Annotated in this window: 236 protein-coding genes, 1 tRNA gene and 1 riboswitch (2 of these 238 only partly in view); of the genes, 123 read left to right on the plus strand and 114 right to left on the minus strand. The window is 73.9% G+C overall.

Annotation, left to right across the window (positions count from 1 at the left end; genetic code table 11):
• A protein-coding gene (locus DCS98_RS02800) for a YveK family protein (protein ID WP_164704339.1) crosses the window boundary here: on the minus strand, positions 1-1,717 show its 5' portion. 719 nt of this gene lie to the left of the window's left edge; the window shows 1,717 of its 2,436 coding nt (coding positions 1-1,717); its start codon is at positions 1,715-1,717; its stop codon lies off the left edge, out of view.
• 264 nt (positions 1,718-1,981) lie between these two features.
• Between DCS98_RS02800 and DCS98_RS02805 the strand changes: the two genes are divergently transcribed.
• The 3 genes from DCS98_RS02805 to DCS98_RS02815 all read left to right on the plus strand — a co-directional run bounded on the left by DCS98_RS02805 (position 1,982) and on the right by DCS98_RS02815 (position 4,813).
• Positions 1,982-3,526 carry a tyrosine-protein kinase domain-containing protein gene (locus tag DCS98_RS02805; RefSeq protein ID WP_116449781.1) on the plus strand — a complete coding sequence of 515 codons (1,545 nt, stop codon included), beginning with the start codon at positions 1,982-1,984 and terminating at the stop codon, positions 3,524-3,526.
• A gap of 2 nt (positions 3,527-3,528) precedes the next feature.
• Positions 3,529-4,158, plus strand: coding sequence for an arsenate reductase/protein-tyrosine-phosphatase family protein (locus DCS98_RS02810; protein WP_206340063.1), 630 nt, complete (start codon positions 3,529-3,531; stop codon positions 4,156-4,158).
• Between the two features lie 193 nt (positions 4,159-4,351).
• Entirely contained in the window at positions 4,352-4,813 is a 462-nt protein-coding gene (locus tag DCS98_RS02815; RefSeq protein WP_116449783.1) for an FAD synthase family protein, read from the plus strand.
• A 12-nt stretch (positions 4,814-4,825) separates the two neighbouring features.
• Here DCS98_RS02815 and DCS98_RS02820 read toward each other — a convergent pair whose 3' ends face one another.
• A complete protein-coding gene (locus DCS98_RS02820) occupies positions 4,826-5,941 on the minus strand; it encodes a glycosyltransferase (protein ID WP_116449784.1) in 1,116 nt (371 codons plus the stop codon).
• A gap of 168 nt (positions 5,942-6,109) precedes the next feature.
• Here DCS98_RS02820 and DCS98_RS02825 point away from each other — a divergent pair, with 168 nt between their 5' ends.
• From DCS98_RS02825 to DCS98_RS02875, 11 genes are all read left to right on the plus strand, one after another.
• Entirely contained in the window at positions 6,110-7,147 is a 1,038-nt protein-coding gene (locus DCS98_RS02825; RefSeq protein ID WP_116449785.1) for a glycosyltransferase family 4 protein, read from the plus strand.
• A gap of 116 nt (positions 7,148-7,263) precedes the next feature.
• On the plus strand, positions 7,264-10,815 hold the full coding sequence (mfd, locus tag DCS98_RS02830; RefSeq protein ID WP_116449786.1) for a transcription-repair coupling factor: 3,552 nt from the start codon (positions 7,264-7,266) through the stop codon (positions 10,813-10,815).
• A gap of 84 nt (positions 10,816-10,899) precedes the next feature.
• Complete coding sequence (locus DCS98_RS02835) at positions 10,900-11,898, plus strand: SurA N-terminal domain-containing protein (protein ID WP_164704340.1); 999 nt, start codon at positions 10,900-10,902, stop codon at positions 11,896-11,898.
• 49 nt (positions 11,899-11,947) lie between these two features.
• Complete coding sequence (locus DCS98_RS02840) at positions 11,948-12,784, plus strand: nucleoside triphosphate pyrophosphohydrolase (protein WP_241037083.1); 837 nt, start codon at positions 11,948-11,950, stop codon at positions 12,782-12,784.
• 52 nt (positions 12,785-12,836) lie between these two features.
• Positions 12,837-13,760 (plus strand): glycosyltransferase family 2 protein, encoded by a 924-nt coding sequence (locus DCS98_RS02845; RefSeq protein ID WP_116449788.1) that lies wholly within the window; start codon positions 12,837-12,839, stop codon positions 13,758-13,760.
• Between the two features lie 58 nt (positions 13,761-13,818).
• Positions 13,819-15,099: a phosphopyruvate hydratase gene (eno, locus tag DCS98_RS02850; RefSeq protein WP_116449789.1), complete on the plus strand. Its 1,281-nt coding sequence runs from the start codon at positions 13,819-13,821 to the stop codon at positions 15,097-15,099.
• Positions 15,100-15,109: 10 nt separating this feature from the next.
• Complete coding sequence (locus DCS98_RS02855) at positions 15,110-15,691, plus strand: FtsB family cell division protein (protein ID WP_116449790.1); 582 nt, start codon at positions 15,110-15,112, stop codon at positions 15,689-15,691.
• 43 nt (positions 15,692-15,734) lie between these two features.
• Positions 15,735-16,238, plus strand: a complete 504-nt coding sequence (locus DCS98_RS02860) for a DUF501 domain-containing protein (protein ID WP_116449791.1) — start codon at positions 15,735-15,737, stop codon at positions 16,236-16,238.
• Entirely contained in the window at positions 16,235-17,185 is a 951-nt protein-coding gene (locus DCS98_RS02865) for a Ppx/GppA phosphatase family protein (protein ID WP_116449792.1), read from the plus strand. The genes DCS98_RS02860 and DCS98_RS02865 overlap by 4 nt, the downstream gene beginning before the upstream one ends.
• A complete protein-coding gene (locus DCS98_RS02870) occupies positions 17,185-17,955 on the plus strand; it encodes a uracil-DNA glycosylase (protein ID WP_116449793.1) in 771 nt (256 codons plus the stop codon). The genes DCS98_RS02865 and DCS98_RS02870 overlap by 1 nt, the downstream gene beginning before the upstream one ends.
• A gap of 9 nt (positions 17,956-17,964) precedes the next feature.
• On the plus strand, positions 17,965-19,368 hold the full coding sequence (locus DCS98_RS02875) for an NAD(P)/FAD-dependent oxidoreductase (protein ID WP_116449794.1): 1,404 nt from the start codon (positions 17,965-17,967) through the stop codon (positions 19,366-19,368).
• Positions 19,369-19,416: 48 nt separating this feature from the next.
• Here DCS98_RS02875 and DCS98_RS02880 read toward each other — a convergent pair whose 3' ends face one another.
• Together DCS98_RS02880 and DCS98_RS02885 are read right to left on the minus strand one after the other, a co-directional pair.
• Positions 19,417-20,247, minus strand: coding sequence for a 2OG-Fe(II) oxygenase (locus tag DCS98_RS02880; protein ID WP_116449795.1), 831 nt, complete (start codon positions 20,245-20,247; stop codon positions 19,417-19,419).
• Between the two features lie 265 nt (positions 20,248-20,512).
• Positions 20,513-21,433: an alpha/beta hydrolase gene (locus DCS98_RS02885; protein ID WP_206340064.1), complete on the minus strand. Its 921-nt coding sequence runs from the start codon at positions 21,431-21,433 to the stop codon at positions 20,513-20,515.
• Between the two features lie 52 nt (positions 21,434-21,485).
• Between DCS98_RS02885 and DCS98_RS02890 the strand changes: the two genes are divergently transcribed.
• Positions 21,486-21,559 (plus strand) — tRNA-Leu (locus tag DCS98_RS02890).
• Between the two features lie 140 nt (positions 21,560-21,699).
• Positions 21,700-22,515 carry a Bax inhibitor-1/YccA family protein gene (locus tag DCS98_RS02895; RefSeq protein ID WP_116450149.1) on the plus strand — a complete coding sequence of 272 codons (816 nt, stop codon included), beginning with the start codon at positions 21,700-21,702 and terminating at the stop codon, positions 22,513-22,515.
• A gap of 141 nt (positions 22,516-22,656) precedes the next feature.
• Here DCS98_RS02895 and DCS98_RS02900 read toward each other — a convergent pair whose 3' ends face one another.
• The gene (locus DCS98_RS02900) at positions 22,657-23,877 is read right to left on the minus strand and encodes an acetyl-CoA C-acetyltransferase (protein WP_116449797.1); all 1,221 of its coding nucleotides are present in this window, start codon (positions 23,875-23,877) and stop codon (positions 22,657-22,659) included.
• A gap of 90 nt (positions 23,878-23,967) precedes the next feature.
• The gene (locus DCS98_RS02905; protein WP_116449798.1) at positions 23,968-24,990 is read right to left on the minus strand and encodes an SGNH/GDSL hydrolase family protein; all 1,023 of its coding nucleotides are present in this window, start codon (positions 24,988-24,990) and stop codon (positions 23,968-23,970) included.
• A gap of 92 nt (positions 24,991-25,082) precedes the next feature.
• Here DCS98_RS02905 and DCS98_RS02910 point away from each other — a divergent pair, with 92 nt between their 5' ends.
• Complete coding sequence (locus tag DCS98_RS02910; RefSeq protein ID WP_241037085.1) at positions 25,083-26,411, plus strand: DUF2252 domain-containing protein; 1,329 nt, start codon at positions 25,083-25,085, stop codon at positions 26,409-26,411.
• On the opposite strand, the gene DCS98_RS02915 is transcribed toward DCS98_RS02910, so the two are convergent.
• Genes DCS98_RS02915 through DCS98_RS02925 form a run of 3 tightly spaced genes read right to left on the minus strand, consistent with a single transcriptional unit; the run spans position 26,392 to position 30,293 of the window.
• Positions 26,392-26,847, minus strand: a complete 456-nt coding sequence (locus DCS98_RS02915; RefSeq protein ID WP_116449799.1) for a GNAT family N-acetyltransferase — start codon at positions 26,845-26,847, stop codon at positions 26,392-26,394. The two genes, DCS98_RS02910 and DCS98_RS02915, sit on opposite strands and share 20 nt — an antisense overlap.
• 4 nt (positions 26,848-26,851) lie before the next feature.
• Positions 26,852-28,837 (minus strand): VWA domain-containing protein, encoded by a 1,986-nt coding sequence (locus DCS98_RS02920; protein ID WP_116449800.1) that lies wholly within the window; start codon positions 28,835-28,837, stop codon positions 26,852-26,854.
• Between the two features lies 1 nt (position 28,838).
• A complete protein-coding gene (locus tag DCS98_RS02925) occupies positions 28,839-30,293 on the minus strand; it encodes a sigma 54-interacting transcriptional regulator (RefSeq protein WP_241037087.1) in 1,455 nt (484 codons plus the stop codon).
• 71 nt (positions 30,294-30,364) lie between these two features.
• On the opposite strand from DCS98_RS02925, the gene ilvA reads away from it, so the two are divergent.
• The 4 genes from ilvA to DCS98_RS02945 all read left to right on the plus strand — a co-directional run bounded on the left by ilvA (position 30,365) and on the right by DCS98_RS02945 (position 35,719).
• Positions 30,365-31,603 (plus strand): threonine ammonia-lyase, encoded by a 1,239-nt coding sequence (gene ilvA / locus DCS98_RS02930; protein WP_241037089.1) that lies wholly within the window; start codon positions 30,365-30,367, stop codon positions 31,601-31,603.
• A gap of 125 nt (positions 31,604-31,728) precedes the next feature.
• Positions 31,729-32,727, plus strand: a complete 999-nt coding sequence (locus DCS98_RS02935; RefSeq protein WP_116450151.1) for an ATP-binding cassette domain-containing protein — start codon at positions 31,729-31,731, stop codon at positions 32,725-32,727.
• A complete protein-coding gene (locus DCS98_RS02940; RefSeq protein ID WP_116449803.1) occupies positions 32,724-33,530 on the plus strand; it encodes an ABC transporter permease in 807 nt (268 codons plus the stop codon). The genes DCS98_RS02935 and DCS98_RS02940 overlap by 4 nt, the downstream gene beginning before the upstream one ends.
• Positions 33,531-33,646: 116 nt before the next feature.
• Positions 33,647-35,719, plus strand: coding sequence for a M3 family metallopeptidase (locus DCS98_RS02945; protein ID WP_116450152.1), 2,073 nt, complete (start codon positions 33,647-33,649; stop codon positions 35,717-35,719).
• A gap of 114 nt (positions 35,720-35,833) precedes the next feature.
• Here DCS98_RS02945 and DCS98_RS02950 read toward each other — a convergent pair whose 3' ends face one another.
• Both DCS98_RS02950 and greA read right to left on the minus strand, forming a co-directional pair.
• Positions 35,834-36,157 (minus strand): RNHCP domain-containing protein, encoded by a 324-nt coding sequence (locus DCS98_RS02950; RefSeq protein WP_241037091.1) that lies wholly within the window; start codon positions 36,155-36,157, stop codon positions 35,834-35,836.
• A gap of 8 nt (positions 36,158-36,165) precedes the next feature.
• Entirely contained in the window at positions 36,166-36,669 is a 504-nt protein-coding gene (gene greA / locus DCS98_RS02955) for a transcription elongation factor GreA (RefSeq protein WP_116449805.1), read from the minus strand.
• A gap of 259 nt (positions 36,670-36,928) precedes the next feature.
• Between greA and mca the strand changes: the two genes are divergently transcribed.
• From mca to DCS98_RS02985, 6 genes are all read left to right on the plus strand, one after another.
• On the plus strand, positions 36,929-37,816 hold the full coding sequence (mca, locus tag DCS98_RS02960; protein ID WP_116449806.1) for a mycothiol conjugate amidase Mca: 888 nt from the start codon (positions 36,929-36,931) through the stop codon (positions 37,814-37,816).
• Complete coding sequence (locus tag DCS98_RS02965) at positions 37,813-38,121, plus strand: hypothetical protein (protein WP_116449807.1); 309 nt, start codon at positions 37,813-37,815, stop codon at positions 38,119-38,121. The genes mca and DCS98_RS02965 overlap by 4 nt, the downstream gene beginning before the upstream one ends.
• 123 nt (positions 38,122-38,244) lie before the next feature.
• The gene (locus DCS98_RS02970) at positions 38,245-38,772 is read left to right on the plus strand and encodes a phosphate-starvation-inducible PsiE family protein (RefSeq protein ID WP_116449808.1); all 528 of its coding nucleotides are present in this window, start codon (positions 38,245-38,247) and stop codon (positions 38,770-38,772) included.
• Between the two features lie 98 nt (positions 38,773-38,870).
• Complete coding sequence (locus DCS98_RS02975; RefSeq protein ID WP_116449809.1) at positions 38,871-39,470, plus strand: hypothetical protein; 600 nt, start codon at positions 38,871-38,873, stop codon at positions 39,468-39,470.
• Between the two features lie 20 nt (positions 39,471-39,490).
• On the plus strand, positions 39,491-40,153 hold the full coding sequence (locus DCS98_RS02980; RefSeq protein ID WP_206340065.1) for a maleylpyruvate isomerase N-terminal domain-containing protein: 663 nt from the start codon (positions 39,491-39,493) through the stop codon (positions 40,151-40,153).
• A gap of 29 nt (positions 40,154-40,182) precedes the next feature.
• Entirely contained in the window at positions 40,183-41,433 is a 1,251-nt protein-coding gene (locus DCS98_RS02985; RefSeq protein WP_116449810.1) for a geranylgeranyl reductase family protein, read from the plus strand.
• 6 nt (positions 41,434-41,439) lie between these two features.
• On the opposite strand, the gene trhA is transcribed toward DCS98_RS02985, so the two are convergent.
• On the minus strand, positions 41,440-42,252 hold the full coding sequence (trhA, locus tag DCS98_RS02990; RefSeq protein WP_116449811.1) for a PAQR family membrane homeostasis protein TrhA: 813 nt from the start codon (positions 42,250-42,252) through the stop codon (positions 41,440-41,442).
• 135 nt (positions 42,253-42,387) lie between these two features.
• On the opposite strand from trhA, the gene DCS98_RS02995 reads away from it, so the two are divergent.
• The 7 genes from DCS98_RS02995 to DCS98_RS03025 all read left to right on the plus strand — a co-directional run bounded on the left by DCS98_RS02995 (position 42,388) and on the right by DCS98_RS03025 (position 48,699).
• Positions 42,388-43,167 carry an isoprenyl transferase gene (locus DCS98_RS02995; protein ID WP_116450154.1) on the plus strand — a complete coding sequence of 260 codons (780 nt, stop codon included), beginning with the start codon at positions 42,388-42,390 and terminating at the stop codon, positions 43,165-43,167.
• A gap of 23 nt (positions 43,168-43,190) precedes the next feature.
• Positions 43,191-44,408, plus strand: coding sequence for a DUF885 domain-containing protein (locus DCS98_RS03000; RefSeq protein ID WP_116449812.1), 1,218 nt, complete (start codon positions 43,191-43,193; stop codon positions 44,406-44,408).
• Between the two features lie 3 nt (positions 44,409-44,411).
• Positions 44,412-44,681: a hypothetical protein gene (locus DCS98_RS03005; RefSeq protein ID WP_116449813.1), complete on the plus strand. Its 270-nt coding sequence runs from the start codon at positions 44,412-44,414 to the stop codon at positions 44,679-44,681.
• A gap of 60 nt (positions 44,682-44,741) precedes the next feature.
• Positions 44,742-45,353, plus strand: a complete 612-nt coding sequence (locus tag DCS98_RS03010; protein WP_116449814.1) for a PadR family transcriptional regulator — start codon at positions 44,742-44,744, stop codon at positions 45,351-45,353.
• 33 nt (positions 45,354-45,386) lie between these two features.
• Positions 45,387-46,370, plus strand: a complete 984-nt coding sequence (locus DCS98_RS03015; RefSeq protein ID WP_116449815.1) for an ATP-binding cassette domain-containing protein — start codon at positions 45,387-45,389, stop codon at positions 46,368-46,370.
• Positions 46,370-47,128, plus strand: coding sequence for an ABC transporter permease (locus DCS98_RS03020; protein WP_116449816.1), 759 nt, complete (start codon positions 46,370-46,372; stop codon positions 47,126-47,128). The genes DCS98_RS03015 and DCS98_RS03020 overlap by 1 nt, the downstream gene beginning before the upstream one ends.
• Before the next feature lie 275 nt (positions 47,129-47,403).
• Entirely contained in the window at positions 47,404-48,699 is a 1,296-nt protein-coding gene (locus tag DCS98_RS03025; RefSeq protein ID WP_116449817.1) for a PhoH family protein, read from the plus strand.
• A gap of 262 nt (positions 48,700-48,961) precedes the next feature.
• Here DCS98_RS03025 and DCS98_RS03030 read toward each other — a convergent pair whose 3' ends face one another.
• From DCS98_RS03030 to DCS98_RS03185, 32 genes are all read right to left on the minus strand, one after another.
• Positions 48,962-49,228: a hypothetical protein gene (locus DCS98_RS03030; protein WP_116449818.1), complete on the minus strand. Its 267-nt coding sequence runs from the start codon at positions 49,226-49,228 to the stop codon at positions 48,962-48,964.
• Positions 49,225-52,089 (minus strand): hypothetical protein, encoded by a 2,865-nt coding sequence (locus DCS98_RS03035; RefSeq protein ID WP_116449819.1) that lies wholly within the window; start codon positions 52,087-52,089, stop codon positions 49,225-49,227. Before DCS98_RS03035 ends, DCS98_RS03030 begins: the two co-directional genes overlap by 4 nt.
• A complete protein-coding gene (gene flhA / locus DCS98_RS03040; protein ID WP_116450155.1) occupies positions 52,070-54,109 on the minus strand; it encodes a flagellar biosynthesis protein FlhA in 2,040 nt (679 codons plus the stop codon). The genes DCS98_RS03035 and flhA overlap by 20 nt, the downstream gene beginning before the upstream one ends.
• A gap of 87 nt (positions 54,110-54,196) precedes the next feature.
• A complete protein-coding gene (locus tag DCS98_RS03045) occupies positions 54,197-55,339 on the minus strand; it encodes an EscU/YscU/HrcU family type III secretion system export apparatus switch protein (RefSeq protein ID WP_116449820.1) in 1,143 nt (380 codons plus the stop codon).
• A 3-nt stretch (positions 55,340-55,342) separates the two neighbouring features.
• Positions 55,343-56,107, minus strand: coding sequence for a flagellar biosynthetic protein FliR (gene fliR / locus DCS98_RS03050; protein ID WP_116449821.1), 765 nt, complete (start codon positions 56,105-56,107; stop codon positions 55,343-55,345).
• Between the two features lie 7 nt (positions 56,108-56,114).
• Complete coding sequence (gene fliQ, locus DCS98_RS03055; RefSeq protein ID WP_116449822.1) at positions 56,115-56,390, minus strand: flagellar biosynthesis protein FliQ; 276 nt, start codon at positions 56,388-56,390, stop codon at positions 56,115-56,117.
• Positions 56,390-57,241 (minus strand): flagellar type III secretion system pore protein FliP, encoded by an 852-nt coding sequence (gene fliP, locus DCS98_RS03060; protein WP_116449823.1) that lies wholly within the window; start codon positions 57,239-57,241, stop codon positions 56,390-56,392. Before fliP ends, fliQ begins: the two co-directional genes overlap by 1 nt.
• Positions 57,238-57,669 carry a FliO/MopB family protein gene (locus DCS98_RS03065; protein WP_116449824.1) on the minus strand — a complete coding sequence of 144 codons (432 nt, stop codon included), beginning with the start codon at positions 57,667-57,669 and terminating at the stop codon, positions 57,238-57,240. Before DCS98_RS03065 ends, fliP begins: the two co-directional genes overlap by 4 nt.
• A complete protein-coding gene (gene fliN / locus DCS98_RS03070; RefSeq protein WP_116449825.1) occupies positions 57,666-58,403 on the minus strand; it encodes a flagellar motor switch protein FliN in 738 nt (245 codons plus the stop codon). Before fliN ends, DCS98_RS03065 begins: the two co-directional genes overlap by 4 nt.
• Positions 58,400-59,449, minus strand: a complete 1,050-nt coding sequence (locus DCS98_RS03075; RefSeq protein WP_241037094.1) for a flagellar motor switch protein FliM — start codon at positions 59,447-59,449, stop codon at positions 58,400-58,402. The genes fliN and DCS98_RS03075 overlap by 4 nt, the downstream gene beginning before the upstream one ends.
• Before the next feature lie 131 nt (positions 59,450-59,580).
• Positions 59,581-60,051, minus strand: coding sequence for a flagellar basal body-associated FliL family protein (locus DCS98_RS03080; RefSeq protein ID WP_116449827.1), 471 nt, complete (start codon positions 60,049-60,051; stop codon positions 59,581-59,583).
• Entirely contained in the window at positions 60,048-60,947 is a 900-nt protein-coding gene (locus DCS98_RS03085; RefSeq protein WP_116449828.1) for an OmpA/MotB family protein, read from the minus strand. Before DCS98_RS03085 ends, DCS98_RS03080 begins: the two co-directional genes overlap by 4 nt.
• 4 nt (positions 60,948-60,951) lie before the next feature.
• Entirely contained in the window at positions 60,952-61,722 is a 771-nt protein-coding gene (locus DCS98_RS03090; RefSeq protein ID WP_116449829.1) for a motility protein A, read from the minus strand.
• A gap of 3 nt (positions 61,723-61,725) precedes the next feature.
• The gene (locus DCS98_RS03095) at positions 61,726-62,010 is read right to left on the minus strand and encodes a flagellar FlbD family protein (protein WP_116449830.1); all 285 of its coding nucleotides are present in this window, start codon (positions 62,008-62,010) and stop codon (positions 61,726-61,728) included.
• A gap of 182 nt (positions 62,011-62,192) precedes the next feature.
• Positions 62,193-63,437: a flagellar hook protein FlgE gene (locus DCS98_RS03100; RefSeq protein WP_116449831.1), complete on the minus strand. Its 1,245-nt coding sequence runs from the start codon at positions 63,435-63,437 to the stop codon at positions 62,193-62,195.
• Between the two features lie 67 nt (positions 63,438-63,504).
• Positions 63,505-63,927: a flagellar hook assembly protein FlgD gene (locus DCS98_RS03105; RefSeq protein WP_116449832.1), complete on the minus strand. Its 423-nt coding sequence runs from the start codon at positions 63,925-63,927 to the stop codon at positions 63,505-63,507.
• Between the two features lie 19 nt (positions 63,928-63,946).
• On the minus strand, positions 63,947-65,617 hold the full coding sequence (locus DCS98_RS03110; protein ID WP_116449833.1) for a flagellar hook-length control protein FliK: 1,671 nt from the start codon (positions 65,615-65,617) through the stop codon (positions 63,947-63,949).
• Positions 65,614-66,555: a transglycosylase SLT domain-containing protein gene (locus tag DCS98_RS03115; RefSeq protein WP_116449834.1), complete on the minus strand. Its 942-nt coding sequence runs from the start codon at positions 66,553-66,555 to the stop codon at positions 65,614-65,616. The genes DCS98_RS03110 and DCS98_RS03115 overlap by 4 nt, the downstream gene beginning before the upstream one ends.
• Positions 66,543-67,007 (minus strand): flagellar FliJ family protein, encoded by a 465-nt coding sequence (locus DCS98_RS03120; RefSeq protein ID WP_116449835.1) that lies wholly within the window; start codon positions 67,005-67,007, stop codon positions 66,543-66,545. The genes DCS98_RS03115 and DCS98_RS03120 overlap by 13 nt, the downstream gene beginning before the upstream one ends.
• The gene (locus tag DCS98_RS03125; RefSeq protein ID WP_116449836.1) at positions 67,004-68,314 is read right to left on the minus strand and encodes a FliI/YscN family ATPase; all 1,311 of its coding nucleotides are present in this window, start codon (positions 68,312-68,314) and stop codon (positions 67,004-67,006) included. The genes DCS98_RS03120 and DCS98_RS03125 overlap by 4 nt, the downstream gene beginning before the upstream one ends.
• The gene (locus DCS98_RS03130; RefSeq protein WP_164704341.1) at positions 68,311-69,063 is read right to left on the minus strand and encodes a FliH/SctL family protein; all 753 of its coding nucleotides are present in this window, start codon (positions 69,061-69,063) and stop codon (positions 68,311-68,313) included. Before DCS98_RS03130 ends, DCS98_RS03125 begins: the two co-directional genes overlap by 4 nt.
• A complete protein-coding gene (gene fliG, locus DCS98_RS03135; protein ID WP_116449837.1) occupies positions 69,047-70,123 on the minus strand; it encodes a flagellar motor switch protein FliG in 1,077 nt (358 codons plus the stop codon). The genes DCS98_RS03130 and fliG overlap by 17 nt, the downstream gene beginning before the upstream one ends.
• Positions 70,120-71,712: a flagellar basal-body MS-ring/collar protein FliF gene (gene fliF / locus DCS98_RS03140; protein WP_116449838.1), complete on the minus strand. Its 1,593-nt coding sequence runs from the start codon at positions 71,710-71,712 to the stop codon at positions 70,120-70,122. The genes fliG and fliF overlap by 4 nt, the downstream gene beginning before the upstream one ends.
• Positions 71,712-72,032: a flagellar hook-basal body complex protein FliE gene (fliE, locus tag DCS98_RS03145; RefSeq protein WP_116449839.1), complete on the minus strand. Its 321-nt coding sequence runs from the start codon at positions 72,030-72,032 to the stop codon at positions 71,712-71,714. Before fliE ends, fliF begins: the two co-directional genes overlap by 1 nt.
• Positions 72,033-72,034: 2 nt before the next feature.
• Positions 72,035-72,439, minus strand: a complete 405-nt coding sequence (gene flgC / locus DCS98_RS03150) for a flagellar basal body rod protein FlgC (protein WP_116449840.1) — start codon at positions 72,437-72,439, stop codon at positions 72,035-72,037.
• A 1-nt stretch (position 72,440) separates the two neighbouring features.
• Positions 72,441-72,797, minus strand: coding sequence for a flagellar basal body rod protein FlgB (gene flgB, locus DCS98_RS03155; protein ID WP_116450157.1), 357 nt, complete (start codon positions 72,795-72,797; stop codon positions 72,441-72,443).
• 347 nt (positions 72,798-73,144) lie between these two features.
• Positions 73,145-74,227 (minus strand): glycosyltransferase family protein, encoded by a 1,083-nt coding sequence (locus tag DCS98_RS03160; protein ID WP_116449841.1) that lies wholly within the window; start codon positions 74,225-74,227, stop codon positions 73,145-73,147.
• Between the two features lie 114 nt (positions 74,228-74,341).
• Positions 74,342-74,776: a hypothetical protein gene (locus tag DCS98_RS03165; protein WP_164704342.1), complete on the minus strand. Its 435-nt coding sequence runs from the start codon at positions 74,774-74,776 to the stop codon at positions 74,342-74,344.
• Positions 74,773-75,159 carry a flagellar export chaperone FliS gene (gene fliS, locus DCS98_RS03170; protein WP_116449842.1) on the minus strand — a complete coding sequence of 129 codons (387 nt, stop codon included), beginning with the start codon at positions 75,157-75,159 and terminating at the stop codon, positions 74,773-74,775. The genes DCS98_RS03165 and fliS overlap by 4 nt, the downstream gene beginning before the upstream one ends.
• A 46-nt stretch (positions 75,160-75,205) precedes the next feature.
• The gene (fliD, locus tag DCS98_RS03175) at positions 75,206-76,585 is read right to left on the minus strand and encodes a flagellar filament capping protein FliD (protein WP_116449843.1); all 1,380 of its coding nucleotides are present in this window, start codon (positions 76,583-76,585) and stop codon (positions 75,206-75,208) included.
• Between the two features lie 134 nt (positions 76,586-76,719).
• Positions 76,720-78,018, minus strand: a complete 1,299-nt coding sequence (locus DCS98_RS23835; RefSeq protein WP_116449844.1) for a flagellin N-terminal helical domain-containing protein — start codon at positions 78,016-78,018, stop codon at positions 76,720-76,722.
• A gap of 139 nt (positions 78,019-78,157) precedes the next feature.
• Positions 78,158-79,093, minus strand: a complete 936-nt coding sequence (locus DCS98_RS03185) for a sigma-70 family RNA polymerase sigma factor (RefSeq protein WP_241037097.1) — start codon at positions 79,091-79,093, stop codon at positions 78,158-78,160.
• A gap of 282 nt (positions 79,094-79,375) precedes the next feature.
• On the opposite strand from DCS98_RS03185, the gene DCS98_RS03190 reads away from it, so the two are divergent.
• From DCS98_RS03190 to DCS98_RS03230, 8 genes are all read left to right on the plus strand, one after another.
• Positions 79,376-79,864 carry a flagellar protein FlgN gene (locus DCS98_RS03190; protein WP_116449846.1) on the plus strand — a complete coding sequence of 163 codons (489 nt, stop codon included), beginning with the start codon at positions 79,376-79,378 and terminating at the stop codon, positions 79,862-79,864.
• On the plus strand, positions 79,861-81,258 hold the full coding sequence (flgK, locus tag DCS98_RS03195; RefSeq protein ID WP_116449847.1) for a flagellar hook-associated protein FlgK: 1,398 nt from the start codon (positions 79,861-79,863) through the stop codon (positions 81,256-81,258). Before DCS98_RS03190 ends, flgK begins: the two co-directional genes overlap by 4 nt.
• A gap of 5 nt (positions 81,259-81,263) precedes the next feature.
• Positions 81,264-82,145, plus strand: coding sequence for a flagellar hook-associated protein FlgL (gene flgL, locus DCS98_RS03200; RefSeq protein WP_116449848.1), 882 nt, complete (start codon positions 81,264-81,266; stop codon positions 82,143-82,145).
• Entirely contained in the window at positions 82,145-82,624 is a 480-nt protein-coding gene (gene fliW / locus DCS98_RS03205) for a flagellar assembly protein FliW (protein WP_116449849.1), read from the plus strand. Before flgL ends, fliW begins: the two co-directional genes overlap by 1 nt.
• 101 nt (positions 82,625-82,725) lie before the next feature.
• On the plus strand, positions 82,726-83,019 hold the full coding sequence (gene csrA, locus DCS98_RS23840; RefSeq protein WP_277394594.1) for a carbon storage regulator CsrA: 294 nt from the start codon (positions 82,726-82,728) through the stop codon (positions 83,017-83,019).
• Between the two features lie 212 nt (positions 83,020-83,231).
• Entirely contained in the window at positions 83,232-83,711 is a 480-nt protein-coding gene (locus DCS98_RS03220; protein WP_116449850.1) for a hypothetical protein, read from the plus strand.
• A 67-nt stretch (positions 83,712-83,778) separates the two neighbouring features.
• A complete protein-coding gene (locus DCS98_RS03225; protein ID WP_116449851.1) occupies positions 83,779-84,870 on the plus strand; it encodes a sigma-70 family RNA polymerase sigma factor in 1,092 nt (363 codons plus the stop codon).
• 160 nt (positions 84,871-85,030) lie between these two features.
• A complete protein-coding gene (locus DCS98_RS03230) occupies positions 85,031-86,029 on the plus strand; it encodes a hypothetical protein (RefSeq protein WP_116449852.1) in 999 nt (332 codons plus the stop codon).
• A 94-nt stretch (positions 86,030-86,123) separates the two neighbouring features.
• Here DCS98_RS03230 and DCS98_RS03235 read toward each other — a convergent pair whose 3' ends face one another.
• Positions 86,124-87,410, minus strand: coding sequence for a YncE family protein (locus DCS98_RS03235; RefSeq protein WP_116449853.1), 1,287 nt, complete (start codon positions 87,408-87,410; stop codon positions 86,124-86,126).
• 199 nt (positions 87,411-87,609) lie between these two features.
• On the opposite strand from DCS98_RS03235, the gene DCS98_RS03240 reads away from it, so the two are divergent.
• Positions 87,610-87,951 (plus strand): hypothetical protein, encoded by a 342-nt coding sequence (locus tag DCS98_RS03240; protein WP_116449854.1) that lies wholly within the window; start codon positions 87,610-87,612, stop codon positions 87,949-87,951.
• Positions 87,948-88,709, plus strand: coding sequence for a hypothetical protein (locus DCS98_RS03245; RefSeq protein ID WP_116449855.1), 762 nt, complete (start codon positions 87,948-87,950; stop codon positions 88,707-88,709). Before DCS98_RS03240 ends, DCS98_RS03245 begins: the two co-directional genes overlap by 4 nt.
• On the opposite strand, the gene DCS98_RS03250 is transcribed toward DCS98_RS03245, so the two are convergent.
• The 4 genes from DCS98_RS03250 to DCS98_RS03265 form a co-directional block, all read right to left on the minus strand.
• Positions 88,706-90,676, minus strand: coding sequence for an NlpC/P60 family protein (locus DCS98_RS03250; protein ID WP_241037099.1), 1,971 nt, complete (start codon positions 90,674-90,676; stop codon positions 88,706-88,708). The two genes, DCS98_RS03245 and DCS98_RS03250, sit on opposite strands and share 4 nt — an antisense overlap.
• Before the next feature lie 182 nt (positions 90,677-90,858).
• A complete protein-coding gene (locus tag DCS98_RS03255) occupies positions 90,859-91,050 on the minus strand; it encodes a hypothetical protein (protein WP_116449856.1) in 192 nt (63 codons plus the stop codon).
• 122 nt (positions 91,051-91,172) lie between these two features.
• On the minus strand, positions 91,173-92,462 hold the full coding sequence (locus DCS98_RS03260) for a citrate synthase (RefSeq protein ID WP_116449857.1): 1,290 nt from the start codon (positions 92,460-92,462) through the stop codon (positions 91,173-91,175).
• Positions 92,463-92,520: 58 nt separating this feature from the next.
• Positions 92,521-94,377 carry a glycosyltransferase gene (locus DCS98_RS03265; RefSeq protein WP_116449858.1) on the minus strand — a complete coding sequence of 619 codons (1,857 nt, stop codon included), beginning with the start codon at positions 94,375-94,377 and terminating at the stop codon, positions 92,521-92,523.
• A 211-nt stretch (positions 94,378-94,588) separates the two neighbouring features.
• On the opposite strand from DCS98_RS03265, the gene DCS98_RS03270 reads away from it, so the two are divergent.
• The 5 genes from DCS98_RS03270 (at position 94,589) to DCS98_RS03290 (ending at position 98,517) form a co-directional block, all read left to right on the plus strand.
• Positions 94,589-95,290, plus strand: a complete 702-nt coding sequence (locus DCS98_RS03270) for an acyl-ACP--UDP-N-acetylglucosamine O-acyltransferase family protein (RefSeq protein ID WP_116449859.1) — start codon at positions 94,589-94,591, stop codon at positions 95,288-95,290.
• Complete coding sequence (locus DCS98_RS03275) at positions 95,287-97,017, plus strand: HAD-IIIC family phosphatase (protein WP_116449860.1); 1,731 nt, start codon at positions 95,287-95,289, stop codon at positions 97,015-97,017. The genes DCS98_RS03270 and DCS98_RS03275 overlap by 4 nt, the downstream gene beginning before the upstream one ends.
• A complete protein-coding gene (locus DCS98_RS03280) occupies positions 97,007-97,258 on the plus strand; it encodes an acyl carrier protein (protein WP_116449861.1) in 252 nt (83 codons plus the stop codon). Before DCS98_RS03275 ends, DCS98_RS03280 begins: the two co-directional genes overlap by 11 nt.
• A 1-nt stretch (position 97,259) precedes the next feature.
• On the plus strand, positions 97,260-97,706 hold the full coding sequence (locus DCS98_RS03285; protein WP_116449862.1) for a VOC family protein: 447 nt from the start codon (positions 97,260-97,262) through the stop codon (positions 97,704-97,706).
• A gap of 61 nt (positions 97,707-97,767) precedes the next feature.
• Positions 97,768-98,517: a TylF/MycF/NovP-related O-methyltransferase gene (locus DCS98_RS03290; protein WP_164704343.1), complete on the plus strand. Its 750-nt coding sequence runs from the start codon at positions 97,768-97,770 to the stop codon at positions 98,515-98,517.
• A 12-nt stretch (positions 98,518-98,529) separates the two neighbouring features.
• On the opposite strand, the gene DCS98_RS03295 is transcribed toward DCS98_RS03290, so the two are convergent.
• On the minus strand, positions 98,530-99,939 hold the full coding sequence (locus tag DCS98_RS03295; protein WP_116449864.1) for a class II fumarate hydratase: 1,410 nt from the start codon (positions 99,937-99,939) through the stop codon (positions 98,530-98,532).
• Positions 99,940-100,112: 173 nt separating this feature from the next.
• Between DCS98_RS03295 and DCS98_RS23265 the strand changes: the two genes are divergently transcribed.
• Both DCS98_RS23265 and DCS98_RS03305 read left to right on the plus strand, forming a co-directional pair.
• Positions 100,113-100,961 carry a hypothetical protein gene (locus DCS98_RS23265; RefSeq protein ID WP_206340067.1) on the plus strand — a complete coding sequence of 283 codons (849 nt, stop codon included), beginning with the start codon at positions 100,113-100,115 and terminating at the stop codon, positions 100,959-100,961.
• A 100-nt stretch (positions 100,962-101,061) separates the two neighbouring features.
• Positions 101,062-101,745 (plus strand): DUF1707 SHOCT-like domain-containing protein, encoded by a 684-nt coding sequence (locus tag DCS98_RS03305; protein ID WP_116449865.1) that lies wholly within the window; start codon positions 101,062-101,064, stop codon positions 101,743-101,745.
• A 6-nt stretch (positions 101,746-101,751) separates the two neighbouring features.
• Here DCS98_RS03305 and glpX read toward each other — a convergent pair whose 3' ends face one another.
• Positions 101,752-102,798, minus strand: a complete 1,047-nt coding sequence (gene glpX / locus DCS98_RS03310) for a class II fructose-bisphosphatase (protein ID WP_338070203.1) — start codon at positions 102,796-102,798, stop codon at positions 101,752-101,754.
• Positions 102,799-102,863: 65 nt separating this feature from the next.
• Between glpX and DCS98_RS03315 the strand changes: the two genes are divergently transcribed.
• Together DCS98_RS03315 and DCS98_RS03320 are read left to right on the plus strand one after the other, a co-directional pair.
• Entirely contained in the window at positions 102,864-103,478 is a 615-nt protein-coding gene (locus DCS98_RS03315; RefSeq protein WP_116449866.1) for a DUF4245 domain-containing protein, read from the plus strand.
• Positions 103,479-103,712: 234 nt separating this feature from the next.
• Positions 103,713-103,955, plus strand: coding sequence for a hypothetical protein (locus DCS98_RS03320; RefSeq protein ID WP_164704344.1), 243 nt, complete (start codon positions 103,713-103,715; stop codon positions 103,953-103,955).
• A gap of 21 nt (positions 103,956-103,976) precedes the next feature.
• Here DCS98_RS03320 and DCS98_RS03325 read toward each other — a convergent pair whose 3' ends face one another.
• The 3 genes from DCS98_RS03325 to DCS98_RS03335 are packed head-to-tail and all read right to left on the minus strand — an operon-like array spanning position 103,977 to position 106,661.
• Positions 103,977-104,198, minus strand: coding sequence for an exodeoxyribonuclease VII small subunit (locus DCS98_RS03325; RefSeq protein WP_116449868.1), 222 nt, complete (start codon positions 104,196-104,198; stop codon positions 103,977-103,979).
• Positions 104,195-105,424, minus strand: coding sequence for an exodeoxyribonuclease VII large subunit (xseA, locus tag DCS98_RS03330; protein ID WP_116449869.1), 1,230 nt, complete (start codon positions 105,422-105,424; stop codon positions 104,195-104,197). Before xseA ends, DCS98_RS03325 begins: the two co-directional genes overlap by 4 nt.
• Before the next feature lie 43 nt (positions 105,425-105,467).
• Complete coding sequence (locus DCS98_RS03335) at positions 105,468-106,661, minus strand: hypothetical protein (protein WP_164704345.1); 1,194 nt, start codon at positions 106,659-106,661, stop codon at positions 105,468-105,470.
• 132 nt (positions 106,662-106,793) lie between these two features.
• On the opposite strand from DCS98_RS03335, the gene DCS98_RS03340 reads away from it, so the two are divergent.
• Positions 106,794-107,765: a 4-hydroxy-3-methylbut-2-enyl diphosphate reductase gene (locus DCS98_RS03340; protein ID WP_116450161.1), complete on the plus strand. Its 972-nt coding sequence runs from the start codon at positions 106,794-106,796 to the stop codon at positions 107,763-107,765.
• Positions 107,766-107,834: 69 nt separating this feature from the next.
• Here the strand turns inward: DCS98_RS03340 and DCS98_RS03345 are convergent, their stop codons facing one another.
• From DCS98_RS03345 to DCS98_RS03360, 4 genes are all read right to left on the minus strand, one after another.
• On the minus strand, positions 107,835-108,401 hold the full coding sequence (locus DCS98_RS03345) for a DUF6542 domain-containing protein (protein ID WP_116449871.1): 567 nt from the start codon (positions 108,399-108,401) through the stop codon (positions 107,835-107,837).
• Positions 108,402-108,649: 248 nt separating this feature from the next.
• Positions 108,650-109,744 carry a DNA recombination protein RmuC gene (locus DCS98_RS03350; protein WP_241037101.1) on the minus strand — a complete coding sequence of 365 codons (1,095 nt, stop codon included), beginning with the start codon at positions 109,742-109,744 and terminating at the stop codon, positions 108,650-108,652.
• A 53-nt stretch (positions 109,745-109,797) separates the two neighbouring features.
• On the minus strand, positions 109,798-110,334 hold the full coding sequence (locus tag DCS98_RS03355; protein ID WP_116449872.1) for a methylated-DNA--[protein]-cysteine S-methyltransferase: 537 nt from the start codon (positions 110,332-110,334) through the stop codon (positions 109,798-109,800).
• Positions 110,334-111,821, minus strand: a complete 1,488-nt coding sequence (locus DCS98_RS03360; RefSeq protein ID WP_277394595.1) for an AlkA N-terminal domain-containing protein — start codon at positions 111,819-111,821, stop codon at positions 110,334-110,336. The genes DCS98_RS03355 and DCS98_RS03360 overlap by 1 nt, the downstream gene beginning before the upstream one ends.
• 97 nt (positions 111,822-111,918) lie before the next feature.
• Here DCS98_RS03360 and DCS98_RS03365 point away from each other — a divergent pair, with 97 nt between their 5' ends.
• Together DCS98_RS03365 and DCS98_RS03370 are read left to right on the plus strand one after the other, a co-directional pair.
• Positions 111,919-112,359, plus strand: a complete 441-nt coding sequence (locus DCS98_RS03365; RefSeq protein WP_206340068.1) for an MmcQ/YjbR family DNA-binding protein — start codon at positions 111,919-111,921, stop codon at positions 112,357-112,359.
• A 75-nt stretch (positions 112,360-112,434) separates the two neighbouring features.
• Positions 112,435-113,637, plus strand: coding sequence for an HNH endonuclease signature motif containing protein (locus tag DCS98_RS03370; protein WP_116449875.1), 1,203 nt, complete (start codon positions 112,435-112,437; stop codon positions 113,635-113,637).
• A 10-nt stretch (positions 113,638-113,647) separates the two neighbouring features.
• On the opposite strand, the gene DCS98_RS03375 is transcribed toward DCS98_RS03370, so the two are convergent.
• Entirely contained in the window at positions 113,648-114,622 is a 975-nt protein-coding gene (locus DCS98_RS03375) for an ArsR/SmtB family transcription factor (RefSeq protein WP_116449876.1), read from the minus strand.
• Between the two features lie 59 nt (positions 114,623-114,681).
• Between DCS98_RS03375 and DCS98_RS03380 the strand changes: the two genes are divergently transcribed.
• On the plus strand, positions 114,682-115,896 hold the full coding sequence (locus tag DCS98_RS03380) for an MFS transporter (RefSeq protein ID WP_164704346.1): 1,215 nt from the start codon (positions 114,682-114,684) through the stop codon (positions 115,894-115,896).
• Positions 115,893-116,966 carry a redox-regulated ATPase YchF gene (gene ychF, locus DCS98_RS03385; protein ID WP_116449878.1) on the plus strand — a complete coding sequence of 358 codons (1,074 nt, stop codon included), beginning with the start codon at positions 115,893-115,895 and terminating at the stop codon, positions 116,964-116,966. The genes DCS98_RS03380 and ychF overlap by 4 nt, the downstream gene beginning before the upstream one ends.
• Before the next feature lie 13 nt (positions 116,967-116,979).
• On the opposite strand, the gene DCS98_RS03390 is transcribed toward ychF, so the two are convergent.
• The 5 genes from DCS98_RS03390 to DCS98_RS03410 form a co-directional block, all read right to left on the minus strand.
• Positions 116,980-118,164 (minus strand): NAD(P)/FAD-dependent oxidoreductase, encoded by a 1,185-nt coding sequence (locus tag DCS98_RS03390; RefSeq protein WP_116449879.1) that lies wholly within the window; start codon positions 118,162-118,164, stop codon positions 116,980-116,982.
• A 32-nt stretch (positions 118,165-118,196) separates the two neighbouring features.
• Positions 118,197-119,066 (minus strand): RNA polymerase sigma-70 factor, encoded by an 870-nt coding sequence (locus DCS98_RS03395; RefSeq protein ID WP_116449880.1) that lies wholly within the window; start codon positions 119,064-119,066, stop codon positions 118,197-118,199.
• Entirely contained in the window at positions 119,063-119,656 is a 594-nt protein-coding gene (locus DCS98_RS03400) for a carboxymuconolactone decarboxylase family protein (RefSeq protein WP_116449881.1), read from the minus strand. Before DCS98_RS03400 ends, DCS98_RS03395 begins: the two co-directional genes overlap by 4 nt.
• Positions 119,657-119,727: 71 nt before the next feature.
• Positions 119,728-120,282, minus strand: coding sequence for a hypothetical protein (locus DCS98_RS03405; RefSeq protein WP_116449882.1), 555 nt, complete (start codon positions 120,280-120,282; stop codon positions 119,728-119,730).
• A gap of 3 nt (positions 120,283-120,285) precedes the next feature.
• Positions 120,286-120,516: a toxin-antitoxin system YwqK family antitoxin gene (locus DCS98_RS03410; RefSeq protein WP_116449883.1), complete on the minus strand. Its 231-nt coding sequence runs from the start codon at positions 120,514-120,516 to the stop codon at positions 120,286-120,288.
• A gap of 116 nt (positions 120,517-120,632) precedes the next feature.
• Here DCS98_RS03410 and DCS98_RS03415 point away from each other — a divergent pair, with 116 nt between their 5' ends.
• From DCS98_RS03415 to DCS98_RS03430, 5 genes are all read left to right on the plus strand, one after another.
• Entirely contained in the window at positions 120,633-120,974 is a 342-nt protein-coding gene (locus DCS98_RS03415) for a PspC domain-containing protein (protein WP_116450162.1), read from the plus strand.
• A gap of 90 nt (positions 120,975-121,064) precedes the next feature.
• Positions 121,065-121,694 (plus strand): maleylpyruvate isomerase family mycothiol-dependent enzyme, encoded by a 630-nt coding sequence (locus DCS98_RS03420; RefSeq protein ID WP_116449884.1) that lies wholly within the window; start codon positions 121,065-121,067, stop codon positions 121,692-121,694.
• A gap of 76 nt (positions 121,695-121,770) precedes the next feature.
• Positions 121,771-122,094, plus strand: coding sequence for a gamma carbonic anhydrase family protein (locus DCS98_RS23515; protein ID WP_241037103.1), 324 nt, complete (start codon positions 121,771-121,773; stop codon positions 122,092-122,094).
• Complete coding sequence (locus DCS98_RS23520) at positions 122,022-122,354, plus strand: gamma carbonic anhydrase family protein (RefSeq protein ID WP_241037105.1); 333 nt, start codon at positions 122,022-122,024, stop codon at positions 122,352-122,354. Before DCS98_RS23515 ends, DCS98_RS23520 begins: the two co-directional genes overlap by 73 nt.
• On the plus strand, positions 122,351-122,566 hold the full coding sequence (locus tag DCS98_RS03430) for a hypothetical protein (RefSeq protein ID WP_116449885.1): 216 nt from the start codon (positions 122,351-122,353) through the stop codon (positions 122,564-122,566). The genes DCS98_RS23520 and DCS98_RS03430 overlap by 4 nt, the downstream gene beginning before the upstream one ends.
• Here the strand turns inward: DCS98_RS03430 and DCS98_RS03435 are convergent.
• The 5 genes from DCS98_RS03435 to DCS98_RS03455 all read right to left on the minus strand — a co-directional run bounded on the left by DCS98_RS03435 (position 122,554) and on the right by DCS98_RS03455 (position 127,593).
• Positions 122,554-123,771 (minus strand): MFS transporter, encoded by a 1,218-nt coding sequence (locus tag DCS98_RS03435; protein WP_116449886.1) that lies wholly within the window; start codon positions 123,769-123,771, stop codon positions 122,554-122,556. The two genes, DCS98_RS03430 and DCS98_RS03435, sit on opposite strands and share 13 nt — an antisense overlap.
• A 30-nt stretch (positions 123,772-123,801) precedes the next feature.
• The gene (locus DCS98_RS03440; protein WP_116449887.1) at positions 123,802-124,557 is read right to left on the minus strand and encodes a succinate dehydrogenase/fumarate reductase iron-sulfur subunit; all 756 of its coding nucleotides are present in this window, start codon (positions 124,555-124,557) and stop codon (positions 123,802-123,804) included.
• Positions 124,554-126,353 carry a fumarate reductase/succinate dehydrogenase flavoprotein subunit gene (locus DCS98_RS03445; protein ID WP_206340069.1) on the minus strand — a complete coding sequence of 600 codons (1,800 nt, stop codon included), beginning with the start codon at positions 126,351-126,353 and terminating at the stop codon, positions 124,554-124,556. The genes DCS98_RS03440 and DCS98_RS03445 overlap by 4 nt, the downstream gene beginning before the upstream one ends.
• On the minus strand, positions 126,353-127,183 hold the full coding sequence (locus DCS98_RS03450) for a hypothetical protein (RefSeq protein WP_116449888.1): 831 nt from the start codon (positions 127,181-127,183) through the stop codon (positions 126,353-126,355). The genes DCS98_RS03445 and DCS98_RS03450 overlap by 1 nt, the downstream gene beginning before the upstream one ends.
• 185 nt (positions 127,184-127,368) lie before the next feature.
• Positions 127,369-127,593, minus strand: coding sequence for a hypothetical protein (locus DCS98_RS03455; RefSeq protein WP_116449889.1), 225 nt, complete (start codon positions 127,591-127,593; stop codon positions 127,369-127,371).
• A 120-nt stretch (positions 127,594-127,713) separates the two neighbouring features.
• On the opposite strand from DCS98_RS03455, the gene DCS98_RS03460 reads away from it, so the two are divergent.
• The 4 genes from DCS98_RS03460 to DCS98_RS03470 all read left to right on the plus strand — a co-directional run bounded on the left by DCS98_RS03460 (position 127,714) and on the right by DCS98_RS03470 (position 130,529).
• The gene (locus tag DCS98_RS03460; protein WP_241037107.1) at positions 127,714-128,334 is read left to right on the plus strand and encodes an LURP-one-related family protein; all 621 of its coding nucleotides are present in this window, start codon (positions 127,714-127,716) and stop codon (positions 128,332-128,334) included.
• 66 nt (positions 128,335-128,400) lie between these two features.
• Positions 128,401-129,381 (plus strand): LLM class flavin-dependent oxidoreductase, encoded by a 981-nt coding sequence (locus DCS98_RS03465; protein ID WP_116449890.1) that lies wholly within the window; start codon positions 128,401-128,403, stop codon positions 129,379-129,381.
• A 42-nt stretch (positions 129,382-129,423) separates the two neighbouring features.
• The gene (locus tag DCS98_RS22810; RefSeq protein ID WP_164704347.1) at positions 129,424-129,588 is read left to right on the plus strand and encodes a hypothetical protein; all 165 of its coding nucleotides are present in this window, start codon (positions 129,424-129,426) and stop codon (positions 129,586-129,588) included.
• 41 nt (positions 129,589-129,629) lie between these two features.
• Positions 129,630-130,529: a DUF1028 domain-containing protein gene (locus DCS98_RS03470; protein ID WP_116449891.1), complete on the plus strand. Its 900-nt coding sequence runs from the start codon at positions 129,630-129,632 to the stop codon at positions 130,527-130,529.
• Positions 130,530-130,541: 12 nt separating this feature from the next.
• On the opposite strand, the gene DCS98_RS03475 is transcribed toward DCS98_RS03470, so the two are convergent.
• Positions 130,542-130,931: an MmcQ/YjbR family DNA-binding protein gene (locus DCS98_RS03475; RefSeq protein ID WP_116449892.1), complete on the minus strand. Its 390-nt coding sequence runs from the start codon at positions 130,929-130,931 to the stop codon at positions 130,542-130,544.
• Between the two features lies 1 nt (position 130,932).
• A complete protein-coding gene (locus tag DCS98_RS03480) occupies positions 130,933-131,319 on the minus strand; it encodes an MmcQ/YjbR family DNA-binding protein (protein ID WP_116449893.1) in 387 nt (128 codons plus the stop codon).
• A gap of 117 nt (positions 131,320-131,436) precedes the next feature.
• Between DCS98_RS03480 and DCS98_RS03485 the strand changes: the two genes are divergently transcribed.
• Entirely contained in the window at positions 131,437-133,740 is a 2,304-nt protein-coding gene (locus DCS98_RS03485) for a putative bifunctional diguanylate cyclase/phosphodiesterase (RefSeq protein ID WP_116449894.1), read from the plus strand.
• Positions 133,741-133,743: 3 nt separating this feature from the next.
• Here the strand turns inward: DCS98_RS03485 and DCS98_RS03490 are convergent, their stop codons facing one another.
• The 5 genes from DCS98_RS03490 to DCS98_RS03510 form a co-directional block, all read right to left on the minus strand.
• Complete coding sequence (locus DCS98_RS03490) at positions 133,744-134,283, minus strand: PaaI family thioesterase (protein ID WP_116449895.1); 540 nt, start codon at positions 134,281-134,283, stop codon at positions 133,744-133,746.
• A gap of 43 nt (positions 134,284-134,326) precedes the next feature.
• On the minus strand, positions 134,327-135,274 hold the full coding sequence (locus tag DCS98_RS03495; protein WP_116449896.1) for a hypothetical protein: 948 nt from the start codon (positions 135,272-135,274) through the stop codon (positions 134,327-134,329).
• A 115-nt stretch (positions 135,275-135,389) separates the two neighbouring features.
• Positions 135,390-136,205 carry a succinate dehydrogenase/fumarate reductase iron-sulfur subunit gene (locus DCS98_RS03500; protein WP_277394596.1) on the minus strand — a complete coding sequence of 272 codons (816 nt, stop codon included), beginning with the start codon at positions 136,203-136,205 and terminating at the stop codon, positions 135,390-135,392.
• On the minus strand, positions 136,202-138,148 hold the full coding sequence (locus DCS98_RS03505; RefSeq protein ID WP_116449897.1) for a fumarate reductase/succinate dehydrogenase flavoprotein subunit: 1,947 nt from the start codon (positions 138,146-138,148) through the stop codon (positions 136,202-136,204). The genes DCS98_RS03500 and DCS98_RS03505 overlap by 4 nt, the downstream gene beginning before the upstream one ends.
• A 19-nt stretch (positions 138,149-138,167) precedes the next feature.
• On the minus strand, positions 138,168-138,863 hold the full coding sequence (locus DCS98_RS03510) for a succinate dehydrogenase cytochrome b subunit (protein ID WP_241037109.1): 696 nt from the start codon (positions 138,861-138,863) through the stop codon (positions 138,168-138,170).
• Between the two features lie 165 nt (positions 138,864-139,028).
• On the opposite strand from DCS98_RS03510, the gene DCS98_RS03515 reads away from it, so the two are divergent.
• From DCS98_RS03515 to DCS98_RS22815, 5 genes are all read left to right on the plus strand, one after another.
• The gene (locus DCS98_RS03515) at positions 139,029-139,634 is read left to right on the plus strand and encodes a sulfite oxidase-like oxidoreductase (RefSeq protein WP_116449899.1); all 606 of its coding nucleotides are present in this window, start codon (positions 139,029-139,031) and stop codon (positions 139,632-139,634) included.
• The gene (locus DCS98_RS03520) at positions 139,627-140,358 is read left to right on the plus strand and encodes an FAD-binding oxidoreductase (protein WP_241037111.1); all 732 of its coding nucleotides are present in this window, start codon (positions 139,627-139,629) and stop codon (positions 140,356-140,358) included. Before DCS98_RS03515 ends, DCS98_RS03520 begins: the two co-directional genes overlap by 8 nt.
• A gap of 108 nt (positions 140,359-140,466) precedes the next feature.
• A complete protein-coding gene (locus tag DCS98_RS03525; protein WP_116449900.1) occupies positions 140,467-141,288 on the plus strand; it encodes a formate/nitrite transporter family protein in 822 nt (273 codons plus the stop codon).
• A gap of 46 nt (positions 141,289-141,334) precedes the next feature.
• Complete coding sequence (locus DCS98_RS03530) at positions 141,335-142,237, plus strand: ABC transporter ATP-binding protein (protein ID WP_116449901.1); 903 nt, start codon at positions 141,335-141,337, stop codon at positions 142,235-142,237.
• Positions 142,234-142,983: an ABC transporter permease gene (locus DCS98_RS22815; RefSeq protein ID WP_164704296.1), complete on the plus strand. Its 750-nt coding sequence runs from the start codon at positions 142,234-142,236 to the stop codon at positions 142,981-142,983. Before DCS98_RS03530 ends, DCS98_RS22815 begins: the two co-directional genes overlap by 4 nt.
• Positions 142,984-142,989: 6 nt before the next feature.
• Here the strand turns inward: DCS98_RS22815 and DCS98_RS22820 are convergent, their stop codons facing one another.
• Together DCS98_RS22820 and DCS98_RS03540 are read right to left on the minus strand one after the other, a co-directional pair.
• Positions 142,990-143,667: a hypothetical protein gene (locus DCS98_RS22820; protein ID WP_164704297.1), complete on the minus strand. Its 678-nt coding sequence runs from the start codon at positions 143,665-143,667 to the stop codon at positions 142,990-142,992.
• A 168-nt stretch (positions 143,668-143,835) separates the two neighbouring features.
• Complete coding sequence (locus tag DCS98_RS03540; RefSeq protein WP_116449902.1) at positions 143,836-144,381, minus strand: DUF1990 family protein; 546 nt, start codon at positions 144,379-144,381, stop codon at positions 143,836-143,838.
• A gap of 58 nt (positions 144,382-144,439) precedes the next feature.
• Between DCS98_RS03540 and DCS98_RS03545 the strand changes: the two genes are divergently transcribed.
• The 4 genes from DCS98_RS03545 to DCS98_RS03560 are packed head-to-tail and all read left to right on the plus strand — an operon-like array spanning position 144,440 to position 146,783.
• A complete protein-coding gene (locus DCS98_RS03545; protein WP_116449903.1) occupies positions 144,440-145,111 on the plus strand; it encodes an SDR family oxidoreductase in 672 nt (223 codons plus the stop codon).
• 12 nt (positions 145,112-145,123) lie between these two features.
• Complete coding sequence (locus DCS98_RS03550) at positions 145,124-145,966, plus strand: HipA family kinase (protein ID WP_116449904.1); 843 nt, start codon at positions 145,124-145,126, stop codon at positions 145,964-145,966.
• The gene (locus tag DCS98_RS03555; protein ID WP_116449905.1) at positions 145,963-146,361 is read left to right on the plus strand and encodes a DUF3037 domain-containing protein; all 399 of its coding nucleotides are present in this window, start codon (positions 145,963-145,965) and stop codon (positions 146,359-146,361) included. Before DCS98_RS03550 ends, DCS98_RS03555 begins: the two co-directional genes overlap by 4 nt.
• Positions 146,362-146,399: 38 nt before the next feature.
• Positions 146,400-146,783, plus strand: coding sequence for a VOC family protein (locus tag DCS98_RS03560; RefSeq protein ID WP_116449906.1), 384 nt, complete (start codon positions 146,400-146,402; stop codon positions 146,781-146,783).
• Between the two features lie 27 nt (positions 146,784-146,810).
• On the opposite strand, the gene DCS98_RS03565 is transcribed toward DCS98_RS03560, so the two are convergent.
• From DCS98_RS03565 to DCS98_RS03590, 6 genes are all read right to left on the minus strand, one after another.
• Positions 146,811-147,104, minus strand: coding sequence for a 4a-hydroxytetrahydrobiopterin dehydratase (locus DCS98_RS03565; RefSeq protein ID WP_116449907.1), 294 nt, complete (start codon positions 147,102-147,104; stop codon positions 146,811-146,813).
• Positions 147,105-147,128: 24 nt separating this feature from the next.
• Entirely contained in the window at positions 147,129-147,839 is a 711-nt protein-coding gene (locus DCS98_RS03570; RefSeq protein ID WP_116449908.1) for a phosphoadenylyl-sulfate reductase, read from the minus strand.
• Positions 147,836-148,009: an Insertion element protein gene (locus tag DCS98_RS03575; RefSeq protein WP_116449909.1), complete on the minus strand. Its 174-nt coding sequence runs from the start codon at positions 148,007-148,009 to the stop codon at positions 147,836-147,838. The genes DCS98_RS03570 and DCS98_RS03575 overlap by 4 nt, the downstream gene beginning before the upstream one ends.
• Complete coding sequence (locus DCS98_RS03580) at positions 148,006-149,679, minus strand: nitrite/sulfite reductase (RefSeq protein WP_116449910.1); 1,674 nt, start codon at positions 149,677-149,679, stop codon at positions 148,006-148,008. Before DCS98_RS03580 ends, DCS98_RS03575 begins: the two co-directional genes overlap by 4 nt.
• A 223-nt stretch (positions 149,680-149,902) precedes the next feature.
• Positions 149,903-150,439, minus strand: coding sequence for an adenylyl-sulfate kinase (gene cysC / locus DCS98_RS03585; RefSeq protein WP_116449911.1), 537 nt, complete (start codon positions 150,437-150,439; stop codon positions 149,903-149,905).
• Between the two features lie 27 nt (positions 150,440-150,466).
• Entirely contained in the window at positions 150,467-150,940 is a 474-nt protein-coding gene (locus DCS98_RS03590; RefSeq protein WP_116449912.1) for an RrF2 family transcriptional regulator, read from the minus strand.
• 82 nt (positions 150,941-151,022) lie between these two features.
• On the opposite strand from DCS98_RS03590, the gene DCS98_RS03595 reads away from it, so the two are divergent.
• On the plus strand, positions 151,023-151,769 hold the full coding sequence (locus tag DCS98_RS03595; RefSeq protein ID WP_206340070.1) for a (deoxy)nucleoside triphosphate pyrophosphohydrolase: 747 nt from the start codon (positions 151,023-151,025) through the stop codon (positions 151,767-151,769).
• A gap of 232 nt (positions 151,770-152,001) precedes the next feature.
• Here DCS98_RS03595 and DCS98_RS03600 read toward each other — a convergent pair whose 3' ends face one another.
• On the minus strand, positions 152,002-152,175 hold the full coding sequence (locus DCS98_RS03600; protein ID WP_116449913.1) for a CsbD family protein: 174 nt from the start codon (positions 152,173-152,175) through the stop codon (positions 152,002-152,004).
• Positions 152,176-152,550: 375 nt separating this feature from the next.
• Here DCS98_RS03600 and DCS98_RS03605 point away from each other — a divergent pair, with 375 nt between their 5' ends.
• From DCS98_RS03605 to DCS98_RS03635, 7 genes are all read left to right on the plus strand, one after another.
• Positions 152,551-154,206 (plus strand): peptide ABC transporter substrate-binding protein, encoded by a 1,656-nt coding sequence (locus DCS98_RS03605; RefSeq protein WP_116449914.1) that lies wholly within the window; start codon positions 152,551-152,553, stop codon positions 154,204-154,206.
• Between the two features lie 175 nt (positions 154,207-154,381).
• A complete protein-coding gene (locus DCS98_RS03610; protein ID WP_116449915.1) occupies positions 154,382-155,305 on the plus strand; it encodes an ABC transporter permease in 924 nt (307 codons plus the stop codon).
• The gene (locus DCS98_RS03615; RefSeq protein ID WP_116449916.1) at positions 155,298-156,272 is read left to right on the plus strand and encodes an ABC transporter permease; all 975 of its coding nucleotides are present in this window, start codon (positions 155,298-155,300) and stop codon (positions 156,270-156,272) included. The genes DCS98_RS03610 and DCS98_RS03615 overlap by 8 nt, the downstream gene beginning before the upstream one ends.
• Positions 156,269-157,321 (plus strand): ABC transporter ATP-binding protein, encoded by a 1,053-nt coding sequence (locus tag DCS98_RS03620; protein WP_116449917.1) that lies wholly within the window; start codon positions 156,269-156,271, stop codon positions 157,319-157,321. Before DCS98_RS03615 ends, DCS98_RS03620 begins: the two co-directional genes overlap by 4 nt.
• Positions 157,314-158,390 (plus strand): ABC transporter ATP-binding protein, encoded by a 1,077-nt coding sequence (locus DCS98_RS03625; protein WP_241037113.1) that lies wholly within the window; start codon positions 157,314-157,316, stop codon positions 158,388-158,390. Before DCS98_RS03620 ends, DCS98_RS03625 begins: the two co-directional genes overlap by 8 nt.
• Before the next feature lie 33 nt (positions 158,391-158,423).
• Positions 158,424-159,323 (plus strand): N-acetyl-1-D-myo-inositol-2-amino-2-deoxy-alpha-D-glucopyranoside deacetylase, encoded by a 900-nt coding sequence (mshB, locus tag DCS98_RS03630; protein WP_241037115.1) that lies wholly within the window; start codon positions 158,424-158,426, stop codon positions 159,321-159,323.
• Entirely contained in the window at positions 159,320-159,766 is a 447-nt protein-coding gene (locus tag DCS98_RS03635; RefSeq protein ID WP_241037118.1) for a hypothetical protein, read from the plus strand. Before mshB ends, DCS98_RS03635 begins: the two co-directional genes overlap by 4 nt.
• Here the strand turns inward: DCS98_RS03635 and DCS98_RS03640 are convergent.
• Together DCS98_RS03640 and DCS98_RS03645 are read right to left on the minus strand one after the other, a co-directional pair.
• Positions 159,705-160,466 (minus strand): GNAT family N-acetyltransferase, encoded by a 762-nt coding sequence (locus tag DCS98_RS03640; protein WP_241037120.1) that lies wholly within the window; start codon positions 160,464-160,466, stop codon positions 159,705-159,707. The two genes, DCS98_RS03635 and DCS98_RS03640, sit on opposite strands and share 62 nt — an antisense overlap.
• Before the next feature lie 30 nt (positions 160,467-160,496).
• Positions 160,497-163,337, minus strand: coding sequence for a bifunctional diguanylate cyclase/phosphodiesterase (locus DCS98_RS03645; protein ID WP_164704348.1), 2,841 nt, complete (start codon positions 163,335-163,337; stop codon positions 160,497-160,499).
• 204 nt (positions 163,338-163,541) lie between these two features.
• Here DCS98_RS03645 and fdxA point away from each other — a divergent pair, with 204 nt between their 5' ends.
• Together fdxA and dapC are read left to right on the plus strand one after the other, a co-directional pair.
• Positions 163,542-163,868, plus strand: coding sequence for a ferredoxin (gene fdxA, locus DCS98_RS03650; protein WP_012947287.1), 327 nt, complete (start codon positions 163,542-163,544; stop codon positions 163,866-163,868).
• An 8-nt stretch (positions 163,869-163,876) separates the two neighbouring features.
• The gene (gene dapC / locus DCS98_RS03655) at positions 163,877-164,998 is read left to right on the plus strand and encodes a succinyldiaminopimelate transaminase (RefSeq protein ID WP_206340071.1); all 1,122 of its coding nucleotides are present in this window, start codon (positions 163,877-163,879) and stop codon (positions 164,996-164,998) included.
• A 12-nt stretch (positions 164,999-165,010) separates the two neighbouring features.
• Here the strand turns inward: dapC and DCS98_RS03660 are convergent, their stop codons facing one another.
• From DCS98_RS03660 to dapD, 3 genes are all read right to left on the minus strand, one after another.
• Entirely contained in the window at positions 165,011-165,505 is a 495-nt protein-coding gene (locus DCS98_RS03660; protein ID WP_116449922.1) for a nucleotidyl cyclase domain-containing protein, read from the minus strand.
• Between the two features lie 74 nt (positions 165,506-165,579).
• A complete protein-coding gene (locus tag DCS98_RS23845; protein WP_116449923.1) occupies positions 165,580-166,203 on the minus strand; it encodes a hypothetical protein in 624 nt (207 codons plus the stop codon).
• A 54-nt stretch (positions 166,204-166,257) separates the two neighbouring features.
• A complete protein-coding gene (dapD, locus tag DCS98_RS03670; protein ID WP_116449924.1) occupies positions 166,258-167,232 on the minus strand; it encodes a 2,3,4,5-tetrahydropyridine-2,6-dicarboxylate N-succinyltransferase in 975 nt (324 codons plus the stop codon).
• A 73-nt stretch (positions 167,233-167,305) separates the two neighbouring features.
• Between dapD and dapE the strand changes: the two genes are divergently transcribed.
• The 4 genes from dapE to DCS98_RS03690 are packed head-to-tail and all read left to right on the plus strand — an operon-like array spanning position 167,306 to position 170,102.
• Positions 167,306-168,424, plus strand: a complete 1,119-nt coding sequence (gene dapE / locus DCS98_RS03675; RefSeq protein WP_116449925.1) for a succinyl-diaminopimelate desuccinylase — start codon at positions 167,306-167,308, stop codon at positions 168,422-168,424.
• A 13-nt stretch (positions 168,425-168,437) separates the two neighbouring features.
• Positions 168,438-169,283, plus strand: coding sequence for an LOG family protein (locus DCS98_RS03680; RefSeq protein ID WP_116449926.1), 846 nt, complete (start codon positions 168,438-168,440; stop codon positions 169,281-169,283).
• Positions 169,283-169,657, plus strand: a complete 375-nt coding sequence (locus DCS98_RS03685; protein ID WP_116449927.1) for a DivIVA domain-containing protein — start codon at positions 169,283-169,285, stop codon at positions 169,655-169,657. The genes DCS98_RS03680 and DCS98_RS03685 overlap by 1 nt, the downstream gene beginning before the upstream one ends.
• Positions 169,650-170,102, plus strand: a complete 453-nt coding sequence (locus DCS98_RS03690; protein WP_116449928.1) for an SRPBCC family protein — start codon at positions 169,650-169,652, stop codon at positions 170,100-170,102. Before DCS98_RS03685 ends, DCS98_RS03690 begins: the two co-directional genes overlap by 8 nt.
• Before the next feature lies 1 nt (position 170,103).
• On the opposite strand, the gene DCS98_RS03695 is transcribed toward DCS98_RS03690, so the two are convergent.
• Positions 170,104-170,427 (minus strand): hypothetical protein, encoded by a 324-nt coding sequence (locus tag DCS98_RS03695; RefSeq protein WP_116450169.1) that lies wholly within the window; start codon positions 170,425-170,427, stop codon positions 170,104-170,106.
• Between the two features lie 90 nt (positions 170,428-170,517).
• Between DCS98_RS03695 and DCS98_RS03700 the strand changes: the two genes are divergently transcribed.
• On the plus strand, positions 170,518-171,423 hold the full coding sequence (locus tag DCS98_RS03700; protein WP_116449929.1) for a DMT family transporter: 906 nt from the start codon (positions 170,518-170,520) through the stop codon (positions 171,421-171,423).
• A gap of 42 nt (positions 171,424-171,465) precedes the next feature.
• A complete protein-coding gene (locus DCS98_RS03705; protein ID WP_116449930.1) occupies positions 171,466-173,451 on the plus strand; it encodes an HNH endonuclease signature motif containing protein in 1,986 nt (661 codons plus the stop codon).
• 24 nt (positions 173,452-173,475) lie between these two features.
• Here DCS98_RS03705 and DCS98_RS03710 read toward each other — a convergent pair whose 3' ends face one another.
• The gene (locus DCS98_RS03710) at positions 173,476-174,966 is read right to left on the minus strand and encodes a glycosyltransferase family 39 protein (RefSeq protein WP_116449931.1); all 1,491 of its coding nucleotides are present in this window, start codon (positions 174,964-174,966) and stop codon (positions 173,476-173,478) included.
• 60 nt (positions 174,967-175,026) lie between these two features.
• Here DCS98_RS03710 and DCS98_RS03715 point away from each other — a divergent pair, with 60 nt between their 5' ends.
• The 3 genes from DCS98_RS03715 to DCS98_RS03725 all read left to right on the plus strand — a co-directional run bounded on the left by DCS98_RS03715 (position 175,027) and on the right by DCS98_RS03725 (position 177,482).
• The gene (locus DCS98_RS03715; RefSeq protein ID WP_206340072.1) at positions 175,027-175,587 is read left to right on the plus strand and encodes a DNA-3-methyladenine glycosylase I; all 561 of its coding nucleotides are present in this window, start codon (positions 175,027-175,029) and stop codon (positions 175,585-175,587) included.
• Positions 175,588-175,710: 123 nt separating this feature from the next.
• Positions 175,711-175,878, plus strand: a complete 168-nt coding sequence (locus DCS98_RS03720; RefSeq protein ID WP_012947303.1) for a DUF3117 domain-containing protein — start codon at positions 175,711-175,713, stop codon at positions 175,876-175,878.
• Between the two features lie 113 nt (positions 175,879-175,991).
• Complete coding sequence (locus DCS98_RS03725; protein WP_241037122.1) at positions 175,992-177,482, plus strand: leucyl aminopeptidase family protein; 1,491 nt, start codon at positions 175,992-175,994, stop codon at positions 177,480-177,482.
• An 18-nt stretch (positions 177,483-177,500) separates the two neighbouring features.
• Here the strand turns inward: DCS98_RS03725 and DCS98_RS03730 are convergent, their stop codons facing one another.
• Complete coding sequence (locus DCS98_RS03730) at positions 177,501-178,013, minus strand: DinB family protein (protein ID WP_116449934.1); 513 nt, start codon at positions 178,011-178,013, stop codon at positions 177,501-177,503.
• A gap of 109 nt (positions 178,014-178,122) precedes the next feature.
• On the opposite strand from DCS98_RS03730, the gene DCS98_RS03735 reads away from it, so the two are divergent.
• On the plus strand, positions 178,123-179,079 hold the full coding sequence (locus DCS98_RS03735; protein ID WP_116449935.1) for an ATP-binding cassette domain-containing protein: 957 nt from the start codon (positions 178,123-178,125) through the stop codon (positions 179,077-179,079).
• Positions 179,076-179,894: an ABC transporter permease gene (locus DCS98_RS03740; protein WP_116449936.1), complete on the plus strand. Its 819-nt coding sequence runs from the start codon at positions 179,076-179,078 to the stop codon at positions 179,892-179,894. Before DCS98_RS03735 ends, DCS98_RS03740 begins: the two co-directional genes overlap by 4 nt.
• On the opposite strand, the gene DCS98_RS03745 is transcribed toward DCS98_RS03740, so the two are convergent.
• On the minus strand, positions 179,891-183,112 hold the full coding sequence (locus tag DCS98_RS03745) for an AfsR/SARP family transcriptional regulator (RefSeq protein ID WP_116449937.1): 3,222 nt from the start codon (positions 183,110-183,112) through the stop codon (positions 179,891-179,893). The genes DCS98_RS03740 and DCS98_RS03745 overlap by 4 nt on opposite strands.
• A 39-nt stretch (positions 183,113-183,151) precedes the next feature.
• Entirely contained in the window at positions 183,152-184,654 is a 1,503-nt protein-coding gene (locus DCS98_RS03750) for a phytoene desaturase family protein (protein WP_116449938.1), read from the minus strand.
• 127 nt (positions 184,655-184,781) lie between these two features.
• On the opposite strand from DCS98_RS03750, the gene DCS98_RS03755 reads away from it, so the two are divergent.
• Together DCS98_RS03755 and DCS98_RS03760 are read left to right on the plus strand one after the other, a co-directional pair.
• Positions 184,782-185,171 carry a hypothetical protein gene (locus DCS98_RS03755; protein WP_164704349.1) on the plus strand — a complete coding sequence of 130 codons (390 nt, stop codon included), beginning with the start codon at positions 184,782-184,784 and terminating at the stop codon, positions 185,169-185,171.
• A gap of 85 nt (positions 185,172-185,256) precedes the next feature.
• Positions 185,257-185,949 carry a DUF6766 family protein gene (locus DCS98_RS03760; protein ID WP_116449940.1) on the plus strand — a complete coding sequence of 231 codons (693 nt, stop codon included), beginning with the start codon at positions 185,257-185,259 and terminating at the stop codon, positions 185,947-185,949.
• On the opposite strand, the gene DCS98_RS03765 is transcribed toward DCS98_RS03760, so the two are convergent.
• Positions 185,946-187,067: a spore photoproduct lyase family protein gene (locus tag DCS98_RS03765; RefSeq protein WP_116449941.1), complete on the minus strand. Its 1,122-nt coding sequence runs from the start codon at positions 187,065-187,067 to the stop codon at positions 185,946-185,948. The two genes, DCS98_RS03760 and DCS98_RS03765, sit on opposite strands and share 4 nt — an antisense overlap.
• A 121-nt stretch (positions 187,068-187,188) precedes the next feature.
• Between DCS98_RS03765 and DCS98_RS03770 the strand changes: the two genes are divergently transcribed.
• Entirely contained in the window at positions 187,189-188,376 is a 1,188-nt protein-coding gene (locus DCS98_RS03770) for a zinc-dependent alcohol dehydrogenase (RefSeq protein WP_116449942.1), read from the plus strand.
• A 36-nt stretch (positions 188,377-188,412) separates the two neighbouring features.
• Positions 188,413-189,180: a LamB/YcsF family protein gene (locus DCS98_RS03775; protein ID WP_116449943.1), complete on the plus strand. Its 768-nt coding sequence runs from the start codon at positions 188,413-188,415 to the stop codon at positions 189,178-189,180.
• On the opposite strand, the gene DCS98_RS22825 is transcribed toward DCS98_RS03775, so the two are convergent.
• On the minus strand, positions 189,177-189,908 hold the full coding sequence (locus tag DCS98_RS22825; protein ID WP_164704350.1) for a GAF domain-containing protein: 732 nt from the start codon (positions 189,906-189,908) through the stop codon (positions 189,177-189,179). The genes DCS98_RS03775 and DCS98_RS22825 overlap by 4 nt on opposite strands.
• A 94-nt stretch (positions 189,909-190,002) precedes the next feature.
• Between DCS98_RS22825 and DCS98_RS03780 the strand changes: the two genes are divergently transcribed.
• On the plus strand, positions 190,003-190,617 hold the full coding sequence (locus DCS98_RS03780) for a 5-oxoprolinase subunit B family protein (RefSeq protein WP_241037124.1): 615 nt from the start codon (positions 190,003-190,005) through the stop codon (positions 190,615-190,617).
• Positions 190,618-191,463, plus strand: a complete 846-nt coding sequence (locus DCS98_RS03785; RefSeq protein WP_116449944.1) for a 5-oxoprolinase subunit C family protein — start codon at positions 190,618-190,620, stop codon at positions 191,461-191,463.
• Here DCS98_RS03785 and DCS98_RS03790 read toward each other — a convergent pair.
• The 4 genes from DCS98_RS03790 to glgA form a co-directional block, all read right to left on the minus strand.
• On the minus strand, positions 191,460-192,266 hold the full coding sequence (locus DCS98_RS03790; RefSeq protein WP_116449945.1) for an ABC transporter ATP-binding protein: 807 nt from the start codon (positions 192,264-192,266) through the stop codon (positions 191,460-191,462). The genes DCS98_RS03785 and DCS98_RS03790 overlap by 4 nt on opposite strands.
• A complete protein-coding gene (locus DCS98_RS03795; protein WP_206340073.1) occupies positions 192,263-193,348 on the minus strand; it encodes a FecCD family ABC transporter permease in 1,086 nt (361 codons plus the stop codon). Before DCS98_RS03795 ends, DCS98_RS03790 begins: the two co-directional genes overlap by 4 nt.
• A gap of 13 nt (positions 193,349-193,361) precedes the next feature.
• A complete protein-coding gene (locus DCS98_RS03800; protein WP_116449946.1) occupies positions 193,362-194,297 on the minus strand; it encodes an ABC transporter substrate-binding protein in 936 nt (311 codons plus the stop codon).
• 78 nt (positions 194,298-194,375) lie between these two features.
• Positions 194,376-194,488: riboswitch (cobalamin riboswitch) on the minus strand.
• Between the two features lie 13 nt (positions 194,489-194,501).
• On the minus strand, positions 194,502-195,668 hold the full coding sequence (glgA, locus tag DCS98_RS03805; protein WP_164704351.1) for a glycogen synthase: 1,167 nt from the start codon (positions 195,666-195,668) through the stop codon (positions 194,502-194,504).
• A 73-nt stretch (positions 195,669-195,741) separates the two neighbouring features.
• Here glgA and glgC point away from each other — a divergent pair, with 73 nt between their 5' ends.
• Both glgC and DCS98_RS03815 read left to right on the plus strand, forming a co-directional pair.
• On the plus strand, positions 195,742-196,962 hold the full coding sequence (gene glgC, locus DCS98_RS03810) for a glucose-1-phosphate adenylyltransferase (protein ID WP_116449947.1): 1,221 nt from the start codon (positions 195,742-195,744) through the stop codon (positions 196,960-196,962).
• Positions 196,943-197,455 (plus strand): 2'-5' RNA ligase family protein, encoded by a 513-nt coding sequence (locus DCS98_RS03815; RefSeq protein ID WP_116449948.1) that lies wholly within the window; start codon positions 196,943-196,945, stop codon positions 197,453-197,455. The genes glgC and DCS98_RS03815 overlap by 20 nt, the downstream gene beginning before the upstream one ends.
• Here the strand turns inward: DCS98_RS03815 and DCS98_RS03820 are convergent.
• Positions 197,452-198,108 (minus strand): O-methyltransferase, encoded by a 657-nt coding sequence (locus DCS98_RS03820; RefSeq protein ID WP_116449949.1) that lies wholly within the window; start codon positions 198,106-198,108, stop codon positions 197,452-197,454. The genes DCS98_RS03815 and DCS98_RS03820 overlap by 4 nt on opposite strands.
• Before the next feature lie 189 nt (positions 198,109-198,297).
• Between DCS98_RS03820 and sigE the strand changes: the two genes are divergently transcribed.
• The 4 genes from sigE to DCS98_RS03840 are packed head-to-tail and all read left to right on the plus strand — an operon-like array spanning position 198,298 to position 201,408.
• On the plus strand, positions 198,298-198,882 hold the full coding sequence (gene sigE / locus DCS98_RS03825; RefSeq protein ID WP_116449950.1) for an RNA polymerase sigma factor SigE: 585 nt from the start codon (positions 198,298-198,300) through the stop codon (positions 198,880-198,882).
• Positions 198,879-199,448: an anti-sigma factor family protein gene (locus DCS98_RS03830; RefSeq protein WP_116449951.1), complete on the plus strand. Its 570-nt coding sequence runs from the start codon at positions 198,879-198,881 to the stop codon at positions 199,446-199,448. Before sigE ends, DCS98_RS03830 begins: the two co-directional genes overlap by 4 nt.
• Positions 199,449-199,483: 35 nt before the next feature.
• Positions 199,484-200,989, plus strand: coding sequence for a S1C family serine protease (locus DCS98_RS03835; RefSeq protein WP_241037126.1), 1,506 nt, complete (start codon positions 199,484-199,486; stop codon positions 200,987-200,989).
• 53 nt (positions 200,990-201,042) lie between these two features.
• Positions 201,043-201,408, plus strand: a complete 366-nt coding sequence (locus DCS98_RS03840; RefSeq protein ID WP_116449952.1) for a twin-arginine translocase TatA/TatE family subunit — start codon at positions 201,043-201,045, stop codon at positions 201,406-201,408.
• Here the strand turns inward: DCS98_RS03840 and DCS98_RS03845 are convergent.
• Both DCS98_RS03845 and DCS98_RS03850 read right to left on the minus strand, forming a co-directional pair.
• Positions 201,405-201,869 (minus strand): SRPBCC family protein, encoded by a 465-nt coding sequence (locus tag DCS98_RS03845; protein WP_116449953.1) that lies wholly within the window; start codon positions 201,867-201,869, stop codon positions 201,405-201,407. The genes DCS98_RS03840 and DCS98_RS03845 overlap by 4 nt on opposite strands.
• A 28-nt stretch (positions 201,870-201,897) precedes the next feature.
• A complete protein-coding gene (locus tag DCS98_RS03850) occupies positions 201,898-203,049 on the minus strand; it encodes an Mrp/NBP35 family ATP-binding protein (protein ID WP_116449954.1) in 1,152 nt (383 codons plus the stop codon).
• 251 nt (positions 203,050-203,300) lie between these two features.
• On the opposite strand from DCS98_RS03850, the gene DCS98_RS03855 reads away from it, so the two are divergent.
• The 4 genes from DCS98_RS03855 to DCS98_RS03870 all read left to right on the plus strand — a co-directional run bounded on the left by DCS98_RS03855 (position 203,301) and on the right by DCS98_RS03870 (position 205,565).
• On the plus strand, positions 203,301-203,612 hold the full coding sequence (locus DCS98_RS03855) for a hypothetical protein (protein WP_116449955.1): 312 nt from the start codon (positions 203,301-203,303) through the stop codon (positions 203,610-203,612).
• A 36-nt stretch (positions 203,613-203,648) separates the two neighbouring features.
• The gene (locus DCS98_RS03860; RefSeq protein WP_116449956.1) at positions 203,649-204,344 is read left to right on the plus strand and encodes an AzlC family ABC transporter permease; all 696 of its coding nucleotides are present in this window, start codon (positions 203,649-203,651) and stop codon (positions 204,342-204,344) included.
• Positions 204,341-204,658: an AzlD domain-containing protein gene (locus DCS98_RS03865; RefSeq protein ID WP_116449957.1), complete on the plus strand. Its 318-nt coding sequence runs from the start codon at positions 204,341-204,343 to the stop codon at positions 204,656-204,658. The genes DCS98_RS03860 and DCS98_RS03865 overlap by 4 nt, the downstream gene beginning before the upstream one ends.
• Before the next feature lie 154 nt (positions 204,659-204,812).
• Positions 204,813-205,565: a GNAT family N-acetyltransferase gene (locus tag DCS98_RS03870; protein WP_116449958.1), complete on the plus strand. Its 753-nt coding sequence runs from the start codon at positions 204,813-204,815 to the stop codon at positions 205,563-205,565.
• Here the strand turns inward: DCS98_RS03870 and DCS98_RS03875 are convergent.
• On the minus strand, positions 205,562-206,047 hold the full coding sequence (locus DCS98_RS03875) for a methylated-DNA--[protein]-cysteine S-methyltransferase (RefSeq protein WP_116449959.1): 486 nt from the start codon (positions 206,045-206,047) through the stop codon (positions 205,562-205,564). The genes DCS98_RS03870 and DCS98_RS03875 overlap by 4 nt on opposite strands.
• A gap of 83 nt (positions 206,048-206,130) precedes the next feature.
• On the opposite strand from DCS98_RS03875, the gene DCS98_RS03880 reads away from it, so the two are divergent.
• The gene (locus DCS98_RS03880; protein WP_116449960.1) at positions 206,131-206,772 is read left to right on the plus strand and encodes a DUF6518 family protein; all 642 of its coding nucleotides are present in this window, start codon (positions 206,131-206,133) and stop codon (positions 206,770-206,772) included.
• Here DCS98_RS03880 and DCS98_RS03885 read toward each other — a convergent pair.
• From DCS98_RS03885 to DCS98_RS03895, 3 genes are read right to left on the minus strand one after another with little or no spacing between them, the layout of a single operon-like run.
• Complete coding sequence (locus DCS98_RS03885) at positions 206,765-207,547, minus strand: DUF4184 family protein (RefSeq protein WP_116449961.1); 783 nt, start codon at positions 207,545-207,547, stop codon at positions 206,765-206,767. The two genes, DCS98_RS03880 and DCS98_RS03885, sit on opposite strands and share 8 nt — an antisense overlap.
• On the minus strand, positions 207,547-208,086 hold the full coding sequence (locus DCS98_RS03890; protein ID WP_116449962.1) for a DUF1003 domain-containing protein: 540 nt from the start codon (positions 208,084-208,086) through the stop codon (positions 207,547-207,549). Before DCS98_RS03890 ends, DCS98_RS03885 begins: the two co-directional genes overlap by 1 nt.
• The gene (locus DCS98_RS03895) at positions 208,079-209,317 is read right to left on the minus strand and encodes a magnesium transporter MgtE N-terminal domain-containing protein (RefSeq protein WP_116449963.1); all 1,239 of its coding nucleotides are present in this window, start codon (positions 209,315-209,317) and stop codon (positions 208,079-208,081) included. Before DCS98_RS03895 ends, DCS98_RS03890 begins: the two co-directional genes overlap by 8 nt.
• Before the next feature lie 25 nt (positions 209,318-209,342).
• Between DCS98_RS03895 and DCS98_RS03900 the strand changes: the two genes are divergently transcribed.
• From DCS98_RS03900 to DCS98_RS03910, 3 genes are all read left to right on the plus strand, one after another.
• Positions 209,343-210,212, plus strand: coding sequence for a PhzF family phenazine biosynthesis protein (locus DCS98_RS03900; RefSeq protein WP_206340075.1), 870 nt, complete (start codon positions 209,343-209,345; stop codon positions 210,210-210,212).
• Positions 210,209-211,135, plus strand: a complete 927-nt coding sequence (locus tag DCS98_RS03905) for a DMT family transporter (protein ID WP_241037128.1) — start codon at positions 210,209-210,211, stop codon at positions 211,133-211,135. The genes DCS98_RS03900 and DCS98_RS03905 overlap by 4 nt, the downstream gene beginning before the upstream one ends.
• An 85-nt stretch (positions 211,136-211,220) precedes the next feature.
• Positions 211,221-212,174 carry an HpcH/HpaI aldolase/citrate lyase family protein gene (locus DCS98_RS03910; protein ID WP_116449964.1) on the plus strand — a complete coding sequence of 318 codons (954 nt, stop codon included), beginning with the start codon at positions 211,221-211,223 and terminating at the stop codon, positions 212,172-212,174.
• 45 nt (positions 212,175-212,219) lie between these two features.
• Here DCS98_RS03910 and DCS98_RS03915 read toward each other — a convergent pair whose 3' ends face one another.
• Positions 212,220-212,627, minus strand: a complete 408-nt coding sequence (locus DCS98_RS03915) for a DUF4190 domain-containing protein (RefSeq protein WP_116449965.1) — start codon at positions 212,625-212,627, stop codon at positions 212,220-212,222.
• 140 nt (positions 212,628-212,767) lie between these two features.
• Here DCS98_RS03915 and DCS98_RS03920 point away from each other — a divergent pair, with 140 nt between their 5' ends.
• On the plus strand, positions 212,768-213,964 hold the full coding sequence (locus tag DCS98_RS03920) for an acyl-CoA dehydrogenase family protein (protein ID WP_116449966.1): 1,197 nt from the start codon (positions 212,768-212,770) through the stop codon (positions 213,962-213,964).
• Between the two features lie 75 nt (positions 213,965-214,039).
• Here the strand turns inward: DCS98_RS03920 and DCS98_RS03925 are convergent, their stop codons facing one another.
• The 4 genes from DCS98_RS03925 to DCS98_RS03940 all read right to left on the minus strand — a co-directional run bounded on the left by DCS98_RS03925 (position 214,040) and on the right by DCS98_RS03940 (position 217,172).
• A complete protein-coding gene (locus DCS98_RS03925; protein ID WP_241037130.1) occupies positions 214,040-214,831 on the minus strand; it encodes an ABC transporter permease in 792 nt (263 codons plus the stop codon).
• Complete coding sequence (locus DCS98_RS03930; protein WP_116449967.1) at positions 214,828-215,769, minus strand: ATP-binding cassette domain-containing protein; 942 nt, start codon at positions 215,767-215,769, stop codon at positions 214,828-214,830. The genes DCS98_RS03925 and DCS98_RS03930 overlap by 4 nt, the downstream gene beginning before the upstream one ends.
• Before the next feature lie 11 nt (positions 215,770-215,780).
• The gene (locus DCS98_RS03935; protein ID WP_116449968.1) at positions 215,781-216,572 is read right to left on the minus strand and encodes a DUF4097 family beta strand repeat-containing protein; all 792 of its coding nucleotides are present in this window, start codon (positions 216,570-216,572) and stop codon (positions 215,781-215,783) included.
• A gap of 90 nt (positions 216,573-216,662) precedes the next feature.
• On the minus strand, positions 216,663-217,172 hold the full coding sequence (locus DCS98_RS03940; protein WP_116449969.1) for a toxin-antitoxin system HicB family antitoxin: 510 nt from the start codon (positions 217,170-217,172) through the stop codon (positions 216,663-216,665).
• Between the two features lie 78 nt (positions 217,173-217,250).
• Between DCS98_RS03940 and DCS98_RS03945 the strand changes: the two genes are divergently transcribed.
• A complete protein-coding gene (locus DCS98_RS03945) occupies positions 217,251-218,186 on the plus strand; it encodes a quinone oxidoreductase family protein (protein ID WP_116449970.1) in 936 nt (311 codons plus the stop codon).
• Here DCS98_RS03945 and DCS98_RS03950 read toward each other — a convergent pair.
• Entirely contained in the window at positions 218,176-218,862 is a 687-nt protein-coding gene (locus DCS98_RS03950; protein ID WP_116449971.1) for a DNA alkylation repair protein, read from the minus strand. The two genes, DCS98_RS03945 and DCS98_RS03950, sit on opposite strands and share 11 nt — an antisense overlap.
• Before the next feature lie 89 nt (positions 218,863-218,951).
• Between DCS98_RS03950 and DCS98_RS03955 the strand changes: the two genes are divergently transcribed.
• From DCS98_RS03955 to DCS98_RS03965, 3 genes are all read left to right on the plus strand, one after another.
• Positions 218,952-219,272 (plus strand): EthD family reductase, encoded by a 321-nt coding sequence (locus tag DCS98_RS03955; protein WP_116449972.1) that lies wholly within the window; start codon positions 218,952-218,954, stop codon positions 219,270-219,272.
• Entirely contained in the window at positions 219,269-220,810 is a 1,542-nt protein-coding gene (locus DCS98_RS03960) for an acetolactate synthase large subunit (RefSeq protein ID WP_116449973.1), read from the plus strand. The genes DCS98_RS03955 and DCS98_RS03960 overlap by 4 nt, the downstream gene beginning before the upstream one ends.
• 120 nt (positions 220,811-220,930) lie before the next feature.
• Positions 220,931-222,457, plus strand: the 5' portion of a protein-coding gene (locus DCS98_RS03965; RefSeq protein WP_116449974.1) for an alpha/beta hydrolase. It continues 147 nt past the right edge of the window; only the first 1,527 of its 1,674 coding nucleotides appear in the window; it begins with the start codon at positions 220,931-220,933; its stop codon lies beyond the right edge, outside the window.

A 222,457-nucleotide genomic window follows, 5' to 3' on the forward strand; every position in this document is an offset into this window, starting at 1 on the left:
CGTCGTTGGCGATGTTGAGCGCGCCGAGGACGGCCAGGGCGGCCAGCTGCTCCACCAGCCGCCTGCGGCCGCACAGGAGGGCGAGGACGACGAGGGTGGTGGGGAGGAGCAGCTCGTACTTGAGCGGGTTCTCCGAGGCAGGTGCCCGCAGGATGCCCGTGGCCAGCTGCCCCAGCCCGTACGCCAGGGCGACGACCGGCAGCGGCAGGACCGTGCGCGCCCACAGCAGCAGGCCGATGCTGCCGGCCGCGGTGAGCAGCAGCAGCGTGGTGATCGTGGCGTTCCGCAGCACGATCTCGTGGTGCATCGACGACCAGGCCGCCAGCAGCCACCCGGCGACCAGGGCGGCGGCGAAGAGCCCGAGGAGGAAGCGCGCCCCGCGGAACCGGCGCAGCGTCCCGGCCCACACGGGCAGGAGGGCGGTGGCCGCGAGCAGGCTCGTGCTCGTCGTCAGGGGCAGGGGCTGGGCGAAGCCGACGGCCGCGAGAGCGGCGACGGCGACCACGCGGGTCGACGTGACGGCGCGCCCCGGGTCCCGGCGGCCCCAGGTCCGGGCCAGCCCGTCCAGCGGCCCGAGTGGCGAGTCGCCGCGCAGCGCCGCCACCGCGCGGGCCAGCAGCCCGGCGCGGCGGGGGAGGACACCCTCCACGACGACGCCCACGACCGGCACGCCGGACCGCTCGACGGCCGCCACGACCGCCGCGAGGCGCGTGCGCGACGTGCGGCTCCCGTGCGCGGTCACCAGGACGCCGTCGAACTCGGCGGTGTGCAGGAGCAGGCCCTGGACGTCGGCCAGCGGACGTACCTGCACGTCGTCGGCCCATGCCGGGATCACCGTGGCCGTGGACCGGGGGCCCTGCTCGAGGGGGGTGACCCGCGCGCGCTGCGGGGGCTTGCCGGACACCGCGAGGTCCCGGGCGAGCTGCTCGGCGCGCGGGCCGACGACGGCGAACCTGCCCCCACGTCCCGACGGTGACGCCTCGTGCAGCATCCACCAGAGGCGCTCGAGGGCCCGGCCGCGCTCGGTCTCGTGCGGTCGCGTGGCGCCGACCTCCGGCCCGGCCACCTCGACGACCGGTGCCCTGGTGACCCGTTCGGCGTCGCGGTAGTCGCGGACCCGGGGATGCCACAGCTCGCGCAGCCCGACGAGCAGCGCGGCGAGGGCGGCTCCGGTGGCGAAGCCGATCACCGCGTTGTTCCGCTTGCTCGGGGAGATCTGGAAACGGGGCTCGCTGGCGGGCTCGAGGGTGGACACGCGCAGCAGCGGCTTCCCGCTGGGGCCCGCGTAGATGGCCTCCGTGGCCTGGCGCAGCTGCTCGGCGACCTCCCGCGCGACGACGGTGACCTCGTCCCGGTCCGGGCCGTACACCGAGATCTGGAGCACGGTGGTGTCCTCGACCAGCCCGGCCTCCACCGAGCCGGCCAGCTGCGCGGGCGAGGTGTCGAGGCCGAGCTCGTCGACGACGGGTCCGAGCACCTCCGCCGAGCGGGTGAGCTCCACCATCGACGGCAGCACGCGCTCGTCCACGAGGGCGCCGGCCGCCGCGTCCTGCGCGCCGCGAGCCTCGTCGATGCCCACGTAGAGCGAGGTCGAGGAGCGGTAGGTGACGACGCTGAGCATCGCGACGAGGACGCCGAGCGCGGCCCCTGCCGTCGCGGCGGTGCCGATCCACACCCACCGCCGGCAGAGCGCCAGCACGTAGTCCTTCGGCTCCACCGCCGCCCCCCGTCCGATCCGGACTCCCATCATCGCCCGAGGAGGGCCCTGGCCGGGGCATGATGGCCCAGCTCCGGGGGGTTCCGTGACCCGTTGGGGTGGGATGGAGCCGCTCGAACCCGCGAGCCGTCGTCACAGGGGCACACACTGTGACCTGGTACGACCGTTCCGAGGCAGCGGCGGTGTCACCCGGTCGGGCTGCGAGGCCCGCCGTCGCAGGGTCGGTCGGAGTCGCCGTGGGCGGCTGACGTGGATGGGGGAGCGATGAGGTCCCGAGCACCGCTCGAGGTCGTGCGCCGGCGCTGGCGCTGGGTGGCGGTCATGGCCCTGCTGGGCGTCGTGGCCGGCCTCTGCTACTCCCTGTACGTCCCCAAGACCTACCGGGCGTCGGCGAGCGTCTTCTTCTCCCTGCAGTACGGCGACTCCGCCTCCGACCTCGTGCAGGGGTCGACCTACACGCAGAACCAGGTCGCCTCGTTCGCGCGCCTGGCAACCACCCCCGCCGTCCTCGAGCCGGTGATCGACGAGCTGGGCCTCGACACCGGGGTGAACGCGCTCGCCTCCCGGATCGAGGCGTCCGCGCCGCTGGACACGGTGCTCGTCGAGGTGACCGTGACCGACCGGTCGGCCGAGGGCAGCGCGCGGATCGCCAACGCGGTCGTCGACACCCTCTCGACGACCGTCGAGAACCTGGCGCCGCGCAACGACAACGGGCGCCCGACCGTGGAGGCGACCACCGTCGCCCCCGCGGAGGTGCCGGGTGGGCCGGCCGCGCCGAAGCCGCCGCTCAACGTCGCGGTCGGGCTCGGCATCGGCCTGCTCGTGGGCCTGGCGCTGGCCTGGACGCGCGAGGCGCTGGACAACCGCGTCCGCGACGCCTCGGTGGTCTCGGAGGTCACCGACCTGCCGGTCATCGGCAGCATCGGCACCCGCAGCCGCGCCTCCCAGCCGGTGGTCATCGAGTCCGAGCCGCACAGCCCGCAGGCCGACTTCTTCCGGCAGCTGGCCACCAACCTCCAGTTCCTCGGCGTCCCCGGCGCGAACTCGGCCAACGGCCGCGACCTGCGCACGGTGATGGTCACCTCGTCGGTGCCGGCGGAGGGCAAGTCCACGGTCGCGGCGAACCTGGCCGCCGCCCTGGCGGAGAGCAACGCGCGCGTCGTGCTCGTCGACGCCGACCTGCGCCGCCCCGCCACCGCCCAGCTGCTGGGCATCGAGGGTGCGGCCGGGCTGAGCACCGTCCTGATCGGACGGGCGACGATCGACGACGTCCTGCAGGAGTGGGGGACGTCGGGCCTGCACGTGCTCGCCTCGGGCCGGGTGCCGCCGAACTCCGGCGAGCTGCTGAACTCGCCGGCGATGCGCCAGGTGCTGGCGGAGCTGCGGCAGCGCTTCGACTTCGTCGTCCTCGACGCGCCCCCGCTGCTGCCCGTGGCGGACGCCGTCATCCTCTCGCGGGCCGTCGACGGCGCGATCGTGGTCGCCAACGTCACCAAGGTCCGCCGGCACCAGCTGGCCGAGAGCCTGCGCAGCCTCGAGCAGGTCAAGGCGCGCGTCCTCGGCGTGGTGCTCAACCAGGTCAGGCGGCGTGACCCCTCGTACAGCTACGAGCCCTACGGCGGCGACGTCGAGTGGGCGCCCGCGGCCGAGGAGTTCGTCGCCGGCCGCGCCCACCTCACCGGCGCGGCGCCGGCGGCGCCCGGGAACGGGCAGCCGGCGGCGGTGGAACCCGGACGGGTGCCCACCGCGACCGGCGCGGGGGAGGGGCCCTCGGGCCCGTCCTCGGCGCCCCACGGAAAGGACGGATGACAGTGAACGCTCGCGAATCCCTGACCGGGGTGCCGGCCACCGGCCGGTTCTCCGTGCTCGTCGTGTGCACGGCCAACATCTGCCGCTCGCCGGCCGCCGAGGTGGAGCTCCGGAGCGCGCTCGTGCCGTCCCCCGACGTCGTCGTCAGCAGCGCCGGGCTGCGCGCCCGGGTCGGCGAGCCGGTCGACCCCGGCATGGTCGCCGTCCTGGGCCGGGAGCCGGAGGGCTTCGCCGCCCGCCAGGTCGGGCCGGCGATCGTCCGCGACGCCGACCTCGTGCTGACCATGACCCGCGACCAGCGCTCGGCGATCGTCGGCGCGGTGCCGGCCGCCGTCCGCTCCACGTTCACGCTGCGGGAGTTCGCCGCTCTGGTGGGTCTGGCGAGCGAGCACGGCACCGACATCGGGCAGGGGACGAAGGGCGAGCGGCTGGCCGCCCTCGCGGCCGTGGCCCCGCGCTTCCGCAGCGTGCGCGCGGCCGGCGACCACGACGACATCGAGGACCCCTTCGGCGGCAGCCGGCAGGACTACTCCCGGGCGCTGGAGGAGATCCGCGCCTCGGTCGCCGACGTGGTCACCGCGCTCGAGGGCGACCGCGTGGTGCCCTCCTTCGCCGACGCCTGGTCGGCCTGAGCAACCCGCCCGGAACGGCGGCGTGACCGGTCCGACATCCGATCACGCTGCGTCACCGCACTTTGGCGCGAGGTAGCGGTTCGCGTGGGCTTTCCCTCCCCATCGAGTGAGATGGAGCCCAAACCCCTGACCGTGCGTGACCGTTGCGGATAGCGTCTCGTTGTCAGTCGTGGCAGCAACCGGGGGGACCGAGATGAGCCAGATCGTGGGGTACGCGCCTGGGGCGTACGACCTCTTCCACATCGGTCACCTCAACCTCCTCCGCCGGGCCGCCGAGCAGTGCGACGTCCTGGTGGCCGGCGTCGTCGCCGACGAGGTCCTCGTCCAGACGAAGGGCCGGGCGCCGGTCATCCCGCTCGCCGAGCGCATGGAGATCGTCCGCAGCATCCGCTGCGTCGACCGGGTCCACGCCGAGACGGTGCCGGACAAGCTCGCCACCTGGCGCGAGGTCGGCTTCGACGTGATCTTCAAGGGCGACGACTGGCGCGGGACCCCCAAGGGCGAGAAGCTCGAGCGCGACTTCGCCTCGGTCGGCGTCCAGGTGAGCTACTTCCCGTACACGATGCACACGTCCAGCACGATCCTCCGCAAGGCGCTGCTGGCCATCGAGGCACCCGAGCCCGTCGGCCGCGTGGCCCGCGCGCTCACCTCCTGACCCGGGAGCCGATCAGGAGGCGGCGTCCGCCGTCCCGAGCAGCCAGCGGTCGGCGTCGGCCCGGGTGTCGGTGCGCGGCAGGTCGGCCGTGACCTCCTCGGCGGTGCGGCCCGCTGCGGCCGCGGACCGGAGGGCGGCGGCGATCTCGGGGGCGTCCGCGGACACCGGCACCACGCGGTGGCCGTGCCGGTGCAGCCAGTCGGCGATGCCGGTCTCGTCCGTCGTGACCACCTCGCACCCGTGCGACAGGCCCTCCAGGATCGGCAGGCCCACCTGCTCCCGCCACCAGCCGCTGCGCTGGGAGAGCAGCACCAGCACGTGCGCCGCGCGCAGGGACGCGTGGACCTCGGCCCGCGGGGGGTCGACGACGAGCGACACCTCCGGGTGGGCCGCGGCCCACGTGCGCACGTCGGGCAGCAGCTCTCCCGTGCCGATCAGCCGGAGTCGCAGACCGGCGTCGGCGGGGAGGGCGTCCCACGCCTCCATCAGCTGGCGGATGCCCTTCCGCTCCTTGAAGGCGCCGACGAACAGCACCGTGGCTGCGTCCCGGACGCCCCCGGCCGGGCAGTCGCACGGCTGGGGCACGGCCGGGAACACCCGCGCGCGGGTGGCCACGACCGCCGGGTCGACGTAGCGCTCGAGCAGCTGCCGGGAGCCCTCCGTGCCGAACGCCAGCCGGTCCATGCGCCCGACGAGGAACCGCAGGACGCGCCGGGACCACCACCGGCCCAGTGGCCGCGGCACGTGCCGGGAGAGCGCCAGCCGGTCGACCGGGTCGGTGAGGTCGATGCAGTACGCCCCGACGGCGGCCGGTCGGCGGGTCAGCGCACCCCGCAGGCGGACGGCGGCGACCTGGGCGGCCACCGAGCCCCAGCGCGACACCATCAGCGGCTCGTTGAGCTCGACGGCGTCGTACGGCGTGCGCAGCAGGTGCAGGACCGTGGCGGCGCGGCCCAGCTGGCGCAGCGGGGACGGCCCGCCCGCGGCCAGGGCCGGGTCGAAGTCGTACCGGCGGTCGCGGTGGATCACCAGCGCCGGCGTCATCGTGCGGAACCGCTCGAGGTGCGCGGAGCGCACCGAGCCGTAGACGCGTGCCCGGCTCGGGGCGCCGTCGCTGGTGGCGGTCACCGGTCGAATCTAGGGCCTGCCGGCCGTCCGGCAGCGGCACCGGCCGGTGTCTCACCCCGAGTGTGGAGGGGATGCCCACGAACCGTCGTCCCGGCGCCCCGGCCCGGGTGACAATGCACCGCCCGTGCCGGTCCGGCGCGGGGTCCCGGCGAGGAGCGGTGGTGCGGCGTGGTGGATCCCCGGAGGGACGGGCCGACGGTCGCCGTCGCGTTCCCGGCCGGGCGCGGCGTGGCCCGCTGGCGGGAACGGAACGCGGAGAGCCCCGTCCCCAACGCCTGGCCCTACGGCCTGGACCGCCTCGCCGCCGACGGGCGCCAGGTCACCGACGTCGAGCTGCCCCCACCGACCCGCGTGCAGCGGCTCCTCGCGAGGGCGGGCGTCCGCGGCGCGCGGCGGTCACCGGCCAGGGCGGACGTCGCCCTCTGCTGGGACGAGGGCACCGTGGAGCGGCTCGTGCTCGGGGCCCCGGGCCGGCGCCTGTTCAGCGGCGTCATCTGGGCCACCGACCGGCTGGCCACCGAGGGCCCGGCGGCGCTGCGGGCCCAGCGCGACCTCCTGCGCGGGCTGGACGGGGTGTGGTGCCTCAGCCGCCCGCAGGTCGACGCCGTGCGCGCGTGGCTGGGGCCCGGCGGCCCGCCGGTCAGCTTCCTCCAGTTCGGCGTCGACGAGCGCTTCTACCGCTTCGCGCCCGAGTACCCGGAGCGGCCGAAGGTGGTCAGCCTCGGCGGGGACCGCGACCGCGACCCGGCGACGCTGTTCGCCGCCCTGGACCTGGTCCTGCGCGAGCGCCCCGACGTCGAGTGCGTCGTCGGGACGACGTCGACCCTGCCCGCGCCCCGGGGGGTGCGCACCGTCGAGTTCGTCCCGCACGCGCAAGCCGTCGACCTGTACGCGTCCGCGAGCGTCGTGGCGCTGGCCACCCGGCCGAACCTGCACGCGTCGGGGATGACCGTGGGGCTGGAGGCCATGTCGGTCGGCCGCCCCGTGGTGGCCTGCTCGACGCCCGGGATGGACGACTACTTCCCCGACGGCGGGACCGGTTTCCTGGTGCCGCCGCAGGACCCCGCGGCGATGGCGGCGCGGATCCTCGAGCTGCTCGCCGACCGCGACCGCGCGGCGGCCATGGGACGGCGGGGCCGCGAGCACGTCGAGCGGGGCCACACCACCGCGTCGATGTGCCGTCGGCTGGCCGAGATCGTCGCCTGAGCCGGGGGCCCCTCGCGGGCCGGGTCGCTGTCGGTGCGGCGGACTAACCTGGGAGTCCGGCCACCACCGCGTCCGGCGGTGCACCCTGGCCGTGGATCCCCGGGAGTGGACTGCTCGTGACCTTGCGCGGCGTGCTCGACGTCGTCCTCACCGACCCCGGCATGGCGCGCGTCGTCGCGTCGGCCGGCCGGGCGTCGCTGGCGGTGACCGCACCCCCGCCCGTGCAGCCGCTCGTGGCCGCGGCGCTCGCCTCGGGTGGGCGGGGGACGCAGGAGCCGGGGGCCGGCGTCCCGGTCCTGGTCGTCACCGCGGGCGAGCGGGACGCCGACCAGACCGCCGACCTGCTGCGCTGCTTCGTGCCCGGCCGGCGGATCGAGACGTTCCCCGCCTGGGAGACGCTGCCCCACGAGCGGCTCAGCCCCCGGGCCGACACGGTGGGGCGCCGCCTCGCGGTGCTCCGCGACCTGACCCACCCCGGCGAGAACGGCGCGATCGACGTGCTGGTCGCGCCGGTGCGCAGCGTGCTCCAGCCGCTCGCGCCGGGCCTGGGCGACCTGGTGCCGGTCGAGCTGAAGCCGGGCGACTCCGCCGATCTCGACGACGTCGCCCGCGCGCTGTCCGACGCCGCGTACACCCGCGTCGAGCTGGTCGAGAAGCGCGGCGAGTTCGCCGTCCGCGGTGGCCTGCTCGACGTCTTCCCGCCGACCGAGCCGCACCCGGTGCGCGTGGAGTTCTGGGGTGACGAGGTCGACGAGCTGCGGTACTTCTCCGCCGCCGACCAGCGCTCGCTCGACGAACGGCCCGAGCGGCTGTGGGCGCCGCCCTGCCGGGAGCTCCTGCTGTCGCCCGAGGTCCGGGAGCGTGCCGCCGCGCTGGCCCTCGAGCACCCCGAGCTGGCCGAGATCCTCGACAAGCTCGCCGAGGGCATCGCGGTCGAGGGGATGGAGTCGCTCATCCCCGCGCTGGTCGCCGGCGAGATGCAGCTGCTGGGCGACCTGGTGCCGAAGGGCACGCACGTGCTGGTGTGCGACCCCGAGCGGGTGCGCACACGGGCGGCGGACCTGGTCCGCACCGCCGAGGAGTTCCTCGCCGCGTCCTGGTCGACCGCGGCGGAGGCCGGGCAGGCGCCCATCGACCTGGGTGCGTCGTCCTTCCGCGACCTCGCCGAGGTGGAGACCGCGGCGCGGATCCGCGGTCTCCCGTGGTGGACCACCGGCGCCTTCACCCTCCAGGCGGAGGACGACGACGAGCAGGTCACGCTCGACGCCACGATCGTCGACCGCTTCTCCGGCGACGTGCCGAAGGCCGTCGAGCAGGTGCGCAGCTGGACGCGGGACGACTGGCGGGTCGTCGTCACGTTCGCCGGGCCGGGACCGGCGCAGCGCGCCGCCGACCAGTTCACCGAGGCCGACCTCGGCGTGCGGCTCGTGCCCGACGTCGCGGCCGCGCCCGACGGCGGGCTGGCCCACGTCACGCAGGGCAACCTGGAGTCGGGCTTCGCCTTCCCGGCGGTCGGGCTGGCCCTGCTGACCGAGCACGACCTGACCGGCCAGCGCGGCACCTCGATGCGCGACGCGGCGAAGATGCCCGCCCGGCGGCGCAACGCGGTCGACCTCGCGCAGCTCCAGCCCGGCGACCTCGTCGTCCACGAGCAGCACGGCATCGGCCGCTACATCGAGATGATCAGCCGCACCGTCAACGGCGGGCAGCGCGACTACCTGATCGTCGAGTACGCGCCGTCGCGCCGGAACCAGCCGCCGGACCGGTTGTTCGTGCCGACGGACTCCCTCGACCAGCTGACCCGCTACGTCGGGGGCGAGGCCCCCGCGCTGTCCAAGCTCGGCGGCGCCGACTGGCAGAAGACGAAGAACCAGGCCCGCAAGGCGGTCAAGCAGATCGCCGCCGAGCTGATCCGCCTGTACTCCGCGCGCATGGCCACGAAGGGGCACGCGTTCGGGCCGGACACCGTCTGGCAGCGCGAGCTCGAGGACGCCTTCCCGTTCCAGGAGACGCCCGACCAGCTCGGCGCCATCGACGAGGTCAAGGCCGACATGATGCAGCCGATCCCGATGGACCGGATCATCTGCGGCGACGTCGGCTACGGGAAGACCGAGATCGCGGTGCGCGCGGCCTTCAAGGCGGTGCAGGACGGCAAGCAGGTCGCCGTCCTGGTGCCGACGACGCTGCTGGCCAACCAGCACTACAAGACCTTCGCCGAGCGCTTCGCCCAGTTCCCGGTGACCGTCGCCGTCCTCTCCCGGTTCCAGTCCAAGGCCGAGAGCGACGAGATCATCCGCAAGCTGGCCGCCGGCGAGATCGACGTGCTCGTCGGCACCCACCGCCTCCTGCAGCCGACCACCCGGTTCAAGGACCTCGGCCTGGTGATCGTCGACGAGGAGCAGCGCTTCGGCGTCGAGCACAAGGAGTACCTGAAGACGATGCGGACGGCGGTCGACGTCCTCTCGATGTCGGCCACGCCGATCCCGCGCACGCTGGAGATGAGCCTGACCGGCATCCGCGAGATGTCGACGATCCTCACGCCCCCGGAGGAGCGGCACCCGGTGCTGACCTACGTCGGTGCGTGGGACGACAAGCAGATGGCGGCGGCGATCCGGCGCGAGCTGCTTCGCGACGGCCAGGTCTTCGTGATCCACAACCGCGTGCAGTCCATCGACAAGGCGGCGGCGAAGATCCGCAACCTGGTGCCCGAGGCGCGGGTGGCGGTCGGCCACGGCCAGATGAAGGAGCACGAGCTCGAGCGGATCATGGTCGGCTTCTGGGAGAAGGAGTACGACGTCCTGGTCGCGACGACCATCGTCGAGTCCGGCCTGGACATCCCGAACGCCAACACCCTGATCGTCGACCGGGCCGACACCTTCGGCCTCTCCCAGCTCCACCAGATCCGCGGCCGCGTGGGCCGCGGGCGCGAGCGCGCGTACGCCTACTTCACCTACGACCCGACCCGCCCGCTGACCGAGACGTCGGTCGACCGGCTGACCACGATCGCGCACAACACCGACCTCGGCGCCGGCATGGCCGTCGCGATGAAGGACCTCGAGATCCGCGGCTCGGGCAACCTGCTCGGCGGCGAGCAGTCCGGCCACATCGCGGGTGTGGGGTTCGACCTCTACGTCCGGCTGGTCGGCGAGGCGGTGGCCGACTACCGGTCCCAGGTCACCGGAGAGTCCGCACCGGTCGAGCCGGTCGAGGTCCGGGTCGACCTGCCGGTCGACGCCCACCTGCCGCACGACTACGTGCCGGGGGAGCGGCTGCGCATGGAGGCCTACCGCAAGGTCGCCTCCATCCAGGACGACGACCAGGCGCAGGCGGTCCTCGACGAGCTCACCGACCGCTACGGCGCCCCGCCGGCGCCGGTGCTCAACCTGCTCGCCGTCGCCCGCTTCCGGACGGCGATGCGCGCCCTGGGCATCACCGAGGTGTCGCTGCAGGGTCGGGCGATCCGGATCAGCCCGGTCGACCTGCCCGAGTCCAAGCAGATGCGGCTGGCGCGGCTGGCCGACGGTGCGTCGTACAAGGCGGCCGTGCGGACGATCTCGCTCAAGGTGCCGGTCGGCCCCGACCGCCGGACGCCGCTGCGCGACGTGGCCCTGCTGGAGAACCTGCACGCGACGCTGACCGCGGTCCTCGCCCAGCCCGTCGCCGCCTGACGCCGCAGGGGCCGTCGTGGCCACTGTGGCCGAGGTCGGGGCGGGGTGCGGCGGGCATCACACCCGGTGTGGCAACCTGCGGTCGTGCTGAAGCGTCGAGTTCCCCGGGTCGTCGTGTCCGGGTTCCTCCTGGCCGTCGCGGTGACCGGGCTGTCGGGCTGCCGTACCTCGCCCACCGTCGCCGCCTACGTGGGTGACACCCACATCTCCGTGGCCGAGCTGGAGGACGCCGTGCAGGAGCGGCTGGCCGAGCCGGCCGTCGCCGCGTACGCCGAGGCCCAGGGCGACGCGTTCACCCAGCGGGTGCTCGAGCTGCTGGTGCAGGAGGAGGTCTACGCCGTCGCCGCCGAGCGCTACGGCGTCGAGGTCACCGACGCCGACGTGCGGGCGCGGATCGACCAGCTGCTCGGCGACGACGACCCCGACACCGTCTTCGGCCAGCTCGCGGAGCAGGGCATCGGGCGCGAGGACATCGTCGAGAACGTCCGCCAGCAGCTCGTGCGCGTCGGCATCGCCGAGGCCGAGGGGGAGGCCGACGCGCTCAGCGACGAGGCGCTGCGCGCCCGCTACGCCGAGGTCCGGGAGGACCTCGCCGAGGTCTCCTTCGGCTACGTCACGGTGCCCGACCAGGCGACCGCCGACCTCGCCGTCGCCCAGCTGAACGCCGACCCGGCGGCCTACGGACCGCTCGCCGCCCAGTTCGCCGGAGCCGCGACGCTCCCCGCGCTGGAGTCGCGGTCGGCCGACGAGCTGCCGGCGGTGCTCGCCGACGGCATCCGGACGGCCGCGCCGAACACCGCCTTCGCGACGCCGGTGCCCGAGGCGGGCGGCGTCGTCGTCACCTTCGTGGGGGACGTGGTCTACCCGGCGTTCGAGGAGGTCCGCCCCCAGCTGGAGAGCGACGCCTCCCAGGGGGTCGAGGCGGCGGCGAACGAGCGGATCCAGGAGGTGCGCGAGGATCTCGGCGTGACCGTGAACCCCCGCTACCAGCTCCGTGACGAGGACGGCCGGCTGGTCCCGGTCGAGGACGGCGTCGTCGACGTCCTCGGCGACGACGACCAGGCCACCGCACCCGCCGAGTAGGGACGACGCGGTGCCCTGGAGCCATCCGCCGAGGCCGGAGACGGTCAGCGTGTCGGCCGCCGTCCGCGACCGCGTGCTCGAGGTCGCCCGGGAGGACCGGGTGCGCGGCGTCGCGCTCCTGCGCCAGGAGACCGGGCTGGGCCTGCGGTTCGCGGTGGCCCTGGTCGACTCCTGGCTCGCCGGCGGCACCGGCCCGGGGGCCGGGGACGGTCCGGCGCGGCCCGGTGAGCGCCTGCTCGACGTCGTCCGCGTGATGGACCGGCTGCGTTCCCCGGGCGGCTGCCCCTGGGACGCCGAGCAGACGCACTCCTCCCTGCGGGGCTACCTGCTGGAGGAGGCGCACGAGGCCTACGACGCGATCGTCGACGACGACCCGGTCGCGATGCGCGAGGAGCTCGGCGACGTCCTCCTGCAGGTGGTCTTCCACGCCCGCGTCGCCGCGGAGGCCTCGGCCGGCCGGCGGTTCGACATCGACGACGTCGCGGGCGACCTGGTCGACAAGCTGGTCCGCCGGCATCCGCACGTCTTCGGCGACGCGGGGCCGCGGGACGTGGCCCAGGTCGAGGCCGGGTGGGACGAGATCAAGAAGGCCGAGAAGCAGCGGCGCTCGCCCACCGAGGGCGTCTCGCGCTCCCAGCCGGCGGCCGCGTGGGGCGCGGCGCTCGTCCGCCGCGCAGCGCGTGCCGGCCTGGGCACACCCGAACCCGCGGAGTTGACGGTCGACAGCCCCGAGGAGCTGGGGGAGCGGCTGCTCGCCGTCGTCACGGCCGCCGAGCAGCGGGGCTGGGACGCGGAGGACGCGCTGCGCGAGGCGGTGCGCCGGTACGCAGGCGAGCTCGACGCGGAGGCGCTGGCCCGATCGGAGGGACCCCACCGCAACGGGTGAGCCGGTCCGCACCCCGGTCGGCCCCCGGCCCGGCGTCCGCCAGACTGGACGGGTGGGGACGAGGGCTGCCGTCGTGGTGGTGAACTACGGCAGCTCCCGGCTGCTCGCCGAGAACCTCCCTCGGCTCTCGGGCGTGCCCGGCACCGCCCTCGTCGTCGTGGACAGCCTGTCCTCGGCCGGGGAGCGGACCGCCGTCGCCGCCCTGGCCGACGCCCACGGCTGGGCCTTCGTGGGGCTGCCCGGCAACCCCGGCTTCGGCGCCGCCGTCAACGCCGGCGTCGCCCGCGCCCGCGAGGACGGCGCCGAGCAGGTCGTGCTCCTCAACCCCGACGCCACGATCGACGGCGCCGTGCTCGAGGCGCTCGTGCGCGCGGCGCGCGAGGACGGCGACGCCCTGGTCTGCCCCCTGGTCGAGGACGCCGCCGGCGGGGTCTGGTTCGCGGGCGGCGAGCTCGACGTCGCCGACGGCGTCACGCGCACCCGGGACGTCGACGTGGCGACGGCCGCGCACCCCTGGGTCACCGGCGCGTGCCTGGCCTTCTCCCTCGCGCTGTGGGACCGGGTCGGCGGGTTCGACGACAGGTACTTCATGTACTGGGAGGACATCGACCTGAGCGCCCGCGTGCGCGCGGCGGGCGGGCGGGTCGTCGTCCGCCGCGACCTGCGCGCCGTCCACCAGGTCGGCGGGACCCAGGAGGGCGAGGGCAAGTCGGGCCTCTACTGCCGGTACAACTGCCGCAACCGGCTGCTGTACGCGGCCCTGCACGTGCCCGACCACCAGCTGCGCCGCTGGGTCCGGCGCTCGCCCCGGTACGCCTCCCGCGTCGTGCAGCGCGGTGGGCGGCGGGCGCTGGCCCGTCGTCCGGTCCTCCCGCTGTGGTCGGCGCTGCGCGGCACCGTCGAGGGGATCGGGCTCGTCGTGTCCCTGCGCGGGGTGCGCGCGCTGCTGCCCGGCGGGTCGTCGCAGGCCGGCTGAACGGTTCCCCGGGGCGAGGCTCGCCGAACCGCCGCACCGGGCTGGTTAGGCTGCCCCCGTGCCGAGCATCGATGCCGTAGGCGCGCGGGAGATCCTGGACTCGCGCGGAAACCCCACCGTCGAGGTCGAGGTCGCCCTCGACGACGGGACGATCGCCCGGGCCGCCGTGCCCAGCGGCGCCTCCACGGGAGCCTTCGAGGCCGTGGAGCTGCGCGACGGCGGTGACCGCTACGGCGGCAAGGGCGTCACCAAGGCCGTCGACGGCGTCCTCGACGTCATCGGCCCCGAGCTGGTCGGCTACGAGGCCAGCGAGCAGCGTCTGATCGACCAGCGGCTGCTCGACCTGGACGGCACGCCGGACAAGTCGCGCCTGGGTGCCAACGCCCTCCTCGGCGTCAGCCTCGCCGTGGCCCGCGCGGCCGCGGACTCCGCCGGCCTGCCGCTGTTCCGCTACGTCGGCGGCCCCTCGGCACACCTGCTGCCGGTGCCGATGATGAACATCCTCAACGGCGGCGCCCACGCCGACAGCAACGTCGACGTGCAGGAGTTCATGATCGCCCCGATCGGCGCGGCGACGTTCGCCGAGGCGCTGGCCATGGGCACCGAGACCTACCACGCGCTCAAGTCGGTCCTGAAGAAGGACGGCCTGGCCACCGGCCTGGGCGACGAGGGCGGCTTCGCACCGAACCTCTCCAGCAACCGGGCGGCCCTCGACCTGATCGCCCGCGCCGTCGAGCAGGCCGGCTACTCCGTCGGCAGCGACATCGTCTTCGCGCTCGACGTCGCCGCCACCGAGTTCCACTCCGACGGTGCCTATGCCTTCGAGGGCAAGAAGCTGTCCTCGGCCGAGATGGCCGAGTACTACACCGGGCTCGTCGACTCCTACCCGATCGTCTCCATCGAGGACCCGCTGGACGAGGAGGACTGGGAGGGCTGGGTGTCGCTCACCGACGCGCTCGGCGACCGGGTCCAGCTCGTCGGCGACGACCTCTTCGTCACCAACCCCTCGCGCCTGGCCGACGGCATCGCGAAGGGCGCGGCCAACGCGCTGCTGGTGAAGGTCAACCAGATCGGCACGCTGACCGAGACCCTGGACGCGGTCAACCTGGCCCACCGCAGCGGCTACCGCTGCATGATGAGCCACCGCTCGGGCGAGACCGAGGACACCACGATCGCCGACCTCGCCGTCGCGACCGACTGCGGTCAGATCAAGACCGGTGCCCCCGCCCGCAGCGAGCGCGTCGCCAAGTACAACCAGCTGCTGCGCATCGAGGAGGAGCTCGACGACGCCGCCCGCTACGCCGGCGCCGCCGCCTTCCCGCGCCTGTCGGCAGGCTGAGCGACTCCCGATGAGCAGCGTCCGGGGCAGGCGGAACGGGCCGGCCGGTGACGGCGCCCGGGCCGCCGGCCGCGGTGCCCGAGCCACCGGCCGGGCGCCGCGGGTGCACTCCACCCGGCCGGTCCCGTCCGGCCTGCGCAGCAGCGCGACCAGCCGGCCGGGGCAGCGGCGGTCCGCCCGCCGGGCGGTCCGCCCCACGGCGGGGACGGCGCCCCGGCGCCGGCCGCTGGTCACCGGCCGGGCGGTGCTCCTCGGCGCCCTGGTGCTGCTGCTCGCCCTGACGCTGGCCGGCCCGATCCGGCAGTACCTGGCCGGGCAGGCCGAGCTCGAGCAGCTGGCCGCCGAGGGCGAGGAGCTCGACGCCCGGGCGGCCGACCTGCGCGAGCAGCTGGAGCGGCAGGCCGATCCCGCCTACGCCGAACGGCAGGCGCGCGAGCGGCTCACCTACGTGCTGCCCGGCGACCGGCTGGTCGTCGTGGTGGACGGCGAGGCGGTCGAGGGCGACGCCGGCACGCTCAGGTCGACCGCGCCCGACGAGGAGCTGCCCTGGTACGAGGGCCTGATGCGGTCGCTGGCCGACGCCGACGGCTGACCCCTCCGCCGGGCCCGGCGAGGCGCTGTCGCAGACTTCTGGGGTGGACACCCCCGTCAGCGACGCCGATCGCGAGATCGTGGCCCGCCAGCTCGGCCGGCCGCCGCGCGCCCTCGTCGCGGTGGCGCACCGCTGCCCGTGCGGCCAGCCCGACGTCGTCGAGACGTCCCCGCGGCTGGAGGACGGGACGCCGTTCCCGACCCTGTACTACCTCACCTGCCCCCGGGCGACCGCCGCGGCCAGCCGGCTGGAGTCCGCCGGCCGCATGCGGGAGTGGCAGGAGGAGCTCGCCACCGACCCGGAGCTGGCGGCCGGCTACCAGCGGGCGCACGAGGCCTACCTCGCCACCCGCGACGCCCGGGACGTGCTGCCCACCCGGATGACCGCCGGGGGCATGCCCGACCGCGTGAAGTGCCTGCACGCGCTCGCCGGCCACGCGCTGGCGGCCGGGCCGGGGGTGAACCCGATCGGCGACCGAGCGGTCGAGGAGATGGGCGAGTGGTGGGCCGCCGGGCCGTGCGCCCAGCGCACCGAGGACGCCCCGTGACCCGGGTCGCCTCGATCGACTGCGGTACCAACTCGATCCGTCTCCTGGTCGCCGACGTGCCGGCCGAGGGCGGGCACACCGACCTGCTGCGGCGCATGGAGGTGGTGCGCCTCGGCCAGGGCGTCGACGCCACCGGCCGCCTGGCGCCGGAAGCGATCGAGCGGACCCGGACGGTGCTCGCCGAGTACGCCGACCAGGCCCGCGAGCTCGGGGCCACCGCAATCCGGATGGCCGCCACGAGCGCCACCCGCGACGCGGCCAACCGCCAGGACTTCGAGGACATGGTCGTGGCCACCCTCGGGCAGCGGCCGGACGTGATCACCGGGCGCGAGGAGGCCGAGCTGTCGTTCCTCGGCGCCACCGCCTCGCTCGCAGCCGCCGCGCGCGCCCACGGCAACCCGCCGCCGTCGGCCCCCTTCCTGGTCGTGGACATCGGCGGCGGTTCGACGGAGTTCGTCCTCGGCGACGCCGACGGCGTGCGGGCGGCGCGGTCGGTCGACATCGGCTGCGTCCGGCTGACCGAGCGGCGGCTGCACGGCGACCCCCCGTCCGCCGACGAGGTCGCGGCCACCGAGGCGGACATCCGGACGGCGCTCGCGGACGTGCGGGCCGAGGTCCCGGTCGGCGACGCCGCGAGCCTGGTCGGCCTGGCCGGCTCCGTGACGACGGTGGCCGCGCTGGCTCTGGAGCTCCCTGCCTACGACGACACGGCGATCCACGGCTCGCGCATACCGGTCGCCGACGTGCGGGCGGTGACGGCGCACCTGCTGGCCGCGACCCGCGAGCGGCGGGCGGCCATGCCGGTCATGCACCCGGGCCGGGTCGACGTCATCGGCGCGGGCGGCCTGATCCTGCGCGTGCTCATGGACGAGTTCGGGCTCGGGGAGGTCGTGGTCAGCGAGCACGACATCCTCGACGGCATCGCCCTGCGCCTCGCCCGTCCCTGATGGCTCTGGACGCCGGTGGTTTCCCCGCCACGCGCAGCCCGGGGGGCGTGGTGCGGTCGGCGGCCGGCGCCCGCACCCTCGAGGTCCTCGACCAGCGGGTGTCCGGCTGCTACGCCTGCCCGCGCCTGGTGGTCTGGCGGGAGGAGGTGGCGCGGGTCAAGCGCGCCTCCTTCCGCGACTGGGACTACTGGGGCCGGCCGGTTCCGGGCCTCGGGCCGGCCGACGCGCGGATCGCCGTCGTCGGGCTGGCGCCGGCCGCGCACGGCGGGAACCGCACCGGGCGGGTGTTCACCGGCGACCGCAGCGGTGACTGGATCTTCGCCGCGCTCTGGCGGGCGGGGCTGGCCAACCAGCCGACCTCCACGCACGTCGGGGACGGGCTGGAGCTGACCGGCGTCCGCGTGGCCGCGGCCGTGCGCTGCGCCCCGCCGGACAACGCGCCCACCCCGCAGGAGCGCGACACCTGCAACCCGTGGCTGGCCCGCGAGCTGTCGCTGCTGCCGGAGCTGCGCGTCGTCGTCGTCCTCGGCGGCTTCGGCTGGACGGCGCTGTGGCCGGTGCTCGCCGCGGCGGGCTACCGGATCCCGCGGCCCCGGCCGGCGTTCGGGCACGGCGTGGAGGTCGACCTGGACGGACCGAGGGGACCGCTCACCCTGCTGGGCAGCTACCACGTCAGCCAGCAGAACACGTTCACCGGCCGGCTGACCGAACCCATGCTGGACGCCGTCCTGGACCGCGCGACCGAGGTGGCCGGGCTCCGGGGGGCCTAGGCTCCCTCCATGGCTGAGGCGATCGCGCGCGAGCTGACCCACCGGCCGGTGATCCTCGTCGTCGGCGGCGGCTACGTCGGCCTCTACACGGCTCTGCGGCTGCAGAAGAAGCTGTCCCGGGGCCGCGCCGAGATCGTGGTCGTCGACCCGCAGCCGCACATGACCTACCAGCCGTTCCTGCCGGAGGCCGCCGCCGGATCGGTCGAGCCGCGGCACGTCGTCGTCCCGCTCCGGCGCACCCTGCGGCACTGCCGGGTCATCACCGGGGCCGTCGTCGGCCTCACCCACGCCGACCGGAAGGCCCGGGTGGCGCCGGTCGAGGGGACGCCGTTCGAGGTCTCCTACGACGTGCTCGTGATGGCCGCCGGCTCCGTGGCGCGCACGCTGCCGATCCCGGGGCTGGCAGAGCACGGCGTCGGCTTCAAGAACGTCGGCGAGGCCATCTACCTGCGCAACCACGTGCTCGCGCGGCTGGACGCGGCCAGCTCCACCGACGACCCCGCTGTCCGGCAGCGGGCGCTGACCTTCACCTTCGTCGGCGGCGGCTACGCCGGCGTCGAGGCGTTCGCGGAGCTCGAGGACATGGCGCGGTACGCCATCGAGCACTACTACCCGCGGCTGTCGCCGTCCGACATGCGCTGGGTGCTGGTCGAGGCGATGGGCCGCATCCTGCCCGAGGTCGACCTGGACATGGCCGCGTGGACGGTGCGCCAGCTGACGGCCCGGGGCATGGACGTGCGCCTGAACACCCGGCTGGAGTCGGTGTCCCACGACTGCGTCGTCCGGCTCAGCGACGGCGAGGAGTTCCCGAGCGACACCCTGGTGTGGACGGCGGGGACGAAGCCGAACCCGGTGCTCGTCGACACCGATCTGCCGGTGGACGGCCGCGGCCGGGTGGAGTGCGAGCCCACCCTGCAGGTGCGGGGGATGCCCGGGGCCTGGGCGGCCGGTGACCTCGCCGCGGTCCCGGACCTGACCAAGGACCCGGGTGCCACCACCGCGCCCAACGCCCAGCACGCCGTCCGGCAGGCCAAGCAGCTGGCCGACAACATCGTCGCCGTGCTCGCCGGCCGGGAGCCGGTGCCCTACCGGCACGAGTACGTCGGCTCGGTCGCCAGCCTCGGGCTGCACAAGGGCGTGGCGCAGGTCTACGGAGTGAAGCTGACGGGCTGGCCGGCCTGGTTCATGCACCGGGCCTACCACGTGAGCCGGGTGCCGACCTTCAACCGCAAGGCACGGGTGGTCGCCGACTGGACGCTGGCCTCGCTGTTCCGTCGGGAGGTCGTCTCCCTCGGGCAGCTGCAGGACCCGCGCCGGGAGTTCGTCTCCGCGGCGAACACCGGCCGGGACGGGCAGCTGCCGCCGCCCCGGCCCGACAGCGCCGAGCCGTCGTCCCGGACGCGCTCCGCCTGATCGGACGGAGGCGCCGCTACGCCGGCGGACGCTGTCCGCGCGTTCGCGTCAGCCGCCCGCCTTGCTGCGGAGCCCGCGGACCGCGTTCTTGATCGGCGCGACCATCGAGCGGGCCTTGGCGCTGAATCGGTCCTTCTTGGCGCGGCGCAGTTCCTCGTCCGTGTAGAGGGATTCGCCGGGGCGTGACTGGAACAGCGTCGTGTGCCGCGCGATGCGCCCCTCCGGGAGGCTGTAGTAGTACCACGCCATGGAACGCCGAGTGCGATCCGGAGGGCACGTCAACGGATCAGGGTGCCCGTGGAAGCTCTCACTGGTCGTCGAGAACACGACGAGCCGGTTGGCGATCGGCAGGATCTTCTTCACGGGCCGCGACATCGTGACGTCCCACAGTTCCAGCTGGCCGCCGTACGACTCGTCCCAGTCCTCGTTCAGGTACAGCAGCGCATTGAGCCGTCGCTGCAGCTTCGTCCTGGGATGCAGGTTGAAGTCCGCGTGGACCTTGAGGAGTCCACCCGGCCGGATCTGGTGCAGCCCGCCACCGTAGAGGGCCTGGTCGGGCACCAGGCCCTCGATCCCGGTCAGCTTCTCGAGGAAGTCGAGGAAGATCTGCCCGTTCAGCTCGCGGAGGACGCGCAGCTGGATGTCGGGCATGAGGCCTTCGTCCCTGAGCGACAGCTTCACCTCACGCGTGTTGTCGAACTCGCCCCAGGCCACGTCCTCCGGCTTCGGGAACTCGGCCTGCAACTCCTTGATGATCTCCGGGGGCAGGAAGTCGTCGATGGCGATGTGCGGGAATGGCTCGGCCTCGGCGTATGCCTTCGCGTTCTCCTCGGCGAGTGCGAGCGTTCGCTGGCGATCGAGAATGAGTGCCACGGCCATGCCCCGTTTCCTGGATGGATCAACTGATTCCGATGACGCGGTGCTTTCCGCGAAGCCGCCATCCGCCGTGAATGCGTACTCAGGCCCCCGTAGGGCGGCAGTTTGGACGAGTGGTGGCGGGAATCGCAATACCCTCGATCGTGGCTGCGGCCGTCGCCGAGAACGTGGGGAGACGTGATCGTCCGCGAGCGGAAGGCGCGGTTCCGGGGGACCGCGGCGCCGGGAGGGCCCGGGGCTGCCCGTGCACCGGAGCCGGCCCGGTGGTTCAGCCGGTGAGCGAGGAGTCGCCGGCCAGCCGGGCGCCGAGGGCGGCACCCAGGGCGTTGACCGCGGCGGTCGAGGCGGTGACCAGGCCGGCCGACGCGTGCGCCACGTGCCAGAGGCCGTCGAGCCGGCGGAGGTCGACCGGCACCCCGGCTGCCCGCGCCAGGTGCGCGAGCCGGACGGCGTCCTCGAGGAGGATCTCCTCGCTGCCGACGTGCATCGTGATCGGCGGCAGCCCGGACAGGTCGGCGTCCAGCGGCGAGAGCTCGGCAGCACCCGGGTCCGTGCCGTCCCCGAACTCGCGGGCGCACCGGCGCAGCCAGGCCGGCCGGAGCATCGCGTCGCCGCGGTCGTCGGGCCAGGTGCTGCCGGTCAGGTCGAGCCACGGGGAGATCAGGCCGAGGGCGGCCGGGAGGGGGCCCGCGCCGTCGCGCAGGCGGAGGGCCGCGGCCAGTGCCAGCCAGCCGCCGGCGGAGTCGCCGGCGACGGCCGTGCGGCCAGGGGTGGCGCCCCGGTCCATCAGCTCGCGGTAGGCGGCCAGGACGTCGTCGAGCGCGGCCGGGAAGGGGTGCTCGGGCGCGAGCCGGTAGTCGAGCACGTGCACGGTCGCGCCGCTGGCCGCGGCCAGGTGCGTGGCGAGGGCGCGGTGCGTGGCGGGGGAGCCGGTGGTGAACCCGCCGCCGTGCAGGTAGAGCACCGCCGAGCCCGGATCCCCGGACGCGGGCGTGAGGACCTCGGCCGGTCGCCGGCCCAGCCGTCCGGTGCCGACGGCGACGCCGTCGGCCAGCGGGGTCGGCCGGGTGACGGCTGCCAGCCAGCGCCGCTGGAGGCCGACCGGGAGACGCGGGCCGAGCACCGGGCGCACGAGGGCGCGCACGCCGGCGCGCATGACGCGGACGGGGACCTGGGGGCTGGGGCTCACGGGGGTCACCGTACGGGCAGCGGCGGGGCGCCCCGGCTAGCGTGCGCAGAGCGCCCCCGTAGCCCAATCGGCAGAGGCAGGCCCCTTAAAAGGGTCCGAGTGTCGGTTCGATCCCGACCGGGGGCACCGCCCTCCACGGGCCCGTGGCCCGGACGGGGGAATCGCGACACGCCGGAACTACGCAGGGGCTGCGGGCGTTGACCTGACCGAGTGGAGTGCACCACCGTGGGCTCCACGGTCCGAACAGTCACCTCAGGGAGATGACGATGCCCAGCAGCAACCCGGCGTTCCGGGGATTCGGCGCGGCCCCCGGTGGCCAGCAGCAGTACGCCGGGTGGGGCCAGCCCCAGCCGCAGTACGGCGCGCCGACCCAGCACGATCCCTACGCCGCCCCGGCGCCGTACTCGGCGACCACCACGCGCTACCTGACGATGGACGACGTCGTCACCAAGACCGGCATCACCTTCCTCGTCACCGTGCTCTCCGCGGCCGCCATCTGGGCCCTCCCGGGCCAGGCGGCCTGGGGGCTCGCACTGCCGGCGGTCTTCGTGGGCCTGGTGCTCGGCCTGGTGATCGCGTTCAAGCAGATCGCGAACCCGGCCGCGACGCTCGCCTACGCCGTGGTGGAGGGCATCTTCCTCGGCGCGATCAGCGAGGCGTTCAACAGCATCCCGCAGTTCGAGGGCATCGTGACCCAGGCGGTGATCGGCACCTTCGGTGTCTTCGCCGGCATGCTGGTCGTCTACAAGACCGGCGCCATCCGGGTCACCCCGAAGCTCACCCGCTGGGTGATCGGCGCCCTCGTCGGCGTCGTCGTGCTGATGCTGGCGAACATCGTCGCCTCGTTCTTCACCCCGGGCGGGCTGGGTCTGCGTGACGGTGGCACGCTCGCCATCGTCTTCAGCCTGGTCGTGATCGGTGTCGCGGCGTTCTCGCTGCTGCTCGACTTCGACATGGCCGACGAGGCGATCCGCCGCGGCGCCCCCGCGAAGTTCGCCTGGTACATCGCCTTCGGCCTGCTCGTCACGGTCGTCTGGCTGTACCTGGAGATCCTGCGGCTGCTCAGCTACTTCCGCGAGTAAGCACGTCACACCCCGAAGGCCCGGTCCCCGCGAGGGGGCCGGGCCTTGGTCGTTCTCGCGTGGGCGGAGTCCCTCAGCCGGGCACTGTCCCCTCCGGGATGTCCGGCCGAGGGACGACGCCTCGTCGCCGTGCGGGCGGGATCAGCTCAGGCGCTCGATGACCATCGCCATGCCCATGCCGCCACCGACGCACATGGTCTCCAGGCCGAAGGTCTCGTCCCGAGTCTGCAGGCCGTTGATCAGCGTGCCGGTGATGCGGGCGCCGGTCATGCCGAACGGGTGGCCGACGGCGATGGCGCCGCCGTGCACGTTCAGCTTGTCGATGTCGATGCCCAGGTCGCGGTAGCTGGGGATGACCTGCGCGGCGAAGGCCTCGTTGATCTCGACGAGGTCGATGTCGTCGATGGTCATGCCCGCGCGCTGCAGCGCCAGCTTCGAGGCGTCGACCGGGCCGTAGCCCATGATCTCCGGCGACAGGCCGGTGACCGCCGTGGACACGATGCGCGCCAGCGGGGTCAGCCCCAGCTCGGCGGCCTTGGTGTCGCTCATGACGACGACAGCGGCGGCGCCGTCGTTGAGCGGGCAGGCGTTGCCCGCCGTCGCCCGGCCGTCGGGGCGGAACACCGGCTTGAGCTGCGAGAGCGCCTCGAGCGTGGTCCCGGCGCGCGGGCCGTCGTCCTTGCTGACCACGGTGCCGTCGGGCGTGGTGACCGGGGTGATCTCCCGCTCCCAGAAGCCGTCGTCGATGGCCTTCTCCGCGAGGTTCTGGCTGCGGACGGCGAACTCGTCCATCTCCTGCCGCGAGACGTCCTTGAGCAGGGCGAGGTTCTCGGCCGTCTGGCCCATCGCGATGTAGATGTCGGGGATCTCGCCGTTCTCGCGGGGGTCGGTCCACGAGTCGGCGCCGCTCTCGGCGACCTTGGCCCCGCGCGCCTCGGCGTCGGCGAACACCGGGTTCTTGGTGTCCGGGAGGCCGTCGCTGTTGCCCTTCACGAAGCGGGACACCATCTCGACGCCGGCGGAGATGAAGACGTCGCCCTCGCCGGCCTTGATGGCGTGCATCGCCATGCGGGTGGTCTGGAGCGACGAGGAGCAGTAGCGGGTGACCGTCGTCCCGGGCAGGTGGTCCATGCCGAGCAGCACGCTGACCACGCGGCCCATGTTGTAGCCCTGCTCGCCGCCGGGGAGGCCGCAGCCGAGCATCAGGTCGTCGATGTCGCGGGGGTCGAGCGCGGGCACCTTGTCCAGCGCGGCCCGGACGATGGTCGCGGCCAGGTCGTCGGGCCGCAGGTCCTTGAGGGACCCCTTGAAGGCGCGACCGATGGGGGAGCGGGCGGTCGCGACGATGACGGCTTCGGGCATGGGTCCTCCACGATGAGGCGGGCGCCGCGCGGGGGTGCGCCGGCGACGGGTCGCCCCCGAAACTACTCCGCGGTAACGGAGGTCCTCACCTCACGCGCTGGCCGGGGCCTCCGCGGGCTCCTGCGCCTGTTCCGGCGTCGGCATGTCGGGCGGACGACGACGTCGCAGGAGGGCCCAGGCGCCCCACGGTCCGGTGTCGGAACCGCCCACCTCGGCCGGCTGGACCTCCGTGCCGGTGCGGCTGGCGGCGCGCACCGCGGCCTTCTCGATCGGCCGCACGGTGCCGCGGCGGATGGGCCGCACGCCCCGGTCGGCCGACGCCGGCCAGACACCCACGGCGTCCGCGACCGAGGGCAGCAGCACGGCGGCGGCCTGGGCGTAGCCGTGCGCGCTGGGGTGGAACTCGTCGACGCTGAACATGGCGCGGTCCGACGCGAACGCCGGCCCCAGCACCGAGCCCAGCGACACGGTGCGCCCGCCCGCCTCGACCACGGCCACCGTCTGGGCGGCGGCCATCTGCCGGCTCCACCGCCGCGCGAAGGTGCGCAGCGGCTGGGCGATCGGCCGGATGGTGCCGAGGTCGGGGCAGGTGCCGACGACGACCTCGCACCCGGCCCCGGTGAGCCGGCGGACGGCCTCACCGAGGTGCTTCACCGAGACCGTCGGCCGGGTGCGGCTGGTGACGTCGTTGGCGCCGATCATGATCAGCGCGACGGTCGGGTGCTCGGCGAGGGCCCGGTCGACCTGCTCGTCGAGATCGGGTGAGCGGGCGCCGGACTTGGCGAGGCGGACCAGCCGCACCGGGCGCTCGGCGAGCTCGGCCAGCGCCGAGGCGATGAGGACGCCGGGCGTCTCCTCCGCCCGGTGGACACCGAGGCCCACGGCGCTGGAGTCGCCCAGCACGGTGAACACGAGCGCCCTCCCGCGGCCCCTGCCGTAGACGCCGTCCCCCGAGGGCGGGTCGCCCTTGCTCGTGCGGGCCTCGATGTTGCGGCGGGCGGCACGGGCCTCCTCGCGGAGCAGTGCGGCCAGGGCGACACCGCCGAGGGCGACGCTGCCGCCGCCGTACGCGGTGGCAGCGGCGAGGCGTCGTGTCGTCCCCGTCAGCGCCACGGCCCCTCCGCTCCTGTGCTCGCGTCGTCCGTTCCTCTCACCCAGGTTATCGGCCCTCTACGGTGCCTCCTGTGGCCCTATCACCCGCAGGTGTGACCCAGCCCACAGGCAGCGACGACCGGGCCCAGCTCATCGTCGACGTCCTCGTGGCGGCGTTCGCCGACCTCATGGCCGCGGACGCCGACGCGTTCCGGACGAAGTTCCGCAAGATGGCCGCCGATCCCTTCGCGTTCTACCGGGGCAGTGCCTGTCTGTTCTACGCCGACATGGCGACGGCGGAGGACCCCTGGAGCGACGAGCGGACGTCGCGCGTGTGGATCCACGGCGACCTGCACGCCGAGAACTTCGGCACCTACATGGACGCCAGCGGGCGGATCGTCTTCGACGTCAACGACTTCGACGAGGCCTACCTCGGGCACGTGAGCTGGGACCTGCGCCGCTTCGCCGCCAGCTTCGCCCTGATGTCGTGGCGCAAGGCGTTCTCCGACGACGTGATCGGTGAGCTGGTCCGCGTCTACCTCGACGCCTGGCTGGACCAGGTCGAGGCGTTCAGCCGGTCGGACTCCGACCGCGACTTCGCGCTCACCCTGCACAACACCGAGGGCGCGGTGCGCGAGCTCGTGCAGGAGACGGCGACCCGGACCCGGCTGGCGCTGCTCGACCGGATGACCGTCGTCGAGCGCTACGAGCGGCGCTTCGCCGACCGGGCGCGCAACCGCCGGCTGGACGACGCCGAGCGCGACGAGGTGCTCGAGGCGCTGGAGCGGTACAAGGACACGCTGCCGCCGAAGCCGTGGCGGCGCGAGGTCGCCTACGAGGTCAAGGACCTGATCGGCACCGGCGGCTTCGGCATCGGCAGCGCGGGGCTGCCGGCCTACAACGTGCTGCTCGAGGGCTACGACGAGGCGCTGGAGAACGACGTCGTCCTGTCGCTGAAGCAGGGCAACGTGGCCGCGCCCAGCCGGATCGTCACCGACGACCGGATCCGCGACTACTTCTCCCACGAGGGGCACCGCACGGTCACCAGCCAGCGGGCCCTGCAGTCGCACACCTCCCAGTTCCTCGGCTACACCGACATCCGCGGCACCGGGTTCGTCGTCGCCGAGCTGTCGCCCTACGAGCTGGACCTCGACTGGGACGACCTCACCGAGCCCGGGGAGATCCGCCCGGTGCTGGTGCAACTGGGCCGGGCCACGGCCAAGCTGCACTGCGTCGGCGACGCCGACAGCGACCACGAGCTCGTGCCGTTCCAGACGGAGGAGGCCGTGCTGGCGATGATCGGCGGGCGCCGCGAGGAGTTCGTCGCCGACCTCGTGCAGTTCGCGCACGCCTACGCCCGCCAGGCGCAGGAGGACCACCGCCTGTTCGTCGATGCCTTCCGCGCCGGGAGGATCCCCGGGATCAGCTCGAGCGACTCGTGATCCCGACGAGCATGCCCCGGTGCGGGCCGATGCCCGGCTTGTCGAACTCCCCGGTCACCACCGTGAAGCCCATCCGCTCGTAGAAGCCGACGGCGGCCACGCGGGCGTCGCACCAGAGCAGGTCGCCGCCGCGGGCGGCCACCGCCTCCAGCCCCGCGACGACCAGCGCCCGCCCCGCTCCGGAGCCGCGGACCTCGGGGTCGGTGGCCATCCCGCGCAGCTGCCACGGGTGCTCGGCGGAGCGCCAGGGGCAGGCGGCGGGGGAGAAGCGGACGACGCCCACGATGCGGTCGCCGGTCCGGGCGGCCAGGTGGACGGTCGCCGGGTGCTCGTCGCCGGCCCAGACGACGTCCCCGCCGTCCGGGCGGAGCACCGCCTGCCGCAGCGGGTAGGTGAGCTCCGCGGCCACCTCGTCCACGGTCAGCGGTGCGCGCACGGCGTCAGCGTGCCCGACGGCCCCGGCGCACCCGCAGGTAGTCGGCGACCACGTACTCGCCCAGGCGGTCCGCGTCCGGCTCGAACACCCGGCCGCCGGCCCGCTGCGTGAGGTCGTGCACGAAGTGGATCAGCCCGGGGTCCGGGTCGAGGGCGAAGACGTTCACCGTGGCCCCGGTCCGCGCCACCCGCTCGATCTCGGCGACCGTGCGGGCGATCGTCTCCGGCATCGGCGGCCAGCAGAAGAACGGCGTGCCGTCGTCCTCCAGGTGCGCGGTCGGCTCGCCGTCGGTCACCACCAGGACCACCGGCTCGGCGTCGCGGTGGTGGGCCAGGAACCGGCGGGCGAGCATCAGGCCGTGCTGCAGGTTGGTGCCCTGCAGCGTGTCCACGGAGAGCTCGGCGAGCGTCTCCGGTCGCAGCACCTGGGCGGTCGAGGAGAAGCCGATGATCTGGATGGCGTCCTGCGGGAACTTCGTCGTCACCAGCGAGTGCAGCGCCATCGCCGTCGACTTCGCCGCACCCCAGGTGCCGCGCAGCGCCATCGAGTAGGACAGGTCGACCAGCAGGGCGACGGCGGCACCGGTCCGCCGCTCGGTCTCCACGACCTCGAAGTCGTCGACGGCGATCCGCACGCCGCGCTGCCCGTCCCCGCGCGGTTCGTGCGCCGTCCGCAGCACGGCGTTCTTCACCGTCCGGACGACGTCCAGCGGCTGCTCGTCGCCGAACCGCCACTCGCGCGAGCTGCCGGTGAGCTCGCCGGCGGCGCCCGCGTCGGCCACGTCGTGCTCGCCCCGCCCGGTGGCGTCGAGCTTGGCGAACACCCGGCGCAGCGCCGTGGCACCGAGCCGGCGGACTGCCTTGGGGGAGAGCTCCAGCTTGCCGTCCGACCGGTTGAGGAAGCCCTGCCGTTCCAGCTCGCGCTCGAGCTGGCGGAGGGCCGCGAGGTCGTCGACGGCCGGCCGCCCGAGCGCGCGCTCCAGCAGCTCCTCGTCGATGTCGGCGAGCGAGGCGCCGGCGTACCCCTGCGACAGCTGGCTGGAGAGCGCCTCGAGGTCGGCCAGCTCCGCGACGGCGCTGGTGGCGTCGCCCATGCCGAGCCCCTGCTCGCCGTCGGGCACCTGGCCGCGCTGACCCCACGGGAGATCCGGGCGGGCCTGGCGCAGGGCGTCGGAGAGGTGCGCCATCTCGCTGGCCAGCCCCATGTCGGACATGGCCTGCGACATCAGGTCGGAGAGCTCGGCCCGCTGCTCCGGCGACAGGCCGGCCATCATCCGCTCCTGCGCCGCCGCCCGGCGGGCGAGGGAGTCGATCAGCTCCTCGACCGACTGCGGGTCGTCGGGGAAGAACTGGCCGTGCTTCGCCATGAAGTCGCGGAAGCGCTCCTCGGTGTCCTCACCGCGGTTGTGCGCGTCGATCAGCTGCGACAGGTCGGCGACCATGTCCTTGACCGCCTGCATGTCCTGCTCGCCGGCGTTCTCCAGGGCCTGCTTCATCGAGGCGAAGGAGCTGTCGAGCACCTCCCGGCGCAGCAGGTCCTGGATCTGCTCGTAGGCCTGCCGCCCTTCCTGCGACCGCCACGGGTACTCCTTGAGCGCCCGGACGGCGCCGGCGGTGTCCTCGGGGAGCGCGTCGAGCTCGGCCTCGGCCAGGCGGGCGGAGTCGTCGGGGTCGGGGAACAGCTCGCGCTTCTCCGCGGTGAGCGCCCTGTCGAGCAGCTCGCGGACCTCCTGGAGGGTGCCGTCCATGCGCCCCGCGGTCCGCGCCCTGCGCAACCGCTCGCGCACCGACCGGCGCAGCTCGTCGAGGCCCCGCCGTCCCTCCGTGCCTCGCCGCAGCAGCTCGCGCAGCGCCTCCCGCACCCCGCTGCCGCCCAGAACCGAGTCGCCGATCTCGTCGACGGCGTTGCCGAGGTCGTACGGCGGGGCCAGGGGATCCGGGCCGCCGTGCCACTTGCCGTAGCGGTATCCGCGTCCGCGTCGTCCGGGCATGTCAGGCCCCGTACACCGTGCGGGTGCCGTCGGTGTCCTTGGCCAGCCGCCGCGTCAGGTAGAGCCCCTCGAGCGCGAACTCGACCGCGGCCGCCGCCTGCTCCGCCGACTGCTCGCCCTCCGGCACGCCCAGGCGGCCGAGGAGTTCGGCGAGCTTCGGGATGGTGCCCAGCTGGCCGAGCAGGGCCGGCGCCGGCACCAGCTCGCCCGACTCGACCGTCTCCCCGCCGGTGAAGTGCTCCTGCAGGCCGGTGAGGTCGAGGCCGGCGCACCGGGCGCGGAACGTCTGCGCGGTCGCCTGGCGGAGCAGGTGCTCGAGCACCTCCAGCTCGCGCTCGTCGTCCGGGTCCGAGCCGGCGTCGGCGAACTCGACCTTCCCGCGGCTGGCCGGGACGACGCTCGGCAGGTCGACCACGCGGGCGACCGGCCGCGTCTCGCCGGCGATCGCCGCGCGACGGACGGCGCTCGCGGTCACCGTCTCCAGCCCGGCGATCGCGAAGCGGGCGCTGACGCCGGAGCGCTGGTCGACGTGGCTGGACTCGCGGACCAGCCGGGTGAAGCGGGCGATGATCTCGACCAGGTGCTCGGGCACGATCGGCGTCCCGAAGGTGTCCCCCCCGGTCCAGCTGGTCTGCGCCTCCTGGTGCAGCAGCGCGATCTCGTCGGCCAGCTCGATCGGGTAGTGGGTGCGCACCTCGGCGCCGAAGCGGTCCTTGAGCGGGGTGATGATCCGGCCGCGGTTGGTGTAGTCCTCGGGGTTGGCGCTGGCGACCAGCAGCAGGTCCAGCGGCAGCCGGACGCGGTAGCCGCGGATCTGGATGTCGCGCTCCTCGAGCACGTTCAGCAGCGCGACCTGGATGCGCTCGGCGAGGTCGGGCAGCTCGTTGACGCTGAAGATCCCGCGGTTGGTGCGCGGGACCAGCCCGTAGTGCACGGTCTCGGGGTCACCGAGCGTGCGCCCCTCGGCCACCTTGATCGGGTCGACGTCGCCGATCAGGTCGCCGACGCTCGTGTCGGGGGTGGCGAGCTTCTCCCCGAAGCGGTCGCTGCGGTGCAGCCAGCCCACGGGGGTCGCGTCGCCGTGCTCGGCGATCTGCCGGTGCGCCCACACCGAGATCGGGTGCAGCGGGTGCTCGTTGAGCTCGCTCCCCACGAGGACCGGCGTCCACTCGTCGAGCAGGCCGACCAGGGTGCGGATGAGCCGGGTCTTGCCCTGGCCGCGCTCGCCGAGCAGGACGAGGTCGTGGCCGGCGATGAGCGCGCGCTCGACCTCGGGCAGCACGGTGTCCTCGAAGCCGACCATGCCGGGGAGGCTGGGCTCGCCGCGGCCGAGCCGGGCCAGCAGGTTGGCGCGCAGCTCGGCCTTCACGGGGCGGAAGGTGGCGCCCGAGTCGCGGAGCTCGCCGAGCGTGGTGGGAGCGGGGGAAGGGGTGGCTGATGGGGCCGGATCCGTCACCTCGACCACGGTACGACGATCGTGCGGGCCGGGTCACCGGTTCCCTGCGTGCGGCCTGCGAGGATCAGCGCGTGTCCGTGCCCGAGGTCCCCACCGCCCGGCCGCCCCTGGTCACCGGCGCCGACGTCGAGTCCGCGGCGGCACTGCTCCAGGACGTCGTCCGCCACACGCCCCTGTGGCACAGCCGGGGCCTGGCCGACCGCGTGGGCGGCCCGGTCTGGCTCAAGTGCGAGAACCTGCAGCGGACCGGCTCCTTCAAGATCCGCGGCGCCTACACGCGCATCTCGCGGCTCACCGACGCCGAGCGGGCCCGCGGTGTCGTCGCCGCCAGCGCCGGCAACCACGCCCAGGGGGTCGCCCTGGCCGCCCGGCTGCTCGGTTGCGCGGCCACGGTGTTCATGCCGGACTCGGCGCCGCTGCCCAAGGTCGCGGCGACCCGGTCCTACGGCGCGGAGGTGCGGCTGGGCGGCCCGACGCTGACCGAGGCGCTGCAGTTCGCGTCCGAGCACGCGGAGCGGACCGGCTCGGTGTTCATCCACCCCTTCGAGCACGCGGACGTCATCGCCGGGCAGGGGACCGTCGGCCTGGAGGTCCTCGAGCAGTGCCCCGACGTCGCCACCGTGGTGGTGTGCGCCGGTGGCGGGGGACTGGTGTCCGGGGTCGCGGCCGCGGTGAAGGCCCGGCGGCCCGACGTCCGGGTGGTGGCCGTGCAGGCCGAGATGGCCGCCGCCTTCCCCGGCTCGCTGGCCGCCGGCCGGCCCGTCCCGCTGCCGGCCATGGCCACGATGGCCGACGGGATCGCGGTCGCCTCGCCCGGCGACCTGACGCTCGCCCACGTCCAGGGCCTGGTCGACGAGGTGCGGACGGTGAGCGAGGAGGACCTCTCCCGCGCCCTGCTGTTCTGCCTCGAGCGGGCGAAGCTGGTGGTCGAGCCCGCCGGGGTGGCCGCGGTCGCCGCGATCCTCGCCGACCCGGAGGCCTTCGCACCGCCGGTCGTCGCCGTCGTCTCCGGCGGCAACATCGACCCCGTGCTGCTGCTCAAGGTGGTCCAGCACGGCATGGCGGCCGCCGGGCGCTACCTCTCGCTGCGGCTGACGGTGCCCGACCGGCCGGGTTCGCTCGCCGGGGTGCTGGCCGAGCTGGCCGCTGTGGGCGCCAACGTCCTGGAGGTCGAGCACGAACGGACCGGCACCGGGCTGCACGTCGGGGAGGTCGAGATCTTCGTCGTCCTCGAGACGCGCGGCCCCGACCACGCGGACGAGGTCACGGCCGCGCTCACCCGCGCGGGCTACGCCGTCGCCCCGGGCTGACCCGGCCGATGAGTTCCGGGCAGCGGCGGCGTCCTCCCTGCCGTGCAACCGACGATGGAACTTCCTGCCCGCCGGCCGCGAAAAGCGGTCGGGAACTGTCACCGTCCACCCCTAGCGTGGCCCTCATGACAGACGCGATCGTGGTCGAGGGGCTGGTGAAGCGCTACGGCGACACCACCGCTCTCGACGGAGTGGACCTGACCGTGGCCGAGGGCTCGGTGCTCGGGCTCCTCGGCCCGAACGGCGCGGGGAAGACGACGGTGGTGCGGATCCTCACCACGTTGCTCCTCGCCGACGCGGGGCGGGCGGAGGTGGTCGGCCTCGACGTGGTGGGCGACGCCGACGCGGTGCGCGCCTCGATCGGGCTGACCGGCCAGTACGCCGCCGTCGACGAGTACCTGACCGGCTTCGAGAACCTCGAGATGGTGGGCCGGCTGTACCACCTGCCCAAGGCGGAGGCGCGGACCCGCGCGGGTGAGCTGCTGGAGCGGTTCGACCTCTCCGACGCCGCCGGCCGTCCGGCCAAGACGTACTCGGGGGGCATGCGGCGCCGGCTGGACATCGCCGCCTCCCTGATCAACCGCCCCCGCGTGCTCTTCCTCGACGAGCCGACGACCGGGCTGGACCCGCGCAGCCGGCTGGCCATGTGGGAGTTCATCGCCGAGCTCGCGGACGGCGGCACGACGATCCTGCTCACCACCCAGTACCTGGAGGAGGCCGACCGGCTGGCCGACCGCATGGTCGTCATCGACCGCGGCCGGGTGATCGCCCGCGGCACGGCCGACGAGCTCAAGGCCCAGGTCGGCGGCGAGCGGCTGGAGTTCACGCTGGCCAACGCCGTGGACCTCCCCGAGGTGGCCCGGCGGCTGCGCCCGCTGGCGGTCGAGGACCCGCGCAGCGACGAGCAGACCCGGCGGCTGAGCCTGCCGGTCCGGGGCGGGACGGCGGTCCTCGCCGAGGCGCTGCGGCTGCTCGAGGGCACCGGCATCGAGGTCCTGGACGTCGGCCTGCGCCGGCCCGACCTCGACGACGTGTTCCTCACCCTGACAGGCCACGCGGCCGAGGACGCCGAGACCGGCGACGACCAGCCGGCCGAGCCGGTCCCCAGCGGAGGTGCCCGATGACCAGCCTGGCCCAGACGCTGTCCGACAGCGCCGTCATCACCAAGCGGAACCTGATCAAGGTCAAGCGCGTGCCCGACCTGATCGTGTTCGCGACCCTCTCGCCCATCATGTTCGTGCTGCTGTTCCGCTACGTGTTCGGCAGCGCCATCCCGGTGCCCGGTGGGCTCAGCTACGCCGAGTTCCTGCTGCCGGGCATCTTCGCGCAGACGGTGATCTTCGGGAGCACGATCACCGGGGCGAGCCTGGCCGAGGACCTGCAGAAGGGGCTCATCGACCGCTTCCGCTCGCTACCGATGGCGCGGTCGGCGGTCCTGGTGGGGCGCACCGTGGCCGATCTGGGGCTCAACGTCCTGACCATCGCCGTCATGATGATCACCGGCTTGCTGGTGGGGTGGCGGATCCACACCTCGATCGGCGAGGCGATCCTGGGGGTGCTCCTGCTGCTCGTCTTCGCCTACGCGATGTCGTGGGTGATGGCGCTGGTCGGCCTGGTGGTCCGCACCCCGGAGGTCGTGAACAACGCGAGCTTCATCGTGATCTTCCCGATCACGTTCATCGCGAACACCTTCGTGCCGATCGACAACTTCCCTTCCGTGCTCAAGACCTTCGCGGAGTGGAACCCGGTGTCCGCGGTCGTCCAGGGCGCCCGGGAGCTGTTCGGCAACGTCGTCCCCGGCGCGCCGGTCTCCGACGCGTGGCCGCTGCAGAACCCGGTGCTCTACGTGTTCATCTGGGTCGCGGTCTTCCTCGCGATCTTCGTGCCCCTCTCGGTGCGCACCTACCGGCGCGCGGCCGGCCGCTGAGCCGGGCACCGGATCGGTTGCGGTCCGCGGGCAGGGGTCGGAAGGCCTCCGCCCGCGGACCGCGCCCCGGCTCACCGGTGCCGCGGCCGCCACGTGGCCGCGGTGTAATGACCGCGATGACTCCGCCCGCGAACCCCGTCGTGTCCCCCGAGAACCCCCTGGCGAGCGTGTCGGCGCTGCCCTTCCGGCTCCCGCCGTTCGCCGACATCACCCCCGAGCACTGCCGCGAGGCGCTGCTGGCTGGGATGGCGGAGCAGCGGGCGGAGGTCGCCGCCATCGTCGGTTCCGCCGAGGAGCCGACGTTCGAGAACACGGTCGTGGCCATGGAGCGGTCGGGGGAGCTGCTGGTCCGTGCCTGGAGCGTGTTCGGCAACCTCACGTCCTCGGTCTCGACGCCCCGGCTCCGGGAGATCGAGCGGGAGATCGCGCCGCTGGAGGCCGCGCACGACGACGCGATCCGGCTGGACCCAGCGCTGTTCGCCCGCATCCACGCCGTCCACGCGGCTCGGCACGACAGCGGTCTGGACGACGAGGGCGTCCGGCTGGTCGAGCGCTACCACCTCGACTTCGTGCTGGCCGGCGCCCAGCTCGACGAGTCCGGCCGGGCGCGGCTGACGGAGCTGAACCAGGAGCTGTCCACGCTCTCGACGACCTTCGGCCAGAACCTGCAGCTGGCCACCGAGGCGGCCGCCGTGCGGGTGGCCGACCGGGCCGAGCTGGACGGGCTGTCCGAGCAGGAGATCGCGGCGGCCGCGACGGCCGCCGCCGACCGGGACCTCGACGGCTGGCTCCTCCCGCTGCTCCTGCCGTCGGGGCAGCCGGTGCTCGCCAAGCTGCGCGACCGGGAGCTGCGGCGCCGGGTCCTCGAGGCGTCCCTCGGGCGCGCGTCGGCGGGCGAGCACGACAACGGCCCGGTGGCCGTGCGGATCGCGGTGCTGCGCGCCGAGCGGGCCCGCCTGCTCGGCTTCGACACCCACGCCGACCTCGTGCTCGCCGACTCCACCGCCCGCACCACGACCGCGGTCGACGCCATGCTGGCCTCCATGGTGCCGGCGTCGATGGCCAACGCCGAGGCCGAGGCGGCCGTGCTCCGGGAGATCGCGGCCCGCGACGGGGTCGAGCTGGCGCCGTGGGACTGGGCGTTCTACAGCGAGCAGGTGCGGGCCGAGCGGTACGCCGTCGACACCGCGGCGCTGCGCCCGTACTTCGAGCTCGACCGGGTCCTGGTCGACGGCGTCTTCCACGCCGCCGAGCTGCTCTACGGCTACCGGTTCACCCCGCGCCCCGACCTGCGCGGCTACCACCCCGACGTGCGCGTCTGGGAGGTGACCGACGCGGCCGGTGCCTCCGTCGGGCTCTACCTGGGCGACTTCTTCGCCCGCGAGGGCAAGCGGGGCGGGGCCTGGATGAGCTCGTTCGTCCGGCAGTCCCGGCTGCTCGGCACGTCACCCGTGGTCGTCAACAACCTCAACGTGTCCCGTGCCCCCGACGGCCGGCCGACGCTGCTCACCCTGGACGAGGTCAACACGCTCTTCCACGAGTTCGGCCACGCGCTGCACGGGCTGAGCTCCGCGGTCACCTACCCCCGGTTCTCGGGCACCGCCGTCCCGCGCGACTTCGTCGAGTTCCCCAGCCAGGTGAACGAGATGTGGGCGCTCTGGCCGGAGGTGCTGGGCAACTACGCCCGGCACGTCGGGACGGGGGAGCCCCTGCCGCAGGCCGCCGTCGAGGCCATCGACGCGGCCCGGCTGTGGGGCGAGGGGTTCGCGACCCTCGAGTACCTGGCCGCGACGCTGCTCGACCAGGCGTGGCACCGCATCCGGCCGGGCGCGGAGATCGGCGACCCGATCGCCTTCGAGCAGCAGGCGCTGGCCGACGCCGGGGTCGGCTCCGACCTGGTGCCGCCGCGGTACCGGACGACCTACTTCCAGCACGTCTTCGCGGGGGGCTACGCGGCCGGCTACTACTCCTACATCTGGTCGGAGGTCCTCGACGCCGACACCGTGGAGTGGTTCAAGGAGAACGGCGGCCTGCGCCGCGAGAACGGCGACGTCTTCCGCACCGAGCTGCTCGCGGTGGGCGGCTCGGTGGACCCGCTCGCGGCGTTCCGCGCCGTCCGCGGCCGCGACGCCGACCCGCAGCCGCTGCTGCGCAGGCGCGGGTTGGAGAGCCGACCCGTCATGTCGTGAGGAAGTGGGGGCCCGGAGGGCCTCCGCGAGGAACGACGCAGCGGCTCAGCGGCCCAGGGGGACGGCACCTGGCCGCGGTGCGGTCCGGAGGACCGCAGTGTCACAGCCGCGATGTCACAACCAGGGGAGCGAGAGGACCAGGTCCAGGTCGTCGGGGCTCGCGCCGTCGCGCACCAGGCGGTTGGGCTGGCGGTGGCCGCACGCCGTGCAGCGGTGCACCACCTGCCAGCCCTTGCCCGACTTCTCGACCAGCCCGATCGGCTCCATGGGCCGGCGGCACTCGCTGGCCCGGTCGCCCGGGAGCTCGTCGACGTGCAGCGACCACAGGCAGAAGGGGCAGTGGTTCCGGTAGTGCCCGTCGGTGTTGGCCGGCACCTGCGCGGCGCAGTGCACGCAGGCGAAACCGGTGTTCTCCGCCTGACGGGAGCGCGCCCCCATCGCGGGGCTCAGGGGACGAACGGCTCGACGCCGACGACCTCGACGCTGATGTCGCGACCGTTGGGCGCCTGGTAGGTCACCGTCGCCCCGGGAGCGGCACCCATGATGGCCGCGCCGAGGGCCGACTCCGGCGAGTAGACGGTGAGGTTCGTCGTCCCGGCGATCTCGCGGGACCCGAGCAGGAACTTCTCCGTGTCGTCGTCGCCGGCGAACTTCACCGTGATGACCGTGCCCAGAGCGGCGTTCGTGGCCGTCTTCGGGGCGTCGCCCACCCGCGCCTTCCGGAGCAGGTCGGTGAGCTGGCGGATCCGGCCCTCCTGCTTGCCCTGCTCCTCCTTGGCGGCGTGGTACCCGCCGTTCTCCTTGAGGTCGCCCTCCTCGCGGCGGGCGTTGATCTCGGCGGACATGGCCGGGCGGTTCGCCACCAGCTGGTCGAGCTCGGCCTTCAGCCGGTCGTGGGCCTCCTGGGTCAGCCAGATGCCCTGTTCCTGCTCGTCAGTGGGGGTGGACACGAGAGGTACTCCTGAGACTCGGGAGGCCGCCCCCGATCGGGAGCGGCCGCTGGTCAATCCCGCCAAGCTAACACCGGCGTCGACGGGAGTGCACGGACGTGCGGCCCTCGCCGGAGGCCGTCCTGAGATGCGGAACCGTACCGGGCCGTCCGGTGATGAGCGGCACACTTCCCCCGACCGGGTGCACGAGCAGGGCTTTCTCCCGCCGCCGGCTCCGGGGCTCCGCCGGGCGGTGCCGGGGACGGGTGACAATGGTGGGGTGACCGCACCCGATCAGTTGCGCCTGCTCGCCGTCCACGCGCACCCGGACGACGAGTCGAGCAAGGGCGCCGCGACCATGGCCAAGTACGTCGCGGAGGGAGCCCGCGTCCTGGTCGCGACCTGCACCGGTGGTGAGCGCGGCTCCGTCCTGAACCCCGCCATGGACCGCCCGGAGGTCTGGGAGCGGCTGCCCCAGATCCGCGTCGAGGAGATGGCCCGGGCGCGCGAGATCCTCGGCGTCGAGCAGGAGTTCCTCGGCTTCGTCGACTCCGGCCTGCCCGAGGGCGACCCGCTGCCCCCGCTGCCGGAGGGCTGCTTCGCGCTCGTGCCGATCGAGGAGGCCGCCGCCCCGCTGGTCGCCCTCATCCGCCGGTTCCGGCCGCAGGTCATCACCACCTACGACGAGCGCGGCGGGTACCCGCATCCCGACCACATCAAGACCCACGAGATCTCCGTGCACGCCTTCGAGGCCGCCGGTGATCCCGACCGCTACCCCGAGCTGGGCGAGCCGTGGCAGCCGAGCAAGCTCTACTACCACATGAGCTTCACGCTGCCCCGGACGAAGGCGCTGCACGAGGCGATCGTGGAGAGCGGCGCGGAGTCCCCCTACGCCGAGTGGCTGGAGAACTGGGACCCCGCCCACGACATCTCCCACCGGGTCACCACGCGCGTGCCCTGCGCGGAGTACTTCCCGGTCCGGGACGCGGCGCTGATCGCGCACGCCACCCAGATCGACCCGGAGGGCCGCTGGTTCGCCTGCCCGATCGACACCCAGCAGCGGATCTGGCCGACCGAGGACTACGAGCTGGCGCGGAGCGTGGTCGAGTCCGACGTCCCCGAGGACGACCTGTTCGCGGGGATCCGCAGCGAGGTGGGGGTGCGATGACCGGGATCACCGGCCTCGTGGCCGAGCAGGCGCCCGAGGACGTCGGGAAGTCCGGGCCGCTCGGGCTGCTGCTCACCGTCGTCCTGCTCATCGCGGTCTTCCTGCTGGTGCGGTCGATGACCAAGCACCTCAAGCGGATCCCGCCGAGCTTCGATCCCGCCGACCCCGCGCGTCAGGTGCCCGACAGCCCGGCCGGGCTCTTCGAGCAGCCGGCGGGCGAGGAGCTGCTCGACACGCTGCGCAAGCAGCCGCGTGCCATCGAGGCGCCCCGCCGCACCGACGACGAGGGCCCCGCGGCCCGCTGACCGGTGGGGGGCGTCCCCCTCCGTCGTACGACGGAGCCCTCAGTCGGGACGAGGCTCGCCACCCCGGGTGATGTGGTCGCCTCCCGGCCTCCGCGCACGGCCGTTAGCCGACATGATCATCCGATGGCGACCAGGCGGCGGGGAGACGATCCCGAGGACCACGTCCCACCCCCCGGCTTCAGCCGGGCAGGGACGCGCGTGCTCGAGATCGCCGAGAACCTGATCTACGGGGGCATCGCGGTCTTCCTCGCCGGATCGGCGTTCGTCCTCCTGGCCGTGGCGGCCAGGACGTCGTACGGGCTGCTCGGCGACTTCTCCCAGAAGCCCGTGCTCGAGGTGCTCGACATCCTGCTGCTGGTCTTCATCGTGGTCGAGCTGCTGTTCGCCGTCCGCGCGACCGTGGAGAAGCGCGAGCTGGTCGCCGAGCCGTTCCTCCTCGTCGGGATCATCGCGTCGATCAAGGAGATCGTCGTGCTGTCCGTCGAGGCGGCGAGCGCGCTCGGGAAGGGCGCCGAGTTCGACGACCGCGTCGTCGAGATCGGGCTGCTCGGAGTGCTCGTCGTGCTCCTGGGGGCGACGTCGTGGCTGCTCCGCCGCAAGGAGCGCGAGCCCGACGAGGGCGAGCCCGCACCGGAGCACGCGGCCGGCTGACGGCGCTGTCCGCTGTGGGCGCAACGGGAGGCCTGCCGCACACCACCAACGCGGCTTACGGTGCAACTGTGTAATCACGTTGACCGTAGGAGGTCGCCATGCACGCCCACCGATTCGCCGATGCCGCCTTCGGGCCCGGTTTCCGCCGCGGTCGCGGCCGAGGTCCGGGCGGCCGCGGCGCCGACGCACCCCCGCCCGTGGAGCGGGCCGAGGTCGCCGGCTGGTTCGCCGGGCGCCTGCCCGGCGACTGGTTCACCGGCCCGGTGGACCTGCAGATCGACCGTGACGAGATCACCGTCGTGGGCACCCTCGCCGAGCCCGATCCCGGCGAGGGCGACGCCGCGGCGGCCAGGGCCGGCCGCATCGCGCGCTTCCGGGAGGAGACGCGCCAGCAGCGCATGGCCATCGCCGACGCCGCCCAGGAGCGCTACGGCCGCTCCGTCGCGTGGGGCGCCGCCTGCGGCGACGAGCGCGAGGTCTTCACCAACCTCTCGATGCCGGTCATGACCAGGCTGCGCCAGCGGGAGCGGCTCGTGCTGGACACCCTCGTCGACGCGGGCGTGGCCCGGTCCCGGTCGGAGGCGCTCGTGTGGGCGGTCCGCCTGGTCGGCCAGCACACCGAGGAGTGGCTCACCGAGCTGCGCCAGGCGATGGCGTCGGTGGAGGAGGTCCGCGGCCGCGGCCCGGTGGTCGGCTGACATCTGCGAGGCTCGCGCCCGTGCCCGAGCCGATCGACCTGCTGACCACCGCCTACGGCGACCTGTCGACGACGCTGGCGAGCCTCACCGTCGAGGAGGGCTGGCAGCCGACCGGCTGCGCGGGGTGGACGCCGGTCGACCTGGGGTTCCACCTGCTCGGCGACGCGCGGCGGGCACTCGTCGCCCTCAACACCCCGGCGCCGGGTCCTGTCGACCGGACAGCCGTCGACTACTGGTCGGCGTGGCGTCCGCCCGCGCCCGGGGACGACGAGGAGCTGTGGAGCACCCGCATCGCGGCGTCCGTGCACGGCGGGCTGATCGGGATCGCCCGCCGTTACGCCGAGACCTCGGCGGCGGTGCTGGTCGCGGCCGGCCGCGTCGACGCCGGTGACCTGGTCGCCACCCAGGGGCACGTCCTTACCGTGGCCGACCTGTGCTCCACGCTGGTCGTCGAGGCGGCCGTGCACCACCTCGACCTGGTGGCGCACCTGACGCGGCCGGGACCGGCACCGGGACCGCTGGCGGAGGTCCGTCGCGTCCTCGAGGGCCTGCTCGGCCGGCCCCTCCCGCAGGGCTGGGACGACGGGACGGCAGCCCGCCGCGGTACCGGACGCGAGCCGTTGACGACCGCCGACCGCGCCGAGCTGGGTGGTGCGGCCGCGGACTTCCCGCTGTTCGGCTGACCGACCGCGCCACCTGGGAGACTGGACCCGTGCCCCGCGATGCCGTCCTCTCAGCGACCGACGTCCTCGTGGTCGGCGCCGGGCCCGCCGGGTCGGCCGCGGCAGCGTGGGCCGCCCGCGCCGGGCACGACGTCGTCCTCGCCGACGCGGCGGTCTTCCCGCGGGACAAGACCTGCGGCGACGGGCTCACCCCGCGGGCGATCGCCGAGCTGGACCTCCTCGGGCTGGGCGACTGGGTGCGCGGCCATGCCCGCAACCGCGGCCTGCGCGCCGCCGGGTTCGGCCGGCAGTGGGAGCTGCCCTGGCCGGGCGGCGAGTTCCCCGACCACGGCAGTGCCGTCCCGCGCACCGAGCTGGACGCACGCATCCGCCAGGTCGCGCTGGACTCCGGCGCCGTCGCCCTCGACGGCGCCCGTGCGGTCGACGTCGAACGGGACGGCGACCGCGTCGCGGCGGTGGTCTTCGAGCTCGACGACGACAGCCGGGTGAGCGTGGCCTGCCGCCGCCTCGTCGTCGCCGACGGGGTGCGGTCGCCCCTGGGGCGGCTGCTCGGCCGGGAGTGGCACCGCGACACCGCCTACGGCGTCGCCGCCCGCAGCTACGTCCGGTCCGGGCGCAGCGACGACGAGTGGATCTCCTCCCACCTCGAGCTCCGCGGGACCGAGGGGGAGCTGCTCTCCGGGTACGGGTGGGTCTTCCCGCTCGGCGAGGCCGCGGGCCAGGTCAATCTCGGCGTCGGCACGCTGGCGACCTCCCGGCGTCCGGCCGGGGTCCAGCTCAAGTCGCTGCTGGAGTACTACGCCGAGGCGCGCCGCGAGGAGTGGCAGCTCGACGGCGCCGTCCGTGACGTCGCGTCGGCGCTGCTGCCGATGGGCGGGGCGGTGTCGGGGGTGGCCGGCCGGAACTGGGCCCTGATCGGTGACGCCGCCGGCTGCGTGAACCCGCTCAACGGGGAGGGCATCGACTACGGCCTCGAGACCGGCCGGGCCGTCGTCGACCTGCTGGTCGAGGACGACTGGTCGCTCGCCTGGCCGGCCACCCTCCGCCGGCACTACGGGGAGGCGTTCTCGATCGCCCGGCGGCTCGCCGGCCTGCTCACCGTGCCGCGCTTCCTGCCGACGGCGGGTCCGGCCGGCATGCGCTCCCGGTCCCTGATGACCGTCGCGCTGCGGGTCATGGGCAACCTGGTCACCGAGGGCGACCGGGACGTCGTGGCGCGGGCCTGGCGGGCGGCGGGCCGGGCATCGACCCGGTGGGACGAGCGGCCGCCGTTCAGCTGAGCGGGCTCACACGAAGGGCGAGTTGTACATCGCGAAGTAGACGGCGATGTAGTGGCAGATCGCGGCCACGATCGTCATCGCGTGGAACACCTCGTGGTAGCCGAAGGTGCCCGGCCACGGGTTCGGCTTCTTGATCGCGTAGGCGACCCCGCCGACCGTGTAGAGCACCCCACCGACGGCCAGCAGCACCATCGAGGCGACGCCGGCGAAGTGCAGGATGTCGGTCAGCACGAAGACCGCCACCCAGCCCAGCCCGATGTAGAGCGGGACGCCGACCCACCGGGGCGCCGTCGGCCAGCTGAGCTTGAGGGTGACCCCGGCCAGCGCGCCCGCCCAGACGCCGGCGAGCACCCAGAACCCGGTGGGCTGGTCGACCGCCATGAGCGCGAACGGCGTGTAGGTGCCGGCGATGAACAGGAAGATCATCGAGTGGTCGAGCCGCTTCATGATCTTCCAGCCGCGGGGTGACCAGCGACGACGGTGGTAGAGCGCGCTGACCCCGAAGAGCCCGAGGATGGTCAGGCAGTAGAGGGCCACGGAGAAGCCGGCGCGGGCGCCGAGTACCGAGGCCAGGGGGACGAGCACGGCACCGGCGACGATCGCGCCGAAGAACGCGAACAGGTGCAGCCAGCCCCGCATGCGGGGCCGGGTGTCGGGGTGCTCCCAGTCGCCGTCGGCGAAGTCCTCGGCGGTCCAGGCCTGCTCGACCCGCTCGCCCTCCTGCAGGACGGTGGCGACGGCCTCTCCCCGGGGCGCCTCCAGCTCGGCGGAGTCGGCCTGGATGCGGACCTGCTCGCGATCGCCGTGGGCAAGGCTCATGCCCCGAGGTTACGGTCGCGTAGGTAGGCCGTCATCCTGAACGACCTGTGACTTTCCTGGACGGGCCCCGGCACGCGGTCGCGCCACGGCGGACGTGTCCGGCCGCCCCGGTCACCGGGGCCTAGGGTGACCCGCGTGGGGGTGCGTGCGAAGGTTCGCGAGGCGCTCACCCAGCTCTACGAACGGCGCCTGGCCCGCGCGCTGGTGGGCGCGGACGTCCCCCGCCACGTCGGCGTGATCATGGACGGCAACCGGCGCTGGGCCCGCGCGATCGGGCTGGAGGACGTCGCCCACGGCCACCGCCGGGGCGCCGACAAGATCGTCGACCTGCTCGGCTGGTGCGACGACGCCGGCGTCTCCGTCGTCACCCTCTTCATGCTCTCCACCGACAACCTCAGCCGGCCCGAGCCGGAGCTGCGGGCGCTGCTGCAGATCATCGAGGACGTCGCCGTCGACCTGTCCCGTCCCGGCCGCCGCTGGAGGGTCCGCCAGATGGGCGCCCCCGAGGTGCTGCCGGCGGAGACGGTCGCCGTCCTCAAGCAGGCGGAGGAGGACACCTGCGACCGGCCGGGTGCGACGGTGAACCTCGCCGTCGGCTACGGCGGCCGCCAGGAGATCGCCGACGCCGTCCGGTCGCTGCTGGCCGAGCACGCGGAACGCGGCACGTCGCTGGAGGAGCTGGTCGAGGCGCTCGAGGTCGAGCACATCGCCGAGCACCTGTACACGCGCGGCCAGCCGGACCCCGACCTGGTCATCCGCACCAGCGGCGAGCAGCGGCTGTCGGGCTTCCTGCTGTGGCAGACGGCGAACACCGAGTTCCACTTCACCGACGTGTACTGGCCCGACTTCCGCCGGGTCGACTTCCTGCGTGCCCTGCGCGACTACTCCGCCCGGCACCGCCGGTTCGGCAGCTGACCTCGGCTGCGAAACTGCGGGTCATGTCGGCATCCCCTCTCGACCTCCCGCTCGAGTACGTGCGGCTGGGCCTGCGCTTCGACCGGCTCGAGCCCGGCTTCGTGGACGCCTTCACCGGCGACCCGGCCCTGCGCGCCCAGGTCGCCGACGAGCCCGCGCCGACGCCGGCCGGCCTGCGCGACCAGGCGCGCACGCTGCTGCGCGAGCTCGACTCCGCGGGGCTGTCCGCCGACCGCGCCGACTACCTCCGCGGTCAGCTCACCGGGCTGGAGTGCTCGGCCCGCAAGATGAGCGGGGAACCGGTCGGCTTCGTCGACGAGGTGGCCGCGTACTTCCAGGTCGACGTCGCCCTCGGGGACGAGGCGGAGTACGCCGCGGCGCACGCCGAGCTCGACGCCCTGCTGCCGGGCAGCGGCTCGCTCGCCGAGCGCTACGCCGAGCACCGCCGGCGCGAGGAGTGCCCGCCCGACCGGTTGGAGGCCGCTGTGCACGCGCTCTCCAGCGCGCTCCGCGACGAGGTGCGCGGGCAGTACGGGCTGCCCGAGGTCGAGACCGTGCGGTACGAGGTGGTCACCGACAAGCCCTGGTCCGGGTTCAACTACTACGAGGGCGGCTACCGGTCGCGGGTCGCGATCAACGCCGACCTCCCGCACCGGCTCTCGCAGCTCGCGCACCTGGTCGCGCACGAGTCCTACCCGGGTCACCACACCGAGCACTGCCGCAAGGAGCTGGGCCTGGTCGAGCGCGCCGACCGCACCGAGCACACGGTGTTCCTCGTCAACACCCCCGAGTGCCTGATGGCCGAGGGGCTGGCCGACCTGGGCGTGCAGGCGTCGGTCGGGGCGGGCTGGGGGCCCTGGGCGGCGGAGATCCTCGGTGACCTCGGCCTGCGGTTCGACGGCCACCTGGCCGAGCGCATCGCGGTCGCCGCGGCACCGCTGAACCGGGTCCGCCAGGACGCCGCCGTCCTGCTGCACGACCGCGGCGCGGGTGCGGACGAGGTCCGTGCCCACCTCCAGCGCTGGTCGCTGGTCAGCTCCGAACGCGCGGCCCAGCAGATCCGGTTCCTCACCGACCCGCTGTGGCGCGCCTACATCTCGACCTACGTCGAGGGCTTCGACCTGCTCTCCCGGTGGCTCGGCGCCCGCCCGGCCGGGCAGTCGGTGGCCGACCGGTTCGTCCGGCTGCTCGACGAGCCGCTGACCCCCGCGGCCGTGACCGGCGAGCTCCAGGCTGTCTGACCCGTGTCCCGGCACGACGCCCGCGAGGCCCGGATGCTCGGGTTGTGGACGGCCTCGTGGCTGTTCGTCCTCCTCCTGGCCGGGCTGCTGAGGGTCGGGGACCTGTCGGTGCAGTGGCCGGTGCTGCTGGTTCCGGTGCTGTGGGCGCTGGTCGCGCTGCGGCCGCGGCGGAGCTCCCGGCCACCGGACTCGTGGGACCCCATCCCGCCCCCCACCAGGACCGACACCGTCGAGCGGCCGGCGCTGCGTCGTCCCCGGGACGAGTGGGGGTGACCCGCCCGCCGGGGTGACCTGCCCTGGTCCACCGCGGAGCGGCCGGGGCACAGTGTGGGCATGTCGACCACCAGGCTGCTGCTGCTCGGGGCGGTCCGGATCTTCCAGCCGGTCCACGGCTACCTGCTGCGCCGGGAGCTGCTGAGCTGGCAGGTCGACGACTGGGCGCACGTGAAGCCCGGGTCGATCTACTCGGGCTTGCGCACCCTGACCGGGCGCGGGTTGCTCGAGGAGCTGTCCGGCGACCCGGTGGCCTACCGGCTGACGCCCGACGGCGAGGTCGAGTACCGCCGGCTGCTGGTCGACGCGCTGCGCCGGCCGGAGCCCGGCGATCCCAGTCGGCTGCTCGCGGGGCTCTGCTTCGTCACCACGCTGCCCCGCGCGGAGGTCCGGGAGGCGCTCCGGGCGCGGGATCTCGTCCTGGAGGCGACCGTCTCGGGAGTGGACTCCTCCATCCGCGACGTCGAGAGCTCCCGCCTCGCGCCGGCCAGCACGGCTGAGCTCTTCCGCGTCACCAGGGCCTGGGTCGACGGCGAGCGGGTCTGGGTCCGCGACGTCTGCGCCCGTCTCGACGCCGGTCACTACCGCTTCGCGGGCGAGCAACCCGGCCCCGACCTCCCCGTCGCGGGCGTCTGGCCCCCCGCCGTCCTGGACACCCCTGAAAGCGCTTGACCCGGCTCTAGTCAAAGTTGAATACTCGCGGCCGTGATCCACGCCCGCGGGCTCGCCCGCACCTTCCGGAAGAAGAAGCAGGAAGTCCACGCCGTCGTCGGGGTCGACCTCGACGTCGAGGCCGGCGAGATCGTCGGCTTCCTCGGTCCCAACGGCGCCGGAAAGACGACGACGCTGCGGATGCTCACCACGCTGCTCGAGCCCACGGCCGGCACCGCCACCGTCGCCAGCTGCGACCTGATCACCGACCCGGTCGGCGTGCGCCGCCGGATCGGCTACGTCTCCCAGAGCGGCTCCACCGCGCCCGAGGCCCGGGCGGGCGAGGAGGTCGTCGACCACGCCCGGCTGTACGGGATGAGCACGGCGGAGGCGACCGAGCGCGGCACGCAGCTGTTCCGCGAGCTCGACCTCGACGGGCTGTGGGAGCGGCAGCCCAAGGCCATGTCGGGCGGCCAGCGTCGCCGGCTCGACATCGCCGTCGGCCTCATCCACGTCCCGGAGCTGGTGTTCCTCGACGAGCCCACCACCGGCCTGGACCCGCAGGCGCGGGCCAACCTGTGGCAGCACATCCGGGGGCTGCGCGAGGAGCGCGGGACGACGGTCTTCCTGACCACGCACTACCTCGACGAGGCCGACGCCCTCTGCGACCGCATCCTGGTCATCGACCACGGCGCGATCGTCGCCGAGGGGACACCGGACCAGCTGAAGTCCCAGGTCGGGGGCGACGTCCTGACCGTGACCGCGGCCGAGGCGGCGCACGTCGCCGACGTCGCCCGGCTGGTCGGGCAGCTGCCCGGCGCCGAGCCGCCGCAGGTGCTCGACGACCGGGTGGTCGGGCGGGTGCCGCACGGCGGCGCAGCCCTGGTCGACCTCGTGCGCAACCTCGACCGCGAGGGCATCGCGGTCAGCGGGATCGAGAGCCGCCGGCCCAGCCTGGACGACGTCTTCCTCAGCCTGACCGGCCGTTCGCTGCGCGACACCGGCGCACCCGAGCCCGCCGTGGAGGTGACGGTCTGATGCAGACCCTGATGCGCGACACCTACACCGTGTTCGCCCGCGCCATGCGCATGTCGCTGCGCAACCCGGCGTGGCTGGTCATCAGCCTGATGCAGCCGATCCTCTACATCGTGCTGTTCGGGCCGCTGCTCGAGCCGCTGGCCGGGCAGCTGGGGACGGGCAACGCCTACCAGATCTTCGTGCCCGGGATCCTCGTGCAGCTCGGCATCTTCGGGGCGCTGTTCGTCGGCTTCGGCCTCATCGCCGAGTACCGCGCCGGCGTGATCGAGAGCCAGCGGGTCACCCCCGCCAGCCGGACGGCGCTGTTGCTGGGCCGGGTGCTCCGCGACGTCGTCGTCCTGCTCGTGCAGGGCACCCTGCTGGTCCTGGTCTCCATCCCGCTGGGTCTGCGCGCACCCGTTCTCGGTGTCGTCCTCACCCTCGTCGTCATCGCGCTGCTGGGTGCGGCGTTCGCCTCGGTCTCCTACGCGTTGGCGCTCACGCTGAAGAGCGAGGACGCCTTCGCGCCGCTGCTCAACGCCTTCGTGCTCCCGGTGCTGCTGCTCTCGGGGATCCTGCTGCCGATGACGCTGGCGCCGGGGTGGCTGCAGACCGTCAGCGACGTCAACCCGCTCAAGCACGTGGTCGAGGGCACCCGCGAGTTCTTCGTCGGCGGGTACGACACCTCCACGGCGTGGTGGGGGGCCGCCCTGACGGTGCTCCTCGTGGTGCTCGGCTGGGTGTTCGGGGTCCGGCGGTTCCGCCGCGAGTCCAGCTGAGGCGGGCCGTGCCGTCCCGGTCGTCGCAGGTGTGGCGACTGGGACGGCTGGTACCCCGTCGGGTGAACTTCGGGTTGCACGGCGTGGTGTGACAGCGCCTTTGTCGGTGGGCGGGCCTAGCGTCCGCAGTGGACGACGAGCTGCCCTCGCCGTCCACGGGAGGCCCGGTTGGTGCTGACGAGTTCGTCGACCAGGGGGGCCGGTACCCGGCCTCTGCGCCGGGGCCCGGCCACCAACGAGTCGGGGTGCGCCCTGCGCCCCACGGGAGTCGAACCGTGACCACTCGCCGTACGTACGTCCTCGACACCTCCGTCCTGCTGTCCGACCCGGGCGCCCTGATGCGCTTCGGTGACTCGGACGTCGTGCTCCCGCTCGTCGTGATCGGGGAGCTCGAGGACAAGCGCAACCACCCGGAGCTGGGCTGGTTCGCGCGGCAGGCGCTGCGGATGCTCGACGACCTGCGGGTGACCCACGGCCGGCTCGACGCCCCGGTCCCGATCGGCGAGGACGGCGGCACGCTGCACGTCGAGCTCAACCACAGCGACCCGTCGGCGCTGCCGGCCGGCTTCCGCAACGACAGCAACGACAGCCGGATCATGGTGGTCGCGCTGAACCTGCGGTCCGAGGGCCGCGACGTCTGCCTGATCACCAAGGACGTGCCGCTCCGGGTCAAGGCGGCGGCCGTCGGCCTGGAGACCGACGAGTACCGGGTCATGGACGCCGTCGACGCGGGCTGGACCGGCATGGCCGAGGTGTCCCTGGACGACGCCGAGCTGGACGAGCTCTACGACTCGGGCGAGACGTTCGTGCCGGCCGCGGCCGAGATGCCGCCGCACACCGGGCTGGTGCTGCTGTCCTCGCGGGGCTCGGCGCTGGGCCGCGTGACGCCCGACAAGCAGGTGAGGCTCGTCCGAGGTGACCGCGAGGCGTTCGGGCTGCACGGGCGCTCGGCGGAGCAGCGGATCGCGCTCGACCTGCTGCTCGACCCCGACATCGGCATCGTCTCGCTCGGCGGGCGGGCCGGTACGGGCAAGTCGGCGCTCGCGCTGTGCGCCGGGCTCGAGTCGGTGATGGAGCGGCGGGCGCACAAGAAGGTCGTCATCTTCCGGCCGCTGTACGCCGTCGGCGGGCAGGAGCTCGGGTACCTGCCGGGCGGCGAGAACGAGAAGATGTCGCCGTGGGCCCAGGCGGTCTACGACACCCTCGGTGCGCTGGTCTCGCCGGCGGTCATCGACGAGATCGACTCCCGCGGGCTGATCGAGGTGCTGCCGCTGACCCACATCCGCGGCCGCTCGCTGCACGACTCCTTCGTGATCGTCGACGAGGCGCAGTCCCTCGAGCGCGGCGTGCTGCTGACGGTGCTCTCGCGGCTGGGCACCGGCTCGCGCGTCGTCCTCACCCACGACGTCGCGCAGCGCGACAACCTCCGCGTCGGCCGGCACGACGGCGTGACGGCGGTCATCGAGGCGCTGAAGGGGCACCCGCTGTTCGCGCACGTGACCCTGACCCGCTCGGAGCGCTCGCCGATCGCCGCGCTGGTCACCGAGATGCTGGAGGACCTCCCGCTCTGACTCCCGCCGGCTTCTCGGGTGTAGCTCGCGCTCCGGAGGTCCTGCAGGACCTCACCAGCACGCGCAGCACCCGAGAAGCGGCGTCGGTCAGCGCGTCCGGCGGCGCACCCGCGCAGTGACGCGGTCGGGGCGTCGCGGATCTCGTCCTCGCGCAGCGTCTCCTCGAAGGCGGCGTCGAACTGCGGGGCCGAGGGCGCGAGCCGCCACCGCGCCAGGACGACGCGGCCGCGGGACCCGCCGATGCACACCCGAGGAGCCGGGGTCAGACGGCGGGGGAGGTCTCCTCGGGCTCGGCGGCCTCGGCGACGGGCTCGGTCGCGGGACTGGTCCTGCTCTTCGCCCCGGCCGCGGCCGTCGGCGTCGCGGTCGCCAGCCGCAGCAGGGAGACCACCACCCAGCCGGCCCCCAGGCACCAGAGGACGCGCGTCATCATGTCCTCGGTCGAGAGGTCGCCGCGCAGCCCGAGCGCGAGCACGGGCACGGCCAGCACGAACCCGACGAGGAGGACGTCCCAGCGGAAGGGGCTCATGCCGACGTGCTCTCCAGCCGCTCGCAGAGCAGCGAGGCCCAGCGGTGCGGGGTGGCGCGGACGCCGTCGATGACGGCCACCGGGGCGTCGACCCGGCGCAGCACCGCCGCCGGGTCAGCGCTCAGGTCGGCGTCCTGGACGATCAGCGCGTCCACCCGCGGGAGCCCGTCGAGCCACGGCTCCAGGTCCTCGGGCTTGCGGGTCGCCTCGACGACGGCCCACACCGCGACCGGCGCCCAGACGCTGACCATCTGCGCCATCCAGTAGGCGTCGGTCCGCAGCGGCGCGTCGACGGCGACGATCGTGACGGTGCCCGTGGCGATCGACTCGTTGCGGCGGTCGATGGCCGACTCCACCGACGTGATCCGGCTGCTGCGCGGCGCGAGGCCGGCCAGGTCACCGCGGGTCGCCCACTGCACGCAGTCGGGGTCGAGGTGCTGCGACGCGGCCAGCGACCGGGCGGCGCGGAGTGCGTCGGCACCCGGGCCGACCACGAAGACGACCTGACCGGCACCGCGCGGCAGCTCCGGTGCCTTCGGCAGCTGCAGCGCGAGGCTGCGGGTCAGGGCGGCGTACGTGCCGAGCTGGACGGCGTCCGCGCGGAAGGTGCTGCCGAGCAGCTCCGCCGGGAGGCCGAGCTGCACGAGCCTGCCGGCGACGTCGCCCGCGACGACCGACACGGGGGTCGGCTCGACGGGGGTGGCGGCCGGCTCCGGAGCGTCGAGGAGCTCCTGGGCGCACAGCTGGTCGAAGTCCTCGGGCAGCTCGGACACGTCCGGGCCGGCCATCAGCGGGGCCACCGGCAGGCGGGTCACCGTCGCGAGCGACGCGGTCGCGATGGGCGTCTCGTCGGCGGCGACGTCCGTCGCGACCGGCTCCGGCAGCTCCTCCGCCGGCGCCTCGGGGGCGGGCGCTGCAGCGGCGGGGACGGACGTGCGGGAGGCCGAGCGGGGTGCCGTCGGCGGGACCGGCGGGCGGCCACGGCCGCGGGACGACGGCAGCGGCGGGAGCAGCGACAGCGGCGGCATGACCGTCGTCGCGTCCAGGGACATCATCGGCGCGGGGTCGCTGGCCGTGCGGGCCAGTACGGGCGCCAGCTCGGCGGCACCCGCCTCCTCCCCGGCCTCCTCGACGGCAGGGGCCTCGGCCGCCTCGCCGGCGATCTCGGCCTCGACCACGGCCACGGCCTCGACCTCGTCGGCGACCTCCTCGGCCTCGGCCTCGGCCTCGACCTCGTCGGCGACCTCGTCAGCCGCCTCCGCCTGCGGCTCCGCGGCCGGCTCGTCGAACAGGAGTGCCTCGTCGGGCTGCTGGCCGACCTCGGCCCAGATCGGGGTGTCGTCGCGGCGCGCGACCGCGGCGGGCTCGCCCCACAGGGACGCGGACGAGGTTTCGCCCCACATCGACCCGGACGAGGTGGAGAACGCGACGGGCGCCGGAGCGACCTCGACGGTCGGCGGGACGACGGGGGCGGGAGCCGCGGGCTCGATCGCCACCGGCTCGATCGCCACCGGCTCGGCGACGGGCTCGACCACCGTGGCGACCTCGACCGGGACCTCCACCGGAGCCACCTCGGCCGGCGCCTCCGCCACGGGCACGTCCGGCACGGGCACCTCGGCGACGGGGGCTGCCACGACGGCCGGCGCGGGCACCGGCAGGTCCAGCACGGGCTCGGCCACGGGGGAGAGGTCCATGGAGGGGACGGGGACGGTCGGCACCGCGAACACCGGCTCGGGCGCCGCGACCGGCTCGGCCAGCGCGGTCTGCGGGGACGCGCCGGCGAGGACCTTGCGGAGGATGCCGGCCAGCGCCTCGTCCGAGTGGCCCTGGGCCAGGGCGCCGCGCAGCAGGTCGGCGATCGCCTCCTCGCGCTGGGACGCCGACGGGGTGGTGACCTCGGGCGCGGCGGCCCAGGTCGGCACGTCGACCGGGTGCTCCGTCGGAGCCGGCCGGGCCATGACCTGATTTCCCACCGTGTCCTCCTCCTGGCGCGCCGTGGACGACGGCACCGATGTGTCTGCTGTGCGGGTGGGCTCGGACCGGACCGGCCAGGGCTCGGGATCACGTTCCTGCGCCGGCGTCGTCTCCGGCTTCTGCACCAGGGCCTCCTGCACCGCCTGCCGCACGTCCTGGTCGCCGGCGACCATCCGCGCGAGGGCGGCGGTGAAGGGCGAGGGCGCGGACGGGGCGGACGCCCGCGGGCCCGCCGAGCGGGACGAGGTCGGGAGCTCCTCGGCGTCGTCCCCGCGGCTGATCGTGCCCGCGCGCGGGAAAGCGGCGCGCGGGAGCGACGTCCGCGAGTAGGCCGGGGCCGGGGGCTCGGACTGCTGGGCGGCCAGCAGCCCGACGAGCTCGCTGACCTTCTCCTCGTCCGCCGACCGGGCCGGCGCCGGGGTGGCCCGGTCGGCGGCGCGGTCGGGGGTGGAGGGACGCGGGGCCGTGGCCGGCCGCGAGGCACCGCCCGAGCGGGCCGCGCGCGCGGCCGCAGCCGCCGCCCGGACCTCCTCGGGGATGTCGTCGTCGACCGGGCGCGCCGCTGCCTCCGCCGCCCAGGCGGCCGCGCCGTTGCGGGCGGGAGCGGTGGAGCGGGCGCGCGCCGGGGCTGCCGAGGCCAGGGGCGAGGAGAAGTCGGCGGGCAGCTCGTCGTCCCGGTCGCTGCGGGACGGCACGGCAGGACGGATGGCGGTCTCGGGCGCGAGCTCGGCCACCTCGGCGACGTAGCGCTCGGTCGCGAAGAACCCGAGCACGCCACCGGAGCGGACGCGCCGCACCCCGACGACACGGGCCTGGGGACCGAACTGCTCGCGCGCCGCGGCGATCGCGTCGTCGCGCGAGGCGGCCTCAACGGATCGCAACGGCACCGCTCACAACTCCCAGCGACTCGATCTGCGCTGTCCGGGAGACCTCGGAGTAGGAGATCACCGGAAGCCGGGGGATGACCTGGCGCATCAGGCGTGCGAGTGCGGCGCGCACCTGGGGCGAGCACACCAGGACGGGGGACAGGCCCTGCCGCTCGGCCTCCTCGAGGAGGCCGCTGCAGCCGTGGACCAGGGCGTCGATGCCGGCCGCGTCGAGGGCCAGCACCAGTCCGGCGTCGCTCTGCCGGATGGACTCCAGGAGCCGCTGCTCGAAGCCGGGCTCGAGGGTGAAGACGTGGAGGCGCTCGTCGGGTGTCACGTACGGGTGGCTGATCGCCGAGCCCAGCGCCGCCCGTGCCGCCTCGACGAGACCGTCGAGCTCGGTGGACGTCTTCGCACGCACAGAGAGTGCCTCGAAGATGCGCACCAGGTCCCGGATCGACACACCCTCTTCGAGCAACGCGTGCAACACACGTTGCACCTCTCCCAGGGTGAGCAGCGCGGGGGTCAGTTCCTCGACGACCACGGGGTGCGTCCGGCGGACCATCTCCACCAGGAGACGGACGTCCTCCCGGCCGAGCAGGTCCGCGGCGTTCTGCCGGACGACCTCGGCCAGGTGCGTCGTGATGACCGACGACCGGTCGACGACGGTGGCGCCGGCCATCTCCGCCTGCCGCTGCAGCTCCATCGGCACCCACTTCGCGGCGAGCCCGAACACCGGCTCGCGGGTGGCCTTGCCGGGGATGCCGTCGAGGTTGTCGCCGATCGCGAGGATGGTGCCGGCGGGGGAGATGCCCTTCGCGGCCGGGACGCCGTTGAGCCAGATGACGTACTGGGACCCGGGCAGGTCGAGGTTGTCGCGGGTGCGGACCAGCGGGATCACCAGGCCGGTGTCCATCGCGACCTTCCGGCGCAGCGCCTTGACCCGGTCGAGCAGGTCGCCGCCGCGCGACGGGTCGACCAGGTCGACCAGGTCGAAGGCCACCTCGAGCTCCAGCGGGTCGACCCGCATCTTCTCGGCGATCGCCTCGGGCGAGTCCGGCTTCGGCTCGAGCTCGGCGGCGGCCGCGGCTGCTGCCTCGGCCTCCTCGTCGACGTCCGGCGCCTCCACCATGCGGCTGGCGAGGAACAGGCAGAGCGCCCCGATGACGACGAAGGGCAGCTTGGGCAGGCCGGGGATGAGGCACAGCGCGAAGAACGCGCCGCCGGTGATCTGGACCGGCTGCTTGAAGCGGCCGAGCTGGGCGAGCAGATCGCTGCCCATGTCGCCCTCGGTGGCCGACCGCGTGACGATGATGCCGGTCGCGGTGGACATCAGCAGCGCCGGGATCATGGAGACCAGGCCGTCGCCCACGGTGAGCAGCGAGTACGTGGAGACGGACTCGGCGGGGGCCATGCCCTTCTGCAGCACGCCGATGGCGAAGCCACCGATCAGGTTCACCAGCGTGACGATGATGCCGGCGATGGCGTCGCCCTTGACGAACTTCGAGGCGCCGTCCATCGAGCCGTAGAAGTCGGCCTCGGCGGTGACCTCCTGGCGGCGCTTGCGCGCCTGCTGCTCGTTGATCAGGCCGGCGTTGAGGTCGGCGTCGATGGCCATCTGCTTGCCGGGCATGGCGTCGAGGGTGAAGCGGGCGCCGACCTCGGCGACGCGCCCGGCACCGTTCGTGATGACCACGAACTGCACGATCACCAGGATCAGGAAGATGACCAGACCGACGATCAGCGAGCCGCTGATGACGATGTGCCCGAAGGCCTCGATGACCTTGCCCGCGTAGCCGTCGGTCAGGACCAGGCGGGTCGAGGAGACGTTGAGCGCCAGCCGGAACAGCGTCGCGATGAGCAGCAGCGAGGGGAAGACCGCGAAGTCCAGCGGCTTCCTGATCTGCATGGACACGAGCAGGATCAGCAGCGAGACCGCCAGGTTGAGCCCGATGAGCATGTCCATCAGGGCCGCCGGCAGCGGCACGACCAGCATGAGGACGATGGCGACGACCCCGACGGGGACGGCCATCTTGCTCATGCCCTTCACGCGCCCGCTCCGGGGACCACGCAGGACGGCAGCGGGCTCACGGACTCCTCATCGGCAGCCCGATGGTCACCCGGTACCTCAGGCGGCGACCCGCCGGCGCACCTTCTCCGGGAGCCCCTCGAGCTCCGGCGGCTCGAAGCCCGGCCGGTGGAAGCCGCCCTTCACGCCGCGGGCGCCCAGGTGCATGACGAACGCGAGCACGCGGGCGACGGCGGTGAACAGCTGGGCCGGCACCTCCTGGCCGAGGTCGCAGGACGCGTGCAGGGCGCGGGCCAGGGGGACGTCCTGGACCATCGGCACCCGGTTCTCCTCGGCGACCGCGCGCAGCTTGGCCGCCACCTCGCCGGCGCCCTTGGCCACCACCCGCGGCGCGCCCTTCGACGGGTCGTACTTCAGCGCCACGGCGACGTGGGTCGGGTTCACCAGCAGGACGTCGGCCTCCCGGGCCTCGCTCATCATCCGGTTGCGCGACATCGACATCTGGACCCCCCGGCGGTGGGCCTTCATGTGCGGGTCGCCCTCGGACTGCTTGTGCTCCTGCTGGATCTCGTACTTGCTCATCTTGAGCTTCTTCATCGTCTTCATCCGGACGACGACGTAGTCGGCGACGGCGATGACCAGGCCGGTGACCGCGACGACGCGGAACATCAGGATGGCGGCGTCGGTGAAGGTCGCCGCGACGGCCGACAGCGGCAGGGCGCCGGAGGAGGACACCAGGGTCTGCGCCCGGTCGCTGGTCACGATGACGACGGTGGCCAGCGCCGCCGTCTTGATCAGCGACTTGGCCGACTCCCACAGGCCCTGCGTGCCGAACATGCGCTTGATGCCCGGGAAGGGGTTGAGCTTCTTCAGCGTCGGCTTCATCGACTTGGTCGCGAACGTGACGCCGCCCTGGGCGGCCGAGGACACCGTGCCGACGACCATCATCCCGAGCGCCATCGGCAGCAGCGTCGTCATGAACGCCGTCAGCGCCTCGCCCAGGAGGATCGACAGCGCGGCGGGCTCCGGGTTGTCGGCCACCGAGCCGATCTGCACGAAGAGCGCGCGCACCGAGTCGAACGCGTTGCCGACCATCATCGGCAGCAGCACGCTCGCCGCCGCCACCCCCAGCCACGTCCCCAGCTCCTGGGTGCGTGGGATCTGCCCTTCCTTGCGCGCCTTCTTCAGGCGCTGGGGAGTCGGCTTCTCTGTCTTCTCACCACCGGGACCGTCCTTGGCCATGGGTCACCCGCTCCGGAGGGAGACCATGGCGCGGGCCGCGTGGTCGAGCAGCGCGTCGAGCGCCGGCGGCAGCAGCGGGAACGTGAGGCCGAGCATGGTGAGCGTCAGCAGGATCTTCACCGGGAAGCCGAAGGCGAAGATGTTGAGCGACGGGGCGGCGCGGCTGAGCAGCGCCAGGGCGACGTCGGCGAGCAGCAGCACGGCGACCATCGGCCCGGCGATCTGCAGCGCGGCCAGGAACATCAACGAGAAGGCCTTGGCCACCACGGCCGCGATCTGGTCGGTCGGCACCTCGCCGCCCACCGGCATGCCCTGGTACGACGTCGCGAAGCCCTTGACCATGAGCAGGTGGCCGCCGCTGGTGAACAGCAGCGTGCTGGCGAGCAGGTAGTGCAACCGGCCGACCGACGAGTTCTGCGTCATCGCGAGCGGGTCGTAGGCCGGCTGCAGCGAGAAGCCGCCGGTGACGTCGATCAGGTCGCCGGCCATCTGCACGGCGGTGAACAGCACCTGGACCACGAAGCCGAGCGCGGCCCCGATCACGACCTCGGTGACCGCGGCGACGACGAGGAACCCGGCCGTCGGCTCGGGGAGAGAGGGCGCGATCTGCGTCGACAGGAGCACCGACAGGGCCAGCGCGAGGGCGGCCTTGACCGGACCCGGGATGGTCCGGGAGTTGAACGGCGGGGCCAGCAGCACGAAGCCGGTGGCCCGGGCCGTCCCGAGCAGGAGCGCCGCCAGCGTGACTGCCGGGACCGAGAGGTCCATCGCGGCCTCAGGTCCGGTCGAGCAGCGCCGGCAACTGGTCGAACAGGCTCTGGGTGAAGCTGACCAGCTCGGCGAGCACCCAGTTGCCCGTGACCAGCAGCGCGATGGCGACGGCGATGATCTTCGGGACGAAGGAGAGGGTCTGCTCCTGGATCTGGGTGGCCGCCTGGAACAGCGAGATCAGGAAGCCCACGAGCAGCGCGGTCAGCAGGATCGGGGCGGCCACCTTGGCCGCGACCATCATCGTCTGCGCGGCGATCTGGGTGACGTCGGCGTCGCTCATCAGCCGCTGCCCCCGTAGGACCCCACCAGCGCCGTGGTGATCAGCGCCCATCCGTCGACGACGACGAAGAGCAGCAGCTTGAAGGGCAGCGACACGATGGTCGGCGGCACCATCATCATGCCCATCGCCATGAGCGCGGCGCTGACCAGCATGTCCAGCACCAGGAACGGGATGAAGACGACCAGCCCGATGATGAACGCGCTCTTGAGCTCGGAGAGGACGAAGGCCGGGATGAGGGTGGTCATGCTGACCTCCTCCGCCGCAGCCGGGGCCTCCTCGCCGGAGAGCCCGATCATGAGCTGCAGCTCGTCCTCGCGGGTGTTGCTCAGCAGGAACTCCCGCAGCGGCACCACGCCGGCGTCGTAGGCCTGCGACACCGTGACCGTGCCGTCCATGTAGGGCTGGACGGCCACCTCGTTGATGTCGGAGAAGACGGGCCCCATCACGAACAGCGTCAGGAACAACGCGATCCCGGTCAGGACCTGGTTGGGCGGGGAGGACGGCAGGCCCAGCGCGTTCCGGGTCAGGCCGAGGACGACGATGATCTTGGTGAACGAGGTCGCCAGCAGGAGCACCGACGGCGCGATCGAGAGCACCGTGATCGCGAGGATCAGCGTGATGGAGCTGCTCGGCGACCCGTCGCCGATCGAGATGTCGATGTTGCCGTCGCCCGGGACCGTCGGGGCGGTGGGTGCCGTCGGCGCCACCGGGTCGGTCGGGGCCGCCGACGCCGGGCCGGCCAGGAGCACCGCCGCGACCGTGCACAGCAGGGCGAGCAGCAGGACGACGGTCGCCCGGTGCCGCGTCGGGACTGCGCCGGGCGCCGGCAGCGGGCGCACGGACGACGTCATGGCTTGCGGACCGTGCGCTCGCGCAGCTGGTTGACGAAGGTGCCCCAGCCGTTGCGGTCGAAGACCGAGCCGGCCAGGGCGGGGCTGGTCGTGCGGGCGGCGAACGTGTGGACCTCGGCGTCCTCGTCGTCGGCTCGGGCACCGACCGCGATGGGCACGCGGCGCTCGCGGAGGGCGGCGTCCACGGCGTCGGCGTCGACCTCGGCGAGCAGGGTGACCTGCTCCTCGGTGGCGCCCACGACGAGGACGACGTCGGCGATGCGGACCACGTTGACGGTGCTCGCCCGGCCCATGCGCTGGCGGGCGACGACCTCGATCAGGCCGTTGCCCTGGCCCAGCCCCTTCTTCTTCGCCAGTCGCGCCGCGAAGAAGAGGACCGCGGCGACGAACGCCAGCGACAGGATCAGGCGGATGATCATCCAGGTCATGCGACACCCAGTTCCTGCGCGGCGGCGTCGGTCACGATCTCGCTGATGCGCAGCCCGAAGTCCTCGTCGACGACGACGACCTCGCCGCGGGCGATGAGCGTGCCGTTGACCAGCAGGTCCGCCGGGGCGCTGGCGGCGCGGTCGAGCTCCACGACCTCGCCGGGGTGCAGCGACAGCAGCTCCTGCACCGTCATGCGGGTGCGGCCGATCTCGACCGTCACCTCCATGGCGACGTGCCGGAGGAGGTCGAGGCTGCCCCGCTGCTGCGGCTGAGCCGTCGGCAGGGTGACCTGGAGGGCGAAGGTCGCCTGGTGCTCGGCGCCGGCCATCAGCGGCACCGCCACGAACATGCCCTTGTCGCGCATGCCGTCCAGCGCTGCCACCGGCTCCTCGACGCGCTCGGAGGCGATCCGGACGCGGCCCAGCGTGGCGGCCGCGGCCTCGAGGGCCGGGCGCAGCGCGGTGGCGACGTCCATCCGGCCGACGGGGGAGTTGCTCAGCGCCTCGACGATGTCCGGGGAGACGACCAGCACGATGTCGCCGCTGACCTCGCCGGACAGGCCGGCGGAGACCGCCGAGGCGGCGCCGGGCGGCAGCGGGACGCTGTCGGGGTCGTTGACCGGCGTGCCGGGGACCAGCTCCACCGTGGCCGGGACCAGCGCGGCGGCGGCGCGGGCCGCGGCGGTGACGACCGCGGAGACGGTCTGGAAGTCCTGGGACGTGTCGGTGCTCATGCGGTGTCCTTCACGGCGGCTTGCGGGGTGGGGACGATCGCGGCGGCCAGTCGGCGCCGGTGGTTGCTGGCGATCGCGTAGGCGAACGTCACGTCGTTGGTGGTGACCTCGAGCGGCGCGTCCGGCGGGTGGCGCAGCAGGAGGACGTCGTCGACGGCGAGGGACAGCAGGTCCGCCGAGGAGACGGTCAGCGGCGCGAACCGGACGCTCACGTCGACCGGCACGAGGTTGAGGCGGGCGATCAGCGCCTCGGTGGCCCGCTTGCGCTTGGCCAGCGCCGACTCCGACAGCTGCGGGGATGCCGCGTTGTTCAGCGCCTGCGCGAACGAGGAGAACGGCAGCACGAGGGTGGCCTCGCCCTCGCGGGAGCCCACGGCCATCGAGTAGGAGGCCACCATGACGGTGTCCGACCCCGCGGCCGCCTGCGCGAGCTGCGGGTTGTACTCGTGGCCCAGCAGGTCCGGCTGGATCTCGGTGATCGTCGAGAACGAGGAGGCGAGCTCGTCCAGGAGCCGGCCGAGCAGGTGGTTGCTGATGGTCGTCTCCATCGCCGTCATCGGCCGGTTCGGCTGCTCGGCGGTCCCCGAGCCGCCCAGCATGTGGTCGACGATGGCCATGGCGATGTCGAGCGGGTAGGCGAACATGCCCTTGCCGGCGATGGGCTCGAGCGAGAACGTCGAGATGAACACCGGGTCGGGCAGCGTCGCGATGTAGTCGTCGTAGGAGAACTGCTCGATCCCGTTGAGCTCGAGGCGGGCCCCGGCGCGCAGGAACGTCGTGAGGGTCGTGGTCGCCTGGCGGGCGAAGGCCTCCTGCGCGATCTGCAGGACCCGGACGTGTTCACGGGAGAGCTTCGTCGGCCGGCGGAAGTCGTAGGTCCGCGGCTGGCGGCGCCGGTTGCGCGCGCCGGCCGGAGTGGTCGGCCCGGTGCCGGCGGGCGCGGTGGGCGCGGCGGCCTGTGCGGCGGCGGCGGGGGCCTCCGGTGACTCCTCCGGGGACTGGGGGCCCGCCTCGCTCGGGGCCGGTCCGGTCTCGGGTGTGGTCACGTTCCACCTCATCGGCGGAGCCGGACCCGACCCTGACCGACGGGCGGGGAGGAGTGTGACGGGTGGTGCGGGGCGTGCCCGGCGCGTGACGTCGCCCGGCCCTCGGGAGGGCCGGGCGACGTCGGCGGCGGCTACTGCGTGACGTACTCGGTGTAGTAGATGTGCATGACCATGGGCACGTCGTCCTCGGTGTAGGCCGCGACGATCTTCTGCTCGAGGGCCTCCTTGAGCGCGTCCCGGGCGTTGGTCACGTCGGCCGGGGACGCCTGGGAGAACGTCGAGATGATCTGGTCGTAGGCCTTGGCGCCGTCGACGGCGGCACCGCCGTGCCCACCGCCCGCGGCGTCGACCGTGATCTCCAGGGTGAGGCCGATCTTCAGGTATCCGCCCCCGGCCAGGTTGACCGCGATCGGCTCCAGCGCGACGTACCCGCCGTGCTCGGGCTCGGCGGCCGCCTCGGCCTCACCGGAACCGGAGAACAGGAAGAACCAGGCGGCCCCGGCCCCGGCCACGAGGAGGACCGCGAGGAGCATGACGAGCTTCTTCTTGCCGCCGCCCTTCTCCGCGCCGTCCTCGGTCTCGGCCTTGTCCTTGCTGCTCATGGTGTTGCCTCCTGCTTCGTTGCGTCGATGCCGGGCAGGAGGGCGTTGGCCTCTGCCGAGGCGGTGGACAGGACGACGATGTCGACCCGCCGGTTGACGGTGATCGCGCTGGGATCGGTCTCGGGGACGAGCGGACGGGTGGAGCTGTAGGCGTCCGCGGACATCCGGTTCTGCGGGACGCCGTCCCCGGCGAGGTACCGCACGACGGTGGTGGCGCGGAACGCCGACAGCTCCCAGTTCGACGGCCAGGGTCCGCCGGCGGTGACCGGCAGGTGGTTGGCGTGACCCTCGACCGCCAGCTGGTTCGGCAGTGCGAGGAGGGTGGGCGCGACCGCGTCGAGGATGGCCCCGCCCTCGGGTCGCAGGACCGCCTGCTCGGCGTCGAAGAGGACCTCGTCGGCGACGATGTGCACCACCAGGCCGCGCTCGTCGATCTCGAACTGCGCTGCGCCGTCGTAGCCGGCCGCCGCCAGCGCGGCGTCGATCGCGTCCCGTGCGGCGGCGAGCTCGTCGTAGGCCGCCGCTGCCTCTGCGGCGATGTTCTTGGCACGCTCCGCGGCCGCTGCCGCGGCCGCCTTGTCCACCTCGGCGTCGGTCACCGTGGGGTCCGGGGGGATGGCCGAGGCGATGTCGATGGCACCGGGCAGGCCGTCGAGGGGCGAGCCCTCGGGCGTGACGCTGGTCATGACGCTGACCGGGGTGCCGAAGGCCTCGGACATGCCCTGGGCGAGGGCGGCGAACTTGGCCTCGTCCACCTTGCTCATGGCGAAGAGCACCACGAAGAGCACGAACAGCAGCGTCATCATGTCGAAGCCCGACACGAGCCACCGCTCGTGGTTCTCGTGCTCCTCGTGCTCCTCGTGCTTCTTGCGGCGGCGGCCGTGACCGGTGCTCACGGGGTCACGCCGCTTCCTTGGCCAGCGCGCTCGGCGGCACGAGCGAGGTCAGCTTGAGCCGGACGGCCCGGGGGCTGGTGCCGGCCTGGATCTCGGTGATGCCCTCGACGAGCAGCTCCATCTGGGCGGCCTGCAGCTCGCTGACGCGGAGGATCTTGGCGCCCATCGGCAGGAACCAGAAGTTGGCCGCCATGACGCCCCAGAGGGTGGCGATGAACGCCGCGGAGACCATCGGGCCGAGCGTCGCCGGGTTGTCGAGGTTCCCCATCACGTTCATCAGGCCGACGATGCAGCCCAGGATGCCGATGGTCGGCGCGTAGCCGCCCATGGCGTTCATGAACTTGGCGGCGACCTTGTCCTCGGCCTTCTTGGCCGCGATCTCGCTCTCGAGGACGGTGCGCAGCTCCTCGGGGTCGGTGCCGTCGATGCCCATCTGCAGCCCGCGCTTGAGGAAGGGGTCCTGGATCTCCTTGACCTGGGCCTCGAGCGCCAGCAGGCCCTCCTTGCGGGCCTTCTCGGCGAGGCTGACCAGGGTCTGGATCTGCTCGGTCGGCGGCGGCACCTTGGCCGGCAGCACGGCCATCTTGAACCAGCTGCCGACCTTCTTGAGGTCGTCCAGCGTCTGGCTGGCCGCCGCGGCGCCGAACGTCGCGATGACGACCAGGACGATCGCGGGCAGGAAGATCAGTGCCGTGGGGGCGACGCCCTCCATCGTCATGAAGACGAAGAGGGCGACGATCGAGACGGCGAACCCGATCAGGGTGGCGGGATCCACGGGTCAGCGCTCCTCGCGGCTCGGGAACGGGACGACCGACGACTCGGCGGCCTCGCCGTCCCGGCGGATGGGCGCCCGGTACTCGCCGCGGTCCATCTCGTAGGAGGTGGCGAGGATGCCGGCGCGGTACTCGCGGATCTCGTCGAGCACCTCCTCGACGGACTCCTTCACCACGTACTTCGTGCCGTCCACCAGGAAGGCGACCGTGTCGGGGTGCGCCTCCACCCGCTCGATCAGATCGGGGTTGAGCGCGAACTGCTCACCGTTCAGGCGCGTCACACGGATCACGGTTCGGTCCTTGTCTGTGGGGTGCCCGCAGGGCGGGCGGGTGCACTGTTCTCATCGGCTCACCAGGGCGTTCCCTTGAGCCGAACGTCCGCCGGCGGCGGGGTCGGAGCCCCGGTATCCCGGGGGAATCGCGGCGGCCCGGTCACCCCCGAGGAGTGACCGGGCCGTCAGGGCGTGCGCTGCTAGCGCTTGAGGTTGACCAGGTCCTGCAGGATCTCGTCGGAGCTGGTGATCACGCGGCTGTTGGCCTGGAAACCGCGCTGGGCCACGATCAGGCCGGTGAACTCCTCGGCGAGGTCGACGTTCGACATCTCCAGGGCGCCGGACATCAGGGCGCCCCGCCCGCCCTCGGCAGCGGTGCCGATCTGGGCCACACCGGAGTTCACGCCGACGCGGAAGGAGCTGTTGCCGGCCTTCTCCAGACCGCCGGGGTTGTTGAAGGAGGCCAGGGCCAGCCGCCCGATGGGCTGGCGCAGCTCGTTGGAGTAGACGCCCATGATCGTGCCGTCGGCGCCCAGCTGGAACGACTGCAGCGAGCCCAGCGCGTAACCGTCCTGCTCCGGCGCACCGAGGGTGTTGGTGGAGCCGTACTGGGTCAGCCCGGACAGGTCGATCTGGACGTCGTTGTTCCAGCTCGGGTAGCTGCCGGCGTGCACGGTGTTCGGGTTGAACGCCGCGAGCAGGCCCGGGGCGGCGGGGGTGGTCAGCTTGCCCGCGGTGTCGAAGGTGACGCCGGTGACGGTCTGCATGACGTCGCCGTTCTCGTGCCGCACCTCCACGGTCCAGGTGTTCGCCGCCGTCCGCGTCAGGTTGTAGAACATCTTCTGCGCGACGCCCTGGCTGTCGTACATCGTGATGCCGGTCTGCAGCGGCGTCCCGGTCGGGCCGTCCGAGGGGATGTTGCCCGTGACGACCCCCCGCGTGCTGGCGGACGGCGCGACGAGCTGGCCGTAGGGGACCGAGAGCGGTCCGACCTGCCCGTTGGTGTTGACGACGCCGTTCTCGTCGGCCATCCAGCCCTGCAGGACCGCGCCGTCGGGCGTGACCAGCTTGCCGGCGCCGTCGAAGTCGAACGAGCCCGCGCGGGTGAACAGCTGCTCGCCACCGGCGCCGCGGGTCACGAAGAAGCCGTCGCCCTCGATCATGAAGTCGGTGGAGCGGCCGGTGGACTGCGTCGCGCCCTGGGTCCAGTTGGTGGTGATCGCGGCGACCTTCGCGCCGAGACCGACCTGCGCGGGGTTTGTGCCACCACGGTCCGCGGCGGGGGCGCCACCGGCGCGGATGACCTGGGACAGCGTGTCCTGGAAGACCGTCTGGCTCCCCTTGAAGCCGACGGTGTTGACGTTGGCGATGTTGTTGCCGGTGACGTCCATCTTGGTCTGGTGGGCGCGCAGGCCGGAGATGGCCGAGAACATGGAACGAAGCACGGGGAGGTTCTCCTCAGGTGTGGGCGGGCCGGGCGGCGGTGCGGGCGTTGGGGTGCAGGCGGGACGCCTACGTGGTCACGGAGATCTCGGTGAGCCGGCCCACCTGGACCTTGACGCCGTCGATGATCGCGACGGCCTCGCTCTGCTTGCTGGCGAGCTGCACGGCGGTGACGACCCCGGTCTTCGAGGCGCCGGTCGTGTCGGTGTAGGTAGCCGTCCGGCCGACGAGGGCGCCGGCCGTGGCCGACTCCTGGAGGACGAGCATCGAGGCGTTCTGGTTGACCAGCTGCTCGAGCTTCTCGACCTGGCTGAAGGTCGCCGTCTGGGCCATCATCTGCGAGGAGTCGACCGGGTTGCCCGGGTCCTGGTAGCGCATCTGCGCGACCAGCAGCTTCATGAAGACGTCCTTGCCCATCTGGTCCGGTCGGTCGACCGTCGAGGAGGCGGGCGTGTACGCGGTCCCGCCTGCTCCGGTCACGGGTGCCGTCATCGGTCGGTCACTCCTTCTCTCAGGCGAGCACGTCCACGCCGGAGGCCGACGTGGCTCGGTTGCGGGGCGGGATCGGACCGCTCACTGGGGTATCGGCAGGGGCGCCCCAGGGTCGTGACCTGTCGCCGCCCTGGTCCTGCTGGCCGCGCTGGGGGGAGCCCTGGTGGTCGGCCTGCTGCTGGGCCGCGTGGCGGGCCAGCCAGGAACCGCCGGTGTCCCGGTCCACCTCGAGCCGCGACGGCGTGAGCCCCGCCGACTCGAGGTCGCGGCGCAGGTCGGGCAGGCCGTCGAGCAGCGCGGCCCGGCCCTGCTCGTGCGCACCGCGCAGGTGCAGGTCGACCGACCCCTTGCTGACGGTCACCGAGACCTCGACCGGACCCAGGTTCTCCGGGTTCAGGACGAGGGTCATGGTGTGCGCGCCGTCGGGTCCGCGGCCGAGCACCGCGACCTGGCGGGCCACCTGCGATCCGACCGGCAGGGCAGCGGCGTCACCGGTCGCGGAGGGGGCCGCGGGAGCGGCGACGGGCGCGGTCGCCGACGGTGCGGGGGCGGCACCGATCGGCAGCGCATCGGGAGCGCTGTCGGTGGCGGGGGCCGCCGGCGTCCCGGAGCTCTGGCCCGGGTTGCCGGCCCCACCGGACGGGGCGCCGCCGGTGCCGGTCGACGGGACGGCGGCAACCGTGGCGGCCGGGGCTGCGGCGGTGGTGCCGGTGCCGCCGGTCGTGGGCGACGGGGCAGGGGCCGCTGCCGCTGCCGGTGCGGCCGGCGTCGCGTCGGTCGCGACCGGTGAGGCGGCGACCGCGGTGGGCACGGTCGGTGCGGGCGCGTCCACGACCGGCGCGGGCGCCGGCACCGCGGCAGCGGGGGCAGGCGCGGCCGCTGCGGGGGCGCCCGGGGCCGGCACGACGGTGAGGTCGGCGAGTGCGGCGGCGGCAGCGGCGGAGGCGGAGGCGGGGGAGGGGGTCGTGGCCGGGACGGCGGTGCTCGGGGCAGGCGCCGGAGCCGCCGGGTCGGCGGCGGGAGCGGCCGGTGCGGTGACCGGCAGCGCCACGGCGGCGGCCGGGGCGGACGCCGGCGCCGGCGCGGCCGCCTGCACCTCCGCGGTGACGGCACCGGCGACGACGGGGGCCGCCGTCTCCGCCGGCGTGGGCGTGGCGACCGTCCCGCCGAAGGCCATCGCCCACAGCGCGGCCGGCAGCGCCGGTGCGGCGGTCGCCGCGGTGTCGTCGCCCGGTGCCTCCGCAGCCGCGACCGGGGTCGGTGCGATCTCGGGCGTCGCCGTCGTGGCGTCGTCCGCGGGGTCGTCCGTGGCACCGGTACCGCCCTGCTCGGGACGGCGCGCGGCCTCGGCCGCCCGGGCGGCGGCCGCGGCGGCCCGGGCGCCGGCGCGGCCCGCCCGCTCGGCGGCGTGGTCGGCCGCCCTCTCGGCCCGGTCGCTCGCGCGCTCGGTGGCGCGGTCGGCCCGGGCCTGCGCGTCGGCGGCCCGGTCGAGGGCGCGGGCCGCCCTGTCGTCGGGGGTGCTCCGCCGTTCGGCGGCGCGGTCGGTCCCCTGACCGGGGCGGTCCGCCGCCAGGGCGTCGTCGAGGGCCGAGGCGAACGGCGAGGCGCCCGATGGGCTGCGCGCGTCGGTGCTGCCCGCCGGTCGCGTGCGCAGCGACGTCAGCGCGTTGATCGAACCAGGGCTTGTCATCGGTAGGCCTCCGCCTTGGTCATCACTGCGCGCACGTAGTTCTGGGTCTCGGAGTAGGGCGGGATGCCGCCGTAGCGGGACACCGTGCCGGGCCCGGCGTTGTAGGCGGCCAGCGCCAGGTCGGTCGAGCCGAACTGCTGGGTCAGGCTGCTCAGGTAGCGGGCCGCACCGTCGATGGCCGAGGTCGGGTCGAGGGCGTTGACGCCGAGACCGCGGGCGGTGGCCGGCATGAACTGCATGAGCCCCTGCGCGCCGGCGGGGGAGACCGCCGAGGCGTTGAAGCTCGACTCCTGCGAGGCGACCGCGGCCAGCAGCGAGGCGTCCACCCCGTAGCGGGCGCCGGCGCGGGTGAACAGGTCGGCGTAGGGGACTCCCGCGAGCGCGCTGCCCGACGCGGTCGCAGCGGTCGCCGCCTGCTGGGGGAGGACGCGCCGGATGACCGTCGGGTTGCCGACGTCCTGCACCTTGACGACCTCGCCGGCCTGCGGGGCGGCGATCATCTTGCCGTTGCCGATGTAGACGCCCACGTGGTCGATGCCGGCGCGTCCCGACGAGTAGTCGAAGAAGACCAGGTCGCCGGGGCGGGCGTCGGCCAGCGAGGCGACGGCCTGGCCGCTGGTCGCCTGCTGCGACGACGTGCGCGGCAGGTCGATGCCGAGGTTCTTGTAGACCAGCTGCGTGAACCCCGAGCAGTCCAGACCCTTGGCCGGGTCGGTCCCGCCCCACAGGTAGGGGACGCCGAGGTACTTCTGCGCCTCGGCGACGACGGCGCTCTCCGACGCGGTGGCGGGACCGGTGGCGGTCGTCGCCGAGCCGGTCCCGGTCAGGCCGGCGGCGGCCGCGGCGCTCGCCCAGGTGGTCGAGGCGGTCTGCGGGCGGTGCAGGAAGCGGCTCTGGATCTCGCTGATCCGGGCCTGGACCGCGATCACGGCATCCACGGGACCTCCCCGTCCTCGGTCCGGTCGGCGGCGGCGCGGCCGGCGCGGCCGGTCACCAGGTCGTCGACGGCCCGCTCCTCGGCGACGTCTTCGGCGTGCTGCAACGCGGCCATGTGCCGGTCGCGCAGCCGCTCGAGGCCCTTGGTCCGCTGGGCCGCGGCGGTCCACCGGGCGCGTACCAGCTCGGACTGCTCGGCGGACGCGGTGGCCAGCGCCCGGGCGTCGGCGGCGTCGGTGGCGGCGGTGCGCAGCAGGGTCATCGCAGCCAGGAACTGGCCGGCGGGCAGGGAGCGGGGGAGCGTGGCCTCGGCCAGCGCCGTCTCGTACTCGGTGGCCCGCCGGTCGGCGTCCGCCGCCGCACCGGCGGCCTGCGCCGCGAGGGCGGCCGCGGCGCGCTCCTCGGTGCGCCGGAGCTCCAGCACCGGCTGCAGCCGGAACCGCGCGCGCTTCACGCGCTCCTCACGATCCGCTGCAGCCAGCTCCACGCCTCCTGCGGCGCGGTGGACTCACCCATCGGCTGCTGCAGGAACGACTCGATCGCCGGCGCGAGCATGCGGGCGCGGTCGACCAGCGGGTCGCTGCCGGTCTGGTAGGCGCCGATCTCGACGAGCTCCTTGACGTCGCGCAGGGCGCCCATCAGGCGGCGGATCTCCCGCGCGTCGGCCATCAGCTCCGGCGGCACGACGGCGCTCGCCACCCGGGAGATGGACTCCAGGACGTCGATGGCGGGGAAGTGCCCCGTCGTCGCCAGCTTGCGGGTGAGCACGATGTGCCCGTCCAGGATCGACCGGGCGGTGTCGGCGATCGGCTCGTTGTGGTCGTCGCCCTCGACCAGGACGGTGTAGAGGCCGGTGATCGAGCCGGTGACGCCGGTTCCGGCCTTCTCCAGCAGCTGCGGCATCATCGCGAAGACGCTCGGCGGGTAGCCCCGGGTCGCCGGCGGTTCGCCCGCGGACAGCCCCACCTCGCGCTGGGCCATCGCCGTCCGGGTGATCGAGTCCATGAGCAGCAGGACGTCGCGGCCCTCGTCGCGGAACGCCTCCGCGATGCGGGTGGCCACGAACGCGGCCTTGAGCCGGACCAGCGGCGGCTCGTCGGAGGTGGCGACGACGACCACGGTGCGCGCCATGCCCTCGGCACCGAGGTTCTCCTCGAGGAACTCGCGCACCTCGCGGCCGCGCTCACCGATGAGGCCGATGACGCGGACGTCGGCGTCGGTGCCCCGCGTGATCTGGGCGAGCAGGCTGGACTTGCCGACGCCGGAGCCGGCGAAGATGCCCAGGCGCTGGCCCTTGCCGCAGGGCACGAGCGTGTCCAGCGCGCGGACGCCGAAGGTCAGCGGCTCCTCGACCCGGGTGCGGGACAACGCATGCGGCGTCTCGCTGGAGAGGTCGACGTAGGAGACGCGGGAGCCCAGCGGGGGGCCGCCGTCCACGGGCCGGCCGAGGCCGTCCAGGACGCGGCCGAGCAGGGCTTGGCCGACCGGCACCTGCAGCGGCATCCCGGTGGCGCGCACCGGGGCGCCGGCGTGCACGCCGGAGAGGTTGCCCAGCGGCATGCAGGTCAGCCGCTCGCGACCGACGGCGACCACCTCGGCCAGCAGCGGGCGGCTGCCGGGGTTGACCTCCACCAGGTCGCCGACGGCAGCGCTGAGGCCGTCGACGCTGAGCGTCAGGCCCATGGCGCCGGTGACGGACCCGGTGAGCTGCGGACGGGCGGCGGCCCGGGCGCGGGTGAGCACCGTGGCGGGGAACGTCACTGGGTCAGCACCGCCTGCACGCGCTCGAGGGCGGCACCGAGCTGGGCGTCGATGCGCCGGGGGCCGGTCTCGACCACCGCGCCGGCCCGCTCGATGCCGGCGTCGGCGACCACGCGCACGCTGGCGGGCAGCTCGGCGAGGGACTCCGCGGGCACCTCCGCGAGGTCGTCCGGGTGGATCCGGACGACGGCCGGGGCGTCGGCCGGGACCAGCGCCAGCGCGCGGCGGACGGCGTCCATCACGGGGTCCTCGGCGAGCGCGAGCTCGCGGCCGAGCAGGTCCTCGACCAGCGTGAGGACGGTGCCGACGACGGTCTCCCGGATCTCGTCCGCCACCGGCACCGACGCCTCGTCGAAGCGCGTGGCGGCGGCCGCGAGCGCTGCTGCCGCGGACGCCATCCGGCGTTCCCACCGGGCCTGGACGTCGGCGAGCCGCTCGGCGGCGGCGCGCTCGGTCTCGGCGACGACGGCGGCCGCGGCGGTCATGCCCTCGGCGTGGCCGGCCGCGAACCCCTCCTCGTGCGCCCGCGCGCGCAGCCGCTCGAGCTCCTCGGCGTACACGTCGCCGAGGCGGAACGAGGGGCCACCGCCGACGACCGGCATGTCCGCGGCGCGGCGGATGCTGGTGCGCCGCTCGACGACCGGCTCGACCTCGGCGGGGACCCGCTGCTCGGGCAGGCCGGCGCGGTACGGGGTGACCTGCCGCGCGGCACCGCCGCGCAGCAGGACCCCCTCACGAGACGAACTCATCGTCCTGTCCGCGGGTCAGCGTGAGGACGCCCTGCTCCTCGAGCGTGCGGATGATGCCGACGACCTTGGCCTGGGCCTCCTCGACGGTGCGCGTGCGCACCGGACCGAGCAGCTCGATCTCCTCGTTGAGGTTCTCGGACGCGCGCTCGGAGAGGTTGCGCAGGACCTTGTCGCGGACGTCGGGACGCACGCCCTTGAGGGCGGTGGCCAGGTCGTTCGCCTCGACCTCGCGCAGCACCTGCTGCAGCGAGCGGTCGTCGATGGTGACGATGTCCTCGAAGACGAACATCTGCGAGCGGACCTGCTCGGCCAGCTCCGGGTCGGTGTTGTCCAGCCACTCCAGGATCGAGCGCTCGGTGGGCCGGGGGGAGCGGTTGATGATCTCGACGAGGGTCTCGACGCCGCCCACGGTGGTCATGTCCTGGTGCGCGAGCAGCGAGCCCATGCGCCGGCCGAGCTCCTCCTCGACGAGGCGGACCATCTCCGGCGACGTCCGGTCCATCGTGGCGATCCGGTGCGCGACCTCGGCCTGCTGCTCGGGCGCGAACCCGGAGAGGACCTCCGCCGACTGCGCGGCGGTGAGGTGGGCGAGGACCAGCGCGATGATCTGGGCGTGCTCGTCCTTGAGGAACGTGACGAGCTGACGCACGTCGGCATTGCGCAGCGAGGCGAAGGGCACCTCGGTGTAGACGACGTTGAGCCGCGACAGGATGCCCTCGGCCTTGTCCTCGCCCAGGCCGGCGGCCAGGATCTCGCGGGCGAAGTCGACGCCGCCGCGGCCGATGAAGTGCTGGGCGGTCATGAGGCCGTGGAACTCGTTCATGACGGAGTCGACGTCCTCGACCTCGACCGAGCCCAGGCGCATGAGCTCCCGGGTCAGCGACTCCACCTCGCGGGGGCGCAGCTTCGACAGGATCGCGCCGGCCTCCTCCTTGCTCATCTGGGCGAGGAAGACGGCAGCCTTGCGCAGGCCCGGCAGCTCGGGACGCGGGGGAGCGGCCGGGACGGGCAGGTTGCCGCCGCCGGCGCCGAGCAGCTGCTCCATTCCGGCGAGCGTCACGACTTGTTCTCCGTCAGCCAGCCGCGCAGCATGGCCGCGACCTCGTCGGGGCGCTCGCTGACCATGGTGGAGATCTCCCCCCGCACCTTCTGCCGCTCCGCGGCCTCGAGCTCCATCTGCCGGTTGTCGACCTCGACCGCCTCGCGGCTGCTCGCGACGCGCAGGCGGTCGAGCTCGGCGAGCATGTCGTCGGACAGCTCGAGCGGCTCGTACTCCTCCTCGACCTCGCCGCGGCGGCGCGAGCGCAGCCAGACGATGAGGACGACGAGCGCGATGCCGGCCGCGATGCCGCCGGTGCGGATCATCGACCACATCTGCTCGCTGGCCTCGGCCTCGCGGGCGGCCTCCATCTCGGCGGCGGCCTCGTCGGCGGCGGTCGTGTCGAAGGGCATGGAGGCGACGGTGATGTCGTCGCCGCGGGCCTCGTCCAGCCCGACGGCCGTGGTCATCAGGTCGCGGATCTGCTGCTGGTTGAGGTTGCCGGCGACCGCCTCGTCCATCACCACGGAGACGGTGAGGCGGTTGAGCCCGCCCGGTGCGCCCTCGGTCACCGTGGTCGTCTTGCCGACCGCGTTGTTCGAGGTGGTCGACTCCTTGTTGTAGGAGGACTCGCCACCGCCGGCGTTGTCCGCCGCGTCGGGCATGTTCTCGGGGCCGAGGACGCCGCCGACCGGAGTGCCGCCGCCGGTGTAGTCCTCGGTGGTCGTGCTCTCCGAGATCGGCGGCGTGCCCTCGTCGTAGGTGTAGGTCTCCGACGTCGTGTCGCTCTGCGAGAGGTCGACGTCGGCACGCACCGAGACGACGGCGCGACCCGGGCCGACGACCCGGTCGAGGATCGCCTGGGCGTTGGTCTTCAGCCGCGCCTCGTACTCCTGCTCCACCTGCGAGCGGGCGTCACCGGCGGCCGCGGTGATCCCGGTGCCCGGGGCCGACAGCACCTGCCCGGAGGAGTCGGTGACGGTGACCTGGTCGGGCTCCATGTCCTGGACGCTGGAGGAGACCAGGTTGGTCACGGCCTGGATCTGCTCCCCGGACAGGGAGGTGCCGGCCGCCAGGTCGAGCAGCACCGACGCCGTCGGCGCGGACTGCTCGGTCACGAAGACCTCGTCCTCGGGCAGGGCGACGTGCACGACCGCGGAGTTGACGCCGTCGAGGGCCTCGAGGGTCTTGGAGAGCTCGCCCTCGAGCGCCCGCTGGTAGGTCACCTGCTGCTGGAACTCGCTGGTGGTGATGCCCTGCTCGTCGAGGAGCGCGTACCCGGTGTCCTGACCGGCCGGCAGCCCCTGGCCGCTCATCTGCAGCCGGAGGTCGTAGACCTTCTCCTTGTCGACCAGGATCGTGCTGCCGCCGTCGGTCAGGGTGTAGGCGACGCCGGCGGCGTTGAGCTCCTCGACGATCGCGGAGGCGTCCGTGGCGGCCAGGTTCGAGAAGAGCGGGGCCTGGGTGGGCGCGGTGATCCAGCGGAAGAAGATGAACCCGCCGAGAAGCAGCCCGATGAGCAGGAGGCCGATGACGACCTTCTGCCCCAGGCTGATCGTGGAGAACGTGGAGCGGGCGCGCTCCATCGTCCCGGCGAGAGCCGACTTCATCAGACAGGCATCCTCATGATCTCGTTGAAGGCCTCAACGGCCTTGTTCTTGAAGGTCACGACCATCTCGGTCGCCAGGGACGCCTCGGTCCTGGCGATGATGTAGTCGTGCACGTCCTTCAGGTCGCCGGTGGCGGCCTGGGCGCCGAGGGTGTCCGCGGCGTTCTGCGTGCTCTGCAGCTTGTCGAAGGTGGACGCGAGCACCGACGCGAAACCGTCGCCGTTGGACGTCGAGGTGACGGCGTCGGCGTTGGTGGAGCCGGCGACGCCGGTCACCGCGCTGACGCCGACGGGCAGGACCCCGCTCAGGGGGGCGGTCACGGTCAGCCCTTCCCGAGCTGGAGCGCGGCCTGGTACATGTTCGTGGCCCGCTCCACGACGGCGAGGTTGGCCTGGTAGCCGCGCTGCGCCATGAGCAGCTGGGTCATCTGGTCACCGAGGTCGACGTCGGGGTACTTGACGTACCCCTCCTCGTCGGCCAGCGGGTGGTCGGGCTGGTAGACCATCCGCCCCTCGCCGCTGCCGAACTCGGCGCGGGCGACGCGCACACCGCCCTCGCCCGAGCCGTAGTCGACCGCCTGCGCGACCACGAAGCGCTCGCGGAACGCGTCCTCGTTGGTGCGGGTGACGGTGTTGACGTTCGAGATGTTGTCCGAGACGGCGTCGAGCCACTTGCGGTGGACCATCAGCCCGGACCCGGAGATCCCCAGGGTGTCGAAGATGGCCATGTCAGCTCGTCCTGAGCGAGGTGCGGATCGAGTTGTACTTGCCGTCCAGCGCGTTGAGGGCCAGCTGGTAGCGCAGACCGGTCTCCGTGGCGATCAGCGTCTCCTGGTCGAGGTTGACGTTGTTGCCGTTGGTGTTGGTCGGCTCCAGGGAGCGCGCGGTCGTGCCGCCGCTGATCGTCGGCGTCTCACCGTTGCGCAGGGCGCCCTTGAGCGAGGACTCGAAGTCCACGCGGCCGGCGAGGAAGCCGGGCGTGTTGACGTTCGCGATGTTGTCGGCCGTGACGCGCTGGCGCTGGGCGAGGCCGGAGAGGCTGGCGTGCAGCGCAGCGGGCGTGATGTCGCCGATGAGGGAGCTCATGGGACGGGTCGCCGACGGGTGCAGCAGGACACGATCGACCTCCGGGTACGCGGAAGGCACTCGCGAGCGAGTGCGGGGTCCGCCGATCCGTGGCGAAGTGGTGCTGTCCGTGCAGCTCTGTCATCGGCATCCCCTCCCGGCCGGCTGACCGTCGGGGCGCCACGAGAGGGGCCGGCGGGCCGGGCGGGGAAGCGGTGACGGATGTGACCTGCGGTGACCTGGCCGTGTCCCGGTCCGCCCGGGACGCCTGAGTTGGCACCTTCCGTGCCGCTTGCGCATGAGGGGTGCCGGAACGCACGAACGCCCCGTCACCTCGAAGGTGACGGGGCGTGGTGCGGGTGGTGCGGTCAGCGGCGCGCGGCGCCGGCCATCGGGCGGGCGGCGACCCGGACGCGGGCGCGGTGGTCGAGGGCGGCGCGCCAGGCCCCCAGCCACTGCTCGGCCGTGTGCTCGGTGAGGTGTCGGGCGAGGACGATCTCCCGTGCCGCGGCCGCCACCTCCCGGCGCCGGTCGGCGTCCTGCACCCCGACCGAGATCCACTTGGCCCAGTCCTTCGCGGCCCGGGCGGGCAGCCCGAGGCCGAGGCGGTCGTACTCGCCGATCCGGGAACGGACGCAGAAGATGCCGCGGGCCGCGTACTCGAGAGGCTTGAGCCAGCTCTTCGCCTCGTTGAACCGGTCGACGCGCACCGGGGCGACGCCGACGTCGAACAGCTCACCGAGCCGCACGAGATAGGTCTCCACGTCGGCCACCCACGGCACCTGGTCCGGCTCGGCCGCGAGGCCCATGCGCTGCCGGATGTCCGCCTTCTCGCCCAGGACGACGAAGCGGCTCCGCGGGCGGGTGCGGTCGAGGGCCTGCTGGAGCCCGGACCCCATCTCCTGCACGTCGTAGGGACGGGCGGCGACGGTGCCCGCCCACCCGATCGACACGGTCTCCGGGCTGCGCTCGAAGGCCGGCGGGAGCTCGGCGATCCGGCGGGGGATCGCGTTGGGGACGAGGTGCCCGCGGCCGTGCGCCGCGTACTCCCGGAGCAGCCGGGCCGAGGACACCGTCACCGCATCCGCCTCGCGGGCACACGTCAGCGCGTGCTGCGCCCAGCCCTCCAGCACCATGAGCTGGTAGGAGGGGGAGCCGAACGGCACCGCGGAGAGCAGATCGTCCACCTCGACGACCACGGCGACGCCCTGGGCCTGCAGCAGGCGCAGGCACCGGACCATCCCGACGGTCTTGGGGAGCTGCAGGACCACCACGTCGGCCCCCTGGGCGTCCACGTCGGTGATCTCGCCGTCCCGGACGGTGGTCCGCAGCCCGTTCACGACGACGACGTCGACGTCGGTCCCGGACTCCTGGACGGCGCGCGCCGGCTCGTCCACGCGGTGGTAGATCGACCCGTGGGCCACGGTGGACCGGACGACGAGGACGCGCATCGGTGGACCCTTCGGTTCGGAACGGGGTGCTCCTCCCTCATCGGCAGCGGAACGGCTCGACGGGAGAGGCAGGGGCCGCTCGGCGAGGCGAGCGGCTCGCAGGACCGGGCGGGCTCAGAGGACCTGGTCGATGAAGGTTGGCACCGGGCGGACCGGCCCGTAGGACATCCGGGCGGCGACGTCGCGCTGCCGCTGGGACTGCGTGATCCGCTCGACGAGCGCCTCGGCGACGGCGAGCTGGTGCTGGAGCAGGTGCATCGCCCGTTCGCGGAGGTCGTCCGGTACGGGGCCGAGCCCGGTGGGCGGGACCCAGTCGGTGCTGCGCCGGCCCCAGGCGGCGATCTCCTCGGCGCGACCCCGGGCCAGGGTCTCCTCAGCGGCGAGCACCTCGCCCTCGAGCTCGGTCAGCGCCTCGTGCCAGTTCCCGGGCCGGCGGCGCTTCCCGTCGTCCTCACGGGGCGATCGACCGGTGACCGGGGCCTGCGGCGTGTGCGGACCGGCGTAGGCCCCGGCGGTCGCGCCGCCGGTCACCGGTCCCACCGCGCTCATGACTGGCTGCCGGCCAGCATGGCGGCGGCCTGCCGCCACGCGTCGCGCAGGGGCTCGACCACCTGGCGGCAGGACGAGATGCGGTTGGTGTCCAGCTTGATGTTGGCCTGGATGAGCTCGCTGATCAGCCAGTTGTAGAGCGCGGCCAGCCGCGGACCGCCCTCCCAGGCGTCGACCTGCAGGCTCGACAGCAGCTCGATGACGATGTCCTGCGCGTGCTGGAGCTGCTCGCTGGCGACCTGCCGCTCCCCGGCCGCCGCGGCCTTCTGCGCCCGCTCGAGGTCGAGGGCCAAGCGGTCGTAGAGCATCACGAGGACCTGCTGCGGCGAGGCGGTGGCGACCGCGTCGCCGAGGTAGCGGGCGCGGAGGGAAGCGGCACTCATCGGGAGTTCTCCTGGAGCGGTGTGAGGTGGTGCGGAGCAGCCGAGGTCAGCTGGCGGACGGGAGGGAGTTGATCTGGCCGGCCAGCCAGGTCGACTGGTTGCGCAGGGAGCTCAGGGCGGTCTCCATGGCGGTGAACTGGCGGGTGAGCGTCTCCTTGCGCTTGGCCAGCCGCAGGTCCCAGGCGTCAATCTGGTCCTGGTACCCCTTCTTGAGGCCGTCCTGGCCGTTGGCCAGCGCGACCAGCGAGCCTGTCGCGCTGTCCGAGGCGCCCTTGGCGACGGCGAGCAGGCGGTCGGCGAGACCGCTGACGGCCGGCACCGGGTCACCGTCGGCGTCGGTCGTCGCCGGCGTGCCGAGGACCATCGCCCGGACCTTCTCGGGGTCGTCCTTGAGGGCGGCCATGAAGACCGTCTTGTCGAGGGAGACGCTCTTGCCGTCCTTGGCCAGCTGGATCCCGATCTTCGCGGGGGAGCCGTTGACACCGAGGGCCGCGGTCACGTTGTCGAGGAGCCGGGACCCGAGCGAGCTGACCGCGTAGTCGCCCTTGAGCGTCGCGGTGCTGCCCGGCGCGTTGGAGGTGTAGTCGCGCGCGGTCTTGGCCGCGGCGTTGACCGCGTTGATCAGCGACTGGACCGTCGCGTACACCGCGTCCGAGTCCGGGGCGATGCCGAGGGTCGCAATCTCGTCCTTCTTGCTCACCGTGAAGGTGCCGCCGGGCATGACCGAGTCGAACGTGTTGGTGGCCGACGACAGCTCGACGGCGCCGGGGGTGCCGGGGGTGCCCAGGACGATCACCGCGTCGGCCGCGTCGACGTTGGTGGTGGAGGTGCCCGCCCCGGACAAGGAAAACTTGCTGGTCAGGCCGGTCTCCTTGGAGACGACGCGGAGGGCGGCCTCACCGGAGCTGATCTGCACGACGGAGGCGCTCAGCCCGTGCGAGCTGGCGTTGATGGCGGCGGCGGCGTCGGCGAGCGTGCCGGTCCCACCGACGGTGATCTTCGTCGGGGAGGCCACCCCGTTCTCGTCGGACACCGTGATCTCGGCGGCGCCGTACGGCGAGGTGGGCGACGTCCAGGTGCCCGGCGTGGTGTTCCGGTTCATCACCGCGTGCGACGTCGCGAGCTGCTTGACGGTGAAGGTGAGGGAGTTCGAGGCGGCGCCGGCGGTGGCCGTGAACGCGACGCTGGAGGTGGAGCTCGTGGCCTTCGTGGGGTTCCACGCCGCCGGCTTCATCGCGGCCTCGGCGGCGGCGGTCACGGCGAGGAAGGTCGTGTTGACGGTGCGGTACGCCGAGGCCGCGGTCTCGGACGCCTTCAGGCGTGCCTTGAGCGCGGTCTGCGGTCCGGCCTCGGCCTGGATGAGCTGGGAGATGAGGGTGCCGGTGTCCATCCCGGAGATGAGGCCGGTGCTCAGGCTCATCGTCATGCGGTGGTCTCCTCGGGTCGGGACGGTCCGGGTGCGAGTGAGGGGGGAGACCCGAGGGTCTCCCCCCTCACCCGGGGCACTGCTGAGGCGGTCCTCAGCCGTTCCGTGACATCAGGCCGCTAGGCGGCCGGCGGTCAGCGGAGCAGCGACAGGACACCCTGCGAGGCCTGGTTGGCCTGCGCGAGCATCGAGGTGCCGGCCTGCGACAGGATCTGGTTCCGGGTGAACTGGACCATCTCCTGCGCCATGTCGGCGTCGCGGATGCGGCTCTCCGACGCGGTGAGGTTCTCCACCGCGACGTTGAGGTTGTTGATGGTGTGGTCGAACCGGTTCTGGATGGCACCCAGGTCGGCGCGGGTCGTCGACACCGTCTTGATGGCGGCGTCGAGCTTGCCGATCGCCGAGGTGGCACCGCTGGCGGCGGTGAACACCGGGGTCGCCCGGGCCAGGTCGGCGTTGGTGGCCGTGCCGTCCGGACCCGTGTTGATCGCACCGGCGCCGTCGGTGTAGCCGGCGGTGTTGATCGGCGCGGTGAAGGTCAGCACCCCAGCAGCGGCGGTGAACGGACCCGTCGCCGTGTCGGCCAGACCGAACGCTGCCTTGGCGGCCTTGTTCAGCGCCGCGAGGTGCTGGACGTCGGTGCCCACCGTGGCGGCGTTGTTGTCGTTGTCGACGTTCGCGTAGCTGACGCTGGCCAGATCGAAGCTCTTGCCACCGAAGGAGATGGTGCCCTCGAGGCTTCCGAAGGCCGTCGCCGACTGCGCGGGGGTGCCACCGGCGAAGACGCCGGACGCCGAGGCGTTGATGGCCAGGCTGCCGTTGGTACCCGACGCGGCGGCCGTGGCGACCACCGTCCCGGACACCGAACCACCCGAAGCCGTCGCGTACGCGCCGGTGCCGGTGACGTCCACACCGGCGATGCCGAGACCGGCAGCGCCCATGGCCGTGGCGATGCTGACGCCGATGGTCTCGCCCGCGTTGGCCCCGACCTGGAAGGCGGCGGTGAAGCTGCCGTCGAGCAGCTTCTTGCCGTTGAAGGTCGTGGTGTTGGCGATGCGGTCCAGCTCGGACTTGAGCTGGGTGACCTCGGACTGGATGTTGCCCTTGGCGTCGTCGTTCAGGCCACCGGAGTTCGAGGCCTGGACCGACAGGTCGCGCATGCGCTGGAGGATGCTGTGCGTCTCGGTGAGCGCACCTTCAGCGGTCTGCACGACCGAGATGCCGTCCTGGGTGTTGCGGACGGCGACCTTGAGGCCACCGATCTGAGAGCGCAGGCCCTCGGAGATGGCCAGACCGGCGGCGTCGTCGGCCGCGCGGTTGATGCGGAAGCCGGAGGAGAGCTTCTCCAGCGACTTGCTCATCTGGCCGTCGGTGACGGACAGGTTGCGGTAAGCGTTGAGCGCCGCGATGTTGGTGTTGACGCGCAGACCCATGGTTTTCCTCCTTGGAAGGGGTCTTACTGGGATTCCCGCTGCATCCGTGCTGCGGGCCGTGCTGGTGTCGCACTGATGGTTACGGCGTGGGGCGGCTGTGACTTGAGGCGAACCGGGCGTCTTTTTCGCCCGGATTCACTCAGGCGGGTTGCGCCGCCGTCCCGCGGCCGGAGAGCGGCCAGCTGGTGCGGGGGCGGGGGACCTGGGCCGACGCGGTGGCCGCCGGCATCGGCGACCTGGCGGCGACCCGCTCGACGTAGGAACGCTGCTGGTTGCGGGCGCGGACGCCGCCATCGGCGGGCACCGCCTTGCCGTCCCAGATCTCGCTCATCGCGGCGTGCAACAGCGTCAGGGCCCGTGCGCGCATCTGCGAGACGCGGCTCAGGGTCACCCCGAGGTCGGTGGCGATGTCGGTGAGTGATTCGTCACCGAAGAAATTGCGCTCGATGACCTCGTCGAGGCGGTCGGGGAGCGCCCGGATCGCCTCGTGCAGGTAGCGGGCGCGCTCGGTCCGCATGACGGCGCGCTCGGGGGACTCCCCGGTGTCGGGCAGGTCCAGCGAGGTCCCGTCGGCGCCGGTCTCGGCGTCGATGCTCACCATCACCGCGCGGTGGACGTCGACCTGCAGGTTGTCGAGCTCGCTGCGTGCGACGCCCAGGCTCTCGGCCAGCTCCTCGCGCGTCGGCGGGCGGCCGAGCGAGATGGTGAGCGCGTCGGCCGCGGCGTCGCTGCGGCGGGCCGCGGCGCGCACCGAGCGGCTGGCCCAGTCGCCGGAGCGCAGCTCGTCGAGCACCGCACCCTGCAGCCGGGCGAGGGCGTACGTGGCGAACGAGGCGCCGGCCGACGGGTCGAACCGGCGGGCGACCTCCACCAGCGCGACGTGCGCGCAGGAGACCAGGTCCTCGCGGCTGACGTGGCCGGGCAGGGAGATGCGGGCGGCCACCGCGTTGACCGCGAAGGACGCCAGCGGGAGGTGCTCGGTCACCAGCGCGTCGACCTCCGCCTGCGACCGCAGCCGCTGGGGATGCGGCGCGGCGGCCGGGCGCGACCGGTCGTGCGGAGACCGGTCGTGCACGGGGCGCGGGCTCTCATGCGCGGTCCGCTGCTGCGGGGGGCGTCTGGTCGCCATGGCACGGGCTGCACTCACGTCCTCCTTCTCGGCTGGCCGCGGCGCACACGGCACCGCCCCTCGGCAAAAAGCTCGGGGAACTTGAGCGGCGACTTGCGGCTTCGGCTTGAGGCCCAGATCCGGGGTGCCGATGGCAGGTCCGACGAGCGATCCAGCCCGCGCCGGTCACCGGCGCCGCGGCAGGACCGCCGGACGGACCGAGCGAGACGACGGAAGGGCGGTGGACACGTGGACTACCAGCACCTGTCGACGTTGCTGTGGCGGGAGCAGGAGCTCCTGGACCTGCTGCTGTTCAAGGCCGAGGAGAAGCAGTACCTGATCCTCACGGGCAAGACCCGCTGGCTGGCCCGCATCGCCCACGAGATCGAGGTGGTCCTCGACCAGCTCCGCACCCTCGAGGTCGAGCGCGCCGCCGCGACCGAGGCCATCGCGGCCGCGCTGGGCATCGGCGCCGACCCCTCGCTGCGCCAGGTCGCCGACGCCGCACCGGCGCCGTGGAACGACCTGTTCGCCAAGCACCACGAGGCGCTGCTGGTCCTGGTGAGCGACCTGCGCAGCCTCTCCGACACCAACCGGGAGCTGATCGAGGGCGGCCTGTCCGCCATCAGCGACGCCCTGCTCCAGGTCAAGAGCCCGAGCGCCGGTACCTACGGCGCCACCGGCCGCAGCACCGACGCCGGCCCGCACCGCGCCGTCACCCTGGACGGGATCCTGTGAGCACCTTCTCCAGCCTCAACGCGGCGACCACCGCGCTCTGGGCGCAGCGCCGGGCGCTGGACGTCACCGGCCAGAACATCGCCAACGTCAACACCGAGGGCTACTCCCGCCAGCGGGTGGACCTGCAGGCGATCGGCGGCAGCGTCGTCCCCGCCTTCTTCTCCACCAGCCCGGGCATCGGCGCCGGTGTCAACGCCGACGACGTCATCCGCATCCGCGACGCCTTCCTCGAGGGCCGCGGGCACACCGAGCACGCCAACAGCGCCCGACTGGTGGTGGAGGCCGACACCCTCGAGCAGGTGGAGACGGCGTTCCGGGAGCCCGGCGACACCGGCATCCAGAGCCTGCTCGCCGACATGTGGGACGGCTGGGCCGACGTCGCCAAGGACACCAAGACCGACGCGCCGCGGACCCAGGTCCTCGAGCGGCTGCAGACGCTGGTCGGGGGCCTCCAGTTCAGCTCCGCCTCCCTCGACGCGCAATGGGGGCAGACCCGCGAGAACCTCGACGTCCTGGTGAAGGACGTCAACGCCGCCGCGGCCACGATCGCCGAGCTCAACAAGGCCATCAAGGTGGCCCGGCAGGCCGACCTGCCGGCGAACGACCTGAGCGACCGGCGCGACGTCCTGGTCATGAAGCTCGCCGACCAGGTCGGCGCCACCATCCGGCCCGGCGAGTACGGCTCGGTGGACGTCGTCGTCGGCGGCATGGCGCTGGTCAGCGGGAGCTCGGCGAACGAGCTGGTCGTGGCCGGCCCGACCGACCCGGCGCTCGTCACCGCGACGGACCTGCCGCGCATCGTCACCAAGGCGGGGAACTACCCGGTCCAGGCGAGCGGCACGGCCGGCGGCCAGCTCAGCGCGCTCACGACGCTGATCCCCGAGTACCGCAAGCAGCTCGACGACATCGCCGCCGGCCTGGTGACGAGCCTGAACGCCGTGCACGCCACCGGGTTCGACCGGAACGGCGACCCGGGCGGCGCGATCCTGAGCGGGACGACGGCGGCGACGCTCGCCGTCGTCATCACCGACCCGAAGAAGATCGCCGCCTCGTCGGTCGCCCCGACCGGCGGCGTCCCCGCGCTGGACAACGGCATCGCCGACAAGATCGCCCAGATGCGCCACGACGCGGCTGGGACCGACGCGACCTACCGCAAGATGATCGTCGGCCTCGGTGTCCAGGCGGCCGTCGCGATCCGCAACCAGGACATCCAGGCGGTCATCACGACCCAGGTCGACGCGGCGCGCGAGTCCGTGGCCGGCGTCAACATCGACGAGGAGATGACCAACATGCTGTCCTTCCAGCACGCGTACTCCGCGGCCAGCCGGATGGTGACCGCGATCGACGAGACGCTGGACGTGCTGATCAACCGCACCGGGCTCGTGGGGCGGTGATCTGAGTGCGGATCACCCAGCGCGCCGTCGCGCTCACCAGCCTGCAGGGCCTCAACCGGAACCTCGACGCCGTCGGCAAGCTGCAGCAGCAGCTCACCTCCGGCCGGATCATCAACGCTCCGTCGGACTCGCCGACCGGCACCAACAAGGCGATGCAGCTGCGCGGCGAGCAGGCCGCCGTCGCCCAGCACACCCGCAACATCAGCGACGCCAAGAGCTGGCTGGACCAGGGCGACTCGACCATCCGCGAGATGCTCGACACCACGCGCAAGGTCCGGGACCTCACGGTCCAGGGCCTCAACACCGGCGCCGTCTCCGAATCCAGCCAGCAGGCGCTCGCCACCGAGGTGACCTCCCTCCGGGAGGGGCTGCTCTCCCTGGCCAACACGCTGGTGCAGGGCCGCCCGCTCTTCGGTGGGCTGACCCCGGACGCGAAGGCGTACAACGACGACGGCACGTGGGCCGGCCTGGCCGGCCCGCAGACCAAGCTGCGGGTCTCCGAGAGCGAGCAGGTCCGGGTCGACCTCACAGGTCCCGAGGCCTTCGGTCCGGACGGGGCGAACCTCTTCGACATCGTCGAGCGGATCGCCACGAACCTGACGACCGACCCCGCCGCCCTCGAGACCGATCTCGCCGACCTCGACGTCGCGATCCAGCGCATGGCGACGTCCGTCGCCGACATCGGCACCCGGTCCGCCCGCGTCGACCGCGCCGAGCTCATGAACTTCGACAGGTCGCTGAGCCTCAAGGCCCAGCTCGGCGAGACGGAGAACGTCGACCTGCCGAACACGATCATGCAGCTCGAGATGCAGAAGGTCGGCTACGAGGCGGCGCTGGCCGCCACGGCGAAGGCCATCTCGCCGACGCTCCTGGACTACCTGCGCTGATGAACGCCCTCACGCTCGCACCCGAGACCCTCCTGCCCGGGACGCTGCCGGCGCCCGCACCCGCCCCCGTGCGGTCGCCGGCAGCGAGCCCGATCCAGGTCCAGGCGCTGTGCCTGTCCGAGCCGCTGCCCGGCTTCCCCGGGTACCGGGACTACGTCCTGGTCCCCGCCGAGGACGGCGGACGGCTGTTCTGGCTGCAGTCCGTGGCCACCGACGGCCCGCGGTTCCTCGCAGTGCCGGCGTCGGCCTACTTCCCCGACTACGTCCCGCGCCTGCCCGACGCCGTGTGCGACGAGCTCGGGCTGGGCGACGTGGCTGAAGCCCGGCTCTTCTGCATCGTGACGGTGCCCGACGGCGACGTCGCGGCGGCCACGGCCAACCTCCGCGCCCCCGTGGTGGTCAACCCGGCCAGCCACCAGGCGCGCCAGGTGGTCCTCGTGGACCCCGCACATCCCATCAGGCGGCCGCTGCGCCGATAACCTTTCCCGACGGCTGCGCGCGCGCAGCCGGACGCGCCCGCCGGTCGGGCGCCAGCACCACCTGCCAAGGACGGCCACCACACACCCATGGAGGGGTACCCGTGCTCACACTCACCCGCAGCGTCGGCGAGACGATCCGCATCGGTGACGACATCGAGGTCCACGTCGTCGAGGTCCGGGGCGGCACCGTCCGGCTCGGCTTCAAGGCTCCCCGCGAGGTCGCTATCCACCGCGAGGAGGTCTACCGGCAGATCGCCGAGGCGAACCTGCTCGCCGCTCAGGTGACCGCCGACAGCCTGGGCGCGCTGGCCGCCTTCGCCCCGTCGGCCGCGGTGGCCTCCTCCGCCGGTGCCGGCGAGCCCGCCGCCGACGAGGCGGACGAGAGCCGCTCCTGACCCGCGTCCGACAGATCTGGACGGCGCCCGACGGGTCCGTTTCGGCAAAGCCTGCCGACGTGTCGGACCGCCGGGCCCAAGCCGGAGCGACACGGGCAACATCTGCCGAATCAACGGCAGAGAACTGCGTAGGACACGGCGAGTGTTGTGCCCTCCCTGGTCGAGTGCATGAGGCAGATTTCTCCCCAAGCAAGTGACAGGGGGCGATCGAAATGCAACGCAGTGCAGTCAACGCACAAGGCACGGAGCAGGGCGAGCCGGAGTCGGTGGTCGTCCACGTCCAGTTGCGGCCGCGCCGTGGCGCGACGCGCAAGTGCCTGGCAGCGCTCGCCGCCCTGGCCGCCGAGCATGACGAGGTCGCCTTCGCCGTCACCGGGCTGAGCAAGGACGACCGCGTCGTCCGCGTCACCGTCGGCGTCGACCTCGGCCCCCGGACCGCGGTGGCGAAGTTCTCGCCCCAGGCCCAGGCCGCCTACGCCTTCGTGAGCGCGATCTTCGCCTCGCTCTACGACCACATGCCCGTCTACGCCGCCGAGCCCAGCGGCGCCGAGCGCGCCGCCGCGGCCACCCTGCTGGAGAAGGCGGCGGCCGGCTTCTCGCCCGCCGACGTCCTCGAGGGCCTGCCGACGACCCCGGCGTCCCCGGTTCCCTCGCCCCGCATGCCGGCGGCTGGGGAACGCATCCCGGCCTGACGGCCTCTCCTCACTTCCGGGTCCCCTTCCCCGGGTCCCGTCCTTCCCCGTAGTGCCAGGAGTTCCCGTGTCCGCTTTCCCGACGTCTTCGGCGTCCACCGCTGCCCGCACCCGTCAGCCGCTCGTCTTCGGCGGCATCCCCGAGGCGGAGGGGTGGGCGCTGGCGCCCATCACGCCCCGCGACCGCGTCCACTTCCGCGTGGACCGGGAGCTGCCGCTCGAGGCGTTCCGCGCCGACCTTCCCGACGGCGTCACGGTCACCTACGACCAGGGCGACGGGCTGTACCGGGTCGACGGCGCGTGCGGGTCGGCCGCCGTCCTCGCGGACTGGATCCGCGCCTGGGCCTCCCGGCACGGCTCGTCGACGATCGGCCTGCGCGCGGAGACCGACGTGCGGCGGCGGGCACCGCGCGACCTCCCTGCCGACTTCCTCGCCGACCTGTGCCGGCACTACGGCCCGGTCAGCCTCAAGCGCCTGCAGCGGAACATGAGCACCATCCGCCTGCACCTGCCGGACCCGGACGACCTGGGCCAGCAGGTGTACGAGTGGGTGCTCAAGGCCGTCGCGCAGTACGACGAGACCAAGGGCGTGCCCTTCGGCGCCTTCCTCGCCACCCAGCTGTCGAAGTGGGTGCACGACCTCGGCCGCAACGCGCACGGCCGAACCGCGGCGGACACCGAGCACAAGCAGCAGAAGGCGATCGCGGCGTTCATCGCGGAGCACCAGCGGCGTCCCAGCGAGAAGGAGCTCGCCGCCTACATGGGGCAGAGCGTGGCCACGCTGCGCCGCAATTCGCAGACGGTGGCGACGCTGAACGGGCTGCGCAACCTGCAGTCGCTCGACGGTGGCCCGGACGCGACGGAGATCCTGCTGCCGGACTCCTCGGAGGCGCCGGACGAGATCATGGGCGAGGCGGAGCAGACGCTCCTCTCCCACGCGCTGACCGCCGCGTGCGCTCCCGACCCGAGCGCCCGCCGCGACCAGCGGGCCGGTCAGCCCAACGTGCTCGGCTGGGCCACCTGGTACCTCACCACGTGGGGCGGGCAGACCAAGACGCAGCTCTCGCAGGAGCTCAACACCTCGGTGCGGAACATGAACGTGTACGCCGACCGTGTCGAGCAGGCCATGAAGTCCCGCCTGGCTGAACTCGCCGACTGACCCCCTCGGGGGCCGTGTTGATCAGGTTGGCTGATCAACACGGGTCCTGGCTCACTGCCGGTCGTGAGCCAGGACCCCGAACGGCGAGCCAGGACGTCGGCTTGTCCACAGTTCTCAGCCGTTGCCCCCGCGCCGGCGTGGGGGTGATGAGACTCCGGTCGTGCATCCGGAGCTCCGCGCCGCAGCGGACACCCGCCTCGGGGTCTTCACCAGCAAGGAAGCAGTCGACGTCGGCTACCGCGTGGAAGACATCCGCGCCGAGCTGAGATCACGCCGGTGGCTACGACTGCGCAAGGGCGTCTACGCCACCGCCAAGGACGTCGCCGGGGCCGACGAGCGCCAGCGCCACCTCCTCGACTGCATCGCCGTCCTCACGAGCCTGGACGCCGGACCGGTCCTGAGCCACGCGTCGGCGGCCCGGCTGCACGAACTGGTCGTCCCGAGGGCCGAGGCGCCGGAGGTGCGCGTCACCACGACCGACCAGTGGCGGCGTGGGCGCGGCTACCGCGTCGCACGGGCCGCCTTGCCGGCGGACGACGTCGTCCCGTGGCTCGGCTACCGGACGACGACGGTCGCGCGGACGCTCGTGGACTGTGCCCGCGAGTGGTCGCTGGTCGACAGCGTCATCGCGTTCGACGCCGCCATCCAGGAGCGGAAGGTGGACCGGGCGGAGCTGCAGCGCGCAGTGCTGGCGGGCAGGCATCGAGTCGGCATCGCCGGTGCGGCCAGAGCGTTGAATCTCAGCGACGGGCGTGCGGAGTCTGGTCTCGAGTCCCGAGGCCGGCTGGCCATGATCTTCGCCGGTCTCCCGCGCCCGCAGCTACAGGTGGAGATCTACGACGACGAGGGATTCATCGGTCGGGCGGACGGCTGGTATCAGGACGCGGCGGTCGCGATCGAGTTCGACGGCCAGGTCAAGTACACCGATCCTCGGTACGGGGCCTTGCCGGGAGAGGTGCTCTGGAACGAGAAGCGGCGGGAGGACCGCATGCGTGACACCGGGATCCGCGTCGTCCGCGTGGTGAACGAGGACTTCGGTGCGACCTGGCCCCGGAAGGTCGCCCGGATCCGGTCGCTTCTGGCTACTCCGTGGGTGGGTTCCCGACGCTTCCGCGCCGTCCCGACGGACGAACGCACGAGGACCTCCGACGCCGCCTGACCCTTGCGGTCACGTCCTGGATCACCATGCTGGGTCCTGGCTCACCACCGACCCTGAGTCAGGACCCAGAACGATCAGCTCACCTGATCACCAACTACCTCCAGGTGCGGAGGACGTCGTGGGCGACGACGCCGGCGCGCACGCGCTGCGGGTGGTCGCCGACCCGGATCGTGCGGATCGTCCGGCCGGTGTCGTAGTCGATGACGACGACCCGGTCGGTCCCGCTCACCGACACCCAGCACTCGTCGCCGAAGACGCCGTTGGTCGACCAGTACGGCTTCTCGCCGACCTCGACCAGCCGGTACTCCTCGGTCTCCCGGTCGATGATCGCCGCGTAGCCGTCCATGGTCCCGGCGGCGCACAGCGTCGTCCCCTCCGGGTTCATCGCCAGCCCGTGGTGCGCCGAGTCCAGCACGTAGTTCTCGCGCGGCTCGGTCGTGCGCTTGGGCAGGTCCACCACGCGGGTGACGGCGCCGACCGCCGGCTCGCCGTCGTAACCCGTCGCGCCGTCGATGTCGGCGGCCTGGGTGTCGAACTCGATCCAGCCGTGGAAGAAGGACACCTGCAGGTAGACGAAGCGCTCGTCCGGCGCCACCGCCATCGGCCGCACCGCCGAGGCCATGTCGGGGTAGCCGGCCTCCGCGAGCTCCTCACCCATGTCCCAGCGCTGCTCGACGGTCAGCCCGTCGGTCCGGACGATCTGGAACCACCGCTCGCCCTTGAGGGTGTCGTAGGCCTCCCGCAGCACCGGCCGGTCGGTGGGGGTGTAGACCCGGCCGATGCTGGCGTGGAACACCCGCGAGCCGTCGGCGGTGTAGTTGTTCTCGTGCGGGCTGTCGCCGCTGGGGAACTCGCCCGTCTTCGCGCCGGTGCGGATGTCGAGCTCGTGCACCGTGTTCGCGGTCGAGTCGCTCACCAGCAGCCGCTCGCCGTCCGGCGAGACGCCCATGTGGTCGGAGCGGTAGCCCTCCATCGGGAAGCGCCACACGATCCCGCCCGACGCCAGGTCGATGCCGACGACGTCGGCGAAGCTGGGCCGCGAGACGGCCAGCAGGCGACCGTCGTGGGTCGTGTACATGTCGTCGGTGTACTGCGCGTGCCCCTCGCCGATCGCCGCCTGGATCGCCAGGTAGAAGGCCAGCTTGTCGGGGCTGGTGACGATGTCGGCCATCCGCTCGGCGCGGTCGGGGATCGTGTCGATGGTCCGGATCGGCCGGTGCGTGCGGGCGTCGACGACGGTGGCGGTCCCGTCCCAGTTGTTGCCGACGAACATGACGTCGCGGGCCGGTCCGCCCTCGGCGAGCGCCTCGGTGGAGACGACGGCCGTGGTCAGCGCCGTGGCGAGGGCGAGGACAGGGGCGAGGACGGCGGTGCGGCGCATGGACGGGCTCCCGGCTTCTCGGCTACGGGATGGGAACGCGCCAGCGGCCCCCGGGTTACGCAACGGGAGTTGCGCGACGTCCAGGAAATGCGACGAGAACGGGTCCATCCGGGCGCGCCGCTGCCGATATCCACCACGTGACCCCCTCCGCCCGCCTCCGCCCCGCAGCGGCGCGCAGCGGTGCAGCGGAGCGGTCGCGGTGAGCGCGCTCCCGGCCGGCGAGCCCGGCTCCGAGGTCCTCGTCCCGCACTGGCTCGACGGCCCGCGCCGGACGCAGCTGGCGACCGCCGTCCGGAACGCGCTGAGCAGCCGGCCGGTGCACCCGGTCGCGGTCATCCACCTCGAGGACGTCCTGACCGAGCTGCACGTCGCCGCGGCCCGCGACGCGGTGTGGCCGGCGTCGGCGGCACGGGTGCGCCTGGCCACCGGGTGGGACGACGACGTGCTGCCGGTGCGGCTGAGCGCCGCGGAGCTGTCCAGCGTCCTGGCGCTGCCCGACCTGCCGGCGCCGGTCCGCGACCTGCTCGGCGGGACCGCATGACCGACACCCGGTTCGGGGGATCGGCCGGACTGCTGCAGCGGTTGCGGCCGGTGCGCATCGACGTCGCCGACCTGCGCGACGTGGCCGAGACCGTGCTGCCCTCCCTGAGCACCGCCCGCCTGCGGGTGGACGTCGTCCGGCGGCCCGGCGCGGGTTCGCTCGTCGTCCTCGAGGAGGACGAGCGCCGGGTGCGGGTCCACCTCGCCGAGCTCGCCGACGACATGACCCGCGCCGGCGTGGCCCCGACCCACGAGGGCATCTCCGCCGCGCTGGCCGCCTGGGTGGCGCACCGACCGGTCACCGACGCCGCCGCGGCGACGACCGGTCTCGCCGTCGTCGACTGGGCCGACCGCGCCGAGACGGCGATCGGCTGGCGGGTCGTCGTCCGCCGCGGTGGGCTGGCCCTGCCGTGGACGCCGTCGTCGTCGGCGGACGCGCCCACCCGCCTGCGCACCCGGTCGGCGGCCGCCGTCCGGGCGCACGAGGTGCCCCTGGACCTGCGGGTGGAGGGCCCCGTCGCGCTCTGGTCGCACCCGGAGGTGCCGCTGCTGGCGACCGCCGCCCTCGTCGCCCCCGAGCGGATGCTCGAGCGGATCGCGGCGACCGGGCTGGTGATGACCGACATGCACGTGGTGGTCACGCCGCGGCGCCCGGTGGCCTGCGCGGGCCCCGCCATCGCGGCACGGCTCGCGGGGGAGACCGTCGGCGCCGGGGTCACGCTGCCGTGGCCTCGCCTGGCCGACCTGCCCTGGCTCTAGGAGATGTAGCCGTACTCCCAGTGCCACGGCTCCGGCTTCTCCCCGCCGGGTGAGGCCCAGTCGGGCTGGACCCACCCGAAGCGGGCGGCGTTGGCCGTCATCCAGCTCCACTGCGCCGAGCCGCTGACGTTGATGCCGCCGCAGAGGTCGACGGCCAGCGCCCACCCGTGGTTCGAGGTGCCGGGCAGCGCGGCCAGCTTCGGCTTGGCCGCGAACGCCGTCCTCTGCGCGCCCAGCGAGCGGTAGGAGTCGGTGATGCACAGCGGGGTGCCGAACGTGGCGGTGTACGCGGCGTCGAGCTGGCCGTAGGCCGCGGCGGCGTCGCACCGCAGCTTGTGACCCTGGACGCCCAGGCGGCAGAGCGCGTCGGACGGGATCTGCCCGTTGGCGAACCCGCCCCAGGCGGCGGTGCGCTCCCCCGGCGGGGGCAGGGGGGCGCCGCAGGCCCCGGCCTCCGCGATCGGGAGCGGCGCGTTCGGTCCGGCGGGGGCCGCGAGGGTCACGCGGGTCGCCGACGAGCCGGCGGCCAGGGAGCGCACCGACACCTGGTAGGTGCCCGCGGAGGCCCCGACGACGTCGCCGTCGCCGAGGTAGATGCCGACGTCCTGGCCACCCGGCGCGTAGACCAGGTCGCCGACCTGGACGTCGGTCAGCGGCACGGCGGCGCCGGTCGTCCACTGGTCCTGCGGGGTGCCCGGGACGGCGTACCCGGCCAGCAGCCAGGACGCCGCGGTGAACCCGCCGCAGTCGTAGCTGTCCGGCCCGGTCGTACCGGGCACGAAGGGCTTGCCCAGCTGGGACAGCGCGCTGCTCACCGCCGCCACCGTCTCGGCGGGCAGCACGGTGACCGGGCTGCTGCCGACGACCGCCCAGACGACGCCCGGGATCGGCTGCCCAGCAGCGTCGAGCGCGGGGGAGAAGCCCGAGGGCAGTGCCGCGGGATCGGCGATGTCCGCGGCCGCCGGCGGTTCGATGCCGGCGGCGCCGAGCTGGGCGAGGTACCCCTGCCAGCGCGCCATCGCCTGCTGGTTGCGCTCCTGCTGCGGCCCCGTCACCGGGGCCGCCCCGAGACCGGCCAGGGCGGAGGTGATCTCGGGGGTCAGGTCGTCGACGGCGGACCTGACCGTCTGCAGGACGACGTCGGCGCGGTCGCGGGCCTCCTCGACGGCCGACTCGGCCTGGGCCACGCGCCGGCCGGCCAGGGCGAGGGACGCGGTGCTGCGCTCGGCCCGGACCACGTCGCCGGTGAGCTCCTCGTGGGCGCGGTCGGCGAGCGACTGGCCGAGCAGGGCGCCCGAGGTCGAGCCGGCGTCGTGGACGCTCAGCCCGAGGAGCGGGTACCGCTGCTGGGCCGTGGCCCGGTACAGGTCGGCGGCCGACGAGCCCACGGTCTCCTGGTGGGCGCGCACCTCGGCCAGCGCCGTCGCCTCCAGGGCACGCGCCTGCTCCAGCTCGGTCCGCTTGCGGGCCACCTCCTGCTCGAGCGCGCGGTAGCGGCCGGCGTCCTCCAGCAGCGAGCTCTGCGCGGTGAGCGCGAGAGCGGTGGTGTCGAGGGGGCCGTCACCCGTGCTCCCGGGACCGGTGCCGGGCAGCACGAGGGCCGCCGCCGCTGGCAGCAGCAGCGTGCTGAGGGCGACGACCCGGAGCCGGGTCGACCACGCGGCGCCGGTGCGGGGCGCCGTGCGGCGCTTGGTCGCCGGACGCCGTCCCGTGGCGGGACGGCGTCCTGTGGCGGGACGGCGTCCTGTGGCGGGACGGCGGACCGGGGCGCTCGTGCCGACGGGCGCCGTCCGCCGGGCGACGGCGGTCGCGGTGCGCAGCGCCGCTGCCTGCGCAGGGGTGAGCGCCTGGCCGGCGGCGACCGCCGACCGCAGGGCGAGGGCCTCGCGCAGGGCCTGCGCCTCGCGCGCGGTGAGCACGGGGCGGGCGGCGGAGCCGGGACGGGCAGACGTGCGTGATGCAGGCACTGCAGCGTCCCCCGGCGGTCTCGTCGTGTCGTGGCCTGTCCCGGCTGCGGGTGCAGCCGGGGTCTGGCCTCGTATCGACGTGCCGAGGGGGTGCGCTGAACGGGGGGTGCGGCGGTCTCACCCCTGCGGGTGAGGGTGAACCTGCCGGTCGGGGCGCCTGCGTGACCCCTGCGGGGGAGGGGTCAGGGAGCCCACCAGGCGCCGTGCCGGTGGGTCAGCGGGATGCGGAGCTCGCCGCCGTCCTCGGTGGAGACGACGACCTCCACCTTGGTGATGCGGACGGGTGGACCGTCGTCCTCCGGTTCGAGGACGTTCCCGCTGGCCAGGGGGATCGGGGGCACGACGAGGACGTCGTCGCCGGGTGGCTGCGCCATGGCGTCCTCCTCGGGTCGGCTCGGCGGGGCGCATCCACCGTAGGGGTGCGTCGTCCCGGACAGGGAACGGGCCGGGCAGCGCCCCCGGAGGGAGGGCTGCCCGGCCCGGCCGGTCGTCGCGGCTAGCGCTGGTCGAGGGGGACGAAGTCCCGCTCGGTCTCGCCGATGTAGAGCTGGCGCGGCCGGCCGATCTTCGTGGCCGGGTCGTTGATCATCTCGCGCCACTGGGCGATCCAGCCGGGCAGCCGGCCGAGCGCGAACAGCACCGTGAACATGCGGGTCGGGAAGCCCATCGCCCGGTAGATGAGGCCGGTGTAGAAGTCGACGTTCGGGTAGAGCTTGCGCTCGATGAAGTAGTCGTCCTTGAGGGCGATCTCCTCGAGCTGCTGCGCGAGGTCCAGCAGCTCGTTGTTGCCGCCCAGCTTGCCGAGGACGGTGTCGGCGGTCTTCTTCACGATCGCGGCGCGCGGGTCGTAGTTCTTGTAGACCCGGTGGCCGAAGCCCATCAGCTTGACGCCGGGCTCCTTGTTCTTCACCCGCTCGACGAAGCGCGGGATGTCGCCGCCGTCGCGCTGGATGGCCTCGAGCATCTCCAGCACCGACTGGTTGGCCCCGCCGTGCAGCGGGCCGAAGAGCGCGTTGATGCCCGCGGAGACCGAGGCGAACAGGTTGGCGTGCGACGAACCGACCAGGCGCACGGTGGACGTCGAGCAGTTCTGCTCGTGGTCGGCGTGCAGGACGAACAGCATGTCCAGCGCCTTGACCATGTCGGGGTCCTGCTCGTACGGCTCCGCCGGGAAGCCGAACGTCATCCGCAGGAAGTTCTCCACCAGCCCGCAGGAGTTGTCCGGGTACAGGAACGGCTGGCCGACCGACTTCTTGTAGGCGTAGGCGGCGATGGTGGGCAGCTTCGCCAGCAGCCGGATGGTCGAGAGCTCGACCTGTTCCTCGTTGAACGGGTCGTGCGAGTCCTGGTAGAAGGTCGACAGGGCGCTGACCGCCGAGGACAGCACCGGCATCGGGTGCGCGTCGCGCGGGAAGCCCTTGAAGAACTGCTTGAGGTCCTCGTGCAGCAGGGTGTGACGGCGGATCCGCTGGTCGAACTCGCCGAGCTGGTCGGCCGTGGGCAGCTCGCCGTAGATCAGCAGGTAGGTGACCTCGAGGAAGCTCGACTTCTCGGCCAGCTGGTCGATCGGGTAGCCGCGGTAGCGCAGGATCCCGGCGTCACCGTCGATGTAGGTGATCGCCGAGGTGCACGACGCGGTGTTCACGAAGCCGATGTCGAGCGCGACCTTGCCGGTCGTCGACAGGAGCTTGCTCGTGTCGTAGCCGTCGGAGCCCTCGGCCGCCTTGACGACGGGCAGGGGCAGTTCTCCACCGGGGTAGCGCAGGGCTACGTCAGAGTCGGTCACGCCTTCGGACGCTACTGCTTCGAGGGGGCAACGCGCCCGTCGACCCCGCCCCGCTACGTCAGGCGCCCAGCCTCTCCTGATGCCTGCCGGCCACCACCGCGACGTCCTCTCGCCACATCGGTGAGCAGACGACGCCTTCCAGCCGGTCGAGCTCCTGGTCGGTCATCACCAGGTCCCAGCGGACCGACCGCGAGCCGTCCGTCGCGTCGGGCTCCAGCCGGATGTCGCCACAGTCGTCCGGTGTCTGTCCGAGGTCGGCGAGCAGGGTGGTCAGGACGGCGATGCTGCGCGTGCCCGCCCCGTCGTCGTGCGCGGCGAGCGGCAGGCTGACCGTCAGCTGCGGATGAGCCGCAGCGAGTGCCAGCAGACGCGTGGTCGAGTCCGGCTGGTCCGCCCACGACGATGCCGCCCGTACGAGCAGCGACGGGCTCAGCCGGCGCATGAGCGAGGCGAGCAGGTCGCACTCCATCGTGCTGTCGAAGAGGTCTGCGAGCGGCCCGACCATGCTGCGGGGATCCGGACTGGCCTCGGCCGGTGAGGTCGAACTGAGCAGCAGGACGCCGTACTCCTCGTCGTCCGTGGACGAGTCCCCCAGTTGATCGACGTCGACGGCGGGGAGGGCACGGGCGCGGGCGTAGATGGTCTCCAGCTCGGCCCGCCATCCGGGACCGTCGTGCGCCGCGAGCACAGCGGCCCGGACGGCCTCGCCGTCGCGACGACGGCGCTCGGAGTCGCTGGCCAGGCGGCGCACGGCGACGGCGCACTGGTCCGCGGTCGTGGCCGGATGCACGCCGGCGAGCCCGGGCGCCGCTCCCTGGTGGAGCCGCACGAGTTCCGACTCGGTGTCGTCGGCGAGGGCGACCACGGGGAGTCCCAGGAGGGCCGCCTCCAGGACGGAGGTCCCCGCCCGGGTCGGGTAGGAGTCGAGGTAGATGTCGGCCATGTCGAAGTACGGACTCGGGTCCGGCACACGGCCGACCGGGAAGACGCGGCCCGGGTAGCGCCTGCTCAGCTGCGACCAGTCGGCACTCGGAGTGGCTCCGACCAGGACCACGCTCACCTGCGGGGCCCAGCGGAGGATCCGGTCCACGAGATGGTGCATGCCCCGGCCCCAGGAGGCGGCCATCTTCCAGTCCGCGCTCACGGTCACGGCCACGACGGCGTCCGGGGCGATCCCGAGCTGGTGGCGCAGTGCGCCGCCCTCCGCCGACGGCAGCTCGTCCACAGGCATGGGGAGTACCGCGATCCGCGGCTCGGGCACACCGCGCAGACGCACGTCGACGGACTGCGCCTCGGGTCGCCAGTCGCACAGCAGGTCCGCAGCTGCGACTCCGAGCCAGAACGCCGCATCCGCGTGGTTCTCGTACACCACCGGCGGACGCACACCGGGGAGGTTGACGGCGGCGAGCGCGACGGAGTCGTACGGGTGGACGTGCAGCACGACGACATCGGCCCGGTCCATGTGCGCCCGGAGGGCCCGTGCCCGCTGGAGCAGCCCGGTCGGCGTCGTCCGCAGGTCGAACACGTCTCCACCGGTGGCCCGCACCGATGCGACGAGCTCCTGCGGCACCGGGCCGAGCTGGTTGGTCAGGACGACGTCGCTGGTGCGTTCGTCGCGGCTCATCCACCGCCACGCCAGCCGGGTGTGGCCACCGACGGAGTAGGCCTCGGTGAGGACGTGCAGCACACGATTCCCGGAGCGGGTCCCGTCGACGGCGACCCGGCCCGACCCGCGCACGGCGTGCACCACCGAGCGCTCGAGGCGGAGGTCGCTCAGCAGGCCCACGGGCGCCAGCCAGGCGTAGTTCGCAGCGGCCATCGCGGTCCTGAGCACACGCTCCACGTCGCCCTGCTCGGCGTGCTGCCGGGCCATCTCGACCAGCAGCTCGTAGTGCCGCCGGTTGTCGGCGAGCACGCGCGCGGCGTGTGGCAGGGGCCTGGGTCCGGCCGGGGCCTTCGCGTTGCGAGCCATGCACCTGTGCATCGGCAGGCCGGGTCGTGACCATGACGGCCCACGCCCTCGGGCCGGGTGTCCTGGAGGCTGTCGCCGGGGAAGGCGCGGGAGCGCTCGGCGGGTGTCGAGGCGAGTCGCCCGGTCACCCCGAGCGACGTGAGAGGCTCGGAGCGTGCCGAACCGCATCCATCCCACCGCGGTCGTCTCCCCGGGTGTCGAGCTGGGGGACGACAACGTCATCGGCCCCTACGCGGTGGTCCTCGGTCCCAGTCGTATCGGCGACCGGAACTGGATCGCGCCGCACGTGTGCATCGGGATGCCCCCGGAGCACAAGGCGTACGGCAGCCCGGTGGCCTGGGACGGCGAGGTCGAGGGGGTCGGGGTCGAGATAGGCAGCGGCGTCGTCCTGCGGGAGTTCGTCACGGTGCACCAGGGAACCGAACGGCGCACGACCATCTCGGACGGTTGCTACCTGATGTCGCGGGCGCACGTCGGCCACGACAACCTGCTGCTGCCCGGGGTGACGATGGCCCCGGGCACCGCTGTGGCCGGACACAGCGTCATCTGGGACGGCGCGACCCTCGGGATGGGAGCGATGATCCACCAGCGTGCCGTCGTCGGACCGGGCGCCATGGTCGGCATGGGCTCGGCCATCAAGCGCGACGTGGGCCCGTTCACGACGACGCTCGGCAACCCGGCTCGCGTCGCCGGTACCAACGAGGTGGGGCTGCGCAGATTCGACGCGGACGAGGCCCTGGTGGCCGCGTGGCCCGATGTCCTCGCCGGACGGGTACCGCTCACCGACGACGCCCCTGCGGCCCTGCTGGACCTGATGCGCAGGTGGTACGCAGCGGTCGACGCCCGCGGGTCATGACCGGCGCGGCTCGGTCCTCCGGGGAGGGGCCGGCAGGCGTCGCGGAGACCGCGCTCGCCCAGGCCTCCTGGCAGCCGGTGCTGCTCGCCGATCGCCCGCGCCGGCTGGACCTCCTCCGGCTGCAGCCCCGGTGGCCGCTGACCACCCGGACCGTCCAGGTCCACCGCAACCACGGTTTCGACGTCGTCACGTCCGCGTGGCGGCCCTTCTGCGCGTTCGCCGGACTGGACGTCGCGGCGCTCATGGGGCCCTACGACGACTCGCTCGACCTGGACCGCCTGCAGAACCCCGTCGATCTGCACGTGGTGTCCCTGGACTTCGAGCGGTACCGACCGCGGATGAGCGGAGCCGACCTGGTCTCCTGGCTGCTGGGCCGGGTGCGCGAACTGACCCGGAGATCGAGCGCGCCGGTGCTCCTGACGAACGACCCCTCTCCGGATGCCGGGACGTTCAACGACCAGCTCGCGCGCGCTGCCGACGCACTTCCGGACGTCTTCGTGGCGGATGTCGCGGCCATCGGCCGGGAACTCGGTGCGGGCTTCCTCGACCACCGCCTCAGTGGCGTCGCCGGGACGTCGTGGAGCGCCGCCGCCGCCGTGGCGGTCGCCCGCGAGTTCGGGCTCCGCTGGCTGCCGGGGTTGCTGAGCCCCCCGGTCAAGGCCGTGGTGGTCGACCTCGACGGGACCCTCTACGACGGGGTCCTCGGCGAGGACGGCCCCGAGGGCGTGCGCCTGACCGACGCGCACGCCGCACTGCAGGAGCACCTGGTGCAGCTGCGCCGGCGCGGCGTCTTCATCGGCGTCGTCTCGCGCAACGAGGCCGCGGACGTGGACGCGCTCTTCCGGTCGCGGACGGACTTCCCGTTGACGTGGGACATGGTCTCCGCTGCCGCCGTCGACTGGACCAGCAAGGCCGACGGCGTCGCGGACGTCGCCGCACAGCTGCGGATCGGAACCGACGCCATCGCCTTCCTGGACGACAACCCCGGCGAGCTGGCGACCGTCGCATCGGCGCACCCCGGCGTGCGCACCCTGCACGCCGCAGACGCATCGTCGTCCCTGCGCGCGCTGGTGCACTGCCCCGGGCTGTTCCGGTTCCGGACGACGGACGACGACGCGCGGCGGGTCGACGACCTCCGGGCCGCGCGCGAGCGGGCGGCGCAGGTGCAGGCCGCCTCCGACCCCGAGGACTACCTGCGCTCCCTGAGGGTCGAGCTGGACTGCCGCGTCAACCAGCCCGGCGACGTCCCGCGCGCCGCGCAGCTGTCGCAACGGACCAACCAGTTCACGACCTCGGTCATGCGCATCAGCGAGGGCGAGCTGCTCCGGCGTCGCAGGGAGGGCTCGCTGTCGTTCGTCGTGGTGGCCCTGAAGGACCGCCTCGCCGACAGCGGGACCGTAGCCGTGGTCTTCGGACACCAGGAAGGACGACGGCTCGTCGTGGAGGGCGTGAGCATCTCCTGCCGAGCCCTCGGGCGGCGCATCGAGACCGCGGTCGTCGAGTCCGCCGTGGCGCTCCTCGCCGGCGACGACGTGGACGAGGTGGCGTTCCTGCATGCCACCGGCGAGCGCAACGGGCCGGCGCTGGAATGGCTGGCCGGGTATACCGGGCGCGCCCTGGGAGCCGATGGCATCGCGGTGGTGGACTGGGACGCGCGGGTAGTCCGGTCCAGGGCCGGGGAGAGACCCGTATCGATCACCGTGGTAGGGGAGAAGGATGACGACTGACGTCGAGGCGACGGTCCGTGAGGTGATGGGTCTGCTGTTCCCACCGGCAGAGCTGCACGTGGGCAACATCAAGCGCGCGGACACCCCCTCGTGGGACTCCCTCAAGCACGTCGAGCTGGTCTTCGCCGTGGAGGACGCCTGCCAGGTGAGCCTGGAGTCGAGCGACCTGGGCGAGCTCGACAGCCTCGACGGCATCGTGACGGCGGTCCGGATGCGGCTCCGCAGCCCGGCCGAGGGCTGAGGTGTCCCACGAACCACCGGACCTCGACTTCCACCACTTCGGTGTGGCGTGCCGCGACCTCGACCGCGAGTCGCAGGCCTACGCGCTCCTGGGCTACCACGTCGAGGGCGATGACTTCGAGGACGGCGTCCAGGGCGTCCGTGGACGGTTCCTGGTCGGTGGCGGCCCGCGCATGGAACTCCTGGTACCGCTGTCCGGACGCGACGTGCTCGAGCCCTGGCTGGCCGGCGGGAGCCGGATCTACCACCAGGCGTTCATGACGAGCGACCTCGATGCGGCGCTGAGGGCTCTGTCCGGTGCCGGCGGCCGGACGGTCGTGGCACCGGTGCCCGCCGCAGCCTTCCAGGGGCGCCGCATCTGCTTCGTCATGCTGCGCACCATGTCCCTGGTCGAGCTGATCGACTCGCCGGCGGGGGACACCGTGGGCCCGGCCGTGGTCGAACGGTAGAGCTCACACCGCACCTCGTGTGCGGGCCGGGGCACCCCTCCGCCCGGGATAGTCTCCGGCGGTGTCGAGCCCGAACCCGCATGCCATCCGTCAGCCGTGGAACGAATCGCAGGAGGCAGCCCGGGCCGCCCTCGTGCGGGATCTCGCGGCGTCCCCCATTCCGCCGGACGAGCTCCTGGACAACCTGCCGCTCTACGCGTCCCGTTCGGCGATGGGCAGGATCCTGCACCTGCACTCGCTGTACGAGCGCATCCTCGACGTCCACGGCGCGGTGCTGGTCTTCGGTGTCCGGTGGGGCAGGGATCTCGCCATCCTCCAGGCGCTGCGGTCCCTCCTCGAGCCCGGGAACGCGGCCCGGAAGATCATCGGGTTCGACACCTTCTCGGGTTTCCCGTCGACCACCTCTCTGGACGGGGGTGCCGCGGCGGGGGGCTACGGCGTGACCGAGGCGTACCAGGACGTCCTGGCCGAGGTGCTCGAGCACCGCGACGGGGACGAGCAGAACCTCTACCCGCGTCGCGAGCTCGTGGTGGGCGACGTCGTCGAGACGTTCCCGAAGTGGCTCGAGGAGCACCCGGAGACCATCGTCGCCATGGCGTACCTCGACGTGGATCTCTACGAGCCGACGAAGGCGTGCCTGGACGCGCTCAAGCCCTACGTCACCCGGGGGACCGTCATCGGGATGGACGAGGTCGCTTTTCACGGCTTCCCCGGTGAGACGGTGGCCCTCAGGGAGAGCTGGGGGCTGGCCGACATCCGCCTGCAGCGCACGCGGTACGTCGGCTCGCCGTCCTTCTTCGTCGTGGAGTGACCACCCGCCACCTCACGGGTGGGTCATCGAGAGGACGTCGAGGGCCTCGTCGAGCTGCTGCTCGGTGAGCTTGCCCTGCTCGACGTAGCCGCGCTCCAGCACCACCTGGCGGATGGTCTTCTGCTCCTTGAGCGACTGCTTGGCGACGATCGCCGCCTCCTCGTAGCCGATGTACTTGTTCAGCGGCGTGACGATCGAGGGCGAGGACTCGGCCAGCTCGCGGCAGCGGTCCTCGTTCGCGGTGATGCCGTCCACCGTGCGGTCGGCCAGGATCCGGCTGACGTTGGCCAGCAGCCGGATCGACTCGAGCACGTTGCGGGCCATCAGGGGCAGCGTCACGTTCAGCTCGAAGTTGCCCGTCGTCCCGGCGAAGGTGACGGCCGCGTCGTTGCCGATCACCTGGGCAGCCACCTGGATCGTGGCCTCCGGGATCACCGGGTTCACCTTGCCCGGCATGATCGAGCTGCCCGGCTGCAGGTCGGGCAGGAAGATCTCGCCGAGGCCGGTGCGCGGGCCCGAGCCCATCCAGCGCAGGTCGTTGGCGATCTTCACCAGGCCGACGGCGATGGTCTTGAGCTGGCCGGAGGCCTCGACGAGCGCGTCGCGCGAGCTCTGCGCCTCGAAGTGGTTGCGGGCCTCCGACAGCGGCAGGTCCATGTCCGAGGCGAGCGCGTCGATGATCGCGGCCGCGAAGCCGGGCGGGGTGTTGATGCCGGTGCCGACGGCGGTACCGCCGAGGGGCAGCTCGCCGATGCGGGGGAGCGATGCCTCGAGCCGCTCCACGCCGTAGCGGACCGCCGCCGCGTAGCCGCCGAACTCCTGGCCGAGGGTGACCGGGGTGGCGTCCATCAGGTGGGTGCGGCCGCTCTTCACGACCTCGGCGAACTCGGCGGCCTTGCGCTCGAGCGAGGCCTCCAGGTGCCGCAGCGCGGGGATCAGCGTCACGACGATCGCCCGGGTGGCCGCGATGTGGATGGCCGAGGGGAAGACGTCGTTGGACGACTGCGAGGCGTTCACGTGGTCGTTGGGGTGCACCGGCTTGCCGAGCGCCTCGGTCGCCAGGGTGGCGATGACCTCGTTGGTGTTCATGTTGCTCGACGTGCCGGAGCCGGTCTGGAACACGTCGATGGGGAAGTGGTCGTCCCAGTCGCCCCGGGCCACGGTCGCGGCGGCGTCGGAGATGGCGCCGGCGATCTCGCGGTCGAGCACACCGAGGTCGGCGTTCACCGTCGCGGCCGCCCCCTTGATGGCGGCCAGTGCTCCGATCAGCTCGCGCTCGATGGGCGTGCCGGAGATCGGGAAGTTCTCGACGGCGCGCTGCGTCTGTGCCCGCCACTTGGCCCACGCCGGTACGCGGACCTCTCCCATGGAGTCGTGCTCGATGCGGTGGTCGGTGCCGTCCTTGCCGTCGTCGCTGGCCACGCTGCGCTCCCGGTGGTGTGGATGGTGACTGTGCTCAGGGAGCGACCCTAGACACCCGTGGGGGGACGCCTCGTCCCGGTCTGCGCACGGCGGGGCCACGGGTGTGGTGGTCGGCGCCCACGGCCGCCTAGCATCCGCAGCGCCGCAGCCGTGTCTCCCGAGGAGTGTCCTTCATGTCCCAGCCGCCGTACCCGCCGCAGGGCGGCAACGACCCCGGGGGCGAGCACCCCGGCCAGCAGGGGTGGACCCCCCCGGGTGGTTCCGACGAGCCGACCCGCCAGTTCGGCGCCCCCGGGCAGGAGGGTCAGCGCGACGAGACCCGCCAGTTCGGCCAGCCGGGGTACGGCCAGCAGCAGCCCTACGGCCAGCAGCCGGGCTACGGGCAGCAGCCGGGCCAGCCGCCCTACGGCCAGCAGCCGGGCTACGGGCAGCAGCCTGGCCAGCCGCCCTACGGCCAGCAGCCGGGGCAGCCCTACGGCCAGCCGGGCCAGCAGCCCTATGGCCAGTACGGCCAGCCGGGTCAGCAGCAGTGGGCCCCTCCGGGCGGTCCCGGTGGCCCGGGTGGCCAGGCGCCCAAGGGCAACAAGAACACGATGATCGCGCTGATCGTCGCCGGTGTGGTCGTGCTCGCCGCCGTCGGCGTCGCGCTGTTCCTGCTGCTCGGCGGGGACGACGACGACACGACGGCCGCCGGGTCCACCACCAGCTCCTCCTCCGAGGCCGGCACGTCGACGTCGGAGCGCAGCAGCTCGTCGAGCTCGGAGTCCTCGTCGAGCTCGTCGAGCTCGTCGGAGCCCGCCGGTGACATCCCGCCGGCGACCGTGCCGCCCACGGGGCTCGGCGACGACCCGGTCATGGACGGCTACGCGCAGGACTGCTTCGACGGCGACATGGAGGCCTGCGACACGCTGTTCCTCGAGTCGGAGGTCGACTCGGTCTACGAGGCGTACGGCGACACCTGCGCCGGCCGTCAGCCGCTCGGCACCGGCACGCTCTGCACGATCACCTTCCCCTCGGACTAGTCCGCGGCACCGTCGGCCCGGTACCCCGCTGCGGGGTGCCGGGCCGACGTGCGTCCCGGGAGCGCCACGGAGATGCCGCGGTCGGCTACGGTCCGGAGCCGTGACCGACGACGTCCCGTCCGCCCAGCCACCGGCGGTGCGCGCCTCCGACGCCGACCGGGAGGCGGTCGTCGCCCACCTGCAGAAGGCCGTGGGGGAGGGGCGGATCGACCTCGACGAGTTCGGCCAGCGGGCCGACGTCGCCTTCACCGCGGTCACCCGGGCCGAGCTGGACGTGCTGGTGGCCGATCTCCCGGTGGACGCCGCGCCGCCGGTCGAGATCGTGGGGCAGCGCCCGCAGGAGGAAGTCACCAGCGTCTTCGGCGACATCGTCCTGGCCGTCGCCTCCGCCCCGCCCGCGCGGGCCGGCACGGTGTTCGGCGACGTCCGGCTCGACCTCCGTGGGCTGCGCACCTCCGCCGAGCGGGTGGACCTCCACCTGAGCACCGTCTTCGGCGACGTCGACGTGATCGTCGCCGAGGGCGTCGACGCCGAGCTGCACGGCCGGACCGTGTTCGGCGACCGCAAGGTGCAGCTCGCGCCGGTGCCGCGGCTCGCCGGCACGCCGCTGGTCGTCGTCCACGCCAAGGCGGTCTTCGGCGACCTGAAGCTGCGCAGCCTCGCGCCGGGTGACTCGCCCAGCCGCTGGGGCGCGCTGATGGAGAAGCTCGCCGCGCGCAAGCAGCTGCCGCCGCGGCCGCCGCTGCCCGGGGCGCCGGGACCGTTCCCGCCGCCCCCGTTCTGACGGGGGTCAGTCCTCCCGGTCGAAGGGGACGGCGGAGTAGGCGCGCAGCTTCTCGAGCGAGTGAAGGCTGTCGATCGAGCGGATCGTGCCCGACCGCGACCGCATGACCAGCGACTGCGTCGTGCAACCGCCCGCGCTGTAGCGGACCCCGCGCAGCAGCTCGCCGTCGGTGATTCCGGTGGCCACGAAGAAGACGTCACCGCGCACGAGGTCGTCGATGTGCAGCACGCGGTCGAGGTCGTGGCCGGCGTCGATCGCCTTCTGCCGCTCCTCGTCGTCCTTGGGCCACAGCTTGCCCTGCAGCGAGCCGCCCATGCACTTGAGCGCGCAGGCGGCGATGATGCCCTCGGGCGTCCCGCCGATGCCGAGCAGCAGGTCGACGCCGGTGCCCTCCCGGGCCGCGGCGATGGCCCCGGCGACGTCGCCGTCGGTGATGAACTTGATGCGGGCGCCTGCCTCGCGGACCTCGTGCACCAGCTGGTCGTGCCGCGGGCGGTCGAGGATGCAGACCGTCACGTCGCCGACCGAGCTCTTCTTCGCCTTGGCGATCCGGCGGATGTTCTCCGCGACCGGGGCGGAGATGTCGACGACGTCGGCCGCCGCGGGGCCGGTGGCCAGCTTCTCCATGTAGAAGACCGCCGACGGGTCGTACATGGCGCCGCGGTCGGCCACGGCCATGACGGCGATCGCGTTCGGCATGCCCTTCGCCATGAGCGTGGTGCCGTCGATGGGGTCGACGGCGACGTCGCACTCGGGGCCCTGGCCGTCGCCGACCTGCTCGCCGTTGTAGAGCATGGGCGCTTCGTCCTTCTCGCCCTCGCCGATGACGACGACGCCCTTCATGCTCACCGTGCCGATGAGGGCTCGCATCGCGTCGACCGCGGCACCGTCGCCGCCGTTCTTGTCGCCGCGGCCGACCCACCGCCCGGCAGCCATGGCGGCCGCTTCGGTCACCCGGACCAGCTCGAGGGCCAGGTTGCGGTCGGGGGCGGGCCGGTCGGTGCTGAAGCCGCGGCGCGACGGGACGGGGCCTTCGGGGACGGGCAGCGACACAGGAGCTCCGATCGGCCACCGGCGCTGGTGGCAAGGGGGGCTGGATCTCCTGCGATCCTAGGTGCATGACCGCAGCCGGCCCGACGGGCGAGCACCCACCCACCCCGGCGGAGGCGCCCCCTCCGCCGGCGCCGTCGGCGATCGAACGGGCCGACCGGATGAACGCGGCCAACATGGTGCGGTCCCTGCTCCCGCTGGTGGTGATCTGCCTGCTGCTCGTCGGGTGGCAGGCGTTCCGTTCGAGCGGTGACGTCGGCGTGCGCACGGTCGACCCGTCCTCGTCGGTCCAGGTCGCCGCCGCCCGGGCGAGCTACCAGCTGCTGGTGCCGACCGGCCTGGACGAGGGCTTCCGCCCGACCAGCGCGCGGACCGACGCGGGGGCCGCGGAGCAGGGGGACCCCGTGACGCTGGAGATCGGCTACCTCACGCCCGAGGAGGAGTTCGCCGGTTTCGTGATCAGCGACGACCGGGACGCCGACCCGGTGGCCGACGTGCTCGACGACGCCGAGGAGCAGGGCACCGTCGACATCCGCGGTGAGAGCTGGACGCGGTCGACGACGGCGGACGGGGAGACGGCGCTGTCCCGGGAGACCGGCGGGGCGACGGTGCTGGTCACCGGCTCGGCCTCCGACGAGGAGCTGGAGACGGTGGCGGCCGCCGTGCGGCCCTACCTCCGCTGACCGGTTGCGCCCACGGCGGCGCCGAAGTTGACGATTCTGTGTCGTACATCACGACCTGGTATCTCCTGGGTGCGTCGCGTGTCGACGCGCGGGTCGCGGCGGGACTCTTCCGCCCCACCAGTCACGCGAGTCACACCCCCAGGAGTCTGCATGTCCCCTCGTGCGTTCTGCCCCGGCGGCGACCACCGGCCCCCCGCCACCGGCGGTTCGTGTGCCTGCGGGATGGTGACCCGCGTGCCCTCACCGAGGACGCCGGTACGCCCGGGTCCGCTCGTCCGGCCCGAGGTGCGCGACGCCCTGGCCCGCTGCCTCTACGACGGGCCGGGTGACCCCCTGGCCCCCGATGCCACCGACCACCGTCCGGCGGAGCTCCGCATGTCGGCCATCCTGCGCCGACGCGCCGACCGGATGCTGGCCGCGCTCGCGGCGGCCGGTCTGGTCGTCACCGACGACGGCGAGCTGCGCCGGGCCGCCTGAGCCCCGGGCGGACGACGCCGGTCAGGACCGGTCGGCGTCGTCCGCCGGAGCGGCCGCGGCCAGGCGCTCGCGGGCGCGGTCGAGCCAGTGCTGGCACAGCTTCGCCAGCTCCTCGCCCCGCTCCCACAGGGCGAGGGACTCCTCGAGCGACAGCCCACCGGCCTCGAGCCGCCGGACGACATCGGCGAGCTCCTCCCGGGCCTGCTCGTAGGTCTGGGTCGGCTCCGCGCTGTCGCTGCTCACGGTCGCCCATCCTTCCCGGTGCGGTCGACGCGGACGGTGAGCCGCCCCCCGGCCACCCGGACGCGCAGCCGCTCGTCGTCGGCGACCGCGGCCGGATCCCGCACGAGGGACCCGTCGTCCCGCTGCACGACGGCGTAGCCGCGCTCGAGGGTCGCGGCCGGTGACAGGGCCGCGACGCGCGCGCGGGCGTGCTCGAGGTCGCGCTCGGCGCCCTCCACGCGGTGCACGAGCGTGCGGCGGGCCCGGGTGCGCAGCGCGACGACGTCCTCCTCCCGGCCGTGCAGGAGCCGGTCGGGCGAGGCGAGCACGGGACGCGTGCGCACCGACTCCAGCCACCGCTCCTGCTGCTCCAGCCGCACGGTGAGCAGGTGACGGGCGCGGGAGCGCAGCCCGTCGACGAGCCGGCGCTGCTCGCCGATCTCGGGCACCACGCGGTGCGCGGCGTCGGTGGGGGTCGCGGCACGGACGTCGGCGACGTGGTCGACCAGCGTCGTGTCCGTCTCGTGGCCCACCGCGGTGACGACGGGCGTGCGGGTGGCGGCGATGGCCCGCACCAGCCCCTCGTCGGAGAACGGCAGCAGGTCCTCCACCGAGCCGCCGCCCCGGGCGATGACGATGACCTCCACCGCCGGGTCGGCGTCCAGCCGGCGGAGCCCGTCGATGACGTTCTGGGCGGCCATCGGTCCCTGGACCGCGCAGTTGTACATCTCGAAGCGGATGGCCGGCCAGCGCCGCCGTGCGGTCACGAGGACGTCGCGCTCCGCGGCGCTGTCGCGGCCGGTGATGACGCCGACGACGGCCGGCGCGAACGGCAGCGGGCGCTTGCGGGCGGTGTCGAACAGGCCCTCGGCGGCCAGCAGCCGGCGGATCCGCTCGATGCGGGCCAGCAGCTCACCGAGGCCGACGGCGCGGATCTCGGTGGCGCGCAGCGAGAAGGAGCCGCGGGCGATGTAGTAGTCGGGCCGGGCGCGGACGACGACCCGGGCGCCCTCGGTGAGCTCCAGGCCGGGCCGCTCGGCGACGTCGCGGTGGCAGGTGACCGGCACGGACAGGTCGGCGGCCGGGTCGCGCAGCGTGAGGAACACCGTGGCCGCGCCGCCGCGGCGGGACAGCTGGGCCACCTGGCCCTCGACCCAGACCTCCCCGAGGCGGCCGATCCAGTCGGCGATCTTGCGCGCGACGGTGCGGACCGGCCACGGGGCCTCGGGGGAGGAGGGGGACGTCACGCCCTGGAGCGTGCCATCCCCCTCCGACGCCTCCGGCCGACGGTCAGGCGCCGCGCGGGGCCAGCGGGCTGGACTCGACGGCCTGCTGCTCCAGCTTCTCCAGGCGGTTGCGCAGCAGCCGCAGGTAGGGCTCGCGGGCCCGGGTGGACTCCTCGAAGCGGACGAGGTCCTGGACCGTGCTCAGGGCGTAGCCGCGCAGACGCCCGCGGAGCTGGGCGATCGAGAAGCCGTCGTAGCCGTCGACCGGCGCCGCGCCGACGGCCTGGGAGCCAGAGACCTCGCCGGGGCCCTGCGGGGCGTCGGTGGGGGCGTCGTCCTGCGCGGGGGTGTCGGTGCTGCCGGCCTCGGTGGGGGCACCGGTGGTGGCCTCGCCGTGCGAGCCGCTCTGGTCGTCGGCCGCGGCGGGGCCGGCGTCCGTGCCCGTGGCCGAGGTGTCGTCGTCCTTCGCGGCTTTCGTGCGCGGCTTCGTGCTCTTGCTCGCCTTGGCCGTCTTCTTCGGCTTCGCCGGCGCGGCATCCGCGGTCTCGGGGGCGGCGACGCCCTCGTCGGTGACCGAGGCCTCGACGGCGGCGATCTCGCCGTCCGGCGTCACGACGTCGACGGTGGTGCTGACGTCGGCGGTCTCCTGCGCGGCCGAGGTGGCGGCGGGGTTGTCGTCGGACTCCAGCAGCGCGCCCTCGAGCGCGTCGGCGTCCTCGGTGGCGGGGGAGTCCTCGACCACGGACAGCGCGGGGGTGGCCGGGGCGGTCTCCTCCAGCGTGGGCGCCTGGTCGACCAGCTCGTCGATGGCGATCTCGTCGAGGATCTCCTCGACCGCCGGGGCCTCCTCGGTGAGCTCCTCGATCGACTGCTGACCGGTCTCGACCTGGTCGGCGAGCTCGTCGACCACCGCGGTGACGGCGTCGGCGGCCGGGTCGGCGGGCAGCGCCTCCACCTCGGCGCGGTCGAACGCGGAGTCGCGGAAGCCGTTGGAGACCGGGGCCGCGGGCTCGTCGTCGTCGTCGTCGAAGGTGGCGAGGCCCGGCTCGTCCTCGCCGCGCAGCCCGGTGAACAGCTCGTCGCCGCGGGCGACGAAGCCCGCGTACTGCTGCTGCACCTTCATCGCCTGCTGCATGGCGAGCCCGATGACGCGGACCGGGAGGCCCGGCAGTGTCTCGGGCAGCTTGCGCGCCTCGTCGAGGACGGTGGCCGCCAGGCCGGCGGCAGCGCGGACAACCTCAGGGATCTCACGAGACATGCGCACAGCGTGCCCCACGAGCTGCGGCCCGACACCCGGTGTGTCGAGATCCACCCTCTTGCGTGGCTCCCGTGTCCGGTTCCACCGCACTCGCGCCGGAGCCGGCGCGCGAACGCACCTACGATGGGCGGCATGGCTGATCAGCGCGGACGGGTCCTGCTGGCCGATCCCCGGGGTTACTGCGCCGGCGTCGACCGGGCGGTCGTCGCCGTCGAGCGGGCCCTGGAGATCCACGGCGCCCCCGTCTACGTCCGCAAGCAGATCGTCCACAACAAGCACGTGGTGGCCACGCTCGAGCGGCGCGGCGCGATCTTCGTGGAGGAGACGGGCGAGGTGCCGGAGGGCTCCGTCGTCGTCTTCAGCGCGCACGGGGTCTCCCCGGCGGTGCACGAGGAGGCGGCTGCCCGGCAGCTGCGCACCATCGACGCCACCTGCCCGCTGGTGACCAAGGTGCACCAGGAGGCCAAGCGCTTCGCCCGCGACGACTACGACATCCTGCTGATCGGCCACCGCGGCCACGAGGAGGTCGAGGGCACCTCCGGTGAGGCGCCGTCGCACATCCAGCTCGTCGACGGCGCCGAGGACGTCGCCAACGTCCAGGTGCGCGACCCGGAGAAGGTCGTGTGGCTGTCGCAGACCACGCTGTCGGTCGACGAGACCCTCGCGACGGTGGACCAGCTGAAGAACCGGTTCCCCGGCCTGCAGTCCCCGCCGAGCGACGACATCTGCTACGCCACGCAGAACCGTCAGCAGGCCGTGAAGCAGATGGCCGCCGAGTGCGACCTCGTGCTGGTGGTCGGGTCGACGAACTCGTCGAACTCGGTGCGCCTGGTCGAGGTGGCGCTGGAGGCGGGCGCCCGTGATTCGCACCTGGTCGACTTCGCCTCCGAGATCGACCCCGCCTGGCTCGAGGGCGTGCGCACGGTCGGTGTCACCAGCGGCGCCTCCGTGCCGGAGATCCTGGTGAGCGAGGTCCTCGACTGGCTGGCCGAACGCGGCTACGGCGACGTCGAGACGGTCAAGGCCGCCGAGGAGCGACTGGTCTTCGCGCTGCCGCACGAGCTGCGCCGCGCCGAGAAGGCCGCGCGCGGCGCCGGGGACTGATCCCGCCGGAAGACCCGAAGAGCCCGTCCCCGCGATGCGGTGACGGGCTCTTCGCCGTTCGGGTCGGGCCTAGCGGCGGGAGACCAGACGGAACAGCGCGAGCACGATGGCCACGGCGGTGGCGATCCCCATGGTGGGGAACCCCCGCACGAGGAGCGTCGCCACCGTGGGCAGGGTGAAGCTCGCCGACGGCGCCAGGGCGATGTTGACGCCGGCCACCGCGAGGAAGACCAGCGGGGGCGCCACGACGACGGAGAGGACGTCGCGGCGGCGGACGAGCACGGTGGCCAGTGCCGTGGACGCCACCAGGGCGCCGAGGGTGATGGTGCCCAGGCCGATGCCGACGAAGGAGTCGACGGCGGCACCGCCGAGGGTCACCAGGAACACGCCGAGGACGGCGACCACGCCGCGGACCCGTCCGCCGCGGGTGTCGGCCGGGCGGGCGCTCGCGCGTTCGCGGGCCGGTGCGGCCGCGCGGGGGCGCTCGACCGGCGCGCTGCGGTAGCCGTCGTCGTCGCGGTAGCGGTCCTCGGGGCGGTAGCGGTCCTCGACCCGACCGCGCGGGCCGTCGGCCCTCGGCCGCGGCGGCTCGCTGCGGCGGGAGGTCTGCGGCCGAGATGCGCGGTCGGCGCTCATCGGCCGGCCGGGGCGGCTCTCGGCCGACGACCCGCGACCGGACCGGGCCCCACTCCGAGGCCATGCGTCAGCTGTCGCCATGGCGCTCCTCCGTCCCCGTGCGGCCGCGGCCGGCCTCCCTGGCCGACGTGTGGCTCCACGGTAACGACCGGAACGGCATCTCACCCGCAGGACGGTGCCGCGTCGCCCGCTCACCCGGGATGGGTGGGACCGGCGGGGCTGGTGGGCCGTGCGGGTGCCTCCCCGGGTCAGCCGGTCGTGCCGTTGCGGCCCATCGCGCCGTCCTCGTCCTCGTCGTCGTCGTCGTCGAAGGCCGGCTCGGCCGGGCGCAGCGTGCGGACCGTGGCCTCCAGCGGCTCGGGGGTCGGCACGGGCGACTCGGCGACACCGAGGTCGTCGAACCGGCGGGCGGCGGTGAGGACCGATCGCTCGTAGGAGCCCACGGTCTCGTTGAAGCGGGTCATCGTCGTCCCGAGTGCGGACCCCAGCCGGCTGAGGTGGCCCGACAGCGTGCTGAGCCGGGCGTGCAGCCGGCGGCCGACTTCCAGGACCTGGTCGGCGTCACGGGCCAGCCGCTCCTGCCGCCAGGAGTAGGCCACGGTGCGCAGGAGCGCGAGCAGGGTGCTCGGGGTGGCCAGCACGACGTCGCGCGAGAAGCCGTACTCGAGCAGACCGGGTTCGGCCTCCAGTGCCGTCGTCAGGAAGCCGTCGGAGGGCACGAACAGGACGGTGAACGGCGCGGCCGGCCGGAAGGCCGTCGGGTAGCGGCGGGCGGCGAGGGCGTCGACGTGCGTGCGCAGCTGCCGGGCGTGCAGGGCGACGCGCTGCCTGCGCACCGCCTCGTCGGTGGCCTGGACCGCCTCGATGTAGCCGGTGAACGGCACCTTCGCGTCGACGATCACCTGGCGCCCGTCGGCGAGGGTGACGATGAGGTCGGGTCGGACGCCGGCGCCCTGGTCGTTGGTGCCGCCCGGCTGCTCGACGAAGTCGCAGTGCTCGACCAGGCCGGCCACCTCGACCACTCGGCGCAGCTGCACCTCGCCCCAGCGGCCGCGGACGTGCGGCGTGCGCAGCGCCGTGACCAATGCGGCGGTCTCGTGCTTGAGCTGGGCCGATGCCTGGCCGACCGTGCCCATCTGCTCGCGCAGCTCGCCGTGGGCGGTGGCGCGGGCGCGCTCCATGCCGGCCAGCAGCCGGTGCAGGTGGTCCAGCGACTCGTGCACCGGCTCGAGCCCGACGTCGTCGGGACGGCGCCGGGCCAGCAGTGTGACCACGCCGAGGGTGACGGCTGTGGCCAGCAGAGCGCCGAGGAGGAGACCGGTGAGCAGGGAAGCGGCGTCCATGCCCCGGAGGGTGCCGGAGGGGTCCGACAGTTCCAGGGCGACGGGGTCCTTCGTCAGGCGGGGACGGGGGCGTGCTCCGCCTCGTGGTCGAGCAGCCAGCGCTTCACCGGTGTGCCCCAGCGGAACCCGCCGAGGCCGCCGTCGGACCCCAGCACGCGGTGGCAGGGGATGAAGAGGGCGGCGGCATTGCGGGCGCAGGCGTTGGCGGCCGCCCGCACCGCTGCCGGCCGACCGCACCGCGCGGCGAAGGCGGCGTAGGTGTCCGGCCGGCCCGCGGGCACGGTGCGCAGCACCTCCCACGCCTCCTGGAGGAAGGGCCCGGAGCGCTGGCGCACGACGACGTCGTCGATGGAGGTGACGTCGCCGGCGAAGAACTTCTCCACCTCGTCGAGCACCGGCAGACGGTCGACGAGCTCGCTGCCCGCGGGGCGCAGCGAGCGGTGCACGACGGGGAGGAGGTCGGCGAGGTCGGCGGTCCAGCCGCTGGCGACGACGACGTCCCGGCCGTCGGGGGCGGTGTCGACGACGACGGTGAACGGGCCAGGGGGAGTGGGCACGGTGGCGTGGCGGGCGACGGTGGGGGCGGTCATCAGGCGCTCCTCGGGAGGGCTGCGGGCAGCGGACGGGTGAACAGGGAGGGCACGGCGAGCGCCCAGAGGTGGAGGACGGCGTACGACCGCCACGGTCGCCACCGCGTGGCGGCGTCGGCATCCGAGCTGCCGAGGGTGGCGAGCGACCGGCGCAGCGCCAGGTCGCCGGGCAGCCAGACATCGGGGTCGGCGAGCCCGCGGAGGCCGACCAGGGCCGCCGTCCAGGGGCCGATGCCGGGGACGGCGAGCAGCGCCCGGCCGGCCCCCTCGCGGTCGGCGCCGGGGTCGAGCGCGATGTCGCCCGAGGCGAGAGCGGTGGCGAGCGCGGAGACCGTGCGCCGGCGGGCGCCGGTCAGGCCGACGGCGCTCAGGTCGGCATCGGCGAGGGCGGCCGCCCGCGGGAAGGCGTGGGTGAGGGTCCCGACCGGCTCAGCCAGTGGCGCGCCGAAGGGGAGCAGCCGAGCGGTCAGCGTGCGCGCCCCCGCGACCGAGACCTGCTGGCCGAGGACGGCGCGGACCGCCAGCTCGCCGGCGTCGGGGGATGCGGGCACCCGTCGTCCGGGCGCGGCGGCGACCAGCGGGGCGAGGGCCGGATCGGCGCCCAGGACGTCGTCCACGGCCACCGGGTCGGCATCCAGGTCGAGCATCCGGCGGCACCGGGTCACGGCGGCCCCGAGGTCGCGCAGCTCGGCCAGCTGCAGCCGGGCGATGACGGCCGGGCCACCACCGGGGGCGGGTGAGAGCTGCACGACGGCCGGCCCGTGCGGCAGGTCGAGGACGCGGGAGAACGTCGTCCCGTCCCACTCCTCCAGCCCCGGGACGGCGTGCGCACCCAGGAAGAGCAGCACCTCGGCCGCCTCGTACGGAGCGCGGGCGGCCAACCGGAGGGTCAGCCAGCCGGGAGCGGCACCGGTCGTGCCCGGCCTCCTCCGGCGCAGGTCGCTCGGCGTCGTCGCGAAGATCTCGCGGACGGTGTCGTTGAACTGCCGGATGCTGGCGAACCCGGCCGCGAAGGCGACGTCGGCCATCGGCAGGTCGGTGGTCTCGACCAGCACCCGCGCCGTCTGCGCTCGTTGCGCGCGGGCCAGGGCCAGCGGCCCCACCCCCAGCTCGCCGACGAGCAGCCGGTGCAGCTGGCGCTCCGAGTAGCCCAACCGGGCGGAGAGCCCCGGGACGCCGGAACGCTCGACCTCGCCGTCGGCGATCAGCCGCATCGCCCGGGCGACGACGTCGGCACGGACGTCCCACTCCGGTGATCCCGGGACGGCGTCGGGCCGGCAGCGGCGGCACGCGCGGAAACCGGCGCCCTGGGCCGCGGCGGCGGTGGTGAAGAAGGAGACGTTGCGGGCCAGGGGGGTGCGTGCGGGGCAGGACGGGCGGCAGTAGATGCCCGTCGTGTGCACGGCGGTGAAGAACCAGCCGTCGAACCGGGCGTCCCGCCCGGCCACGGCCCGGTAGCAGCGCTCGGCGTCCAGTGGCGGTGTCACGACGACGAGCATGCCAGCGGCGGACGACGCCCACTGGCGGTTTTCGGACGTCGCCGTGACACCGCTCGATCGGCGCGGTTGCGCTAGTCATCCCCTCGTGGAGTCCACGCTGCTCGCCCGGCTGCGTCCGATCGCCCTGGGGTTGCCGGAGACGTACGAGGAACGGGCCTGGGTGGGCACGCGGTGGCGCGTGCGCGGGCGGACGTTCGCGCACGTGCTGGAGATCGTGGCGGGGCGGCCGCAGTCCCACGCCCGGGCCGCCGGGACCGCAGGGCCCTGCTGGATCCTCACGTTCCGCTCGGCCGGGCCGGAGCTCGAGGCGCTGCGCCGGATCGGGGCGCCCTTCTTCGCGCCGCCATGGCGCGGGGACGAGGTCGGCATGGTGCTGGGGGACGGCGTCGACTGGGTCGAGGTGGCCGAGCTCCTCACCGACAGCTACTGCCTGCTGGCCCCGAAGCGGCTGGCCGCAGCGGTGGTCCGGCCTCCTCTCGACGAGGACCTGTCAACCGCCCGACGAGATCTGTGGACAGGCTGCTGACCTGCGGATTCGCGCTGCGCAGGCACTCCATTTGCGGTAGTCTTCGAACACTCGATCGAACGGGTGGGAGGTGTCGTGCGGGAGCTGCTGCAGTCGCTGCTGGACGCCGAGCCCGTCGAGAACCTGGTGACCGCTGATCAGGTGCTGGACCGGACCCGGGCGCTGGTGGCGGTGCGCAACGCCGTCGACGCCGAGCTGGCCGCCACCGTGCGTGCGGCCGAGAACGTGCAGGCGTCCGAGCGGGACGGGCAGACGTCGATGCGGTCGTGGCTGCGCGGGCACCTGCGGTTCTCCGCGCGGGAAGCGGCCCGGGTGGTGGGCAACGGCCGGACGCTGGAGCGGATGCCGGCGGTCGCCGTGGCCGCCGCGGCCGGGCAGGTATCCGCCGAACAGGTGGCGGTGCTCGCCCCGCTGGCGTCGGTGCAGGTGCAGGCCGAGGCGGTGGGGCAGGGGATCGACCTGGCCGAACTGGACCGGCTGGTGGCCGGTGTGGCGAGCACTCAGCCGCACGCGGACCTGGGACGGGTCGTGCGGCACGTGCTGTCCCGGCTCGATCCCGATGGCCCCGAACCCGATCCCACCGAGGGGCGGCGGCTGTCGATCGCCCGCCACGACGACGGCACCGTGAGCGGCCGGTTCGAGCTCGACGCGGTCGGCGGGGAGAAGTTCTGCGCCGTCCTGGAGTCGCTGGTGCAGGCCTCCCGGTCCCAGGGCGACCTGCGCACCCGCGCCCAGCAGCAGGGCGACGCGCTGGTGCAGTGGGCCGACACCACCCTCGCCTCGGGTCGGCTGCCGATCCTGCGGACGGTGAAGCCGCACGTGTTCGTCCGCATCGACCTCACCGACCTCGTCGACCCGGCGACCGGCCCGGGCGCCGCACGCACCGGGTTCGGGGCGCAGATCTCCGCCGCCCGCGCCCGCTGGCTGGCCTGCGACGGCAACGTCAGCCGGGTCGTGTTCGGTCCCGACGGGCACTCCCTGGACCTGGGCCGCACCCACCGGGTCGTGCCCCACCAACTGCGCAAGGCCGTGGAACTGCGCGACGAGCAGTGCGTGTTCACCGGCTGCGACGCCCCCTCGCACTGGTGCGACGTCCACCACCTCGTCCACTGGATCGACGGCGGCGAGACCAACCTCGAGAACTCGGCGCTGTTGTGCGAACGGCACCACACCAAGGTCCACCACGGCTTCCGCGTCGAGCGACAACCCGACGGCCGATGGCGCACCTGGCGGCCCGACGGCACCGAGATCCTGATCGGCGCACCGCTCCTGCTGTGACGCGGGCGGCTCAGGCTCCCGGCTGTCCCGGGACACCCGCCGCTTCGACCAGGTGCTCGCCGGCAGCGCTGCGCCAGTACAGGACCTCGCGGCCCGATCGGCGCCGCTCGAGCAGCCCGGCATCGAGCAGCACGCGCAGGTGTCCGCCCACGGAGCCGAGCGGCAAGCCGGTTGCTGCGGTGAGCGCACTGGTGCTGCGGGGTGCGGCCAGGAGGCCGAGGATGCGCGCGCGGTTCCCGCCGAGGAGCCGCACGAGGGCGTCGGGCAGGGGCACGGGCTCCCCGGCCAGTGCGCCGGCCACCGGGTAGACCAGCGCGTACCGGTCCGGCAGGTGCCAGCTCACGGAGCTACCGCGGGTGTGCGCGGCGATGAACATGAGGTCGCTCCCGCGGACGTCACGCGGGGGGTAGGGGTGCACGTTCACCTGAATCCGGCCGTTCGCCAGCCAGCGCACCCCGGCTGCCAGCCCGTCCAGGGCGCCGGACCAACCCTCGGTGCTCAACCGCGCGGTCCGCGCGACGACGTCCGCCCGGAGGACGCGCAGCCGCCGGTCCCACTCGGAGCGGATGGTGCGCTCCCACACCCACCGGAGGAGCTCGGCCGCGGTCGCCGCGAGGCCGCTCCCGGTGAGCTCGCGTGGCAGGGCGCCGGAGGTGAACTCGAGGTCGGCCCGGATGCGGGCGTCGTCGAGCGACTCCAGGTACCGCAGTTCCTCGTCGAGGGCGAGGTTCGGGGCGGCGGGTGGAACGGTCAGGAAGTCCGCCGTCCACGTCGGCGCGAAGGCGTGCCGCACGAGGGCCGCCGCGACGGGGTCGGCGGCCAGACGCCCGCGCAGCGCCGCGGCGTGCGCGTCCCGCCACGGCTGGTGCCACGGCAGGACCTGCCCGGACAGCAGGATCTTCAGGCCGGCGAGGGTCTCCGTGAGCTGCGAGGTGCCGAAGCGGGCGCGTGCCATCACGTCCGCATCGACGATCAGCTCACCCACGTTTCGACCCTAGGCGAAACTCTGGGGAGCGGGCCTCCGGGCGGGAGAGCGTGCGCAGCGTGCCGACCTACCGATCCCTGTTCGCCCACCGGGAGTTCCGGGCCCTGTGGTGCAGCAGCGCCCTCGCCACCGTGGCCGCCACGATGTCGAGCCTCGCCCTGGCGACCGTCGTGCACCGCGAGACCGGGTCGGCCCTCCTGACGGCGGTGGCGATGTTCGGCCCGTCGACGGCCCAGGTCCTGGGCGCCACCACCCTCATGTCGGCGGCCGACGCGACCCCACCGCGGCGCACCCTGACGCAGGTCGGCGCGGTGTCGACCGCGGCACTCGCCCTGCAGACGATCCCGGCGCTGGGCACGCCGACCCGGCTGCTGGTCGTGCTCGTCGCGGCGTACGTGCTCTCCGTCGGTTCGGGTGCACGGTGGGGGCTGCTCAGCCAGGTCGTGCCGGCGGAGAGCTTCGCGCTGGGCCGGTCGACCATGAACGTCGCCGTGGGCGCCTTCCAGGTGGTCGGGTTCGCCACGAGCGGGCTGCTGCTCGCCGCGTTCTCCGTTCCTCAGGTCTTCCTGCTCGCGACGTTGGTGTCGGGCGCGGCGGTGCCGGTGCTCCGGTGGGGCATCGCCGAGCGGCCGCCCCGGCGGGCCGCGCGAGCCGGCTTCCGCGAGACGTGGCGGGGCAACCGCGAGCTGCTGGCGCACCGCCACACGCGCGCGCTGCTGCTCGCGCTCTGCCTCCCCAACGGGCTGGTGGTCGGTTGCGAGGCGCTGTTCGTGCCCTACGCGGACGAGCAGGCGGGCTGGCTGCTGGCCGCCGGAGCGGTCGGAATGATGACCGGTGACCTCGTCGTCGGCCGGTTCCTCGACGCCCGGGCCCGGAGGCGCACGAACACGGGACTGCGGGTCCTCCTGGCCGCGCCGTTCCTCGTCTTCCTGCTCGACCCGGGGATCCCGCCGGCCACGCTCCTGGTGGCGTGCGCGACCGTCGGGTACGCCGCGTCCCTGACCCAGCAGGAGTGGCTGGTGGCCCTCACCCCGCTGGCGTTGCGCGGCCAGGTGCTCGGCGTCGAGTCGTCGGTCCGGATGACCTTCCAGGGCGTCTGCGCCGTCCTGGCTGGCGCCCTCGCCGACGTCGTCCCCACCGGGACGGCGATCGGCGTGCTGGCCGCGGCGTCGCTGGCCGTGTCGCTCGGGCTGACACCGGCGCTGCGGCGCGCGGCCGACGCCGCGACGCCGTCCCGGGTAGGAGAACCGGGCCCGTACCCTGAGTACCCGTGAGTCTCACCATCGGGATCGTCGGCCTGCCCAACGTCGGCAAGTCGACCCTCTTCAACGCCCTGACCAAGAACGACGTGCTGGCCGCCAACTACCCGTTCGCGACCATCGAGCCCAACGTCGGTGTGGTGGGCGTGCCCGACCCGCGGCTGGAGAAGCTGGCGGAGCTCTTCGGGTCCCAGAAGATCATCCCGGCGACGGTGTCGTTCGTCGACATCGCCGGCATCGTGCGCGGCGCCTCCGAGGGTGCCGGCCTGGGCAACAAGTTCCTGGCCAACATCCGCGAGAGCGACGCGATCTGCCAGGTCATCCGGGTCTTCACCGACCCCGACGTCGTGCACGTCGACGGCAAGGTCAGCCCGTCCGACGACATCGAGACCATCAACACCGAACTCCTCCTGGCCGACCTGCAGACCCTCGAGAAGGCGATCCCGCGGCTCGAGAAGGAGATGCGCAAGGACAAGGAGAAGGCCGAGCTGCACAGGGCGGCCGTCGAGGCGCAGCAGGTCCTGAACGAGGGCAGGACCTTGTTCGCCGCCGGCATCGACCCGGCGCCCCTGCGCGAGCTCGGCCTGATGACCACCAAGCCGTTCCTCTACGTCTTCAACGTCGACGAGGAGGAGCTCGGCAACGAGGAGCTGATCGCCGAGCTGCGCGGCCTCGTGGCACCGGCCGAGGCGATCCTCATGGACGCCAAGATCGAGTCGGAGCTGGCCGAGCTCCCCGCCGAGGAGGCCGCCGAGCTGCTGGCCGGCATCGGGCAGGACGAGCCCGGTCTCGACCAGCTCGCCCGCGTCGGCTTCGCCACCCTGGGCCTGCAGACCTACCTGACAGCGGGCCCCAAGGAAGCGCGCGCCTGGACCATCCCCGTCGGCGCGACCGCCCCGCAGGCGGCCGGAGTCATCCACACCGACTTCCAGCGCGGCTTCATCAAGGCCGAGATCGTCTCCTTCGACCAGCTCGTCGAGGCAGGCTCCATGACCGAGGCCAAGTCCAAGGGCTGGGTCCGCATGGAGGGCAAGGACTACGTCATGCAGGACGGCGACGTCGTGGAGTTCCGCTTCAACGTCTGACCGGGGCTCGGCGTCACACCCGGCCGCGCAGGATGCGGCGCCAGTAGACCTGCGGCAGCCCGTAGCGGTCGAAGAACCACTGCCAGCGGCGGGGCACGAACGGGTCGAGGAACGGCACCGACGGGCTCGGCCGGCCGTCGCGGTCGACCTCGTTCAGCATCAGCTTCCGCCGCCCGACGGTGATCGGCATGACCGTGTAGCCGTCGTACCGGTGGAGCTCCTTCCCCTTCTGCGCGGCCGCGAGGTTCTTGGACAGCACGTTCACCTGCTTGCGCAGTGCGCCGCCCGAGGGGCGGGTGGCGAGGTCCGCCGCGTCGCCGATCGCCCACACCGACGGGTGCCGGCGGGAGCGCAGCGTCTCCGGGTCGACGTCCACCAGGCCGGGGGAGGAGTCGGCCGCCAGACCGGCCTCGGCGATCCATGCCGGCGCCCGGTAGTGCGGCACCGCGTGCGCGAAGGTGACGTCCTCGAGCACGCGCCGTCCTGCGGGGGAAGCGACCGTCAGGGCGTGGGTGTCCCAGTCCACCCGCTCGACCCGCGCCTCGCGGAGCACGTCGACGCCGTATCCGGCGAAGGTCTCCTCCAGGTAGCGGTCGGCCTCCGGGATCCCCGTCGCGGTCGCCGCCGGCAGGACGAGCCGCACGTCGAGGTCGGCCAGCACCCCGGCCCGCCGCCAGTGGTCGCACGCCATGAGCAGCGGCTTCAGCGCCGTCGGCGCGCACGACGCCGGCTCCGGCGGCACCGTGAACACGACGGTCCCGCTGCGGAGGGGTGCCAGCCGCTGCCACACCACCGGCGTGCTGCCCGGGACGTACGAGGAGGCCGCCCAGCCGTCGGCGTACGCCTGCTGCAGGCCCGGCGTCGCGTCCCAGTCCTCGACCAGCCCCGGGCAGAGGACCAGCGTCGAGCAGCCCAGCGTCCGGCCACCCCGCGTGCGGACGGTCAGCGCGTCGGCGTCGACGGCCACCACGCTGTCGCGGACCCAGGTGCACCCGTCGGGCACCACCTCTGCCATGGGGCGTTCCAGGTCGGTCATCGACGCCTCGCCGCCGGCGACGTAGTTCAGCAGCGGCTTGTACCGGTGCACCGGCTGGGGAGCCACCACGGTGACGTCCCGGACGCCGTCGCGCAGCAACCGCGCGGCCAACGAGATCCCCGCGTTGCCCCCGCCGACGATCAGCACCTCTGCACGTCCCACATCCGCTCCCCTGGAGAGGGCCACGGACTCCGTCAACGCCGCAGCTCGGCCACCTCGTCCAGCCTGCCCAGCTTCTGCGGGTTCCGCATGGCGTACATCCGGGTGATCCGGCCGCCCTCCACGACGAACGTGATCGCGGTGTCGAACTCGCCGCCGGGGTCGATCCGGGCGGCGACGGCTCCGTTGACCAGCGGCGTGGTGATCTCCACCCGGGGCACTAGCTCCGCGAACCGGGACAGCGCGTTGACCACCCGCGCCCGGCCGGTGAACGGCCGCAGCGCGGCAGGGGCCAGCCCGCCACCGTCCGCGACGACGACGACGTCGGGCGCCAGCACGTCCAGCAGCCCCTGCACGTCGCCGGCGGTGAGCGCGGCGAGGAACCGGTCCACGACCTGCTGCTGCTCGGCCCGGCTCACCACCATCCGGGGACGCCGCGCCGCCACGTGGCCACGCGCCCGGTGCGCGATCTGCCGCACCGCCGCGCCCGACTTGCCGACGGCCTCGGCGATCTCGTCGTACGGCACGTCGAACACCTCGTGCAGCACGAGCACGGCCCGCTCGGTCGGGGCCAGCGTCTCCAGCACCGTCAGCATCGCGATCGAGACGCTCTCCGCCAGCTCGACGTCCTCGGCGACGTCGGGACTGGTCAGCAGCGGCTCGGGCAGCCACTCGCCCACGTAGTCCTCCCGGCGCCGCGCCACGGTGCGCAGCCGGTTGAGCGCCTGCCGCGTGACGATGCGCACCAGGTAGGCCCGCGGGTCCCGCACCACCGACCGGTCCGCCTCGGCCCACCGCAGCCAGGTCTCCTGCACCACGTCGTCGGCATCGGCGGCGGAGCCGAGCATCTCGTAGGCGACGGTGAACAGCAGGCTGCGGTGGGCCAGGAACGGGTCGTCGGTCATGCCGAGGCGACGCCGTCCGACGTCCGGGCGGCGAGCGGCGGCAGACCGCAGGACGCCGCGAACTCCTGCGACCGGATGCCGAGTGCGACGTTCCCCCGGGCGCTGGAGTTCATGAAGCCGACCCTGCCGGTCAGCTCCACGAGCGCGGCGGGGCCCAGGTCCTCGAGCAGCGCTGCCGTCATCTCGTCGGTCACGGCCGGCGGCGTCCGGCTCATCGCCTCGGCGTACTCCATCACCCGCCGCTCCACGGGCGTGAAGACGGTCGACTGCCGCCACCGCGGCACCTCCCGGGCCTTGGCCTCGTCCAGCCCGCGGTCGTGGGTCATGAAGTAGTGCAGGTCGAGGCAGAAGCTGCAGCCGATCGCGCCGGCGGCGGCCATCGACGCGAACGACGCCAGGTTCGGGTCCAGCCGGTTCCACGAGTCGACCTTGCGCCCGAACGACATCGAGTCCTTCAGGACGGCGGGGTAGTGCCACAGCACGCCGGCGCCGTCGGGCACCTGGCCGAGCATCTTCTTGCTGATCGCCGTGAGCAGGGCCCCGTAGACGCCGGTGATCCGGGTCGGGGGTACCCGGGTGCTGTTCGCCATGTCTCCTCCAGGTCGGTCGGTGCGTTCGACATGGAGACACCGGCCGGTGCCCGGGTGTGACACCCGCCTGGTCAGACCGACCCGAGGAAGCGGCCGACGATCGCCGCCCACCGCTCGCGCGCTGCCTCGTTCAGCTCCGGCGTCGCCAGGCCCATGTGCTGCACCACGAGCGATGCCGTCCCGTTCTTCTTCGGCTCGCCGATGACGACGACCGCGGAGCCGTCCCTGGCCTTGGCCCGCCAGCTGATCCGGCGCTCGGTCCCGCTGACCCGGGGCGCCTCCCCGACGATCGCGAGCACCTCCTCGTCGCCGGCGGCGAAGGACTCCCACCGGTCCACCAGCTCGCGCATGCCGAGCGACGTCGACCGGCTGACGCTGGTCTGGAAGGTCCCGTCGGGCCGCTGCCCGGGGATCCGCCGGCCGATGTGCTGCTCGTAGGCGACGGTGACCGCCTGGGTCCACCAGCCGCGCTGGTCGAGCGTCGGGCCGATCTCCTCGTAGACCTGGAGCGCGATGGCCTTGTGGTCGAGGTGCTCCGCCCCGATGCGGTCCATGAACGCGAGCCACTCGTCCCACGTCCGGTTGGTGGCCCGCTCGACGGGCTTGATCCGCGCGTTCTCCGCCACGTCTCAGTCCGCCATCGTCGTGGTCTTGTACGGGGCGCCCGACCGGTCGTAGGTCGTCCACTCCCCGGTCTGCCGGCCCCGGTCGAACGAGCCCGAGCGCAGCATGGTGCCGTCGAGCCGGAACCACTCCCAGTAGCCGTGCGGCTGACCGTCCAGCACGGGCCCGCGGGCGCGGATCGAGCCGTCGCGGTGCCGCTCGACGTGGTCGCCGTCGGTGAAGTCGGCCTGAGGCATGCGGAGATGAGAGCACGGGCCGCTGACGGAGGGCCACCACCCTGACCTGGGAACCAGGGTCGGATCCGGGGGTCACCTGATGTCCCCGCGACGCCCCCCGCGGCAGGCTCGTGGCCATGACGAACGCAGTCCCGCCCACCCCGCCCATCGACCAGCCCGCGCCGGAGCAGCCCCGCCCGGCCCGGCCCCAGCTCAGCCGCAGCGGTACCGACCGCATGGTCGGCGGCGTCGCCGGCGGCCTCGCCGAGTACAGCGGCATCGACGCCGTCCTCTGGCGGGTCGGCTTCGTCGGCCTCACCGTCGCGGGCGGTGCCGGCGTCCTGATCTACCTGCTGCTGTGGGTGCTCATGCCCTCCGGCCCGATGCGCCCGGGGGAAGAGCCCAGCCCGCTCGAGCAGCTCGTGGCCCGGATCCACGCCCGGCTCTCGGGAGCGCGCGCGAGCACCCCCGGCGCCTGACGGGCAGCAGCGATGAGTAGCCGGTGGGACCGCAGTCCTCCTCCCGAGAGCCCGTGCGCAGCGCCCGTCGGGGCGCCGGAGGAGGACGACATGGCGGACGCCGGGATCGCCGCGGCGGTCGGGGCCGAGCGACGTGCGCAGGTGCACCTCTACTCCTCGCTGTCGGAGGAGGAGTGGGACAGCCCGAGCCTGTGCGCCGGCTGGCGGGTCCGGGAGGTGCTCGCGCACGTCACGATGCCCTTCCGGTACTCGCTGCGCCGGGTCGGCTGGGAGCTCGCCAAGGCTCGGGGGAGCTTCGACCGCATGGCCGACCGCCGGGCACGCATCGACGCCCGCCAGCTGTCCAGCGCCCAGCTGTGGGAGTCGCTGCGCGACAACGTCGAGCACCCCTGGACCCCGCCTGGCGGCGGACCCCTCGGCGCGCTGTCCCACGACGTCATCCACGGCCTGGACGTGTCCACCCCCCTGGGCCGGGACGACGTCGTCTCCCCGCAACGCGTCCGCCTGGTGCTCGGTGGGCTCCGCCCGAGGCAGGTCGCCTTCTTCGGCGTCGACCTCGACGGCGTGCAGCTCCGCGCCGACGACGTCGACTGGAGCCACGGCAGCGGCGAACCGGTCGAGGGGCGGGCGCAGGACCTGCTGCTGCTCGTGTGCGGGCGGCGCCTCCCCGCCGGGCGGCTGCGCGGACCCGGGTCGGCGCGCTTCGCGCCGGTCGGCTGAGCGCACCGCGGCCGAAACCCTCCCCGAACCGGCCCCCGATCCGCGAGACTCCGCGTCGACCACCGGGAGGACGTGGATGACCGGCAACAGCAACTACGTCGCCGAGCTGCAGTTCGGGGCGCCGAAGATCGACGAGGACGCCTTCGTGGCGCCCACCGCGGTGGTGGTCGGCGCCGTCACCCTCGGCTCGCGCGCCAGCATCTGGTACGGCGCCATCGCCCGCGCCGACGAGGAGGTGATCGTCATCGGGCCGGACTCCAACATCCAGGACGGCTGCAGCCTGCACTCCGACCCGGCTCCCCGCTGCTGGTCGGCCGCGGGGTCACCGTGGGGCACCGGGTCGTGCTGCACGGGGCCCGGGTCGACGACGACGTCCTCGTCGGCATGGGCAGCGTCGTGATGAACGGCGCGCACATCGGCGCGGGCTCGATCGTCGCCGCCGGCGCGGTCGTCACGCCGGGCACGACGGTGCCGCCCGGCCCGGTCGTGGCAGGCGTCCCGGCGAAGGTCGTCCGGCAGGCCACGGACGACGACCTCGCGCACATCCGCGCCAACGCGGAGAGCTACACCTCACGCCTGCCCGCCGCGCGGAAGGTCCGGCCGGTCGTCCGCCGTCCGCTGCCCCCGGCGGGCACCTTCTTCGGCGACGGCATGCCGTGACCGGTCCCCGCCCCTCCGAGGAGGACGTCGACCCCGACGACGCGCAGGCGCTGTCGCGGGCCACGGGCGGCGGCCCGAGCGACGAACCCGACGCCGGCGCCACCACGGGCACCGGCGAGTCGGAGATGTTCGTCGGCCGGGTGGCCGGTCAGGACGTCGGCTACGCGGGCGAGACCGGCGCCGAGCGACGGGCCGCGGCTCAGGAGGACTGAGCCGCCGCGCGGTCCACCGGCCGCATGGCCAGGGCAGCCGCGAGGCCGGCAGCCAGCACGCCCGCGGTCACGGCGAAGGCCACCTGGTACGAGGCCACGTCGGTCAGCCACCCGGCGACCAGCGGCCCGCCGATCGCCCCCAGGTCCGCCGACATCTGGAAGACCGCGACCACCCGGCCCCCACGCGCCGGGCTGACATCCCCCACCAGCGCGGCGGGTGCGCTGGCCAGCAGCGACGCCGCCAGCCCGAACAGCGCCATGGAGAACAGGAACGCCCCGATCGCCGGGGGCAGCACGAGGACGGCGATCGAGGCGGTCGCCGTCGCCGAGCCCAGCACCAGCGACGGTCGCCGTCCCCAGCCGTCGACCAGCCGGCCCGACCGGAGCAGGCCCAGCGCCTGGGCCAGGGAGCCGGCCAGCAGGCCGGCGCCCGCCCAGGCCACGGTGCGCCCCAGCTCCTCGGTCACGTAGAGGGGCACCAGCGAGTTGCGGACGCCGAAGAGCACCCAGCCGACGCCGAAGTTCGCGACCAGCGCCGCGACGTAGGCACGGGAACGCAGCGCCGTGCGGAGCCCGACGGGGCCGGCGTCCAGGTCGGGGCCGGCCGCCACCGGGTCCGCTCCCGGATCGGTGGCGGAAGGCACCGTCCGCAGCATGGCGACGGCTACCGCGCCGGCCACCAGGAGGAACCCGGCGTACAGGAAGAACGGCAGCCGCGGGGAGAGCTCGGCGAGCAGCCCCCCGGCCGCCGGCCCCGCGATGCCGCCGAGGATGAAGCCCCCCTGCCAGGTCGCTGCCGCCCGGCCCCGGTGGGTGCGGGGCGCGACCCGCAGGAGCAGGGAGAGCGCCGAGACGGTGAACATTGCGCTGCCGACCCCGCCCGCGGCACGCAGGGCGAGGAACACCGGGAAGTTGCCGGCCAGCCCGGCCAGCCCGGTGGTGACGGCGACGATCAGCAGGCCGGCTGCGAGCACCAGCCGCTCACCGAACCGCTCGACCAGCGTGCCGCCGCTGAACGCCGACACGAAGCGGAAGAACGCGAAGGCGCTGACGGCCAGCCCGACCGCCGTCGTCCCCACCCCGAACGCCCGGGCGAACAGGGGGATGGCCGGGGCCACGATGCCGAAGCCGAGGGCCACCACGAACGCGATGACGGCGAGCACCCCGACCTCGCGCGGCAGCTCACCCCGCCCGAGAAGTCGCACGGGGAGCGATCCTCGCACCCCGGCGGGAGGTCACTCCCGGGGGCGTCGGCCGATCTTCGACCCGAGCCAGGTGAGCGGGTCGAACCGGCGGTCCACCACCCGTTCCTTGAGCGGGATGATGCCGTTGTCGGTGAGGTGGATGCCCTCCGGGCAGACCTCGCTGCAGCACTTGGTGATGTTGCAGTAGCCCAGGCCGAACTCGTCCTGCGCCGCGTTGCGCCGGTCGGTCACGTCCAGCGGGTGCATGTCGAGCTCCGCCAGCCGGATGAGGAAGCGCGGGCCGGCGAACGCCGCCTTGTTGCCCTCGTGGTCACGGATGACGTGGCAGGTGTCCTGGCAGAGGTAGCACTCGATGCACTTGCGGAACTCCTGGGACCGCTCGACGTCGACCTGCTGCATGCGGTGGCTGCCGTCCTCCTCCCGTGGCCGGGGGGTGAAGGCCGGGATGCGCGAGGCCACCTCGTAGTTGAAGGACACGTCGGTGACCAGGTCGCGGATGACGGGGAACGCCCGCAGCGGCGTGACGGTGACCGTCTCGTCCTCGGCGAAGGTCCCCATCCGGGTCATGCACATCAGCCGCGGCCGGCCGTTGATCTCCGCGCTGCAGGAGCCGCACTTCCCGGCCTTGCAGTTCCACCGGACGGCGAGGTCGCCGGCCTGGGTCGCCTGCAGCCGGTGGATGATGTCGAGGACGACCTCGCCCTCGTTGACCTGCACGGTGAAGTCCTGCAGGTCGCCGCCGGTGGCGTCCCCGCGCCACACCCGGAACCTCGCGTCGTAGCTCACGAGGCCACCTCCTCGAAGATCCCGGCGAGCTCGGACGGCATCTGGGGGAGCGGTTGCCGGGTCAGCGCCACCGAGCCGTCCGGCGCACGCGAGCAGATGAGGTTGGTCCGTGCCCACTCGGCGTCGGTGGCCGGGAAGTCGTCGCGGGTGTGCCCGCCGCGGCTCTCCTGGCGCTCCAGCGCCGCGCGGGCGATGCACTCGCTGACGACGAGCATGTGCGGCAGGTCGAGGGCCAGGTGCCACCCGGGGTTGTACTGGCGGTGCCCCTCGACCGACAGGTTCGCCACCCGCTCCCGCAGCGCGGCGATCCGCTCCAGGGCCTGCTCCATCTCCGGCGCCGTCCGGATGATCCCGACCAGGTCGTGCATCGTCTGCTGCAGGTCGTGCTGCACCGTGTACGGGTTCTCCCCGCCCTCCCGGTCGAAGGGCGCCAGGGCGGCGCGCGCGGCATCGGTCAGTGCCTCCTCGGCGAGCGCGACCCGGTCGATCCGCGTGAGGGCGTGCTCGGCGGCTGCCAGCCCCGCGCGGCGGCCGAACACCAGCAGGTCCGACAGCGAGTTGCCGCCCAGCCGGTTCGAGCCGTGCATGCCGCCGGCCACCTCGCCGGCCGCGAACAGGCCGGGCACGCGGGCGGCCTCGGTGTCCGGGTCCACCTCCACCCCGCCCATCACGTAGTGGCAGGTGGGCCCGACCTCCATCGGCTCGGCGGTGATGTCGACCTCCGCCAGCTCCTTGAACTGGTGGTACATCGAGGGCAGCCGCTTGCGGATGTACTCGGCCGACCGCCGCGAGGCGATGTCGAGGTAGACGCCGCCGTGCGGCGTGCCCCGGCCGGCCTTGACCTCGCTGTTGATGGCGCGGGCGACCTCGTCGCGGGGGAGCAGCTCGGGCGGTCGCCGGTTGTTCTTCTTGTCCTCGTACCAGCGGTCGGCCTCGGCCTCGGTCTCCGCCGTCTCCTTGCGGAAGAAGTCGGGGATGTAGTCGAACATGAACCGGTTGCCGGCGGAGTTCTTCAGGATCCCGCCGTCGCCGCGGACGCTCTCGGTCACCAGGATCCCGCGCACCGACGGCGGCCAGACCATCCCGGTCGGGTGGAACTGGACGAACTCCATGTTCACCAGCGTCGCGCCGGCCTGCAGCGCCAGGGAGTGGCCGTCGCCGGTGTACTCCCACGAGTTCGACGTCACCTTGTAGCTCTTGCCGATCCCACCGGTCGCGAGCACCACCGACGGCGCCTGCCACGCGACGAAGCGGCCCGACTCGCGCCAGTAGCCGAAGGCGCCGGTGATCCCCTCGTCGTCGGTCATCAGCCGGGTGACGGTGCACTCCATGTACACGTCGATGCCGAGGGCGACCGTGCGCTGCTGCAGGGTGCGGATCAGCTCGAGCCCGGTGCGGTCACCGACGTGCGCGAGGCGGGCGTAGCGGTGGCCGCCGAAGTCGCGCTGGCTGATCAGGCCGTCCGCCGTCCGGTCGAACAGCGCACCCCAGTCCTCGAGCTCGCGGACCCGGTCGGGCGCCTCCTGCGCGTGCAGCTGGGCCATCCGCCAGTGGTTGAGCATCTTCCCGCCGCGCATGGTGTCGCGGAAGTGCACCCGCCAGTTGTCCTCCGGGTACAGGTTGGCCATCGCCGCCGCGATCCCGCCCTCGGCCATCACGGTGTGCGCCTTGCCGAGCAGCGACTTGCACACGACCGCCGTGCGGGCGCCGTTCTCGTGGGCTTCGATGGCGGCCCGCAGGCCCGCACCCCCCGCCCCGACGACGACGACGTCGTACTCGTGCCTCTCGAGTTCCATCAGAAGAACCTCAGGTCGGAGATCGTGCCGGTGGCGAGCAGGAAGACGTAGGCGTCGGCGATGGCGACGCTGAACAGGGACAGCCAGGCGAACTTCGCGTGGTGGGCGTTGAGCCTCGAGGCCTGGGTCCAGAGCTTGTAGCGCAGCGGGTGCTTCGAGAAGTGGTTGAGCCGGCCGCCGACGATGTGCCGGCACGAGTGGCAGGACAGCGAGTAGAGCCACAGCAGGGCGGCGTTGGCCAGCAGCACGAGCGTGCCCAGACCCATGTGGCCCCACGCGCCGGTCTCATCGCGGAACGCCAGGACGGCGTCGTAGGTGAGGATCACGTTGAAGACCAGGGCGCCGTAGAGCGCGTAGCGGTGCAGGTTCTGGATCAGCAGCGGCGGCCGGGACTCACCCGTGTAGCGCCGGTGCGGCTCCCCGACGGCGCACGCCGGGGGCGAGAGCCAGAACGACCGGTAGTAGGCCTTCCGGTAGTAGTAGCAGGTCGCCCGGAGGCCCAGCGGGATCACCAGGATGTAGATCGCCGGCGAGATGAACGACGGCCCGGTGATGAACTCCGGGAAGGTGTCGCCCTCGCACTGCGTCGTGATGCACGGCGAGTAGAAGGGCGAGATGTAGGGCTCGGCGAAGTAGTAGGCGTTCTGGAACGCCCGGAAGGTCGAGTAGACGACGAAGGACAGCAGCACCACGACGGTGACCAGCGGCTGGACCCACCACCGGTCCGTGCGCAGGTGCCGTGGGGCGATCGCCGCGCGCCTGGGGGCCGGTCCGCCGTCGCCCCGCCCCGGGGTGACCGCTCCAGTCCCGCGGGGAGCCGTGGTCGTCACGGTGTCGCGTGGTGGGGCTCGGAGCCGGTCGGAGGAGCTGCTTCGTCTGGCACCACCGGCATCGCTGCCTCCAGCCTCGTCGCTGACGCCGCCCCGCGCGGCGGAGGAGCGCAGTGGATCACGGACCCCGGACGCTGAGAAGGGCTTTGACGGCGCGTCCTCGGGGGCGCGCCGGACGGGAGGCCTCAGCCCGCGAGGCGGGCGCACTCCTCGCAGCGGTCGCCGGACCACGCCGTCGCCCAGTCCTCCGAGGCCGAGACGGTGACCAGCTGTCCGCAGAGCGACGCGTCGAGGCCGTCGACCACGGGCCGCGCGACGGCGTGGGCGGTGGCCCCCGACCGGCCGAGCGCAGGTCGGGCGGCGCGCGGGTCACGTCCCGTCGAGCCGGCCAGGAGAGGGGACGCCGTCATCCCCCGAGCATGGGTGCCGGAGGTGTCGCCCCGGTGACGGGCGCCGGAACACCTGGGGAGCGGTCCGCCGGCCTGCCAGGATGGGCGCCCGCGCCGCGACCAGGACAGGAGCACCGCCCCGTGACCGTGCCATCGGAACAGCACCCGCCCGCCGCCATGGTGGTTCCGCGGTTCTTCGTGAAGCAGCGCATCACGGTGATGGTGAACCGCTACGAGGTCCGCGCCGCGGCTCCCGACGGCGCCGAGGGCCACCTGCTCGCCTTCGCCGAGCAGAAGCGGATGAAGCTCAAGGAGGAGATCACCTTCTACGCCGACGAGAGCCGCAGCCGCGCGGTCTTCTCGTTCACGGCGCGCCAGCGCCTCGACGTGCACGCCCAGCACGACGTCTTCGACGAGTACGGCACCGTCATCGGCTGCTTCAGCAAGCAGTTCGGCGCGAGCCTGCTGCGCTCCACCTGGAACCTGTCCGCGCCGGGGTTGGAGTCGGTGGGCCGGGAACGCCGTCCGGTCATCGCGATCCTGCGCCGGATCTGGGAGCTGATCCCGTACCTCGGCGACGTCTGGGTGCCGTTCGTCTTCCACTTCGACTTCGTCGACACCGCCACCGGTGCGACCGTCATGGTGAGCGAGCGGCAGAAGGCCATCCGCGACCGCTACGAGGTCACCGTGCCCGACCCGCGCCTGGACTTCCGGGTGGCGGCGTCGATGGCCGTCGCCCTGGACGCCCTGCAGAGCCGCTGACGCCCCGGGGGAAGCCCTGCCCGGCCCGCCGCGTTGCAGAGGGCAACGACGGAAAGGCTCTCCTCCATGCGCATCCCGGTATCCATCCTCGACCTGGCCCCCATCGCCCGCGGTGAGACGGCGGGCAGCAGCATCGCGGCCAGCGTCGCGCTCGCGCAGCGCGCCGAGGAGCACGGCTACCGCCGGGTCTGGTACGCCGAGCACCACAACATGCCCTCGATCGCCTCGTCGGCGACCAGCGTCCTCATCTCGCACGTCGGCGCGCACACGACGAGCATCCGGCTCGGCGCCGGCGGCGTGATGCTGCCCAACCACTCGCCGCTCACGATCGCCGAGCAGTTCGGCACCCTCGACGCGATGTACCCCGGCCGGATCGACCTGGGCCTCGGTCGAGCGCCCGGCTCCGACCAGAACACGATGTACGCGCTGCGCCGCGACCCGAACTCCGCAGACCGGTTCCCGCAGGACGTGCTCGAGCTCCAGGCGTACCTGGCGGGCGAGACCCGCGTGCCCGGCGTCGACGCCGTCCCGGGCAAGGGCTCGAACGTCCCGCTCTACGTCCTCGGGTCGTCGATGTTCGGTGCGACGCTGGCCGCCGCGCTCGGCCTGCCCTACGCCTTCGCCTCGCACTTCGCGCCGCAGATGCTCGAGCCCGCGGTCGCCGCCTACCGCCGCGAGTTCCGGCCCTCCGAGCAGCTCGCGGAGCCCCACGTCATCGCCGGCGCGAACGTCGTCGCCGCCGACACCGCGGAGGAGGCCCACCGGAACCTCCGGGCGGTCAAGCGCAACCTCGCCGTCGGGCTCTTCGGCCGGGGCCAGCAGCTCGACGACGCGCAGGCCGACCAGCTGCTCACCCAGGGCGCCGGCATGCACGTCGAGACGATGCTCACCCACACCGCGGTGGGCACCCGCGACGAGGTGGGGGACTACCTCGAGCGCTTCCTCAAGGCGGCCGACGCCGACGAGCTCATCGTGGCCCACCAGGCGCCCAGCACCGAGGCGCGCCTCCGGTCGGTCACCCTGCTCGCCGAGGCGCTCGAGGACTGACCGCCGGTCAGCGGGACCACGCCGGCCCGCTTACCGTCGGGCATGCGCATCCGACGCTCGATCGCGACCCTCGTCGCCGTCACGGCGATCTTCTCCGGCGGGACGGCGACGCTGACCGCCTGCGGCTCCGACACGGCCGAGGACACCGTCGAGAACGACACCGACAACGACGTCGAGGAGGACGAGGGCAGCGAGGACGACGACTGACTGACCGGGTTCACCGCGCGGGCCGCGGGTAGGCCGGTCGGGTGACCTACTCGATCGTCGCCCGAGACCCCGACACCGGTGAGATGGGTGTCGCCACCCAGTCGCAGGCCTTCGCCGTCGGCAACAGCGTGCCCTTCGCGCTGCCCGGGCACGGCGTCATCGCGACCCAGTCGATGGCCGAGCCCATGTACGGCCAGGTCGGTCTCGACCTGCTGCAGGGCGGCTTCACCGCCCAGGAGGTGCTGACGGCGCTCAGCAGCGTCGACCCCCACCCGGGACGGCGCCAGGTCGCCGTCCTCGGGGTGAACGGCGACCTCGCCGCCTACACCGGGCACCAGTGCGTCGACGCGGCCGGGCACCTGCAGGGCGAGACCTGCGTGGCGCTGGCCAACATGGCCACCTGCGACCGGGTGTGGCCGGCCATGGTCGAGTCGTTCGAGAACTCGGCCGGCCCGCTGGCCCAGCGGCTGCTGACGGCGCTGCAGGCGGGGGAGGAGGCCGGCGGCGACTTCCGGGGGCGCCGCTCCGCGGCGATCATGGTCATCCGGGCGACGACGACCGGTCGCCCCTGGCACGACACCGTGGTCGACCTCCGGGTCGACGACTCCACCGACCCGATCGCGGCGCTGGGGGACCTGCTGATCACGAAGGTCCGGTATCAGGACGTCGTCCGCTACTTCCAGCAGGCGATAGACGGTGACCCCGTCACGGCCGACCGGGAGCTCGAGTTGCTGCGCCCGATGGACCCGCGCACCGAGCCCGACCAGCTGATGTGGCGGGCCGTGGTCGCCGCGCTCGCCGGCCGGGAGGACGACGCCCGCGACATGCTCGGCGAGCTGGCCGGCACCGCGCCGCAGTTCCTCGAGGCGGCGCGGCGCTTCGGCAAGGCCGGGCTCATGCCGGCCGACGTCGTCGAGCGGATCCTGCCCGCGGGGGCCTGACCCGGCCGGCGGTCAGGTGCTGCCCGGCGGGTGCTCGGCCAGCAGGCGGCGCGGCGCCCGGCAGGCCCATGCCTCGGCCGCCAGCTCGGTGAGCGACTCCTGGTCCAGCTCGTCGAGCCGGCAGAGCACGATCGGGTAGCCGTCGAAGTGCGACGTCGTGAAGTAGACGTCCGGCTCCTCGGCGATCAGCGCCTGCTTGGCCCCCTCGTCGGGGACGTAGGCGGCGAGCACCGGCCCCTCCGGTGCGGCGGCGCCCAGCTCGGCGGTGTCCTTCCTGCCGAGCGGCCGCTCCCAGACGAAGCCCTTCCGCTGCACGAGCCACTGCCGCCAGCCGCGGGTCGTCCCCTCGGTGGCGGCCGGCAGCGCCAGGCAGGTGCGCGCGACGTCGTCCCAGCTCGCCACGTCAGACCTCCTGGTGGTCGAGGACCAGCCGCCGGGGTGCGCGCGCGGCCCACGCCTCGCCGGCGAGCTCGCTCAGCGCCGTCCCGTCGAGCCGGTCGAGCCGGCAGAGGACGGCGGCCCACCCGTCGAAGTGCGACGTCGTGAAGTAGACGTCCGGATCCGCGGCGAGCAGGGCCGCCTTCGCCCCCTCGTCGGGCACCGAGGCCACCATGACCGGGCCCGCCGGCGCGTCCGGGCCCAGCTCGTCGAGGTCCTTGCGGTGCAGCGGCCGCTCGCGCAGGAACGTCTTCCCCCGCACCAGCCAGCGTCGGCGACCGCTCGCCGACCGCGCCTCCGCGGTCCCGGGCAGCGCCAGCGCGACGCGTGCCACGTCGTCCCAGTCGGCCACGGGCGCACAGTACGGGCGGCTGGGCGGAACGGCGCGTTGCTCCCTCGTGCGGGGGGTCTCCCGGGACGACGGCCGCGAGAGATTACAGAGCCGCCGTGCACCGGCCGATAGGGCTGCATGCGCACGAAGCGGCCGCACGACGCCCAGGGCACGGATGCCCGGGTGCGCGGCAGCGACCGTCTCCTGCGGGTGGCGCGCGTCCTGGCCGCGGTGTTCGGCGGCACGTGGCTGCTCGCCCTCACCGCGGGCTCGCTCGGTGCCACGGGCATCGGGGCGCTGGTCGCCTCCTCGGGCAAGCTCGTCTTCTTCGTCGGTCTCGTCGCGGTCCTCGTCGTCCGCGGCTTCGCCGCCGCCGAGGACAGGGCCGCGTGGTGGCTGCTCGCCGGCGCCGTCGGCTCCTACTTCGCCGGTGCGCTGGCCTACGAGCTCTACTACCGCGGCCTGTCCGTCGCGCCGCGCCCGTCGTGGTCGGACGTCGGCTACATGGGCTTCTACCCGCTCGCGTGCGCCGCCCTGCTCCTCATGCTCCGCTCCCGGGTCCGCCGGCTGACCGCGGCCACCTGGCTCGACTGCGTGATCACCGGGCTCACCGCCTCGGCGTTCGCCGCGGCCGTCGCCCTGGGTGCCCTCGTCCGCGAGGCCGACGGCGGGCTCGCCGTGGTGGTCACGAGCGTCGCCTACCCGATCGCCGACCTGGTGCTGCTCAGCCTGCTGGCGGGCGCGCTGGTCGTCATCGGCCGCGGTGCCGGGGCGGCGTGGTGGTGGCCGGCCGGTGGCGTGGCCCTCTTCGTCGTGACCGACACCGTGTACGCCTACCAGGTCGTGAACGGCACGTACCAGGTCGGCGGCCCGCTCGACATCGGCTGGAGCGCTGCCTTCACCTGCGTCGGCATGGCCGCGTGCATGCGCATCCGCACCGGTATCCCGGGCCGGGCCGAGGGGCGGCTGGTCCTCGTCGTCCCCGCGGCGTGCGCGCTGGCCGCGGTCGGCCTGCTCTTCTGGGGCTACCTGGGGGAGGGGGACCCGGTCGCCGGTGTGCTCGCCCTCGGCGCGGTCCTGGCCGCACTGGCCCGGACCGGGCTCACCTTCCGCGACGTCCGGGCCCTGGCCGACAGCCGCCGGCAGGCCCGCACCGACGAGCTGACCGGCCTGCCCAACCGGCGGTCGGTGTTCGAGGCGCTGGAGGCCGCGGACGACCGCCTCGCGACCGGCGCCGGCGTGGCCGTCCTGGTCCTGGACCTCGACCGCTTCAAGGAGATCAACGACTCCCTCGGCCACGCCGTGGGCGACGCCCTGCTGCGGCAGGTCGGGCCCCGGCTGTCCCGCGAGCTGCGCGGGGAGGACCTGCTCGCACGCCTGGGCGGGGACGAGTTCGTCGTCCTGGCCGCCGACGTGGACGGCACCGACGCGATGACGCTGGCCGCGCGCCTGCGCACGCAGCTCCAGCAGCCGTTCCGGATCGGCGGGATGAGCCTGACCATCGACGCGAGCGTCGGTGTGGCGATCGGCCCCGAGCACTCCGCGACCGCCGAGGAGCTGCTCCAGCTCGCGGACCTGGCGATGTACTCCGCGAAGGCCGGCCGCACAGGTGTCGCCGTGTACGACGACGCGCGCGACGGCCACGGCCGCCACCGGCTGGAGGCGGTCGAGCAGCTGCGGACCGGCATCACCGGCGGTCAGCTCGTCCTGCACTACCAGCCCAAGCTCGCCCTGGCGACGGGTGAGGTGGAGGGCGTCGAGGCGCTGGTCCGCTGGCAGCACCCGACCCGCGGGCTGCTCTTCCCCGACGCGTTCATCGACCTCGCCGAGTCGGCCGGGCTGATGAGCCGGCTGACCTCGACGGTGATCGACATGGCGCTGGCCCAGGCGCGGTCCTGGGCCGACGACGGCTGCCTGCTCACCGTGTCGGTCAACGTCAGCCCCTCCAACCTGGTCGACGAGGAGTTCCCCGACGAGGTCGCCGAGACGCTGGCGCGGTACGGGCTGCCCGCCGCCGCGCTCGTCCTGGAGGTCACCGAGAGCATCCTCATGGAGGACCGCGAGCGGGCCGTCGGCGTGCTCTCGCGGCTCCGGGACGCCGGAGTCGGCGTCTCGATCGACGACTACGGCACCGGCTACTCCAGCCTGGCCTACCTGGCGGCGCTGCCGGTCACCGAGCTGAAGCTCGACCGGGTGTTCGTCGGGGCGATGACCGGCAGCCCGCGGGCCGCCTCGATCGTCACCTCGACCCTGCAGCTGGCCCACGCCCTCGACCTGACGCTGGTCGCCGAGGGCGCCGAGGACCAGGCCACGGTCGACGCCCTGGCCAGCCTCGGCTGCGACGTCGTCCAGGGCTACCACCTGAGCCGCCCGCTGCCGCCGGAGCAGCTGTGGTCGTGGCTGCAGGACCGGCCGCCGGCGACGGTGCGCTCGCTGGCCTGACGCTCAGCTCGCGGGGACCGGGAACACCAGCAGCGAGCTGGACGCGGTGGCCACGGTCGTGCCGGCCGCGTCGAGGACCTCGCCCTCGGCGAAGGCCACCCGCCGTCCCGGCTTGACCACCCGGCCGATGGCGGTGAGCGGGCCGCTGCTCGCGTGCACTGCGCGCAGGTAGCTCACCTTCAGCTCGATCGACGTGTAGGCGACACCCGCGGGCAGCGTCGTGTGCACCGCGCACCCGGCGACGGTGTCGAGCATCGTGCAGACCAGGCCGCCGTGGACGACGCCGATCGGGTTGTAGACCGACTCGTCGACGTCGCAGGTGAACTCGACGCGGCCCTCCTCGAGGGCGGTGATGCCCATCTGCACCAGCTTCGCGATGGGGGGAGGGGGCAGGACGCCGTCCCGGATGGCCTGCATGGTCTCCAGGCCCGATCGCTCCAGGGCGCCGGCGGCGGTGACGAGCGGGTCGTGCCACTCGACGGTGCGGGTGCGGGGCGGCCCCCAGGAGGCGGGGGTGGTCGGGGTGGTCAGCTCAGCCGTCATGGGGCTAGGTTCGCACACTGAACCCAGCAGGGGCACCCGGGTGTCACCAGCCCGGGGGCAGCCCCTCGTCGAGCCAGGTGTCGTACTCGGCGTCGGTCATGGGCCGGGACGCGGCCAGCGCCTCCTCGAGCACCCTGCGCGGGACGGTCGGGGCGGCGGTGACACCCACCCGCACCTCCGGGCCGAAGCGGGCGAGCTCCTGCCAGGTGGCCGAGGTCCGGAGCCACGTGCCGTCGCCGAGCGGTGTGCAGCCGGTCAGGGGCTGGTCGCCGCCGGGGGTCCAGAGGGAGGTGGCCGCGCACGGGTCGCTGGTGGTGGTGTCGACGGCCTGGTCGCGGAAGAGCCACAGCACGGAGCCGGGCCGGCCGTCCGCCGCCTCGAGCCGGGTCCACACCAGCGGGCTGCCGGTGACCTGCGAGTCGGACAGGGTGTACCCCTCGACCTCGGACACCCAGGGCTTCTCCGTCGTGCCCACCTCGGTCGCGATGCGCTCCGTGCGGCTCTCGCCTCCCGCCTGGACGGCGCCGACGACGACCACGGCGGCGGCGCCGGACACCAGCGCGACGGCCGTGGCGTTCCGGAGGAAGCCCGGCCACTGCAGCGCGGCGAGGACGGCGAACGGGACGGCGACGGCCGCGTAGCGCAGCGGCACGGGGAGCACGTCGGCGAGGTCGGTGCGCAGCGCCAGGAGCGCGAGCCCGATCGCGGCCGCCGAGCCGAGCCCCCCGACGACGAAGCCGCGGGCGCCCGAGCCGGCCCGGCCGAGGGCGCCCGGGCCCACGGCGCCGTCCAGGGCGAACGCGAGGACGCTGCCGACCGCGATCACGACGACGACGCCCAGCAGCATCCCCAGCACCCCGCCGAACAGCGAGGCGACGAGCACCGGCGTGCCCAGGTAGGCCACGAGCACGCCCAGGACGCCCGCGAGGACCACGTGCCGGAGCGCCCGGACCGCCGTCGGGACGAGGCGCTCGGTCGCGGGGGCGGTCACGGCGGCAGTGTGGCAGGACGCGGGCCCGTTGCTGAACAGGCCGGTCCGGCGCCGTGCCGGGAACGCAGGAGCCCCGCACCGGTCGGACCGGTGCGGGGCTCCCGTGCGGCTGCGCCTAGCTCTTGGGTCGGGCCCCCGCGCGCAGGGCGCCGAGCAGGTCGTGGTTGAGCCGCGAGATGGTCTCCATCGAGATGCCCTTGGGGCAGGCGTGCGAGCACTCGCCGATGTTGGTGCAGCCGCCGAAGCCCTCGAGGTCCTGCTGGGCGACCATGTTGACCACGCGGTCGTTGCGCTCCGGCTGGCCCTGCGGCATCAGCCCGAGGTGGGTGACCTTGGCCGCCGTGAACAGCATCGAGGAGCCGTTCGGGCAGGCGGCGACGCAGGCGCCGCAGCCGATGCAGGTCGCCGCGTCGAACGCGGCGTCCGAGTCCTTCTTCGGCACCGGGGTCGAGTGCGCCTCGGGGGCGGTGCCGGTCGGGACCGAGATGTAGCCGCCGGCCTGGATGATCCGGTCGAACGCGCGCCGGTCGACGGCGAGGTCCTTGATCACCGGGAACGGGCTGGCCCGCCACGGCTCGATGTCGATCGAGTCGCCGTCCTCGAACGAGCGCATGTGCAACTGGCACGTGGTGGTCTGCTGCGGTCCGTGCGCCTCGCCGTTGATCATCAGACCGCACATGCCGCAGATGCCCTCGCGGCAGTCGTGGTCGAAGGCGACCGGGTCGTCGCCCTGCATGATCAGCTGCTCGTTGAGCACGTCGAGCATCTCGAGGAACGACATGTCCGGCGAGATGTCGGTGACCTTGTAGGTCACCATCTTGCCCTTCACGGACGGGTCCTTCTGCCGCCACACGCGCAGCGTCAGGTTCATGCCGCGCTTCTCGGACGTGCCGCCGGGAGTCGAGTGCGGCCCCTGCTCGGTGATGGTCACTTGTAGCTCCGCTGTGCGAGGTGGACGTACTCGTACTCGAGGGCTTCCCGGTGCAGGACGGGGGGCTGGCCCTCCGGCGTCCACTCCCAGGCCGCGACGTAGGCGAAGTTCTCGTCGTCGCGCAGCGCCTCGCCGTCAGGGGTCTGGCTCTCGGCCCGGAAGTGGCCGCCGCAGCTCTCGTTGCGGTGCAGGGCGTCGACGCACATGAGCTCGGCGAGCTCGATGAAGTCGGCGACCCGGCCGGCCATCTCGAGGGTCTGGTTGAACGAGTGCCAGTCGCCGGACACCTTCACGTTCGTCCAGAACTCCTGGCGGATCTCCGGGATCCGGTCGAGGGCCTTGCGCAGGCCCTCGTCGGTGCGCTCCATGCCGCACAGGTCCCACATCAGCTTGCCCAGCTCCCGGTGGAACGACGCGGGGGTGCGGGTGCCGTTGATGTTGAGCAGCTTCTGCACCTGCTCCTGGACGCCCCGGAGCGCCTCGACGGCGGCCGGGTGGCTGTCGTCGACCGTGTCGAACGGCGCGTCGGCCAGGTACTCGGTGATGGTCGCCGGCAGGACGAAGTAGCCGTCGGCGAGGCCCTGCATCAGCGCGCTGGCCCCGAGGCGGTTGGCGCCGTGGTCGGAGAAGTTGGCCTCGCCGATCACGAACATGCCGGGGATCGACGACTGGAGGTCGTAGTCCACCCACAGGCCGCCCATCGTGTAGTGCACGGCGGGGTAGATCCGCATCGGCACCGCGTAGGGGTCCTCGCCCGTGATCTGGGCGTACATGTCGAAGAGGTTGCCGTACTTGGCCTCGACGGCCGCCCGGCCCAGGCGCTCGATGGCGTCGGCGAAGTCCAGGTAGACACCCAGCCCGCCGGGGCCCACGCCGCGGCCCTCGTCGCAGACGTTCTTGGCCGCGCGCGAGGCGATGTCGCGCGGGACCAGGTTGCCGAACGAGGGGTAGATCCGCTCGAGGTAGTAGTCGCGCTCGCCCTCGGGGATCTCCCGCGGGTCGCGGGTGTCGCCGCGCTCCTTGGGCACCCACACGCGGCCGTCGTTGCGCAGCGACTCCGACATCAGCGTGAGCTTCGACTGGTAGTCGCCCTTGACCGGGATGCAGGTCGGGTGGATCTGCGTGTAGCAGGGGTTGGCGAAGTAGGCGCCCCGCTTGTGCGCCCGCCAGATCGCCGTCGCGTTGGAGCCCATCGCGTTGGTCGACAGGTAGAAGACGTTGCCGTACCCACCGGTGGCGAGGACGACGGCGTCGGCGAAGTGGGTGCTGATCTCGCCGGTGACCAGGTCGCGGGCGACGATGCCGCGGGCGCGGCCGTCGACGACGATCAGGTCGAGCATCTCGGTGCGGGCGTGCTGCTCCACGCTGCCGGCCGCGATCTGCCGCTCCAGCGCCTGGTAGGCGCCGTAGAGCAGCTGCTGACCCGTCTGGCCGCGGGCGTAGAAGGTGCGCGACACCTGCGTGCCACCGAAGGAGCGGTTGTCGAGCAGGCCGCCGTACTCGCGGGCGAAGGGCACACCCTGCGCGACGCACTGGTCGATGATGTTGACGCTGACCTCGGCCAGGCGGTGCACGTTGTTCTCGCGGGAGCGGAAGTCGCCGCCCTTGATCGTGTCGTAGAACAGCCGGTACACGCTGTCGCCGTCGTTGCGGTAGTTCTTCGCGGCGTTGATCCCGCCCTGCGCGGCGACGCTGTGCGCCCGGCGCGGGCTGTCCTGGTACCAGAACGACTTGACCTTGTAGCCGGCCTCGCCGAGGGTCGCGGCGGCCGAGCCACCGGCCAGGCCGGTGCCGACGACGATGATCGTCATCTTGCGGCGGTTGGCCGGGTTGACCAGGCGGCCGCGGAACCGGCGCTGGCTCCACCGCTCGCCGATCTCGACGTCGGTCGGGGCCTTGGTGTCGGCGATGGGCTCGCCGACGGTGAACAGTTCGAGTGCCATGTGGAGTGCGTTCCTGTCCTTAGTCCACGAGCCCGAAGACGACGGCCGCCGGGACCACGAGGTAGCCGGCGATGAGGAGGGTGGCGAAGCCGAACGCGAAGGCGTTGACGGTGCGCTCGCGGCGCCGGTTGCTCTGTCCCAGCGTCTGGGTGGCGCTCCAGATCCCGTGCCGTAGGTGCATCCCGAGCAGGATCAGCGTGACGACGTAGACCGTCGTGGCGATCGGGTTCTGGAAGCTCGCGACCAGCCGGTCGTAGGGCGTGGAGTCGGTGCCGTCCGGGTTCGCGACGCCGAAGGTGAGGTCGAGGATGTGGTAGACGATGAAGCCGCCGATGATCACGCCGCCCCAGCGCATGGTGCGCGACGCGTAGCTCTGGGCCACCGACTTCTTCGTGACGTAGGACTGCGGCCGGGCGCGCTTGGCCTGCCGCCACAGCGCGACGGCCGCCCAGATGTGCGCGATCACCGAGACCAGCAGCACGACCTCGAGGCCGGTCAGGAAGGTGCGCGGCGGGAGGGCCGGCTCACCGAAGGACCGCAGCCATTCGGAGTAGTCGTTGAACGACTCCGCACCCTGGAAGACGTGCAGGTTCCCGACCATGTGCGCGATCAGGAACAAGATCATGATGATGCCCGTCACGGCCATCACGATCTTCTTGAAGACCGAGCTGGTCTTCGCCGCCTTGGGCGTCCTACGGACGCTCGTGTCTGTCACCGTCACCACAGCACACAAGTTAGGCCGCCCGCGTCTGCGCTGCGAGGTAAACACAGGGTGACACGGCTCATGTAAGGCTGCCCTCACCTGCATCTCAGGCCCTAGGGTCGGGCGGTGCGGACGGGGGCCGCATGGCCGCGACCACCCTGGGGAGAGGACGACGCCGTGCCCGGAGCAACCAGAGGCTTCCTCGGCCGCCGCGCGCGTGACCCGCGGCTGCCACCCGGCCAGTACGACGTCGGCCGGGACTGGCCGGTGCTGACGGCCGAGCCCACCCCGCGGATCGCGCCCGAGACGTGGAGCATCACCGTCGACGGCCTCGTGGAGTCGCCGACCACCTGGACGTGGGACGAGGCGCACCAGCTGCCGCCGTCGGACTACCGCGGCGACATCCACTGCGTCACCACGTGGTCGAAGTTCGACACCCACTTCTCCGGCGTCAGCGTCGACACGCTGCTCGAGGCCGCGCGCCCCACGCCCGACGCGCACTTCGTCATGGCGACGTCGAAGACCGGCTACACCACCAACCTGCCGCTCGAGGACGTCACGGGGGGCAAGGCGTGGGTGGTCTGGGAGTTCGACGGCAAGCCGCTGCCCGTCGAGCACGGCGGACCCGTGCGCATGCTCGTGCCGCACCTCTACTTCTGGAAGAGCGCCAAGTGGATCAGCCGGATCACCCTGCGCGAGCGGGACAGCCCCGGGTTCTGGGAGCAGAACGGCTACCACGACCGCGGCGACCCGTGGCGCGAGCAGCGCTACCAGGGTGACTGAGGTGCTGGGGCAGGGCGCCCCCGACGCGCCCCGCGGAGGCTGGCGCACGGCGACCGTCTCCCGCGTGCGGCGGCCGATGCCGCGATCGGTGGAACTGCGCCTCGACGTCCTCGACCGGATCGACCACATGCCCGGTCAGCACTACGTCGTCCGCCTCACCGCCGAGGACGGCTACACCGCGCAGCGGTCGTACTCGGTCGCCTCGGCGCCGAGCGACTCCCTCGTCGAGCTTCTCGTCGAACGACTGGAGGATGGCGAGGTGTCGACCTACCTGGCCGACGTCGTGGAGCCCGGTGACCAGCTGGAGGTGCGCGGGCCGATCGGTGGCTGGTTCGTCTGGGACGGCGAGACGCCCGCGCTGCTCGTGGCCGGTGGCTACGGCGTCGTCCCCTTCATCGCGATGATCCGGCACGCCCGCGAGCTCGGGCGGCTCGACCTGCTGCGGGTGGCGGTGTCCAGCCGCACGCTCGCCGAGTTGCCCTACGCCGACGAGCTCATGGAGGCGGGGGCGCTGATCGTGCTGACCCGCGAGGCGCACGGCATCCGCCCGGCCGCCCGGCTGACCGCCGTCGACCTGCTGCCGCTGTGGGAGCCGGACCAGACCGCTTTCGTCTGCGGGTCGGCCGCTTTCGCCGAGGCGGCCAGCCAGCTGCTGGTGGGGATGGGCGTCCCGGCCCCGCACATCCGGGTCGAGCGCTTCGGTCCCACCGGCGCCCCCGGCTGACGTCCCCCGTCGGACCGTGAGCCGGCGGGCGGGTGTCGCCGGGGGAGCGGCAGGGGTAGGGGGGCGGCGACCGTGCGCCGTGGGCGCCGGCGTCCCCGAGGAGCAACCGTGGAGCTGGACGAGAAGCGCGCCGAGCTGGGCGAGACCGACGCCCCCGCCGAGGACGAGGTGGCGACGGCGTTCGACCGGATCGTCGACGAGGGCGCCCAGCGGCTGCACCGCTCGTGGCGGGAGGTCCTGACCACCGGGCTGGCCGGCGGGCTGGAGGTCTCGATGGGGGTGCTCGCGCTGCTGGTGGTCTACGCGGAGACCGGCAGCCACCTGCTGGCCGGCATCGCCTTCGCCATCGGCTTCATCGCCCTGCTGCTGGCCCGGAGCGAGCTGTTCACCGAGGGATTCCTCGTCCCGGTGACCGCGGTCGTGGCCGGCCGGGCCGGGGTCGCGCAGCTGGCCAAGCTGTGGGGCGGCACGCTGGTGGCCAACCTGGTCGGCGGCTGGCTGGTGATGTGGGTCGTCGTGCACGCCCTGCCGGAGGCCGGCGCGACGGCGGTCGAGTCGTCGCTGGACTTCGTGGACGCGCCCCTGGACCTGCAGTCGGCCTGCCTGGCGTTCCTCGCGGGCAGCGCCATCACCCTCATGACCCGGATGCAGCACGGCGCCGACACCGAGGGGGCGAAGATCGTGGCGGCGGTGGCCGGCGCCTTCGTCCTGGCCGGGTTCGTGCTCTTCCACTCGATCCTGGACTCGCTGATCATCTTCGGGGCATTGCACGCCGGGGCCCCGTTCGGGTACGGCGACTGGCTGGCCTGGTTCTGGTACGTGACGCTGCTGAACATGGCCGGCGGGCTGCTCGTCGTCACCCTGCTCCGCCTCGTCCGGAGCAAGGAGCTGATCGAGCAGGAACGGGCCGAGGTGGACGCCGGGCGCTGAGGCGCGCCGCACCGGGCCCGCGGACCGGTTCGGCCATGCTGGCCCCGTGATCGAGCTCGACGGGCTGACCAAGCGGTACCGGTCGCGCGTCGCCGTCGACGACCTCACGGTCACCGTCGAACCGGGCCGGGTGACCGGCTTCCTGGGCCCCAACGGCTCGGGCAAGACCACCACGATGCGCTGCATCCTCGGCCTCACCCGGCCGACCTCGGGGACGGCGCGGGTCCTCGGCCGCCCCTACCGGGAGCTGGCCCGGCCGATGCGCCGCGTGGGTGCCCTCCTCGACCCCCGTGCGCGCCACCCGAACCGCACCGCCCACGCGCACCTGCTCGCGCTGGCGCAGAGCAACGCGCTGCCGCGGCACCGGGTCGACGACGTCATCGGCATGGTCGGGCTGGAGCCGGTCGCCCACGAGCGCGTCCGCGGCTTCTCCCTCGGCATGGGGCAGCGGCTGGGGATCGCGGCGGCGCTGCTCGGCGACCCCGACGTCCTGCTGCTCGACGAGCCGGTCAACGGACTGGACCCCGAGGGGATCCGCTGGGTGCGGGAGCTGCTGCGCGGGCTGGCCGACGAGGGCCGCACGGTGCTCGTCTCCAGCCACCTGATGAGCGAGATGGAGGACACCGCGGACCACCTCGTCGTCCTCGGCCGCGGACGGCTCCTGGCCGACGCGCCGATGGACGAGCTGCTCGGTGCGCACGCCACGGTCCGCGTCAGCAGCCCGCAGGTGCGACTGCTCGCCCCGGCGCTGCAGCGGGCCGGCGGGACGGTCGGCGTGGAGGGCGACGGCGCGCTCCGGGTCGAGGGGCTCGGCCTCGCCGACGTCGGGGACGTCGCCTTCGAGGTCGGCGCCCGCGTGCACGAGCTCCGCCGGGTGACCGCCTCGCTGGAAGCTGCCTACCTGGCGCTCACCGGCGACGACGTGGAGTACCGGGCGGTCGCGCCGTGAGCCGCCCGGTCCCGTTCTCCGCGCTGCTGCGCAGCGAGTGGACGAAGCTGCGTTCGGTCCGCGCCACGTGGTGGTGCAGCGGCCTGTACCTGCTGGCCGTCGGGGGGACGGGGTGGCTGGCGGCCGCCAGCACCGACAGCTCCGCACGGGCCGGCATCGCGGTGCAGACGGCGCTGACCGGGTTCGGCTTCGGCCAGCTGCTGCTCGTCGTCCTCGGTGTGCTGGCGGTGAGCGCGGAGTTCGCCTCCGGCAGCGTCCTCGTCTCGCTGACCGCCGTGCCCCGCCGGACGCGGTGGCTGGCCGCGAAGACGGTGGTGGTCACTGCCTGGTGCCTCGCGCTGAGTGCGGTCCTGGCGGTCGTGTGCGCTCTCGCCGCGCGGACGCTCACCGCGGTGCCCGGCGGGGTGCAGGCCACCGACCCCGAGGTCCTGCGCATCCTCGGCCTCCAGGTGGCGTCGGCCGGGCTGGTCGGCGTCCTGTCCGTCGCGCTCGGGGTGGCGCTGCGCTCGACCGCCGGGGCCGTCGGCCTGGGCGCCGGCCTCACCTTCGTCCTGCCGCCGGTCCTGGCCCTGGCCGGGGGTGCCATCGCCTCGCGCGTCTCGCAGGGGCTGCCCGCCCTGCGGGTGGGGCAGGACGCCTTCCTCGCGGCCAGCACCACCTGGCCGGTGGGCATGGCGGTCCTCGGCGCGTGGGCGGTGGGCACCTGGGCCGCCGGCGCCGCGCTGCTCGAGCGACGGGACGTCTGACCGCCGTCAGCCGGCGGGGGTGTCGGCGGTCGTCTCCGTCGGCGTGGTGGTCTCCGACGAGGTCGTCTCGGTGGGCGTCGTGGTCTCGGTCGGTGTGGTGGTCTCGGTGGGCGTCGACGTCTCCGTCGGTGCCGTGGTCGTCGTCTCGACGGGCGTCGAGGTGTCGACAGCGGTCGTCGCCTCGGCCACGACCGGTGGCGTCGGGGCGACGACGGGGGGCGGGGGAGGGGCGGACGTCCGCGGGGTGGTCCGCGGGGTGGTCCGTGCCGGCGTGCGCGAGGGCGTCACGCGGGCGACACCGCGCGACGACGCGCCGGCCACGGCCGGGCGGGCGGCGCTGTCGGCGACCGGCACCGCGGCCGGCGGCCCGGGCGTCGGGGGTGCCCCCGTGTAGACCGGGCCGGCGACCCACGCGTCGGAGATGCCGGCGTCGTCGGGTGCCGACTCGCCGTCGTCGACCGCCGTGGTGCTGGTGCTGTCGTCGGCGAGCACCGCGTCCGGAGCGCGGTCGGCGGCCGCCGGGATCGTCACGAGGACGAGCCAGGCGATGCCCGCCACCAGCACGAAGACGACGACCGCATCGAGGGGGCGGCGCCACCCCGGCAGTTCGAGCCACTGGGCAGCGGTGCGAGCGCGGTTGGCTCGCGTCCGGGGATTGCCCCGCCCCGCAGGCGTGTGTGCCACGGGTTCCTCCCACGATCGGTCCGGTCGAGCACGTCGGGGGCATCCCGCCACAGCCGGGACCGTGCACGGGGAGTCACCGTCGCCGCGGGATCGTCGCCCGGTCGCCGTCACGGCGCGTCACCACCGAGCGCCACCGTGGCGCACCGGTGCGTCGACCGCCCGGGCCGGTCAGCCTCGCGCGGCCCGGCGGATGGCGGCGACGTACCTGGCCGTCGCCAGGCGCTGGAGGACCAGGCCCAGCGGACCGGCCAGCCGGGCCGCCGGGGAGGCGAGGCGGAAGAACACCCGGATCTCGTAGACCACCTCACCGGCCGGCGTCAGCCGGACGAGGAAGCACTCCTCGCCGCTCTCGGGGTGGCCGGGCAGGGTGCCGTAGGCGAAGCCGCGCTCGTCGCCCCCGGTCCGCGCCCACACCACGCGGCAGGGGATGTCGTACCCGAGCCGGGGAGACCCGGCGGTGAGGACGACGACCGTTCCCGGCTCGCTGCTCGGACCGGTGGCGCGCACCCGCAGGCCGGCGCCGCGCTGCGCCCGCCAGTCGAGGACCGCGGCGGCGGCCCGCTCGAAGTCCGCCCGGCCCGACCCCACGACGGCGCTGACGGAGCGGCCGCGGAACCCGTCGGGCACGACCCCCGCGCACGCCGCGCCTACGGCCTCGTAGGTGAGCGGCGCGTCGACGAGGGAGGTCGGGTCGAGAGCCGAGAACAGCCCCATCAGCGAGCCCTGCCTGCCACAGCGGTCAGTCTGGGGGTGTGCGGGGTAGGGCCGCGCGGTGGACGGCACGAGGACGGCGCTGGTCGTCGGTGCGAGCAGCGACATCGGAGCCGCGATCGCGCATGGCCTGACCGCCGACGGGTTCGACTGCCTGCTGTGGGGGAGGGACCGCGACCGGCTGTCGGCGGTCGGAGCCCGGTGGGACGCGGTGGACCTGCGCGATCCGGGCGACGTCCGCGACGCCCTCGGCCGGCTGCCGGACCGGCTGTCGGCGGTCGTCTACGCCGCCGGCCGCTTCGACTGGGCGCCGGCCGACACCGGGGACCCGGACGCGTGGGACGACCTCGTCGCCGTGAACCTCTCCGCCGCGATGCGGGTGACCCGCGGGGTGCTCCCGGCGTTGCTCGCGGCGGCGCCGTCCTCGCTGGTGCTGCTCGGGTCCGGCGCCGCGCGGTCGGCCTTCCCCGGCAACCCCGCGTACGTGGCCAGCAAGCACGGGCTGGCGGGCTTCGCCCGGTCGGTGTTCCTCGACGTCCGCGACCGGGACGTCGCCGTCACCCTGCTGTCGCCCGGGCTCGTCGCGGCCGGTGCCGGCCTCCGCGCACCGGGCGTGCGGCCCGGGGAGCTGCTCCAGCCGGACGACGTCGCGGCGGCCGTGCGGTGGGTGGTCGGCACGCCGGCGCACGTCTGCCCGGTGGAGGTCGAGCTGCAACCGCAGCGGACCCCGTAGGTTGTCGGCACTGTGCTGCCCGCCGTCACCGCCACCCGCTACGTCACCCCGCTGCGCGAGGGTGGCTCGCTGCCGGGGCTCATGGAGGCCGACGACCTCGGCACCTACGTGGTCAAGTGGCGGGCCGCCGGCCAGGGCGTGAAGGTGCTCGTCGCCGAGGTGATCTGCGCCGAACTGGCCCGCGGCCTGGACCTCCCCGTGCCGGCGCTGGTGACCGTCGACGTCGTCCCGGAGCTCGCCGTGGGGGAGCCCGACCACGAGGTGCAGGAGCTGCTGCAGCGCTCCGCCGGCCGCAACCTGGGGCTGGACTACCTGCCGGGTGCGCTGGACTTCGAGGCCGGTGCCGACGGCGTCGACCCGGAGCTGGCCGGGCGCGTGCTGTGGTTCGACGCGCTGATCGGCAACGTCGACAGGTCGTGGCGCAACCCGAACATGCTGTTCTGGCACGGCCGGCTGCAGCTGATCGACCACGGCGCCGCGCTCACGTTCCACCACCACTGGCCCGGTGCGGAGGCCGCGGTCACCCGCCCCTACGACGCCTCGGCCCACGCGCTGCTGGAGTGCGACCCGCGGGTGGCCGACGCCGACGCGGCGCTGGGCGGGCGGGTCACCCGGCCCCTGCTGGAGAGGGTGCTGGCGCAGGTCCCCGACGAGTGGCTCGAGGACGAGCCGGACGCGCTGCGCATCCGCTACGTCGACCAGCTGCTCGCCCGGCTGGGCGCGCGCGACGCGTGGCTGCCCGGCCTGGTCGCGGCCGCGCGGGCGGGTGGCGGGGCGCGCCGCCGGGCGCCGCGCGGGAAGAACCGGCCCTCGTGGCTGGGCCCGCCGCCGCCGGAGGGAGTGACGCAGCGATGAGCGGCACCAGGGACACCTTCGAGTACGCGGTGCTGCGCGTCGTCCCGCGGGTCGAGCGCGGGGAGGCGCTGAACGCCGGCGTGCTCGTCTACTGCCGCCGGCGCGACTACCTCGGCTCGCGGGTGCACCTCGACGTCGCCCGGCTGCACGCCCTCGACCCGACCGCGGATGCGGAGGCGATCGGCCGGGCGCTGCAGGCGGCCACCGACGTGTGCTCGGCCGACCCGGGGGCCGGCGCGGCGGGCCGCGAGGCTCTGGGGTCCCGGTTCCGCTGGCTCACCGCCCCGCGCAGCACCGTGATCCAGCCCGGCCCGGTGCACACGGGGCTCACCGACGACCCCGACGCGGAGGCCGACCGGCTGCTCCGGCTGCTGGTGCTGCCCGTCGAGGGCTGACGGCGGGAAGTGTCGGGGGCAGCGGGTAGACCGGCTCCATGACCATCTACGCAGTGGCTGTGAGCGCGACCGACCTGCCCCGCGCGCGGGCCTTCTACGAGCTGCTGGGCTTCCGCTTCCCGGAGGCCGGCGGGGACGACCCGCACCTCGAGGCGGAGGACGGCTCCGGCGTCAAGCTGATGATCGACGACGCGGGATTCATGACCGACCTGTACGGGGAGGCGCCGCGGCCGGGCACCGTCGCCGGCTTCGCGCTGGTCCAGGAGTCGCCGGCCGGCGTCGACGAGACGGTCGGGCGGATCCGGTCGGCCGGCCACGCGGTGGTGAAGGAGCCCTACGACGCCCCGTGGGGGCAGCGCTACGCGACCGTGGCCGACCCGGACGGCTACCGGGTCGACGTCTTCTGCCCCCTGCCCTCCTGAGACGACCGGCCCGCCGGGCCTTGGCCGTCAGCCGGGGAGGAGCGCGTCGACCCGCCGGGCGAGCTCGACGTCGAGCTCGGTCACACCGCCGGCCGAGTGGGTGACGACGGCGATGTGCAGCGTCCGCCAGCGCAGGTCGATGTCGGGGTGGTGGTCCATCTCCTCGGCGACGTCGGCGATCGACACGATCGCGGCGACGGCGTCGCGGAAGCTCGGCAGCTGCACCGACCGGCGGATGCCGTCGGCGTCCCCGGACCAGTGCGGCAGCCCGCGGAGGGCAGCGGTGGTCTCGGCGGGGGAGAGGCGCGGTGGACGGGGCACCCGTCCATGGTGCCGCTCAGCGGCTCAGGTGTGCAGACCGCACTCGATCTTGTTCTTGCCCGCCCAGCGGCCGGCGCGCGCGTCCTCGCCCGGCGCGACCGGCCGGGTGCAGGGCTCGCACCCGATCGACCCGTAGCCGAGCTCGAACAGGGGGTTGACCGGCACCTGGTGCTCGGCGATGTAGCCGTCCACGACGTCCTGGGTCCAGGCGGCGATCGGGTTCACCTTGACCATCCCGCGCTTGGCGTCCCAGTCGACCAGCCTGGTGCCGGCCCGCGTGGGGGACTCGTCGCGGCGGATGCCCGAGCCCCAGGCCACGTAGCCGGCCAGGGCCTCGGCGAGCGGCTGCACCTTGCGCAGCGAGCAGCACAGGTCGGGGTCGCGGTCGTGCAGCCGCGGCCCGTGCTCGGCGTCCTGCTCGGCCACCGTCGTCGGCGGGGTGACGTCGACCAGCGTGATCGGCAGGACCGACGTGATCCAGTCGCGGGTGCCGATCGTCTCGGCGAAGTGGTAGCCGGTGTCGAGGAAGACGACGTCCACCCCGGGGACCGCCCGGCCGGCCAGATGGGCGAGCAGCCCGTCGGCCATGGACGAGGTGATCGCGAACCCGTCGCCGAAGGTGTCCCCGGCCCACCGGAGGACCGCGAGGGCCTGCTCCACCGGGTCGGCGATGCCCTCGAACCGCGCGTCGGCCGCGGCGGCCAGTTCCGGCGTGGGCCGGATGGCGATCGTCACTCCGTCACTCCCGTCGCGATCAGCCGGACCGAGAAGGCCCGGAGGCAGGCACCGCAGCGCCAGCCGTCCGCCGACTCCCCCTCGTAGGGGGTCAGCTCCTCGTCCCCGCAGTACGGGCAGTGGAACACCGGCAGCTGCCGGCTCCTTCCCGTGCCCGCCTGCTCGCTCACAGCAGCCAGTCCTCCTCGGCCCGGGAGACGTAGTGGGCGAACGACTCGCCGGGCTCGCGCCGCTGCTGGAAGCCGCGCAGCACCCGCTCGCAGTAGTCGGCGGTCTCGGCCTTGGTGACCTTGTGACCGCGGAACTTGCGGCCGAAGGTGGCTTCCACGCCGAGGTGCCCGCCCAGGTGCACCTGGAAGCCCTCGACCATCTCGCCGTTCGCGTCGCGGACCATCGAGCCCTTGAACCCGATGTCGGCGGTCTGGAAGCGCGCGCAGCTGTTCGGGCACCCGTTGACGTTGATGCCGATCGGCACGTCGAAGTCGGGCAGGCGCTTCTCCAGCTCCGCGTAGAGGTCCTGCGCGTGCTGCTTGGTCTCGACGATCGCCAGCTTGCAGAACTCCAGGCCCGTGCAGGCCATCGTGCCGCGGCGGAAGGCGCTGGGCCGCACCTGCAGGTCGTGGGCGGCGAGGGCCTCGACCAGCCCCTCCACGCGCTCGTCCGGCACGTCGAGGATGACCAGCTTCTGCTGCGTCGTCGTCCTGATCCGGCCCTGCCCGTACTCGTCGGCCAGGTCGGCGATCGTGGTCAGCAGCGAGCCGCTGATCCGGCCGGAGCGCAGGGCGAAGCCGACCGCGTTGGCGCCGTCCTTCTGGCGGGCCACGCCGACGTGGTCGCGCTGGTCGTGCTTGGCCGGCGCGGGGGCTGGGCCGTCCGGCAGCGCCTCGTGCAGGTACTCGTCCTGCAGCACCTGGCGGAACTTGTCCGGGCCCCAGTCGGCCATGAGGAACTTGATTCGTGCGCGGTTGCGCTGCCGCCGGTAGCCGTAGTCGCGGAAGACCGAGGTGCAGGCGGCCCACACGTCGGTGACCTGGTCGGGCCGGACGAAGACGCCGACCCGCTGGGCGAACATCGGGTTGGTCGACAGGCCGCCGCCGACCCACAGGTCGTAGCCGGCCTCGCCCGCCTCGTTCACGACACCGACGAAGGAGACGTCGTCGATCTCCGGCTCGGTGCAGTGGTCGACGCAGCCCGACATCGAGGTCTTCCACTTGCGGGGCAGGTTGCTGAACTCGGGGCTGCCGACGTACTTGGCGACCGTGTCGGCGATGACGCCGGTGGCGTCGATGACCTCGTCCTCGAGGATGCCGGCCAGCGGGCAGCCGAGCATCACGCGCGGCACGTCGCCGCAGGCCTCGGTGGACGAGAGCCCGACCGACTCCAGGCGCCGCCAGATCTCGGGCACGTCCTCCACCCGGATCCAGTGGTACTGGACGTTCTGCCGGTCGGTCACGTCGGCGACGTCCCGGCCGAACTCGGTGCTGATGCCGCCGATGACGCGCAGCGCGTCGCTGGTCAGCTGCCCGCCGTCGATGCGCACGCGCATCATGAAGTACGAGTCCTCGAGCTCCTCCGGCTCCAGGACGGCGGTCTTGCCGCCGGGGATGCCCGGCGCCCGCTGGGTGTAGAGGCCCATCCAGCGCATGCGGCCGCGGAGGTCACCCGGGTCGATCGAGTCGAAACCGGCCTTCGAGTAGATGTCGAGGATCCGCTGGCGCACCTCGAGCCCGTCGGAGTCCTTCTTCATCCGCTCGTTGGGGTTGAGCGGCTCCCGGTAGCCCAGGGCCCACTGGCCCTGCCCGCGCTGCGGGCGGTTGCTCGTGCGGGGAGGAGTGGTCACGTCGTGCTTCTTCCTGCGCTCACCGGCCCGCGGCGCTCGGCCTGACGGGAGGGGCGCTGCAGATCGGGTGCGCAGGGATGCGCGGGAACCGTTGTCAGCGCTGGACGCGACACGCGGCGCTGGAGACGAGCGCCAGATCGATGTGCAGACGCGCGACGAGCAGGCTGCCGCGGTCGGTCATGGGGGCGATCCTCCCACAACCCGGACCGGACAGGTGTGTGAGTCAGCCGACGGGGTCCATGGCGGCCCGGATGCGGGCCACCGACTCCTCGAGCGGCGTCTGCGACGTGTCGATCGTCAGCTCCGCCCGCGACGGCTCCTCGTACGGGTCGCTGATGCCGGTGAACTGCGGGATCTCCCCGGCCCGGGCCCGGGCGTAGAGGCCCTTGACGTCGCGCTGCTCGACGACCTCCAGCGGGGTGGAGACGTGGACCAGCAGGAACCGGCCGTGCTCCTCCACCAGCGCGCGGGCCTCCTCGCGGGCGGCGTCGTACGGGGCGATGGCCGCCACGACGACCGTGCCGCCGTGCTTCACCACCTCACCCGCGACCCACCCGATGCGGCGGATGTTGAGGTCGCGGTGCTCCTTGGAGAAGTCCAGCTCGCTGGACAGGTGGGTCCGCACGACGTCGCCGTCCAGGACGGTGACCGCCCGCCCCTCCGCCTCGAGCTGGGCGACCAGCGCATCGGCGATGGTGGACTTGCCCGCGCCGGAGAGGCCGGTGAGGAACACGGTCACGCCGGGCTGCGGTGGGGACATGGCTGCCAGTGTCCCGGAGCGGTTCGGTCAGGCGCCGGGGGCGTCGCCGAACGAGCGCCAGGCGTCCTCCAGCGCGACCAGCTCGGCGGCGTGCGCGGGCAGCTTCCCGGCGACGACGTCGGCGAGCGTGACCTCCTCGAGGACCCTGCGGTAGCCCTCGCGGGCGGCCACCCAGACCGAGGCCAGGGTCGCGGCGGCGCCGGGGTACTCGACGTCCTCGGGGCGCTTGCCGTGCACCTCGGCGAGGAAGCCCTGCTCGACGCGCATCACGCGGGCGATGGAGATCTCCGACGGCGGGAGGGCGAGGCGGTAGCCGCCCTCGCGGCCGCGCTGGCTGTTGACCAGCCGGGCGTGCTGCAGGTCGCCGAGGATCGTCTGCAGGAAGCGTGCCGGGATGCCCTGGGTCGTGGCGATGCGCTCGGCGGTCAGCGCCTCGGGGGCCACGGCGGCCAGTTCGAGGGCTGCGCGGACGGCGTAGTCCACGCGGGCGGTGATGCGCACACTTCTCCTTCTGCCGGGTCCCGCAGCGTCGCTGCTGCCTGGGCCTGCCGGTCCATCCTGCCGGTTCTGGGAGGCTGGGTCCGTGTTCCGGCTGCGTTTCACCACCATGGTGGAGGCGCCCCTCACCGTCGCCTTCGACGTGGCGCGGGTCCTCGGGCGCCCCTGGGGCACGCCGCTGGAGGAGGTCGTCTCCGTCCGTCCCGAGCGCGACGTGCACGCGGCGCGACTCGGCCGGGGCTGGGTGACCCATTCCCGGCGGTTCTCCGCCACCGGCGCCGGCACGGTGGTCGACGAGCAGGTGGACTGGGAGACCGGGGCTCCCGGTCGTCTCGGCGGCCTCGTCGACCGGCTGGTGCTCCGCCGCCGCATCACCCGCGCCATGCAGGCGCACCTCGACGCCTACGCCGCAGCTGCGGCGCGACGGGCGCTGGACGTGCTCCAGGTGGTCGGCGCGGCGATCGTGGACGACGGCCGCGTGCTGGTGGCCCGCCGGTCCGGTGGCCCCTACGACGGGTTGTGGGAGTTCCCGGGCGGCAAGGTCGAGCCGGGGGAGTCGGACCTGTCGGCGCTGGTCCGCGAGTGCGCCGAGGAGCTGGGCGTCGAGATCGTGCCGCAGGCGTTCGTCGGCGAGGTCCTGCTGGACGGCGTCGTGGGCGGCGGGGAGCCGGGCGCCTCCACCCTGCGGGTGTGGTGGGCCCGGACGACGGGTGCGGAACCGGTCGCGCACGAGCACGCCGAGATCCGGTGGGTGGGCGCGGACGAGCTGGAGGCCCTCGACTGGATCCCGGCGGACCGCCCCCTCATCCCCGCGGTGAGAGCGCTCCTGTAGGTCGGTCAGCAGATCCGCCGCGACGACGCGCGTCACGCTCGGCTCGTGGCGGCCGGCTGGAGGGTCATCCGGCTCAGTGCGGCGGACCTGCGCGATCTGGACGGGGTCGCCGCCCGGCTCGCCGCCGCCCCGGGACTACCGCAGCGCGCAGGCCGAGACGACGTCGTCCCGGTCCTCTGCGGAGGGCCGGGACGACGTCGGCAGCTTTCGGTGCAGAAAGCCGGAGCAGGGGTCAGGACTTGAAGGCGTCCTTGATGTTCTCGACGCCCTGCTTGAGGTTGCTCTTCGTCTCTTCCTTCTGGCCCTCGGCCTGGAGGTCACGGTTGTCGGTGGCGTCGCCGACGGCCTGCTTGCCCTTGCCGGAGACCTCTTCGATCTTGTTCGTCAGCTTGTCGGTGCCGCTCATGGGTTCCGCGCTCCTCTTCTCGATGTCCGTTCCGAACTGCGGATACCCCCGGCTGCCGGGCGCCGAACATGCCGCTGGCCACAGGCCGCAAGGCGTCCGGCGAACGGGCGGGGGGAGCGGGAAACAGTGGCCGCCGGAGGGCCCTGGAGGTGTCGAAGTTACGGTTGAGGCGCAGATCGTGAGCCCAGGTCACAACTCGATGACGTCCGTGGACACCCTCTCCGGGGCGTGCCTAGGGTCCACCCGTCGTACTGGGGAGGTCTACCTCCCGGGTGCGTTTCGCTCGTGACCAATCAGTCGTCCGACGGCCCCACTGCGGCCGTGGACCGACCTGTCCGTTCCCCCCGCGCACGCGGGACGAGGGAGGCCTTGCACGTGAAGTTGAGCAACCGGAGCAGTTCGCTCGTCGCGACGGCCATCGCAGCTGCGCTGCTGATGACCGCCTGCGGCGGTAGCGACGAGGGCGGCGAGGAGGGCGGCACCGGCGACGGTGGCGGCACCTTCAGCATGTACATCGGTGAGCCCCAGAACCCGCTGGTTCCGGGCAACACCACCGAGAGCGAGGGCGACCAGGTCGTCAACTCCCTCTGGACCGGCCTCGTGACGTACGCCGAGGACGGCGCGGTCACCTACGACGGTGTCGCCGAGTCGATCGAGTCCGACGACAACACCACGTGGACGGTCAAGCTCAAGGACGGTTGGACCTTCCACGACGGCTCGCCGGTCGACGCGCAGTCCTTCGTCGACGCGTGGAACTACACCGCCTACAGCCCGAACGCCCAGGGTGGCTCCGGCTACCTGTCGCGCATCGCCGGCTACGGCGACCTGCAGGCCCCCGTGGACGAGGCGACCGGCGAGCCCGCCGGTGAGCCCGCCGCCACCGAGATGAGCGGTCTGGAGGTCGTGGACGACACCACCTTCACGATCACCCTGGGCTCGCCCTTCGCCCAGTGGCCGGCGGTCGTCGGGTATAACCCGTTCTACCCGCTGCCCCCGGCCTTCTTCGACGACCCCGAGGGCTTCGGCGCCCAGCCGATCGGCAACGGCCCGTTCAAGGCCGACGGCGAGTTCGTCCCCGGCGAGGGCATCACCCTGAGCCGCTACGACGACTACGCCGGCGACAACAAGGCCCAGGCCGAGGGCGTCGAGTACCGCGTCTACGCCGAGGTGGGCACCGCCTACACCGACGTGCAGGACGGCAACCTCGACATCGTCGACGTCATCCCGCCCGACGCCCTGGCGACGGCCGAGGACGAGTTCGGTGACCGGTTCATCCGCACCGAGTCCTCGCAGATCACCTACATCGGGTTCCCGACCTACGACGAGCGCTACGCCGACCCGCGGGTCCGCCAGGCCATCTCGATGGCGATCGACCGGGAGGCCATCTCCCAGGCGATCTTCGAGGGCACCCGCACCCCGGCCGACTCGTTCATCGCGCCGGTCGTCGACGGCTACCGCGAGGGCGCCTGCGAGTACTGCGCCCTCGACGTGGAGCGGGCCAACGACCTGCTCGACGAGGCGGGCTTCGACCGCAGCCAGCCGGTCGAGCTGTGGTTCAACTCCGGCGCCGGCCACGACGCGTGGATGGAGGCCGTGGGCAACCAGCTGCGCGAGAACCTCGGTGTCGAGTTCGTCCTCCAGGGCAACCTCGACTTCTCGGAGTACCTGCCGCTCGGTGAGAACAAGGGCTTCACCGGCCCCTACCGCTACGGCTGGAGCTTCGACTACCCGAGCGCCGACAGCTACCTGACCCCGCTGCTCATCCCGGCCTCGCAGCCGCCGGCGGGTTCGAACTACAGCTTCTACGACAACCCCGAGGTCACCGCTCTGCTGCTGCAGGGTGACCAGGCGTCCAGCCCCGACGACGCCATCGAGGCGTACCAGGCGGCCGAGGACCTCGTGGTCCAGGACATGCCGATGGCTCCGCTGTTCTTCACGGAGATCCAGTCGGTCACCTCGGAGAACGTCGAGAACGTCACGCTGGACCTCTTCCAGCGCGTCCGCGTCGAGGACGTCACCGTCGTCGGCTGACCCAGCACCACCCGCACCACCCGCCGGGGGCGCTGTCTGACCCAGACAGCCGCCCCCGGCGGCGCGCGTGGCCCCGGACGGGGGCACGATGTATCCCGGCGCGACCGCCGACCGTGGTCGCGCATCTACGGCGCGACCCGCTGATCGCGGGCGCGACACTCACCTGAGGGGGAACATGGGCCGCTACGTGGCGCGCCGCCTCTTGCTCACGATCCCGGTCCTGCTCGGCGCATCGTTCCTGATCTTCGCGATGGTCTACGCGCTGCCCGGCGACCCCATCCGCGCCCTCGCCGGCGACCGGCCGCTCTCGCCGGCCGTCGTCGCCCAGCTGCGCGACGACTTCAACCTCAACGACCCCTTGGGCGTGCAGTACCTGAAGTACATCGGCGACCTGCTCCAGGGCGACCTCGGCACCGACTTCAGCGGGCGCGCGGTCATCGACACGATCGCGCGGACCTTGCCGGTGACGGTCAAGCTCGCCGCCGTCGCGGTCTTCTTCGAGGTCGTCATCGGCATCGTCGCCGGCGTCTTCGCCGGCATCCGCCGCAACGGCTTCTTCGACAACCTGGTGCTGGTCTCGACCACGCTGATCGTGTCCATCCCGATCCTCGTGCTCGCCTTCCTGTCCCAGTACGTCTTCGGTCTCCAGCTGGGGTGGTTCCCGATCGCCGGCACGCGGGAGGGGCTCTACAGCTACATCCTCCCGGGCCTGGTCCTCGCCTCGGGATCGCTGGCCTACGTCGCCCGGCTGACGCGGACCAGCCTGGCGGAGAACCTGCGGGCGGACTACGTCCGGACGGCCCGGGCGAAGGGCCTGCCGAACCGGACGGTCATCGTGCGGCACACCCTCCGCAACAGCCTGATCCCGGTCGTCACCTTCATCGGCGCCGACATCGGTGCGCTGCTCGGCGGCGCGATCGTCACGGAGTCCGTCTTCAACCTGCCCGGCATCGGCCGCGAGGTCTACGACGCCATCCGCCAGCAGGAGGGCGCGGTGGTGGTCGGGATCGTGACCCTGCTCGTCTTCTTCTTCATCTTCTTCAACCTGGTCGTGGACGTGCTCTACGCCGTCCTCGACCCGAGGATCCGCTATGACTGACCCGCAGCAGCAGCAGGACCTCCGCCACGACGAGGTGCTGGCCGGTACCACGACCGGCCTCGCGGAGCCGTCGCTCGACGTCACCGACGAGCGCCAGAACAGCCTCTGGAGCGACGCCTGGAAGACGCTCAAGCGCAACCCGCTCTTCTGGATCGGCGCGGTCTTCGGGCTGATCTTCACGCTCATGGCCATCGCGCCGCAGTGGTTCGCGCGGGGCGCCGACCCGCGCTCCTGCAGCCTGTCCAACTCGCGCCAGACGCCGTCGGCCGAGCACTGGTTCGGCTTCGACCAGCAGGGCTGCGACTACCTGGCCAACGTGGTCTACGGGGCGCGCAGCTCGCTGATCATCGGCGTCACCGCCGTCCTGGTGGTGCTGCTGCTCGGCATCGTCGTCGGCGCGATCGCCGGCTACTTCGGCGGCTTCACCGACGGCCTGCTCGCCCGCATCGCCGACATCTTCTACGGCCTGCCCCTGATCCTCGGCGCGCTGGTGCTGCTGCGGGTCGGCCCGTCGACCGACATCCCGATCATCAACACCCGCGGACCGGGAGCGGTGGCGCTCGCGCTCGCGCTGTTCGGCTGGATGACCGCCATGCGGCTGGTCCGGTCGCAGGTCATCGCGGTCAAGAGCTCGGACTACGTGGCGGCCGCCCGGGCCATGGGTGCGTCGAGCCCACGTATCCTCGTGAGGCACATCCTCCCGAACGCCGTCGCGCCGGTGCTGGTCTACGCGACCATCACCATCGGTGTGCTGATCGCCGCCGAGGCCACGCTGACCTACCTCGGCGTGGGGCTGCAGCGGCCGGCCATCTCGTGGGGCCTGCAGATCGACGCGGGACAGGACCTGCTGCGCACCGCGCCGCACCTGGTGCTGTTCCCGAGCCTGATCCTGACCCTGACGGTGATGGCGTTCATCATGATGGGCGACGCCCTGCGCGACGCCCTCGACCCGAGGCAGCGCGCATGACCACTCTTCCCAGCTCCGCCTCGTCCGTCCGCGACGGCGGCGGCTCGGCGCCGATCCTCTCCGTCGAGGATCTCTTCGTCGAGTTCCGCACCCGCGAGAGCACCGTCAACGCCGTCAACGGCATCAGCTACACCGTGTCGGCGGGGGAGACCCTGGCGATCCTGGGGGAGTCCGGGTCCGGCAAGTCGGTCTCGGCCCAGGCGATCATGGGCATCCTCGACTCGCCGCCCGCGGTCGTCCCCCACGGCGAGATCTGGTTCGAGGGCAGGAACCTGCTCACGGAGTCGGCCGAGGAACAGCGCAAGGTGCGGGGCCCGGGGATCTCGATGATCTTCCAGGACGCGCTGTCGTCGCTGAACCCCGTCTACAGCGTCGGCTACCAGATCGGCGAGATGTTCCGCGCGCACCGCGGCCTGTCCAAGAAGGAGGCCAAGCAGCGCGCGGTCGAGCTCATGGACCGCGTCCGCATCCCGGCCGCCGCCCAGCGGGTGGACGACTACCCGCACCAGTTCTCCGGCGGCATGCGCCAGCGCGTCATGATCGCCATGGCGATCGCCCTCGACCCGAAGATCCTGATCGCGGACGAGCCGACCACCGCCCTCGACGTCACGGTCCAGGCGCAGGTCATGGACCTGCTCAAGGACCTGCAGCGGGAGACCGGGATGGGCCTCGTGCTCATCACCCACGACCTCGGCGTCGTCAACGAGGTCGCCGACAACGTGGCGGTCATGTACGCCGGCCGCATCGTCGAGCGGGGCACCGTCGACGACGTCTTCACCAACCCGGCGCACCCGTACACCGAGGGCCTGATGAAGTCGGTCCCGAACGTCGAGTACAAGGGCGGCCGGCTCGAGCCGATCACCGGCCAGCCCCCGAACCTGGCGAAGATCCCGACCGGCTGCCCCTTCCACCCGCGCTGCGCCCGCCGCCGCCTCGGCGCCGAGGCGCTCCCCGGCCGCGACTGCGCCGGTGACGTCCCGCCGCTGCGGCTGGTCGTGCCGGGTCGCGAGGCCGCCTGCCACTACAGCGAGGAGGTGCTCGGTGTCTGAGCCCACCGGAGCCACTGCCGCGTCCGCCGTCCCCGGTGGGACCGAGGCGGCGCTGCCGCCCGGGGCGCCGCTGCTGGAGATGCGGGGCCTGAAGAAGCACTTCCCGCTCACCCAGGGCATCGTCTTCAAGCGGACCATCGGCCACGTCCGGGCGGTCGACGGCGTCGACCTCACCCTGCGACGGGGTGAGACGCTGGGCCTGGTCGGCGAGTCCGGCTGCGGCAAGTCCACCGTCTCGAAGCTGCTGGTCGCGCTGGAGAAGCCGACCGACGGCTCGATCCTCTACAAGGGCCAGGACGTCGCCACGATGGGCGGCCGCGCGCTCAAGCAGTACCGGCGCGAGGTCCAGATCATCTTCCAGGACCCCTACGCGTCCCTGAACCCGCGGATGACCGTCGGTGACATCGTCGCCGAGGGCTGGTCCGTGCACGCCGACATCGCGCCCCGCAAGGGCCGGCTGAAGCGGACGCAGGAGCTCATGGACCGGGTCGGCCTGAACCCCGACTTCGTCAACCGCTACCCGCACCAGTTCTCCGGCGGTCAGCGCCAGCGCATCGGCATCGCCCGCGCCCTGGCCCTCCAGCCGGAGATCATCGTGTGCGACGAGCCGGTGTCGGCCCTCGACGTCTCGGTCCAGGCGCAGGTGGTCAACCTGCTCGAGGACCTGCAGAACGACTTCGGGCTGTCCTACCTGTTCATCGCCCACGACCTGTCGGTGGTGCGCCACATCTCCGACCGCGTGGCCGTGATGTACCTCGGCAGCGTCGTCGAGGAGGGCACCGACGCCCAGGTGTACGGCACGCCGTCGCACCCCTACACGCAGGCGCTGCTGTCCTCGGTCCCGCTGCACGAGCCGGCGCTGCGCGGGCAGAAGGACCGGATCCTGCTGCAGGGCGACGTCCCGAGCCCGGCGAACCCGCCGTCGGGGTGCCGGTTCCGCACGCGCTGCTGGAAGGCGCAGGACATCTGCGCCGTCGAGCCGCCGCCGCTGGTCGACCACGGCCAGGGCCACCCGGCCGCGTGCCACTTCGCCGAGGCCCGCGAGGTCGTACCGATCGACGTCGACTGAGGTCGTCACGGGGCGATCCGGCAGGATCGCCCCGTGACCACGCCAGATCGACGCATGCTCCTCGTGCACGCCCACCCCGACGACGAGACGATCAACAACGGGGCCACGATGGCCCGGTACGTCGCCGAGGGGGCGCAGGTCACCCTGCTCACCTGCACGCTGGGCGAGGAGGGCGAGATCCTCGTGCCCGAGCTCGAGCAGCTCGCCGCGGATCAGGCCGACCAGCTGGGCGGCTACCGCATCTGGGAGCTGCGCGCGGCGATGGAGGCGCTCGGTGTCACCGACATCCGCTTCCTCGGCGGCGCCGGCCGGTACCGCGACTCCGGGATGATGGGCGTCCCCTCGAACGAGAAGCCGCGCGCCTTCTGGAACGCCGACCTGGACGAGGCCGTCGGGCACGCCGTCGCCGTGGTCCGCGAGGTGCGGCCGCAGGTCGTGGTGACCTACGACGAGAACGGCGGCTACGGCCACCCCGACCACATCCAGGCCCACCGGGTCGCGATGGGCGCGGTCGCGGCCGCCGCCGACCCCGCCTACCGACCGGACCTCGGGGAGGCCTGGTCGGTGTCGAAGGTCTACTGGAACTGCATGCCGCGCTCGGTGCTCCAGCAGGGCATCGAGGCCATGGCGGCGGCCGGTGACGACACGTTCTTCGAGGGCGTCACCAGCGCCGACGACCTGCCGTTCGCCGTCCCGGACGAGGTCGTGACCGCCGCTGTCGACGCGTCGGCCTTCGGCCGGCACAAGGACGCCGCCATGCGGGCGCACCCGACGCAGATCCTGGTCGACGGCCCGTTCTTCGCCCTGTCCAACAACCTGGGGCTCGAGGTGCTCGGCGTCGAGTACTACCGCCTCGTCCAGGGCGAGCGGGGACCGGCGGGCCCCGCACCGGAGGGCTGGGAGGACGACCTGTTCGCCGGGCTGCCCGGGTGAGACAGGTCGGGCGGCTGGGCTGGGCGCTCGCCGCGGTCGTCCTCGGCGCGTGGCTCGCCCTGGTGGAGGTGTTCTGGCTGCCGCTGCGGGTGGGCGGTGTCCTCGTCCCGCTGTCGATCGTCGTCGCCGTCGTCGGCAACCTGCTGCTGCCCGCGGCGGCGCTGCGCTGGTCGGGCAGCCGGCTGGTCGCCGTCCTGCCCGCGGTGGCCTGGCTCGTGATCGCCGTCGGCGCCATGGTCCGCAGGCCGGAGGGCGACCTCGTCATGACCGGCGGCGGGACGACCGGCGTGGTCAACCTGGCTTTCCTGATGATCGGTGTGCTCGCCGCCGCGTTCTCCGTCGGGCGGGTCCTCGCCGGCCCGCGCCGGGGGGCGACGGCGGTCAGCCCGGGGACCGCTCCGGCTCCGGACCCAGCCGGTAGTGGTACCGGTGGTGCTCGGTGAAGCCCAGCCGCTCGTAGAGCGCCAGCGCCCCGGCGTTGGTCCCGGCGACCTGCAGCAGGCAGGAGTGGCCGCCGCGCCCGCGTGCCCAGGCGCCCAGCGCCGCCATGACCGCGGTCGCCAGGCCCTGCCGGCGCGCGCCCTCGTCCACGGTCACGGCGGTGACGACCAGCCAGCCGTCGGTCACCACACCGCGGGCGACGGCGGCCGGTGGGGCGGGCGCCGGAGCGGTGCGGACGGCGGCGAAGACCGGCTCGTCGGCCGCGACCAGGACCTGCAGCGCCACCGGGGGCAGCGGCGTGCCGCGGTACCGGTAGCCGCGCAGCCACGCCTCGTCCGGCTCCGGCGCCAGCTCGACCGGCACCGACGGTTCCCCCCAGCCGTCGAGCGACGCGGTGAGCACCAGGTTGTCGTCGTCGCGGGTCCAGCCGGCGGCGGCGAGGGCCTCGTCCGCCGCCTCCGCCCCGGGCAGCGGCACCTGGGCGCGCGGCCGCAGGCCGCGGGCGGCGTACCAGCCGGCCACCGCGGTGACGGCGGCGGCCAGCTCGGTGGGCGGGTTCCCCGCGACCAGGACGGAGTTGGCCCGCCCGGTGAAGCCCCCGCCGGCACGCAGCAGCCAGCCGCCGAGGCGTTCCTGCTCGAGGCCCCGCCAGGTGCGGGCGGCCAGCCGCTCGAGCTCGAACACGTCACGCACCTCGGCCACGCCGGTGATCATGCCGGGGGCGCCGGACGGTCAGGACGGCTGGTGGACCCCGCCCACGGCGGCGCGCGGAACGGGCGCCGGCTGCTGGGCCAGCCAGGCGAGGAACCGCTCGGCCGGCATGGGCCGGGCGATGTGGTAGCCCTGCGCGTAGTCGCAGCCCCAGGCGCGGAGCGCGGCGAGCGTCGCGGCGTCCTCGACGCCTTCGACCACCATGGTCATGCCCAGGTCCGTGCTCAGCTGCAGGGTGCTGCGGACGATCGCGGCTGCGCGCTCGTCCGAGGTCAGGTTGCTCACGAAGCTGCGGTCGAGCTTGAGCTCGTCCACGGGCAGCGCCCGCAGGTAGGACAGCGACGAGTAGCCGGTGCCGTAGTCGTCGATCGACAGCCGGACGCCGAGCCGCCGCAGCCCCGCCATGACCTGCTGGCTCCGGGCCGCGTCGGCCATGAGGACGTCCTCGGTGATCTCGAGGATCAGCGCGTCCGCGGGCACGTCGAAGGAGTCGAGCAGCATCTCGACCTGCTCGGGCAGCGCGACGTCCTGGAGGTTGGAGACCGACAGGTTCACCGCGACCGTGAGGTCCAGCCCTGCTGCCCGCCAGTCGCGCACGTCACGCAGCGACCGCTCCAGGACCCGCAGGGCCAGCCGGCGCATCAGGCCGGCCTGCTCGGCGAGCGGGAGGAACACGTCGGGGTAGAGCAGCCCGCGCTCGGGGTGGTTCCAGCGCACCAGCGCCTCCACCCCGATCACGCCGCCGGTCCGCAGGTCCAGCTTCGGCTGGTAGTGGACGTCGAGCTGGTCGGTGTCCAGGGCCGTACGGAGCTGCTCGAGGGTCTCGAGGCGGTCGCGGGAGGCGGTCGACCCGTCGGGCGCCCAGATCTCGTAGCCGTTGCGGCCGCGCTTGGCCGCGTACATCGCGGTGTCCGCGCGGGCCAGCAGCAGCGAACGGTCCCGGCCGTGCTCCGGGCAGAGCGCGACGCCGATGCTGGCGTCGACGTGCAGGGGCATGCCGTCGAGCACGAACGCGTCGCGCAGCGCGGCGATGAGCCGGCCGGCCACCTCCTCGGCGCGGGCGGCGTCGGCGCCGGGCAGCAGGACGGCGAACTCGTCACCGCCCATCCGCGCCAGCAGGTCACCCGGCTCCAGCGCGCGCTCCAACCGCGGCCCCACCAGGCAGAGCAGGTCGTCGCCCACGCTGTGCCCGAAGCTGTCGTTGATCTCCTTGAAGCGGTCGAGGTCGATCATGAGGACCGCGCAGTCGGCCTGGGAGCCGTAGACGGTCGCCTCCACCTGCTCGATGAACCGGCGGCGGTTGGCCAGCCCGGTCAGCGGGTCGTGGTGGGCCTCGGTGGCCAGCTGCTCGAGGCGCAGCTTCTCGACGGCGCGCAGGGCGGCGTTCTCCACGACCAGGGAGCCCTCGAGGGTCACCTGGCGGACCGCCTCGCGGACCTCCGCGGACCACGTGCGCGACTGCGACACCGAGCCGCTGACGACCAGCCCGAGCAGCCGGTCGCCCGAGAGCAGGGGCACGCTCACGTACGAGGCCAGGTCGATCGCCCGGGTCAGCCGCGGGTCGAGCAGGGCGTCGTGCGGCGCGTCCTCGACGAACACCGGCAGCTTCTGCTCGGCGGTCAGCCGCCAGAGGGGGACGTCGGCGGCGGGGCGCCCGACGAGCTGGGTCGCGATGACCTGCTCGTGCTCCCGGGGCCAGTCCACGTGCCGGACCTCGCCGATGGTGCCGTCGTCGGCGATCAGGTAGGCCGCGCTGCGGTCGGTGCCGGCCAGGCGCTGGACGGCGCGGGCGAGCACCTCCGCGGCCTCGGACACGCCGGTGGCCCCGGCGCCGTCGACCAGCATCTGCCGGACGGCGCGGGCGGTGGTGAGCGAGGCGGCGCGGGCCTCGCTGGTGCGGGCCTGCTCGATCACGCCACCGAGGTGGGCTCCGGCGGCCGCGGCGAGCCGGCGGACGTCCTCGGAGAAGGGCCGCACGACCGTGCTGTCCAGCGTGAGGACGCCGGCCAGGTGGGGGCTGCGCCCGATCGGGACGGCGAGGCCGGAGGCGACCCCGAACTTCTCCACCCACCAGCCCGAGAGCAGGCCGGAGTCCCGGTCGGCGGTCATCGGCCGGCCGGTGCGCAGCACCGTCTCGGCCAGGTGCATCCCGACGGGGGCGTTGCGGAACTGCTCCCAGGTGGCCACGTCGCGGCGGCCGTCGGCGTAGGCGGCCATGCGCGGCACGAGGCGGCCGTCCTCGAGCAGGAAGATGCAGGCCCGCTCCACCTCGCCGAGCTCGGCGAGCTGGCGGCAGGCGGAGCCGAGCAGGTGGTCCATCGACTGCGCCTTGGAGGCGGACTCGATCAGGCCGAGCAGCACCTCGACCTGGGCGGTCCGCCGCTTCTCGGACCGGCGGGTCCAGGCCTCGGAGAGGGCGACGGCGAGCCGGGGGGCCACCTGGCGGAGCAGGTGGGGCGCGGCCGCGGCGGCCGGCTCGATGGTCAGGATGCCGACCACCTGGCCGTCGACGACCAGCGGCTCGCCGTGCGCGGACCGGACGCCGCGCTCGGCGAGCTCCTTGTCCGACAGCCGGCGGCCGTCGGCCTTGGCGACGAGGGACTTGCGGCTGCGGACGATCGCGGCCATGAAGGGCGAGCTGGAGAGCGTCACGGCAGTGCGGGGGGTCGCAGCAGCGGTGGCGTCCGCCGGGTCGGCGACGGCCTGACGGAACGGCACGACCATCTCGGTCGAGGCCTCGTGCACCCACACCGACACCCGGGTGGCGCCGGCGGACGCGCGCAGACGGGCGAGGAGGCTCTCCACCGCCGCCTGGGCGTCGTACGGCGACGCCGGCACCCCGTGGTGCGTCTGCTCTGACACGGCATCAAGATCGGCAGGCAGCCGGATTGCTTGAGCCGCGGTCCGCACCCACCCCCGTCGGGGTGAGGGCCGTTCCGGGTCGGGGTCCACCCCGATCGGGCACCCGTCGCGCCCGGGTGCGCGGCCGCGCGGCATACTGATCGCGATCGATCGACCCTGGCCCCGACCAGGGATCGTGCTCCGCGCCCCCGGGAGGGAACCACCGTGACCTACGTCATCACACAGGCCTGCGTCGACGTCCTCGACAAGGCGTGCATCGACGAGTGCCCGGTGGACTGCATCTACGAGGGCGACCGGATGCTCTACATCCACCCCGACGAGTGCGTGGACTGCGGCGCCTGCGAGCCGGTCTGCCCGGTGGAGGCCATCTACTACGAGGACGACGTCCCGGACAAGTGGAAGGACTTCTACAACGCCAACGTGGAGTTCTTCTCCGACCTCGGCAGCCCCGGGGGCGCGGCGAAGACCGGCAAGATCGGCAAGGACCACCCGCTGGTCGCCGCGCTGCCGCCGCAGGGCGAAGGGCACTGACGGCCCCGTTGGCCGGCGACCCCGACCCGGGGACGTCCCGCTCGCTCCCGGACTTCCCCTGGGACGCCCTGACCGGGGCCCGCAGCCGCGCGGCCGAGCACCCGGGCGGGGTGGTCGACCTCTCGATCGGCACGCCGGTCGACGACACCCCCGCCCTGCTGACCGAGGCGCTGGCCGCCGCGGGCAACGCCCCCGGCTATCCGACGGCCCTGGGTACGCCGGAGCTGCGCACGGCCGCGGCGGGCTGGCTGCGTCGCCGGCTCGGCGTGCAGATCGCCGACCCGCAGGCCGCCGACGGGCCCGCGCTGGTGCCCACGGTCGGGTCCAAGGAGCTGGTCGCGCTCCTGCCGACCCTGCTGGGCCTGCGCAGCGGCACCGTCCTCGTGCCGGAGGTCGCCTACCCGACCTACGAGGTGGGCGCCGTGCTCGCCGGGCTGGCCGTCCGCCGCACCGACACCCCGCCGCCGGACGCGGCCGGTGTCGTGCTGGTGTGGCTGAACTCGCCGGGCAACCCGCACGGCCGGGTGCTCACCGACGACCAGCTGCGGGCCTGGGTCGCGTGGGGCCGGGCGCACGGCGTCCCCGTCGTCGCCGACGAGTGCTACGTGACGCTGGGCTGGGACGTCGAGACCCGCTCGCTGCTGCACCCCGCGATCGCCGGGGAGGACCACACCGGTCTGCTGGCGGTGCACTCGCTGTCCAAGCAGTCGACGGCGGCCGGCTACCGGGCGGGCCTGCTCTCCGGCGACCCGGCCCTCGTCCGCCCGGTCTGGGAGGTCCGGCGCCACCTCGGCCTGCTGGTGCCCGGCCCGGTGCAGGCCGCGATGGCGGCGGCCCTGGACGACGACGCGCACGTCGAGGCCCAGCGCGAGCGGTACCGCGCCCGCCGTGAGGTGCTGGCCGCCGCCGTCCGGGATGCCGGGATGCGCATCGACCACTCCGAGGCGGGCCTCTACCTGTGGGCGACGCGCGACGAGGACTGCTGGACGACGATCGACCGGCTCGCCGGCCTGGGCATCGTCGCCGCGCCCGGGAGCTTCTACGGCCCGGCCGGCGCACGGCACGTCCGGCTCGCGCTGACCGCGACCGACGAGCGGATCGCCGCGGCGGCGGAGCGGCTGGGCGGCTGAGCTCTCAGCCGGTCACTGCGGCTCGCGGTACCGGATCACGGTGCCGGCGCCGACCCGGCGGGCCGCGGTCAGGCTGAGCAGCGCCCGGCGCAGCACCTCCGGGGCGTCGGTGTCGGCCAGGGGCGCGATCCCCGCCGCGGCGGTGAGCCCCGGGATCCCGAGCGTGGGGACGGCGGCCACGAGCCGCGCCGCAGCCGTCTCCGCCGCGGCGACCGGACCGCCGAGCACGACGGCGAACTCGCCGGGCCCGGACTTGCCGAGGAAGTCGTCGCCGCGCAGCGAGCTCGCGAGCAGGGCGGTGACCTGCGCGAGGGTGCTCTGCGCGGTGGGCCAGCCGTCGTCGCGGCGCAGCAGGCCGATCACCATGAGGGTGGCGGTGCCGCCGGCCGCCCGCTGCTCGGCGATGCGGCCGAGGACGGCGTCTCGCGAGGGCAGCAGGCTGGTCACGTCGGAGACCGCTGTCTCGGGCGCGGCCACGAGGGGAGTGGTGTCGTGTGCGGTCGTCATGGCACACCTGTCGGCGTCGCGGCGTCCCGCATTGAGGGTCCGACCGGCCGGTTCCCCCTGGCGGGGCACGGCGGTCAGACCTCCGCGCAGGGCGTACGGCCCTGCTGGAGGGCCGCCGTGAGCTCCACGGCCATGCCCTCGTGCTGCTGGTAGAGCTCCGGGAAGCCGCTGCGCTGGACGGCCTGTGCGACGTCGGTGAGCCGGCCGGTGTCCCAGCCGGGGACCTGGACGAGGCGGTCGTAGAAGATGCCGGCCGCGTAGACGGGGTCCTGCACCTGGTCCTCGGACCCCCAACCCTGCGAGGGGCGCTGCTGGAAGAGGCCCAGGGAGTCGCGGTCGCCGTGGTCGAGGTTGCGCAGCCGCGACTCCTGCTGCGCCGTCGCGAGCGCGATCACGATGGCGCGGTCGGGCAACCCGCGGTCCCGGCCGACCTGGGCGATGGTCTGCGCGTTGCCGATCTGCTCCGCGGTCAGCGTCACCCCGGAGGCGGGCAGCCGGCAGCCGTCTCCTGCCATGTCGCTCCTCGAGTCCCAGGCCACGCCGACGAGGACGGCCGCGGCGACGAGCAGGGCGGGCCACCACGTCCGCGCGAGCTGCTCGAGCGGGCGGCGACGACGCGACGGCCGGCGGCTGACCTTCCTGCGGCGCTGCCCCTTCCGCCCCGGCGCGGGACGTCCGGAGCTGTGCAGGGTGGCCATCGCGGTCGACTGTATGTCCCGTTCCTGGACGTTCCCTGGAACCGCGCGGCGGCGTCAGTTCGCGTGCAGCTCCGCGTTGAGCGCGCCCCAGTCGCCGTCGCGGGGGAGGGCCTCCAGCGCCCCGCTGACGCTGTTGCGGCGGAACAGCAGGCCGTCGCGCCCGGACAGCTCGCGGGCCTTGACCACCGAACCGTCGGGCAGGGTCACCCGGGACCCCCCGGTGACGTAGCAGCCCGCCTCGACGACGCACCCGTCGCCCAGCGAGATGCCGATGCCGGCGTTGGCGCCGAGCAGGCAGCCCTTGCCGATCGAGATGGTCTCCTTGCCGCCGCCGGACAGCGTGCCCATGATCGAGGCGCCGCCGCCGATGTCGCTGTCGGCGTCCACGACCACGCCGGCGCTGATCCGGCCCTCGACCATCGACGGGCCGAGCGTCCCGGCGTTGTAGTTCACGAAGCCCTCGTGCATGACCGTGGTGCCCTCGGCGAGGTGCGCGCCGAGGCGCACGCGGTCGCCGTCGGCGATGCGGACGCCGGAGGGGATGACGTAGTCGACCATCCGCGGGAACTTGTCGACGCCGAACACGGTCACGTTGCCGACGGCGGCCCGCAGCCGGTGGGCGTTGAACCCGGCGGCCTCCACCGGGCCGGCGCTGGTCCACGCGACGTTGGTGAGCAGGCCGAAGATGCCGGTGAGGTCGGCCCCGCGCGGGCGGATCAGCCGGTGCGAGAGCAGGTGCAGCCGCAGCCAGACGTCGTGGGTGTCGACCGGCGGCTGCGACAGGTCGGGGATGACCGTGCGCACGGCGATGATCTCGACCCCGCGCGCCTCGTCGCGGCGCACGAGGCCCCCGTAGTCGGGGCCGAGCTCGCCGGAGAGCTCCAGCGCGCCGAGCCGGGTGGTGCCGGGCTTGGCGTCGTCAGGAGCCCCGAGGCGCGGTTCGGGGAACCAGGTGTCGAGGACCGTCCCTGCGGGGGTCACGGTGGCCAGCCCGGCGGCGACGGCGGAGGTCGGGGCAGCGTCAGTCACGGCGGGAACGCTACCGAGCGGCGCCGGTGCCGGGGCGGACCGGGCCGGGCCCCGCCCCCTAGGCTCGGCAGTCGTGACCGACCTCCCGCCCCTCGACCTCACCGCCGACGTCCTCGCGCTCACGCGGGCGCTGGTCGACGCGCCGTCGGTCTCCGGGTCCGAGGCGCCGCTCGCCGACGCCGTCGAGGCGGCGCTGCGCGACCTGGGTGGCCTCGAGGTCGAGCGCGTGGGCGACAGCGTGCTGGCGCGGACCAACCTCGGGCGCGCCTCCCGGGTCGTGCTCGCCGGGCACCTCGACACCGTGCCGATCGCCGACAACGTCCCCTCCGACCTGCGGGAAGTCGACGGGGTACAGCGGCTGTACGGATGTGGCACCAGTGACATGAAGGCCGGTGACGCGGTGATGCTGCGGCTGGCCGGGCGGTTCGGCGTCCCCGGCGCGCAGCCCGCGCACGACCTCACCTTCGTCTTCTACGACAACGAGGAGGTCGAGCACGCGAAGAACGGCCTGGGCCGGGTGGCGCGGGAGAAGCGCGGCTGGCTCTACGGCGACCTCGCCGTCCTCATGGAGCCGACGGACGGCGAGATCGAGGCCGGCTGCCAGGGCACGCTGCGCGCCGTCCTCGAGGTGACCGGCCGGCGGGCGCACAGCGCGCGCAGCTGGCTCGGGGTCAACGCCGTCCACGGCGCCGCCGGCATCCTCGCGACGCTGGCCGGGTACGAGGCGCGCGAGGTGGAGATCGACGGCTGCACCTACCGGGAGGGCCTCAACGCCGTCGGGATCGAGGGCGGCGTGGCCGGCAACGTGATCCCCGACGAGTGCCGGGTGACCGTCAACTTCCGCTACGCCCCCGACCGGGACGAGGACGCCGCCGAGGCCCACGTGCGCGAGGTGTTCGCCGACGCGGTGGCCGGCGGCGTGACGCTGACCGTGGTCGACAACGCCGGGGGAGCGCTGCCCGGGCTCTCCGAGCCGGCCGCCGCCGACTTCGTGGCCGCGGTGGGCCGCCCGGCCCGGGCCAAGCTGGGGTGGACCGACGTCGCCCGGTTCGCCGCTTTCGGCATCCCGGCGGTGAACTACGGGCCGGGGGATCCGCAGCTGGCCCACACCCGCGAGGAGCACGTCCGCGTGGACCGGCTCCAGCCGGCCGAGGACGCCCTGATCGCCTACCTGTCCGGGAGCCCCGCATGACCAGGAGTGCCGCATGACCCTTCCCCCGAGCCCCCAGCCGCCGGACGGCCGGCGACCGCGACCGACGCGGCACCGCGGCCCGATCATGCTGCGCGGTGGCGAGCCGGACCCGCAGACGGTCGGCACCACGACCGACCAGCGGCTGCTCGACCGGCGGGGCCCGACGGACTGGGTGCACACCGATCCGTGGCGCGTGCTCCGCATCCAGAGCGAGTTCGTCGAGGGCTTCGGCCTGCTCGCCGAGCTGCCGCGCGCGGTGAGCGTCTTCGGCAGCGCCCGCACCCCGCGCGACCACCCGCACTACGGCGCGGGCGTGGCGATCGGCGCCGCCCTCGCGGACGCCGGCTACGCGGTGATCACCGGCGGCGGTCCGGGCGCGATGGAGGCGGCCAACCGCGGCGCCTCGGAGGCCGGCGGGCTGTCGGTCGGCCTGGGCATCGAGCTGCCGTTCGAGCAGGAGCTCAACGAGTGGGTCGACGTCGGCATCTCGTTCCGCTACTTCTTCGTGCGCAAGACGATGTTCGTGAAGTACGCCCAGGCCTTCGTGATCCTCCCGGGCGGCTTCGGCACCCTCGACGAGCTGTTCGAGGCCCTGACCCTCGTGCAGACGCGCAAGGTGACCCGCTTCCCGGTGATCCTGTTCGGCACGGAGTACTGGTCGGGCCTCATGGAGTGGGTCCGGACGACGCTGGCCGCGACCGGCACGATCAACGCCGCGGACCTCGACCTGATCACCGTCACCGACGACATCGGCGAGGTGATGTCGGTGGTCCAGGCCGCCGACGCCGCCCGCCGGGCGGGGAACGGCGGCGGGGGCATGCAGCAGGTCCAGGTCGACCAGGGTCCCGTCGAGGGCTGATGCTCTCGTTCATCGCCTTCGTCGTCGGCGTGCTGGTGGTCGGTGCGCTGCTGTTCCTGGGTGCCTCGCTCCTGCTCGGCCGCGGCGAGACCCGGCCCCCGGCGGAGGCCGACCGCTCGCCGGTCGCGCTGCCGGGCGACCGGCCGGTGACGGCGGACGACGTCCGGAGCCTGCAGCTGTCGGTGAACGTCCGCGGGTACCGGATGACGGAGGTCGACTGGCTGCTCGACCAGTTCGCCGCCGTCCTCGAGGAACGCGACGACGAGATCGCCGCGCTGCGCGCGCGGCTGCATCCGGCACCCGCGGCCGCCGCGAAGGAGGAGCAGCCGCCGGACCACGGCGCGGCCGACGAGGAGGAACCCCCACGTGCCTGACCTGGTGGAGCGGATCGACGTCGACGCACCGCCCGAGCGGGTGTGGGCGCTGCTGACCGACTGGGAGCGGCAGGGCGACTGGATGCTGCTCACCGACGTCCGCACGGTGGGCGACAGCGCGCAGCGGCTGCACGGGCGGCTGGCCGCGCGGACCGGGCTGCCGCTGCCCGGGAGGCGGCGGATCGGCGTCCTCGACACGATGATCATCACGACGTGGGACCCGCCTCGGCTGGTCGAGGTGCAGCACACCGGCCGGATCGTGCGCGGCCCCGGCACGTTCGAGGTGCTGCCCAGGGGCGCGCACTCGACCGTCGTCGTCAGCGAGACCTGGTACCTGCCCTACGGCTACCTCGGGGTGGCCGGCTGGTTCCTGTCCCGGCCCCTGGTGCTCTGGGGGCTGCGGCGCTCGCTGCAGCGGCTGGCGGCCCTCGCCGAGCGGGGCTGAGTCACCGGCCGGAACGCACGTGCGCGAGCGCCTCGCGCGCGAGGTCGAGGTCGGCCGCCGGGTCGGTGATCGCCGCCCACTCCCTCATCGGGCTGCCCCTGCCGTTGGCGGAGGGCGCGCAGGTGCCGTCGCCGACCAGCTCGGCCACGCGGGCGGCGGGGAGCTTCACCACCACCCCGTCCTGCACCTGCATCGCGAAGATCGAGCCGTCCACCTTCAGCGCCTCCGAGCCGAAGGTGCGGCGACCGCCCCCGGCGGGAGGTGCGACGCCCGGTGCGCCCGTGAAGGCGTCGACGAGCACGGCGAAGCGTCCGGCGGCGTCCACGCGCACATCCCAGCCCTGCCGACGGTCGCCCCGCAAGCACATCGGGGCCGTGGGCGAGGATGCTGCCGTGACGACGACGCAGGACCGGCCGTGAGCCGCCGCGGGTGGGCGCTGTTCCTGACCATGTCGGTGATCTGGGGCATCCCGTACCTGCTCATCAAGGTGGCCGTGGACGAGGTCTCTCCGGAGATGCTCGTGTTCGTCCGCTGCGTGGTGGGCGCGGCCCTGCTGCTGCCGTGGACGGTCGCGACGGGCCGGCTGCGGCCGGCACTGCGCCACTGGCGTGCGCTGCTGCTGTTCACGGTGCTGGAGATGGCCGGGCCCTGGTTCCTCATCGCCTACGCGGAGGGGACGCTGTCGAGCTCCCTGACCGGGCTCCTCGTCGCGGGCGTTCCCTTCGTCGCCGCCCTGGCCGCGCGTGCGGCCGGGGAGGAGGAGCGGCTCACCCCGGTCCGGATCCTGGGCATGGCGATCGGCGTCGCCGGGATCGCCGTCCTGCTCGGGCTGGACTTCCACGGTGCCCAGCTGCTGCCGCTGCTCGCGATCGGGCTGGTCCTGATCGGCTACGCCACCGGCCCGCTCGTCGTCACCCGGGCGCTCCCGGACGTCTCCGGCGTGGCTGCCAGCTCCATCGCCCTCTTCGTCACCGCGGTGGTCTACGCGCCGTTCGCGCTGCCGGACGCCGGCGGGCTGGCGGAGGTGTCGGCCCCAGCGTGGTCGTCGCTGATCGGCCTCGGCGTCGTCTGCACGGCGCTGGCGCTGGCACTGTTCTTCGCCCTGATCCGCGAGGTCGGCCCGCAGCGGGCGCTGGTCATCACGTTCGTCAACCCGGCGGTGGCGGTCCTGCTGGGCGTCGTCCTGCTGGACGAGCCCTTCACCCTCGGCATCGCGCTGGGCCTGCCGCTGGTGCTGGTGGGCTGCGTCCTCGCCACCCGTCGCAGCCCGGTGCCGTCCCGGCCGTCCGAGCTGTGCGACGTGGACAGCGCCGTGCCCTGAACCCGACCGGAACTGTCAGAGGTCGAACATACGATCGACTGCATGACGGAGCGGTGCACCGGATCGGGGGAGGACCCGGGCGCGCCCACGGTCGGCTGGGCGTCGGGTCCGCTGGGAGCCGTGCAGAGGGCTGATCGGGTGATCGGCCGCAGCACGGCGGCACGGGCCCGGGCGGTGGCCGCCTTCGCGGCCGAGCGGCCGGCGTCGGTGGACCGGCCCGCCGGTCAGCGCGGGGCGATGGGCGCGGCACGTCGGAGCGCCCGCCCGCAGGTGCTGGCGGACGTGAGCGAGTGGGCAGCGCCGGAACTGGTCGTCGCCCTGTCGATCAGCCAGCGCGCCGCCGAGCAGCTGCTCGAACGGTCCCTCACCCTGGTGCACCGCCTGCCCCGGACGCTCGTCGCGCTGGAACGCGGTGCGGTGAACACCGGGCACGTGTGGCCGCTGCTGGAGCACGTGGCGCCCATCGCGGATGACGGCCTGCGTGCCGAGGTGGAGGCCGAGCTGCTGGCGTGGGTGGCGGATCGGTCGGTCACCACCGGCGCCCAGCTCGGGGCGAAGGCGCGGAGGGTCGTGCTGGCGCGTGACGTCCGGGCCGCCGCCAGGCGGCTGACCGCCGCGCTCAGGGGCCGCGGGGTGACCTGCCGCCCCGGGACCACGGAGGGGACGGCGGTGGTCTCGGCCCTGCTGACCGTCCCGGAGGCCCAGGCGGTGATGGACGCGCTCGGGCGGTACGTCGACGCCGTGGACGACGACCCCGAGGACACCCGCACCCGCGAGGCGAAGATGGCCGACTGCCTGCTCGACCTCGTGCTGCGCCCCGGCGAGACAGGGCTGCCGCCGGTGCAGGCGCAGGTCACCCTGGTCGCGAGCCTCTCCACCATGGCGGGCGGGGACGAGCCAGGCGAGATCGGGGGCGAGCCGGTTCCGGCGGAGATGGTCCGAGCACTTGCGCGCGCCCTCGGCCTCATCCCCGACGTCGCGGAGCCCGGGGCCACGATGCCTGAGGTCACGGAGCCCGAGGACACCGAGCCCGAGGACACCGAGCCCGGGGACACCGAGCCCGAGGACACCGAGCCCGAGGGCACGGAGCACGGGAGCGGGCGCCCCTGGGAGGGCGAGGACCCGACGGGCGAGCAGCGGGCACTGGAGGACTGGTGGGCGGCCACCGAAAGGCGCGTTCTGGCCGAGGGCTGGCGGGGCGCGGAGGCCCCGCCGCCGGCCGAGCAGGAGCGCTGGTGGGCCGAGCAGGCGCGTCTGGACGCGATGCCGACGGCGGCGGACCTGTGGGATCCGGGGGAGAGCCCGCGGGCTGCGGTCCTCGACCCGGCACCGGTCCCGATCGCGGTCGGGACCGGGACGAGTTCCTGGGCTGCGGCCGACAGTGCCGTCGACACGGCGGGGCTGGCCCTGCTCGATCTCGACCGCGCTCTGGGTCGGGCGCGCACCGCGGTCGCCCGGGCCGAACGCGCGGACGCCCTGGACGAGGAGGCCTGGCAGGGCTCGCCCGGAGGTCGGCTCTCCGGTGCAGCCGACTCGCTGGAAGCGCTGGCAGCGATGAGCAGTGAGCAGCGCGAGGCGCTGGCGGACCTGCTCACCCGCACCTCCGGAGGAGGACTCGTCGACCGGCCGCGCGTTGCAGTCCGCAACGCAGTCACGGGGGCCCTGCTGGCGCTCACGGACCTTCCGGGATTGCGCCGCGCTGCTCGCTCCAGCAGGGGCTTGGGCCCGCCACCGGACACTCCCGGCTACCGGCCGGGAGCGCGACTGGATCGGTTCCTGCGGGCCAGGGATCGGCGCTGCCGATTCCCCGGCTGCCGTGCCCCGGTGCCGCGCGGCGGAGAACTCGACCACGACCGCCCCTACCCCGACGGCGCCACGAGCGCGACCAACCTGGCCGGCTACTGCACCTCGCACCACCGGGGCAAGCACCAGGCGCCCGGTCTCCGGCACGAGCTGGCGCGCGACGGGACGCTCACCGTCACCACTGCCAGCGGACTCGTCGCGGTCACCACCCCGCCGCCGTTCTGAGCGGCGCGCTGCCGACCGGGACGCTCAGCCGAGCCGGCGCAGCTCCGGCCAGATCTCCGCCCAGGTGGCGGTCCGGCTGCTGGCGATCCACACCTGCGTGCCCTGCTCGTCGTTGTCCAGCCCCACCCCGTTGTCGATCACGGCTGCGCGTTGCACCGTGCCGAACCACCGGTGCAGCTGGTCCTCCGACAGGCCGACGACGACGGCGGTGTCGACGTCCTCGGGCGGGGGTCCCCAGGTCCAGTAGGAGTTGTGGCCGCTGTAGGCCGGTGCCAGCCGGGGTGCGAACCGGTCGATCGCACCGGCCTCGCCGTAGTTCTGCGTGAGGACGACGAACGGTGTGTCGAGGAGGTCGATGCTGGCGCGCTCGACCGTGGCCGCCAGGCGGGGCCAGCCGACCTGCTCCCCGGCGTCGTAGCTGATGTCGGGTATCGGCGTGTCCCCCAGCCGGTCCGCCGGGACGATCGGCAGCCCCAGGAGGGCGCTGACGGCGAGGCTGAGGGCGAGGGCGACGGCGAGCAGGCCGGTCCGGAGCCGTGCTGCCCCGTGCCGCGCCCAGTCGACGACCGGGCCGGCGCCGGCAGCCAGCAGGACCGGGTACATCCCTGCCAGGTAGTACGGCTTGCCGCCCGTGAGCAGGAAGACGACCAGGAGCACGACGTAGGCGACGGCGAAGGCGCGCCAGGTGCGCAGGGCGGGGTCCCGGGCCAGCCGCCACCAGCCGGCCACCCAGACCGGGACCAGCAGCGGGCTGACCAGGACCAGCTGGAACGGCACGAACAGGTACCAGGGCTCGCTCGTCCCGGAGCTGCCGCCGGCGATGGCCTCGGCGAGCTCCAGCTGCGGCCAGCCGTTGGCCGCCTGCCAGACCAGGTTGGGCGCCCAGACGGCGAGCGCCACCAGACCGCCCAGCCACGGCCAGGGGGAGCGCAGGGCCGGTCGCGGCCCGGCCACCAGCACACCGAGCACGACGGCGGCCACGAGGAACGCCGGCTGCACCTTGTTCTGCAGCGCCACGCCCGCGACCGCGCCGGTCAGCAGCCAGAGCGGTCCGCCGTCCCGGATCGCCCGCACCAGCAGCCAGGACAGGGCCGTCCACGCGAGGAGGTCGGGCGTGGTCGTCGAGAGCAGGTGGCCGACGATGAGCAGGACGGAGGAGACGGCCATGCAGGCCGCGGCCAGCGCCTGCGCCGTCCGTCCCGCGCCGAACTCGCGCGCGATGAGGCCGGTGACCAGCACCAGCAGCCCTGCGGCGAGCGCGGACGGCAGCCGCAGCCCCACCAGCGAGCCCGGGAACAGCTCGTCCATCGCGCGCGCCAGCAGGGGCGTCAGCGGGGGCTGGTCGACGTAGCCGAACGCGAGCTCCCGGCCGGCCCGGAGGAAGTACAGCTCGTCGCGGTGGTAGCCGTACCGGCCGGCGAACGCCAGCAGCAGGACCGCGACGGCGGCCGCCAGGGACACCAGCGGGACCCAGGCGACCGGAGTCCGGCGGACGACTGCCTCGGGAGGGGCCACGGCCGGACCGTAACGGGCCGCGCGGCGGGCGTGTCGGACGCGCCCGTTAGCGTCGGCGGCGTGGCAGACGAGCGGTCCCGCTGCGCGTGGGCGACCAGCACGCCGGACTACGTCCGGTACCACGACGAGGAGTGGGGCACGCCCCTGCACGGGGACGACGCGCTGTTCGAGCGGCTGTGCCTCGAGGCGTTCCAGTCCGGCCTGTCCTGGATCACGATCCTGCGCAAGCGGCCGGCGTTCCGGTCGGCGTTCGCCGGCTTCTCCATCGACGCCGTCGCGGAGTTCACCGAGCAGGACGAGGCGCGGCTGATGGCCGACGCCGGCATCGTCCGGAACCGGGCGAAGATCGCCGCCGCGGTGCGCAACGCGCGGGCCGCCCAGCAGCTGCCGGACGGGCTGTCGGCGCTGCTGTGGTCGTTCGCCCCGGCCGGTCCGCGGCCCCACCCGGCGACGCTCGCGGACGTGCCGGCGACCAGCCCGGAATCGGTCGCCATGGCCAAGGAGCTGAAGCGGCGCGGCTTCGCCTTCGTCGGCCCGACGACCGCCTACGCCCTCATGCAGGCCACCGGGATGGTCGACGACCACGTCGCCGACTGCTTCCGCGCCGACGCGGCCGGGTGACCCGGGGGGGCTCGTGTTGGACGAGAGCGGCTCATACGGGATCATTGGTGCAGAGCGCACAGCAGCGACGGACGCCCACGCTCCTGCCCCGGCAGGATCGGTGGGCCGATGAAGGAGGCACGCATGGCGGCCATGAAGCCGCGCACGGGTGAAGGTCCCCTCGAGGTCACCAAGGAGGGGCGCGGCCTGGTCATGCGCGTTCCGCTCGAGGGAGGCGGTCGCCTGGTCGTCGAGCTGTCTCCCGACGAGGCGGCGGCGCTGTCGGAGGCACTGAAGGGCGCGACCAGCTGAACACCTCCGCGAGCCTGCCCCCGGGCAGCCCCGCGAACGACTCGGCCCCGGCCGTCGGCAGCTCGCCGGCGACCGGGGCCGCGCCGTTGCCGCGGGTCGAGATCGTGTCCGCCGTGCCGACGCTCGGCCCCGAGGACGTCCTCGCCGTCCCGGTCGGGGCCGGCGGGACCCTCCCCTCGTGGCTCGACGGCGCCGCCGCCCCTCCGGTCAGCCCCGAGCTGCTGACCGGCGCCCTGGCCGACACGGGCAACCGGGGCAGGGCGGGAACCGTCACCAACATCCCGGTCGCCGGACGGCGGCCGCGCAGCGTCGTCGCCGTCGGGGTGGGGGAGGGCGCGCTGCCCGACCTCCGCGGGTACGTGGCCACCGCGGTGCGCCGCGCCCAGACGCTGGCCGAGCACGGGGCCCGCCGGCTCGTGCTGCCCGTGGACACCACGGTCGCGCCGGCCGGGGCCGTCGAGGTGCGCGCCGCCGTCGAGGCCGCGCTCCTGTCGGGTTACCGCTTCCGCGAGCTGTCCACGCCGCACCTGCCGCGGCTGGCGACCGTCACCGTGGTCGCCGCCGACGCCGACGACCCGGCGGTGGCCGCCGCGGTCGAGGCCGGCCGCACCACCGCCGGAGCCGTCGCCTGGGCGCGCGACCTGATCAACACCCCCAGCAACGTGAAGAACCCTCCGTGGCTGGCCGAGCAGGCCGTCGACCGGCTCTCCGGCCTGCCCCACGTCACCGTCACCGTCCTCGGTCCGGACGAGCTGCGGGCCGGCGGCTTCGGCGGCGTGCTGGCCGTCGGGGGTGGGTCGGCGACCCCGCCCCGCGTGGTTGTCGCCGCCTACCGGCCCCCATCGGCGGGCGCCGGGCACCCGGTGCTGGTCGGCAAGGGCATCACGTTCGACACCGGCGGTCTCTCCATCAAGCCCAACGCGGGCATGCGCGAGATGAAGACCGACATGGCCGGGGGAGCCGCCGTGCTCGCGGTGGTCGACGCCGCCGCCCGGCTGGAGCTGCCGGTGGCCGTGACGGCGGTCGTCCCGGCGGCCGAGAACGCCGTCTCCGGCTCCTCCTACCGCCCGGCCGACGTCGTCCGGCACGTGGGCGGGCGCACGACCGAGGTGCTCAACACCGACGCCGAGGGGCGCATGGTGCTCGCCGACGGGCTGGCCCACGCCCGCCTGGAGCTGGGCGCGACCGTGCTGGTCGACGTCGCCACGCTCACCGGGGCGATGAAGGTGGCGCTCGGCACGAAGACGGCGGGCCTGTTCGCCACCACCGACGGCCTCGCCGACGCGCTGCGCACGGCAGGGGCGCAGGCGGGGGAGGCGTCGTGGCGGATGCCGCTGCTCGAGGAGCACCGCGACCTGCTCGACAGCGCCGTCGCCGACGCCAACAACGCCCCGGGCAACCCCGGCGGCACCACCGCCGCGCTGTTCCTGCAGCCGTTCGCCGGTGACCTGCCGTGGGCGCACCTCGACGTGGCCGGGCCGGCGCGGGCCGGCTCCGACGACGCCGAGGTGGTCAAGGGCGGGACCGGTTTCGGTGTCCGGACGCTCCTGCACTGGCTGGAGGCAGGGGCGCCGGTCGAGCAGGCGGAGACGGTCCTCGACTGAGCGGCGGCCCGGCCGGCGCTACTCGCCGGTCGAGCCGTCGATCGCCTCGCGCAGCAGGTCGGCGTGCCCGGCGTGCCGCGCGGTCTCCTCGATCATGTGCAGCAGCACCCAGCGCAGGTCCCACCGGTTCCCGGTCCGCCGCGAGGTCCCGACCGACAGGTCGTCCAGGCTCGCCGTGGCGGCGACCACCTCCCGGCTGCGGGCGCACGCGTCGACGTAGCGGGCCCGCAGCTCGGCCGGCTCGAGGTCCGTCGCGGTGCGGAACTCGAAGTCGGGGTCGGCGTCCCAGTCGATGCCGGCCCACGGCTCGCGCTCGGGGCGGCCGGCGAAGCGCTCGTCGAACCACGAGTCCTCCACCAGGGCCAGGTGGTTGAGCAGGCCGGCCAGCGTCAGCGACGACGACGGGATGGTCCGCGCCAGCTGCTCGGCGGTCAGCCCCTCGGTCTTGAGGAGCACCGTCTCGCGCTGGTAGTCGAGGAAGGCGGACAGCAGGTCGCGTTCGGAGCCGGAGTCCGGTGGGTCGGTGCGCACCGCGACACCTTCTCAGGTGGGGACGACGGCCGTGTGCGCCCGTGTCAGCGCCGTGTGCGCGCCCGGTCAGCGGGCTGCCCCATCGTCGGCGGCGACGAAAGGGGAGAACATGACCTACGCGATCGAGGCCGAGGGCCTCACCAAGCGCTTCGGCACCACCCAGGCGCTCGCCGGGGTGGACCTGGCCGCCCGCCAGGGCACCGTGCTGGGCGTCCTCGGCCCCAACGGCGCCGGGAAGACGACGGCGGTCCGGGTGCTCGCCACGCTGCTCCGGCCCGACTCGGGGACCGCCCGCGTCGCCGGCTCCGACGTCCTGGCCGACCCGGCCCGGGTGCGCGCGCGGATCGGGCTGACCGGTCAGTACGCGTCCGTCGACGAGGACCTGACCGGCACCCAGAACCTGCTGCTCATCGGCCAGCTGCTCGGGCTGCGGACCCGCGAGGCACGGGCCCGCGCCGACCAGCTGCTGGAGTGGTTCGACCTCGGCGAGGCCGCCGGCCGGACGGCGAAGACCTACAGCGGCGGCATGCGCCGGCGGCTGGACCTCGCCGCCAGCCTGGTCGGCCGGCCATCGGTGATCTTCCTCGACGAGCCGACCACCGGGCTGGACCCGGCCAAGCGGGAGGAGATGTGGGAGGTCGTGCGGCGGGTCGTGGCCGACGGCGCCACGGTGCTGCTGACGACGCAGTACCTGGAGGAGGCCGACGCGCTGGCGGACGAGATCAGCGTGATCGACCGCGGCCGGGTCATCGCCCACGACACCCCGGACGGCCTCAAGCACCACATCGGCGGCCAGCGGCTGCGCGTGCGGCCGGTGGACCCGTCTCGGACCGGTGAGGTCGCCGCGCTGCTCGGTGACTTCACCCGGTCGGCCCCGCTGTCGAACGACCGCGGTGAGCTCAGCTGCCGCGTCGACGACGACTCGCTGCTGCCCGGGCTCACCGAGCGGCTCCGCAGCGCCGGCATCTCGGTGAGCGAGCTGTCCCTGCACCTGCCGAGCCTCGACGAGGTCTTCATGACCCTGACGGGCCGGCCCACCGACGAGACCACCGAGGAGGCGGCATGACCACCACGCTCACCGCACGCGACCTGCCCGTCGACGTCGACCTGCCCGAGGGGTCGGGCAGCTCGCCCTGGCGCCAGGCGCAGGTCCTGGCCCGGCGCAGCCTGATCAAGACCTGGCGCACGCCCGAGGCGCTGATCGACGTCACCCTGCAGCCGATCATCTTCCTGGCCCTGTTCACCTACGTGTTAGGCGGCGCGATCGCGGGCGGCTCGCAGCAGCAGTACCTGCAGTTCCTGCTGCCGGGGCTGCTCGGCCAGACGATCGCCATGGCGAGCGTCTCGCTCGGGCAGAACCTCAACGCCGACATCGAGAAGGGTGTCTTCGACAGGTTCCGTTCCCTGCCGATCTCGCGCTCCGCACCTCTGGTCGGGGCCGTGCTGGCCGACCTGGTCCGCTACGTGATCCTGTTCGCGGTCATGATCAGCGTCGGCACCCTCATGGGCTTCGACCCGGTGAGCGCGGGTGGCGTTCTCGCCGCGCTGGCGCTGTCGATGGCCTTCGCGCTCTGCTTCGGCTGGATCTCGGTGTACGTCGGCATGCTCGTCCGGACCCCGGGAGCGGTGCAGGGGATCATGTTCCTGCTGATCTTCCCGCTGGCCTTCGGCAGCAACGTGTTCGTGTCGACCGAGACCATGCCCGGCTGGCTGCAGGCGTTCGTGGACGTCAACCCGATCAGCCACCTGGTGAGCGCCGTCCGCGGGCTGATGACCGGGGGACCGGTGGCCGGCCACGTCGGCTGGACCCTGGTCTGGATGGCGGTGCTGCTGGTGGTCTTCGCACCGCTGGCGGTGCGGGCCTACCGCAGGCGGGCCTAGCCGGCCCCGTCGGTCGTCGCCCGCTCGGCCCCCGGGTCGATGCGGGCGACCGCCTCGTCCGGGTCGAGCGCGCGGCCCTCCGCGAAGGCGGCGTCGTACCCGTCGTCCAGCGTTGCGCGGAGGGCGGCGACGAGCTCGGCCGTCGAGGGGTCGGTCGGGTCCTCGGCCCCCCGGAGCCGGACCGCGGCACCGTGCACGACGGCGGCCTCGCGGTCGAGCCCGAGGGCGTGCAGCCACAGCGCCTCCGCCGTCGCGACGGCGGCCAGGATCGGCCGGTCCCTCGTGAGGAGCGCCTGCGCGTACCCCTCGCGCAGGTGCTCACCCGCCCGGTCGATCCGCCCGAGGCGCACGGCGAGACCGGCGGCCGCGGCGTGGCCGACCGCCCCGCCGTGCGCGTCGCGCACCCCGGGGTCGGCGAGCCCCGCCAGCAGGGCGTCCAGGGACGAGTAGGCCGCGGCCATCCCCTCGTCGTCCCGCGCCGCGACGGCGATCGCCCCCTCCGTCGCCTCCACGAGGACGGCGTGCAGCAGCCGGCCCCGGCCGGCCGAAGGCTGCGCCCGCATCACCTCGGCGTGGCGGCGGGCGCCCTCGACGTCCCCGGCCCGCAGCCGCAGGTCGGCCAGGCGCATCGTCACCAGGACGTCGTCGGACGTGTCGCTGCCCAAGGCCCGGATGCACTCCCGGGCCCGCTCGTAGTCCTCGACGGCGCCCAGCAGGTCGCCGTCCACCGTTCGCACCAGCCCGCGGGAGGACAGCGCGGCGGCCAGCCCCCAGCGGTCGTCGATCGCCTCCCACTCGGCCACGGCGGCGTCCGCTTCCCGCCGGACCGTGTCGACGTCGCCGTCGTTCTCGGCGTAGAGCACCCGGGCCAGCCGGCCCGCCGCGCGCACCCAGGGGTCGGGATCGGCGAGCGCGTCGGCGAGGGCGGCCTCTCCCCGCGTCCGCTCCTCGCCCATGAAGAGCAGCAGCGGCCGGAGGACCGTCGCGGCGGGGTGCGACGAGCCGACGGCGGCCAGCCGGTCGGCGAGGGCGACCAGCCGGGCCTGTTCACCGGGGAGGTCCGCCGCGTCGGCGCCGCCCGAGAACCCCAGCAGCTGCTGGAGCGCCTCGGCCAGCACGTGGTGCGGCGCCTCCTGCGCCCCGGGCACGGCCAGGGCGAACGCGGTCCAGAGCGTCGCCTCCTGACCGCTCTCGCGCAGCAGCCAGTACCAGCCGAGGTGGACCACGAGGTCGATCGCGTCGGCGGCGTGCCCGGCGTCGCCGAGGAAGCGCAGCGCCGCGAGCACGTCGTCCCGGTCGGTGTCGACGGCCCGCAGCGCTGCCAGCTGCCCGGGTCCCCGCAGCCGCTCGTCCTGGCGGCGCACCAGCTCGAGGAACCAGCGGGCGTGCGCCGTCCGCGCCGCGGTGACCAGGCCCTGCTGCGCCAGCCGCTCCCCGCCGTACTCGCGCAGCGTCTCGAGCATCCGGAACCGGGTGCCGTCCCCGGTCCGCGTGGCGATCAGCAGCGACTTGTCGACCAGCGCGTGGAGGACGTCGGCCAGCGGCGTGCCCGGCGGGTCCCCGTCGCGCCAGCTCGGCGCCACGGCGGCGACCGCGGCCTCGGTGGCGCCCGACGCGAACACCGAGACGTGCTCGGCCACCTCGCGTTCCAGCGGCGTGAGCAGCTCCCAGCTCCACTCGACGACGGCGCGCAGCGTGCGGTGCCGCGGCGTGGCCGTGCGCCGTCCACCGGTGAGCAGCTGGAAGCGGTCGCCCAGCCGGTCGGCCACCTCGGCGGGGGAGAGGACCCGCAGCCGCGCGGCGGCCAGCTCGATCGCGAGCGGCAGGCCGTCGAGCCGGCGGACGATCTCCACGACGGCGTCGTCGAGGGCCACCTGGGGGTCGACGGCCCGCGCCCGGTCCAGGAGCAGCCGCACGGCCGGGCTGTCCGCGGTCTCCGCCCAGGGGACGTCCTCGGGAGGCGTCGGCAGCGGGCCGAGCGGGTGGAGGAGCTCGCCCTCGATCGCCAACGGCTCGCGGCTCGTGGCCAGCACCCGCACCCCGGGGCAGCGGGCGAGCACCTCGGCGACCACCTCCGCCGCGGCGTCGACCAGGTGCTCGCAGTTGTCGACCACCAGCAGGCAGCGCGCCGGCCGCAACCGCTCGAGCAGCCGGTCACGGGCGGCGCGGCGCTGGTAGTCGGCGACCGGGTCGGGCAGGGCGACGTCCCGGCTGCCGAGGCTGTCCAGCACCGCCTGCCACACCGCCGTCGGCTCGGTGACCGAGGCCAGCTCGACCAGCCAGACGCCGTCGGCGGCGTCGAGTGCGCGGCCCTCGACCACGCGGTCGGCCACCTCGCCGACCAGGCGGGTCTTGCCGGCTCCGCCGGTTCCCACCACGGTCACCAGGCGGGCGGTGGCCAGCCGGTCGAGCACGGCGCGGACGTCGTCGTCCCGGCCGACGAAGCTGGTGACCGCGGCCCGCAGGTTGCTCGGCACCCGGAGCGGGCGCTCGGCCTGCTGCAGCAGCTGGAGGTGCCGGCTGCGCAGGGCGGGGGAGGGGTCGGCGCCCAGCGTCTCGGCCAGCGTGGCGCGGACCCGCTCGTAGACCGCCAGCGCCTCGGCGGGCCGCCCGGCCGCCACCAGGGCGTCGAGGAGGGTGAGTGCCAGGTCCTCGCGCAGCGGGTGGGCCACGACGAGCTCCTCGAGCTCCGGCACCACCTCGGCCGCCCGGCCGGCCCGGACGGCCAGCGACGAGCGGTCGCGCGTCGCGTCCAGCCGCAGGTCGTCGAGGACCGACCGCCGCCCGGCGGCCTCCGGGGTGTCGTCCTCGGCCAGCGCCCGGCCCCGCCACAGGGACAGCGCCTCGCGGAGGGTCTCCTCGGCACCGGCCGGGTCGGAGGACGTGCGGGCGCGGGCGTCGGCGACGAGCCGGGGGAAGCGCACGGCGTCCACGTCGCCGGGCTCGACGGCCAGCCGGTACCCGGCCGCCGACTGCTCGACCAGCTGCGGGCGGCCGAGGACGCGGCGCAGCCGGGAGACGAGGGACTGCAGGCTGTTGGCCGGGTCGGCGGGGGTCTCGTCCGCCCACACGGCGTCGGTGAGGGTGCCGGCCGGGACCCAGCGACCGGGGTCGGCCGCGAGCTGGAGGAGCAGGTGCTGCAGCCGGCGTCCGGGGACGGGGATCTCGCGGTCGGCGTCGTCCCGGACCTCCAGAGGGCCGAGGTTGGCGATCCGCACGGCGCGAGTCTCGCACCTGCGCTCGACGCCGCGGCGGGCTCAGGCCGGTCCGACCAGGCCGGCGACGATCTCCGCGGACAGGGTGACCAGCGGCAGACCGCCGCCGGGGTGGGCGGATCCGCCGACCAGGAACAGGCCGGGCACCGGCGAGGCGTTCGCGGGGCGCAGGAAGGCGGCGCGGGTGCCGTTGCTCGACGACCCGTAGATCGAGCCGCCGGGGCTGCCGGTGCCGCGGGCCAGGTCGGCCGGCGTCCGCACCTCGCACCAGCGCACCCGGTCCCGCACGTCCAGCCCCCGCCGGGCGAGCACCTCCAGCACGTCGGCCGCGTACCGCCCGGCGAGGCCGGGCTCGTCCCAGTCCACGCCTCGCCCGGGGTCGTGCCGCGGGGCGTTGACCAGCACGAACCAGGACTCGCTGTCCTCGTCCGGGCGCAGCGCGGGGTCGTCGGGCGCGCTGACGTAGACGGTGGGGTCGGCGACCGGGCGGGGCGCTCCGCGGAAGCGGCCGGATCCGAAGACGGCGTCGAACTCCGCGTCGTAGTCCTCGGGGAACAGTACGGTGTGGTGGGCCAGACCCGGTGTGCGGCCGCGCAGGGCGAGCAGCAGGACCACCCCCGACAGGGACGGCGTCGCCCGTGCCAGGTCGCGCCGGGGCCCGCGGGCACGTCCGTCCCCGGGGACGAGGTCGGCGTACAGCGCCGTGGCGTCGATCCCCGAGACGACGACGTCGGCCGGCACCCGCGAGCCGTCGGCGAGCTCCACCCCCGCCGCGCGCCCACCCTCCACCAGCACCCGGCGCACCGGGGTGCGGGTACGGATCGTCGCGCCGCGGCTCTCGGCCCGGTCGGCCACGGCCAGCGCCAGCCGGTGCAGCCCGCCGCGGACGTACCAGGAACCGAAGGCCTGCTCGGCGTAGGGCACCGTCGCCAGCACCGCGGGCGCCCGGCGGGGGTCGGACCCCGAGTAGGTGGCGTACCTGTCGAGCAGCACCCGCAGGCGGGGATCGGACAGCTGCCGCGTGCCCAGCCCGCGCAGGCTCTGCCACGGCGCGATGGTGGCGACGTCGGCCGGGTTGCGCGCCAGCCGGGCGAGGGTCGCCGCGCCCTCGAGCGGCCGGCGCAGGAACGGCTCCTCGCTGATCCGCCACATGGCCGCGGCCCGCTGCATCAGGCCGGTCCACTCCCGTCCCGACCGGGGCCCCAGGGCGTCGGTGAGCGCCTCGGGGATGGCGGCCGCGTGCCCGGGCAGGTCGATGCGCGTCCCGTCGGCGAACCGGTAGGCCACCGCGGGGTCGAGGCGGACGAGCTCGACGGCCTCCTCGAGCGGTCCCCCGGTGGCCGCGAACAGGTCGCGGTAGACCTGCGGCATGGTCACCAGCGACGGCCCGGTGTCGAAGACGTGCCCGTCGCGTGCGTAGGTCCCGAGCTTCCCGCCGATGGCGGTGGCCTGCTCCAGCACGGTGACCGCGTGGCCGGCGGCGGCCAGCCGCGCGGCGGCGGCGAGACCGCCCAGGCCCGCGCCGACGACCGCCACCCGAGCCACGCGACCACGGTAGCCGCCGGAGGTCCGCCGTCCGGGTGACGATCGTTTGTCGCCGGAGGCACCAGGGGTAGCGCCACCGCCAGGTGGAACAGCCTGCCGCGACCGGATGGGAGGTGTCGTGGTGCACGTGCCACGCAGCATCGGGCCGCTCGTCCTCGTCCCGGGGGCCGTCGTGCTGGCCGGGTGCGCGAGCACGGAGGCGGCCGAGGTGGAGCGGGTCGCCACGTCGTTCGAGGACACCGGTGGCAGGGCCGCCGAGCGGTGCGACCTGCTGGCCCCGGCGACGCGCGCCGCCCTGGAGGACAGCGGGTCCGCAGCGTGCGCGGACGTCGTCGCGGACCTCCCCCTGGGTGGCGGGACGGTGGAGTCCGTCGAGGTCTGGGGCGGGCAGGCGCAGGTGCGGCTGAGCGGCGACACGCTGTTCCTGACCCAGACGGGTTCCGGTTGGCGCATCACGGCAGCGGTCTGCCGCCCGCGTGCCGAGGCGCCCTACGACTGCGAGGTGGACGGGCCGTGAGAGGGGTCCGGGCCGTGTTCGCCGCCTACCTCGTCGTGGTCGTCCTGGGCATCGTCTACGTCACGGCGCTGGGACTGGTGGGCCGATGACCGTCCGGGAGAAGCGGTACGGCTTCCTGCGGGCCAACGCCCTGAGCCTGGCGTTCGGCGCGGTCTTCCTCGTCACGCTGGTGGGGCAGGCGCTGTCGGGCATGGCCGACCAGAACGCCCAGCAGGCCACCGAGGGCCTGGAGCCGGTGTCCCTCCTGGACTACGTGACCTCGTCGTCGTTCGGCGTCGACGTCATGGAGAACTGGCAGTCGGAGTACCTGCAGTTCTTCCTCTACGTCTTCGCCACCGTGTGGCTGGTGCAGCGCGGTTCGGCGGAGTCGAAGAAGCCCGGCGAGGAGGGCACCGAGTCCGACCGGGAGCAGCGCATCGGCCGGCACTCCGACGACGACTCGCCCGCCTGGGCGCGGACCGGCGGCCTGCGCACGGCGGTGTTCTCGCGCTCGCTCGGGCTGCTGATGGGCGCGCTCTTCCTGCTCACCTGGACGGCGTCCTCGATCGCCGGTTGGGCGGCGTTCAACAGCGAGCAGCTCGGGCAGCGGCAGGACCCGGTCGGGTACCTGGGCTACCTGGGCGAGGCCGACTTCTGGAACCGGTCCTTCCAGAACTGGCAGTCGGAGATGCTGGCTGTCGGGTCGATGGCGGTCTTCTCCGTGTACCTGCGCCAGCGCGGGTCGCCGGAGTCCAAGCCGGTCGGTGTCGCGCACGCCGAGACGGGCCAGACCGGCTAGAACGCGTAGCGGACGCGCAGCCAGGGGGCGTGCGCGGCGACGAGCTCCTGCAGGCGGTCCACGCCGGCGCGCTTGACGTCGTTGCGGTAGCGGACGTTCCACTGCCCGTTCTGGCTGCGCTTGGGCTGCTGGACCTCGGGGCGCCACAGCACGTCTTCGGCCCGCGGGTGCCAGCCCAGGTTGACCTCGTGCAGGTCGCGGTTGTGCGTCATGAAGATGACCTCCGCGGCCGCCTGCGCCTTGGTGTCGGGTGCCAGGGCGTCGTCCAGGTGCGCCAGCAGCGCCGCCCAGTCGGCCTCCCAGCCCTCGCGCAGCACCACGGGGGAGAGGTTGAGGTGCACCTCGTACCCGGCCTCGACGAAGTCGTCGACGGCGGCGATCCGCTCGGCGATCCGGCTGGTGCGGACGTCGAGGAGCCGCGCGTCGGCGTCGGGCATGAGCGAGAAGCGCACGCGGGTGCGGCCCCGGGGGTCGAGGTCGAGCAGCCGCCGGTTGACGTACTTGGTGGCGAACGACGCCTTGGCCGTGGGCAGCTCGCGGAAGGTGCCGATCAGGTCGGCCACGTTGTCGCTGACCACGGCGTCGACGGAGCAGTCGCTGTTCTCGCCGATGTCGTAGACCCAGCTGACCGGGTCGCACTGGTCGGGCTCGGTCTTGGGCCCCTGGCGCGCCACGTGCCGGCGCAGGTAGCCGGTGATCTGCTCGATGTTCGTGAACACCGTGATCGGGTTGGCGTAGCCCTTCCGCCTCGGCACGTAGCAGTAGGCGCAGGCCATGGCGCACCCGTTGGCGGTGGAGGGCGCGATCCAGTTCGACGAGCGCTCGTTCGGCCGGGCCGACAGCGACTTCTTGACGCCGAGGACGAGGGTCTCGGTCTTGACCCGCACCCACCTGTCGACGTTGCCGGCGTTGCCGTGCAGGTCCGGGATCTGCCAGTGCGAGGGCACCTCGACCAGCTCGGCGTCGGGGAAGCGGCCGAGCACCTGGCGGCCACGGGGGGAGGCGGCGGCAGCGGGTTCGGCGTAGATGCGGCGGACCCGCAGCAGCCGGTCGTCCACCGGGACCTCGCGTGCCGGGGCGGGGGAGTCGAAGAGGGTGAGCTCGTCGCCGGCCGTCACGCCCGGTGCAGCGCCGGGCCGTGGGCCGGCATTCCGGACCGGCGCGTGTCGGACCTGCGCATACCGGGCACCTCGGCCTCGAGCGCCGTCCCGCCGGGACGCGCACGACGACGGGAGCCCCATGAAGGCAGTGACCTGGCACGGACAGCGCGACGTACGCGTCGAGGACGTGCCCGACCCGTTCGTGCAGGAGCCCACCGACGCGGTCATCCGCGTGACGACGACGAACATCTGCGGGTCCGACCTGCACCTCTACGAGCCCCTGGCGCCCTTCATGGGGAAGGGCGACGTCCTCGGCCACGAGAGCATGGGCCAGGTGGTCGAGGTGGGGTCGGCCGTCACCGAGCTGGCGGTGGGGGACCGGGTGGCGATCCCCTTCCAGATCTCCTGCGGGCACTGCTGGATGTGCCGGCAGCAGCTCTACACCCAGTGCGAGACGACGCAGGTGCGCGACCAGGGGATGGGTGCGGCGCTCTTCGGCTTCTCCAAGCTCTACGGCGAGGTGCCGGGCGGGCAGGCGGAGTACCTCCGGGTGCCCCAGGCCCAGTTCACCCACATCAAGCTGCCGGACGGGCCGCCCGACGACAGGTTCGCCTACCTGTCGGACATCCTGCCGACGGCCTGGCAGGGCGTGGAGTACGCGAACGTGCCCGACGGCGGCATCCTCGTCGTCCTGGGCCTCGGCCCGATCGGTGACTTCGCCTGCCGGATCGCCCAGCACAAGGGGTTCCGCGTCATCGGCGTGGACCTGGTGCCGGAGCGGCTCGAGCGGGTGCGCGCCCGGGGCGTCGAGGTCGTGGACCTGCGCGAGCACGAGGACGACCTCGGCGACGCCATCCGCGCCATGACCGACGGCCGCGGCCCCGACTCGGTGCTCGACGCCGTGGGCCTCGAGGCGCACGGCTCGCCGGCGACGACGTTCGTGCAGAAGGCCGCCGGGCTGCTGCCCACGGCGATCTCCGCGCCGCTCATGCAGACCGCCGGCGTCGACCGGCTCAACGCGCTGTACTCGGCGATCGACATCGTCCGCCGCGGCGGCACGATCTCCCTGTCGGGCGTGTACGGCGGGATGGCCGACCCGCTCCCCATGCTCACGCTGTTCGACAAGCAGATCGCGCTGCACATGGGCCAGTGCAACATCAAGCGCTGGATCCCCGACATCATGCCGCTGCTCACCGACGACGACCCGCTGGGCTGCGACACGTTCGCCACCCACCGGGTGCCGCTGTCGGAGGCACCGGAGATGTACCGGAAGTTCCAGGAGAAGGCCGACGGCGTGGTGAAGGTGCAGCTCAAGCCCGAGCTCTGAGCCCGCTGCCCACCGGCGCGGTGCGACACTGCGCCGGTGGGCATCGATCTGAACGCCGACCTCGGCGAGGGCTTCGGCGTGTGGCGGCTCGGTGACGACGAGGCCCTGCTGGGCGTCGTGTCGAGCGCGAACGTGGCGTGCGGTTTCCACGCCGGGGACCCGCTGACCATGCGGCGGGTGTGCGCCGGGGCCGCGGCCGCCGGGGTGGCCGTGGGCGCCCAGGTCTCCTACCGCGACCTGGCCGGGTTCGGCCGGCGGTTCATCGACGTCGAGCCCACCGAGCTGACCGCCGACGTGCTGTACCAGCTGGCCGCGCTCGACGGCATCGCGCGGGCCGCGGGCACCGGCGTCTCCTACGTCAAGCCGCACGGGGCGCTCTACAACGCCGCGGTCACCCACGAGGCGCAGGCGCAGGCGGTGGTCGACGCCGTCCTCGCCTTCGACCGGCGGCTGCCGATCCTGGGCCTGCCCGGTTCGGCGCTGCTCCGGGCGGCGGAGGCCGCGGGCGTGCGGCCGGTCCCCGAGGGCTTCGCCGATCGCGGCTACACCCCCGACGGCCGCCTCGTGCCGCGGCGGGAGCCGGGAGCGCTGGTCGAGGACCCGGCGGCGGTCGCCGGGCGGGCGGTCCGCATGGCCACCGAGGGGGTGGTCACCGCGGTCGACGGGAGCACGGTGCCGGTGCCGGCCGAGTCGATCTGCGTGCACGGGGACACCCCCGGGGCGGCCCGGCTGGCCAGGGCGGTCCGGACGGCGCTCACCGACGCCGGCGTCACCGTGCGCTCGTTCGGGGGTCTTCCTGCCTAGGCCTCGCCCGCGAGCAGGTCGGCCGCGCGGAGGGAGCCGGACAGCAGCTCCGCGGCCACGTCCTCGATCGTCCGGCCCGCCCCGTACGCGCGTGCCCGCATGAGGTCCAGCGCGGCGGGAGCGTCCACCTCCAGCTCGACGCCGACCTTGCCCATGGCCTCCCACACCGCCGCCCGCTGCCGGGGCGCGGGCCCCTGCAGCCATTCCGGGCCCTGCCCGGGGGCCCAGGTCGACCAGACGGAGGCCTCGCTCAGCGCCGAGCTGACCAGCTCACCCACCGCGAGCGCCTCGAACACGTCCAGGCCCGGGACGTCGTCCTGGTGGCGGAAGTAGAGGTCGATCGCACCGGCGCCGGCCAGCGCCGGCTGCAGCGGCAGGGCGACCACCGCGCGGTAGGACGTGGAACCCAGCAGCAGGTCGGCGAAGGCGGGCCACCGGCGGCGCAGGTCCTCCTCGACGGCGAACACCGGCTGGCGGGTCTCCTGCGCCGTCATGCACGGTCCCGCCCCCACCGTGAACTGCAGCCGCTCGGCGGTCGCCGCCTCCGGGGAGCTCGCGCCGAGCGGCACCCGCTGGTGCTCGGCGTCGAGGAGGGAGAGCCCCGCGTCGTCGACCGCGAGCGTCCGGGCGCAGGCCCGCGCGAGTCGGACGGGCAGCAGTTCGGGCCCGCTGAGCCCAGGTGCGTCCGCGTCGTCGAGCGCCGCCGCGAACCGGCCGGCGATGGTCACACCCCATGATCTGCCCGGCGCGCGCCGCTCGCCTGGCGTGCGATCCGGTCGTGCGCCGCGCGGTCGACCGCCGGGGATGCCCGATCATGGACCCGTGGAGCTGACCGTGCTGCCCTGCGGGGACCGTGCGCTCCTCGTCGAGGTCGCCGACGGAGCCGCCGTGGAGGCACTCCGGTCCGCGCTCGAGCGGTCGCCGCTCCCGGGCCAGCGCGAGCTCGTGCCCGCGGCCCGGACCGTGCTCGTCCTCCTCGACCGGCAGCCCACCGATCTCGACGTCGGCGTCCTGCGCCGCCTCCCGGCCGGACCGGCGGGGGACGTCCCGGAGGGCGCGCTGGTCGAGCTGCCGGTCCTCTTCGACGGGCCCGACCTCGCCGACGTCGCCGCGCTGACCGGCCGGGACGTCACGGCCCTGGTGCGGGACCTGTCGGCCGTCGAGCTCACCGTGGCCTTCGGCGGCTTCGCACCCGGGTTCGCGTACCTGACCGGGCTGCCCGCCGACCTGCACGTCCCCCGCAGGGACACCCCGCGCACCCGGGTGCCCGCCGGGTCGGTGGGGCTGGCCGGCCCCTACGCCGGCGCCTACCCGCGCGCGTCGCCCGGAGGATGGCAGCTGGTCGGCCGCACGGACGCCGTCCTGTTCGACGTCGACCGCGACCCGCCGGCCCTGCTGGTCCCGGGCACGCGGGTCCGCCTGCGCGAGGTGGGCTGAGTGCTCACCGTCCTGGCGCCGGGCCCGTTCACGACGGTCCAGGACGAGGGCCGGCCGGGGTGGGCCTCCATCGGCGTGACCCGGTCCGGTGCCGCTGACCGGACGGCGGCCGCGCTGGCGAACCGCCTCGTGGGCAACGACGCGGCCGCGGCCGTCCTCGAGGCCACGGCCGGGGGGTTGCGGGTGCGCGCCGGGCGCACGCTCCTCGTCGCGCTGACCGGCGCCCCGGCGCCGGTGCTGGTCGACGAGCGCCCGGCACCGTTCGCCGCACCGCTGACCCTGCGGCCGGGGCAGGTGCTCCAGCTCGGCGTCCCGCCCGTGGGCCTGCGCAGCTACCTGGCGGTGCGGGGCGGGATCGACGTCCCACCGGTGCTCGGGTCGCGCAGCACCGACACGCTGTCGGGGCTCGGCCCGGCACCGCTGCGGGCCGGCGACGAGCTGCCGGTCGGCACCCTCGCCGGCGCGGAGCCGTTCGTCGACGTGGCACCGGTCCGCGCGCCGTCGTCGTCCCCGGTGCTGCACGTGCTGCCGGGGCCGCGACGGGACCGGCTCGTGCCGGCCGCCTGGGTGGCGCTGACGGGATCGACCTGGACCGTCACGGCCGACAGCGACCGCGTGGGGCTGCGGCTGGCCGGCCCGCGGCTGGAACGGGCGGGAACCGGCGAACTGCCGAGCGAGGGGCTGGTCCCGGGCGCGATCCAGGTGCCGCCGGACGGGGCGCCGGTGCTGTTCCTGGCCGACCACCCGGTGACCGGCGGCTACCCCGTGCTGGCGGTGGTGACGACGGCGGACCTGCCGGCGGCGGCCCAGCTGCGCCCGGGGGACCGGCTGCGCGTGCGGGCCTAGGCGCCGCGGACGGGGAGCACCGCCGGGCCGGAGGGGCCGTGCACCACCTCGGCCCGCGCGCCGTAGTGCGTGCTCAGGGCCTGCGCGGTGAGCACCTCCGCCGGGGAGCCCTCCGCGACGACGCGGCCGTCGGCGAGCAGGGCCAGCCGGTCGGCGTACTGCCCGGCGAGGGTGAGGTCGTGCAGCGTGCTGACGACGGTCAGGCCGTCCTGCCGGCGCAGCCTGTCCACGAGGTCGAGCACCTGCTGGGCGTGCCCGAGGTCGAGGGCGGCGGTGGGCTCGTCGAGGAACAGCACCCGGGGCTGCTGGGCCAGCGCCCGGGCGAGGACGGCGCGCTGCTGCTCGCCGCCGGACAGGGTGGTCAGCTGCCGCTCGGCCATCGGTGCCAGGCCGAGGCGCTCCATGACGTCGGCGACGATCTGCCGGTCCACGCCCCGGGGGGCGGCCAGCAGCGGGCGGTGCGGGGTCCGGCCGAGGGTGACGTAGTCGCGCGTCGTCACGCCCTCGGGGAGGACCGGGGTCTGGGGGGCGTAGGCCATCGACAGGGCGCGCTCCCGGCGCGGCATGCCGGTCGTGGGGACGCCGTCGACGCGGACCTGCCCCTCGTGCGGGTGGAAGCCGAGGACCGACCGCAGCAGCGTCGACTTGCCCGAGCCGTTCGGCCCGATGACGGCGAGCCAGCCGCCGGGCTCGACGGTGAGCCGGACGCCCTCGAGCACCCGGGTGCGGCCGTAGCCGGCGCTGAGGCCGACGACCTCGACCCGGGCCCCGCCGGGGACGTGCACCTCGCCGCGCCGGCTCATCGCCGCCGCGCCCCGACCCAGAGCAGCCCGGCGAAGAAGGGCGCCCCGATGAAGGCGGTGACCACGCCGATCGGCAGCTCCGCCGGGGCGAGCAGCACCCGCGCGACGAGGTCGCACAGCACCAGGAACGCGCCCCCGACCAGCAGCGACATGGGCAGCACGCGGGTGTTCGCGCCACCCACCAGCCGCCGCACGATGTGCGGCACGACCAGCCCCACGAACCCGATCAGCCCGCTGACGGCCACGGCGGTGGCGGTCGCCAGCGACGCGGCGAGGATGACCAGCAGGCGCAGCCGCGCCGGGTGGACGCCCAGCGAGCTGGCCTCGTCGTCGCCGACGGCGAGGACGTCGAGCGCCCGTCCGCAGACCAGCAGCACCAGGCAGGCCACGCCGAGGTAGGGCAGCACGAGCAGCACGTCCGACCACTGCGAGTTGCCGAGCTGCCCGAGCAGCCAGCCGTAGATCTCGCGGAGGTCCTCGGTGTTGCCCTGCTGCACCAGGGTCTGCGCCGCGGCCAGGAAGGCGGCGACCGCGACCCCGGCCAGCAGCAGGGTGGGGCTGTGCGAGCCGCCGGCGACGGAGCCCAGCGCGATCGCGCAGCCCACGCCGAGCAGGGCTCCCAGGAAGGCGGCCAGGGGCACGATGCCGACCGGACCGACCGACTGCACCGGCGACCAGGCGATGACGACGGTGGCGCCCAGGCCGGCGCCGGCGGCCGCACCGAGCAGGTAGGGGTCGGCCAGCGGGTTGCGGAAGACGCCCTGGTAGGCCGCGCCCGAGACGGCCAGCCCCGCACCGACCAGCGCGGCGAGCAGCACGCGGGGGAGGCGCAGCTCCATCAGCACCGCCGCCTGGGTGCCCTCCAGGGCGCCCGGCACGGACACCCCCAGCGGGGCCAGCAGGCGGTCGAGCAGGGTGACGACGACGGCGCCCGGCGGGAGCGGCAGCGCGCCCACCCAGACCCCGGCCAGCAGCGCGAGGACGAGCGCGAGGGCCGCTCCGGTCACCGCCGGCCACGCCCGCCGCCGGCGCGGCGGTCCGGGGACCGTCGTGCCGGTGGTGCCGGGCGCCGTCGTCGTCATCGGTCTGCCGTCCTCAGCTCTGCAGGGCCTGCGCGACGGACTCGGCGAAGTCGGCCACCCGGGGGCCCCAGCGCGAGGCGACGTCGTCGTCGGCCTCGAGGATGCGCCCGTCCACGACCGCCGGCAGCGTGCCGAACGCCGGCCGCTGGGCGACCGTCTCCGCCGTCTCGCCGCAGCACTTGGTGTCGGCCAGCACGATGAGGCCCGGGGCCTGGCCGGCGATGTACTCCGCGGACAGCTGCGGGTAGCCGCCGGTGGCGTCCGGGGCGCCGTCGGCGATGTTCTCCAGGCCGAACTGCGTGTAGACGCTGCCGATGAACGTGCTGCTCGCCGCGGAGTAGAAGCTCGGGTCGAGCTCGTGGTAGACGCGCATGCCCTGCGCCTCGGCCGGCACCGAGTCCACGGCGGCCGCGATGCGGTCCTGCATGTCGGCGACGACCTCGTCGGCCTCGCCGGCGTGACCGGTCGCGTCGCCGAGGGTCTCGATCTGCTCGTAGCTGTCGTCGAGGGTCTCCGCGGCGGGGAGCAGGAGGGTGGGCACCGACAGCGCGTCGAGGGCGTCGACGATCCCGTTCAGGTCGTCGCTCAGGACGACCAGGTCGGGGGCGTACTCGGCGATCGCCTCGGCGTTCGGGGTGAAGGCCGAGAGGTCGGTGGTCGGCGCGTCCTCGGGGTAGTTCGAGTTGTCGTCGACGGCCTCGACCTGGTCGCCGGCGCCGATCGCGAACAGCATCTCGGTGGCGCTGGCCGACATCGAGACGATCGTCTCCGGCTGCTCGTCGAGGGTCAGCTCGCCGTCGGCACCGGTGACGGTGACCGGGAAGGCATCGGAGCCGGAGCTGTCCGGCGTGGCGGTGCCGGAGTCGGCGGAGTCGTCGCCGCAGGCGGTGAGCGCCAGCAGCAGCGCGACCGGGAGCGCGACCAGCGGGCGGGGGAGCGAACGGGGCACGGAGGGGCCTCCTGGGGAGGCGGCGAGCGTCGCCCACGAGGCTGCCCGACGCCCGATGCGCGACCCTTGCCGCGAGGGTCGGTGACATGACGCAGGGCAGGCGATCTGGCTCGGTCCGCGGAGGACCATCACAGTTGCGGGACAGCGCCGGGTTCCCACCGGCTTCGCTGACCGTGCGTCGCCGAACGAGTCGGCAGGGGCAATCTACCCCGCGAGGACCGCCGAGTAGACCTCGACGGTCTGCTGCGCGATCGCCGGCCAGCCGAACTCGGCGAGCACGCGCTCCCGGCCGGCGGCGCCCATCGCGGCCGCGCGGTCGGGATCGGCGAGCAGTTCGGCGATGCGGGCAGCCAGGCCCTGCTCGAACGCGACGACGTCGTCCGGGTCGTAGGGGACCAGCAGGCCGGTGCGGCCGTCGTCGACCACCTCCGGGATGCCGCCGACGGCGCTGGCCACGACGGCGGTGCCGCAGGCGGCCGCCTCGAGGTTCACGATGCCCAGCGGCTCGTAGACCGACGGGACGACGAAGACGGTGGCGCCGGTGATCAGCGGGACCAGCTGCTCGCGGGGGAGCATCGCCTCGATCCAGACGACGCCGCTGCGCCGGGACTGGAGCTCGGCGACCGCGTCGGCCACCTGCTGGCGCTCGGCCGGGGTGTCGGGGGCGCCGGCGCAGAGGACGAGGCCCGCCTCCGGCGGCAGCTGCTCGGCGGCCGCGAGCAGGTGCATGACGCCCTTCTGCCGCGTGATTCGCCCGACGAAGAGCGCGTAGGGGCGGTCGGGGTCCACGCCGAGCCCGCGGACGACGTCCGGGTCGTGCACGGGGCGGTAGGCGTCGGCGTCCACGCCGTTGCCGACGACGTGCACCCGCGCGGGGTCGAGGTCGGGGTAGGCGTCGAGGACGTCGAGCCGCATGCCGTTGCTGACGGCGATGACCGCGTCGGCGGCGAGGTAGGCGGTGCGTTCGACCCAGGACGACAGCCGGTAGCCGCCACCGAGCTGGTCGGCCTTCCACGGGCGCCGCGGCTCGAGCGAGTGGGCGGTGACCACGTGCGGGATGCCGTGCACCAGCGCGGCCAGCATCCCGGCGCCGTTGGCGTACCAGGTGTGGCTGTGCACCAGGTCGGCGCCGCCGAGCGCCGCAGCGATCTCCACGTCGACGCCGACCGCCTGCAGGGCGCCGTTGGCCTCGCGCAGGCCGGCCGGGACGGCGTGCGCGGTCGCGTCCGCACGCGGCTCCCCGAAGCAGTGGACGTCGATCTCGGGGCCTGCGGGCAGCGTCCGCATCGCCGCCACGAGGTGCTCGATGTGGACCCCTGCGCCGCCGTAGACGTCCGGCGGCCACTCACGGGTCACGATGCCGATGCGCACCCGCTCACCCTAGGGGGCGGTTTGAACGCAGCGCAGGGCGCGCAGGCGCAGCTCAGCGGCTACGTTTCGAGGCATGCGCGGCGGTCCACGGGTTCTCGGCATCGTCCTCGCCGGCGGTGAGGGCAAGCGGCTCTCGCCCCTGACGGCGGACCGTGCGAAGCCCGCGGTGCCCTTCGGCGGCCAGTACCGGCTCATCGACTTCGTGCTGTCGAACCTGGTGAACGCCGAGATCCGGCAGATCGCCGTCCTGACCCAGTACAAGAGCCACAGCCTCGACCGGCACATCACCACGACCTGGCGCATGTCGCAGCTGCTGGGCAACTACATCACCCCGGTCCCGGCCCAGCAGCGGCTCGGCCCGCGCTGGTACACCGGCAGCGCCGACGCGATCTTCCAGAGCCTGAACCTGATCTACGACGAGCGGCCGGAGATCGTCGTCGTCTTCGGCGCCGACCACGTGTACCGGATGGACCCCGGTCAGATGGTCGACCAGCACCTGCAGACCGGGGCCGGCGTCACGATCGCGGGCCTGCGGGTGCCGCGGAAGGACGCCACCGAGTTCGGCGTCATCGACTCCGACGCCGACGGCAAGGTGCGCGGCTTCCTGGAGAAGCCGGCGGACCCGCCCGGTCTGCCGGACTCGCCCGAGGAGAGCTTCGCCTCCATGGGCAACTACGTCTTCACGACCGACGCGCTGCTCGAGGCCCTGCGCACGGACGCCGAGGACGAGAGCTCCGTCCACGACATGGGCGGCTCGATCATGCCGATGCTGGCGGCGGCCGGTGAGGCGTGGGTGTACGACTTCTCGACCAACATCGTCCCGGGGGCGACCGAGCGCGACCACGGCTACTGGCGCGACGTCGGGACCATCGACGCGTACTACGACGCGCACATGGACCTGGTGTCGGTGACGCCGGTGTTCAACCTCTACAACGACCGCTGGCCGATCTACACGCTGCCGCCCCAGCTGCCGCCGGCGAAGTTCGTCCTCGGCGGTCGCGCCGAGGAGTCGATGGTCAGCGCCGGCGCGATCATCGGCGGCGGCTCGGTGCACAACTCCGTCGTCTCCCCGGGTGTCCGGGTGGAGCGGGGTGCGCGGGTCGAGGACAGCGTCCTGATGGACGGCGTCCACATCGGCGAGGGCGCCTACGTGCGCCGGGCGATCCTGGACAAGAACGTCGTCGTCCCGCCGTGGGCGCGGATCGGCGTCGACACCGCTGCCGACAAGCAGCACTACCACGTGAGCGAGGGCGGCGTGGTCGTCCTGGGCAAGGGTGCCCGCGCCATCCCCTGAGCCGCTGGTCGTCACTCTCCTGCTGGACGACGGCGCGCAGGAGCGGTTCGACCGGCAGCGGGCCGAGCACTTCCCGCCGGAGCGCAACCACCTGCAAGCCCACGTGACGCTGTTCCACGCGCTGCCGGGGGAGCACGTCGACGCCGTCCTGGCCGACCTGCGGGCCGCCGCGGACCGCGAGCCGTTCGACGTCACGGTCACGGGGGTGCGGTTCCTGGGCCGCGGGGTCGCCTACTCGCTGGCGTCACCGGAGCTGGCCGCGGTGCGTGCCGGGCTGGTGTCGGCGTGGGAGCCGTGGCTGACGCCGCAGGACCGGCAGAAGCACGCGCCGCACGTGACGGTGCAGAACAAGGTCGACCCCGCCGTCGCGCGGGCGCTGCACGAGCGGCTGGCCGCGGAGTTCGTGCCCTACGAGGTGTGTGCCCGCGGGCTCGGGCTGTGGCGCTACCTCGGCGGCCCCTGGGCGCCCCTCGCGGACGTGCCGTTCCGCTAGGCGCGCTTGGTCGCGACGAGCAGGCCGGCGCCGATGGGGAGGACGGCGGGGAGCAGCGTCTCGTCCTCGCGGAGGGCGCGGGAGATCTCCCGCCAGGCAACCGTCTGCGGGTCGCGGGCCGCGCGGTCGGCGACCCGTCCGCCGGCGAGGAGCCCGTGGCAGGCGAGGGTGCCGCCGACCCGCACCAACCCCAGCAGGCCCGGCAGCTGGTCCGCGTACTCCCGCGGCGGGCCGTCGCACACGACCATGTCGTAGGCGCCCGGCGAGAGGCGGGGGAGCACCTCGCCCGCGGTGCCGAAGATCAGCCGGGCCCGGCTCGGCGCGACGCCCGCGTCGGCGAACGCCGCCCGCGCGGCGCGCAGCTGCTCGGGGTCGGAGTCCAGCGCGGTGAGGACGCCGTCCTTGCGCATGCCCTGCAGCAGCCACAGCCCGGCCAGCCCGCCGCCGCTGCCGATGGAGACGACCGACCGCGCCTCCAGGCCGGCGGCCAGGACGGCGAGGGTGGCGCCCACGGCGGGCTCGACAGGAGGGGCGCCCGGCATGCGCGCGGCCCTGGCCCGGGCCGCGACCATCTCCGGGGTCTCGACGGCGAACCTGTCCGCGTAGGCGGCGCCCTCGGAGCCGCCTCCCGGCGGCGGTTGCTGGGCGCTCATCACCGGGCGAGGGTAGTGGCCGCGACCCGGCGCCGGGCATTCCTGTGGGTTTCCTGCGAGCCGCTGTGCTCGGGAACACGGGGGCCTCCGCCGTCCGTTGACCGTTTCGTGCGCCTGAAGCGAGCCGCGACCACCGAGCCCACCCCTGCCGGGGAGGTGTCGGGGCCGCCGGTCTGCGATCCTGAGGACGTGTCCGAGCCCGCCGTCACCCCCGAGGGCCCCGCGCCCGAGGCGGCGTGGGTGGCCCCGACGTGGGACCAGGTCGTCCGCGACCACTCCGCCCGCGTGTACCGGCTGGCCTACCGGCTCTCGGGCAACGCGCAGGACGCCGAGGACCTCACCCAGGAGACGTTCGTCCGGGTCTTCCGCTCGCTGGCCGACTTCTCGCCGGGCACCTTCGAGGGCTGGCTGCACCGCATCACCACGAACCTGTTCCTCGACATGGTGCGGCGCCGCCAGCGCATCCGCTTCGACGCCCTCCCCGAGGACACCGAGCGCCTGCCCGGCACCGCCCCGAGCCCCGAGCAGGTCTACGCCGACACCCACCTCGACCCGCAGGTCCAGGCCGCGCTCGACGCCTTGTCGCCGGAGTTCCGCGTCGCCGTCGTCCTCTGCGACATCGAGGGCCTCACCTACGAGGAGATCGCGGCGACCCTCGGCATCAAGCTCGGCACCGTCCGCAGCCGGATCCACCGCGGCCGCGTGCAGCTGCGCCAGGCCCTGGCGCACCTCGCGCCGCGCCGTCCCGTCGAGGCCGGAGGCGCCCCGGCATGAGCATCCCGGAGAGCCACCTGGCGCAGGAGGCGATCGCCGCCCTGGTCGACGGGGAGCTGCCCGCCGGCCCGGCCGGCCGCGCCGCCCGCCACCTCTCCGGGTGCATGCAGTGCCGGCTCGCCGTCCAGGCCCAGCGCGAGGCCAAGGAGGCGCTGCACGACTCGCGCGACGTCGCCGTCCCCGGTGACCTGATGTCGCGCCTGTGCGCCATCCCGTTCACCACCGACGTGCCCGGCCCGATCGGCGGCCTCGGGAACGTGGCCGCGGGCCCGACCGGGCTGACCGTCAGCGACAGCACCGGCGCGTGGTCGGTCGACCTGCAGCCGCAGCACCGGCCGCACCGTCCCGGTCACGCCCGCTGGCTCCGCCGCGGGGTCACCGGCACCATGATCGGCCTCGGGGTGGGGGTCACCGTCCTCGCCCTGAACCTGCCGGCGAGTGCCCCCGCGACCGAGCGCGGCACCTCCGTCGCCGACCGGCCCGGCGCCGGGCAGCACACCGAGGTCGTGCCGCCGGTCGTGCGCACCGTGACCGTCGGGAACAGCGCCACGGGCGGGACCCCCTGAGCACCTCCGACGAGCGCCCGTCCGGCGAGGAGGCCGTGTTCGCCCGCCCACCGGGCGAGACCGGGGCCTTCGCCGGCGCACCCGACCGGCTGGCGCCCCGCCCCGTCACCGCCCCGCAGCCGACGGCCGGGCAGGCCGCCGCGTTCGGTCGTCCCGACGACACCGCCGGCAGCTTCGCCGACGGCCGGCCCACGCCCCCGCCCCGCCCGGTGCCGCCGCCCCCCGCGGAGGCACTGCTGCGGGCGTTCGGCCCCAAGGGCACCGCGCAGCGCGGGTTGCAGGAGCCCCCGGGTGGCCGCCCGGGACGCCGCCGCACCGCGGCCGGACCGTGGTGGAAGCCCGACGCCCGCACCGATCCCTGGCGCGACCCCTACGCCCCCGCCGCCCTCAGCGCGCCGGCCGTCTACGACGAGGAGACCCAGCCGGGTCCGGTCGTCGTCGACCCGCAGGGCCGCAAGAAGCTGCGGGTGCGCGACCTGTCGGTCCGGTTGTCCGTCCTGGCCCTGCTCGCCGTCCTCTTCGTCGGGGCCGTCGGCGGCGGGGTCGGCTGGTTCCTCGCCAAGTCCGAGGACGAGACCCCGCTGCTCGCCCCCGGCACGCAGCTCTCCGAGGTGGACCCCGGCATCACCCGCGAGCCGGGGTCTGTCTCCACGATCGCCGAGAAGGTCCTGCCGTCCGTCGTCTCGATCGAGGTCCGGGTCGGGCAGGCCGGCGCCACCGGGTCCGGTGTCGTGGTGGACGCGGAGAACGGCTACATCGTCACCAACAACCACGTGGTCTCCGGCGCCGAGGGCGTCGAGGGCGCCGAGATCCGGGCGGTCTTCTCCGACGGCAGCGGCTCGGCGGCGCGCATCGTCGGGCGTGACCCCGCCAGCGACATCGCCGTCCTCAAGGTGGAGAAGCCGGGGCTGGTCGAGGCCGACCTGGGCAGCTCGGACGACGTCGTCGTCGGCGACCCGGTGGTCGCGATCGGCTCGCCCCTCGGACTGGCCGGCACGGTCACCAGCGGCATCGTCAGTGCGCTGGAGCGCCCCGTCCGGCTGGCCGGCGAGGGCAGCGACACCAACGCGGTCATCAGCGCGGTCCAGACCGACGCACCCATCAACCCGGGCAACTCCGGCGGCGCGCTGGTCGACGCCAGCGGGACGCTCGTCGGCATCAACACCGCCATCGCCTCGACGGGCGCCGGGGGCTCGATCGGTCTCGGGTTCGCCATCCCGGTCGACACCGTCCGCGACATCGCCGAGCAGCTGATCTCGACCGGGTCGGCGGTGCACTCCTCCCTCGGCGTGAACACGCGCTCGGTCACCGACGGCACCCGCGACGGCGCACTCGTGCTCAACGTGGAGCCCGACAGCGCGGCGGCGAAGGCGGGCATCCGCGAGGAGGACGTCGTCATCGCCGTCGAGGGCGAGCAGGTCGGCAGCTCGGAGGAGCTGGTCGTGGCCGTCGACGCCTTCGCCCCCGGCGAGACGATCACCGTCGAGGTCGTCCGCGGCGGCGGCTTCACGACGGTCGAGGCCACGCTCGACGAGGCCTGAGGCCGCCTACGCTGGGAGGGCCGCGGCGTGCGGCCCGGGAGACAGGAGCGGCGGTGTTCGACTCGATCGGCTGGGGCGAGATCATCGTCCTCGCGCTGGCCGCGCTGTTCATCTTCGGACCCGAGCGGCTGCCGCACCTGGCCAAGGACGCCGCCTCGGGTCTCAAGCGGGTGCGCGAGGCGGTGACGGGCATCCGCCAGCAGGTGAACGAGTCGCTCGGCGACGACCTGCCCGAGCTGCGCGACCTCGACCTGCGCAAGTACCACCCGAAGACGTTCCTGCGCGACCAGCTGCTCGGCGACGACGACCGGCCGACGGTGCACCGGGGGAGCGCCACCGCGGCCGGGGCGACCGCCGCCACCGTCGCCCGGCCCCGCGACCACGCCACCCCGCCGCCCTTCGACCCAGACGCGACCTAGCGCTCGGCGGCGTCCCGCTCCGCGGCCTTCTTCAGGCGCTCCAGGGTGCCGGTGATGCCCTCGAGGTTGCGCTCGGGGAACTTGGCCGCGCGCACGACCGCCGTCGTCAGCCCGTCCGCGCGCGACATGTCGAACGTCTCGGTCACCCGCGTGCCGCCGTCGGCGGTGGGGGCGAGCTCGTAGCGCCAGCGGTTGGCGGTGAAGTGCCGCCACGCGATCCGCCGGTCGGCCTCGAACTCGACGACCCGGTTGCGGATCAGGTACGGGACGCCGAACAGCTTCATCCGCACCGTGAAGGTCTGCCCCTTCGCGGTGATCCGGTCGGGCGCCTTGAGGACGTTGCCGACCGACCCCGAGCCGTCGATCCGCGAGTGCTGGCGCGGATCGGCCAGGATCGCGAACACCATGGCCGGCGGCGCGTCGACGTCGATGGTGCCGCTGACCTGCTCGGATCCGCTCATGAGCCGACCGTAGGGGACCGGCGGCCGCTCAGCGGCGGACGGGCGTCAGGCCCAGCGACATGCCCGAGAGCCCGCGCTGGCGGACGGCGAGACCGTCGGCGATCTTCTCCAGCGCCTGCGCCGCGGCCGACTCGGGCTCGGCGAGCACGATCGGCGCACCGGCGTCGCCGGCCTCCCGCAGGCGGGTGTCCAGCGGTATCTGGCCCAGCAGCGGGACGCGGGCACCCAGCGTGCGGGTCAGCGCGTCGGACACCGCCTCGCCGCCACCGGCGCCGAAGACCTCCATGCGGGAGCCGTCGGGCAGCTCCAGCCACGACATGTTCTCCACGACGCCGACCACCTGCTGGTGGGTCTGCGTGGCGATCGCGCCGGCGCGCTCGGCCACCTCGGCGGCGGCCAGCTGCGGCGTGGTCACCACGAGGATCTCGGCGTTGGGCACCAGCTGGGCCACCGAGATCGCGACGTCACCGGTGCCCGGGGGGAGGTCCATGAGCAGGACGTCGAGGTCGCCCCACCAGACGTCGGCGAGGAACTGCTGCAGCGCGCGGTGCAGCATCGGCCCGCGCCACACGACCGGGGTGTTGCCCGGGGTGAACATGCCGATCGAGATGACCTTCACGCCGTAGGCCTGCGGCGGCATGATCATGTTGTCGACCTGCGTCGGCTTGTCCTCGACGCCGAGCATGCGCGGCACCGAGTGGCCGTAGATGTCGGCGTCGACGACGCCCACCGACAGGCCGCGCTTGGCCAGTGCGGCGGCGAGGTTCACCGTGACGCTGGACTTGCCGACGCCGCCCTTGCCGGACGCCACCGCGTAGACGCGGGTGAGCGAGCCGGGCTGGGCGAACGGGATGACCGGCTCGGCGGCGTCGGAGCCGCGGACGGTCTTGCGCAGCTCGGCGCGCTGCTCGTCGCTCATCACGTCGAGGACCACCGACACCGACGTCACGCCGGGGACGGCGCCGACGGCCTGGGTGACCCGGTTGGTGATGGTCTCGCGCATGGGACAGCCGGCGACGGTCAGGTAGACCTCGACGCGGACGGAGCCGTCGGCGCCGATCTGCACGTCCTTGACCATGCCCAGCTCGGTGAGCGGGCGGTTGATCTCCGGGTCCTGGACGGTGGCCAGAGCGGCGGTGACGGCGTCGAGCGCCGGCGAGCCGGTCAGCGTGTCGGACATCGTTGCGTGTGTCTCCTTCGACGGGGGCCCCGGACGGCGGTCGGCGAGAGCGCGGCGACCTGCGCGATCGGGTCGTCTGCAACTGTACGGCGGACGTCCCCGCCCGCCGCCGCGGGCGGAGTGATCTGCTGCGCACCCGGCGGTCTGAGGTGCCTCAGACGCGGGGTGGCCCCGCCTAGGGCCTCCAGGGCGCCCAGCACTGCCCGGTCGCCCGATGCCGGGGAGTCCCCCTCAGGACGACGGTCGTCCCCATGACGACGACAGCCCTCCCCACCACCCTTCGCACCGACGACCTCCGCGCCCGCATCGACGACGCACTCGCCGTCGCGGCCCAGGACGACGCCACCGACCGCTGGTCCAGCGACACGACCGCGGGCCGCACCCTCCTGTCCCTGGCCGCGAGCGCTCGCAGCGCCGCCTCCGACCTCGGCGTCGACGGCGGGGCGCCGCTGACCGCCGGCCCCGGGGTCGTGGTCCTGCGCGAGCTGGCCGCGGCGGCGCACCTGCTGGACCAGGCCGCCGCCGAGGCCGCGCCGGCCCGGCAGCTGCTCGAGGTGGCGTGACACGAGCGCGCCGGCGGCTCGTTAGGGTCGCTGGACATGTCCGCCCCCACCCGATCCGCGGTGCTGCGCGACGCGGTCGGGCTGGGGCTGGCGGTCGGCCTCTACGGCGCCGCGTTCGGCGCCGCCGCGGATGCCGCCGGCCTCGACCTCTGGCAGGCGATGACCCTGTCGGCGCTGATGTTCACCGGCGCCTCGCAGTTCGCCCTGGTCGGGGTCCTCGGGGCGGGCGGTAGCGCACTGGCCGCCGTCGGCAGCGCGCTGCTGCTGGGCACCCGCAACACCGTCTACGGGGTCCGGCTCCTGCCGCTGCTGCGGCCGCGGGGGGCGCTCCGCCGGCTGGGTACCGCGCACTGGGTCATCGACGAGACGACCGCCCTGTCGATCGCGGCGCCCGACCGCCGGCTCGCACGGCTGGCGTTCGTGGCCGGTGGCGCCTCGATCTTCGTGATGTGGAACGTCACCACGGTCATCGGCGCGCTGGGCGCGGCGGCGTTGACCGGACCGGCGCTGGCGGCCCTCGACGCGGTGGTCCCCGCCGCGTTCCTCGCGCTGCTGTGGCCGCGGCTCCGGAAAGGGTTCCCGGAGCACCGCGTCCAGCAGCGGGTGGCGATCGGGGGAGCCGTGGTGGCACTCGCGCTCACGCCCTTCGTCCCGGCCGGCGTCCAGGTCATCGCGGCGGTCGTGGCGGTCGCCCTCGCCGGTGCGCCCCGGACGAAGGAGGCGGCGGCGTGAGCGGCACGGCGTTGTGGGCGGCGGTGATCGGCGGGTCGCTCGGCTGCTACCTGCTCAAGCTGGCCGGCCTGTCGGTGCCCGCCGCCTGGGTCGAGCAGCCGTGGGTCGCGCGCGTCGTCGACTTCGTGCCCGCCGCCCTGCTCGCCGCGCTGGTGGCGGTGCAGGCGTTCACCGACGGCCAGGAGCTCGTGGTGGACGGGCGCCTCGCCGGCCTCGCGGTGGCCGCCCTCGCGCTGGCGTTCCGCGCGCCGTTCATCGTCGTGCTCGTGCTCGCCGGGGCCGCCGGCGCGCTCGTGCACGTCCTCGCCGGCTGAACCGCCCCGGCGCTAGGGTGCCGGGCGTGACGACGTCCCGCACCTGGTGGTCCCGCCCGTAGCGGACCGTCGTCGACGACCCTGACCGCTGCTCCGCCGAGCCGGTCAGGACGTCCCGTCCTCCGCGGCCGGAGCCGACCCGAGGACACGATCCATGACCGAGGAATCCCTCGCCGCCGTCCGCGCGGCCATCGACAGCATCGACGGTGAGATCGTCGAGCGGCTCGCGCGACGCGAGCGGCTGGTCCTCCGGGCCGGTGCGTCGAAGAGCGACGCGGCCGCCGTCCGGGCACCCGGCCGCGTGGCAGCCGTCCTGTCGCGTGTCCGCGAGCTGGCGCGCGCGGCCGGGGCGGACCCGGAGCTCGTGGCCCGCGTGTACCGGACCATGATCGCCGCCTTCGTCGAGCGGGAGCTGGCCGCGGCCGGCTTCCCCGACCGTCCGCTGATCGGGCCGGCCGCGCGGGACGACGTGGGGGAGATCCTGACCCTCCAGCGCGCCGCCTACGTCACCGAGGCCCGGCTGTACGCCGACGCCGAGCTCCCCGCGCTGGTGCAGACCGAGGGAGAGCTGGCCGCCGAGCTGGCCGGGGGGATCGCCCTCACGGCCACGCGGGACCGCCGCATCGTCGGGGCGGTGCGCGGGCGGGTGGTGGACGGGACCCTGCACGTGGGCCGCCTCGTCGTGGCCCCGGACCAGCAGGGCAGGGGGACCGGCGCCGCCCTGGTGACGGCGATCGAAGCGGCGGCCGGGCCGGACGCGCGGCGGGCGACGCTGTTCACCGGGCAGCTGAGCACCGCCAACCTGCGGCTCTACGAGCGCCTCGGGTACCGCGAGGAGCGTCGCGAGCGGCTCTCGCCGCGGGTGGAGCTGGTGCACCTCGGCAAAGCGCTCCCGACGGTGGTTTAGAACAACCGCTCCTCCCGCTGCTCGAGGTCGAGGAGGAAGCGCTTGCGCTCCAGGCCGCCGCCGAAGCCGACCAGCGCGCCGTCGGACCCGACCACGCGGTGGCACGGCACGACCAGTGGCAACGGGTTGCGACCGCACGCGGTGCCGACCGCCTGGGCGAGGGTGCGGTCACCCAGCCCGCGAGCGATGTCGCCGTAGGAGCGGGTCTCGCCGTAGGGGATCTCCGCCAGCAGCTGCCACACGGCGAGCTGGAACGCGTTCCCGGACGCGCGCAGCGGCAGGTCGAAGGACGTCCGGGTCCCGGCGAAGTACTCGTCCAGCTGCTGGGCGAGCGCCGCGAACCGGGCGTCGTCCCGTCCCCCCAGGTCGGCCGACGACCCGGGGGGACGGAGGAACAACGTGACCAGCCGGCCGTCCTCCTCGACGGTCGTCAACGGACCGATCGGCGATCCGAGGACGCCGTGCACCCGCTCACCGCCCATGACCGCATCGTGCACCCGGGCACCGACAGGTCGCGGCGCGTCAGAGCGTCCAGCCGGCCGCGGGCGGGGGACGATCCCGGCCGATGACCGCCACCCTCACGTCCTCGCGGGACCTCCGGACGCCGGCCCTCCTCGCCCTGCTCGGGGCGCTCGCCGGTGCCGCCGCGAAGGCGGCCGACGAGTCCGGCTGGCGGTGGGCCGCGGACCTCGGCACCTTCCCCGCGGCCTGGGTGCTGGCGGTCGCGCTGATCGGCCGGCTGGCCCCCTCGCCGCCGGCCGCCGCGGTGCGCGCCGCCGTCTTCTTCGCCGCGATGACCGTCGCCTACTACGCCTGGGCGGCCTGGGTCCTGGGCTTCGGCTGGAACCGGCTGCTGCCGGTGTGGCTCGTGCTCTCGGCGACGGCCGTGGCGGTCACGGCGGCCGTCGCCTGGTGGGCGACCCGCCGTCCCGGCCCGCTGCCCGGGGCGGCGGTCGCGCTCGGCGCCGGCATCGTGCTGGCCGGCGGCCAGTTCCTGCCGCTGTGGCGACGGCTCACCGGCACCGCCGCCGAGGGAGAGCTGCTCTTCCACCCGGGGCAGGGCTGGGTCGACGCCGCCGTGGCGCTCGTGCTCGTGGCCGTCCTCCCGCGGCACGTGCCGACCCGCCTGTGGGGGCTGCTCCTGGTCGCCCCCATGACGGCGGTCGCCCTCCGGCTGTTCGACGCCTTCGGGGGGCTGATCACCTGACGGCGCGGCTCCGGCCCGGGGACCAGCGCGCCAGGTGCCACCCGGCCGCGTAGACGGTCACCGCCACGGCCACGGCCGTCCCCGCGTGCACGACGAAGATCCGGGACGCGTGCTGGACGACGGTCGCAGCGCTCCAGAGTGCCTGCTCGCGGAGCGAGTCCTGGACCTCCGGCAGCCGGGCGGCCGTGCTGACCGCACCCGAGAGCACCCCCGCCGCGAGCACGACCGACCGCACGGCGAACCGCGCCGGGGGCGGGAGGAGGGCACCGGGCGGCACGGGGCGGACGGCGGCGCGACGCCACCACCGCACCAGCCAGCCGAGCAGCACCGCGCCGCCGACCAGGCTGCCGGCGAGGTCCAGCCGCGACGACCACGACGAGCCGAACACCTCGCCCAGGCCGTCCCAGGCCAGGTGCGTCGCGGCGCCGACCACGGCGGACAGCACGATCCGGGCGAGGAGGCCGGCCCCGCGCCAGGTGAACGCCTCCACCGCCGGCCACACCCTGGCTGCGGCGGCCGGCGTCAGCAGGGCCGCGAGCGGCCGCTTCACCAGCAGGTGGAACGCCGCGAGCAGCACGAGCGCGATCAGCGGGTCGAGCCAGAGCAGCGAGGTGGCCGCATGGGTCAGCGTCAGGTTGTAGTCGCCGCCCAGCCACTGCAGGGAGACGTAGTACGGCACGTCCGGCGCCACGGAGCCGCACACCAGGGCGGACGGCACGAGCGGGCTCCGGGCCAGCGGCAGCACCGCCGCCGGGTGGGCGAGGGTGAACGGCACTAGGACGCCGCGCCGCCGCGGGCCTCGGCCTCCTCGCGCTCGCGCTTCTTGCGCTTCTTCTCGCGCTTCTCGGCGTCGTCGTCGTCCCCGGCGAGCCGGCTCAGCTCGCTGCGGATGAAGTCGCGGGTGGCGAGCTCGCCGACGGCGACGCGCAGCGAGGCCAGCTCGCGGGCCAGGTACTCGGTGTCCGCGCGCACCGAGGCGGCGCGGGCGCGGTCCTCCTCGGCCTGCACCCGGTCGCGGTCGGCCTGCCGGTTCTGCGCCAGCAGGATCAGCGGCGCGGCGTAGGCGGCCTGGGTGGAGAACGCCAGGTTCAGCAGGATGAACGGGTAGGGGTCCCAGCGCAGCGAGACGGCGAAGACGTTGAGCGCGATCCAGACGATCACGATGATCGTCTGGACGGCGAGGAACCGGCCGGTGCCGAGGAAGCGGGCGATGCTCTCGGCGAAGCGCCCGACGGCGTCCGGGTTGAGCCGCAGGAAGCTGCCGAGCCCGCGCGTCCGGCCTCGCGGGACGTCGAGCCGCGGGGTGTCAGCCACGACGGGCCCGCTCGCGCCAGTCGTCGGGCAGCAGGTGGTCCAGGACGTCGTCGACGCTGACCGCGCCGACCAGGTGGCCCTGGGCGTCGACCACCGGCGCGGCGACCAGGTTGTAGGTGGCGAAGTAGCGGGTGACCTCGGCCAGCGGCGCCTCGGGACGCAGCGGTTCCAGGTCGTCGAGCACCCCGCTCACCAGCGACGACGGGGGTTCGCGCAGCAGCCGCTGGATGTGCGCCAGGCCCAGGTAGCGGCCGGTCGGCGTCGCCGAGGGCGGGCGGCAGACGTACACCTGGCTGGCCAGCGACGGGGTGAGCTCCGGCTCCCGCACGCGGGCCAGGGCCTCGGCGATCGTCGCGTCCGGCGCCAGGATCACCGGCTCGCTGGTCATCATGCCGCCGGCGGTGTCCTCGGAGTACTTGAGCAGCTGGCGCACCGGCTCGGCCTCGTCGGGCTCCATGAGCTCGAGCAGCCGGTTGCGGTCGACGTTGGACAGCTCGGCGAGCAGGTCGGCGGCATCGTCGGGGTCCATGGCCTCGAGGACGTCGGCGGCGCGCTCCTGGTCGAGCGTGCCGAGGATCGTGACCTGGTCGGCCTCCGGCAGCTCGCCGAGGACGTCGGCCAGCCGGTCGTCGTCCAGCGCCTCGGCCACCTCCTGCCGCCGCTTCACCGGCAGGTCCTGCAGGGCGTGCGCGACGTCCGCGGCGTTGAGGTCGCGGTAGGTCGCGATCAGCGTCTCGGCGCCCTGACCGGCCTGGGGCAGGGCGAGCCCCTCCACCTCGTCCCAGGCCAGCTGGTGCAGCTGACCCCGGCGGCCGAGCCGCCCGGGCTCCTGGACGGCGAGGCGGGAGAGCACCCAGTCGCCGGTGCGGGTCTGCTCGATGCCGGCGTCGACGACGTGCGCGGGCCGGTCGGACTCGGCGATCCGCACCGACCGGTCGAGCAGCTCGCCGAGCACCAGCGTCTCGCCCGCGCGCTGCTCGAAGCGCTTGAGGTTGAGGGTTCCGCTGGCCAGCATCACCGCGCCCGGGTCGATCGCGGTCACCCGGCCCATCGGCACGAAGATCCGGCGGCGGGCCACCACCTCGACGACGACCCCGAGCACCCGCGGCGTGGCCGTGCCGACGCGCAGGGCGACGACGACGTCGCGCACCTTGCCGACGCGGTCGCCGTTGGGGTCGAAGACCGTCAGCCCGGCGAGCCGGGAGACGTACGCCCTGCTCGCGGAGGTCACGGGAGTGGAGGTTACCGTCGGGGCCGTGCCGCCCCGGGATGCGCTGGACTACGAGATCGTCGACGTGTTCGCACCGGGAGCGTTCGCCGGCAATCCGCTGGCCGTGGTGTTCGACGCCGACGGGCTCAGCACCGAGCAGTGCCAGGCGCTGGCCTTCGAGTTCCACCTCTCGGAGACCTCGTTCCTCTGCGCGCCCACCGAACCCGGGGCCGACTACCGGGTCCGCATCTTCACGCCGTTCGCCGAGCTGCCCTTCGCCGGTCACCCGAGCGTCGGCGCCGCGCACACGCTGGTCCGCACCGGTCGGCTGGGCGCGGGCACCCTCCGCCAGGAGTGCGGTGCCGGTGTCCTGGACGTCGAGGTCGACGGCGACGGCGCCCGGCTCTCCGGTGGGCGGCCGACCCTGGAGGACGGTCCCGCGGCCGCCGAGCTCGCCGCGGCCGTCGGCCTGAGCGCGGCCGACGCCATGGGCGGGCCCGCCGACGTCGCCGGCTGCGGCCTGCCCTTCGCCTACCTCTCGGTCGCCCCCGGGGCCGTCGACCGCGCCGTCCCCGACCAGGCCGCGCTCGACGCGCTCGGCGTGGGCGAGGGCGTCTCGGTGCTCTCCTGGGACGCCGCCACCTCCACCGCCTACGCCCGCGTCTTCGCCGGCGACCTCCGCTGGGGGGAGGACCCCGCGACCGGGTCGGCCGCGCTGGGCACCGGTGTGTGGCTGGTCGAGGCCGGGCTGCTGGCGGGGGAGGGCACGTCGTCCTACGTCGTCCGGCAGGGCGAGAAGCTCGGCCGGCCGTCGGTGCTCGAGTGCACCGTCACCGCCTCGGACGGCAAGGCCGTCGCCGCGACCGTCCGCGGCGCCGTCGTCCCGATCGCCTCCGGCCGGATCCGCGTGCCGTGACCAGCACCGCCTCCGCCGAGGCGTGGGCGCTGCACCGGCCCGGTCCCCGGGACGTCGGGCTGCTGTCCCTCGCCGTCGTGGGCGTCTCGCTCTCGGCGCCGCTCACCGCCATGGTGGCCGCGCCGATGCTCGCGCTCGCGTTCTGGCGCAACGCGGCGGGCGCCGCCGCGCTCGTGCCGGTGCTGCTCACCCGGGAGCGCGCCACGCTGACCGGGCTGCGGCCGCGCGACCTGGCCAGCTCCGTCGTCGCGGGGCTGTTCCTCGCGGCGCACTTCGCGTCGTGGCTGCCCAGCCTGTCCATGACGACGGTCGCGGCGTCGGTCGCGCTGGTCACCACCACCCCCATCTGGACGGCGCTGGTCGCCCGCATCTCCGGCGTCCGGCTGCCGGCCGCCGTCTGGTGGGGGCTGCTGCTGGCCTTCGGCGGCGTCGTCCTGATCGTCGGCGTGGACGTGACGGTCAGCCTGGAGGCGCTGGCCGGGGACGGGCTCGCCCTGCTGGGCGCGATCTGCGCCGGCGGGTACGTGCTGGCCGGTGCCCGGGCCCGGCAGCGGCTGGCGACCTCGGCCTACGCGGTCGTCTGCTACTCGGTCTGCGCGGTGGTCATCGCCGTCTCGGCGCTGCTGGTCGGCACCCCGCTCGCCGGCTTCGAGGCACGGGACTGGTGGCTCATCGCGGGCATCACGGTCTCGGCCCAGCTGTTCGGCCACACGCTGCTGAACCTGGTGCTCTCCTCGGTCGGGCCGACGGTGGTCAGCCTCGCCGTCCTGCTGGAGGTGCCGGGGGCGCTGGTCTTCGCGCTCGTCCTGCTCGGGCAGGTGCCCCCGTTGCTGGCGCTGCCGGGCGTCGCGCTCGTCGTCGCGGGGGTCGCGCTCGTCGTGCGGGCCAGCCGACCGCAGACCCTGGTGGAGCCGGGCACCTGAGGGCTTGATCACTCGGCGGGGCGGTTCCCGGGCGCCGTCGCTACTCTCCGGTAGCTGACAGCATCCCCACCGAAGCGGAGGCACCGTGGCCGAGCTCCGATCCCGTCGTTCCAACCTCGCCGTCCCCGGGAGCAACCCGCGCTTCCTGGAGAAGGCGAAGGGTCTCCCGGCCGACCAGGTCTTCCTCGACCTCGAGGACGCGTGCGCGCCGCTGGCCAAGCCCGGCGCCCGCAAGAACATCGTCGCGGCGCTGAACGAGGGCGGCTGGGGCGACAAGATCCGCACGGTCCGGGTGAACGACTGGACGACGGAGTGGACGTTCCAGGACGTGCTCGAGGTCGTCGGCGGCGCGGGCGCCGAGCTCGACTGCATCATGCTGCCGAAGGTCCAGGACGCCGCCCAGGTCAAGGCGCTGGACATGCTGCTGTCCCAGATCGAGAAGGCCAACGGCCTGGAGGTCGGCCGGATCGGCATCGAGGCGCAGATCGAGACGGCGCAGGGCCTGATCAACGTCAACGACATCGCCTTCGCGAGCGACCGCATCGAGACGATCATCTTCGGCCCCGCCGACTTCATGGCCAGCATCAACATGAAGTCGCTGGTGGTCGGCGCCCTGCACCCGGACTACCCGGGCGACCCGTTCCACTACATCCTCATGCAGATCCTCATGGCCGCCCGCGCCCGCGGCGTGCAGGCCATCGACGGGCCCTTCCTGCAGGTGCGCGACGTGCCGGCCTTCGAGGAGGTCGCCAAGCGCTCGGCGATGCTCGGCTTCGACGGCAAGTGGGTGCTGCACCCGGGCCAGATCGACGCCGCCAACGAGATCTACGCGCCGTCGCAGGAGGACTACGACCACGCCGAGCTGATCCTCGACGCCTACGACTGGGCGACGTCGGAGGCCGGTGGCAAGAAGGGCTCGGCGATGCTCGGCGACGAGATGATCGACGAGGCCAGCCGCAAGATGGCGCTGGTCATCGCCGGCAAGGGACGCGCCGCGGGCATGTCGCGGACGTCGTCCTTCACGCCGCCCGAGGACTGACCGCGACGACGGCCGCCCGGTGGATGCCGGGCGGCCGGTCGCCGATCAGGAGAAGCCGGTGCTGGTCAGCGTGGCGAACGCGACGATCCAGAGCACGATGAAGAACACGATGATCGCCGTCACGATGCCGCCGACGATGATCCCGGCGAGCGCCAGGCCGTCGCCGTCCTCACCGGTCTGACGGATCTGCTTGCGCGCGACGATGCCCAGGATCAGCCCGGCCGGGGCGAACACGAACGCCATCACCAGGGCGAGGATCGCCATGGTGTTGGTCGGCCGGCCGTAGACCGGGGGATAGCCGTACCCCTGCGGCGGGTAGCCGGGCGGCGGGTAGCCCGGCTGGCCGTACGGCTGCCCGTAGCCCGGTGGCGGCTGGCCGTAGCCCGGCGGCGGGCCGGCCGGAGGGGGCGGCGGCGGATCACCTCGGTAGAGGTTCTCGTCGTCGGTGCTCATGCGTCCTCCTGGCGGGCGAAGCCGGTCGGGGTACTCCACCACGCGGACGGGCGATGCGTGATCAGGCACACGGCGGGAGGCGGCCGCACGTGGCTCATACTCACCGGTAACTCGGACACCGCAGTCCCGAAGGAGCGCACGTGACCCGCTTGGCGCAGACCGCCGATCTGACCGACATCCAGCGCGAGATCCTGTCGACGGTCAGGAGCTTCGTCGACAAGGAGATCATCCCCCACGCGCAGGAGCTCGAGCACGGCGACGTCTACCCGCAGGAGATCGTCGACGGGCTCAAGGAGCTGGGGATCTTCGGGCTGATGATCCCCGAGGAGTACGGCGGCCTCGGTGAGTCGCTGCTGACCTACGCGCTGGTCGTGGAGGAGATCGCCCGCGGCTGGATGAGCGTCTCCGGCGTCATCAACACCCACTTCATCGTGGCCTACATGATCAAGCAGCACGGCACGCAGGAGCAGAAGGAGCACTACCTCCCGCGCATGGCCACCGGCGAGGTGCGCGGCGCCTTCTCGATGTCCGAGCCGGGGCTGGGCTCCGACGTCGCCGGCATCCGCACGAAGGCCACGAAGCAGGCCGACGGCGGCTACGTCATCGACGGCCAGAAGATGTGGCTGACCAACGGTGGCAGCTCCACCCTGGTCGCCGCGCTCGTGCGCACCGAGCTGGGTGCCGAGAAGGCCCACCAGAACCTGACGACGTTCCTCGTCGAGAAGCCGGCCGGCTTCGGCGAGGTGAAGCCCGGGCTCACCATCCCCGGGAAGATCGACAAGATGGGCTACAAGGGCGTCGACACCACCGAGCTGGTGTTCGACGGCTACCGGGCCGAGGCCGGCGACATCCTCGGCGGCGAGCCCGGTAAGGGCTTCTCGCAGATGATGGACGGCGTCGAGGTGGGCCGGGTCAACGTGGCCGCCCGCGCCTGCGGCATCTCGATCCGGGCGTTCGAGCTGGCCGTGGCCTACGCCCAGCAGCGGGAGACCTTCGGCAAGCCGATCGCCCAGCACCAGGCGATCGCCTTCCAGCTGGCCGAGATGGCCACCAAGGTCGAGGCCGCGCACCTGATGATGGTCAACGCCGCGCGCCTCAAGGACCGCGGCGAGCGCAACGACGTCGAGGCCGGGATGGCCAAGCTGATCGCCAGCGAGTACTGCGCCGAGGTGACCACGCAGTCCTTCCGCATCCACGGCGGCTACGGCTACTCGAAGGAGTACGAGATCGAGCGGCTCATGCGCGAGGCGCCGTTCCTGCTCATCGGCGAGGGCACCAGCGAGATCCAGAAGACGATCATCAGCCGCGGCCTGCTCAAGGAGTACAAGCTCCGCTGAGCCCCGGGACGAGATCTGCACACTCGCCCCCATCAGGCCGCTGATGGGGGCGAGTGTGCAGATCTCGGCAGGCGGTCAGCGGGCCGGGCGCCGCTCGTAGTTGCGGCGGGCCCACAGGTAGCCGACCAGCGCGATGCCGGCGCACCACGCCGTCGCCACCAGACCGCTGGAGCCGATCGCCGTCCCGGTGAGCAGCCCGCGCACCGTCTCGATCATCGGCGTGAACGGCTGGTTCTCCGCGAACCAGCGCAGCCCGGCCGGCATCGACTCCACCGGGACGAACCCGCTGCCGAAGAACGGCAGGAGCATGAGTGGCATCGGCACGTTGCTGGCCGCCTCGACCGTCTTGGTCGACAGCCCCATCGCCACCGACAGCCACGACAGCGCGAAGCTGATCATCACGAGCACGCCCACCGCGGCCAGCCACTCGACCGGTGTGGCGTCCGGCCGGAACCCGACGAGCAGGGCGACGGCGACCACCAGCGCCAGGCCGACCATCGTCTGGATGACCGCCCCGACGACGTGCCCGGTGAGCACCGCCGCGCGGGCGATCGACATGGTGCGGAACCGCGCGATGATGCCCTCGGTCATGTCCATGGCGATGCCGATCGCCGTGCCCTGCGCGCCACCGGTGATGGCGAGCACGAGGATGCCCGGGACGACGTACGCCACGTACTCCTCGCGGCCGCCGGACGGCAGGCCCAGCCCGGCGCCGAGGGTCCCGCCGAAGACGAACACGAACAGCAGCAGGAAGACGATCGGCATCGCGGCGACGATGACCGTGAGGCCGGGGTAGCGCAGGGCGCGCACCAGGTTGCGCCGCAGCATCGTCGCGGAGTCGTTGACGGTCAGGGCGAGAGCGGTCACGAGAGCACCTCGTCAGCGGTGGGCCGGCCGGTGAGGGCCAGGAAGACGTCGTCCAGGTCGGGGGTGTGCACGGTCAGCCCGGCGACGTCGACACCGGCGTCGTCGAGCCGGGTGAGCAGCGACTTCAGGGCGGCGACGCTGCCGTCGCCGGGGACCTCGAGGGCGAGGACCCCCTCGTCGGCCGGCCGGACACCGAGCACGTGCGCGGCGCGTTCCAGGGGCTCGGGGCCGGCGAAGTCCAGCCGGACGTGACCGCCCGGGACCAGCCGCTTGAGCTCCTCGGCGGTGCCCTCGGCGACCAGTCGCCCGCCGTCCAGGACGCCGATCCGGTCGGCCAGCTGGTCGGCCTCCTCCAGGTACTGCGTCGTGAGGAGGATGGTGACGCCGTCGGCCACGAGCCCGCGGACGACGTCCCACATGGCGCGGCGGCTGCGCGGGTCCAGGCCCGTGGTCGGCTCGTCGAGGAACACCACCCGGGGATCGGCCATGAGGCCCATCGCCAGGTCGAGCCGCCGGCGCATGCCGCCGGAGTACGTGGCCGGCACGGTGCCGGCGGCGTCGACCAGGTCGAACCGCTCCAGCAGCTCGGCCGCGCGGCGGCGCCCCTCCTGCCGGCCGAGGTGGTTCAGGTCGGCCATGAGCCGCAGGTTCTCCGCCCCGGTGAGCAGGTTGTCGACGGCGGAGAACTGGCCGGTGAGCGCGATGGCGGCGCGCACGGCGGCCGGCTCCCGGTGCAGGTCGTGCCCCGCGACGCTCACCTCGCCGCCGTCGGCGGGGGTGAGCGTGGACAGGATGTCGACGGTGGTGGTCTTGCCGGCCCCGTTGGGGCCGAGCAGGGCGAAGATCGTCCCCTCGGGCACGGTCAGGTCGAGGCCGTCGAGGACGACCTTCGGCCCGAAGGACTTCCGCAGCCCGCGGACGGTGATGGCGCCGGTCATGTGGCTTCCTCTCAGGCTCGGCGGACGGTGATGTCGCCGTAGGACGTGCGGGCGTGGATCTCGACGGTCTCGACGGCGCCGTCGGGGCCCTGGGCCTCGGTCAGCAGGTTGCGAAGCCGGCCGCCGCCCGAGTTGATGTCGAGCCAGGCCGCCGTCCCCTCCCGGACGCCGGCCTCGATGTCGCCGTAGGCGGTCTCGAGGACGAGGGACCCGCGGACCGCCTCGCCGACGCGCACCTCGCCGTACTTGGTGCTGCCGTGCGCCGAGCCGAGGGCCCGGTCGACCCTGATGTCGCCGTAGCCGGTCTCCAGCCGGGCCGGACCGCCGGTCTCGCCCACGCGGACGTCGCCGTAGGCGGTGTGCACCTCGGCCTCGCCGTCGACGGCGGACGCGGTGATGTCGCCGCTGGAGGTGCGGGCCCGCAGGCTGCCCGCCTGGTCCAGCCGGAGGTCGCCGTACTTGCTCTCCAGGTGGACGGCGCCGAGGCGGCCGGCGCAGGTGATCTCGCCGGCGGTGACGCGGACGTCGAGCGCTGAGCCCGAGGGGAGCGCGACGTCGACCTCGACCTCCGGGCCGGAGCCGAAGAACAGCAGCCGCGGGCGGCCGCCGGCACGGACGACGAGCTCGCCGGCGGTGAAGGCCACCAGGGTCTGCTCGGCGGCGGTCACGTCGGCCGAGCTGCGCGGGTTGCGCGGGGAGACGGTGACCACGGTGTCGGTCCGGTCGGTGGCGCGGACGCGGACGGTTCCGGCGACCACCTCGATGCGGGCCGAGACGGGCCCGGGTGTGTCGAACGTGGGCATGGCTGCGCCCTCCTCAGGGCAGGGGTGGGTGGCCCCGGGCCGGTCGGCCGGGGTCGGGAGGTGCGGGGGGGTGCTGGGCCGGGCGCGGTGCTAGCGCGCCCAGCCGGTGTACTGGGAGCCGCCGGACCACCGGGTGCGGCGGGAGTCGGACGACGGACGCGGAGCGGGCTCGAGGGCGCCGGACACGGCGCGGACCAGCCAGGTGTTGACCGAGACGCCGCCGCGGGCGGCTGCCTCGTCGACCCGCGTCTTGAGCTGCTCGGGAAGCCGCAGCGTGATGCGGACGGTCTCGCCCTCGTCGACGTCCGGAGCCGGTTCGGCGGCGGCCGCCGCCGGTGGCTCGGGCGCCTCGGGGGCGGGGGGCGGGGTGACGGCGAAGCCGATGTCGCTGCCCCGGAGCCGGACGTCGACGGCGCCGGGAGCGAGCTGGCCGGTGAGCTCCTCGGCCGCCTGGGACAGCGCGCTCAGCAGCGCCAGGCGGACCGAGGACTCCAGCGGGGCGGTGAGCCGCTCCGCCAGGGCGCGGGCCTCGTCGCCGCCGGCATCGGCCGCGGTGAGCAGGTCGCGGCGGAGCTGGTCAACGAAGGGGGTGAGGTCCATGACGTCACTGTGACACCATAATGACGTCACTGCAAGTGTCTTGATGGTGTCACTACGCCGTTCGTGTACTCACGGGGCATGCGTGCCGTGGGAGTGACCGAGTTCGGGGGCCCCGAGGCCCTGCGCATCGTGGACGTCGAACGCGAGCCCCTCGGACCGGGGCAGGTGCGGCTGCGCGTGCAGGCCGCCGCGGTGAGCCCGACCGACACCCACGCCCGCTCCGGGGCCTACGCCGATCGCGACCCGGTGAAGACGCCGCCGTGGGTCCCGGGGATGGACGTCGCGGGGGTGGTGACCGAGGTCGGCGAGGGCGTCGACCACCTCGCCGTCGGCGACCTCGCCATGGGGATCGTCGTGCCGTTCGGGCCGTACGGCGCCTACCGCGAGGACAAGGTGCTCTCCGGCAACTCGGTGGTGCGCGCGCCGGCGGGCAGCTCCGCGGTGCAGGCCTCCACGCTGCCGATGAACGGCCTCACCGCCCGGATGGCGCTGGACCGGATGGCGCTCGCACCCGGCCAGGTGCTCGCCGTGACCGGCGCGGCGGGTGCCTTCGGGGGGTACGTCGTCCAGCTGGCCAAGGCCGACGGGCTGACCGTCGTCGCCGACGCGTCCGAGTCGGACGAGGAGCTGGTGCGCGGCCTCGGGGCCGACGTCGTCGTCCGCCGGGGGGACGACGTCGCCGCGCGGATCCGGGAGCTCCACCCCGACGGCGTGGACGGGCTGGCCGACGGCGCGGTGCAGAGCGAGCTCGTGCTGCCCGCGGTCAAGGACGGCGGCGCCATGGCCACCGTCCGCGGCTACCGCGGGAACGGGGAGCGCGGCCTGCGGGTCCTGCCCAACCAGGTCGCCCGCGCCGCCGAGGACCGCGACGGCCTGGACCGGCTGCGCGGGCAGGTGGAGGACGGCGTCCTGACCCTCCGGGTCGCGCGCACCTTCCCCGCCGAGGAGGCCGCCGACGCCCACCGGCTGCTGGAGCGCGGTGGGGTGCGCGGCCGCATCGTCCTCACGTTCTGAGGTGCTTGGTCGCCTCCCGGCGGGACAGCGGGCTGAGCGGGTGGTCGGCGACGAACGCGGCCACCCAGCCCGGCGCGACCTTCGCGTGCTCGCGCAGCGCCCAGCCGATGGCCTTGCGGAGGAAGAAGTCGGGGTCGTCGGCGTTGGCCAGCACCGCGTCGGTGAGCAGGTCGGTGTCCGTGCGCTCCTTGCGGCCGAGCTGCGCGATGACGGCGCTGCGCCGCAGCCAGCGGTCGGGGGAGCGCGCCCAGCCGCGGATCACCGGCCCCATCGCCACCGGGTCGGCGTCGAGGAGCTCGGCGACCCGTGCCTGCGTCCCGTCGACCAGGTCCCACCAGGCGCCGGTGGTGATCATCTCCTCGAGCAGCGGGAGCAGCCGGAGGTCCCCGCGCGCGATCCGCAGCCCCGACACGGCCTGGGCGGCGTAGCGCTCCTCCCGGTACGCCGCTTCTCGCCAGAGCCGGCCGGCCACCTCGACCACCTCCGCGACCGAGCCGGGCGGGTGGTCGCCAGCGGCGGCGCGGGTCACCCGGCGGACCTCCGGGAGGCGGACGCCGAGGCAGGGCTCCGTCGTCTTCAGGTAGGCCTGCATCCCCGCCGCCCGCGCGGGATCGGCGAGCTCGCGCAGCGCGGCGCGCACCTCGGTGACCAGCGCGGCGAGGTCGGAGTCGGGCACGGCCGCGCAGTCTGCCGGATTCGACGCCGGTGCACGCTCCTGATTGGCTTGGCGCCCAGGCAGCGTCGCCCACCCCGGAGGCAGGACACATGGTGCATCGGCTCGTCGTCAGCTACGGGCAGCCGGCGGACCCCGCCGCGTTCGACAGCTACTACCGGGAGACCCACACCCCGCTGGCGCTGCAGCAGCCGGGGCTGGTCCGGCTGACGTTCGGGCACGCCACCTCGCTCGACCCCTCCCAGCCGGCGCCCTACCTCGTGGCGGAGCTCGACTTCGACTCCGAGGAGGCGATGGGGGCGTCGCTCGCGTCGCCCGAGGGGCGGGCCGCGGGCAAGGACCTCGCCAACTTCGCGACCGGCGGGGTGACCTTCACGCACTTCGAGGTCCAGACGGCGAGCGCCGGCCGGTGAACGGCGCCCAGGCACTCATCCGCACGCTCGTCGACGCGGGGGTCGACGTCTGCTTCGCCAACCCCGGCACCTCGGAGATGCACTTCGTCGCCGCGCTCGACGACGTCCCGGACATGCGGGCGGTGCTGACCCTGTTCGAAGGGGTCGCCACCGGCGCAGCCGACGGCTACGCGCGCATGGCCGGCCGTCCCGCCGCCACGCTCCTGCACCTCGGGCCGGGGATGGGCAACGGCCTGGCCAACCTGCACAACGCCCGGCGCGCCAGGACGCCGCTGGTCAACGTGGTCGGCGACCACGCGCGCTCGCACAAGCGGCTGGACGCGCCCCTGGAGTCCGACATCGACGCGGTGGCCGGCACGGTCTCCGGGTGGGTGCGGCGGTCGCTGGCCCCGGCCGACGTGGCCGCCGACGCCGCCGACGCGGTCGCCGCTGCCTCGGCGGGCACCACCGCCACGCTCGTCCTGCCGGCGGACGTCTCCTGGGAGGACGGCGCCGAGGTGGCGGCACCGGTCGCCGTCCGGCCCGCACCGCAGGTGGCGCCGGCCGTCGTGGAGGAGATCGCGGCGGTGCTCGCCTCGGGTGAGGCGGCGGTGCTGTTCCTCGGCGGCGACGCGATGTCCGAGGAGGGCCAGCTCGCCGCCGCCCAGGTCACCGCGGGTACGGGCGCCCGGCTGATGTCGGAGACCTTCCCGCCGCGGGCCGCCCGGGGCGCGGGGCTGCCCGACCTCACCCGGCTGCCCTACCCGCCGGAGATGGCCATCGCCGCGCTGGCGGGGACCAAGCACCTGGTGCTGGCCGGTGCGGAGTCGCCCGTGCACTTCTTCGCCTACCCCGGCGTCCCCGGGACGCCGGTCCCCGACGACTGCACGGTGCACGTGCTGAGCGCACCGGGGGAGGACGGCGTCGCGGCCCTGCGGGCCCTCGCCGATCGGGCCGCCCCGGACGCCGCGCCCGTGCTGCTCGAGGCCGAGCGACCCGAGCTGCCCACCGGCCCGCTGGACCCGCGGACCATGGCCGCGGTCATCGGCGCGCTCCTGCCCGAGCGCGCGATCGTCGTCGACGAGGCGCTCACCTCCGGCGTGGGCCTCAACGAGCTGACCTCCGGCTGCCCGCGCCACGACTGGCTCAACCTGACCGGCGGCGCCATCGGCGACGGGCTGCCCATGGCGCTCGGCGCGGCCGTCGCCTGCCCCGACCGGCCGGTCATCGGGATCCAGGCCGACGGCAGCGCGATGTACACGATCTCGGCGCTGTGGAGCTACGCCCGCGAGCAGCTCGACGTCACGACGATCGTCTGCGACAACGGCTCGTACGCGATCCTCGAGCACGAGCTGCAGAAGGTCGGGGCGCAGTCCGACGGGGAGCGGGCCCGCAAGCTGCTCGACCTCGGCGGACCGGCTCTGGACTTCGTCGCGCTGGCGACCGGCATGGGCGTGCCGGCGACCCGCGCCACCACGGCCGAGGAGCTGGCCGACCAGCTGCGGCGGGCCCTGGCGGAGCCGGGACCGCACCTGATCGACGCGGTGCTCCGCGGCTGAACGGTCACCGCGCGTGACGCCGCTGCGCAACGGCAGCACGCCGTGCACGGGCTCCTTGACCGGACGTGCCCGGGCTGCGGGGATGGCCGCATCGCGGGGGCCGAGCGAGGGGACGCGGCCATGGACCTGCCGATCATCTACGTGCGCGGATTCGCCGGTGGGACGTCGGGCATCGACAAGGCGGTGGACGACCCGTTCTACGGCTTCAACGAGGGGTCGGTGCACGTCCGGGTCGGCAAGGACAGCCAGCCGCACTTCTACCAGTTCGAGAGCCCGCTGCTGCGGCTGATCACCGAGCAGGGCTACGTCCTCCTGGTGCACGGCAACCAGGAGGTGTTCCTCCGCCAGCAGGAGGACGGGCAGGTGCCCACGAAGAGCATCTGGGTGCACAGGTTCTACGACGAGGCGGCCTCGACGTTCGCCCGCGACCCGCAGAAGTACGTCCTCGAGGAGGCCGCCAAGGATCTCTTCGACCTGGTCCGGTGCGTCCAGCGGAAGACCGGCGCGCCGCGGGTGCACCTGGTCGCGCACTCGATGGGCGGGCTGATCTGCCGCTCGATGGTGCAGCGGTTCATCCCCGAGGTGCTCCGGCACGAGGAGTGGGAGCGGGGCGGCCGGCAGGGGGCCGAACGTGACCTGCCCCTGGTGCGGGACGCGGCCGGGGACTACGTGCAGAGCCTGTTCACCTACGGCACGCCGCACGGCGGCATCGAGTTCTCGCTCGGTTTCGGCCTGTTCGAGAAGGTCCGCGACGCCCTCGACATCAACGGGGCGGAGATCTTCGGCCGCCGCCGGATGTGCGACTACCTCACGCCCCGGCAGGACCCCGACGTCGACGGCGACCCTCCGACGTGGTGGGAGCCGACGGAGATGCCGGAGGGCGGCTTCCCCCTCGACCGGGTCTTCTGCCTCGTGGGGACCAACCCGGAGGACTACGCCGTCGCGATGGGGCTCTCGTCGAAGGCCGTCGGAGCGCGCAGCGACGGGCTGGTGCAGATCGACAACGCGTACGTGAAGGGCGCGCACCGTGCGTTCGTGCACCGCAGCCACAGCGGGCGCTACGGGCTGGTCAACTCCGAGGAGGGGTTCCAGAACCTGCGCCGGTTCCTGTTCGGCGACCTGGAGATCACCGTGGAGCTGCACGGGATCCGGCTGCCCGGGACGCCGGACGACGGCACGGTCTGGCAGCTGGAGACGATGCTGTCGATCCGGGGGCTCCCGGTGCGGATGCACGAGCAGACCGCGGCCCACTACTGCCCCGTGCAGATCGAGCGCCGCCCTCTCGAGGACACCCCGGACACCCCGATCCCGCTGCTGACGACGTTCCTGTCCACCGGGGAGCCGCGCCCGCTGGAGGACGGCAAGAAGTGCGCCACGCTGCGGCACGCGCTCACGCTGCGCCTGATCTCGCTGCGGGAGGACGAGGGGATCTTCGACTTCGGCAACCACCTGGAGCAGACGGCCGACTTCGAGGAGACGCTCGTCGTCGACATCCAGCCGCCGGCGGCCGACGCGACGACGGTCGAGCAGTCCTCGCCCCGCGCCTGGGCCGCGTGGAAGAGCCAGCTCGACCAGCCGCTCCGCGAGTGGCAGCCGACCGATGCCTACCGGCGGACCGACGAGCGGGAGGACGAGCCCGGGGTCTGG

Origin of the sequence: Blastococcus litoris (assembly GCF_003075095.1) — a bacterium.
Classification (GTDB): Bacteria; Actinomycetota; Actinomycetes; order Mycobacteriales; family Geodermatophilaceae; genus Blastococcus_B; species Blastococcus_B litoris.

Excerpts from the sequence above, each read along its gene's own strand:
- DCS98_RS03540 (WP_116449902.1), bottom strand. The coding sequence starts at position 144,381 with ATGGGGCTGTTCTCGGCTCTCGACCCGACCTCCCTCGTCGACGCGCCG.
- DCS98_RS23265 (WP_206340067.1), top strand. The coding sequence starts at position 100,113 with ATGTCCCAGCCGCCGTACCCGCCGCAGGGCGGCAACGACCCCGGGGGC.
- DCS98_RS03410 (WP_116449883.1), bottom strand. The coding sequence starts at position 120,516 with ATGCCTCAGGCCGACTTCACCGACGGCGACCACGTCGAGCGGCACCGC.
- DCS98_RS02855 (WP_116449790.1), top strand. The coding sequence starts at position 15,110 with ATGAGCAGCGTCCGGGGCAGGCGGAACGGGCCGGCCGGTGACGGCGCC.
- DCS98_RS03455 (WP_116449889.1), bottom strand. The coding sequence starts at position 127,593 with ATGACGGCGTCCCCTCTCCTGGCCGGCTCGACGGGACGTGACCCGCGC.
- glgC (WP_116449947.1), top strand. The coding sequence starts at position 195,742 with ATGCGCGGCGGTCCACGGGTTCTCGGCATCGTCCTCGCCGGCGGTGAG.
- DCS98_RS03860 (WP_116449956.1), top strand. The coding sequence starts at position 203,649 with ATGTCCGCCCCCACCCGATCCGCGGTGCTGCGCGACGCGGTCGGGCTG.
- DCS98_RS03615 (WP_116449916.1), top strand. The coding sequence starts at position 155,298 with ATGACTGACCCGCAGCAGCAGCAGGACCTCCGCCACGACGAGGTGCTG.
- DCS98_RS03030 (WP_116449818.1), bottom strand. The coding sequence starts at position 49,228 with ATGAGCCCCTTCCGCTGGGACGTCCTCCTCGTCGGGTTCGTGCTGGCC.
- DCS98_RS03350 (WP_241037101.1), bottom strand. The coding sequence starts at position 109,744 with ATGGACGCCGCTTCCCTGCTCACCGGTCTCCTCCTCGGCGCTCTGCTG.
- DCS98_RS03720 (WP_012947303.1), top strand. The coding sequence starts at position 175,711 with ATGGCGGCCATGAAGCCGCGCACGGGTGAAGGTCCCCTCGAGGTCACC.
- DCS98_RS03315 (WP_116449866.1), top strand. The coding sequence starts at position 102,864 with ATGACCGCAGCCGGCCCGACGGGCGAGCACCCACCCACCCCGGCGGAG.
- DCS98_RS03955 (WP_116449972.1), top strand. The coding sequence starts at position 218,952 with ATGGTGCATCGGCTCGTCGTCAGCTACGGGCAGCCGGCGGACCCCGCC.
- DCS98_RS22810 (WP_164704347.1), top strand. The coding sequence starts at position 129,424 with ATGCGCATCCGACGCTCGATCGCGACCCTCGTCGCCGTCACGGCGATC.
- DCS98_RS03110 (WP_116449833.1), bottom strand. The coding sequence starts at position 65,617 with ATGACAAGCCCTGGTTCGATCAACGCGCTGACGTCGCTGCGCACGCGA.
- fliQ (WP_116449822.1), bottom strand. The coding sequence starts at position 56,390 with ATGAGCGACGCCGACGTCACCCAGATCGCCGCGCAGACGATGATGGTC.
- DCS98_RS03235 (WP_116449853.1), bottom strand. The coding sequence starts at position 87,410 with ATGCGCCGCACCGCCGTCCTCGCCCCTGTCCTCGCCCTCGCCACGGCG.
- fliS (WP_116449842.1), bottom strand. The coding sequence starts at position 75,159 with ATGAGTGCCGCTTCCCTCCGCGCCCGCTACCTCGGCGACGCGGTCGCC.
- DCS98_RS03820 (WP_116449949.1), bottom strand. The coding sequence starts at position 198,108 with ATGAGCGCCCAGCAACCGCCGCCGGGAGGCGGCTCCGAGGGCGCCGCC.
- DCS98_RS03395 (WP_116449880.1), bottom strand. The coding sequence starts at position 119,066 with ATGACCGACGACCCGTTCCTGGCCCACCGCAGCCTGCTGTTCACCGTC.
- DCS98_RS02870 (WP_116449793.1), top strand. The coding sequence starts at position 17,185 with ATGGCTCTGGACGCCGGTGGTTTCCCCGCCACGCGCAGCCCGGGGGGC.
- DCS98_RS03850 (WP_116449954.1), bottom strand. The coding sequence starts at position 203,049 with ATGTCCGACACGCTGACCGGCTCGCCGGCGCTCGACGCCGTCACCGCC.
- flgB (WP_116450157.1), bottom strand. The coding sequence starts at position 72,797 with ATGAGCTCCCTCATCGGCGACATCACGCCCGCTGCGCTGCACGCCAGC.
- DCS98_RS03555 (WP_116449905.1), top strand. The coding sequence starts at position 145,963 with ATGAGCGGCACCAGGGACACCTTCGAGTACGCGGTGCTGCGCGTCGTC.
- DCS98_RS03600 (WP_116449913.1), bottom strand. The coding sequence starts at position 152,175 with ATGAGCGGCACCGACAAGCTGACGAACAAGATCGAAGAGGTCTCCGGC.
- DCS98_RS03045 (WP_116449820.1), bottom strand. The coding sequence starts at position 55,339 with ATGGCCAAGGACGGTCCCGGTGGTGAGAAGACAGAGAAGCCGACTCCC.
- DCS98_RS03245 (WP_116449855.1), top strand. The coding sequence starts at position 87,948 with ATGACCGACACCCGGTTCGGGGGATCGGCCGGACTGCTGCAGCGGTTG.
- DCS98_RS03000 (WP_116449812.1), top strand. The coding sequence starts at position 43,191 with ATGTCGGCATCCCCTCTCGACCTCCCGCTCGAGTACGTGCGGCTGGGC.
- DCS98_RS03220 (WP_116449850.1), top strand. The coding sequence starts at position 83,232 with ATGCAACGCAGTGCAGTCAACGCACAAGGCACGGAGCAGGGCGAGCCG.
- DCS98_RS02900 (WP_116449797.1), bottom strand. The coding sequence starts at position 23,877 with ATGCCCGAAGCCGTCATCGTCGCGACCGCCCGCTCCCCCATCGGTCGC.
- DCS98_RS03660 (WP_116449922.1), bottom strand. The coding sequence starts at position 165,505 with ATGACGACCGCACACGACACCACTCCCCTCGTGGCCGCGCCCGAGACA.
- DCS98_RS03415 (WP_116450162.1), top strand. The coding sequence starts at position 120,633 with ATGACGAACGCAGTCCCGCCCACCCCGCCCATCGACCAGCCCGCGCCG.
- DCS98_RS03505 (WP_116449897.1), bottom strand. The coding sequence starts at position 138,148 with ATGGCACTCGAACTGTTCACCGTCGGCGAGCCCATCGCCGACACCAAG.
- trhA (WP_116449811.1), bottom strand. The coding sequence starts at position 42,252 with ATGAGCCTTGCCCACGGCGATCGCGAGCAGGTCCGCATCCAGGCCGAC.
- DCS98_RS03705 (WP_116449930.1), top strand. The coding sequence starts at position 171,466 with ATGACGGAGCGGTGCACCGGATCGGGGGAGGACCCGGGCGCGCCCACG.
- flgC (WP_116449840.1), bottom strand. The coding sequence starts at position 72,439 with ATGGCCATCTTCGACACCCTGGGGATCTCCGGGTCCGGGCTGATGGTC.
- DCS98_RS02805 (WP_116449781.1), top strand. The coding sequence starts at position 1,982 with ATGAGGTCCCGAGCACCGCTCGAGGTCGTGCGCCGGCGCTGGCGCTGG.
- DCS98_RS02975 (WP_116449809.1), top strand. The coding sequence starts at position 38,871 with ATGCACGCCCACCGATTCGCCGATGCCGCCTTCGGGCCCGGTTTCCGC.
- fliD (WP_116449843.1), bottom strand. The coding sequence starts at position 76,585 with ATGACGATGAGCCTGAGCACCGGCCTCATCTCCGGGATGGACACCGGC.
- DCS98_RS03335 (WP_164704345.1), bottom strand. The coding sequence starts at position 106,661 with ATGTCTCGTGAGATCCCTGAGGTTGTCCGCGCTGCCGCCGGCCTGGCG.
- DCS98_RS03065 (WP_116449824.1), bottom strand. The coding sequence starts at position 57,669 with ATGACCTGGATGATCATCCGCCTGATCCTGTCGCTGGCGTTCGTCGCC.
- DCS98_RS02880 (WP_116449795.1), bottom strand. The coding sequence starts at position 20,247 with ATGGCCGTGGCACTCATTCTCGATCGCCAGCGAACGCTCGCACTCGCC.
- fliR (WP_116449821.1), bottom strand. The coding sequence starts at position 56,107 with ATGGACCTCTCGGTCCCGGCAGTCACGCTGGCGGCGCTCCTGCTCGGG.
- DCS98_RS03680 (WP_116449926.1), top strand. The coding sequence starts at position 168,438 with ATGACCCTTCCCCCGAGCCCCCAGCCGCCGGACGGCCGGCGACCGCGA.
- DCS98_RS03275 (WP_116449860.1), top strand. The coding sequence starts at position 95,287 with ATGACCGGCGCGGCTCGGTCCTCCGGGGAGGGGCCGGCAGGCGTCGCG.
- DCS98_RS02970 (WP_116449808.1), top strand. The coding sequence starts at position 38,245 with ATGGCGACCAGGCGGCGGGGAGACGATCCCGAGGACCACGTCCCACCC.
- DCS98_RS03610 (WP_116449915.1), top strand. The coding sequence starts at position 154,382 with ATGGGCCGCTACGTGGCGCGCCGCCTCTTGCTCACGATCCCGGTCCTG.
- DCS98_RS03080 (WP_116449827.1), bottom strand. The coding sequence starts at position 60,051 with ATGAGCAGCAAGGACAAGGCCGAGACCGAGGACGGCGCGGAGAAGGGC.
- DCS98_RS03620 (WP_116449917.1), top strand. The coding sequence starts at position 156,269 with ATGACCACTCTTCCCAGCTCCGCCTCGTCCGTCCGCGACGGCGGCGGC.
- DCS98_RS02965 (WP_116449807.1), top strand. The coding sequence starts at position 37,813 with ATGACCGGGATCACCGGCCTCGTGGCCGAGCAGGCGCCCGAGGACGTC.
- fliF (WP_116449838.1), bottom strand. The coding sequence starts at position 71,712 with ATGAAGTCGGCTCTCGCCGGGACGATGGAGCGCGCCCGCTCCACGTTC.
- DCS98_RS03445 (WP_206340069.1), bottom strand. The coding sequence starts at position 126,353 with ATGGAACTCGAGAGGCACGAGTACGACGTCGTCGTCGTCGGGGCGGGG.
- DCS98_RS03830 (WP_116449951.1), top strand. The coding sequence starts at position 198,879 with ATGAGCATCCCGGAGAGCCACCTGGCGCAGGAGGCGATCGCCGCCCTG.
- DCS98_RS02875 (WP_116449794.1), top strand. The coding sequence starts at position 17,965 with ATGGCTGAGGCGATCGCGCGCGAGCTGACCCACCGGCCGGTGATCCTC.
- DCS98_RS03915 (WP_116449965.1), bottom strand. The coding sequence starts at position 212,627 with ATGAGCACCGACGACGAGAACCTCTACCGAGGTGATCCGCCGCCGCCC.
- DCS98_RS03165 (WP_164704342.1), bottom strand. The coding sequence starts at position 74,776 with ATGAGCGCGGTGGGACCGGTGACCGGCGGCGCGACCGCCGGGGCCTAC.
- DCS98_RS03875 (WP_116449959.1), bottom strand. The coding sequence starts at position 206,047 with ATGGGCGGTGAGCGGGTGCACGGCGTCCTCGGATCGCCGATCGGTCCG.
- DCS98_RS03420 (WP_116449884.1), top strand. The coding sequence starts at position 121,065 with ATGGCGGACGCCGGGATCGCCGCGGCGGTCGGGGCCGAGCGACGTGCG.
- flhA (WP_116450155.1), bottom strand. The coding sequence starts at position 54,109 with ATGAGCAAGATGGCCGTCCCCGTCGGGGTCGTCGCCATCGTCCTCATG.
- DCS98_RS02920 (WP_116449800.1), bottom strand. The coding sequence starts at position 28,837 with ATGCCCGGACGACGCGGACGCGGATACCGCTACGGCAAGTGGCACGGC.
- DCS98_RS02815 (WP_116449783.1), top strand. The coding sequence starts at position 4,352 with ATGAGCCAGATCGTGGGGTACGCGCCTGGGGCGTACGACCTCTTCCAC.
- DCS98_RS03870 (WP_116449958.1), top strand. The coding sequence starts at position 204,813 with ATGACCGAGGAATCCCTCGCCGCCGTCCGCGCGGCCATCGACAGCATC.
- DCS98_RS03020 (WP_116449816.1), top strand. The coding sequence starts at position 46,370 with ATGCAGACCCTGATGCGCGACACCTACACCGTGTTCGCCCGCGCCATG.
- fliW (WP_116449849.1), top strand. The coding sequence starts at position 82,145 with ATGAACGCCCTCACGCTCGCACCCGAGACCCTCCTGCCCGGGACGCTG.
- DCS98_RS02950 (WP_241037091.1), bottom strand. The coding sequence starts at position 36,157 with ATGGGGGCGCGCTCCCGTCAGGCGGAGAACACCGGTTTCGCCTGCGTG.
- DCS98_RS03490 (WP_116449895.1), bottom strand. The coding sequence starts at position 134,283 with ATGACGGCTGAGCTGACCACCCCGACCACCCCCGCCTCCTGGGGGCCG.
- DCS98_RS03010 (WP_116449814.1), top strand. The coding sequence starts at position 44,742 with ATGTCGACCACCAGGCTGCTGCTGCTCGGGGCGGTCCGGATCTTCCAG.
- DCS98_RS03130 (WP_164704341.1), bottom strand. The coding sequence starts at position 69,063 with ATGAGTTCGTCTCGTGAGGGGGTCCTGCTGCGCGGCGGTGCCGCGCGG.
- DCS98_RS03160 (WP_116449841.1), bottom strand. The coding sequence starts at position 74,227 with ATGCGCGTCCTCGTCGTCCGGTCCACCGTGGCCCACGGGTCGATCTAC.
- DCS98_RS03685 (WP_116449927.1), top strand. The coding sequence starts at position 169,283 with ATGCTCTCGTTCATCGCCTTCGTCGTCGGCGTGCTGGTGGTCGGTGCG.
- DCS98_RS23835 (WP_116449844.1), bottom strand. The coding sequence starts at position 78,018 with ATGGGTCTGCGCGTCAACACCAACATCGCGGCGCTCAACGCTTACCGC.
- fliN (WP_116449825.1), bottom strand. The coding sequence starts at position 58,403 with ATGAGCACCGACACGTCCCAGGACTTCCAGACCGTCTCCGCGGTCGTC.
- DCS98_RS03355 (WP_116449872.1), bottom strand. The coding sequence starts at position 110,334 with ATGACCGCCCCCACCGTCGCCCGCCACGCCACCGTGCCCACTCCCCCT.
- DCS98_RS03340 (WP_116450161.1), top strand. The coding sequence starts at position 106,794 with ATGGCTGATCAGCGCGGACGGGTCCTGCTGGCCGATCCCCGGGGTTAC.
- DCS98_RS03790 (WP_116449945.1), bottom strand. The coding sequence starts at position 192,266 with ATGAGCCGGCGCGGCGAGGTGCACGTCCCCGGCGGGGCCCGGGTCGAG.
- DCS98_RS03880 (WP_116449960.1), top strand. The coding sequence starts at position 206,131 with ATGACCGCCACCCTCACGTCCTCGCGGGACCTCCGGACGCCGGCCCTC.
- DCS98_RS03345 (WP_116449871.1), bottom strand. The coding sequence starts at position 108,401 with ATGAGCGCCGACCGCGCATCTCGGCCGCAGACCTCCCGCCGCAGCGAG.
- DCS98_RS03845 (WP_116449953.1), bottom strand. The coding sequence starts at position 201,869 with ATGAGCGGATCCGAGCAGGTCAGCGGCACCATCGACGTCGACGCGCCG.
- DCS98_RS02935 (WP_116450151.1), top strand. The coding sequence starts at position 31,729 with ATGACAGACGCGATCGTGGTCGAGGGGCTGGTGAAGCGCTACGGCGAC.
- DCS98_RS03940 (WP_116449969.1), bottom strand. The coding sequence starts at position 217,172 with ATGGACCTCACCCCCTTCGTTGACCAGCTCCGCCGCGACCTGCTCACC.
- DCS98_RS03855 (WP_116449955.1), top strand. The coding sequence starts at position 203,301 with ATGACGACGACAGCCCTCCCCACCACCCTTCGCACCGACGACCTCCGC.
- fliP (WP_116449823.1), bottom strand. The coding sequence starts at position 57,241 with ATGACGTCGTCCGTGCGCCCGCTGCCGGCGCCCGGCGCAGTCCCGACG.
- DCS98_RS03255 (WP_116449856.1), bottom strand. The coding sequence starts at position 91,050 with ATGGCGCAGCCACCCGGCGACGACGTCCTCGTCGTGCCCCCGATCCCC.
- DCS98_RS03770 (WP_116449942.1), top strand. The coding sequence starts at position 187,189 with ATGAAGGCAGTGACCTGGCACGGACAGCGCGACGTACGCGTCGAGGAC.
- DCS98_RS03760 (WP_116449940.1), top strand. The coding sequence starts at position 185,257 with ATGACCGTCCGGGAGAAGCGGTACGGCTTCCTGCGGGCCAACGCCCTG.
- DCS98_RS02895 (WP_116450149.1), top strand. The coding sequence starts at position 21,700 with ATGCCCAGCAGCAACCCGGCGTTCCGGGGATTCGGCGCGGCCCCCGGT.
- DCS98_RS23845 (WP_116449923.1), bottom strand. The coding sequence starts at position 166,203 with ATGGCCACCCTGCACAGCTCCGGACGTCCCGCGCCGGGGCGGAAGGGG.
- DCS98_RS03795 (WP_206340073.1), bottom strand. The coding sequence starts at position 193,348 with ATGACGACGACGGCGCCCGGCACCACCGGCACGACGGTCCCCGGACCG.
- DCS98_RS03400 (WP_116449881.1), bottom strand. The coding sequence starts at position 119,656 with ATGGCGAACAGCACCCGGGTACCCCCGACCCGGATCACCGGCGTCTAC.
- DCS98_RS03740 (WP_116449936.1), top strand. The coding sequence starts at position 179,076 with ATGACCACCACGCTCACCGCACGCGACCTGCCCGTCGACGTCGACCTG.
- cysC (WP_116449911.1), bottom strand. The coding sequence starts at position 150,439 with ATGTCCCCACCGCAGCCCGGCGTGACCGTGTTCCTCACCGGCCTCTCC.
- DCS98_RS03935 (WP_116449968.1), bottom strand. The coding sequence starts at position 216,572 with ATGCCCACGTTCGACACACCCGGGCCCGTCTCGGCCCGCATCGAGGTG.
- DCS98_RS03465 (WP_116449890.1), top strand. The coding sequence starts at position 128,401 with ATGCGCATCCCGGTATCCATCCTCGACCTGGCCCCCATCGCCCGCGGT.
- DCS98_RS03280 (WP_116449861.1), top strand. The coding sequence starts at position 97,007 with ATGACGACTGACGTCGAGGCGACGGTCCGTGAGGTGATGGGTCTGCTG.
- DCS98_RS03105 (WP_116449832.1), bottom strand. The coding sequence starts at position 63,927 with ATGACGGCACCCGTGACCGGAGCAGGCGGGACCGCGTACACGCCCGCC.
- DCS98_RS03945 (WP_116449970.1), top strand. The coding sequence starts at position 217,251 with ATGCGTGCCGTGGGAGTGACCGAGTTCGGGGGCCCCGAGGCCCTGCGC.
- DCS98_RS03560 (WP_116449906.1), top strand. The coding sequence starts at position 146,400 with ATGACCATCTACGCAGTGGCTGTGAGCGCGACCGACCTGCCCCGCGCG.
- DCS98_RS03485 (WP_116449894.1), top strand. The coding sequence starts at position 131,437 with ATGCGCACGAAGCGGCCGCACGACGCCCAGGGCACGGATGCCCGGGTG.
- DCS98_RS03930 (WP_116449967.1), bottom strand. The coding sequence starts at position 215,769 with ATGACCGGCGCCATCACCGTCCGCGGGCTGCGGAAGTCCTTCGGGCCG.
- DCS98_RS23515 (WP_241037103.1), top strand. The coding sequence starts at position 121,771 with ATGACCGGCAACAGCAACTACGTCGCCGAGCTGCAGTTCGGGGCGCCG.
- DCS98_RS03735 (WP_116449935.1), top strand. The coding sequence starts at position 178,123 with ATGACCTACGCGATCGAGGCCGAGGGCCTCACCAAGCGCTTCGGCACC.
- DCS98_RS02945 (WP_116450152.1), top strand. The coding sequence starts at position 33,647 with ATGACTCCGCCCGCGAACCCCGTCGTGTCCCCCGAGAACCCCCTGGCG.
- DCS98_RS02940 (WP_116449803.1), top strand. The coding sequence starts at position 32,724 with ATGACCAGCCTGGCCCAGACGCTGTCCGACAGCGCCGTCATCACCAAG.